Source organism: Streptomyces sp. DSM 42067 (genome assembly GCF_055792885.1).
On the sequence record NZ_CM147706.1, the window covers coordinates 5,524,038 to 5,754,723 of the forward strand.

A 230,686-nucleotide genomic window follows, 5' to 3' on the forward strand; every position below is an offset into this window, starting at 1 on the left:
GCTATCTTCCTCACCAAGGAATCCAAGGTCATCGTCCAGGGCATGACCGGCTCCGAGGGCCAGAAGCACACCAAGCGCATGCTTGCTTCCGGCACGAACATCGTCGGCGGCGTGAACCCGCGCAAGGCGGGCACCACCGTCGACTTCGACGGCAGCGAGATCCCGGTCTTCGGATCGGTCGCCGAGGCGATCGAGAAGACCGGCGCCGACGTCACGGTCATCTTCGTCCCGGAGAAGTTCACCAAGGACGCGGTCCTCGAGGCGATCGACGCCGAGATCGGCCTCGCGGTCGTCATCACCGAGGGCGTCGCGGTCCACGACACCGCGCAGTTCTGGGCGTACGCGCAGTCCAAGGGCAACAAGACCCGCATCATCGGCCCGAACTGCCCGGGTCTGATCACGCCGGGTCAGTCGAACGCCGGCATCATCCCGGCCGACATCACCAAGCCCGGCCGCATCGGTCTCGTGTCGAAGTCCGGCACGCTGACCTACCAGATGATGTACGAGCTCCGTGACATCGGTTTCAGCTCCTGCGTCGGCATCGGCGGTGACCCGATCATCGGCACCACCCACATCGACGCGCTGAAGGCGTTCCAGGAGGACCCCGACACCGACCTGATCGTCATGATCGGTGAGATCGGCGGCGACGCCGAGGAGCGTGCGGCGGACTTCATCAAGGCCAACGTGACGAAGCCGGTCGTCGGCTACGTCGCCGGCTTCACCGCGCCGGAGGGCAAGACCATGGGTCACGCCGGCGCCATCGTCTCCGGTTCGTCGGGCACTGCCCAGGCGAAGAAGGAGGCGCTGGAGGCCGCGGGCGTCAAGGTCGGCAAGACGCCGACCGAGACGGCGAAGCTGGCTCGGGAGATCCTGGCGTAACGCTGGGCGCTGTGCCTGAGCTGTTCTGGCGGGCCCGTACCCCTTTGGGGTGCGGGCCCGCCTGCGATTTCCCTACGGGGCTGGGGTGCGTTTTTGGGTGCTGCCGTCCGGGGGCTGTGCCCACCCGTTCCGCCGTGCGGAACGCCTGCCCACAGCGGGTCGGCGCGACTGCCCCCAGTCTGCCCCAGTTGTCCGTAGTCGGTCAGTTCGGTGTGGGTACCAGGCGGTGGGGGCCCTTGTGGGGGTTTGCCTGGAGGCGGTCGTGGAGGGTTGTGTCGGCCTTTGTGAGGGGACCCGGGCCCATGCGTGGGGGTACGCCCGTTACCGAGTTGCCTGGGGCCTGTGGGGGCTCATAGTGCGTCGGTGCGGTCCACACGGACAGGGCCGTCGCGGCCGCGAGCAATACCGTGGTCGCTACCACCGCTCTCGTCCACAGGCGAGCCTGTCGCTCGCTGTCGGCGCGCACCTCGGCCGCCTTCGGCGTGTGCAGTTTCTCCGCGTCGGCCAGTTCGGCAAGGCGCCGGTGCAGGTCGTCGGGAGAGTCGAGATCGGGCAGCTGCGCGGTGATCGCCTCGCGGGCGTGCAGCAGCCGGTTCGCCGTCGCCGGGGTGCTCGCCTCCGTCTCGGCGGCGATCTCGGGCAGGTCGAGTCCGAGGCCGTCGTAGAGCAGCAGCGTGCGGCGGTACGGCGGCGGCAGGTCCAGGAGCGCGGCGAGCAGTTTGCGGTCGTCGGGGTCGGCAGGGGGTTCTTCGGGCTGACGGTGCGATCGGCGCAGCTGATGCCACGGCGACATGGCGTACTCGTGTGCCGCCGCCCGCACCCATCCCGTCGGATCACGGTCGACGGCGACCTCCGGCCAGCGTTGCCACGCCTGTTGGAAGGCCCGCTCGACGGACTCCCGCGCGAGCTCACGCCGACCGGTGAGCAGGTACGTCTGGCGTACGAGGGAGGGGGCGCCGCACGCGTACAGGGCGTCGAAGGCGTCGGCGGGCGTCAGCCGGTCGTCGTCCGGCGCGGGGGCCGCGTCGGCCGGGTGGGCCGGGGCGGGGGCCGCCCCGTCGGCGGGGTGGGCAGGGGCCGCCGGAACCGCCGGGTCCGACGAGTCTTCCGGGGCTGACGAGTCTGCCGGGGCCGGCGGGGGGATGCGGCTCGGCTCGGGCTGCGGGTCCCGCCCGGACTCGAGTACGCGGGTGTCCTGGGCTCGGCCCCGGCGGACACTTCCGTGTGCTGTGGGGACCGCCGGGGTTGACGGGTCTGAGGGGTTCGACGGTGTTGACGCTTTGCTGTGCTTGCGGCCGGAGGCAAGTGCCGTGAGCGCGGACGGCGGCCTGGTCGCGCGGCTGACCTCTCGCTTCGGTCGCCGCATCGCCCGTGCGAGCACGCCCAGCTGCTCGACGACCTGCTTCTGGGTCAGCGACTTCGCCTTGCGCCGCCTGTGCCGCTCCGCCGAGGACGGAGGCGGGGTGTCAGGGTTCTGGCTCACCGGGCACACCCCTCCGTCCGAAAAAGTACATAAACGTATCTTGAGCGACACATCCGGTATTCGCCTGTTACGCAGAGAAAGTGCGTGTCGTTGGCACGATGGCCCCGTGCCCCGTGTGACCGATCGCAGCCCGTCGCCGTCCCGGCCGCCGTCCCCGTCCTCGTCCGCGTCTCCTTCCTCGCCCTCGCGGTCCTTGCCTGCGCACGCCGTGCTCTCCCGGGTGCTCGGGCGCTTTCCCGCCGGGCTGGGTGCGGCTCTCCTGGGCGGCGCTGTGGCGGCAGGGCTGGGCCTGGGCTCGCTCGCCGTGCTGGTCACGCTGTTGTGGATCAGCTCGCCGTATCCGGACAGCGGGCCCGGTGGGGCCCTGCATGTCGCCGCCGCGCTGTGGTTGCTCGCGCACGGCGTGGACCTGGTCAGGACCGACACGCTTTCCGGGGTTCCGGCGCCGGTGGGCGTCACGCCGCTGCTGCTGCTCGTACTGCCTGCGTGGCTGGTGCACCGGGCTGCGCGGGATGCGGCGGAAGGGCCGCCGGTGCCGCCGGTGCCTCTCAAGGGCGGATACGGCGGGGTGTCCGTGCGGCCGGTGAGGGCGCGGGTCGCATGGTGGGGTGTCGTTGCCGGGTATCTTCTGGTCGCTGCGGCCGCCGCGGTGTACGCGGCGGGTGGTGAACTGCGTCCCTCCTGGCTCGGTGCCGCCCTGCGCCTTCCCGTGCTGGTCGCGGTGGCGAGCGGGGTCGGGGTCTGGACGGCCTGCGGGCGCCCTCGCGGGCCTCTGCGGGCTGCTGTTTGCAGAGCGCTGTGCTCGCTGGGTCTGCCGCCCGGAGCTGTACGGCGGGTCGTCGACGGGGCTTTCCCGGACGGCGGCGGGGCGGGGGCCGGTCGTGCGAAGGCCGGTGGTGCGGGGGCCGCTGGTGCGGGGGCCGGTGGTGCAGGTGCCGTCGGCGGACCTGGAGGACCTGCCCCAGCGGCAGCGGCCCCCCGGTCACGGATCGCTGTCGCCGGGCGAGCCGCGGTCGCCGGGACTGTGGTGCTCGTCGGTGGTGGTGCGCTGGTCGTCGCCGTGTCGCTGGGGTGGCACGCGGGAGCGACCAAGGACTCGCTCCTGCAGCTCACGGACGTGTGGTCGGGGCGATTCGCGGTGCTGCTGCTGGTGATTGCCCTGCTGCCGAACGCGGCCGTGTGGGGGGCGGCGTACGGGCTGGGGCCGGGGTTCGTTCTCGGCGCCGGGAACGTTGTGGCACCGGTTTCTTTGGGGTCGATGGGCTTGCCGGGCGCTCTGGGGTCTGTGGGCTCTGTGGGGGCCGGTGGCTCGCCGGCTTTGGCGAGCTCTTCGGGGTCGCGGGCGTTGCTGCCCCCTTTTCCGCTGCTGGCCGCTGTGCCGCAGGATGCGCCGGGGGGAGCGACCGGGGTGGCGGGGGCCGCCGGAGCCCTGCTGACCTGGGCGGTCGTGCTGGTGCCTGTCGCTGCGGGGGTGACGGTCGCCTGGTTCACAGTGGGGGTGGCTGCGCCTGCCGACGGCGGACAGCGGGACGCGTGGCCGCCCTTGCGAACCGTGCTGACCGTCATGGGGGCTTCGGGGCTGTGCGGGGTGGCCATGGCAGGGCTCGCCGCTCTGGCCGGAGGGCCGATGGGAGTGGATGTCCTGAGCCGGTTCGGGCCTGTGTGGTGGCAGGTCGGGGCGGCGGGGGTGGCGTGGACTGCCGGAGTGGGGGTGCCGGTGGCGCTGGGACTGCGGGCCTGGCGTACACGCTCGCGAACGCCGAGGACAGCTTCGGCGGGGAGCCGGTGGGGGCGGGTTTGGCGAGCGCCGTGGGGGTGGGTGACGCGGGTTGGGAAGCTGCGCGTTCAGGTGCCGCGGGTGTGGGTGCCACGGGTGTCGCTGCCCCGGTGGGGCAGGTTGTCGCGCCGGGGACCTGCGGCGGAGTCCGAGGGTGCCACGGACGGTACGGAGTTCGAGCCGTACGACTTTCTGCCGGTGGAGCAGGGGGTACCGGCCTGGTACGACGATGCCGCTCGGGAGGCGCGGTGGGCGGCGCTCAGAGAACGGGACGCCTCGCGGGAACCGCCGTCGCCCCCTTCGGGCGGGATTCCCTCCTAGCACCCTGTCGCGACCGTTGCGGGCAGTCGTTCCTCCCGTACGGCCCGTGCGCAGTCGTCGGGCTCTGGGGGCGCGGCGCCCCCAAGATCAGCTCCGCGTCCCCAACAGGGGCCGGACCTCCTCCGGCAGCAGACGCTCGCACGACTGCTTCGCCGAGTTCGTGAGTGCATCGCTCACGCACGTGTAGTAGTCCCGGTACACAAGCTGCGCAGCGAACGTCGCCGCCACCATGGCCAGCGCGAGCGCCCCCGTCACCAGACCGCTGACCGCCGCCGTGGTCTGCGGCTTCGCGCCACCGCCACCGCCACCGGCGCCGGACGCAGGCGCCGGGGTCGATGCCGGAGCCGGTGCCGGAGCCGTCGGGTCCGGCGTGCGCGGCTTGGCGCGCAGCGCGCTGATCCCCCAGTACAGCGCCAGCGCACCGAGCAGGAGCGCCACGTACGGCCAGCTGAAGAGCGCGAAGAAGAAGGCCCACATGCCGGAGAGCAGCGCGTAGCGAGCGCGGCGCTGTACGGGGTCGGTGGGGTCCCAGCGCAGACCGGGCGGGCCCTCGGGGCCGCCCTGCCCGCCGGGCCGCTCGCCGAAGCCGCCGGGGGAGCGGCCCGGCTGCTGGTCGCTCCACTGCCGGCCCCAGGGGGAACGGCTCCGTCCGGAGCCCTGGTCGGAGTCCTGCCCGTTGGCAGGGCGGCGGGGCTGCCACGGGCGGTCCGGCGTCCCCTCCGGCGGCGGCGCGAAGGGGTTGTCGTCCTGAGACGAGCCCTGAGGAGACGAGGACGAGCCCTGCGGGGACCCGGCGGAGTCCTGACCGCCGCCCCCCGACACGTTCGCGTCGCCGCCCTCCGGCGCGGCGGGCGGCGGAGCGGGCCGGCGGTCCCGCAGCAGGGTCGAGCCGCGCTCCCGTCCCGGCGCGAGCCCGTACACAGAGGGCCCCTGCGTGAGCCCGTACGCGAAGGACAGCGGGAGGCGGAGGCTTCGGCCCGGCATCAGGTCCGGCATCAGGTGTGCGTCTTCCCCTTGGTCGATCTGGCGTCGATCTGGCGTCGATCTGTTGGCAGTTCGTCGGTCCGGTGGCGGTTCTTCCGGGCGTCGTACCCGGTCCCTCGGGCGTCTTGACGGCGTCTCGGGGACGGATCCTCCCCAGACGCTACCTTCCGGCCACGCCCCCGTCCCCCGGGGGCCGCCCCATGTGCCGGTATCGTTGCTGACGGTCGGCCGCTTCGTAGAGTTCCCCGTATCGAGGGACGCGAAGCTTTCGTACGACCGTACAAAGACAGCTCCCGTGAGAAAGGGCCCCGCCGTGGCCGCCAAGCGCCTCGTCGTGCTGGTCTCCGGATCAGGTACGAATCTGCAGGCTCTGCTCGATGCCATCGCGGCGCAGGGAGTCGATGCCTATGGGGCCGAGATCGTCGCCGTCGGTGCCGACCGCGACTCCATCGCCGGGCTCGAACGCGCCGAACGCGCCGGTCTGCCGACGTTTGTGCGCAAGGTGAAGGACTACGAGAGCCGGGAGGCGTGGGACGCGGCGCTCACCGAGGCCGTCGCCGCCTACGAGCCGGATCTCGTGGTCTCCGCCGGATTCATGAAGATCGTGGGGAAGGAATTCCTCGCACGGTTCGGCGGCCGGTTCGTCAACACCCACCCCGCGCTGCTGCCCAGTTTTCCCGGAACCCACGGTGTGCGCGACGCCCTCGCGTACGGCGCCAAGGTCACCGGATGCACCGTCCACTTCGTCGACGACGGCGTCGACACCGGCCCGATCATCGCTCAGGGCGTGGTCGAGGTCCGGGACGAGGACGACGAGAGCGCTCTGCACGAGCGCATCAAGGAAGTCGAGCGAAGGCTGCTCGTCGAGGTCGTGGGGCGTCTGGCCCGCAACGGCTTTCGCATTGAGGGACGAAAGGTAGTTATCCCGTGACCGCCGAAGGTACGCAGGGGACTCAGGACACGAAGCGGGCCATCCGCCGGGCGCTGGTCAGCGTCTACGACAAGACCGGACTCGAGGAGCTCGCGCGCGGGCTGCACGAGGCGGGTGTCGAGCTGGTCTCGACCGGGTCGACCGCCGCCAAGATCGCCGCGGCCGGGGTTCCGGTCACCAAGGTCGAGGAGCTCACGGGCTTCCCCGAGTGCCTCGACGGCCGCGTCAAGACCCTGCACCCGCGCGTGCACGCCGGGATCCTCGCCGACCTGCGGCTCGAGGACCACCAGCGGCAGCTCGCCGAGCTGGGCGTGGAGCCGTTCCAGCTGGTGATCGTCAACCTCTACCCGTTCCGGGAGACCGTCGCCTCCGGCGCCTCGCCTGACGAGTGCGTCGAGCAGATCGACATCGGCGGCCCGTCGATGGTCCGCGCCGCCGCGAAGAACCACCCGTCCGTGGCCGTGGTCACCAGCCCCGAGCGGTACGGCGACGTGCTCGCCGCCGTCCGCGACGGCGGCTTCGACCTGGGCGCCCGCAAGCGGCTCGCTGCTGAAGCGTTCCAGCACACCGCCTCGTACGACGTGGCGGTCGCCTCCTGGTTCGCGAGCGAGTACGCCCCGGTCGACGCTGTGTCTGACAGCGGCTCCGCCGCGGGCCGCTTCCCCGACTTCCTCGGAGCCACGTTCGAGCGCAAGAACACCCTGCGCTACGGCGAGAACCCGCACCAGGACGCCGCCCTCTACGTCGACGGCACGGGCGGCCTCGCCGAGGCCGAGCAGCTGCACGGCAAGGAGATGTCGTACAACAACTACACGGACACCGAGGCCGCGCGCCGGGCGGCGTACGACCACGCGGAGCCCTGCGTCGCGATCATCAAGCACGCCAACCCCTGCGGCATCGCGATCGGCGCGGACGTCGGCGAGGCCCACCGCAAGGCGCACGCATGCGACCCGCTGTCCGCCTTCGGCGGCGTCATCGCCGTCAACCGGCCGGTGACCGTGGAGATGGCCGAGCAGGTCGCCGAGATCTTCACCGAGGTCATCGTGGCGCCCTACTACGAGGCCGGGGCGGTCGAGATCCTCGCCCGCAAGAAGAACATCCGTGTACTGCGCTGCCCCGACGCTCCGTCCGCCCCGGTCGAGGTCAAGCCCATCGACGGCGGCGCGCTGCTCCAGGTCACCGACCGGCTCCAGGCCGACGGGGACGACCCGGCCACCTGGACCCTCGCCACCGGCGAGCCGCTGTCGGAGGACGAACTCGCCGAACTCGCCTTCGCCTGGCGGGCCTGCCGTGCCGTCAAGTCCAACGCGATCCTGCTCGCCAAGGACGGCGCCTCCGTCGGCGTCGGCATGGGCCAGGTCAACCGCGTCGACTCCGCGAAGCTCGCCGTCGAGCGGGCCGGCGCCGAGCGCGCCCAGGGCTCGTACGCCGCGTCGGACGCGTTCTTCCCGTTCCCCGACGGCCTCGAGATCCTCACCGAGGCGGGCGTCAAGGCCGTTGTCCAGCCCGGCGGTTCGGTCCGCGACGAGCAGGTCGTCGAGGCCGCGCAGAAGGCGGGCGTGACGATGTACTTCACGGGAACGCGGCACTTCTTCCACTGATCGCCGGTTGCCGGCAAGCGACCGGCCCGCACAGCGGGGCGGCCCCCGTCCCTCCCTCGCGGAGGCCGGAGGCCGCCCTGCTGCGTTCACCTGGGGAAGCAGGCGGCCAGGCCCGGGATCGCCGGGACCATGGAGCCGGCGCAGAGAGACGCCAAGGGCCGCACCTCCCTTGCGACGGGGAGGCGCGGCCCTTTGGGGCACAGCGTGCGGGTATCCCTGCGGTGAGCTTCGGGCGTCAGCCCTTGACGACCACCGAGCCGCACACCTTGTCCGCGAAGGTCTGCTTCTTGGCGTCCCACAGCGGCCACAGCCAGCCGAGGTAGCAGGCGATGCTGTCGAGGAAGTGGGCGAGACGGCGCACGAACGCCATGCCGACGCCGAGCGGTCGGCCGTCGCTCTCGCGCAGCAGCCGGATGCCGAGGGCCTTCTTGCCGATGGTCTGGCCCGTCTTGCCCTCCTGGATCAGCTGCCAGATCGCGACGGCGAGTATCGCCACGCCGCCGATCAGGGAGAGGATCGTGGCTGCGTTCTCGCCGGCGGCGGCACCGATGAGGACGATGGCGTAGGGCACGAGGAAGACCAGGCCGTCCACGAGGGTGGCCAGGAAGCGCAGACCCCAGTGCGCGTACGGCGGCGTACCCCCGTACGCCTGCTGCTGCCCGTACCCGGGGTACGCCTGGGCCGGCTGCTGCGGGTAGCCGTAGCCCTGCTGGGGCGGGACACCCTGCGGGGCCTGCGGGTAGCCGCCGGGCTGGGGCTGCTGCTGGGGGTAGCCGTAGCCCGGCTGGGCCGGCTGCTGGGGCGGGGTCCCGTAAGGGTTGTTCGGGTCGCCGAAACTCATGGGCGGTCTTTCCTCCGTTGATGGCGCGGGGACGACGCGGCCGGCTCGGAGGAAAGTTCTACGGATGCGGTTCGTCCCCCCGGCGCTGTCCGCGGCAGTGCGACGCTCATCGTTCTTTAGCCGTCGCTGACTTGTCCAGCCGCATTCCCTATGTGTTGTGCAAGCGCAACCTGGCTGATCATGGTGGAATCGCGTCACATCGACCGCGAGGGCCCGGCCCCGGCGGGTTGCCGATCACGTCGGGGCGGTGCAGGGACCCGATCCTGGGCTTGGGCGTGCCCGGATCGGAACGGCGGGGGTTCGGGATCGGAACGGCGGGTGCCGGTCCGCGGGCGTGCCGGGACCGGGAACCGCTGGGGCCGGATTGGAACCAGGACCGTGTCATCCGCGAGGATGGGGGCATGACTGCCCAGATTCTCGATGGCAAGGCCACCGCTGCCGCGATCAAGTCCGACCTGGCCGCCCGTGTCGCGGCCCTGAAGGAGAAGGGCGTCACGCCCGGCCTCGGTACGCTGCTGGTCGGGGAGGACCCGGGCAGCCAGAAGTACGTCGCGGGCAAGCACCGCGACTGCGCCCAGGTCGGCATCGCCTCCATCCAGCGTGAACTGCCCGCCTCCGCCACCCAGGACGAGATCGAGGCGGTCGTACGCGAGCTCAACGAGGACCCGGCCTGCACCGGGTACATCGTCCAGTTGCCGCTGCCCAAGGGCATCGACGAGAACCGCGTCCTCGAGCTGATGGACCCGGCCAAGGACGCCGACGGGCTGCACCCGATGAACCTCGGCCGCCTCGTTCTGAACGAGCCGGCCCCGCTGCCCTGCACCCCGTACGGCATCATCCGGCTGCTGCAGCAGCACGGCGTGGAGATCCGGGGCGCAGAGGTGGTCGTCGTCGGCCGCGGCGTCACCATCGGCCGGCCCATGCCACTGCTGCTCACGCGCCGCTCGGAGAACGCGACGGTGACGCAGTGCCACACCGGTACGCGCGATCTGTCCGCTCACCTCAGGCGGGCGGACATCATCGTCGCCGCGGCCGGTGTGCCGCACCTGATCAAGCCCGAGGATGTGAAGCCCGGCGCGGCCGTCCTGGACGTCGGTGTCTCGCGCGACGAGAGCGGCAAGATCGTCGGGGACGTCCACCCGGGCGTCGCCGAGGTCGCCGGCTGGCTCTCGCCCAACCCGGGCGGCGTCGGCCCGATGACCCGGGCCCAGCTCCTCGTCAACGTCGTGGAGGCCGCGGAACGCTCCGCCGCCGAGTAACCCGTCCTGGACGGGTCGTCGAACGGATGGGGCGGCAGCCGGCAACGGAACGCAGGGCGAACGGATGAACGCAGAGGCACACGCATGAACGCAGAGGCGAGCGACGAACCCGGGACGGCTGCGGACACCGGGCACGCGGAGCGTGCCGCCCGGCGGCCGACGCGCGACGCCCAGCGGCCGACGGGAACAGCAGAGCGGTCGGCGCGTGACGGCCGGCAGGCGGCGGGTGACGGCCAGCTGCCGCCGGGGACGGCCGGACGGTCGGCGGCTGACGCCCTGCAGACGGCGAGGGACGCCCGGCGCCCGGCGCGTGACGCCGAACGGTCGGCGGTCGAGCGGTCGGTGGGTGACGCCCACCAGCCGACGGGTGACGCCCGGCGGCCCGGGGCGACGGAGTCGGCCTCGGCCGGGGAGCGGCTGCGGGATGCGGAGTCCGTGCCGACCGCGGAGCCGGCGTCTGTCGCGGAGTCCGCGTCTGCCGGGGAGCCTGCGTCGGGTTCGGAGCCCGCGTCTGTCGAGGGGGCGGCGTCCGGGGCGGAGCGGGTGTCGGGCGCGGTGCGATCGGGCGAAGGGTCCGTGGGCGTGGAGTCCGGATCGGTCGGCCAGTCCGCGGCACACGAGGACGGGCCGAGCGCCAAGGGGGCGGTCAGCACCGTCGGGTCGGACGGGCGGCCGCAGCGCACCTCGCGGCGGTTCCCTCTGTTCACGCGCGACACCGCCAGGCCTGAGGGCGGTGGCCGGGCGGCCTCTGGGGACGCCCCGGCCCCGGCCCGGCAGTGGCCCGTGCTCGCAGTGCTCTCGCTGGTCGGGCTCGGCCTCCTGCTGACGGCTTTCGACGTGTTCCGCATCGGCACCATGGTGATCGGCGTCGCGCTGATCGCGGGCGCCGTCATGCGCTGGACGCTGCCCTCCGTGGGCATGCTCGCCGTGCGTTCGCGCTTCACGGACATGGTCACGTACGGCGTGCTGGGCGTGGCCATCGTGCTGCTCGCGATGATGGTGCAGCCAGAGCCGTGGCTGAAGATCCCGTTCCTGGACGACGCGCTGCACTTCACGATCAGCTGACGCGCCCCGGGATGCGGCCTCCGGAGCTGCCTCGCGATCGGGATTCGGCTGACGCGTGGTACCGACTTGGCTGACGCGGCCTCCGACGTGCGAGAAGACGGCGTCCGTCCCCTCCCCCGAGGGAGGACGGGCGCCGTCCCTGCGTTCAGAGTCATGGACGTGACAAGAAGGATCAAGGGAGGCCGGGCCGCTGTGGCACGGAAGTGACTGTTCCGCCATGGTGTGCGCGGCACGCAACGGGGGTCCTGACGGCATCGCGGCGAGCGGTACGTCGCCCGGGCGACCGGAATCGGACTCTCCAACTCCGGATCGCTGGGCTCCAATTGCGTGACCGCACGCTCTCTGTGTGACGATGTGGCGACAAGTTCAAGGATTTACGACCATCGCTCGCGACGGCGGGGCTAACGTGAGCAATCGGGCGCCTCGGGATTCCTTGGGACGTCCCCGACTTAGAACAGGGATTCGTCCGGTAATTCGCGGTACCGATGGAAAACTGGACCGGAGACCGTCGGGCGTGCAACGGTGCATGCCGGTGGCTCGAATGCTCCTGTGCGCCCCCACTGGCGGAACTGAGATCCTGGCTCGGCGCATCCCTCTGGGTAGTCAGAACGGGGGCCGGGCAGAGGCGCCGCCGGCGGGGAGAGCGCGGGCAACAGGGCACGTTTCGGGGGTAAGAGGGGGGAAGCAATGCCTCGTTGGAGGGAGCTGCCGCAGGAGCTCGATCCGCAGGTCAGGGAGTTTGCCAGCCAGCTGCGCAGGCTCGTCGACCGGAGCGGTTTGAGTATCGCCGCGGTGGCAGACCGCACCGGCTACAGCAAGACGTCGTGGGAGCGCTATCTGAACGGCCGGCTGCTCGCGCCCAAGGGCGCGATCGTCGCGCTGGCCGAGGTGACCGGAACCAACCCCATCCATCTGACGACCATGTGGGAGCTCGCGGAGCGCGCCTGGAGCCGCTCCGAGATGCGCCACGACATGACCATGGAAGCGATCCGGATATCCCAGGCGCGCGCCGCGCTCGGGGAGTTCGGACCGACCCCGGTCAAGAGCAAGAACGGCCGGACCGCCCAGAAGAGCGCCGGTGTTGGGACGGCGGGCCCGGTCGCGGGCGTGGCCGGCCCCGCCGGGGTGGCCCCCAGCGTTCCGCTGCAGCCCTCCGCGCCGGACATGGAGGGAGTCCCGGCCGGAGACGGCCGGGGTCCCGTCGCAGCGCCGCCCGGACGCCCCGGCCCGGCAGGCACGGCGCCCGGCCCCGGCGGCTCGCCCGACCGGCAGCGGCGGGGGCGCAGACTGACGATGTTCCTCGCGGGCGTCGTCGGCGCGCTCATCGTGATCGCCGCCGCCGTCCTGCTCGTCGACCCGGGCGACGACACCAAGGGCGGCACCGAAGGCAAGGCGCCCTCGGCCACGCCGACCACGAGCAACGCGAATCTGCCGGAAGGCGTCCAGTGCAGCGGCAAGGACTGCACGGGCAAGGACCCGGAGACCATGGGCTGCGGCGGGGAGTTGGCGAGGACCACCACCAGCGTCACGGTGGGTACGGCCCTCGTCGAGGTCCGCTACAGCAAGACCTGCGGCGCGGCCTGGGCGCGCATCACCCAGGCGGCCGCAGGCGACAAGGTCCAGATCACCTCCGGGGCAACCGAGCAGGACGGCACGGTCGACGGCGACGCCGACGCGTATACGCCGATGGTGGCCGTCAAGGACGCCACCGACGCGATGGCCTGCGCAACCCTGAAGGCTGGTCAGAAGGGCTGCACCGAGTAGTACTTCGTGACGCCGCCGGGAGTGCTGAGGGTCTCCACGGCGGCGTCAGAAGGGTCCGTGAGAAGTAATTCCAACGAGTTCGGGAAATGGGGGAATGCCTGCCCCGGTCCGGGGCAGGCGGACAATACCCCCACGGGAGTGCGGTGCTGTCAAGGACACCATTCGCACCCCGGCACCCCACGGCGGCCGCCGTTGCCCCACCTCTCCCGGGCAGGCGGCCGCCGCTTCTGTGCGTGGCAGCGGCATGTCCGACCGCTGTCCCGGATCAGGGCATGGCCGAGATCAGTGGCATGCACCCCGTACCGGTGGCATTGCCCCCGCACCGGCGGCATGGGCGCGATTCGGTGTCGTGCGCGCCGTATCGGCGACAAGGGCCCCGGTTCGGCGGCATGCACCCCGTATCAGTGACATACGCCCCGTATCCGCGCCATGTGGGCCGGGCCACAGGGGTGTGGGGGGCCACCGTGTCCCAGGCGCGATAGCCTGACCGGTGGATCTCTTGACGCCGAGAGATCGATCAAAGACCGCTGTCCTACGGAGATCGCCATGACCCGCACTCCCGTGAATGTCACCGTCACCGGCGCGGCCGGCCAGATCGGATACGCGCTGCTCTTCCGCATCGCCTCCGGTCAGCTGCTGGGCGCGGACGTGCCGGTCAAGCTGCGTCTGCTGGAGATCACCCCGGCGCTGAAGGCCGCCGAGGGCACCGCCATGGAGCTGGACGACTGTGCGTTCCCGCTGCTCCAGGGCATCGAGATCACCGACGACCCGAACGTCGCCTTCGACGGTGCCAACGTGGCGCTGCTGGTCGGCGCCCGTCCCCGCACCAAGGGCATGGAGCGCGGTGACCTCCTCGAGGCCAACGGCGGCATCTTCAAGCCGCAGGGCAAGGCCATCAACGACCACGCCGCGGACGACATCAAGGTCCTCGTCGTCGGCAACCCGGCCAACACCAACGCCCTCATCGCCCAGGCCGCCGCGCCGGACGTACCGGCCGAGCGCTTCACCGCGATGACCCGCCTCGACCACAACCGCGCGCTCACCCAGCTCGCGAAGAAGACGGGCACCACGGTCGCCGACATCAAGCGCCTGACCATCTGGGGCAACCACTCCGCCACCCAGTACCCGGACATCTTCCACGCCACGGTCGCCGGCAAGAACGCCGCCGAGACCGTGAACGACGAGAAGTGGCTGGCCGAGGACTTCATCCCGACCGTGGCCAAGCGCGGCGCCGCGATCATCGAGGCCCGTGGCGCGTCGTCGGCCGCCTCCGCCGCCAACGCCGCCATCGACCACGTGTACACCTGGGTCAACGGCACGGCCGAGGGCAACTGGACCTCCATGGGCATCCCGTCGGACGGCTCGTACGGCGTCCCGGAGGGCCTGATCTCCTCCTTCCCCGTCACCACCAAGGACGGCAAGTACGAGATCGTCCAGGGCCTGGAGATCAACGAGTTCTCCCGCGCCCGTATCGACGCCTCGGTCCAGGAGCTGTCCGAGGAGCGCGAGGCGGTTCGCGCGCTGGGCCTCATCTGAGCCGCAGTCGCTGACCAGCATTGACGTAAGGCCTCGGTCCGTTACCGGACCGAGGCCTTCCGCGTACGGGGCTGTCACAGGACTGCAATGCGGTGTGCATGGATGTAACGGCACAAAGCCATGCATGATCAATAACATGACCGATCGCCGCACTTTTCTTGCCGGTTCGGCCGCGACCCTCGGTCTCGCCACCCTGGCCGGATGCTCATCGGACGGGAAGGACTCCGGCACCGGCGCGGAGTCCGGCACCGGCGCGGAGTCCGGCACCGTTCCCGGACCCGCCTCCGCGAAGCCCGCCGTCGCACGCCGAGAAGACCGCCCGAACCTCGTCGTCATCCTCGCCGACGACCTCGGGTACGGCGAGGCCGGAGCGTACGGCCAGAAGATCATCAACACCCCGCGGATCGACCGTCTGGCCACCGAGGGACTACGTTTCACCTCGGCCTACTCGCCCGCACCGGTCTGCGCCCCCTCGCGCTGCTCGCTGCTCACGGGGCTGCACAGCGGCCACGCGACCGTACGCCAGAACCCCTTCCACGCGCCGCAGGGCTCCCTCACCGCGAACGACACCACCTTCGCCGAGGTGCTGCGCGCCCGCGGCTACCGCACCGCCGTCATCGGCAAGTGGGGCTTCGGCCCGGAGCAGGCCGGCCAGCCCAGCCACCCCAACTCCCGTGGCTTCGAGGAGTTCTACGGCTACATCAGCCACCGCCACGCGCACAGCTACTACCCGTCGTATCTCTGGCACAACGGCGAAGAGGTGCCCCTGGACGGGAAGACGTACGCCCCCGACCTCATCACGGCACGCGCGCTCGACTTCATCGCCGGCCACGCCGACGAGCCGTTTCTGCTGTACCTGGCCCCCACGGTGCCGCACGCACCCAGCGACATCCCGGAGTTCGGGGAGTACGCCCACGAGCCGTGGCCGGACGCCGACAAGGGGCACGCCGCGCAGGTCGCCTACTTCGACACCCTCGTCGGCCAGGTCGCCGACAAGCTCACCGCGCTCGGCATCGCCCACGACACCGTCGTGCTCGTCGCCAGCGACAACGGCCCGCATGAGGAGGGCGGCGTCGACCCCGACCGGTTCGACGCGAACGGTCCGCTGCGCGGCTACAAGCGGAACCTGTACGAGGGCGGCATCCGTACACCGCTGATCGCCTGGGGCCCGGGCCGGATCGCGGCGGGGACGACGGACCGGCCGACCCCGCTCACCGATCTGCTCCCCACGCTCGCCGACCTGGCGGGCGCGCCCGCACCGACCGACATCGACGGGCTGTCGGCGGCCCCGTTGCTGACGGGCGACGCCAAGGCCGCCGCCGCCCGCCACGACGCGCTGTACTTCTACCGCAACGACCCCGCCTCGACGCCCCGCGCCAACGCCCAGGACAAGGGCCGCATCCGCCGCCTCGCCGAGGCGGTACGCCAGGACGACTGGAAGCTGGTCCGCTTCGCCCCCGGCCGCGACCGGACGGCCCCCGACTCCCAGTGGAGCGCCGAGCTGTACCGCCTCTCCACGGACCTCGGCGAGACCGACGACCTGGCGGCGACCCACCCCCGCAAGGTGGCGGAGCTGGTCGCGGCCGCGCGCTCCGCATGGGTCGACGACTATCGCCGCAAGCCCTTCGGCGTAAGGATCGGTCCCCTACCCGAAAATGCTCTCGCCCACGAGGAGTTCACGCTGGAGGCCGTGCTCGGCAACGGCTCGGCCCGCGTCTGGACGGATGTCCGGCTGACCCTGACCACGCCCGAAGGCTGGCAGGTGCACGCCCTGACCGAGTCCCAGGCCGCCCGCCTGCCCGCCGGCACAACCCTCACCACACGCTGGCGCATCACACCCACCACCACCCCCGCCGGCACCTGGCAGCTGACGGCCGTGGGCACGGCCCGCACGACGGGAAACGTGTCGCTGCGCTACGAGAGGACACGGACGCTGGGGACGCCGCGGACGGCGGGTTCTGTGTAAGGGCAAGGGATCAAGGAGCTGCGCGGCTCTCCGCGCAGCCAGGCCCTGTTCGGAATTGAGATCATGAGTTCGGGGGCAATTGACGGCGGAGGGTGTCAGGGCTTGGCCACCAGGAGCTGCGTTGCCTGCGCCGGGCGGCCGTTCATGGTGTTCACGGGGATCTCGCGGGTGGCGATCGGGTTGAAGTCGGTGAGCAAGTCGTGGAGCCAGTCCAGCTCGTGATGGCGGCACACCGCGCCGTCACTGGTTTCGAAGATGCCGTAGGTGCCGTACTTCGGTGCGAACTCGTCGTAGCGGGAGCGGTTGCGCCGGTCGTCCTGCAGGCACAGGTCGCTGACGTAGAGGAGTCCACCGGGCCGTAGCACTCGGTGCAGTCCTGTGATCAGCTTGCGCTGCCCGGCATCGGTGGGCATGCACGTCAGCACCGCGAAGAGCAGCACTGCGTCGATGCTGCCCGTGGGGTGAGGCAGATTGGGCGGATTGGTCAGCACGGTGAAGCGTGCGCCGGGGTGTTCTTGCCGGGCTCGGGCGATGAGGTTGGGGGCGATGTCCACGCCTTCGACGTTCTTGAAGCCGTGCTCGGCGAGGACGCCGGTCAGCCGCCCGTAGCCGCATCCGTAGTCAAGGATGTGAGCCTGACGATCGACGTCGGCCAGCCACAACGGCTCTACCGGATGACCAAACGTCTTCGCGGTCCCCGTGACGTTCCAGTAGTTCCGCTGATTAGCAAGATCGGTCACAGCGATGAGCATCCCATAGCAGGACCCGGCCTCGTGAGCGCGCTCCGGTGCTGAGTACTTTCGTTGAGACGCCAGCTCATCAAGGCGCGGAGCGGAACACCGCAAGGTCGAGCCGTGCGGTGACGGGGTCCGGGAACCGGCCGTCCTGCACATCGGATTGCAGCTTCCGCAGCCCTGCTTCGTACACCGCGTCGGGCAGCTCGGCCAGCGGGCTCAACGAGCGAGTACGGACCCTTTCCACCAGCTCGTCGCCGCCACCGGCGATCGTCTGGTCAACGTTGAGGTGGGCCTCGCGGTGCAGTCCGACGCCGGCGAGCAAGGTGGTGATCTCGGCCAGGTGCAGGCTTGCTGCTGTTCACGGGGCCCAGGCCGACGGGAAGTAGCGGTACAGCGGCAGGTGGTCCGGCGGGCCGAAGCCTCCACGGAGAAGGAGGCGGCCGCCGGGCATCAGGACACGGCGCAAGCCGCGGGCGAATGCCGGCAAATCCTCGATGTGATGGATGACTTGAGAGGCCCACACCGCGTCGAGAACCTCGTCTCCGAAGGGCAGGGCCTCTGCCGCTGCGGCGATGACCGGGATCGTCGGCGGGCAGGCCGAGCGGCAGACACGGAGCATCGCGGCGGACGGCTCACAGGCGATGACGGCAGCGCCGTTGCAGGTCCGTGCCAGTGCACCGCGGACGACGAGCCCGGCGGCGCCTCGCAGATCGTCGGCCGCGCCCGCCAGGCACTTGAGGGGGCGCCCAGTGGTTAGCGATCGGTGGCCTTCGGATGCCCGGTCCCTGCGTACGTGATCCAGCACGTTCTGCGCTCGATGTCGGTCAGATACCAGATCCTGCCTCCACCCGTGACCTCGAGCTGCCACTGCTCGCAGACCTGACCGCGGTACCTGCCGTGGGCCAGCGTGCCCTTGAGCCGGTGGTGACGTGGCGTCTCGTCAAGTGGCCTCGGATCGGTCCGCATGACGATCCACATCCGATAGGTGTTGTCCTTTGCTTGCTGGGCCAGGCATTCCCAGCCCTTCGCGGAAGCTCCGTCGGCGAAGCGCACCTCCCACTGGTCCGCTGGTGCAGGCGGTGCGGCGCGGTCTCCCCGCCCCGCCGTCACGCGATGGTCCGTGGGTCGGGCGCGGGGCCGAAGTCCTCGTCGTGATCCCTGGTGAGTGCGGCCCGGACTTCCGGATCCGAGTACGCCTCAGCGGTGTGCTGCCACGCGACGAGCAGCTGGGCCACAGAGGCGTTGTTGTTCAGCGATTCGGCTGCCCGCATGGTGTCGACCAGTTCGACGGCGAAGGCGTGGACGTCGGCCTCGGGCAGAAAGTGCACCCATGGGAAGGCGTCGGGCAACAGATCGAGGAGTAGTTCCACGCTGCCGGGCTCGCGCCTGGCCATCGCTGCCAGTAGATGCGTGGCCGCGGCGACAACCGACTGGTCCTGCTCCGCACGCGAGGCCGTCGTCAGCACCAGGTCCTCGCCGTCGCGGCGGTGAAGTACGAGTCTTGGGGACTCCTCGAGTCTGGCCAGCGTCTGCCGGTTCTTGTTGACGAGCTCGGAGAAGTTCACGGATGCACCCTGTGCGCTCATGACTTTGAAATTACTTCGAATGTCCGGCGCGCGCTATCGCCCATACGGGCGTTCCCTTGCGGCCCCGTCTGAAGGGCCGCCCACACCGTCTTGCCGTCGAGCAGCGGCGTCACGCCGCATTCGGCCGACAGTGCGGAGACGAGGGGTAGCCCGCGGCCCGAGTCTCGTGAGGTGTCGGGATCCGGAGGTCCAGTGCGGATGGCGGGCAGCGTGCGGCCGAAGTCCTTCACTTCGATGAGCAGGTCCGACTCGCTACGGCGCAGCGTCAGCTCGTACGACGGGTTCTCTGTGTGCCGGACGTTGCCGACGAGTTCCGTGGCGACCAGCACGCCGTCGTCGATCAGGTCGTCCAGGCCCCAGTGGCTCAGCAGCGCCGCCACGATGCGGCGGACGTGCGCGAGCCGGTCCGGGCTGTAGTGCAGGCGGAGGGTGACCTGGTGGTCGGTGAAGTGGCGGAGGGGGAGGAGGGGCGTGGGCATGCACGGCTCCTGGGCGTGGGAATCGTCAACCCCTCCTGCTGGAAGGGCGGTTGCGTCTACGACAACGAGCATGACGGGTGACGAGTCACGTAGGCAATTGTTCGTTACGAGATTCGTCTCTTCGGAACGAAGTGGCATATGCGGCTGTACAGGTCCCACGGCGCGGGACATCATCTGGGCATGGCTCAGAGCGACATGCCCACCATGCGAAGTCGACGACTCGGCGGTGAACTGCGCCGTCTGCGTATCGATGCCGGCCTCAAGGTCCAAGACGCGGCTGATGCGTTGGAGTGCGGCCACCCGAAGGTCAGCCAGATCGAGACGGGAAAGCGCGGTATCAGGGCTCTCGACCTGACCACTTTGCTCAATCTCTATGGTGTCGAGGACGAGGCGTACAGGGCCGGCCTTCGTCGCCTGGCCAAGGAGATCCACAAGGTTGACTGGTGGAGCGCCCAAGGTCCCTTGCTGCAAGACTCGTTGAAGGACTACTTGACGCTGGAGGCGGACTCGGAAGCGGTCTGTGCGTACGAGCCGTTCGTGCTGCCTGGACTGCTGCAGACCGAGGCGTACATGCGCGGCATCTTCGAGTCCAGCCGTCACCGGGCGAACGTGGATGTCCTGGTCGAGACTCGCCTGAAGCGCAAGGAACTGCTCTCCGGCGATGAATTCCTCCTGCGCACCGTGATCGACGCGCCTGCGCTGCATCGCATCAACGGGTCCCGAGAGGTCGTACGGGAGCAGCTTGATTACCTGCTAGAGGCGGGACGCCGACCCAACGTGACGATTCAGGTGCTTCCTCTCGACGCGTCACTTCCCACTGCGCAGTACGGCCCGGTTCACATCTTCACGCTGAGGGGAGAAGCGGGTTCCGACGTCGCATGGCTGGAGCACATGGCGGGTGGTACGTTGCTGGAACAGCGGCAGCACGTACAGGTGTACGTCCAAGCCTGGAATGAACTGACGGCCGCAGCGCTCTCACCAACTGCGTCCCAGCGGTACATCCGGGACCTGCTCAGGGAAAGTGAATCGTGACGTTCGCGAAGCATGCGCCAAGCCCTGGTATCGGCCAACTGGACGGTCTGATCTGGCGCAAGAGCACCTACAGCGGTGCCGAGAACGCCTGCGTCGAACACTCCCCCCTCCCGTCCGGCCGGCATGCCGTGCGTGACTCCAAGGATCCCGGCCGCGGAACCCTCCATTTCGGGCCGGGCGCGTGGCGCGCGTTCGTCGAGTCCTGGCGCTGACGCGGCAGGGCCCGCAGCGGTGAGTTCGGTCAATTCACCGGCTGCTACGTCCCTGGTCGTAGGTCCTGGTCCGGGCCGGGCCTCGTTCCTCGGGTCGATACGGAGCCGTGTCGCGGCTCAGTAGCCTGCCTGCATGGACACACGGGATACGAGCGGTGTGCTCGACGAGGCGCTGGAGCGGTTGCATGCCGCGGGGCCGGAGCGGCTCGGGCGGCTCACCAATCACGCTCCGATGGTGGTCGAGGCGCTGGCCGCGCATGGACGGTCGGGTGCGGTGCACCGCTGGCTGGATCTGTACGAGGCGAAGCTCGAGGAGTTCCCCGGCCCTGTGGAGACCGTGACCGACGCCAACTGGCATGCCGCGCTGGGCGATTCGCGCAGGGTCGCCGACTGGATCGCGTACTTCACACGGGCCGTCGGCGAAGCCTCCTGGAGAGGCGTTCTCGCTGAGTGGTGGCCGCGCCTGCTGCACGGGATGTACGGAGGCTCCACTCATCCCGTGATCCGGGTGGGCCACGCCGTGCGTTCTCTCATCGAGGGCGGGGAGAGCGCGCCGCGTCTCGCCGAGCTCGCCCGCGGGCTCGGCTACTGGGCCGCCAGGCATCATCCGCTCTCCGGCATCGCGCTGGTTTCCGCTGCCCATGAGGCCCGTGACGCCGACGAGGCGCTGGACGCCGTGCCGCCGGTCTCTGATCCGCACGGCGGCTTCCCCGCCCGGCTGGCCCTCGTCGAACGGCTGCCCGCTTGGGCGAGCGAGGTGACCGACCCGGACGCGGCCAGGCAGCGGCTCGCCGAGCTGGTGCGTGCCGCGACTCATCGCTACGCAACCCATGGCCACGGCAACGAGATCATGCTGGTCCACACGGCGACGGCACCCAGCGCCGTACTGCGCACGCTTCCCGCTCTGCCCGGCGAACTGTGGGCGCCGAGCCTCCACGCGGCGTGGCTGGCGTCGGCGGCCGTGACGGCGATGTACGCGCCGAGCGAGCCCGTCCTCTATGTGCCGCCCGGTCGCATCACCGCCGAGGAAGCCCTCGAGCGCGCCCTGTCGCACGGCGACGAACACGTCATCAAGCTGACCGACACCGCACTGGACATCGGTGACGAACAGGCGCTCGCCGCCGCTCTGCGCGCCATCGAGCTCAGCGAGCCGATTTCCTGAATGGCGAATGCCCGTAGCGGCGATTCTGTGAATGCCCTCGCGATGGTTCTTCTAGGCGTGCGTCCCTGCGCGCGCCTTTTGCTACTGCCCGGTATCCCTCTGATTCATGTCTCTTGCGTCACTTTCTCAGGCAATATCGCTACTCAGCGTATTTTCAGGGTCCTAGGTCTCCATTCCTAGTGGTATCGCGCACTTTCGCCGTCGGGCCGTCATGTTCTGGGCCTTTGCGGGCAGGCCTCACGGTTGCGGTGTGTAGCGGCGCTCGGCGCGGCGGCGGCTACGGTGAATTCGGGTGGAGAGCCGTAAGACATGCATATGCGGTGACATAGAGCACTTTCAGCTGACCCGTGTGCATGCTTTCCGCCTGGCAGGGCAGGTGCCCGCGATCGCCGAAAGTGATCGGCGTGCAGAAAGACGGAGTGGAAGGCCAAACAGGACGTGTCGTCGCACAAGACCATTCATGTGGGCGGAGAGTGGCGCAGCGCCCTCTCCGGTGCCACGCGGGAGATTCTCGACCCGGCGGACGCGAAGCCGTTCGCCGTGATCGCCGAGGGTGGTGCCGAGGACGCGGACGCCGCCATCGCTGCCGCCCGTGCCGCATTCGACCAGGGCCCCTGGCCCACGACGCCCGTCGCCGAGCGGGCCGCGCTGCTGCGCCGGGTCGCCGACCTGCTCCGCCGCGACCGCGAGGAGCTCGGCCTGCTGGAGAGCCGCGACGCGGGCAAGACGGTGGAGGAAGGGCGCGTCGACATCGACTGTGTCGCCGACGCCTTCGTCTACTTCGCCGACCTCGTGGCCGCGGAGGGCGCGGGCCGTGTCGTCGACGCCGGGACGGACACCGTCCACAGCGTCGTCGTGCACGAGCCCGTCGGCGTCTGCGCGCTCATCACGCCCTGGAACTACCCGCTGCTGCAGGCCAGCTGGAAGATCGCACCCGCGCTGGCGGCTGGCAACACGTTCGTCGTCAAGCCGAGCGAGATCACCCCGATGACGACCGTCGCGCTGATCGGCCTGCTCGTCGAGGCCGGGCTGCCCGCCGGGGTCGCCAACATCGTGACGGGCCCCGGTCATTCGGTCGGTGCGCGGTTCGCCGAGCACCCGGACGTCGACCTCGTGTCGTTCACGGGCGGGCTCGTCAGCGGTACGAAGGTCGCTCAGGCCGCGGCTGTCGGCGTCAAGAAGGTCGCCCTCGAGCTTGGGGGCAAGAACCCCAATGTCGTGTTCGCCGACGCCTGCGCCACCGACGAAGGCTTCGACACCGCCGTCGACCAGGCGCTCAACGCCGCCTTCATCCACAGCGGCCAGGTGTGCTCCGCGGGTTCCCGGCTCATCATCGAGGAGTCGGTGCGCGAGCGCTTCGTCGCCGAACTCGCGCGCCGGGCCGCAAAGATCCGGCTCGGCCGCGGCACCGAGGACGGCGTCGAGTGCGGACCGCTCGTATCCGAGCAGCAGCGCGCGAAGACGGAGGGCTACGTGGCCTCCGCGCTGGAAGAGGGCGCGGTGCTGGTGACCGGCGGGCAGCGGCCCGAGCCGTCCGGCATCCGGCCCGCCACCGGCTACTTCTACGAGCCGACCGTCCTCGACGGCTGCCACCGCGAGATGCGGGTCGTGCGGGAGGAGGTCTTCGGTCCTGTGCTCACCGTCGAGACCTTCCGCACCGAGGACGAGGCCGTCGCCCTCGCCAACGACACCGAGTACGGGCTCGCGGGCGCCGTCTGGACCGCCGATGCGGGGCGCGCCCGGCGCGTCGCAGGACGCCTGCGGCACGGCACCGTGTGGATCAACGACTTCCACCCCTACCTCCCGCAGGCCGAGTGGGGCGGCTTCGGCAAGAGCGGGGTCGGCCGCGAACTCGGGCCCGCCGGGCTCGCCGAGTACCGCGAGAGCAAGCACGTCTACCAGAACCTGGACCCGCGCCCGGTGCGGTGGTTCGCGGGTTGAGCGGAGGCCGCTGAACCCGCCGTCGTACCCCTCGGTACGACCCCATACGCGCGGTAAGACCCCATACGCGCAGCACCTTGCACGACAGAGGAGCAACACACACATGTCTGAGTACGACTACGTCGTCATCGGCGGCGGCACCGCGGGATCCGTGATCGCGTCCCGTCTGACCGAGAACCCGGACGTCCGCGTCGCCGTCATCGAGGGCGGGCCCAGCGACGTCGACCGGGAGGACGTCCTCACCCTGCGCCGCTGGATGGGCCTGCTCGGCGGAGACCTCGACTACGACTACCCGACGACCGAGCAGCCGCGCGGCAACTCGCACATCCGGCACAGCCGCGCCCGCGTACTCGGCGGCTGCTCCTCGCACAACACCCTCATCTCCTTCAAGCCGCTGCCGTCCGACTGGGACGAGTGGGAGCGGGCCGGCGCCAAGGGCTGGGGCGCCGTGCAGATGGAGGCGTACTACGCACGACTGCTCAACAACATCGTGGCCGTGGACGAGCAGGACCGGAACGCCATCGCGCGTGACTTCGTCGACGCCGCGCAGGCCGCGCTCGGGGTTCCGCGCATCGAGGGCTTCAACAAGAAGCCGTTCGACGAGGGCGTCGGCTTCTTCGACCTCGCGTACCACCCGGAGAACAACAAGCGGTCGAGCGCTTCGGTCGCGTATCTGCATCCCTTCCTCGACCGGTCCAACCTCGACATCTGGCTGGAGACCTGGGCGTACAGGCTGGAGTTCGACGGCACGCGTGTGAAGGGTGTGCACGTCCGGACCAAGGACGGCGAGGAGGTCCTCGTCGAGGCGAAGCGGGAAGTGCTGCTGTGCGCGGGCGCGGTGGACTCGCCGCGGCTGCTGATGCACTCCGGCATCGGCGCGAAGGCGGACCTGGAGCGGCTCGGCATACCCGTCGTGCACGATCTGCCGGGCGTCGGCGAGAACCTGCTCGACCACCCGGAGTCCGTCATCGTGTGGGAGACGAACGGGCCGATCCCCGAGAACTCCGCGATGGACAGCGACGCGGGGTTGTTCGTGCGGCGGGATCCCGAACACCCGGGCCCTGACCTGATGTTCCACTTCTACCAGGTCCCGTTCACCGACAACCCGGAGCGGCTCGGCTACGAACGGCCCGAGCACGGCGTCTCGATGACCCCGAACATCCCCAAGCCCAAGAGCCGCGGCCGGATCTACCTGACCAGCGCCGACCCGGAGGCCAAGCCCGCCCTCGACTTTCGCTACTTCACGGACGAGGACGACTACGACGGCCGCACCCTCGTCGACGGCATCAAGATCGCCCGCGAGATCGCCAAGACCGAACCGCTCGCGAGCTGGCTGAAGCGCGAGGTGTGCCCGGGACCCGGGATCACCGGTGACGAGGAGCTCAGCGAGTACGCGCGCAAGGTCGCGCACACCGTGTACCACCCGGCGGGCACCTGCCGCATGGGGGCGGTCGACGACGAACTCGCCGTTGTCGACCCGGAATTGAAGATCCGCGGGCTCGACGGCATCCGTATCGCCGACGCGTCCGTCTTCCCGACGATGCCCGCGGTCAACCCGATGATCGGGGTGCTGATGGTCGGGGAGAAGGCCGCCGAGCTGCTGCGGGGTGATGCGTGATGAGTACGACTGCTGCCACCGCCGTGGCCCCCGCGAAGGCGCCCGCCGGCGCTCCCGTCTTCTCCGTCGACGGTCTGTGGAAGGTCTTCGGACCGAAGGCTGACCGTGTACCCGCCGATCCGGAGCTGGCCGCGCTCAGCCCGGCCGAACTGCGGCAGCGCACGGGCTGCAACGCCGCCGTCCGGGACGTGAGCTTCGACGTCCGCAAGGGCGAGGTCTTCGTCGTCATGGGCCTGTCCGGCTCCGGCAAGTCCACGCTCGTACGCTGCCTGACCCGGCTCATCGAGCCGACGTACGGAAAGATCGCCATCGAGGGCGAGGACGTGCTGGGCATGGACAAGTCCCGGCTGCGCGAACTCCGCCGCCACCGGGCGGCCATGGTCTTCCAGCACTTCGGGCTACTGCCGCACCGGTCCGTCCTCGACAACGTCGCGTACGGCCTCGAGATCCAGGGCGTCGGCAAGGCCGAGCGCCGGGAGAAGGCCCAGGAGGTCATCGCCAAGGTCGGCCTCGAGGGCATGGAGCAGCGCCGTCCCGGGCAGCTCTCCGGCGGTCAGCAGCAGCGTGTCGGCCTGGCCCGGGCGCTCGCTGTCGACCCCGAAGTGCTGCTCTTCGACGAGCCGTTCAGCGCGCTCGACCCGCTGATCCGGCGCGACATGCAGGAGGAGGTCATCCGCCTGCACCGCGAAGAGGGCCGCACCATGGTCTTCATCACCCACGACCTGAACGAGGCGCTGCGCCTCGGCGACCGCATCGCGCTGATGCGCGACGGCCGCATCGTGCAGCTCGGCACGCCCGAGGAGATCGTCGGGTCGCCCGCCGACGACTACGTACGCGAGTTCGTGCGGGACGTGCCGCGCGAGCAGGTCATGACGGTGCGTACGGCCATGCGTCCCGCGGGCGGGGACGAGGCGGGCCACGGCCCGGCCGTCGCCCCTGAGGCGACGGTGTCGGAGGCCATCGAGGCCGTCGCGCGCTCGGGGTTCCCGGCGCGTGTGATGGACGAGGGGCGGTGCGTGGGGGTCGTCGACTCGGAGGCGCTGCTCGGGGTGGTGGCAGGGACGGGGGAGACCGCCGAAAGCGGGGGTGCCGGGACGGGGGAGACCGCCGAAAGCGGGGGTGCCGGGACCGAGCCCGCCGACGTCCGGCCTGCCGTCTCCGGCGAGGAGGTGGCCTGATGGCTACCGCCACCGCGCCCGTTCCCCATACGGGAATCGCCGGCCTCGTCAGAGGACTGGTGCGCCGCCCCGCCGTCGGCAAGCTCCTGCTGCTCGCCGTCGTCGCGGCCGTCCTCGTGCCGGTCGTCCACGCCCGCTGGGCGAGCGGTGCCTGGCCCGACGCGCTGACCGTCGATCTGTCCGGGCCGCTCGGCAGCGCCAGTGACTGGATCATCGACAACCGCGACAGCCACCCGCTGTTCCTGTACTTCTTCGGGCACATCTCGAACGCCGTCACGCTGTCCGTACGCGCGGTCTATCTCGTGCTGCTGGCCGTCGGCTGGGCGGGTGTCACGGCCGCGGCCGGGCTGGTCGCCTGGCGCGTCGCCGGGGTGCGGCTCGCCCTCGGCACCGCCGTCGCGTTCCTCGTCTGCGGGCTGCTCGGCATGTGGGTGCCCACCATGCAGACGCTGGCGCTCATGGTGGTGGCGGTCGTCGCCTCCGTCGTGCTCGGCGCGCTGCTCGGGCTCGCCGCGGGGCTCTCCGACCGTATGTACCGCGCGCTGCGGCCCGTCCTCGACACCATGCAGGTGCTGCCCGCCTTCGCGTATCTGCTGCCGGTCGTGCTCGTCTTCGGTATCGGCGTCCCGGCGGCCGTTCTCGCCACCGTCGTGTACGCCGCGCCGCCGATGGCCCGGCTCACCGCGCTCGGACTGCGCGGTGCCGACGAGGGCGTGATGGAGGCCGTGGACTCCCTCGGCGCCACGGCGCGTCAGCGGCTGCTGACCGCCCGGCTGCCGCTGGCCCGCAAGGAGCTGCTGCTCGGCCTCAACCAGACGATCATGATGGCGCTGTCGATGGCCGTGATCGCCTCGGTGATCGGCGCGGGCGGTCTCGGTGACCGCGTGTACCAGGCCCTCGCCTCGGTGGACGTGGGAGCGGCGCTCGCCGCGGGCATCCCGATCGTGCTGCTCGCCGTGGTCCTGGACCGTACGACGGCGGCCGCGGGCGCCCGGCTCGGCGCGTCCGAGCCGGACCACGGCGCGCTCCGGGGCGGACGGGGCTGGGCGGCCGCTGCCGCGCTCACCGTCGTCGTGGCACTCGCAGGACGTTTCGCGGACCGCCTCGAGTGGCCCGGCGCCTGGACCGTCACCATCGCCGAGCCCGTCAACAACGCCGTCGACTGGATGACCGACCACCTCTACACCGGCGTCCCCTTCGTGGGCGGCACCGCCGACTGGGCCGGCCACTTCACGACCTGGGTCCTCGACCCGGTCCGCGACGGGCTGCAGTGGCTGCCCTGGTGGTCCGTCCTGCTGATCGTCGCGGCGCTCGCCTGGCTGATCGGCACCTGGCGCACCGCGCTCACCGCGGTCCTCGCCATGGCCGCGATCGGCGTCCTCGGCGTGTGGAAGCCGTCGCTGGACACGCTGTCGCAGGTCCTTGCGGCCGTCGCGGTGACCCTCGTCCTGGGTGTCGCGACCGGTGTCGCGGCCGCGCGCAGCGCCCGTGTGGACCGGATGCTCCGGCCCGTACTCGACGTGTTCCAGACGATGCCGCAGTTCGTGTACCTGATCCCGGTGGTGGCCCTGTTCGGCGTGGGCCGCGCGCCCGCCGTCGCCGCGGCGGTCGTCTACGCGCTGCCCGCCGTCGTCCGCATCACCGCGCAGGGCCTGCGCCAGGTCGACCCGGGCGCACTGGAGTCCGCCCGCTCGCTGGGCGCCACCGGCGGGCAGCAACTGCGCCAGGTGCAGCTCCCGCTGGCCCGCAGCGCCCTGCTGCTCGCGGTCAACCAGGGCGTCGTCCTCGTACTCGCCGTCGTCATCATCGGCGGCCTGGTCGGCGGCGGAGCGCTGGGCTACGACGTCGTGTTCGGGCTCGCCCAGGGCGACCTGGCGACCGGTCTGGTGGCCGGTGCCGCGATCGTCTGCCTGGGCCTGATGCTCGACCGGGTGACGCAGCCGGCTGAGCGGCACGCGAAGAAGGGAGCGTGACATGCGATTCCGTACCCGAATGACCAGCCTGGTCGCGGCCGGGGCCGCGCTGCTGGCGCTGACCGGCTGCGGCGCCGCCGACATGACCAAGCAGGCGTCGCCCTTCGCGGGCGCGCAGGACGCCAGGACCGTGACGCTCTCCGTGCAGTCCTGGGTGGGCGCCCAGGCCAACGTCGGCGTGGCGAAGTACCTGCTGGAGCACGAGCTCGGCTACCGCGTCGACACCGTGCAGATCGACGAGGTCCCCGCATGGGACGCGCTCAGCCAGGGCCGGGTGGACGCGATTCTGGAGGACTGGGGTCACCCGGACGAGGAAAAGCGGTACGTCGAGGACAAGAAGACCATCGCGAGCGCCGGCGAGCTCGGGGTCACCGGCCACATCGGCTGGTTCGTCCCGACGTACTTCGCCGAGGAGCACCCGGACGTCACGGACTGGAAGAACCTGAACAAGTACGCGGACGAGCTGCGCACCGCGGAGAGCGGCGGCAAGGGCCAGCTGCTCGACGGTTCGCCGTCGTACGTCACCAACGACAAGGCGCTGGTGGAGAACCTGGACCTGGACTTCCAGGTGGTGTTCGCCGGTTCCGAGGCCGCGCAGATCACCCAGATCAGGCAGTTCGCCAAGCAGAAGAAGCCGTTCCTGACGTACTGGTACCAGCCGCAGTGGCTCTTCGAGAAGGTGCCGATGACGGAGGTGAAGCTGCCCGCGTACAAGGAGGGCTGCGACGCCGACCCCGAGAAGGTCGCCTGCGCCTACCCGCACACGCCGCTGCAGAAGTACCTCAACGCGGACTTCGCGAAGACCGGCGGCAAGGCGGCGGAGTTCCTGAGGAACTTCACCTGGACGACCGAGGACCAGAACGAGGTGTCCCTGATGATCGCCGACCAGAAGATGTCGCCCGAGGAGGCGGCGAAGAAGTGGGTCGAGGGACATGAGTCCACGTGGAAGGCGTGGCTGCCGAAGTGATCCGCTGAGCGAACCGAAGTGGTCCCCCGTGCCGGGCGCCCCCCTCGCAGGGCGTCCGGCACGGGGGTGTCAGGGCGTTCCCCGAGCCCGCGTGCACCGAGTCCGTGTGCACCGAGTCCGTGTGCCCCGAGCCCGCGTGTCGCGTGACCGCGACGCTTACGCGCTCGGCACCTCCTCGTACAGCTTCGACACGTCCACGGACTCGTCCGCCGACGGGGTCTCGGTCGGCACGGGCTTGTCGTAGTCCTTGAACGTCGCCGTCACATCCTTGCCGTCGCCCTTCTTCGTCGTCCTGACCGGGTAGGGCTTGCCCTCGGTGGCGACGTACACGGTGTGCGTCACGCCCTCTTCCATGCCCGACACCGGGATGGTCGGCGTGCCGTCGACCGTCGTCGGATCGCCCTTCCGCAGGTCCTTGGCTTTGCGGGATTCCTCGGCGGCCTTCTCCTGGATCTCCTTGAGGTCGCAGACTCCTGCCAGGTCTCTCAGCAGAGAGTCGTCCGTGCTGCCGCGGATGTAGCGGTTCTTGAAGAGCTCGGCCGCGTTCTCGCCCTCGGCGCCGGGGACCTCCGTCTTCCAGTACTTCTCGTCCGCCTTCAGCCAGACCTGCTCGCCGCGCTTGACGAGCTCCACGTTGCCGCTGTCCTTGAACCGCATCGAGCCGTTGCAGTTGCCGTCGCGATCGAGGGTGAGGTCGGCGGACGAAACCTCGCCCCGGTCGAGGTCGGCGCTGTTTTCGTCGAGGGTGACACGGACGGACTGCGCGCTCGTGAACGCGTCAGCCGCCTTGTCGGCGATCTCCCGCGCGCTCAGGTCCTCGATGCCGTTCCCGGCGCTCGCCGTCGCTGCGGGCGCGCTGAGGGGGACGGCGACCAGTGCCGTGGTGCAGCCGGCGACCACCAGCAGGCGGCGGGCCCTGGAGGCCCTGGGCTGATCCGCGTACATCTTCAGGTGCATCGCGTACACCTCCTAGGGGCTCCAGGGGTATATCGCCATATATTTTACTTTTGAGTCAGAAGGGGCGCATGGGGAGCATGGCCAGGGCTTTCAGTGCCGTGCCCGGGCGGGCGCGGATGGGCGCCCCACTCCACCCGCGGCGGGCCCGCGCGCCCGCAGTGCCGCGCTCAGGAACGCAGACGTCGGGCGAAGTCGGCCAGTGCGGCTGTCGCGCGGTGTTGCAGGCCCCCGCCGAAGGTGATGCGGGTGGCGCCGAGTTCGCCCAGCTCGGCGAGCGACGACGGCGCGGCGTACGCCGGGGCGACCACGTTGACCGGCCCCTGAATGCCCGCCCGCAGCAGCGGCAGTACACCGACGGGAGCGCCGATCGGATACACGCAGTCCGCGCCCGCGGCCACATACAGCGCGGCCCGCTCGATCGCCCGCTCGGGCGCGGCGACGCCGCGGATGAACGTGTCCACGCGCGCGTTGAGGAAGATCCGCTCGCCCGCGGCCTCCCTCACCTCCGCGAGCCAGTCGGCGTGCTGCCGCGGGTCCTTGAGGACGCCCTGGTGGGAGTCCTCAAGGTTGCAGCCCACCGCACCCGTCTCCAGGAGCCGCTCCACCAGTTCCTTCGGCGGCAGCCCGTAGCCGCCCTCGATGTCCGCGGACACCGGGACGTCGACCGCCCGGGCGATCCGGGCGACCGCCGCGAACATCTCGTCGGCGGGCGTCGCCCCGTCCTCGTACCCGAGGGAGGCGGCGACGCCCGCGCTGGGCGTCGCCAGTGCCGGAAACCCGGCCTCCACGAACACCCGCGCGCTGGCCGCGTCCCACGGCCCGGGAAGGACGAGAGGATCGTCGGGCAGACGCCCGTGGTGCAGGGCGCGGAACGCGTCGGCAGCGCTCTCGGCAGGGCTCATGTGTGATCGCCCGGCTGATAGTGCCCCGGGACCATCCGCGTGGTCACACCGAACCGATTCCACGCGTTGATCACCGTGATCGCCGCGATCAGCTGCGCGAGCTCGGACTCGTCGAAGTGCTTGGCGGCCTTCTCGTACACCTCGTCCGGTACGAATCCGTCCGTGAGGACGGTGACCGCCTCGGTGAGCTCGATCGCCGCGAGTTCCTTCTCGGTGTAGAAGTGCTGCGACTCCTCCCAGGCGCTGAGCTGGATGATGCGCTCCACGCTCTCTCCCGCCGCGAGGGCGTCCTTCGTGTGCATGTCCAGGCAGAACGCGCAGTGGTTGAGCTGCGAGGCGCGGATCTTCACCAGCTCCAGAAGTGTCGGGTCCACGCCCTGACGGGCCGCCGCGTCCAGCCGGACCATGGCCTTGTACACCTCGGGCGCGAGCTTCGCCCAGGGCAGGCGGGGGGTGTGCTCAGGGGCGTATGAGGTGTCCGCTGCGGTGTTCCCGTGGGTGCTGTCGTTGCTCGTCATGCCGTTGACCCTATGACCGGAGTAGCCCAGGGGTATGGTCCATTTCCATGGTGGAATCCTGGGCCAATCTCGGCGTGGACCTGCATATCGACCCGAGTCGTACGGGCAGCGGTTCCGGCCTGCGGAAGGGGCTGACCGACGCCCTGCGCGACGCGGTCCGCAGCGGACGGCTGGCGCCCGGCACACGCCTGCCGTCGTCCCGCTCGCTCGCGGCCGACCTGGGCATCGCCCGCAACACGGTCGCCGACGCCTACGCGGATCTGGTGGCCGAGGGCTGGCTCACCACCCGGCAGGGCTCGGGTACCCGGGTCGCCGAGCGGGCCGTTCCGGCGCCGAGCCGCCCGGCGCCCCGGCGCAGGGCGGCCGGCCGCCCGACGTACGACCTGACGCCCGGCAGCCCCGACCTGGGTTCGTTCCCGCGCAGCGAGTGGCTCAAGGCCGCCCGCCGTGCACTGGTCGCCGCACCGAACGACGCCCTCGGCTACGGCGACCCGCGCGGCCGCGTCGAACTGCGCACCGCCCTCTCGGGCTATCTGGCACGCGCGCGTGGCGTGCACGCCGATCCGGAACGGATCCTGATCTGCGCCGGTTTCGCCCACGCACTGATGCTGCTCGGTGCCGCCCTCGGGGAGCGCGGTGTCAGGGACGTGGCCGTGGAGTCGTACGGGCTGGACGTCTTCTGGAAGGTGCTGACCCGTGCCGGGCTGGGCGTCCCGCCGCTGCCGTTCGACGAACTGGGCACATCCACTCGCGAGTTGGACGACATGCGGCCGGGCGCCGTGCTGCTGACGCCCGCGCACCAGTTCCCCATGGGCATGCCGCTGCACCCCGACCGGCGGGCCGCCGCCGTCGACTGGGCGCGACGCAGCGGCGGACTGATCCTGGAGGACGACTACGACGGGGAGTTCCGCTACGACCGGCAGCCGGTAGACCCTACACCCTGGTAACTCAGAAAGACCACAGGTCAGAGGGCATGCGAAAGCCCCCGCCGCGCGTCTCAGCGACGTACGACAGGGGCGCTTCCGTGTCCGGTCAGGGATGACTACGCGAACCGGTGCCCAACGCAGGTGCGTGGTCAGGGCAGGCGTACAGGGTCACTCCGGGGCCGCTCACACGCTCAATCCAGCGGACTGCCACAGGGGCGGTAGTCCATGCGTGGCAGCGGCAGCACACAGCCCCGTGAACGGGCGTAGGAGCGGCTTTCAGGGCTTCTCGGGTCATGCGCTCACCTCCGCTGAGACGAACGCAGCAGCGGGGAACGGGGCACCCTCGTACGTGTACGGGTAGTCAACGCCCATGGTGGCCAGCGCAGCAGCACGGCGGCGCTGGCGAATCAGGTTGAGTTCCAGGGTGGTTTCCGCTTGCTGCCGGAACAGCTCTCGAGCCTGCGCTTTGGTCGGTCCGGTCCACGGTTGGGACCACGGACTGACAGGGACGGGATCGATGCACTCAGCGAGGAATGCGGCGGAATGGCGTCCGGGGTTGCTCCGGCGGGTCCATGGCAGTACGGAGAGCACCCAGAGAAGGGCGCGGGCGATAGCATCGCGCATGGTCGTTCAGCTCCTATGCAAGCTGTTCGGCAAGCCCCGATGGACCGGGCCTAATCGGTCTGTCGGGGCGCTTTGGTTTTCGGTGGTTCGGAGGGGGACGGGAAAGCCCCGCCTATGCGCCACGGGGGGACGTACGCACAGACGGGGCAGCCGACACGCTGAGCCTTGATTCGCCGTCTCTCAGCGCGCCGGGGTCATTCGTCCCGCGTTACGCGGGCATGGTCCGTGACGACACGGCGGAAGAGGTCATGACCAGTCCGGCCGGTATGGCGAAGGCACCAGTCCTGAGCGTCTTCCTGCTCACCCTGGGGGCCGGATGTCTCCTCACACTCCGACGTGGTCGCGCAGAAGGCTTCGAAGATCCACCCGCCCTCTTCCACGTGCCGGATGGTGTGGCCTACGAAGCGCATGACGCTTCGGGTCATACGACTGCCTCAGCGGACGTTGCCGGGTCTTCGTCGTCGTCATCCTCGCTGGTGTCCGGCGCAGGCAAGCGGAGCCCCCGACTCTCAGCGATTCGCAGCGCGTCAGTCAGGCACTCCGCCAGGCGCACCGCCGTGTACCTGACCTCAGCGTTGGGGGTCATGGGGTCTTCCAGCACCTTGCGGGCTTGCTTGAGAACGTCCTCACCCATGGCAAGCTGCACGGCCTCAAAGTCGTCAGCGAGCCGAGACAGGAAACCGCCTTCGTCGCTGGTGCTCAACATGCACCGCTTGCCGTCCTCAGTCACCCAGGGCAGCAACCGGGGCGTCTGTCCCGTCGACACGTCGGCAAGGTGCTGCCGTCGCTGCCGGTCGCCTTCCGTTCTCTGCATTGCTTCGGCCCCCTTCGCAGTTGGTCAGTAAGGGGGACCGTATGAGCAGACAGAGCGTCAATCCACGTGCGCAAAGCGGTAGTTCAGCAACCCAGCGCGGCGAACTACCACGCTCCGCAGTAGTTACCCAGCAAGCCCAAGATGAGCTGCCATGCTGCGCATCTCTTCCGTCAGCGTCCGCTTACGGGTCTTGAGAATGTCCCCCATCACGCGTCGTGCCATGGGCTGATGCGTCAGCCACACATCGGCCGTCTCACGAAGGTTGACCAACTCATCCATGGCGTCCTGGTGAGACCCGAGCAAGACGTGAGCGCGGGCAACGTCCAGCCGGTGACGGCCCCAGTTGTTCGTACTCAACCGCCCGAAGTTCTTCACGGCTTTGGGGCTCAGGGGTCCTTCATCGGCTCGACGGAGAACACCACGCGCATCACCCACAAGGGCAAGGTCCTCAACGGCCTTCGCCTCAGCGGTCACGGGGCCAAACGCGCTCCAGTGTGAGGGGAAGTCCGTGTGTTCCCGCTCAAGAGCGCCCCCAGCGGTAGCCGCCATTCGACGGGCGTGCTTTGCCACATCCGGCCGGTTATTCCGCCGTGCCGCAGCAGCAACCCTGAGCCACAACTCACCCCAGACGGCAAGCTGTGCGGGAGTCGCAGAAGACATGCGGGGTTCGATCTCCGCTGCCGTCTGCGCTGCAAGCTGTTCGCTCTCATCGAATCGGTCCTGCCGCAGCAGAAGCCAGCCCAGTCCCACAACTCCCGTGGCTGCCAACTGAGTTTGGCCAGTCTCGCGGGCAAGCCGGATTGCCTCAGCGAGTGCGAAGTAAGCCATGTCGTACTGCCGTACCTGAGTGAGGTACTTACCCGTGAGCATCAGGGCGTGAGCGCGGGCAATCATGGCGTGTTGCTGCTCTTCGCCTTCAAGGGTGGCTACGGCGGCTTCAGAGGCCCGCAGCAAGCCGGGCAGCTTCCGCGCTACGGATGTGTACCGGTCCGCCTGGTAGAGCGCGTGGCCGTCCTGTACGCCCTGCCGGATGGCGGAGACCTCCCCGGCTTCACCAGGCTCTGACAGGGGCACTGAGAGCCCGATAGGGGGCATGAGGGCACGCCTCAGCTCTGCCAGATGACGCCGGTTGGCCTCATCCTCCGTGCCGAGTACGGACTTCGGTGCCTCGCTGGCGAACAGAGCGGAAGTCGACACCCCCAGCGCACGGGCAAGGGCAGCAAGGGTGTCCATGCTGACGTGCCCGCCTTGCTCCGCCTTGCGGACAGTGCTGAGTGACAGGTCCGCCGCTTCGGCCAACCCCTCTTGGCTCAGTCCGGCCGTGCGCCGGTACTTCTTGACGTTGTCGGCCAACCCTGTGGACATCGTCATCACCTCACGTCAAGGGTATGCCCCCGCGCTAGCTGCACAACGCGACTTCGTCAAGCCGGTGACTATCCTCTGACGGACCGTCAGGAAATACAGAAGTCCCGTACCGGCCACCAGGAAGGCAGCGGGTACGGGGCTCAAGATCACAGGTGCTACCGGCTAAAGCCGAATGACACACTCCGGAAGCTACCGGCTAAAGGCGGAGTGACACCCTCCGGTTACGTGGCCATGGACAGGTACCGGCGTCCGGTCCTCTCCGCTGCGCCGTATTGGTCAGCCACTATGCGGCCGGTCACGGGGCGGCCATGTCGGAAAGCCAGCACGGACACAGTCGAGCGGCCCTACTGGCTGAGCACCAGACACCTCCGAACGCAAAGCGCCCTCCAAGATGTGCCGTCGCGTGCATGATGGCGCTCATGCTGACAAGCCTTCTGCCGGGGTTCCGACACCTTCGAACGCCGTTTGCCCTTGGCGTGCTATGCGCCTTCCAGATATGGATCTTGCTGGGCGGTTACGTACCGAGCCGATCGGAAGCGCACGGTTTCATCGAGCGCATTTACGCTCTGGGGGACGTTACTGGTCGGGCGGCTGTCACTGCTGCGATTTCGTTCGTGCTGTACCTGGTGGGCGACATTGTCCGCCTGTCGTCGCTACAGATGATGAGTATTTTGTCGCGACTACGGCTTGAGAGCATAGCCCCTCATCGGTTTTCCACCCTGTCCGCCCAATCAAGGGGCGAGCTGCACGAATTCGCTACGAGTGCTTTTGCAAAAAGGGGAGGTGCGCCTACCGACGATGATGTATTCAATTTGCGGGACAAAATCACGACGGAGTTTACGGAAATCAGAATGCGTCTCATCGCAAACCATTTGGACGTGTACTTGGAGCATGACCGATTCGATGCTGAAGCCGATTTTCGCATGAACGTAGGCTTTTATTCGGTCCTGCTGTGGCCCATTCTTTCTTGGTATTGGACCCCGTGGGCGATTCTCGGAGTATTCGCCTCAATGGTTCTTCTTCTTAATGGCTTGAGGGCTCGCAGGGATGCTAATGAAATACTGGTACAGGCGATCGTGTCCCGAATCGTGGAATCACGAATGTACGCAGAAGAAGCAGACCGAGATTTTGCTCCCTCCGCAGGGAGCGTAACCATCACACGTAGACCAAGCACACGCTGATGACGTTCGCGCAAACGCATCCAGTTGCGGCGCTAGCTTTTCCCCTCCCTGCCGCGCTTCTGTCAGGCCCGGAGGGGGTCACTCCCCGGGGGTGGAGTCAGAACGGCGGCTCTTCGGCCTCAGCGTCGCGCTTCTCTGTCCAGTGCTGCCATTCACGCTGAGCCTGTGACTGCCTCCGCCTCTCAGCGACAACACCACCAGCCTGGTTACGGCCAGTCTCACGGTTATGGCAGCGCACACAAAGGGCTCTCAGGTGCTCATGTGCATTCGGGTCAGCAACACCACGCTTAACCAGTTCCTTGCGGCTCACCGGAAAGTGATCAGCAACCTTGGAGGGCTGACCACACAACACGCACCATGCATTCATGTACAGGAATGACTCACGCTTGCGTGGCCAATCCTTGCCGTATGCGCTGGTCCCCTTCTCAGCGCGTCGGGCAGTCAGCATGTGCACATGATCAGGGCAAGCCCGCTCCTTACCGCTGATGGAGTTAGGGCAGTTGGGTACCACAGGGCAGGGACGCCGGGGGCGGTATGGCATGCGAGGGGGTCCAGTCAATGAGGCATGGGCACCTACGAAATTTCGGAGGTGGGGGTGTCGGTAATGGCGCGGAATAGCTCCGCATCGCTGAGCCCATGGATTGCCACCACAGCGTCTATCCCCTGCTGTACGTCGTCCAGTGGGTCTAGCTCGTCTTCGGCAGCACACAGCATGTTCCGAATGCTTTGCACTAGGTGCGCTGCCTTCTCGGGATCAGCGCTCCCACCCGCGAGCATGGCTCTCAATTCGTCGGAATAGGTGAGCGCATATCTCAGAGATTGGGCCAGCGACTCAGCGTGTGAGGGCGCGCAGTCATCAGCGAGCATGGGTGAACTCCTTCACGCCAGCACACACGCCAGCGAAGAGGTGGTCAGGGAAAAGCACAGGTCACGAAACCTGGGGGTTTTTGCCGGCTCGGGGTGTCTGGTTGCACCTGTGACAGGTGTGAGCAGGCAGGAAAAGGGCCGTGCCGCTGGTGGGTGGATTCCAGCAACACGGCCCTACTCGCTACGTTTAGAGCGTTGCCGCCTGAGCGTCCTTAGCATCCTTGGCAATGGCGCTAATCGCGGACACCAGTAGCTCAACCGCGTCAGCCGGATAGGTGATGGTCATACCGCCGGGGTTACCGCTGTTGTACTCCGCCTGCGCCCGGCGTCCAGTGAGCCCGGACAGCTTCGCGTGTGCAGTGACGGCAGCCACCAGCTTTCCCAGCGCGCCAGTATCGTTAGTAAGTTCCGTACGCAGGTCAGCCAGTGCATTCCCATACGCGGTTTCCTGCGCCGCGTACAAGGCTGGATAGGCGGCAAGGAACTCGGCATCCGTCATTGGTGTTACTCCTCATTTGTTGTTCGTTTCCATGCCCGGTAGCAATCCAGGCACATTGACCGGCGGTAGCCGGGATAGTCAGGCCGAATACCACGGGCGACTAGCTGAGCGCGCGTCAGCGGGTAGAAGACAGACACATCAGCGGCGGTTTCAGGCGCGTTAGCCGTCCGGGGGCACAGTTCGCAGTACGGGCTTTCACCCCTCATGGGATTACCGGCGGATCGATCGGGTTTCCGTCAGCGTCGCGCGGAGTCTGGTCAATGACGTATCGCTGACCATCCCGCACGATCGTGATCCTGCCCCGTGGCATTCGCGTTCCCTGGTAATCCGCCGGGCATCGATCAGACCAGGCAGGCGAACCACCCGGCAGGCGGGGAAACCAGGGATACGAACCATCCGGCCCGGGATCTAGTGCGTCATGCGCCATGGCTACCCCTCGCCATTGATGAACCGCTCACGCTTCGCCTCAAGGGCATCTGCGAATTCACGGTGCCGACGCGCGGCCTCACTCTCAACAATCTTCGTGATGTACCCGACGATGTCTAGTCCGTACTCTCTGGATTCCGGCACGGTGCTCTGCGCGGTAGAAATTCCCAGCACGGCTTCCGCGTTCTGAGCATGAGATAGAACAGTCTGGCGCTTCTCACGGCCAGCAGCGAACCGAATCAAGCCCTCAAGGAATCCCATGGTGCTGGGGTCATAGTCGGCGGACCTACCGCCCTCAGACTCCACAGCTTCGCGGGCAATCTCAGTCCAGCGAGAATGAAAGTCCCGGTCGTACTCAAGGGCACGTTCAGCGCGCTGTGCGGCAATCTCAGCCTGTCGTGCAGCCTCAGCGGCCTCAGCATCAGCGAGAGCGGCAGCGGCCTTCTCGGCGGCAGCACGGGCCTTCTCGACAGCGTTCTCAGTCATAGGTGTTGTCCCTTCGGGAGATCAATTGGCGTCTAGCTGAGTGGAAGCCTTGCGAGCGTTCACGGTGTACCCCATCGACATTCGCTGTTCTGGGCTGATAACCACGCCCTTCGCCTCAGCGCTCCGCAGATGGGCAGCCACGGCATCAGCCTCTTCACTGGCCCCCGCTGCGATCGATTCGACGTGCTGACGGTTGCGCTCCGGGCTTCCCTTATCCGTCGAAGTGGTGTCAGTGGTGCCCATGTACCAGGGGGTCTCATGCATTGGTCGTTTCCTCTTTCTGTTTGACCACTTCCGAAATTTCGGAGGTGGCTAGTTGCGATACCAGACCCGGTCATGAAACGCCGGATTCTTGGGGCGAAGCCCTATGTAGCGCTTGCCGTATCGCCGGTCAGTGCGCTTATAGCCTGTGGCGCGTAGCAGACGGTCAAAGGTGCCTAGCGGAATGAAGCTGGGGCCGCTGACTTCCTTGCACGCGTCGAAAAGGAGCTGTGTGCTTGCGTCAGCGTTCGAGCACTCTTCAAGAGCTTCACCGACAACGCGCACGAACTTTTCAACGTACGCCCGGTCAGCCTCAGTCAGATTCGACATGGTCACCCCCCAGAGCAAGAATGCGGAGCACGGCCAGCGCAGCGAACAGCTCCGCGCGTGAATGCTCGTCTCTGGGAACGATCGCGTGGCCTTCCAGAATGTGAATTGCCTGCCTGGTGTCTATCGGTTCCATTGGTTCCCTCCGGGCATGAAAAAGCCCCCGGCTAGCGCTGTCTCTCACTGTGTAGGCGGCAATTCCCGCAGTGAAGAGAACCGGCGCTAGCCGGGGGCTGGTCTATGTGGTGGTGCCCGGGGAAAGGATGCCGCCTACCCGAACAGTGGAGCGCGCTTAACGCTGCCCTCTACCCTTTATCTAGTGTGTCGAAAGTCGCAGAATGCGAAAATCCGTAGGGTTCGAGCCGGCTCGGGGTATTCGTTATTCGACCGTTACGCTTTCTTGGCTGCCCGATAAAACGCGGTCTTACAGCGCGAAGAACAGAACCGGCGTGGTCGGCCAGCACCTTCCCAACCCGTGTTTTCCCCGCAGTGTTCGCAAGCCTTTTCCCAGCGCTCTTCGTCCAGCGCAAGCCTGACTGCCGTTTTCTGCCGTTCCCGCTCAGTCTGCATTTCCCGGCATGTGGCGCTGGTCTGCTCAGGCATGGCACAGACCCGCTGTTTGCCCCTCAGCGGCCGGAACGGGGCTCCGCACAGCTCACAGGTCATGTCGGCAGTCTTCGGCGCTCTGGTGGCCCTGTACGCGTTCATGCGGCAGCGGGCAGAGCAGTACAGCCGGTCAGAGCGGGCATCTTCGGGGAGGTCGGCGCCACAGCCCATGCAGTCGTACCGTCGCTCAGTCATGGGGTGTTCCTTATCTCGAATGCAGGGTTACGGGTCTCCCATTTGTTGCTAGGTATATGGGAGTTGTTTAGAGGAGTGAGAACATTACATATTGGATTAGGAACAACTAACAGAGAGTAGTTGGCTGCCGAACCCTTCGCGCTGTCTAGCCCTGTCGGCTGGCCCTATGCGCTGCCTTCCTGCAACGGTCAGAGCAGAAGCGCCGATGACGCCCTATCCCGCTGTACTCAATGGCGCTGTCACAGGCAGGCGCTTCACAGCGGGGACCAGCCGCCTGAGCCTCAGCAAGTCGGAGCGCTGCCGCAATGGCCTGGTGTACGGCCGTGGCCTTATCGCTGTCAGGCTTCGTCATGGCGCCCCATGCGAGCGATTCGGCGTCACGTAGTGCAGTCATAAGGTCGGTGGTCATGTGTACTTCCTAGAGACGTAATGAGACGGAACCCCTATCCGGCGAGACGGAACGGGGACGGAATGAATGAGGGGTGCGACGAAACGAGACGAAATGAGGCCAAGGAAAAGCCGCCCGGTCACGAAAACCGGACGGCTTAACCCTCAGACCAGCGCGAGACCTTTACGGCTTTGCGCTTCTCGCTCCATATAGACGGACAGAAGGCCGATGCGCTGAGCCTGTAGCTCCGCGCTGTTGCCAAGGTTGTCCCGGAAGGCGCGCACTAGGCGGCCCCTGTGGGATTCCTCTTCGGCCCAAGACATGATCTGTGCCCAGAATTTGTCAGCGCTCATGTGGTCTCTCCTCCGCGTTGCGCTCTCACCCTGGGTCTAGGGGGTCGAATGCCTAGCCCTTTCCTGACGGCCCGTCAGGCGTCCTACCGGCTAAAACGGAACCGAGCACTCCGGTATTGGCTGTACGTCGCTCTGCGCGCACGAGGAACCCCCGCCGGGCACAGGGGCCAGACGGGGGCTGGTGGTGCTAGGCGGCCAACGCGTCCGGCCAACCCATGAGCGCCTGTTGCAGCGCCTCAAGACGCCCTATGCGTTCCCGCGTCCGTACGCTGCCGTCCCCGGCCCTCACAGCGCCGTACAGGGCTTCCAGCTTCCGCGTTATCTGCCGCCACTCCAACTCGCGTTCCCATGCCGCCTCCTTGGCATCGTGGTCCGCCTGCCACTGTGCGCGCTCTGCGCTTGTCATATCCTTGTGCTCCCTTTCGAGGGGGGCACAGGCCCTGTCTCATCCGCCAAGATCCGGCAGGGCCTGTGCCATTGATCGTTATGCGTGCTTACGCGGCTTGGGTCAGTTCCTCAGCCTGAACCGGGTTTGCCCATTCGATAGTCACGCGCTCATCTCCCTTGAATCGCACGCCCTGTTTCGGTGCCCGGGTAACCGTGATCTGTTCAACGGCCAAACCGAACAGGTCTCGCCTCAGCGCGTCGTCGGCGTCTTCCCACGCTTCCGGGGCGTCGCCATTGAGCAAGAACGAAATGTCAATTGGTCCGCCGGACAGTTCCGCTACCCGCTCTTCCGCTGCCGTTAGCCGCTCTTCGGCTTCCTTCTTTGCTGGCAACCGGTACTTGGCTGAACGGCCGGAGTAGAACCCTGCCCGGTCGTCTGCATGGAACTTGTCTAGGGCTGCCTCAGCGGCTTTCAGTGTCGCCATGGCGTCCTGTAGCTCCGTCGACTCCTCCGGCTTCGTAAGAGCCTCCCAGCGCTGCGCAACGGCGTGTATCAGTGGGTCGTCAATCTCGGCAGCATGCATGCGGGCAAGCCAGCGAGTGACCGCGTAGCTTTCCAAGGATTCACGCCACACTGACGCCGGGTTCTCACATGCTCCGCCGGAAGCCCGAAGCTGACAGTTGTACGACTTCCCGTCAGCCACCATCGAGTTTCCGCATGATGCGCAGCGAAGTCGACCAGCCAGCAATGCCTTTGCGCGTCCCGGGCGGGGAGTGCTGTCAATGATCTGATGCCCGCTAAGGACACGGCGCGCTTTGGCGGCAAGGTCAGCGGGAATCATGTGCGGCAGCACTTCGTCAGTCACGCACCGGACACGTTCCCCAGCATCGTTGAGGTAGTGAACCGGTGCCTTATGCGACTTCCCGCCGGGGGACACCGTGAGCCACCCCTCAAAGACAGGATGAATGACGATTGCCCGGATGGAGTCCGCGCGCCACGTCTTGCCCGTCGCTGACTTGACGCCTTCGGTGTTGAACTTCCTTGCCAGCGCGCGTGAGGACGTACCTTCGGCAATCTCCTTGAAGATGCGGCAGACCACATCCCACGGGGAATAGTCCTTGCCCTTGATAAGGGTTGTTTTCGGGGACAGCTTCCGTGCCTTGTCGGCAACCAGCCCGAATGGTGCGCGCGCAAGCCAACCCCCCTCGTTCCGCTGCCGGTTCTTCGTGCTCCGGACGTTGTACGAGAGTCGCTGTGAGTACTCCCGTGCGTCTTCCGCTCGCTGAATGATCCAGCGCCGGTCACGTTCGTTAGACGAGTCAAGTTGCTCGTAGTCGAAGATGACGCGCGCCGTTCCGAGAATAGGCCCGATGGCCTCAATGCCCTTACGGCTGAACCTATCCAGCGCATAGCACCACAGCGCGGGCACTTCCCCGTCAAGAACGGCTTTCATGGCAGCGTCGTACTTCGGGCGCTCAACGTCGCTGTATGCGCTCAGGTTCTCGCGCCATACCTTGCGGACCGTGTAGCCGTTCTCGTCTGCCCAGCGTCGCCCCCGCTCTTCCTGTGCCCGGAGTGAGAGCGCGTTCTCACCTTCTCGAACGATCTTCGACTTCCTGACCAACAGGTCAACTTCTGGCCTGTCGGTCTTGCTCTGCGTTCCGGGCATCGTGCCCCCATGTGCCGAAGTGGATTCCTCGGGCACGTGTGAGCGAGTGGAATGCCTGCCTGCGCTGACTGCCATGGCCGGTCACCCTTCTGACCAGCGGAAACGTCCCGCTAACCGGAAGGTCCCAGGGTGTTGGACCTACACCGATCGGCGCGCTCCAGGGACTCGACCCGGACCGCGTCGTCTACCTCGGCACCGCCAGCAAGTCACTCGCCCCCGGGCTGCGCCTGGGCTGGATGGTCCTGCCGCCCGCGCTGGCAGCCGGGGTCGCGGAGGCGAAGGGCGTCACCGACTGGTCGTGCGGCACCCTGGACCAGCTGACACTCGCGGAGTTCATCGACTCCGGGGCGTACGACCGGCATGTGCGCTCGATGCGGCTGCGGTACCGGCGCCGCCGCGACCAGCTCGTGGCCGCGCTGGCGGAGCGGGCGCCCGGCGTGAGCGCGACCGGTATCGCGGCCGGGCTGCACGCCGTCATCGAACTCCCGCCAGGCACCGAGGAGTCGGTGGTCCGCGCAGCCGCCTGGCACGGGCTGGCCCTCTTCGGCCTGAGCCGCTTCCGCCACGAGGGCGCGGTCACCGAGCCCCGGGACGCGCTGGTGGTGGGGTACGGAAGGCCGCCGGACCATGCGTGGTCCGGGGCACTGGACGCCCTGTGCAGGGCGCTGCCCTAGGAGAGATGGCCCGAGGGGTGTCGGTGGGGCCGTGGGAGTGGCCTCGGTGGCCTGGAGCAACTCGCCGACGGCCGGGGCGGGGTGTCGGCGGGGCCCTGGAAGCCGCCTCTGCGGCCCGGTGCACCTCGCCGAACGGCCGGGAACGGGATGCCCGCGGCCCTGGGGAGCGGCCTCCGGCGCCCGGTGCACCTCACCGACGGCAGGGGCGCCGACGTCTCGGGTGCTCAATCCGAGCCGGTCGCCCGGTCGTTCACCGGGCCTTCCGGATCTCTTCCCTCATCGGTACCGACGCGTCCGCTGAAGGTGGCTGGAATTGCCCTGCCTGCCGACCAGCGTGACCAGTGAGGCTTGCTGGCCGTTCGGTCTCGGTCGTCGGACCCCTGGGGGATGCCATGCACAGCGAGAGCGGTACACGTTCCGGCAGAGCCGTGACGGCGGCCCGCCGTCATGCGCGTACGCGTGTCGCGCTGGGCGCCGCGGCCGTCCTGGCGGCCGTCAATCCGTTGACGCTCTCCGGGGTCGCGGGGGCCACCGCTCCCGCCGGTACCACCGCATCGGCAGCCGCACCGACCGCGTACCCGGCCCAGGACACCGTCCCGGCGACCGAGCACTGGACGGCACAGACCGTCGCCCCGGGCGTGCAGGTGCGGACCGGCGTCATCGAGCGCGCGGGCGTCACCCCGGCCTGGACGGTCACCGTCCAGGCCCCCGCCGTCAACCGGCTCACCGGCGCCGCGACCTGGTCGGACGTGGGAAGCGAGGCCTGGGCGGACAGCGCCGCACAGCAGCTGCGCGACGCGGGTTTCCAGCCAGACGTTCACCGCGTGGTGTGGCCGGACTACGCGGACACCCCGGACGGCACGATGGGATGGCGGGTGCGGGTCGGCTCGTACGCCCTGCAGGCCGAGGCGCAGAGCGCGAGCCAGAAGGTCAACGCGGCGGGCTTCCGCTCGGTGGCGGCGTGGAGCGGCTACGACGCCGACCAGCCGGCCGACCGCGAGAGCGTCCATGTGGCGGTGATCGACCCCGGCACCTTCGACGGCACGGTAGAGAGCACCCACAACGGCAATGTCGCGCAACGCGAGAAGACCTCGTCGGTCGCCGCGCAGCTCGGCTCCCTGGTCGCCGTCAACGGCGGCTTCTTCATCACCTCCGACGCCGACGGCGTACAGGGCGCCCCGACCGGAACCGCGGCTTACGACGGGGCGCTGGAGGCGATGGCCTCCGGCTCCCGTGCGGCGCTGATCCTGGAGGACGGCGGCCGGCACGTCCGTATCGCCGATGTGAGCACCAAGGTGACCGCGCGCGCCGGGTCGTCCACGTACGCGGTGGAGGGCATCAACCGGGTGCCGGGCAAGGTGCGCAACTGCGGCCGTCCTGGTGCCACACCCACCGAACAGCCCCGCCAGGACCTCACCTGCCAGAAGACCGACGACCTGGTGCGGTTCACCTCGGAGTTCCAGGGAAGCCTGCCCACCGGCCCCGGCACCCAGGTCGTGCTGGACGCCACCGGCCGGGTGATCTCCTCCGGTGCCCGCGGCGGTACGGTCCCGGCCGGCGGCTCGGTGCTCCAGGGCATCGGTCCGGCAGCCGACTGGCTGGCGGACCAGGCCCGGCAGGGCGAGCGGATCTCCGTGAAGGAGGTCGTCCGCGACACCGAGGGCCGACGGATCGAACTCGGTCCCGACGACAGCATCGTGAGCGCCGCCCCGACCCTGGTGAAGGACGGCCGCATCGACATCGACGCCGCCGGCGAGGGCACCCTCGATCCGCAGGACCTCTCCTTCGGCTACGCCTGGTCGAACGTACGGCAGCCGCGCACCATGGCCGGAATCGACAAGCAAGGACGGCTGCTCCTGGTCACGGTCGACGGGCGGCAGCCGGGCGTCAGCGAGGGGTTCACCCTGGCCGAGGCCGCGTCCTTCATGCGCTCCCTCGGCGCCGTCGACGCCCTGAACCTCGATGGCGGCGGCTCCACCGCCATGGCCGTCGGCGGCACGCTCGTCAACACCACGTCGGACGCGACCGGCGAGCGCCCGGTGGGCGACACCGTCCAGGTGCTGCCTGCCGACCACGACTGACCGCGTGCGCCGCCCGTGCCCCCGGGGCCCGGTTGCGCGACCGGGCGGGCACACCCGTACGCTGACCACCGGTCGGCAGCGGCCAGTTGACCGACCGGTCGACGAAACCGACAGGAACGCTACGGGGGAGCACAGATGGCAGACATACGACGTCAATTGAGGTCCGGCACGGTCGTACTCGGGGGTGTGGGACTGCTCGCGGCGGCACTCACCGCCTGCTCCTCCGACCCGGACAAGCGGTGCGTGGACCGCGACAGCTACGAGGCCGCCAAGGGCTACCAGGTCGTCGCCGACAAGAACTGCAAGACCGGCAGCGGCGGCGCCGGAAGCCGCAAGAGCCGGAAGAGCGGCAAGGTGTCCGGCGACGGCGACTGGTACTACGGCGGCAAGGAGAAGAACGGCTGGGTCGACGGCGGCTCCTTCACCAAGAAGTCGAGCAGCGCCGGCAGTTCCGGCGGAACGAGCGGCGGCGTGGACCGCGGCGGCTTCGGCAGCGGCGACGGCGGAAGCTCGGGCGGCTGAGCGGCCGGACACCTGGAACAGCCGAACACCCGTAGAAGCCGAACACCGGGAACAGCCGGACACATGGAACGACGCACCATCGAGCCCCGCGACGGCTGGCAGCAGACCGTCGAGGAGCAGGGGCTGATCTATCCGCTCACCCGTTACCCGGACGGCTCGCTGCGCCCGTACTGGGACGAGAGCGCGTACTACGTCTTCTCGCTGCCCGAGGTCGAGGCGCTGGAGGAGGTCGTCGAGGAGCTGCACCGCATGTGTCTCGCGGCGGCGCAGTACATCGTGGACGAGGACCGGTTCGCGGATCTCGGCATCACGGATCCGCGGCTGGCCGAGCTGGTCGCGGAGGCCTGGCGGCGCCGCGCTGAACTCCCCTCCGTCTACGGCCGCTTCGACCTCCGCCACGACGGCAGCGGCCCCGCCAAGCTGCTCGAGTACAACGCCGACACGCCGACGTCGCTCGTCGAGGCCGCTAGCCCGCAGTGGTTCTGGATGGAGGAGCGCTTCCCGGGCGCCGACCAGTGGAACTCCCTGCACGAACGGCTCGTCGACGCCTGGAAGAAGCAGGCCGCGCTGCTGCCGGCGGGCAGCCCCCTGTACTTCGCGCACTCCTCGGCCGACGAGCTCGGCGAGGACCTGATGACCGTCGCGTATCTGCGGGAGACCGCCCAGCAGGCCGGGCTCGACACCGAGTGGATCTCCATGGAGGAGATCGGCTGGGACCGGCTCTCCGGGCGCTTCGTGGACAAGCAGCTCCGCTTCATCCGCAGCTGCTTCAAGCTCTACCCGTGGGAGTGGCTGACCACGGACCGCTTCGGCGAGCACGTCCTCGACACGCTCGACAACGGCGGCGGCACCGGCAGCACCCTGTGGATCGAGCCCGCCTGGAAGATGCTGCTGTCCAACAAGGCGCTCCTCGCCATTCTCTGGGAGCTCTACCCGGGCCATCCGAACCTTCTGCCCGCCTATCTCGACGGGCCGCGCGAGCTGGCGACGACCACCGGGTACGTCGCCAAGCCGCTGCTCGGCCGCGAGGGCGCCGGTGTCACGGTGCACGAGGCGGGCCCGGGCGACCCCGTCGCCCGGGAAGAATCCTGCTGCTACCAGGAGTTGGCACCACTGCCGTCGTTCGACGGCAACCGCGTGGTGCTCGGCGCCTGGGTCGTGCAGGACGAGTCGGCGGGGCTCGGCATCCGCGAGTCGTCGGGGCTGGTCACGGACGAGTACGCCCGCTTCCTGCCCCATGTGATCCTGTGAGCCTTCGGGGCCTGTGACGTCAGGTCCTGGCGGCCAGGACGGCCCGCAACTGGTCAAGACCCCAGTCCAGGTCCTCCTTGCTGATGACCAGCGGCGGGGCGATCCGGATGGTGGAGCCGTGGGTGTCCTTCACCAGCACGCCTCTGTCCATCAGCCTCTCCGAGATCTGCCGCCCCGTTCCGTACGACGGGTCGATGTCGACGCCCGCCCACAGGCCGCGGCCGCGCACCTCCCGCACGGCGCCGCCGCTCCCGGCGAGCAGCCGCAGCTCGTCGTGCAGATGCGCGCCCAGCTCCGCGGCCCGCTGCTGGTACTCGCCGGACCGCAGCATGTCGATCACCTCCAGCGCCACCGCGCACGCCAGCGGGTTCCCGCCGAACGTCGAACCGTGCTCCCCGGGCCTGAACACTCCCAGCACGGCACTGGACGCGACGACCGCCGACACCGGCACGATGCCGCCGCCGAGCGCCTTGCCGAGCACGTACATATCCGGCACGACACCCTCGTGCTCGCACGCGAAGGTCCTGCCGGTACGGCCCAGGCCCGACTGGATCTCGTCGGCGACGAACAGCACGTTCCGCTCGCGCGTCAGCTCCCGCACGCCCCGCAGATAGCCGTCCGGCGGTACCAGCACCCCGGCCTCGCCCTGGATGGGCTCAAGGAGCACCGCGACCGCGTTCTCCGTGAGTGCCTCGCGCATCGCGGTCAGGTCGCCGTACGGGACGATCTCGAAGCCGGGCGTGTACGGCCCGAAGTCCGCCCGGGCCTCCGGGTCCGTGGAGAAGCTGATGATCGTCGTCGTGCGGCCGTGGAAGTTGTTGTTCGCCACGACGACCTTGGCCATGCCGTCGGGCACGCCCTTGACCCGGTACCCCCACTTCCGCGCGGTCTTCACGGCGGTCTCCACGGCCTCCGCGCCCGTGTTCATCGGCAGGACCATCTCCATGCCGCACAGCTCGGCCAGCCGCGCACAGAACTCGGCGTACCGGTCGTGGTGGAAGGCGCGGGAGGTCAGCGTCACCCGCTCCAGCTGCGCCTGAGCGGCCTCGATCAGCCGCCGGTTGCGGTGCCCGAAGTTGAGCGCCGAGTATCCGGCGAGCAGATCGAGATAGCGCCGCCCCTCGACGTCCGTCATCCACGCCCCGTCCGCGGTCGCGATGACGACGGGCAACGGGTGATAGGTGTGCGCACTGTGCGCTTCGGCAGAGGCGATGAGGGTTTCTGTGGCAGTCACGGGATCTCCGTACGCACTGCAGAGAGGGCGGGTGTGCCCTTTGTACCTGATTTGTCTCTCTGCCCGCCCGCCTGTGGGCATGCGTTCCTCCCCCAGTGCCTTAAGGGCCTGGGAGGTACCCCCAGGGCGATGGGGGTCCCCCTGCTCGAGCGAAGTCGAGAGCTTGGGGGAGGGTGGGCACAGGCGGGTAGCCCAGCGGCAGCGCTCCCGCATCCTGGACCGGCAAGGCCGGCCCCCGGCCTTGCCGGTAGGCTGGCCGCGGGCCGTGACTGGCGCGCTGGGATGGGACCGACCATCGGGGAGCGGCCCGCGCAACCGTGTGCCGTGCGCCTGGGCCGACCCGTGCATCCCGTGTCCGCGTCCGGAGGTCCTACGACATGCCAGAGCCCCTCTCCACCGAGTCCACCGCCTTCCGCAGCGCCCTCGATGTGATCCGGGGCGTGGAGCCCCGCGTCGCCGACGCCATCGGCCAGGAGATCGAGGACCAGCGCGCCTCGCTGAAGCTGATCGCCAGCGAGAACTACGCCTCGCCCGCCGTCCTGCTGACCATGGGCAACTGGTTCAGCGACAAGTACGCCGAGGGTACCGTCGGCCGCCGCTTCTACGCCGGATGCCGCAACGTCGACACCGTCGAGGCCCTCGCCGCCGAGCACGCCAAGGAGCTCTTCGGCGCCCGCCACGCCTACGTCCAGCCGCACTCCGGCATCGACGCCAACCTGGTCGCCTTCTGGGCCGTCCTCGCCGCGCGCGTCGAGGCCCCGGCGCTGGAGCGGGCCGGTGCCCGGCAGGTCAACGACCTCTCCGAGAAGGACTGGGCCGAGCTCCGCCGCGAGCTGGGCAACCAGCGCATGCTCGGCATGTCGCTGGACGCGGGCGGCCACCTCACGCACGGCTTCCGGCCCAACATCTCCGGCAAGATGTTCGACCAGCGCAGCTACGGCACCGACCCGGAGACCGGCCTCCTCGACTACGAGGCGCTGCGCGCCACCGCCCGCGAGTTCAAGCCGCTGATCATCGTCGCGGGCTACTCGGCGTACCCGCGCCTGGTGAACTTCCGCATCATGCGGGAGATCGCCGACGAGGTCGGCGCGACCCTCATGGTCGACATGGCGCACTTCGCGGGCCTGGTCGCGGGCAAGGTCCTCACGGGCGACTTCGACCCCGTACCGCACGCGCAGATCGTCACCACGACCACCCACAAGTCCCTGCGCGGCCCGCGCGGCGGCATGGTCCTGTGTGACGACTCGCTGGTCGAGCAGGTCGACCGCGGCTGCCCCATGGTGCTCGGCGGCCCGCTGCCGCACGTCATGGCCGCCAAGGCCGTCGCCCTCGCCGAGGCCCGCCGCCCCGACTTCCGCGACTACGCCCAGCGCATCGTCGACAACTCCCGCGCCCTCGCCGACGGCCTGATGCGCCGCGGCGCCACGCTGGTCACCGGCGGTACGGACAACCACCTCAACCTGATCGACGTCGCGACCTCCTACGGGCTCACCGGCCGCCAGGCCGAGTCCGCGCTCCTCGACTCCGGTGTCGTGACCAACCGCAACGCCATCCCGCAGGACCCCAACGGCGCCTGGTACACCTCCGGCATCCGGATCGGCACTCCGGCCCTGACGACCCGCGGGCTCGGCACCGCCGAGATGGACGAGATCGCCGCGCTGATCGACCGGGTGCTCACCTCGGCCGAGCCGGGCACGACCAGCAAGGGCGCGCCCTCCAAGGCGCAGCACGTCCTGGACGAGAAGGTCGCGGACGAGGTCTCGCGCCGCGCCACCGACCTGCTGGACGGATTCCCCCTCTACCCGGGCATCGACCTCAGCTGACCTGCTGATCCTCTCCCCATCCTCAGCTGATCCCGCGGTCGGCTGCCGACGGCATACGGGCCGGCCGGCAGCCGACCGCGGGGCTCTTTCCCAAGGTCTTTCCCAAGGTCGATCAGCCCGGCCAGGAGCACTGTGTTCCTCGTCTCATCGGCGCCCCCTGCGGCGGCCGCAGCTCGGATGTGAGCCGGGTCCTCCCCGTTCGCGGGGACGAACCCGGCTTCAGGACCTCCCCGAACCGCCCGCGTTCCTGATACACCGGCCACGGAGAACGGTTCCCGAGCCGTCGCGGATCGGTTCCCCAGCTGTCGCGCGCACCTGAGAGAATGTTGAGCATGGTCTCTGAGCACCCACCCGTCGCCCCGGGCCCCGAGGCGCCCCGCTCCACGCCCGGCGCCCGTCCGCGTGTCCTCTCCGGAATCCAGCCCACAGCGGGCTCGTTCCACCTCGGCAACTACCTGGGTGCGGTGCGCCAGTGGGTGGCGCTGCAGGAGACCCACGACGCGTTCTACATGGTCGTCGACCTGCACGCGATCACCGTCCCGCAGGACCCGGCCGAGCTGCGCGCCAACACCCGGCTCGCCGCGGCCCAGCTCCTCGCCGCCGGACTCGACCCGGAGCGCTGCACCCTCTTCGTGCAGAGCCACGTTCCCGAGCACGCGCAGCTCGCCTGGATCCTGAACTGCCTGACCGGGTTCGGCGAGGCGTCCCGTATGACGCAGTTCAAGGACAAGTCCGCCAGGCAGGGCGCCGACCGGGCCAGCGTCGGCCTGTTCACGTACCCGATCCTGCAGGTCGCGGACATCCTGCTCTACCAGGCCAACGAGGTGCCGGTGGGCGAGGACCAGCGCCAGCACATCGAGCTCACCCGCGACCTCGCCGAGCGGTTCAACGGCCGGTTCGGCGACACGTTCACGGTCCCGAAGCCGTACATCCTCAAGGAGACGGCGAAGATCTTCGACCTCCAGGACCCGGCGATCAAGATGAGCAAGTCGGCGTCCACGCCGAAGGGCCTGATCAACCTCCTCGACGAGCCGAAGACGACGGCCAAGAAGGTCAAGAGCGCGGTCACCGACACGGACACGGTCGTGCGGTACGACGCGGAGAACAAGCCGGGCGTCAGCAACCTGCTCACCATCTACTCGACCCTCACGGGCACGGGTATCGCGGAACTGGAGCAGAAGTACGCCGGCAAGGGCTACGGTGCGCTCAAGACGGACCTCGCCGAGGTCATGGTCGACTTCGTGACGCCGTTCCGGGAGCGGACAGAGCAGTATCTGGGCGACCCGGAGACGCTCGACGCGGTCCTGGCCAAGGGCGCCGAGAAGGCACGCGCCGTCGCCGCTGAGACGCTCTCCCAGGCCTACGCGAAGGTGGGCTTCCTGCCCGCCAAGCACTGAGGCGACCGGACCGGCCGGACGTTCCGGCCGGTCCTGCCCCAGTGCCTCGAGGGCCTGGGAGGTACCCCCGGCCCGACTGTCCACCGCCCGACGCGACGAAGGAGTAAGACGTGGGGACCGTAACGATCGGTGTGTCGATCGCGGTCCCGGAGCCACACGGCAGGCTGCTCCAGGAGCGGCGCGCGGGCTTCGGGGACCCCGCGGCGCACGGCATTCCCACCCACGTCACGCTGCTGCCGCCCACGGAGGTCGACGACTCGGAGCTGCCCGCGATCGAGGCGCATCTGCTGGAGGTCGCGGCAGCGGGCCGCCCCTTCCCGATGCGGCTGTCGGGCACGGGGACGTTCCGGCCGCTGTCGCCCGTCGTGTACGTGCGCGTCGTGGAGGGCGTCGAGGCCTGCACCTGGCTGCAGAAGCAGGTCCGGGACGCATCAGGGCCGGTTGCACGCGAACTGCAGTTCCCGTACCACCCGCATGTCACGGTGGCGCACGCCATCGACGACGAGGCGATGGACCGGGCGTACGAGGAGCTCGCGGACTACGAGGCGGACTGGCCCTGCACCGGCTTCGCGCTCTATGAGCAGGGCGCGGACGCGGTGTGGCGCAAGCTCCGTGAGTACGTCTTCGGGGGCGACGAACCGGGCGGCGGTCCCGTCGTACCTCTGCAGGCGTCGGCGCCCGTGGTCCGGAGCACGCTCCCCGCGCACTGACCTTCGGCAGGCGTACGGGCGGAGCCGGGGAGAGCGAGGGGGGACATGGCCAGGGTCAACGCGGCACTCGCCGTGATCGTGCTGGTGTTCGCCGCCGCGGTGGCCTTGTACACCGTGGTCGAACCCGGCATGAGCTGGAAGTACGACAAGGTCTACAAGGACCTCGGCAAACTCTCCGACGTGATCGCGACCGCCGACGACGACATCTGGGTGGTCGGCAACGTCACCGACACCGTCAGCTACGCCGGGGACGAGACGGCCGACGACGGCTTCCTCCTGCACTACGACGGCACCCGCTGGCAGCGCCGTCCCATGCCTGCGGCGTTCGGCGACAGCGTCTACGAGGCCCGCTTCGACGAGATGGACTCCGGCGGATTCCTGCTGACGGCGAGCCTGAGCAATCTGAACGCGCCGCGGATGGCCCGCTGGGACGGCACGCGCTGGACCGCGGTGCCCGGGATTTCCGAAATCGGCCGGGCCGTCGACGTGCGAGCCTTCGCCGCGGACGACATCTGGGCCCTGGCCGAGACGTCCCGGGTGTGGCACTGGGACGGCACCCGCTGGACCGCCACGGACCTGCCCGCCGCGGTCAGCTCGCTCGACGGCGTCGCGCCCGACGACCTGTGGGCGGTCGGCCACCAGGGCAGCGGCGAGTCCCGGGAGAGCGGCCATGAGACCATCCAGCCCGCCGCAGTGCACTGGGACGGCCGCTCATGGACGCCGGCCAGTACCCCGGAGTACCGCTTCCCGGAGCCGGTGCCGCCCGAGGCCGAAGCCTTTCTCACCGAGGTCCTCGCGGTGGCGGGAGACGACGTGCGCGCGTACGGATCGCACACCTTCAACCACGGCGAGGTGGAAGACGAGCCCGCCGACGAACACATCCGTCTGCGCTGGGACGGCACCCGCTGGAGCAAGCAGCCCTCCCTGGAGGGCGACTGCGCCGCCCGTGTCCCCGCGGCCCTCGACGGGGAGCGCGGGGTGTTCCTCAACGGCAACCGGTACCTCACCGCGGACGGCGACTGCGAAAGGATCAAGCGCCCACGGCTGCCGAGCACCGGCGGGATCAGAGACAGCTCCCAGCAGTCGCTCTGGCTGAACGGCATCGAGCCGATACCCGGCACCGACGAGGTCCTCGGCGTGGGCCACGTCCAGGTCAACCAGGCCGGTAACCCCACGAGCAGATCCGTGATCGTGCACCTGAAGCGCTAGCCGTTGTGCCTTGGGCGGCTACACCGGCAACCGCCGGAACACCGCCCGCGGAACATGCCGCAGCGCCGACATCACCAGCCGCAGCGTCCCCGGCACCCACACCACCTCCGAGTGGCGCCGCAACCCGGTCTCGATGGCCGTGGCCACCGCCTCCGGAGTCGTGGCCATCGGTGCCTCCTCCAGACCCGCGGTCATCTTCGAGCGGACGAAGCCGGGGCGTACGACCATGACGTGGACGCCCGTGCCGTGCAGGGCGTCGCCGAGGCCCTGGGTGAAGGCGTCGAGGCCCGCCTTGCTGGAGCCGTAGATGAAGTTGGAGCGGCGGGCCCGCTCGCCCGCGACCGACGAGAGCACCACCAGCGATCCGTGGCCCTGCGCTTGCAGGGCCCTGGCGCACACCAGGCCCGCGGACACCGCGCCCGTGTAGTTGGTCTGCGCGACGCGCACCGCCGCCACCGGGTCGCCCTCGTCGCGTGCCTGGTCGCCGAGGATGCCGAAGGCCAGCAGCACCATGTCGATGTCGCCCTCGGCGAACACCTTGCCGAGCACCTCTTCGTGCGACGTGGGCTCGAGCGCGTCGAAGGCGAGGGTACGGACGTCCGCGCCCAGTGCGCGCAGCTGTTCGGCGGCCGCCTCCAGAGCCGGCGAGGGGCGGCCGGCCAGCCACACCGTACGGGTGCGCCGCGCGATGAGGCGGCGGGCGGTGGCGAGCGCGATCTCCGATGTGCCGCCGAGGACGAGCAGGGACTGGGGGGTGCCGAAGGCGTCCTTCATGACAACCAACTCCTGGGGATTTTCCGGTTCCTGGAATGGCCGGACGGAGGGTCAGAGGTTCAGCCGGCGGGACAGGTCCGACACGAACACCCCCCGCGGGTCGAGTTCCGCGCGCAGCGCGCGGAAGTCCCCGAGGCGGGGGTACATCGAGGCGAGCAGTTCCGGGCGGAGCCGGGAGTCCTTGGCGAGGTAGACGCGCCCGTCGGCCGCCGCGACCTCCTCGTCGAGCTCGTCGAGGAAGCCGCCGAGGCCCGGCAGATTGGCCGGGATGTCCAGGGCGAGTGTCCAGCCCGGCATCGGGAAGGACAGCCAGCCCGGGTCGCCTTCCCCGAACCGCTTGAGCACCGCGAGGAAGGAGGGGCAGCCGCGCCCCGAGATGCGCCGCACGATCCGGCGCAGGGCGTCCTCCTTCCCGTATCCGATGACGAACTGGTACTGCACGAAGCCGCTGCGCCCATAGATGCGGTTCCAGTGCGGGACGCCGTCCAGCGGGTGGAAGAACGTCGAGATCTTCTGCAGTTCGCCCGTGCGGGACCTGGGGGCCTTGCGGTACCAGAGCTCGTTGAACAGCCCCACCGTTGCGCGGCCGAGGAGCCGGTCGGGCATGTGGAGGGGGGCGGCCGGCAGCTGTCCCGGGCGGAACTTCAGCGGCGCCCTGCACGTGCGGGCGGGCAGGGCGTCCAGGGGGGCGTGGTCGCCGCGTGTGAGGACCGAGCGGCCTGTGGACGCCCCGCGGGCGAGCAGGTCGATCCAGGCGACCGAGTAGCGGTAGCGGTGGTCGGTGGCGGTGAGCCTCGCCATCAAGTCGTCCAGGTCCGTGGCGCGTTCGGTGTCCACGGTCATCAGGGACGTCTCGACGGGGTGCAGCCGGACGGTCGCGGAGAGGATGACGCCGGTCAGTCCCATGCCGCCCGCCGTCGCGTCGAACAGCGGTGTGCCGCGCTCCACCGTGCGGATCTGGCCGTCCGCTGTCAGCAGGTCGAGGGACAGGACGTGCCGCGAGAACGACCCCGACACATGGTGGTTCTTGCCGTGGATGTCGGCCCCGATCGCGCCGCCCACCGTCACATAGCGGGTGCCGGGCGTCACCGGTACGAACCAGCCGAGCGGCAGGAGCACCTCCATCAGCCGGTGCAGGCTGACGCCCGCGTCGCACAGCACCGTTCCGCCCGCCGCGCCATGGGCCGGACTCCCCGCGCCGCCTGCCGGTGAGCCGGTCGCCGATGCCCCGGTCGTGTCGATGACGTGGATGCGGTCCAGGCCGGTCATGTCGAGCACGGCTCCGCCCGCGTTCTGCGCGGCGTCGCCGTAGGCCCGGCCGAGCCCCCGGGCGATCCCGCCGCGCCTGCCGCAGCCCCGGACGGCCTCCACCGCCTCTTCGTACGAGCGAGGGCGGACCACACGGGCGACGCTCGGGGCCGTGCGGCCCCAGCCGGTGACGGAAACGGTCTCTGCTGGCATATCGGCGACCGTATCGCCCGACATGGACCGCCATCGGTGGTTTGCCGATGATGTGGCCGCCCGTCACTTGAATGGGTGATTCAGGGAGTGTCGTCCAATACGGTCATGATTAAGGGCTGTTGCGTAGAGAGCGCACATTCCGGATGGCCGGACGGAGGGTCCAGCGCCAGCCGGATGGATCGAGCACCAAGGGGCCACATGCACGACATGGACCACCGGTTGCTGTCCGCGCTCCGCGGCTGCGGCAGGGACCCGCGGGTGGCGGCGGCCGCGCGCGCACTGTCCTGGACCGGCGAACACGGCGCCCTGTGGCTGGCCGCGGGGCTCGTGGGCGCCGCCGCCGACCGCGAGCGGCGCGACGCCTGGCTGCGCGGCACCGCGCTGACCGCCGCCGCACACCTGGCCAGCATGGGCGTCAAGCGCGTCGTGCGGCGCCCGCGCCCCGGCCACGTCGAGCCGCTGGTGCGCACCGCGAGCCGGCACTCCTTCCCCAGTTCGCACGCCACGTCGGCGGCCGCCGCGGTGGTCGCCTACGGTGCGCTGCGGCCCGGGGGCGCCCGCCTGCTGCGGCCGGTCGCCGCCGCGATGTGCGTCTCCCGCCTCGTCGCCGGTGTCCACTACCCGTCGGATGTCGCGGCGGGCGCGGCCCTGGGGGCCCTGACGGCCCGGCTCGGGGCACGGTGGATGACCGGGGGACGACCGGTGGACGCCGGAGGGCCGGGCCGATGACCGAGCGCACCGCCGTACTCGAGCGCGAACCCCCGCGCCGAACCCCCGTCGACCAGCTGAGGAGCGGCCGACTCGGCCTCACGCTGGGCCTGTTGAGGACCGCGCGCCCCCGTCAGTGGGTGAAGAACGTGCTCGTCGTGGCGGCCCCCGCAGCCGCCGGCGAACTGTTCTCGCCCGGGGCGTTCCTCCAACTGGCGATCGTCTTCGTGCTGTTCACGGCGGCCGCCTCCGCCGTCTACATGATCAATGACGCACGGGACGCCGAGGCCGACCGCGCCCACCCGGTCAAGTGCCGCCGTCCCGTCGCCGCGGGGCACGTGCCCGTCCCCGTCGCCTACGCCGTCGGCGGCGTCCTCGCCGTGCTCGCCCCGACCGCCGCGCTCGTGCTGTGCAACGCGCTCACGTCGGCGCTGCTCGCCGCGTACGTCGGTATGCAACTGGCGTACTGCATCAGCCTCAAGCACGTCCTCGTCGTCGACCTCGCCGTCGTCACCACGGGATTTCTGATGCGCGCCATGATCGGCGGCCTTGCGCTGGGGATTCCGCTGTCCCGCTGGTTCCTGATCACCACGGGCTTCGGCGCGCTGTTCATGGTCTCCGCCAAGCGGTACTCCGAAGCCGTCCAGATGGCCGGAAAGGCGGGCGCCACGCGTGCGTTGCTGAACGAGTACACCACCGGCTACCTGCGGTTCGTCTGGCAGCTCGCGGCCGGTGTCGCCGTACTCGGGTACTGCCTGTGGGCGCTGGAGGAGGGCGGCATCGCCGGCACGAGCCTGCTGCCCTGGCGGCAGCTGTCGATGGTCGCCTTCATCCTCGCGGTGCTGCGGTACGCGGTCTTCGCCGATCGCGGCACGGCGGGTGAGCCGGAGGACGTCGTGCTGCGCGACCGGGCGCTCGCCGTCATCGGCCTGGTGTGGCTGGCGATGTACGGGCTGGCGGTCGCGGACTGGTGAGCCAGGCACCTCAGGCACCGCGCCGCACGGCACCCGGCGGACTGCGGGCCCTCGGGCCCGAGGTGCTGGGCTTCGCGGCGGCCGGGTTCTGCGCCTACGCCGCCGACCTCGGGATCTTCCTCTGGCTGCGCGGCCCCGTGGGCCTCGACCCGCTGACCGCCAAGGCCCTGTCGTTCGTGGCGGGCTGCACGGTCGCGTACGCGGGCAACGCGCTCGGCACGTACCGCCACCGGGCGGCAGACGTCTCGCGGCTGCGGCAGTACGGCGTCTTCTTCGCGGTGAACGTCGCCGGCGCCCTCGTCCAGCTGCTGTGCCTCGCGGTGTCGCACTACGGCCTCGGGTTCACCTCCGGGGCCGCGGACACCGTCTCGGGAGCGGGCATCGGCATGGCACTCGCCACCGCGCTGCGCTTCTGGGGCACCCGGACGCTGGTCTTCCGGGCCGACAAGGGCACGGGGCGGGGGGCTCAGGACTCCGTACCGGGTACACACGGCTCCGCGCGAGGGACAGAGCGCTCCGTACGGGGCACACAGAGATCATGGACTGGCTGAAGAGACTTCCCGGCATCGGACCCCTCGTCGAACGTCTGATGACCACGCACGCGTGGCGGTCCTACGAGCGTCTCGACCGTGTGAAGTGGACCCGGCTCGCGGCGGCGATGACCTTCGTCAGTTTCGTCGCGCTCTTTCCGCTGATCACCGTGGCCGCCGCGATCGCCGCCGCGACGCTGAGCGCCGAGCGGGTGCGGCAGCTCGAGGACCGGATCGCCGACCAGGTGCCGGGCATCTCCGACCAGCTGGACATCGGCGCGCTCGTGGCGAACGCCGGCACGGTCGGGGTCATCGCCGGCGCCCTGCTGCTGGTCACCGGCATCAGCTGGATCGGCCAGATGCGGGAGTGCCTGCGCGCCGTGTGGGAGTTGCCCGACAGCGAGGAGAACCCGGTCCTGCGCAAGGCCAAGGACGCCGGGGTGCTCCTCGGGCTCGGCGGCGCCGGACTCGCCTCGCTCCTCGCCTCCGCCGTCGCGTCGACCGCGGTCGGCTGGACGACACGGCAGCTCGGCATCGACGAGGGCGGCGTGGGCGGCGCGCTGCTCCAGACGGCCGCCTTCGCCATCGCCGTCCTCGCCGACTTCCTGCTGCTGCTCTACCTCCTGACCCTGCTGCCCGGCGTCCATCCGGAGCGGCGCCATCTGATCACCGCGGCACTGGTCGGCGCCGTGGGGTTCGAGCTGCTGAAGCTGCTGATCGGCAGCTATATGAGGGGAGTGGCGGCGAAGAGCATGTACGGGGCCTTCGGCGTGCCGGTGGCGCTGCTGCTGTGGATCAACTTCACCGCGAAGCTGCTGCTGGTCTGCGCCGCCTGGACGGCGACGCCGCACAAGGAACCGGAGAGCGAGCCGGTGACGGACGGGGGCGAGGACGGAGGCGGTGGCGGCGGGGTCAGGGGCGCGGCCGGCGGCGCACCAGGTCCGGAAGCGGCCAGCGGCGCCTGACCACGAACATGCCGGCGGCCAGCACCACCAGTAGGCCGCCCGTGATCGCCAGCGCGGTCGCGATACCGCTCGACCCCTCCTTGGCGGCGGCCGCGGGCGCCGCCTTCGCGTCCGAGGTGTCGCCGCCGGGTCCGGCGGCGCCCGCCCGGCCGCCCGCGTCGCCGCTCGAACCGCTGCCCGTGTCGGCGCTCTTCGGCGGCACGAGCTCGCCGACCGGCCTCACCTTCCCCGCGGCCTGGAAGCCCCAGTCGAACAGGGCGGCCGTTTCCTTGTAGACCTCGTTGCTCGCCTTCTTCTCCGGGTTCATGACGGTGACGAGCAGCACCCTGCCGTCGCGTTCCGCGACCCCGGTGAAGGTCGCGCCCGCGTTCGTGGTGTTGCCGTTCTTCACGCCCGCGATGCCCTTGTAGGCGTTCAGGCCGTAGTCGCCCGTCAGCAGCCGGTTGGTGTTCTGGATCTCGAAGGACCCGCGCTTCGTGCCGTTCTTCGTCTTCTTCGTCTCGCCGGGGAACTGGGCCCGCACGGTCGCGCAGTAGTCGCGGAAGTCCTTCTTCTGCATCCCCGAACGCGCGATCAGCGTCAGGTCGTACGCGGACGAGACCTGGCCCGGGGCGTCGTAGCCGTCCGGGCTGACCACGTGCGTGTCCAGTGCCTGCAGTTCGTCGGCGTGCTCCTGCATTTCCTTGACGGTCTGGTCGACGCCGCCGTTCATCGCGGACAGCACGTGCACCGCGTCGTTGCCCGAGCGCAGGAAGACGCCGAGCCACAGGTCGTGGACCGTGTACGTCTCGTTCTCCTTGATGCCGACCAGGCTGGAGCCCGAGCCGATGCCCGCGAGGTCGGACGGCTCGACCCTGTGCTTCTGCGTCTTGGGAAACTTCGGCAGGACCGTGTCGGCGAAGAGCATCTTCATGGTGGACGCCGGGGGCAGCCGCCAGTGCGCGTTGTGCGAGGCCAGGACCTCGCCCGACTCGGCGTCCGCGACGATCCAGGAACGGGCCGTCAGATCCTTGGGCAGCACCGGCGCGCCCGTCCCGAGGTCCACCTGCGTGCCCGCCTTGCCCAGCCGGACGCCGCCGACGGTCGACATGTCGGCCGGCGGCTTCGCCTGGCTGCCCGCCGGCTTGTCGTCGGCGAGCGCGGGTGGGGCGATCGAAACGGTCAACAACGTGACAGAAGCCACCAAATAGGTGGCCCGTCTTTTCAAATTCAACGTGTTATAGGCAGGCACGATCGAGAACGTACAGGGCGCCGATGGGGATGTCGTCGCCGAGGCACGTCGTGTTTCACCCTCCCAACCCCGCGCGGGACGCCGGGCGGCGGACGGCGATACTGGACGTATGAAGCTCAGCCGCCCCATCTCCTGGTTCCTGCTCGCCTTCGGGGTATGGAGCTGGGTCATCTGGATCACTTTCGTCAAGAACCTCTGGAAGGACGCCAGCGGGCTCGCGTTCGCCGACGCGGGCGACCCGACGGGCTACTTCTGGGTGCACCTGCTGCTGGCCGTCGTCTCCTTTGTCCTGGGGACGGCCATCGGAGTCATCGGGTTGCGCGGACTGCGCGCACTGCGCCGCAAGTCATAGGACAGCGCTCGTGAGAAGGCCCTCCTCGGAGGGCCTTCTGGACGGCATAACCAGAACAGCTCAACGGTCAACCGGAAGGCGGCTCAGCCGTGGTCATCGTGTTCGTGCTCGTCGGCCTCGCCGTGCTGTCGGCGTTCTGCGGGCTCCAGTGGTACGCGTGGCGCCGCGTCGTGCGCGACACGACGGCCCGCGGCTCGGCCGCGCGGCGCGTGGGCAGCGTCGTCTTCATCGCGGGGCCGCTGCTCATGTTCGGAGCCTTCGCGAGCACCCGTGCGGAGGCACCCTTCTGGCTGCAGCAGGTGCTGGCATGGCCCGGCTATCTGTGGATGGCGTTCTCCCTGTATCTCGTGCTGGCGCTGCTGGTGGGGGAGTTCATACGTCCCCTGCTGCGGCGGTGGCCGGCGCGGAGGGATTCCGCGGCCGGGGCCCCAGGCGGGCACGGCCGCGGAACAGTGCCCCAACGGCTCGAGCACCCGGTCGGGGCCGGGGACCGGACGGCAGCAGGAGGCGTGCGCGGGCCGGAGCCCGAGCCGGAGCCGGGCGCCGAGCCCGAAGACGCGCCCGTGCCGGCCACCGGCCCCGAACTCGTGGGCGAGCCCGCGCAGGAGCCCGTCGTGGGCGAGCCCACGCAGGAGCCCGTCCCCGCCGCGGCCACCGTCACGTCCCCGGCCGGCGGAGGCCCCTCCCGCCGCCTCTTCGTCTCCCGCATCGTGGGCGGCGCCGCAGCGGCCGCCGCCCTCGGAACCGTCGGCAACGGGGCGTACGGCGTGCTCAGCGGCCCCAAGGTGAAGCGGCTCACCGTGCCGCTGGCCAAACTGCCGCGCGCGGCGCACGGGTTCCGGATAGCCGTGGTCAGCGACATCCACCTCGGCCCGACGCTGGGGCGCGGCTTCGCGCAGCGCGTCGTCGACCGCATCAACGCGACGCAGCCCGACCTCATCGCCGTCGTCGGCGACCTGATCGACGGCAGCGTCGAGAACCTCGGGCCCGCCGTCGAGCCCCTCGCCCAGCTGCGCGCACGGCACGGCGCCTACTTCGTCACGGGAAACCACGAGTACTTCTCCGGCGCCGAGCAGTGGGTCGACCACGTACGGGAACTCGGGCTGAATCCTCTGGAGAACGCCCGCGTCGAGATCGACGGCTTCGACCTCGCCGGTGTCAACGACATCTCCGGCGACGACTACGGGGACGGCCCCGACTACGTCAAGGCCCTCGGGGACCGGGACACCGCCCGCGCCGCCGTGCTCCTCGCCCACCAGCCCGTGATGATCCACGAGGCGGTCGAGCACGGCGTCGACCTCCAGCTCTCCGGTCACACCCACGGCGGACAGCTGTGGCCCGGCAACTTCATCGCGGGCGCGGCGAATCCGACGCTCGCCGGGCTCGAGCAGTACGGCGACACGCAGCTGTACGTGTCCCGGGGCGCGGGCGCGTGGGGGCCGCCGGTACGGGTGGGAGCACCCTCCGACATCACGGTCGTGGAACTCGCCTCGAAGCAGGCCTGAGCAGGGCCGTCCTGAGGGAGACCTACGGCCGTACTGAGTCCGGCCTGACGCCGTCCTGGCCGGAGTGACTGCGGGATCTCCCGATGCCCTGCATCATGTGTCGGACCCGTGTGCACCGTGTGGTGAGGAGGGCGCCGTGCTGCGACGCCACGTCTTCCGGCTGCCCCGCCACCCGGCCTCGGTGGGCCTCGCCCGTCGCCGCGCCCGCGACCACCTCATGGCCTGGGGCCACACGGGCGAGGGCGCACCCTTCGACGACACCATCCTGCTGGTCTCCGAACTGGCCGCGAACGCCGTGCGCCACGGGCCCGTACCGGAGTGGGAGTTCGAGGTGGCGGTCACCGTGCTGGCCGACGGCTTCTGCTTCATAGAGGTCTCGGACGAAGGCCTCGCAGGAGCCGAACTGCGCAGCTACGGTTCCTGGGACGAGGAGCACGGACGCGGACTGCGGCTGGTCGACGGGCTGGCGGAGGCATGGGGCGTGTGGCACGGGGGGCGGTACGGGAAGACGGTGTGGGCGTTGGTCGGGGCGGCCGAGGGTGCCGCGGGACCGTGATTCCCGTTCGGGCGGACGTACGCGGCGCCGCCAAGCCCTGTGCCGGACCTCGCACCATCGAGCAGTCCGCTCACGCCGGGGACGGCCGCGTGCCCGTACCGTCCGGCTTCTCGCCGAGCCGGAGCCGACCTGTGCCGGCCGGCCACTCGGCGGGGGAGGCCGCGGGGGTGTCCGCGGCCTCCGTACATGCCGGCAGCGTCACCGTCACGGCCAGCCCTGCGCCCGGTGACGTCCTGACGCCGACGGAGCCGCCGTGGGCCGTGACCACGCCCTGCACGATGGCCATCCCCAGGCCACTGCCCGGGGCCCCGCCCGTGCGGAAGAACCGGTCGAAGATGCGGGCCGCGTCCTCCTCCGCGAGCCCGGGGCCCTGGTCGGCGACGCACAGCCGGACGATCCCGTCCTCACGCGCCAGTTCCACCCGGGCGGCGGCATCCGGCGGAGTATGCGTGCGTACGTTGCCCAGCAGATTGCCGAGGACCTGGCGCAGCCCCGACTCGTCGGCGTGCACCAGCAGCGCGCCGTCGGCCGCGACGGACAGCGGGCGGTCCGGCTGCTGGGCGCGCAGATCCGCGGCCGCGTCCCGCACGAGACGGCTCAGATCGACGTTGCGGAAGCGCAGTTCGGGCTGCTGGTCCAGGCGCGCCAGCGTCAGCAGCTCGTCGACCAGCCGTCCCATCCGGTCGACCTCCCCGCGCATCCGGATCCCCGCACGGGCCCGGTCCTCCGGGTCGTTCAGCATCCCCTGGTCGTACAGCTGGAGATACCCGCGGATGGCGGCCAGCGGCGTACGCAGCTCGTGCGAGGCGTCCGCGACGAAGCGGCGCAGCTGCGCGGCGCTGCGTTCGCGCGTGTCGAAGGCCGACTGCACCTGGTGCAGCATCGAGTTGAGGGCGACGCGCAGCTGCTCGATCTCCGTGACGGGGTCCCGGCTGGACGGCACGCGTCGCGTCAGGTCGCCCTCGGCGATGGCGGACGCCGTCTCCACCATGTCCTCCAGCGGCCGCAGCCGATGGTGCGCCCCGATCATCGTCAGCACCGCGAGCAGCGCCAGCAGCATGGTCCCGAAGACAAGATCCAGCTTGAGCGCCTTGGTGACGCTGTCGTGCACGGCGCTCGTCTCCATGGCGATCAGCACGGCCGTGCCGTCGCTGAGCCGTGCCCCCACCGCGCGGAAGGCGTCACCTCCCAACGCGATGTCACGCGGCTCCCCGTCGTCGCTGAACGCCTCCGCGTCGCCGACGGCTGACGCCAGCTCGCGCTGCCGCGGCGTCGGCTCGAAATCGCCGAGGGACACGGGCTCACCGTCGTCGTCGACGGTCACGAACAGCGTTTCCGGGCCCGGCAGGGCATCCGCGCCGCTCAGGTCCGGGGCCATGTGGTCCCGGACGAAGGCCAGGGAGCTCAGCGACTCGATCTCCCGCATGCTGAGGCCGCTGCGCTGGAGCGAGTCCCGCGAGGAGGTGAGCGACGAGTCGACGCTCGCGGTGAGGTAGTGCCGCATGCCCATGAGGCTGACCGCGGTCGCCGCGACGATGCCGAGGGCCAGGAGCGCCACGTTCACGAGGGTGAGCTTGGCGCGCAGCGAGTGCATCCCGCGCTGCCGGCACCAGCGCCAGTCCCAACCGCCCGCCATCCACATCCCGCCGCCTCCCCGTGCCCTCTGCCCGCATCCGGCCACCGCACTCGCCTCTTACGCCAGGCCGTACCCCACCCCGCGCCGCGTCGTGATCAACGGCGGCCCGAGCGCGTCGAGCTTGCGCCGCAGATAGCTGATGTACGTCTCCACGACGGTCGACTCGACGGTGTGTTCGTACTGCCACACATGCCGCAGCAGCTGCTCCTTGGGCACGACCGCGCCGCCGTTGCGCACCAGGAAGCGCAGCAGGGCGTACTCGGTCGGGGTGAGCTCGACCGCCCGGCCGTCGCGGCGCACGGTGTACGTCGTCTCGTCCAGCTCCAGATCGCGGTACCGCAGCGGCGGCCGCTGCGGCAGCACGTCGGCGGGCCGGGTGCGCCGCAGCACCGCGCGGGTCCGCGCGACGACCTCGTCGATGTTGAACGGCTTGGTGATGTAGTCGTCGCCGAAGCCGAGCGCGCCCACGATCTCCGCGGGAGCGTCCCGTGCGGTGATGAAGACCAGCGCCAGCTCCGGCCGCTGCGCGCGCAGTTCGCGGCCCAGCGCCCGCCCGTCGCCGTCCGGGAGCATCACGTCGAGCAGCGCCGCGTCCGGGCGGGTGCGCTCCGCGAGCGCGAGGGCCTCGCGGACGGTGCCCGCCGTCATCACCTCGAACCGGTGGTAGCGCAGGGCTATGGCGAGGACGTCGGCGATGCTCGGCTCGTCCTCGACGACCAGGACCGTCGACGCCTCGTGCACAGCCGCCGCTGCCTCAGGGCCAGGAGAGGTCATGACCCCAGTATCCGCACGGGCGTTGTACGAAGTGCCGGATCGGAGCTTTGGAGTTCCTTGAGAGTCATGGACGCGCCGCTCCACGCGTGCGTGCCGCCACGGATTCTGAAGCGCAGGACCCGGGGGACCGACGTACCGATCGACGTACCGAATCGACGTACCGACTAAGGAGCGGAAATCGTGACGGCATTGGCACGGTGGTGCTACCGGCACCGGCTGGTGGTCCTGTTGCTGTGGGTGGGGGTGCTGTTCGGTCTGGGAACCGCGGGAAGCGCGGCCGGGACCGACTACGCCAACGTCTTCTCCCTCCCCGACACGGACTCCAAGCGCGCGATCGACCTGATGCAGAAGGCCTTCCCGGAGAGCGCGGGCGACACCGACACGGTGGTGTGGAAGGTCGAAGACGGCTCGGTGCGCGACGAGTCCGTACGATCCCGGATCGAGCCCGCGCTCGAGGACATCGCCGCCATGAAGGGCGTCGGCGAGGTCAGGAGCCCCTACGCGGAGGGGCCGGCGGGCGCCGCGCAGATCAGCGAGAACGGGCGGATCGCGTATGCGCAGGTCACGTTCACGGACCAGGCGAACTCCGTCCCGAAGGGGCTCGTCGAGGATGTCGTCGACACCGCGCAGGACGCGGAGCGCGACGGCCTCCAGGTGGAGCTCGGCGGCCAGGCGATCACCCGTATCCAGGAACCACCCACCGGCGTCGCCGAGATGGTCGGCATCCTCGCCGCGGCGATCATCCTGTTCCTGGCCTTCGGCTCGGTCTTCGCGATGGTGCTGCCGATCGTCGTCGCCCTCTTCGGCGTCGGCACCGGCATGCTCTCCACGATGCTGATCAGCCATGTCACGGACGTGGCCGACGTCGCCCCGATTCTCGGTTCGTTGATCGGTCTCGGTGTGGGCATCGACTACGCGCTGTTCATCGTCACGCGCCACCGGCGCGGCATCCTGCGCGGGGCGGATCCGCAGGACGCGGCCGTACAGGCCCTGAACACCTCTGGACGGGCGGTGCTCTTCGCGGGCGGCACGGTCGTCATCGCGCTCGCGGGCATGCTGGTGATGAACATGCGGTTCCTCGACGGCGTCGTCATCGGGACCTCGCTCACGGTCGTGCTGAGCGTCCTGGCCGCGGTCACGCTGCTGCCCGCCCTGCTCGGCCTGCTCGGCATGCGGGTGCTCAGCCGCCGTCAGCGCCGCCGGCTGGCGGAGCAGGGGCCCGAGCCGGAGAGCGCGAGCGGTCTGGCGGCGCGCTGGTCGTCGTACGTCCAGAAGCGCCCGCGGTCGATCGCGCTGGCCGCCGTCGTGGTGATGGCCGTCCTCGCGCTGCCCGTCCTGTCGCTGCGGCTCGGCGCCACCGACCAGGGCAACCACCAGGAGTCGACGACGACCCGGCAGGCGTACGACATGCTCGCCGAGGGGTTCGGGCCCGGCTTCAACGGGCCGCTCCAGGTGGTCACCGAGGATCCCGACACCGGCGCGCTGGTGGAGCGGATCCGCTCGACGGAGGGCGTCGCGCAGGTCTCCGCGGTCCCGCCGTCCGAGGGCGTGTCGGTGATCCAGGTGGTGCCGACGACCTCGCCGCAGTCGGAGGCGACGGACCAGCTCATCGACCGGCTGCGGGACGACGTGATCCCGGAGTCGGGCGTGGAGGCCCATGTGGGCGGCGTGACGGCCGTCTTCAAGGACTTCGCGTCGGTGACGGGCGACCGGCTGCCGTATTTCATCGCGGCGATCATCGGCCTGGGCTTCCTGCTCCTGCTGATCGCGTTCCGCTCGCTCGTCGTACCGCTGACGGCCGCGCTGATGAACCTCATCGCGGCGGCAGCGTCCTTCGGCGTCCTGGTGGCGATCTTCCAGTGGGGCTGGGGAACGGAGCTCCTGGGAGTCGGCAAGGAGGGCCCGATCACGTCCTTCCTCCCGGTGATCATGCTCTCCCTCCTCTTCGGCCTCTCGATGGACTACCAGGTGTTCCTGGTGAGCCGGATGCACGAGGAATGGGTGCACACGCGGGACAACGCACGCGCGGTACGGGTCGGCCTCGCCGAGACCAGCCGCGTCATCAACTGCGCCGCCCTCATCATGATCTGCGTCTTCTCCGCCTTCGTACTGAGCGGCGACATGGAGGGCGCCATGGCGGGCATCGGCCTCGCGGCGGCGGTCGCCCTGGACGCGTTCATCCTGCGTACGGCGCTGGTACCGGCGGCGATGCATCTGCTGGGGAAGTCCAACTGGTGGCTCCCGGCCTGGCTGGACAAGCGGCTGCCGCATCTGGCGGTGGAACCACGCGAGGAGGCGGAGCCGCTCCCGGACACCGCGGCCCACGCGCGCGTGCCGGAACCGACGGCCCACGCGCGCGTGCCGGAACCGACGGCCCACGCGCGCGTGCCGGAAGCGACCGCCCACGCGCGCGTGCCGGCGCCTTCCGACGGTGAGGGCGGCGGCTGGTCCTCGGTGGTCCACGGCTTCATCCGCACTACGGACGGAGAGCCGGTCTCCGGCGCCGTCCTGACCCTCCTGTCGAGGGGCGGCCGCCAGCTCGACCGCGTCAGGTCGCTGGCCGACGGCTCGTACATCCTCTCGGCCCCGTCCTCGGGCGGCTACCTGCTCGCCGCCTCGGCCCCCGGCTTCGCGCCCCGCGCCCGCCATGTCGTGGTCACGGAGGGCCCTCTGGTGTACGACGTGGAGGTGGCTCCTGAGGGCGTAGACGCCGTGAACTGAGCAAGTGTGAGCCGAACCGACCGAGCTGAACCGAATCGAACCCCTCGCCCGCCGGCTGCGGGCGAGGGGTTCAACTCCGCCCCAGCTCCGGCCGCTTGCTGTAGTCCGTGAACCCGACGACGTTCCCCCACGGATCCGCGACCTCCACACTCCAGCCCGTGGCCACGGCGAACGGCTCTTCCAGGACCGGCACCCCCGCCGCCACGAGCGCCCGCGCCGTGGCCCGCGCATCGCGGACCTCCAGCCAGACACGGGGCCCGGGCCACGGCGGCGGCCGATACCCGAGGTCCTCCTCCAGCCGCAGCAGAACACCGGGCGCCTCGTCCCCGACCTTCAGCAGCGCGATCCCGGCCTCGTCGAGCCGGAACACCACCGGAAAACCGGCCCGACGGTAGAACGCCACCGCCTCGTCGAGATCGCTGACGGGCAACAGCACGTTGTCGAAGCCGAGCAGCTCGTACGACGCCTCCTGTGACATGGCGTCAGGGTAGGCGGCCCCGCAGGCCTCGTACGGGAGCCATACGGGGGCTCTTCGACGCGCATGGGCCCCGCTCCCACCCGGGAACGGGGCCCACGTCGACGTACGACCGCGAACGCGGAGACCGTCAGAAGCGGCGCGTGATGAGCGCCCGCTTCACCTCCTGAATCGCCTTCGTCACCTCGATACCGCGCGGGCAGGCGTCCGTGCAGTTGAACGTCGTGCGGCAGCGCCACACGCCGTCCTTGTCGTTGAGGATCTCCAGCCGCTGCTCCCCGGCCTCGTCGCGCGAGTCGAAGATGAAGCGGTGGGCGTTGACGATGGCGGCCGGGCCGAAGTACTGGCCGTCGTTCCAGAAGACCGGGCAGGACGAGGTGCAGGCCGCGCAGAGGATGCACTTCGTCGTGTCGTCGAAGCGTTCGCGGTCCTCGGCGGACTGCAGACGCTCACGCGTCGGCTCGTTGCCCGTGGTGACCAGGAACGGCATGACGTCCCGGTACGCCTGGAAGAACGGCTCCATGTCCACGACCAGGTCCTTCAGGACCGTGAGGCCCTTGATGGGCTCGACCGTGATGGGCTTCTCCGGGTTGATGTCCTTGATCAGCGTCTTGCACGCCAGCCGGTTGCGGCCGTTGATGCGCATCGCGTCGGAGCCGCAGATGCCGTGCGCGCAGGAGCGGCGGAACGTCAGCGTGCCGTCCAGGTCCCACTTGATCTTGTGGAGCCCGTCGAGCACACGCTCCTTCGGGTCGATCTCCAGCTGGAAGTCTTCCCAGGTCGCCTCCCCGGAGACCTCCGGGTTGAACCGGCGGATCCGAAAGGTGACCGTGATGTACGGGGATGCGGCGGACTCGGCCTCGACCTTGTCCATGACAGGGGTAGCCATCAGTACTTACGCTCCATCGGCTGGTAGCGGGTCTGGACGACCGGCTTGTAGTCGAGGCGGACGGTCTCGGTGCCGTCGTCGCCGACCTCGCGGTACGCCATGGTGTGGCGCATGAAGTTGACGTCGTCGCGGTTCGGGTAGTCCTCGCGGTAGTGACCGCCGCGGGACTCCTTGCGGGCCAGCGCCGAGATGGCCATGACCTCGGCCAGGTCGAGCAGGTTGCCCAGCTCGATGGCCTCGAGCAGGTCGGTGTTGAACCGCTTGCCCTTGTCCTGGATGGCAACGTTCCGGTAGCGCTCGCGCAGCTCGCCGATCTTCTCGACCGCCGTCTTGATCGTCTGCTCGGTGCGGAACACCATGACGTTGGCATCCATGGTGTCCTGCAGCTCCCGGCGGAGCTCGGCGACCCGCTCGGTGCCGGTGGAGTTGCGCAGCCGCTCGACCTGCTCGACGACCAACTCGGCGGGGTTCTCCGGGAGTTCGACGTAGTCGTGCTTGGCCGAGTACTCGGCAGCCGCGATACCGGCGCGCTTGCCGAAGACGTTGATGTCGAGCAGCGAGTTGGTGCCCAGGCGGTTGGCGCCGTGGACCGACACGCAGGCGACCTCGCCGGCGGCGTACAGGCCGGGGACCACCGTGGTGTTGTCGGACAGCACCTCGCCCTCGACGTTCGTCGGGATGCCGCCCATGGCGTAGTGCGCGGTGGGCTGGATCGGGATCGGGTCCGTGTAGGGCTCGATGCCGAGATACGTACGCGCGAACTCCGTGATGTCGGGCAGCTTCGCGTCCAGCTGCTCCGGCGGGAGGTGCGTGAGGTCCAGGTACACGTGGTCGCCCTCGGGACCGCAGCCGCGGCCCTCGCGGATCTCCGTGTAGATGGAGCGGGACACGACGTCACGGGACGCCAGGTCCTTCATGACCGGCGCGTACTTCTCCATGAAGCGCTCGCCGTCCTTGTTGCGGAGGATGCCGCCCTCACCGCGGGCGCCCTCCGTCAGCAGGATGCCCATGCGCCAGATGCCGGTCGGGTGGAACTGGAAGAACTCCATGTCCTCCAGCGGCAGCCCGCGGCGGTAGACGGCCGCCTGGCCGTCACCGGTCAGCGTGTGCGCGTTCGACGTCACGCGGAAGAACTTGCCGCAGCCGCCGGACGCGTAGATCACGGCCTTCGCCTGGAAGATGTGGATCTCGCCGGTCGCCAGCTCGTACGCGACGACACCGGCCGACTTCTTGACGCCGTCGACCTCGGTGATCAGCTGGTCCAGGACGTAGAACTCGTTGAAGAACTCCACGCCCTCCTTGACGCAGTTCTGGTACAGCGTCTGGAGGATCATGTGGCCGGTGCGGTCCGCGGCGTAGCAGGACCGGCGGACCGGGGCCTCGCCGTGGTTGCGCGAGTGGCCGCCGAAGCGGCGCTGGTCGATGGTGCCGTTCGGGGTGCGGTTGAACGGCAGGCCCATCTTCTCCAGGTCGAGGACGGAGTCGATGGCCTCCTTCGCGAGGATCTCGGCGGCGTCCTGGTCGACCAGGTAGTCACCGCCCTTGATCGTGTCGAAGGTGTGCCACTCCCAGTTGTCCTCCTCCACGTTGGCCAGCGCGGCGGCCATGCCGCCCTGCGCGGCGCCCGTGTGGGAGCGGGTGGGGTAGAGCTTGGTCAGCACGGCGGTACGGCTGCGCTTCGTCGACTCGATGGCCGCGCGCATGCCCGCGCCACCGGCGCCGACGATGACGGTGTCGTACTTGTGGATCTTCATGATTAGCGCCTCAGCCCCGGCTCTAGCGGATGTTCGGGTCGAAGGTGAAGATCACCAGCGTGCCCAGCAGGACGGTGAACACCGTGGCGGTGTACAGCAGCATCTTCAGCCAGAAGCGGGTCATGTCCCGCTCCGCGTAGTCGTTGATGACGGTACGCAGGCCGTTGCCGCCGTGCAGCATGGCGAGCCACAGCATCAGCAGGTCCCAGACCTGCCAGAACGGGGACGCCCAGCGGCCGGCCACGAAGGCGAAGCCGATCTTGCTCACGCCGCCGTCCAGGACGAGCTGGATCAGCAGGTGGCCGAGGACCAGGACGACCAGCACGATGCCGGACAGGCGCATGAAGAGCCAGGCGGCCATCTCGAAGTTGCCGCGGGTCGAGCGCGGGGTCTTCGCGGTGCGCTGGCGCGGCGCCTCGATGACGGGCGCCGGGTTGTCGACGCCGTACGCGGTGCCGGCGCCGCCCTCGACGGGGCCGATACCGGACGTTGCGGTGGTGGTGTCAGAAGACATCGGCCTCAGCTCCCGAAGAGTTCACGGACGGCGTGGCCGAGGACCGGGTACAGCGCCCCGACCATCAGGACGACCCAGATGCCCATGACGGTCCAGAGCATCTGCTTCTGGTAGCGCGGGCCCTTCGACCAGAAGTCGACGGCGATGACGCGCAGGCCGTTCAGCGCGTGGAAGAGGATGGCGGCGACGAGGCCGTACTCCAGAAGCGCGACGATCGGCGTCTTGTAGGTGGCAACGACCTGGTCGTACGCCTCGGGAGAGACGCGGACGAGAGCGGTGTCCAGCACGTGTACGAACAGGAAGAAGAAAATGAGGACGCCGGTGACTCGATGAGCCACCCACGACCACATTCCTTCCCGGCCGCGGTACAGCGTTCCAGCCGGCACGGAAGAACCCTCCGGGAGCGGGGATTGGGGCCGCGCCGGCTTGTCTGTCGGTCGGGCCCGGCCGGGTACGGTCCACCGGCCCCGGCCATCGTAGCGACGACTTGTCGGAACGCTTACGCGGGGCCTATCGATGTGATCAAACCGGCAATCAAACTGGTACGTACGGGCTATCGGGCCGACCCGAATCCACTGATTCCGGTGATTCCGGGCCGGGGCCGATGCCCTCCGCCTGCCAGCCGTACGCCATGGGGGACCCACCGAGGCCGTGTATCAGGCGGGAGATCCGGCCACGGGAGAGGCCTCTGAGCTCCGCGGCGGCCTGCACCCGCTCGTCCTCGGGGTCGTTGTTCAGTCGTGACCGGATTCCTGCGAGCACCTGGTCGAGCGTTTCTTCTGGAGCGACATCGTCCAGGCAGATCACGAAGACATGGCCGAAGCGGCTCTCGTACGCGGCGTGGGCTGCGCGGAGCGCGGTGGCCGCGGTACGTGAGTCGGTCCCCGGCTGGTGCGCGGACTCGGCCGCGAGGGCCTGGTGGAGCTCGTCGGGCGTCAGGTCGTATGCCGCCTCGTCAGCGGCCGCCAGCAGGGAGGCGAGGTCCGGGTAGGGCCGGTGGGCAGCGAGGCGGCGCGCCCAGCGGAGGCTGTCGCAGCAGGTGAGGAGCGCGTTCTCGGCGACCTCGGCGGGCGCGGTGTTGAACCGCTCCAGTCCGGGCAGGCGCGGTCCCGTGGAGGTACCTCCCAGGTCCTTCAGGCCCTGGTGGAGGTTCTGGTCCGGTATCGCGGCACGGCCGGGGAGGCGAGGGAAACGATCCGAAGGCAGCGTGCGCTCCTCGTAGGCGGCAGGTGGGGTACTGGCAGGCGTGGCGTCGGGATGGTGATGCCGTGCCGTGCGGTGAGGCGTGATGCGGTGCAGGCTTGTTGTAGTGCATGCGGTGCAGTGCATGTGATGCGTGCAGCGCCCGGATGGTTCCCGACGTGCGTGGTTTCGGTGAATGACTCGTGGTTCTGCGGTGGATGAAGTGATGAATGTGTCGTCACGCTATCGGCCTATGACGAGACCTGTCCGTTCGGTACCAGGAATTCACCCGGATGGCAGAGTTTCAACGCCTGGCGTGGACGTCAGTGGTCATGGATCCGGTCATACGGTCACAGCAATGCGTGTGCCCGTAGCGCCCCGTAGCGGCCCCCGGACATACCGGGTGGGTGCGCTCGGAGAATCAGTGACTCGGGAAGCGCGGCCCGGCAGGGCCGCGATGAGGCAGGGTGCGGCTTGGTGAGGCGAGTCTGGGCGTGGAGCGGTGCGGGAGCGGCCACGGCGAGCGCCGTGGCACTGACGGTGACGCTGTGGGCGACAGGGCCGGGCGGCGGCCCCGCCGCGAGCCAGCAGCCCACCGGGACACCATCGGCCTCGCGGGCGCCGAACCCGTCGGCGCCTCCGGCGTCACCGGTCTCGACGCCGTCGCCCGGCCGCACCTATCCGCTGTCGACGGCACCGGACACGATCCCCGCGATCCGGGACTTCACCCCGGCCCGCGGCCCCGGCTGGCAGCCGGGGAACGGCCGGGTGGTCGTCGGTGACGACGCGCTCGCGGACGAGGGGCGCCTGCTCGCCGGTGAGCTGCAGCTGAGGTACGCGGGCAAGGTCGCCGCCGGCGCCGGGGACGTCGAACTGGCCCTCACCACGGGCGCGGGCGGCGGCGCCGAGTCGTACACCATGACCGTCAAGGACCAGCGCGTACGGATCACCGGACCCGGCGAGGCCGGGGTCTTCTACGGCACGCGCACCCTCAAGCAGGAGGTGCGCGCCCAGGGGTCCGCGCCCGAGGGCGTCGTGAACGACGCGCCCGCGAAGCCGCAGCGCGGATTCCTGATCGACATCGCACGGAAGCACTACTCGGCCGACTGGATCGAGGACCGCATCCGCGAGCTCGGCGACCTCAAGTACAACCAGCTGGGCCTGCACTTCTCCGACGACCAGGCCTTCCGGATCGAGTCGGACTCGCACCCGGAGATCGTCTCCAAGGTCCATCTGACGAAGGACGAGGTGCGGCGCATCATCGCGCTGGCCGCGTCCCGGCACATCACCGTCGTGCCCGAGATCGACTCGCCCGGCCACCTCGGGGCCGTGCTCGACGCGCACCCCGATCTGCAGCTGCGCAACGCCCAGGGCACGCTCGCGACCGGCGCGATCGACATCTCCAAGAAGGAGTCCGCCCAGCTCGTCGACGACCTGCTGAACGAGTACGCGCAGTTGTTCCCCGGGCCGTTGTGGCACCTCGGCGGCGACGAGTACCGGGCGCTGATGGCCACCAACCCGGAGGCGTCGTATCCCCGGCTCGCCGAGGCCGCCCGGCAGGCGCACGGGCCGAACGGCCGGATCCAGGACCTGGCGACGGACTGGCTGAACGACCGGGCCGACGTGATGCGCGGACACGGCCGCACCGTCAAGGCCTGGAACGACGGGTTCTATGCCGGTGGCGTCGTGCAGCCGGACAAGGACATCCAGGTCGCCTACTGGACGGGCAAGGAGATCGGGGCGCGGCCGCCGCTGGAGTATCTGCAGGAGGGACGGGACGTCGTCAACTACAACGACGAGTACCTCTACTACGTCCTCGGCCAGCCCAACCAGTTCGTCTACCCCACCGGGCAGCGCATCTACGAGCAGTGGACGCCGCTCGTCCTGCGCGGCACCCAGCCGGTCCCCGAGAGGTACAACGACCAGATTCTCGGCGCCGTCTTCTCCGTATGGTCCGACCTCGCGAACGCGCAGACCCAGGACCAGGTCGCCCAGGGCATCCGGATGCCGCTCAACGCCATGATCCAGAAGGTGTGGGACCCGCGGCAGCCGGACATGACGTGGGCGCAGTTCAGAGCACTGGCGGAGAAGCTGGGCTGAAAGGGCTGAACCGCCGGTTTTGCCTTACCGGTGGCGAACTCGTGTACGGCTGTGGTGTATTCGGCCGAGGAGTCCTGAGCCGAGACACCGCAGGACAGAGCCATCGAACGCACCGGGGGGCCAAAGGGATGGGCTACTGGGGTTACTTCGTCGTGGGCAGGAGCGAGCGTCCGCTCGCGGAACTGACCGCGCTGCAGGGCGTACGGGACCAGCTGACGCTGCACGAGCAGCGCGCCGGAGGCTGGCAGGTGTGGGAGTGCCCGAGCGGCGGGGACGGCAACCAGGACGTCGGCAGCATGAACACGCTGGCGCTGGAGACCGGGTCGCCCGCACTGTTCGGATACGTCATGGACAGCGACTGCGTGGTCGTCGAGGCGGCAGGGCCGGAGAGCGGGGCGTGGACCGCGTGTCTGGCGCCCGGCGCGATGGCGGGGTACATCGGCGGCGACGGACTGACGCTGGAGGACTACTTCCTCCAGCCGCGCGATGCCGCTGAGCGCGCGGTCGCGTGGGCGGCCGAGGCGGGCCGGGAGGTGCCGGGCGAGCCGCTGGTCGAGGTGCTGACCGCGGACCCGGATCCGTTCGCCGAGGCACTGTTCTTCCGGCTCCTCGACGGGCTGGGGGTCGAGCCGCTTCCACAGTGAGATCGCGGCCCGACGGCCCCCGAGCGCCAGCCCAACGGCCCCCGATTGCAGCGCAGTTGAGCGACGCTTCCCACTCGGCCACGAGCCGAGGCGGTCACGTTCCGAGACCGTGACATGCGGGTGCAGTGACGTTCCTGGGGTTTCGCGCGCAGTAAGGGGAGGTGCTTAGTCCGGGTAAGGGAGGCGCACATGAGCCTGGTGGAACTGATCGTTCAGGCCGACGAGCGAGGTCTGGCGGCGAGCGGTCTCGCCTGTCTGGACCGTTGCGTGCCCCTGCTGGGCGGTGACGACGACGTACTGCGGCCGCTGTGGGCGAGCCTCACGGACGGCGAGGAGTGGGAAGTGCGGCTGGCCAAGGCGCGGTCCGCCCTCGACACGGCGGAGGTGGACGACGACGAGGCCTGCGTGCTGGCCCGCCGTATGCTCGGCGCCGCGCCCGCCGTCCTGCCCCAGAGCCGGGAGTCCCTGGCCGGCACGCCCGAGGCCGCGCAGCTGCGCGAGTGGGCCGACGCGTGTTCGGTGGCCGCGCTGCAGATCCACCGGATTCTGGACGTCACGGAGGACGGCGCCCCGTCGGTGACGTCCCGGCGTGAGGGCAGTACGGACGCCATGTCGCCGCTCGTCGCCGCGGAGCTGCGACGCCAGGTCACCATCCTGGAACTCCTCTCGGTCCATGGGGCGAGCGGGCTCCGCCAGGCGCTCGACGTGTCGACCGAGGGCCGCCGCGTCCTGCGTGCGGTGGTCTCCCGCAGAGCACGGGGGCGGGTCTGAGTGTTCCGGATCGGCCGGCTCTCACCGCGGTCGTGGCTACTGCTCGGCCTGGTGCCGGTGCTGCTGCTCGCACTGCTGTACCCCTATCCGTATCCCGCGCCCTGGCGGGAGGCCGGACAGGGCCGCTGGCGGGGCGCACTGGAGCTGAAGGACACCACGCTGCCCGGTGGCGCCACGGCGGCGCTCTCGGGGTGCGGCGCCACCGGCCCCGTACGGCCCGAGCCGCGTGGTGAGGGGGAGCGGGACGCACTTCCTCAGCTGGTCATCTCGAGCTACGGGTACTACGACCCCGGGCCGCGCAAGTCCCCCCGGTTCACCATCACCGCGAACATCGCCCCGGGCGATCGGACGCTCACCCTCCCGGCGCCGGTCGGCGAACAGCGCGTGACGGTGGATATGTACGGGCCGCACGGCGAGGGACGGACCGCCTCCGCCCGCGGACTGACGGCCGATGTCGTCGTCGGCATCACGGGCAAGCGCGTCCAAGCGCCGAAGTCGGGAGAGTTCCGCTTCACCCCGGGCAACGAGCTGACCCTCCGAGTGCAACTCCCCGCGGGAGCCGTGTGCCCGGGCCACACGATCACAGACATCTCCAGGTGCGGACCGGAGATGACGAACGACGTCGAGGACTGCCCGGTCATGGTCCTCACCCTCTCGGACCCGGCTATCCGCGCCCACCGTGCCACGGAGCGGTCCGAGCCCGCTGAGGCGATCAGCGACCGCCTGGTGGCGGTGACGTATGAGCCGAACGCGACGGACGTGTAGCAGCATCCCGCGATGGCCGTCGGCAGCGGTGATCACCGCAGCGCCGTGACGGCGGCTAAGCGCTCCGCTGGAAGTCCGGTGCAACACCTGCGGGTCCGTCGTGGCTGGTCGCGCAGTTCCCCGCGCCCCTTACGGGGCTCGGTACCGCACCGGACTTCCCCAAGGCCGCTTAGTGTTCTGGCACACACGGGAGCCGGAAGGGACACTGGTGGCTGACGGACCGATCGACTTGATGCGCCTGGAGGGCGAGGGCAACAGCGTCGTCCTCCGGATCACCGGGAGAGTACGCGAGGCGGGACCGGGCGCGGAACCGGCAGCAGGCGAGGACGCGAGCGATGTACTGGCCGGAGAGATCCTGGTCGATACCCCCTTCGTGCGGGGGAGCATCGGGATCTCGGTCTTCCCGGACGATCTGCAGCAGTGGCAGGAGGCCCTGGACGCCCTCGACGCCGGGCAGGACATCGCGTGGCGCGAGGGGGCCCGCGGGCCCGAGGTGTTCATCGAACGTGACGTGGACGAGGAGCGGGCCCTCGTCACGATCAAGGACACCTCGATGTCCCTGACGACGGTGACGGTGACCGTCCCGCTGCTCGACACCTGGTTCGACGACGCGTACCAGCGCCTGGACCTGACCTGGGAAGCCTGGCCCCCGGCCGAAGACTGAGACCGAGGGGCACGTCTCCCTGGCAACGACGAACGGCCGGGCTCCCAAGCGGGAGCCCGGCCGCCGTACCGCCGTATGCATGGGCGGCGGTTCGCCCTACGCCGTCATGGCGTCAGCGTCTGACCCAGGTACGCACTCGTCGGCGTGCCCAGCTTGTCGCGGCCGATGTAGAAGGCCTTCGACGGGGTGATGCCGCTGCTGCCGCTCGGCAGGTAGAGGATCGTGCCCGCGTAGGAGTCCTCGCCCTCGACACCGAACGTCAGGTCCGACCGGCCGTAGCCGGAGAGGTCCGTCAGGGAGACGGCGGAGCCCAGCTTGTCGTTGGTCTCCGTGGAGCCCGTGATCCCGGTCGTGTCCTGGGAGAAGGCGAGCGAGCCCGTGCCGGTGAGGCCGGACGACGTGCCCTTGATGAGCCAGGCCGAGCCCGCGTTGGTGCGGTTGGTGGTGCGGGTGATGTCCTCGTTCGGGGCGCCCGCGAGGACGTCCGCGTATCCGTCGCCGTTGTAGTCGCCGACCGACACCGACCAGCCGAGCGCGTCGCCCGACTCGGCGGCTCCCGGGACACTGGCGGTGTCCTGGTGGATCGTCGTCATCCCGGTCGTGGTGAAGCCGGTGGACGTGCCCGGGACCATCGTCACCTGGCCGCCCGCCTTGGCGCCGGACTCGGCGGTGTACGGCTGGCCGATGACGATGTCGTCGTAGCCGTTGCCGTTGACGTCGCCCGCCGCGATGGAGCGGCCGCCCTTCACGGAGAGCGTGGACACCTTCGTCAGACCCGTCGACTTGGAACCCCTGAACCAGGTGACCCGGCCGATGCCGGAGGAGTCGCGGTAGTTGAGCGCGACGTCCGCGTAGCCGTCCCGGTTGAAGTCACCGGTCGTGGCGTCCGCGTACGCGAGGGCGCCGGAGCCGGACGTGACCTGCCCCGCCACCTCGTGGCCGTCGGCGAACCGGGCCGCCCAGCTGCCGCCCGTACCGGTGGACGCGGCGAACACGTCCGCCTTGCCGTCGCCGTTGAAGTCGCCGACGGTCACGGCCGCGCCGAACTTGGCGCCGGTGGGCGTGTAGTCGTCGCCGAGGGCCATGGTGGAGGCGTTCTGGTTGAACGTCGGGCCGTACAGGATGGTGACCGCGCCGCGGTCCGCGTGGCCGGTCGTGTCGTCCTCGCCGGGCGCGCCGATCGCGAGGTCCGCGTACCCGTCGCCGTTGACGTCGCCCCACGCCGTGGCCGCGCCCCACTGGTCGCCCGATTCGGAGGCACCGGGGACGCCCGCGCTGGACTGGGTGAGCCGCAGCTTCGAGCCCCCCGCGGGGCCGTTGACGCTGCCCGGCACGATGACGACGTTTCCGACGCTGCCGGACGCCTTGGGCACACCGGCGACCAGGTCCTTGACGCCGTCACGGTTGAAGTCCGAGGTGGGCAGGGCGTGCGAGACGCCGGGCAGGGACGCCAGGGTGCGGATGGTGGAGAGCTTCGGGTAGAGGTTCGCACCCGGGCAGAGCGTCGCGTTGGTGTCCTTGTGACCGAAGATCGTCGGAAGCGTGATCGACGTGCCCTCCGGGACCTTGTTGCCGCTGTAGTTCAGCGGGGCGCGCGACGTCAGCGTGACGTTGGCCTTCGGGTCGACGCCGTACTGGCCGAACTTCCAGGCGATGACACGGGAGATGGCGTCGAGCGCGGCCTTCGTCGGCTTCGCCTTCTCGAAGTTGCCGATGTACGAGATGCCGAGCGTGTTGGTGTTGAAGCCCGCGTCGTGGGCGCCGATCACCGGCAGGTCCATGCCGCCGCTGCGGCCCTCGAAGATCTGCCCGCAGCGGTCGACGAGGAAGTTGTAGCCGATGTCGTACCAGCCCTCTTGGAGGTGGGCCAGCTGGATGCTGCGTACGCGGGCGCGGGACTCGGCGCAGGACAGCGTGTTGTCGCTGTCCACGCCCGTGTGGTGGACGACGGCCGCCTCGATCTTGTCGCCGTACGAGGGCGTGCCGTTGTAGTCCGCCGAGGCGCCCCACTGGGCCTGCGTGATGACGGGCGGCTTGACGACGGTGGAGGGGCGGGCGGTCGGCACGGTCTCCGACGGCTCGGGAGACGCCGAGGCCGAAGCGGACTCGGAAGCCGACGCGGCGGGGGATTCCGAGGCGGTCGCCGACTCCGTCGTGGCGGGCTCCGTGGTCGCCGCCGGAGCCGTCGGCTCGGACTCCGAGGGGGCCGGGGACTCCGTCGCAGTGGCGTCGGCCGTCGCGGTCGCGGTCTCGGCCGCGAAGGCGGCGGGTTCCAGGCCGCTCGTGGTGGCGCGGGCGCCGCTGTCCGTACCGGGGTCGATCAGCTTCACGTCCAGACCGGCCGGCAGCTCCGACGCGGTGCCGTCGTCGGCCACCACGCGGACCTCGACACCGTCCGAGAGGCCGGTCCACACCGACTCGGTGCCGCCACGCACGCCGGCCCGCTCGGCCTCCTTGCCGTCGGCCTGGGTCGGGTCCTGAGGCAGCTTCTGCCACGCGGACCACTCACCGGTCTCCGCGCTGCGGGCGCGCACCTCGGCCGTGCCGCCCAGCTCGGCCTTCGGGTTCTTCCAGGTCAGCACCACCGCGCTGAACAGCTCGGTGGACTTCTTGGGCAGACCCTTGCGATCGGCGCTCTGCGTCTCCAGCTTCATGCCGTGGACGGAGGGCTTACGGGACTTGGCATCCGTGTCCGCAGGCGCGGACGGATTCGCGACGGCATACGTGACCGCACCTGCCCCGCCGAGGATCACCGCCCCGATCGTCAGCCACGCTCTCCGCTTCAGGCTGAGCGGTTTGTACGCGTGCGATGTGCGTGACTCGTGTCCGGCGCGCGGTGTCCGCGATCTGCGCGGGCTCAAGTGATCCACCCCTCAGTACTGTTTACACGTGCCCCGTGTGTCCCACCGGTGGCTTCCTGCTCAGCGCATGACTTCTCAAAGCCTCCACGGGTTGTACGGGTGTGACTCAAGTCACCTGACGAGGCGCGGACGTCACGGTGAACGCACGATGCCCAGGCCCTGAACGCACAAGGCCGGAGCCCTGGTTGAGGGCTCCGGCCGGTTGCGAGATGTGCGGTTTTTTCGGAAGTGCGCGGTTCTCAGAGGGCCTGGACCGACAGCTTGCCGTTGCGGCTCACCACGATGCGATGCGCGGACCAGCCGCCGTCCGTCGACTGCCCGACGGCGATGGCGCCACCGCCCGGGATCTGCGCGATCTGCGGCTCCGCGGCCGGCAGCAGCGTACGAGGGTCGCCGCCCTGCAGCGGCGTCGCCAGCAGCGGAGCCCCCGGGCCCGCCGGTGTGCCGGACGCCGGCCGGTAGGCGGTGAGCAGCCACTCGCCGGCCAGGCCCACGAAGGGCGTGTCCGTCCCGGACTGCGGCACGGCCACCACGGTCTGCGCACCGGTGGGGTCGTCACGCCGTACGACGCGGGCCTGGGTCGTGCCCTCCTCGTACCAGGCGATATGCGTCGGGGAGAGCGCCGCCTGGAGCCGGAGGGGCTCGTCGACGAGGTGGTGCGCGCTGATCGTGGTGAGCGCGCCGGTGGTGAGATCGAGTAGTCCGATGTCGTACGCGTGGCGGAGCCGGATCAGCGCCGATGTGCCGTCACCGGCCAGCACCGGCTGGTCGTTGAAGAACTGGGACTCGGGCGGGTCCACCGGGATGTCGGTGACCGTCGCCCCGCCGTCCGACGTGCGCAGGATGTGGAGGCGGGCGGTCTGCCAGACCTCGTTGTACTCCTTTGTGATCAGCGTGGAGCCGAAGGCCGCGACGATGTACTGCCCCTCGGGCAGGGTGACGTCGATCAGCTGGCCGGTCGCCATGTCCCGCAGCTGGACCTGGCCGCTGGTGGAAGCGGAGGTGTGCAGGACATCGGTGCCGGCGCCGTAGTACCCGTATTCGCCGGGAAGCGCGCCGCTGTAGCTGTCGAGCGTCTGCTCGCTGCCGTCGTAGCCGCGCCATGTGTACGGGCCCGGCGAACCGTCGGCGAGCGCCCGGCGGTGCAGATAGCCGGTGTCCCCGGCGGCATAGAGGGAGTCCTGTACGTACTGGACCGACTCGGCGCTGTCCCGAGTGGAGGTGTCCAGGGTGGTGCTGGTGGTCGCCGCATGGGCGCCCGGCGCGAGCGTGGTCACCGCTCCGGCAGCGAGCGTGAGCGCTGCCAGAGCGGCAACCGTGCCGCGGCTCAGAGCGATTCGACTGGGGGCGGACAGAAGCCGTCCTGACATTCGGATCTCCAAGTGATGTGCGGGGTATGGCAAGAGGGGCACAGAAGGCAGTCGGGCACACGCCCGACTGCCTTCGTGGTCACTGCACTAGGGAGTCAGGACCTGCCCAAGGTGGACGCCGGCGAGCGTGCCCAGGGCGCTGCGTCCGTAGTAGACGCCACCGGAGGTGGAGATCCCGGCACTTCCGCTGTCGAGCTGCAGGATCGTGCCGTCGTAACCGTCCTCGCCCTCCGCACCGATGGCGAGGTCCGCACGACCCCAGCCGGAGAGGTCCTGCAGGACCACGGAGGAGCCGAACTTGTCGTTGGCCTCGGTCGAGCCGGCGATGCCGCTGGTGTCCTGGTGGAACTCCAGCGCGCCGGTGCCGGTGAGGCCGGACGATGTGCCCTTGATGAGCCAGGTCGTGCCCGCGTTGGACTGGTTGGCGCCGCTGCGGGTGATGTCCTCGTTGGGGGCACCCGTGAGGACGTCCGCGTACCCGTCCAGGTTGTAGTCGCCGACGGAGACGGACGAGCCCATGGCGTCACCGGATTCGTTGGTGCCGGGGACGTTGGTGGTGTCCTGGTGGATCGTCGTCATGCCGGTGGTGGTGAAGCCGGTGGACGTGCCGGGGACCATGGTGACCTGGCCGCCGGACTTGGCGCCGGACTCGCTCGTGTACGGCTGGCCGATGACGATGTCGGCGTAGCCGTTGCCGTTGACGTCGCCCGCCGCGATGGAGCGGCCGCCCTTGACGGACAGCGTGGAGACCTTGACCAGGCCGGTCGCGGAGCCCTTGAACCAGGTGACGCGGCCGATGCCGGACGCGTCGCGGTAGTTGAGCGCCACGTCCGCGTAGCCGTCCCGGTTGAAGTCGCCGGTGGCGGCGTCCGCCCAGGCGATCGAGCCGGTCGCGGAGGTCAGCGTGCCGTACTTGGTGGCGCCGCCGGTGAGGAGGGCGTTCCAGTTGCCGCCCTTGCCCGTGCCGGCCGCGAAGACGTCGGCCTTGCCGTCCGCGTTGAAGTCGCCGACCGCGACGGCCGAGCCCAGCTTGGCACCGGCCGCGGTCACTCCGGTGGTGGTGTGCGACGTGCCGGAGCTGAGGCCCGGCCCGTACAGGACGGTGACCGCGCCCCGGTCGGCGTTGCCGGAGGTGTCGTCCTCGCCGGGCGCGCCGACCGCGAGGTCCGCGTAGCCGTCGCCGTTGACGTCGCCCCACGCGGTGGCTGCACCGAAGTTGTCGCCGGACTCGGAGGAGCCCGGCACCCCGGCGCTGTTCTGGCTGATCGTCCGCTTGGCGGAGGCCACCGGGCCCACCTCGCCGCCCGGTACGACGGTCAGGTTGCCCACGCCGCCCGACCTCGGCGTACCGGCCACCAGGTCCGTGACACCGTCGCGGTTGAAGTCGCTGCTGTGCAGCGCGTGCGAGATACCGGGGCTCGCGGCGAGCGAGCGGATCAGCGGCAGCTTCGCGTAGAGGTTCTTGCCCGGGCAGGCCGTGGCGTTCGTGTCGCGGTGTCCGAAGATCCTGGGCAGCGTGACCGACTGGCCCTTGGGGACGAGGTTGCCGTCGACGCCCTTGTCGCCCGCGGAGGTGAGCGTCACGGTGCCGGCGGGGTCGGCGCCGTACTGGCCGAGGCGCCAGGCGGCGACCCGCGCGATGGCGTCGAGTGCGGCACGGGTCGGATTCACCGTCTCGGTGTTGGCCAGGAAGGAGACGCCGATGGTGTTGGTGTTGAAGCCGTAGTCGTGGGCGCCGCGGACCGGCAGGTCCATGCCGCCGCTGCGGCCCTCGAATATCTGGCCGCAGCGGTCGACGAGGAAGTGGTAGCCGATGTCGAACCAGCCCTTGGCCAAGTGGCCCTGCTGGATGGTGCGGACGCGCTCGGCGGAGTGCACGCACGAGGTCTGGTTGTCCACGTCCACACCGGTGTGGTGGACGACGACCGCCTTGACCTCGGTGCCGTACTCGGGCGTGCCGTTGTACTCCGTGCTGGCGCCCCACTGGGCCTGGGTGATGACGGGCGGCTTGACGACCGTGGACGGCGGGGCCGTCGGGATGGTGGGCGTCGGGGACGTGGAGGCCGTCGGGGGAGCCGAGGTGGATCCGGACGGGTCGGCCGGGGACGGCGAGGCGGTGTCGGTGGCGGCGTTCGACTCGGCGGGGCCTGCGGGCTCGCTCGGAGAAGAGCCGTCCGCCGGGGCGGCCGTGTCCGTCGGCGTGGCCGCGGGCGAGGTCTCCTCCACGGCGTACGCGGCCGGTTCGGCGGCGGGTGCCTGCGCCTCCTTGGCGGTCGTGCCCGGGTCGATCAGCTTGAGTTCGATGCCGTCGGGCAGCCCGGCAGATGTGCTGCCGTCCGCGGCCGTGACCCGCACCTCGACGGCGTCGGACGCGCCGGTCCACAGCACCTCGGTGCCGCCCAGCGCCCCGGCCCTCTTCGCCTCCGCGCCGTCCGCGGCGAGCTCCGGCGCCAGCGGCTTCCACGCGGACCAGTCACCGGTCTCGACGCTGCGGGCACGCGCCTCGGCCGTGCCGTCGAGCGCCACCTTCGCGCCCTTCCAGGTGAGCAGGAGGCCGCTGAACCGCTCGGTGTCCTGCTTGTCCACGCCCTTGCGGCCGGTGCCGCGCGTTTCCAGCTTCATGCTGTGCACGGACGCCGGCCTGGCCTCTTTCCCGGTTTCCGGTCGCTCGCCGGACGGTCCGGCGACGGCGTACGTCACAACGCCGCCGCCTCCCAGAACCACGGCTCCGAGGGTCAGCCATGCTCTCCGCTTGAGACTCAGCGGTCTGTACGCATGCGTCTGCGACGTGCGGCGACTCAAAATGTTCCCCACCCCAAGTTGGAAGAAAGTCACTGGGGCCACAGCTGTCACACAGGTGGCCCGATGGGTTCAGCGCAGCTCAGCGGTGAAACGTCACGTCCCGGCGAGGCGAGGTGATGCAGGTCTCACTTGCTTCCTGCGGCGGGCAGCGTCCCGGAACAGCTGGCGCGGCCGAACTCGCCTGCGGCGGTGGAGCTTTGGACATGCCTCCCGCGGATGGCAAGCGCACAGCGGGCTTGGCCGCCCTTCTCCCCGAGCGTGATGCTGATGATCGGGTCCTTGCCGAGCGGCACCAGGACCGTCTTCTTCCACGGAAGCGCGACGTCCTCGGCGACAGTGGCCCTGCCAGACTCACTCCGCCCCTGGTAGGCGATGTCTGCCGTGCCCTCTCCGGTCACCTCGTACGTCACCGAGGCGGTCGGGACGCGGCGCTCCGGCTTCTCGTCCTTCTCGTCGTCCAGCACGCCGTACAGGACGAGCCCACCGCAGGCCCCGAGTAGCACTCCGGCCACGGCCAAGGCGCGCCAGTCCATGCCCGTCCGGGAGTTCTCGGAGTTCCCGGAGGCCCCGGAACTCCCGGAGTTCTCGAGATTTCCGGAGTTCTCGGCGCCCTCGAAGTCCCCGGATTTCTCGGGTCGCTCGGAGCTCCCGGAGGGGGCGGAACTGCCCGTGGTGTCCGCTTCCGTTGATGGCGATGGCATGGCTGATTCGGCTTTCGCTTGGTGTGCACTGCTCTGTGAATGCGCGGGGGCACCGGACGGGAGGTTATAGCGCATGCGGCAGCTGTCCGGCCACTGTTCGGCTAAAACGGACGAATCGCCGCCGACGGGATTCTGGGTCGATCGCGTGTCGGACTGACGGGCCCAAGTGTCCGAATTCTTCCAACAGTTGACAGAGTGTTGGCCATGTGATTACAAATCCCCCCTGCCTCAAAGGAAGTTCACATCACGAGACGACGCGTGTCCCGACGGCCTCCCATGGCCATGGGGCCGCCGGGACATGCGTCGGCGGAATCAGCCCTGCCCGAAAACAAGGGCCTTCCTGCGTGGCTCAGCTCAGCACAGTCGTCCGGCCGGGAATCCCCGGTCGGCAGTTCGGCGTGCCCGCATGAGGCCTGTGCGTCTCGAACGCGCGGTGATTGCGAGGAGCGGGAACGCCGCGAAGGAAAGGGCAGTGGACGTGAAAGTCCGATACGGGAGATTCATCTCCTGTCTCGTCGTGTCAGCGGTGGCGAGTACCGCGCTACCGCAGATTGCCTATGCCGCACCGGCATCGAAGGGAGAAGGCGACTCAGGGGTCGTCGACACCCTCAAGGGCTGGTTTTCGGACGACGATGGCAAGAAATTGGCCGAACCGCCATCCCATGACGAGTCTGGTATAGACGACCGTCAGAAGCTTCCCCGGGGCAAGAACGCCCCGAAGGCGAAGCGTGTCGCGGAACTGGCCGGAAAACGAACGGCGAACGAACGGTTCTGGAAACTGTCCGACGGGCGGGTGCAGGCCGAGGTCTCGGCGGTACCCACGGCGTACCGGGCCGGGAAATCCTGGAAGGACGTCGATCCGACGGTCACGACCAGTGGCCGTAAGGGTTTCGATTTCGCCAACACCACCAACGCGGCTCGTAGCTGGTTCGGCTCGGAAGCGAGCCGCTTGCTGCGTTTCGAGTCGGCGGACGGGCATGCGGTGACGCTGGGCCTGGAGGGTGCGGACAAGCTCGCGCCGGTGGCCAAGGGCGACACCGTGACGTACAAGGACGCGGTGTCCGGTGCGGATCTGTCGTATGAGGTGGGTCCCGGGCGGGTGAAGGAGAACATCGTCCTGGCCGAACGGCCGGCCGGGCGGGTCTCGTTCACGTTCACGCTGGATACCGACGGGCTGACACCGAAGGCGGGCAAGGACGGTTCGGTCGCGTTCTACGGCGAGGCCAAGGACCCGGTGCTGGTGATTCCGGCGGCGTTCATGACGGACGCGAAGAAGGACCCGGAATCGCCGTACGGGACCCGCTACAGCACGGCTGTTGAACAGAAGCTCACCCGGTCGGGGAACGGCTGGAAGCTCAAGGTCACTCCGGACGCGAAGTGGCTGGCCGCCAAGGAGCGGCAGTATCCGGTCACCATCGACCCGACGATTTCGATCGCGCCGACACCGTCCACCGCCCAGGACGTGATGATCTCCTCGGACGGGCCGGGTTCCAACTACGACGAGAACTGGCGGCTGTCGGTCGGCAACACCAGCACCGGTGCCTCGCGGGCGCTGCTCAAGTTCCCGCTGACCGGCGTTCCGGCCGGCACCAAGCTGGACTCCGCCGACCTCAGGCTGTACTACGACCAGACGCACACCGCCGGCGACACCGAGGTCCAACTGGAGGCGCACCGGGCCACCCAGGACTGGTCCGAGTCCACCGCCACCTGGAACAACGCGAACGGCATCACCGGAGAGCTGTCCGGCACCTCGGTCCTGGTCGACGACGGCGACGTGGGCACCACGGCCGCCGTGGGCTCCTGGCCCGCATCGGGGAACACCGCGTACACGCAGTACGCGGTCAACCAGGACTATCTGTACAACAAGGACTCGGTCGCGGGTGGCACCTACACCTGGCAGCCGAACCTCCCTGAGGACGGCGACTACCAGGTCGAGGCGCACTACGTCCCGGCCTCGGACCGCGCCACCAACGCCCCTTACACCGTCACCTACAACGGCGGCAGCCAGGCCTACACGGTCAACCAGCAGGCCGGCTCCGCCGGCGTGTGGAAGACGCTGGGCACCCACCCGTTCAAGGCGGGTACCGTCGGCAAGGTCGTCCTCGGTGACGGTCCCGCGTCGACCAGCACCGCGGTGCTCGCGGACGCCGTCCGCTTCACCAAGGGCGGCGTCGTCACCAAGAAGCCGTCGCAGGTCAACACCTGGCACTCCTTCCCGGTGACCAAGACCGTCCAGTCCTGGGTCGACGGAACGAACACCAATTACGGGTTCGTCGTCAAGGCGGGCGACGAGTCGGCCAACGGCCCCAAGGGCGGTCCGCGCTACGAGGGCAGCGAGTTCGCCTACGACGGTGAGAGCGCCAACTACCCGCGCCTGGTCCTGACCTTCGGCCGACCCGGGGTGGAGCTTGATGCTCCGACGACGATCCACGACACGGGCGCGGAGCTGAAGTGGTCGGCGTATGCCGATCCGTCCACCGCGACAGGCGATGACATCGCCGAGTACCAGGTGCACCGCTCCATCTACCAGACGTTCACGCCGTCGGCTTCGACGCTGGTGTCGCCTGTGGCGGCGGGCACGACGACGTACACGGACACCTCCGCGACACCGACCCCGGCCGACAGCTCGGATCCGTTCGGGCGGGCCTACTACTACATGGTCGCAGTCAAGACCAAGGACGGAAAGGTGACCGGGGCACCGACGCAACTGGCGCGGTTGCCGAAGGCGGGCCGCACCACCAAGATCGTCGAGGCGTCCCAGGACACCACCCTGTCCTCGACGGAGTCGACCACGGCCCACGACACCATCACCGACGGGCAGCCGCAGAACTGGGTGACGGTCGGCAACAACTCCCCGTCGTACGGCAAGACCCGCGCCCTGCTGAAGTTCCCGGCGCTGGACATCCCCGCCACCGCGCGGGTGCTGGACGCCGACATGCGTTTGTGGGGCACCCAGACCACCACCGACACCACCGGTGCAATCTACGAGATGCGGCCGCTGACCAGGGACTTCGACGAGGCCACGGCCACCTGGGTCAAGGCGAACTCGTCCACCAACTGGACGACGGCAGGCGGTGACTACGGCACCACGGTCGCGGACACCGCCCCGGCCATGAGCAACGACCCTGCCCGGCACGACTGGAACGCCACCTCGCTGGCGCAGAGCTGGATCACCACGCCCGGCAGCAACCAGTCCGTGCTGATCAAGATGCAGGACGAGGCGGCGCAGCAGGAACGTACCGTCTTCCTGTCATCCGAGGCAGCCGAGAAGCGACTGCACCCCAGGATGGTCATCACCTACATCGACTCCACCACCGAGTCGACGTACTACGCGCCCAAGACCCCGGCGCGGATGACACCGAACTCCACCTACACCGTCGAGTTCACGCTCACCAACACCACCAACACCACGTGGAGCGCCACCGACCAGGTCCTTTCCTACACGTGGGCCCTGCCCGACGGCACGGACAAGACCACCGGCGGCAACCAGGTCCAGACGGCGCTGCCCAAGGACGTCGTGCCGGGCGACACCGTCACGCTCCAGGCGCAGGTCAACACCCCCATCAACTCGGATGAGGGCAACAAGCGCACCGACTACGTCCTGACCTGGGACCTGTACAACAAGACCGCCGGAACCTGGCTGTCGGCGGGCAGCGGCGGCATCCCCGGGCTGAAGCAGAACGTGGCGGTGGAGGACCCGACCTCCAACACGTTGGGCCTGGAGAAGTTCTACTCGTACACCGGGAAGAACACGGGCGCGGGTTCGACGGTCATGAACAACCTGTCGTCGGGCAACAGCGTGTGGTCGTACAACGCGTTCACCAACCCGGGCCGGGGCCTGACCACGTTTGCCCGGTTCGCGTACAACTCGCTCGACACCAGTGACACGGTGATGGGCGGCGGCTGGTCCGGCCAGGCGGCCGGTCCCATACGTCTCGGCACGCCGCTGGACTTCCACCCCAACCCGAACCCGACCGAGGTCCGCCTCCCCGACGGCGACGGCACCACGCATGTCTTCCGCAAGCAGGACGACGGCACCTGGAAGGCCCCGGCCGGAGTCCACTACAAGCTGGAGGCCAAGGCGGGTCTGGACTGCACCCCGGACAAGGACCCGGTGACGGACGCCTGGACGCTCACGCGCCCGGACGGCACGCGCTTCTTCTTCGGCTGCGATGGCTATATGACGTCAGCCGTCGACAGGAACGGCAACACGCAGACGTACACGTACGAGGAGCGCAAGTCCAACAACAAGCCGACCAAGTTCCTCACGTACATCACCGACCCGGCGGCGAGGCAGTCGCTGACCGTCGACTACTACAAGAAGGGCGACGCGTCGTACGAGTACATCGACGACACGGGCGCCAAGGTCACGGGCTCGAACCTGACCAACTCCAAGATCTACGACCACGTGAAGTCCATGACGGACATCTCGGGCCGCAAGATCTCCTTCCACTACACCGACAAGGGTCTGCTCGGGCAGTTCACCGACGGTGAAGGATCTTCGCAGCCGAAGGTCTTCAAATTCACCTACGACGCCACGCAGGGCAACAAGAACGTCAAGCTGGTCAAGGTCACCGACCCGCGTGGCAACGGCACGCAGCTGGCGTACTACGCGCCGCAGTCCGGGGACGACCCGAAGTACCACTGGTGGACCAAGACGGTCACGGACCGGCGGAACGGCAACACGGTCTTCGCGTACGAGCCGAACACCGCGAACCCCGAGTTCACCGACACCAAGGTCACGGACGCCGAAGCGCACGCCGCGGACTACGTCACGGACGACTTCGGACGGCAGGTGCAGGTCACCAACGCCAAGTCCGAGACGACCAAGATGAACTGGGACGCCGACAACAACGTCACGTACCTGGAGGAGGCGAACGGAGCCAAGACCGCCTACTGCTACGACCAGAAGACCGGCTACCCGCTGCGGCAGTGGAATGCAGAGACGACCAAGTCCTGGACGTCCCAGCAGCTGATAGCCACGTACTACTGCGACCCGGCGAACGATGCCGCTCTGCCGAACGCCTCGAAGTACGAGTACCAGACGCGTCTGGACGGCTTCTCGGCGGATCTGTTCCGTAAGACCTCTCCGGAGGGCCGGACGTGGCAGTTCGGCTACGACTCGTTCGGCAACCTGAAGACGGTCACCGACCCCAAGGGCGTCGCCAGCTCCACGGCTGACGACTACACCACGAAGTACGAGTACGACGCCTACGGCCAGCTCACCAAGACCACCGACGCCAACGGCAACGCCACCGTCAACTCGGACTTCCACGCGGTCGGCTACCCGCAGACCATCACGGACGCCGAGACGCACGCGACGAAGTACCTCTACGACGCGCGCGGCCAGGTCACCCAGGTCACGGACGCGCTGAACAAGTCGACGACGCAGACATACGACACCTTCGGCCGTCCGCTGGTCAGCAAGGTTCCCAAGGACCAGGCGGCGGGCGTCTACATCACCACACCGGCCCCGGTGTACGACGCCAACGACAACATCACCAAGGCCACCGCTCCGAACGGCTCGGTTTCGGAAGCCGTCTACGACAGCGCCGACCTGCTGACGGAAGCCAGCGCTCCGTCCAACAACATCACCACCGGCCGGAAGTCCACCTACACCTACGACAAGGTCGGCAACCTCAAGACGACGACCGAGCCGAAGGGTTCGGCCACCACAACCGATCCGGCGGACTACGTCACCACCAACTACTACGACGCCATCTACCAGATCACCTCGGTGGTCAACGCCAAGGGCGACAAGGTCGCGTACGAGTACGACAACGTCGGCAATCTGGTCACGGTCCTCGACCCGAGGAAGAACGCCACCACCGACACGACGGACTACACGTCCAAGACGACGTATGACCTGAACCACCGCGTCGTCAAGATCACGGATGCTGCCGGCAAGTACACGACCATCGCCTACGACCGTGACTCGAAGCCGACGGAGATGACCGACGCGGAGCGCAACAAGTCCGTGACGGTCTACGACGAGCGGGGCGCAGTCGTCGAGCAGCGGATTCCCTACGAGGGAACCACGGTCCGCACCACCAGGTTCGAATACGACCAGGCGGGCAACAAGACCAAGGTCATCACCCCGCGCGGTGTGAACACGGCGAACACGCAGGACTTCACCAGCCGCGTCGAGTACGACAAGCTCAACCGGCCGGTCAAGCAGTTCCAGCCGTACGACCCGGCGGACGCCCGCTACAACGACCCGAACGTCTACACCCAGACCGTGTACGACGAGGTCGGTAGGGTGAAGAAGGTCTCGGCGCCGCCGTCGGAAGGCCAGACGGTCCGCAACGACACGGACTACACCTACTGGGACAACGGATGGTCGAAGACCTCCGTGGACCCGTGGGACATCCGCACCGCCTACGACTACACCGAGCTGGGCCAGCAGGCCTCACGGACGCTGACCTCGGCGGGGGGTACGGCCTCCCGGACGATGAACTGGGCGTACTACCCGGACGGGTCGCTGAAGACCCGCACGGATGCCCCGTCGGCGGGTACGGACCGCAAGTCGTTCGCCTACGCCTACGACGCCAACGGCAACACCACATCGATCGACGACACCTCCTCCGGTGCCAAGATCGACGCGTACACGATGACCTATGACGGCCTCAACCAGGTCCAGAAGGTCACCGAGGCGCTTACGGGTCAGGAGAAGGAGTCCACCTCCTACACCTATGACGCCAACGGCCAGGTGGAGACCGTCACTCACCCCGACCAGTACGCACAGTACGTCTACGACCTGCGGGACCTGGTCAAGACGGCCACGGTGGGCGAGACCGCCGCGGACCCCGCTCCGAAGGTCACCGAGTACACCTACAACGACCGCGGCGAGAGGCTGAGGGAGACCAAGGCCAACAAGAACACGGTCGACTTCACCTACTACCTGAACGGGGCTCTCAAGGGCACCGTCGAGAAGAAGGCGGACGGCACCACGCTGGTCGCTTCGCACACCTACGCCTACGACGCCAATGGCAACAAGGCGCAGGACGTCGCGAAGAAGATGAACGCCGACAACCACTCGGCGTACCTCGAGTCCACCACGGACTACACCTACGACCCGGCCGACCGGCTCGCCAAGTCGATCAAGACGGGCAACGGCGCCGGCACGGAGACGTACGTCCACGACAACAACGCCAATGTCATCAGCCAGACGCTCAAGGGCACCTCGACCAGCTTCACCTACGACCGCAACCGTCTGCTGACCGCCACCACCGGCGGCGTCGTCCAGAACTACAACTACGACGCCTACGGCCGCATGGACAACGTCACGTCCGGTGGCAAGACGCTGGCCGACAACACCTACGACGGTTTCGACCGCGTCATCGAGCACACCAAGCTCCAGCCCGACGACACGACGAAGACCACCGCGTACGTGTACGACCCGCTCGACCGCACCACGTCCAAGACGGAAGGCACCAAGACCACCGACTTCGACTACCTCGGCACGTCCAGCGAGGTGCTCGACGAGCGGGTGGCCGGTGAGATCACCAAGTCCTACCAGTACAGCCCCTGGGGCGAGCGCCTGTCGCAGATCAAGCACAACAGCGACGGCACGGAAGAGCTGGGCGTCTACGGCTACAACGGCCACACCGACGCCGAGCTCCTCACCGACAAGAACGGCAACACGACGTCCACGTACGGCTACACCGCCTACGGCAGCGACGACACGTCCGAGTTCACCGGCATCGACAAGCCCGATGCCGCCCAGCCCGAAAAGGAGATGTACAACCCCTACCGCTTCAACGCGAAGCGCTGGGACGCCGCCAGCGGAACCTACGACATGGGCTTCCGCGACTACAGCCCGGGACTGAACCGCTTCACCACGCGGGACATGTACAACGGCGCCCTCGCCGACATGCAGCTCGGAGCGGACCCGTTCACCGGAAACCGCTACGCCTTCACCGGCGGCAACCCGGTGAGCTTCGTCGAGGTCGACGGCCACTTCGCCATCGCCATCCCCATCGTCATCGCCGTTGTCGTGGTGGCAGCCATAGCGACCGACGAGGTGGTCAGCGAGCAGGCCGGCCGCCCGAGTCTGGCGGACAGCCTCGGCGACGCCATCACGTCCACCGCCGAAGGCATCCGGGATTCCATCGAGGAAGCCACGGAGGACGAGCCGTCACCTGCTCCCAGGGGGCGCCCGGGCGGTGACTCGGACACCGACGACAACGACGAGCGGTGTGAATCCGAGCCGAAGTCCTCGCGTTTCCAGTACGACGAGCTCGACGCGGAAGGCCGTGCGCAGGGAGCGTCCGCGCTGATCTGCCCGAGCGACTACAAGCCGGTGGGCGCCAAGCGGGACGACGGTGGCTCGGTGAATGTGTACGGTTTCCCGGACCCCGCGCAGAACACGGACCGCAACGGAAAACCCATATTCCACCGCACGCACATCGTCGGCGACAAGGTGGGCGGCGACTGGACAGAGCGGAATCTGTTCACCGGATTCGGACGCATGAACACCAGCGGTATGCGTCGCTGCGAGATCAAGATGGAGAAGCAGCTCGCGGCAGGCAACTGGGTCCAGTACACCGCAGACGTCAACTACAGCCACAGTACGGGAATGCCGGAAAGCATCACCATGTCCGCCAGTACGGAGAATGGAGTACTGTTCGAGAACGTGACGGTCCTGAACTCACCGGAATGGCAGACGACATGCTGAGCGTCGAGGAACTCGAAGCCGCGCTCCCGTCGATGACGCAGTGGCGCGCGACAACGCGCCGCAGCGTGAACTGGGCAGCGCTGCAGGGCGACTTGGGGACGGCCCTGCCGTCCGACTACCGCGCCTTGGCGGAGGCGTACCCGCCGTTCGTCATCGACGACTTCCTCGCGGTGTCCCTACCGCGGCCCGGGGCTGAGGCGTCCTTCGCATCGGGAGTCCGTGACTCGGCTGAGATCCTCCAGGATCTGTACGAGATGGAGGACACCGAGGACTACGTTCCCTATCCGCAACCGGGTGGCCTGCTGCAGTGGGCGGAGTCCTTTTCCGGGGACTACCTCTACTGGAGGATGAGCTCTCCCGATCCGGGCGCATGGCCGGTGGTTGTCCGTGGAGCCAATGGTGACTGGTCGGAGTTTCCGATGGGTGCCGTGGAATTCCTGGTCGCCACCTATCGGCGCACCATCGATATCCCGGGCATGCCCAAGGTATTCCCGAGTGCCGATCCCCAAGTGAAGGGGGTCGGCGACTAGATGGCCCCACCTGAATCGCTCCTGTGATGAGGAGCGGTTAAGGGGGCAATACGGTTCCGCCGGGCGTCGCACGTGGCGCCCGGCGGTTCTCTTTCGCGAAAGGTCCCCGTGAGAGAGCTGTCCGGCTGGGATGGACGCTCTGGAACCTGTGGGCGACCCGAGTGACCGGACACGGCAGCGGCCGGGACCCTGTGGAAAAGGGTCCCGGCCGCTGCCGTACGTGGCCGTCAGCCGGCGGCGTAGGGGGAACCGCCCGCAGCTGTACGGATCTCCGGGAGCGCCGAGTAGAGGCTCGCGCCAGGGCAGAGCGTGGCGTATCCGTCGCGGTGTCCGGAGATCGTGTACAGGGAGGCTGCCTGGCCCTTCTTCCAGACCCCGGTGTCGGCGGCGGCGGTGAGCGTCACCTTCGCCTGCGGGTCGACCCCGTGCAGGCCCAGCTTCCAGGCGGCCATGTCGGCGACGGCTTGCTTGGCCGCGGCCGTCGGGATGCCGCCGTTCTCGTAGTCGCCGAGGACGGAAATCCCCGACGAGTAGCTGTTGAAGCCATAGGTGTGGGCGCCGAGCACGGGCCGGTCGACGCCGCCCGCGCGGCCCTCGAAGACCGTCCCGCACTTGTCGACGAAGAAGTTGTAGCCGACGTCGTTCCAGCCGTTCGTCTGCACGTGGTAGGTGAGGATCGCGCGGATGATGGCTGGCGAATCAGCGCAGGCGTAGTCGTTCGTCCCTGCGGTGTGGTGGACGAAGACCGCGTCGACCTTGCTGAGGTACGAGGGCGGGTCCATGACGAGCGACTCGTCCGCGCCCCATTCGGCGCGGCTGACGATGGCGGGGGCGGCCGGAGCGGTGGGAGCGGTCGTGCTCGGCTCCGGGGTGTCGCTCGGGTCGGCGGTGGGGGCAGTGGCAGTGGGCTCCTCCGGGGGCGCCGTGCTGGGCGCCGGATCCGTGGGGGCCTCGCTGGTGGGAGGCTCGCTCGAGGGCTGTCCGGAGGGTTCCTGGGTGGGCGCCTCGGTGGGGGTGTCCGTGGCCCCGTCCGTCGGATCCGTACTCGGATCGGGCTCGGCAGGATCGGTGGACGGAGCCGGCTCCTCGGGCGCGGAGGCCGAACCGGTCGGCTCCTCGGTGGGAGGCGGGGTGGCGCCGCCGCCGCCGGACCCGCCGGTGGTGTCGCCGGGATCGGTGCTGGGCTCACCGGTTGCTGGATCGTTTGTCGGAGCGGGCTCCGAGGACTCCGGCGCGGGATCAACGGGGGTTTCCGTGGCGTCGGACGTCGCCGTGGGCGTGCCCTTCCCCTTGTCTGCGCCGTTGCCCTTCCCGCTGCCCTTGCCCTTCGTGGTCTCGCCCGGGTCGATCATGTCGAGCCGGAGCGCTTCGGGCACCGCGGTCTCCTCGCCGTCCGCGACGACCCGCGCCTCGACCGCGTCCGACGGCCCAACCCACAGCGGCTCTGAAGCGCCGCGCACGCCTGAGTTGCCGCCCTCCGCGGACTCGGGCGCCCGTACGTCGAAGTCGAGGTCCCGCCAGTCGGTCCACTCGCCGGAGGCAGCCTCACGCGTGCGTATCTGGGCGGTGCCCTCGAAGGTGTCGCCGCTGTCCTCCCAGGAAACACCGACGAGCGAGAACATCTGCGTCTCGGTGCGCGGCAGCGTGCGCTTCTTCGGGTCCTTGCCTTCCATGGCCAGGACATGGGCCTTCGCCGGGCGCTCACCGCCACCGGCGTCGGCGTCATCGGAACCACCCGTGACGGCGACGGCCGTCACGCCCGTGCCCCCAAGGACGACGACTCCCGCCGCCAGCCAGATCGTGCGCTTCTTCCTGCTCGCCCGCTGGGCGCGGGTTCCTCTCGGACTCATGTCCCATCCCTCGTACGCAGCTGATCAGTTCTTGCGGCCGGTTCTGGCCGTCGGCAGTTCGGTGGTGCGGGTGACCGGCAGGACGAGAAAGGGGCGGCGGCGCATTGCGCCTGCACGCAGGCTCAATCAGGCCTCAGGCAAGGCGAGTTCGGATCCTCAAGTCCCGTCGACAGCGGGGCGGTTATACACGACGGACTCGTTGCGGCGCACCCGAGCGGACAAACCAGACAGGGGGATGCAACGTCGGCTGGCCGACGGTGTCACCCACCGGTGCTGTCGCCGACGGGCGGCACGGGCTGATGCCGTCGGATCCGGCTTCCTCGGCCGCCTGGCGGTCATCGCCCGACAAGCACGGACGCAAGGGCGCGGGCTCTATTGCCGGATATCGCTCTGATCGGTTGGCGCCGACCGCGTACTCGGTGGCCGACGTCGTTGTCACAGTCGGCTGGTATCGATGAGCCGCATGAACACTGATCACGCCGACCCCGATGAGCTTGCGGCGCTTCGCGCGGCGTTCGACGTGGACGACGGTGGTGAGTCGGCGCTCGGCTGGGAGGCGGTGCACGCCTTCGAGGCGGAGCACGGCATCGTGCTGCCTGAGCCGTATCGGACCGCAGATGAGGGCGTGGCTGAGACAGAAGGTGATGCGGTACGGGGGCCGGTGGTGAGCCGGAGCCTGCGCCTGAGTACCCGTACTCAGGTTGCTTGTGTTGCTTCGCTCTGACGCGGCCGATCTGCGTTCCCCACGATGAGACGGCCCCACCCCCGCGTCGAAAGAGGTGTCCATGGGCCGTGACCTGCAGCTGCGCACTGCCACTCCGGAGGATCTCGAGTGGATCTACGAACTACGCCACCGGGTGTACGCACAGGAGCTGGGCCAGCATGTGCCGGATCCGGCCGGGCGGCTTCGCGACGGGCTGGACGGCGACAACGTCTACCTGGTCGCGGCGCGAGGCGCGGCCCGGATCGGCTTTGTCAGCCTGACTCCGCCCTGGCTGGGGCGGTTCGCGCTGGACAAGTACCTGACCCGCGACGAGCTGCCGCTGCTGACCGAGGACGATGTGTTCGAGGTGCGCATCCTCACCGTCGAGCCGCGCTGGCGGGCCACCGCGGCGGCACCGCTGCTGATGTACGCGGCGCTGCGCTGGATCGCCGCCCGGGGCGGTCGCCGGGTGGTGGCGATGGGGCGCACCGAGCTGCTCGACATGTACCTGGCCGCCGGCCTGCGCCCGGTCGGCCGTACCGTCCACAGCGGTGCGTTGACGTTCGAGGTGCTGACCGGCAGCGTGACCGAGCTGACGAAGGTCACGATGGACCGTTACGGCACCACACTTGAGCGTCTGCGATCCGAAGTGGACTGGCGGCTGGACATGCCGTTCGCACCCCGGCCGGACGGCTGCGAACACGGCGGCGCCTCGTTCACCGCCATCGGCACGGACTTCCGTAGCCTGCACCGACGCCATCAGGTGGTTGCGGCCGATGTGCTGGACGCCTGGTTCCCGCCGGCCCCCGGGGTGCGGGCGGCGCTCACGGACGATCCGGCCTGGGCCGCCCGGACCTCGCCGCCGACCGGCGCCGAGGGCCTCTTGGCGGAAATCGCCAGGGCCCGGGCGCTGCCGGTCGAGACGCTCGCGGTGGGCGCCGGTTCATCTGACCTGATCTTCAGGGCGTTCGGCCAGTGGCTGACCCCGGAGAGCAGGGTGCTTCTGATGGACCCGGGCTACGGCGAGTACGCCCACGTCACGGAGAGGGTGATCGGATGCCGGGTGGACCGGTTCCGGTTGCGCCGCGAAGACGGCTGGCGGATCGATCCGGCCCGGCTGTCCGCTGCCGTCAGGTCCGGCCGCTACGACCTCGTGGTGGTGGTCAACCCGAACAACCCGACCGGACGCCATGCGCCGGCCGCTGAGTTGCGGTCGGTGATCGCCGCCGCGCCGGCCCGGACCCGCTGGTGGATCGACGAGGCATACCTGGGCTATGTCGACCTGAACGAGTCGCTCGCCGGCCTCGCCTCGACGGACCCGCGGGTGGTGGTCTGCACCTCACTGTCCAAGATGTACGCACTATCCGGTATGCGGGCGGCGTATCTGGTGGCCGAGCCGAACATCGCAGCGCAGCTCCGCCGATGGACGCCGCCCTGGCCGGTCAGCCTCCCCGCGCAACTGGCGGCGGTGGCAGCCCTGCGCGACCCGGCGTACTACAGCGACTGCTGGCGTCGCACCCACGCGCTGCGCCGGCAGCTGGCCGCCGACCTGGCCGGGCTGGACGGGCTGGCCGGGCTGGACGAGGCCGTGGTGGTCGAGGAGTCCGTGGCGAACTTCCTCACCGTGACCCTGCCGCCCGGTGGGCCGAGTGCGGCACAACTGGTGCACGAGTGCCGCCGCCACGACGTATACCTGCGCGACCTGTCGCCGTTGTCGTCGGAGTACCAGGGGCGCACCGCGCGTATCGCGGTCAAGGACACCGCCGAGAACGCGCGCATCGTGGCCGCCTGTCAGGCCGCCCTGGACGCACTGCGACCGCGCTCGGCCTCGCTCGCTTCGATGCCTGAGGGAGTTGAGATTCCCGAGATGCCTGAGATTTCTGAGGTGTCTGAGGGCGTTCCCGTCGCCGGATCCGCTCGATGATCACTGTGGCCTCCCTCGCTCCCTACCTCGGTGGGGCGCTGGCGCTGGGCGGCATCGCGGTGGCGGCGTCCCGGCGCCGCGAGTTGCTGATCCGGTGGTGCGCCTGGGCGGTCGGAGTGCCACTGGTCACCGGTGCGTTCTGGTGGGGCCGCCCCGGCGCCGCGGCCATCGCCATCGCGGTCGGGGTGATTGCCGTGATGGAGTTCGGCGGGCTGATGCGGCTGGGCTGGGTGGACCGGGCGGTGCTGGCCGCGGCGGTGGCAGGCGTGGTGCTGGCCGCCTGGTTGGCGCCCGGACAGATGTTGCGGGTGGTCGCCGTCGGGGCGCTCGCGGTGGCCGCGGTGCCGCTCCTGGCAGGCGACGCCGACCATGGCTTGCGCCGCGTCTCCGCCGGCCTGCTGGGGCTTGCCTGGCTGAGCGTGCTGGCCGCGCTGGTGCCGCTTGGGGCGAGCGCGCTTGCGCTGTTCGTGGCGGTCTCGATCGCCGACATCGTGGCGTACTTCGCCGGTCGAGGGCTGGGCGGGCCGCGGCTGTCGCCGCTGTCACCGGCCAAGCGGTGGAGCGGGGCCCTGGCCGGGGCCGTGGCCGGCCTCGGCGTGCTCGCCGTACTGTCCGCGCTGAGCTGGCCGATGGCGGTGGCGGTGGCGGTCGGCGGCCCGGCCGGCGACCTTCTCGAATCCATGGTTAAAAGAGGTGCGCAGACGAAGGACGCCGGCCGCTGGCTACCCGGCTCCGGCGGCCTGCTGGACCGGATCGACTCGCTGCTGATCGCGCTGGCCGTCCTGCTTGTCCTGAGCTGAGCCTCATCGGCCCTGGCCGGACAGCGAGTCTCTCGATGCTCCGGCCGGGGCCCGTCCGGTGCCCGGCCGGTTCGGACGACGAACCGACCCACCTGGGGATCTTCGGGTGCTCGGGCGACTGAGCCAAGACCGCCAGACGACACCCATGCCGTCGCCGAATGTCCTGAATATCCGTCGGCTTGATTCTGCTGTTGCGCGGTGGTTAGAACCTCGGCCGTCAGCGACCGCCCCGCGTCCCCAGCAAGGAGCACCACGTGCACGTCCCAACCCGCCGAATTCTGGTGACCACTGCCGTCCTCGGTGCGTTGGCGGTGACGTCCGCATGCGGCGGAGGCGGTGACGGCGAGGGCTCGGCCTCGGGCTCCGACCCGGCCGCCTCGGCAAAGGCGACTGACAGTGCCGACGAAGTGAAGAAGGAACAGCCGCCCGAGACTCCGGAGGAATTCCTCGACCGGGCCGAAGAGGCCATGGCAGCCGAGAAAGGCTGGACGTTCACGGTGCGCGGCCAAGAGAACCTCGTGCTGCAGGGACAGACGAACGGCGCTTCCTATGAATCCACGGTACGGCTGACCCAGGACCCCAAAGCCTTCCACTCGACTGGGGCGACCACGACCAGCAAGGGAGTGCGCAAAGCCGAAGAGATCTTCGTGGTCGATGGCACGGGATACGTCAAAGAGGGAACCGAGGCCTGGAAGCAGGAGCCGGCCTCCGAGCCCGATATGAAGAACAAGGTGGAAGACCCCCTGTCCGCCATCGAGGAGTTCAGGAGCTACGTCACGGAATCAGGAGGGGACGTCACGCTGACTCGACAGGGCGGGCAGGTCAGACTCCAGGTGAGCGTGTCCTCACGGAAACTGCCGCAAGTACGGGACCGGGCCTACGTCAAGAAGGCCGTGCGCGAGCTGAAGCCGACTCTCAAGCAGCTCCAGAACGCCGGAGTCTCGGCGACCGAGGATCAGCTCACCCTTTCCAGCCTCAAGGAAACGATGATCCTTGACGCGGACAGCTACCGCATCACATCCCACCGGTTCCAGTTCGGCTTCCTGATTCCTTATGGCGCACAGAACATCACGTTCGCCCAGGACGTCAGTGAGTCGAACAAGGGGGTTTTCGAGGGAAGCATCGAGCTGCCCGCCGGGGTCGGTTGACGGCGGTGAAGGTTCTCGTTGACGTCACGGTTGTGGCGTCCGTCCTGCTGTCCCTCGCCCTCGTCCCGCGAGCTCTGGCCCGCCGCCCGGACCCGGTACGGCCGTGGGCCGCTCTCGCTCGCCCTTCGTGTCGCCCGCGTACGTCGATCAGTTGAAGTGACCGCCGGGCAGGGCCCGATGACATACGAGGCACTCAAAAGGTTGTGCGGAATATGTGAATCCGTCTTGTGAGAATCGGCACCTCTGTGACACGTGATGTTCGTGAGGTCAGATCCGCTTGGTCAACCGGGACTCCAGGAGGCCGAGAGCAAGCGGAGGGCGGGACCGCATGGGTGAGAGCCAGAGACATGACGGCCAGAGACGTGACGGCCAGAGACGTGAGGGCCAGAGACGTGACGGCCAGAGACATGACGGCCAGAGACGTGACGGCCAGAGACGTGAGGGCCAGAGACGCGTGCCGAAGGCGGGGGAGATGCGGCGGCATGCCGCCGCGTTCGTCACGCGCGTGACGGCCGCGCCCGCCACACGCCGCCTGCCGCTCGACTACTCCGTCGCGAGTCTGCGCCTCGTGGACTTCCTCGTCGACGGTCTGCGCAAGGGCGGCCGGGAACGGGCACGGGTGGCGGAGACGCTGTTCGGGTTAGGGGCGTACGTGGGCGAGGTGATGGTGCGCCGGACAGGGGCCGTGTGGGTGGACCTGGACGAGAGCCAGCGCGCCTACTTCGGGCAGCCGGTGGGCGTACGGATGCCAGACGGGCGGGTGTGGAGCCCGCTGAGCCGCGTGGTGAACCGGTTCGAGGTAGGGCCGGAGGAGTCCTTGCAGACCTTCTATCTGACGCTGCACGGGCGGGCCCAGAGGGCGAGTTGACGCCGGTGTTCCGCCGGTGTTCCGCCAGGGCTCTCGCGTCGGAAGCACCGGCGTCGACTTCCTGGGCCGACTGCTGTGACATTTCTGTGAGTCGGCACGCTGATCATCGTGGGGGCATGGGCACGGTGATCTGTGTCGCGTCGGCGCGAAGAGGAAAGCGGTTGGGCCACGGAGGGGAACCCCGTCGCGCGCAGGCGCCCGACGGGGAGCTGGGCACGGCCGTCACGCGGGCGCAGCAGGGCGACGAGATCGCCTTTGCGGTCGCGTACCGTCTCGTGCAGCCGGGGCTCCTCGGCTATCTGCGCGGGCTCGTGGGCGACGACGCCGAGGACGTGGCCGCCGAGGCCTGGCTGGAGATCGCCCGGGATCTCGGGCGGTTCCGCGGAGACGGCGCCGGATTCCGCGGCTGGACCGCGACCATCGCACGGCACCGGGCGATGGACCATCTGCGACGGCAGAAGTCACGGCCGCGGGCGGCGGCGCTGGAGCAGGACATGCTCGAACTCCCCAGTGCGCACAGCACGCCCGAGCAGGCACTGGAGTCCATCTCGACCGAGCGTGCGCTCGCGCTGATCGCCGACCTGCCGCGCGACCAGGCGGAGGCCGTGCTGCTGCGCGTCGTCGTCGGCCTCGACGGCCCGGCGGCCGCACGGGTGCTGGGCAAGCGGCCGGGTGCGGTGCGTACCTCCGCGTACCGCGGCCTCAGGCGCCTCGCCGAGCGGCTCGGGGCACGCGGTGTGACCGGTGGCAGAGGTGATGGTGTGACGGATGAGGGCCCGAAAACGCTGGGTGATTCGAGATGAACTAAAGCTCGTCTTCGGGCATGTGGGATAAGTGAGGCGTGTTGGACAAGGGTGGCGGCGGGCAAAGGGCGCGGGGCGGCGCGAGCGGTTCGTCGGACGCCTCGACCCGGCAGGGCGCGGAGGCGACACCGGGGCCGCGGGCCTCGGACGGGTCGGCCTCGGCGCGCACGTCGGGGTTCGCGTCGGGTACGGCGGCCGCGCTGCGGGAGGCAGGCTCGCCGACGCAGGGCGTACCGACCGTCCTGGAATCCCTGACCGACCTGGAGACGCGCCTCGCTGTGGCCGTACGGGCCGACCGTGTCGACGACGACGCGGAGGCGCGGGCCCTCGCCGCCTTCCGTGCGGCGCGTGACAGCGCCGGGGTGGGGCGGCGCTCCCCGCGCACCCGCCGCCGTGACGACTGGCGACCGCGCGGGCGGCAGCGACGGCCGGGGCGTTCGCTGCGCGCGGCTGTCGGGGCACTGCTGGCCAGTGTGGCGCTGGGCGGCGTGGCGATGGCCTCGATGGGCACGCTGGGTACATCGTCGGACGACGGCCGCGACGAACGTCCGCGTTCGCAACGGACGACCCCGAGTGCCGGCACGGAGTCGGCCGCCGCGCCGTCGTCCTCCGGCGACATCACCACGCCGGACTCGTCCTCGGCCGGCGGTCACGGCCGGGACCAGGCCGCCGGGGCCAGGAAGAGCAAGGCCCTGTGCCGTGCCTACCTGTCCGCGAAGGACCGAGGGCACGTACTCGACGCGACGGCATGGCGGCGTCTCGTCGACGCGGCGGGCGGCGAAGCATCCGTGAAGGCGTACTGCGACGAGCAGTTGGCGTCCGACAAGGGCGCGAAGAACGAGAGAACCGGAAGTGCCGCGGCGGACGGCGCGGCCGGGAGCGGCGCGAAGGCGGCTCAGGAAGACGCGGACGCCGCCAAGGAAAGCGCGGCGGCCGAGAGGAAGTCCGCGGGGGATACCGGCGACAGCGCCAAGGCGGATACCGGGGTGACGACTGCCGGCGGCGCGGGAGGCTGAGCGGCCCCGGGGAAGTTCAGACGAGTGCGTCGCTGCCCGGCAGCCTCTTCGCGGGTGGCACACCGCCGCCTGTCCGGATGTCCCGGATCGGATGTTCCGGATCCGTTGAACCCGCCGTCAGGCGAGCCGTTGGCAACGGCCGGGGCCGCCACCCCTGGCCCGCGTGGGTCATGCGGCCAACCGTCGGGTTGGCCGCTGGGAAGTGGTGGAGGCCGTCGTGCATCTGCCAGAGCATCCCGCCGGATCCGCTGGGCTCGGTTGTCTCAGGGGTGAATTCGAGTACGACGCATTTTGTCAGAGGTGTTTTCGGTTGGTCCCGGGGGGACTTGGGACCGGGTGGGTCTGTTAGGCCTGTTCGCCGAAGCCCTCGAGTAGGAGCTTGGCGGTCTTCTCCGCGCCGTCGGTACGGATGGAGGTTGCCAACTCCCTTGCTGCGGCGGTGGTCTGGGGGCTCAGGGCCGTTGCCAGGGCGGCCGCCAGGGACTCCACGGTCGGGACCGGGCCGTCGTGGGCCGCGCCGATGCCCAGGGTGGCCACCCGGCCTGCCCAGTACGGCTGGTCCACGAGCTGCGGAACCACCACCTGGGGTACACCCGCCCTCGCGGCCGTCGTGGTCGTGCCCGCGCCGCCGTGGTGGACGACGGCGGCCACGCGCGGGAACAGCGCCTGGTGGTTCGCCTCCCCCACGGCCAGGCAGTCGTCCTGGTCGTCGATCAGCGCCAGGTCGGCCCAGCCCCGGGAGACGAGCACACGGCGGCCCTGGGCGCGTACCGCCTCGATGGCCACCCGGGCGGCGTCGGACGAACCCTGCATGGCCATGCTGCCGAAGCCCACGTACACCGGCGCTTCCCCGGCCTCGAGGAAGGCCTCGACGTCGGCGGGGAGGGGGCGTTCGTCCGGTAGGACCCAGACTCCGGTCTGTACGACGTCGAGATCCGCCGGCTCCTGCCACGGTCCGAGCACCGGGTCTGCGGCCAGCAAGGGCCGACCGGTGATCGCGTAATCGCGGACGCTGTCCAGGGGCGACAGCCCCACCTCCTTCCTGAAGGCGGTGAGTCCGGGGCCGTAGACCGCGTTCTGGCCCTCGACGTCCAGGTCCCACAACGTCCGGTTGTCGGTGACACCCTCGGGGAGGGGACGGCCGGGCAGCGGGTACGGCGGGTGGTGCGGCGACGGCAGCATGCCGGGGAAGTAGGACACGTACGCGAACCGCAGCCCCAGCTTCTCGGCCGCCGTCCTGGCCCCGGCCACCGCCGGGAACAGACCGGTCGCGACCACCGTGTCCGCTCCACCGGCGGCCACGGTCACCGCCTCGTACTGCGCGGCGGCCAGCATCGCCACCCGCTCGGTCATGGAGGGCGCGGCCGTGGACTTCGCCCCGGCCGCCAGCGCGCGGATCGACAGACGGACCGGCACCATCTCCACCCCGACGCCGGCCAGCCGCTCGGCGAACTCCTCGTCCTCGGGCGCACACACCCGCACCTCGGCCCCGAGCCCCCGCAGCGCGATCGCCAGCGCCGCCATCGGCTCGACATCCCCGCGCGATCCGTAAGACGACAACACCACTCGCATGTGACGGTTCCCCCTTCGTCCGATCAAGCAACGGTCGCCGATTCTGTGCCATCACCAGGGCCTTGCCGCAAGGCCCCCCACGCGCTGTACGTTGAGAGTGGCGAGGAGCGGATACGACTCCGTTGCACTGCTTTGAGTGCGGCACCGTGCGCGTGCTACACGCCGATGGCGGCGAGCTCGCGGACCGCGTCGGCAACGGCTCGGAAGTCGTTGCGCAGGATCTTGGAGTGATTGCTCGGGACCTTCGTGCTGGTGCGGATGTTCGGGTTGCGGGCGAGTACCGGGTCGAGGTTGGCGCGAAGCTGTTCCATCGTCTTCGCGTCGGCACCCAGGTCGCGTCGGCACCCAGGTTGCCGCCGGTGCCGAGCACGTACCGGGTCGGTGCGGTCGCCTGGTCGCGGATCAGTTCGCGGCCAGGTCGAGCTGGAACTCGCGCGTGCGCCGGTAGGCGCGGAAGCCCAGCTCCCGGTTGACGGCCAGCATGTGGACGTTGTCCTCGGCGTTGTCGGTCTCGACCTCGGTGACACCGGGGTGTTCGGCGCGCAGCCGGCGCACCATCGCGGTCTTCAGCCACAGCCCCAGACCGTGCCCGCGGTGCGCGGGCACGACCGCGGTGTCGTACTGCTGGGCCCGCGGCGATCCGTCCTGGGGGAGGACGACTTCGGTGTAGCCGGCCATGGCTCCGTCGCCGTGGAGGGCGGCGAGGGTCAGGAGCGTGTCCCCGCGGCCCGCGACCACGCGGGCCATCTCGCGGACGCGGTCGGCGTCCCACTCGACGTGTCCGTAGTCCACGTCGCCCATGGGCATGTCGTTCATCGCGTTCTTGGCGGATGCGAAGGCTGCGGCGAGGTCGTCGGGGACCGCGCCGGTCCAGCCGGTGAGCCGGTAGCCGGGGTGTTCGGCGTCGGCGACGCGCCGGATCGCGTCATGGTCCAGCCGGTCGAGCTCCAGGATCAGGTGGTCGAGGGTCAGGACCGGCTTGAAGTGCCACCGCTCGGCGAACGCCTCTCCCGGGCCGTCGGCGCCGGTCGCGACGACCAGGCTGCGCCGGTTCTCCGTACGGCAGGCGGCGACGAGGGCCGACAGCAGGCGGGATCCGGTGCCCCGGCGGCGGTGTTCGGGGGCGACGTGCAGTTCCAGCTCGGCCAGGTGCTCCTGTCCGGGATGGGTGAACAGCCGCAGGCCGGCGACGGCGACCGCGGTGCCGTCCTCGTCCGTCGCCATCCAGGTCAGTCGCTGGCTGCCCAGGGCGGGCTTGGTGAGCTGGGCGTGGATCTGCCCGGGGCCGGGCGGCGGAACTCCCGGCAGATCGTGGGTCGTCGAGGCGGCGACGACCTGATGCCAGGCGGTGGTCTCGGTGACGGTGATGCGGTGGAGCTGGGTGATGTGCACGTGTGCGGCCAAGACGGCGACTCCTGTGACGAGCGGGATCAAGGCGATCGAGACGGGCGAGGCGTTCAACTCCAGCGAACATAGATCCGGTTGACGGACGCCCACATCGGTCGGCGTGACGTAATCCGACGCTGGAAGATCGTGAACGTTAGGTAGGTTGACCGCATGTTGTACGGGCGGGGGGCCGAACAGGACCGGATCGATCAGTTGCTCCTGCGTGCCCGAGAGGGCGAGAGCGGTGCGCTGGTGATCCATGGCGAGGCCGGCATCGGCAAGACGGCTCTGCTGGCGTACGTCGCCGAGGCCGCCGGCCCCGCCCGCGTACTGCGGACCGTGGGCATCGAGTCGGAGATGGAACTGCCGTACGGCGGCCTGCACCAGCTGCTGCGGCCCGTGACCGACCGACTCGACCGGCTCCCGGACCCACAGGCCACCGCCCTGAAGGCGGCCCTGGGACTCGCGGGCGAGTCGGTGAGCGACCGCTTCACCGTGGGAACGGCGGTGCTGGCGACCCTCACGGAGGCCGCCGGCGGCGACGACCCGCTCCTGTGTCTGATCGACGACGCGCAATGGCTGGACCAGGCGTCCTTGGACGCCCTGACATTCGCGGCGCGCCGGCTGCACACCGAGGGTGTGGTGATGCTGTTCGCCGTCCGCGACGGTGTTCCGGGCGGTCGGATCGCGGGCCTGCCGACTCTGCGGCTGAGCGGACTCGACGCCGGGGCCGTCGACGCCCTCCTCACCGACCGGGCCGTCGACCTGTCGCCCTACGTGCGCGACCGGATCGTCGAGCAGGCACAGGGCAACCCGCTGGCGCTGCTCGAACTGCCCGCGGCGCTCACCGAGGAACAGCGCGCGGGCCAGTTGAACCCCGTCACCCTTCCCACCGGGCTGTCCTCGCCCGCCGGCCGCATCCAGGAGTCCTTCCAGGACCACATCCGCCAGCTGCCCGAGGCCACCCAGGCGATGCTGCTGGTGGCCGCCGCCGACGACACGGGCGACCTCGACCTCGTCCTGCGGGCCTCGGCCCGCTTCGGCGCGACGCTGGAGGACCTGGAGCCGGCCGAACGCGCCACGCTCGTCCTGCTGACCGAGCACACCCTGTCCTTCCGCCACCCCCTCATCAGGTCGGCCACGTACCAGAACGCCGCCCTGGCACGCCGGCTCGCCGCCCACCAGGCGCTGGCCGACGCGCTGGAGGGCGACTCCGGCGGCCACCGGCAGGCCGACCGCCGGGCCTGGCACCTGGCCGCCGCCACCACCGGGACGGACGAGCGGGTCGCGGACGAGATGGTGGCCGCCGCGCAGCGGGCCGGCGGCCGACAGGGCACGGCCGCCGCCTCGGCCGCGTACGAACGCGCCGCCCAGCTCACGGCGGACCCGGCCAGACGCGCCCGGCTGCTGGCCGCGGCGGCCTTCACCGCGGCGGAGGCCGGGCAGTTCGCCCGAACGGCGGCCCTGACCGACCGGATCAACGCGCTCGTGCTCGACCCGGAGACGCTCGCCGACTTCGCCCGGGTCCGGGCCATCGTCGAACTGGACCGCGGATCACCGGGCGAGGCCACCCGCATCCTCCTCGCCTGCGCGGACCGGATCAGCACCAGCGGCGACCTCCCCGCCCTTCTTGCCGAGGCCGTCCAGGCAGCGCACTCCTCCGGCGACCGGCACCTCCTCGCCGAGGTGGCGGCCCGAATCCCCGACACGCCGGAGTACGCGGTGATGCGTGCGATGACGGCACTGTCCGCTGCCGAAGCGCCGGAGTCCCAGGACACGGCGGGTGCCGTGGACGTGCCGGGCGCCACGCTCCGGGCCGCGGAGGGCGCCCCGGACGTGGCAGGCGCCATGGACGTGTCAGACGTCCTGAGCACGGCCGCCGCTCGGCGCACGGCAGGCACTCCGGCCGCAGCAGGCGTGCCAGCCGCGACTTGCGGCCCGGCGGCCATGGCGGTCCCGACGGCCCTAGCCGCCGACTTCGCCGAGCGGATCACCGCCGGGGTACACGCCCAGCTGCTCGCCGACCATGGAACCGCGTACGAGACAGCCTCCGCGTGCGTACAGGACTGCCGTGCCCAGAACGTGGTCGGCTGGCTCCACACCGCGCTGCACCTGCTCGCCGAGGCCCAACTGGCCCTGGGCCGCTACGCCGAGGCGCAGGTCGCCGCCGAGGAGGGCCTCGCGGTCGCCGAGGAGTACGGCCGCGACCACCGAGGCACGTACCTGCGGGCGACCCTGGCGACGCTGGCCGCCCTGCGCGGCGACCAGGACCGGTGCGCCGACCTCGCCGAGGCGGCCCTGAAGCACGCCGACGCCCACGGCATCGCGCTGGCCGCCGCCCACGCTCACCGGGCCCTGGGCCTGCTCGACCTCGGGCTCGGCGCTGCCGAGAGCGCGCTCGCCCACCTGGAGGCGGCGCGCTCCCGGGTGGGCCATCCGGCGCTGTCGACCTGGCTGTTGCCCGATCTCGTCGAGGCCACGGTACGCGCCGGCCACCCGGACCGGGCCGCCGAGCCGATGGCCCGCCTCGCCGACTGGGCGACGGCCTCGAACCGCCCGGCGGCGCTCGCCCTGCTCCACCGCTGCCTCGCGCTGACCGGCCCCGCCGATCAACCCGGCGAGGCCGAGCGGCACTTCGCCGATGCCCTGCGCCAGCACGATGAGAGCCACGACGCGGGCCGCAACCACGAGGGCCGTCCCTTCGAGCGGGCCCGTACCGAGCTGCTGTACGGCGAGTGGCTGCGCCGCGAACGTCGCCGCACCGACGCCCGACGCCACCTCCGTGCCGCCCTCGAAGCCTTCGAGGCCCTGGACGCCCGGCCCTGGGCCACCCGCGCCCGCACCGAACTCCAGGCCACCGGCGAGCAGTTCGGCCCGGACGACCGGGCGGACACCCCGCTGGCCCGGCTCAGCCCCCAGGAACGCGAGGTCGTTCGGCTGGCCGCCACCGGCGCCACCAACCGCGAGATCGCCACCCAGCTCTTCCTGAGCCCCCGCACGGTCGGCCACCACCTCTACCGAGCCTTCCCCAAGCTCGGCATCACCTCCCGTACCGAACTCCCCCGACTGCTGGGCAGGGACGCCGAAGCCGACCAAGGTCTCTGACCTGGCCCAGGTCACCGGATCCACGGAATCGGCCACCATGCGCCGCGGCGTGGCCGTCAGGACGAAGGCGGCGACCAGAGCGCCGAGGAGCATGGCGCCAGCGGCCCACCACAGGGCGACGGTGAAGCCGTGCACGATGCCCTCGTGGAGGATGCGGGTGTGCTGCGCCGGGGCGTGTGGGCGAGAGGCCCGAGCGGTTCCGGACCACGACTGGCGTCACAGCAAGATCGCCAGCGACCTGGCCGCGGGGCAGAACCCCGTCGTGGTCCCGGCCGATATGAGACACCGCTCACCGGGCCGGACCGAGGCCCAGTACGGTAAGCGCCGAGTCGAAGGCGCCCGCAAGCCGGCGGCCGGGACGGCTCAGTACATTGGCCTGGGAAGGATCGCAAGAGGCATCTGACCGGTTGGTCACGGTGGCTGGTCCGGTTGGTCACCGGAACGGCTGACGCCCCGCATCGTTCAGGTCAGAGGGGGCGTCACCGAGGCAACGGCCGGGGCCGCCACCCCCCACAGGAGAGGCCCCGGCCGTCGCGCGGCACGGACCGCGCGGCGGCCCGTACTTTCTTCAGCGCCGTACGTACGTTTTCTGTCACACCCCGTGCCGTCGAAAGATAGGCGCATGTTGATCGGACATGGACGGCGAGCCGTTTCAGGCCGTAGCGTGCTGCTTCGCGCCGGGTTGTGACACAGGACCGCAACCATCAATGGAGCACCCCGATGGCGAGCAACCAGGTCCGCGAGAGCGGCGCCGGTTTAGGCGCAAAGGGAGAGTAGTGCTGGGGGACGACGCGGAGCTGACCGCCGCGGTGCTTGCGGCACAGGACGGAGACGAGACCGCTTTCCGGACTGTGTACCGAGCCGTGCATCCACGGCTCCTGGGATACGTAAGGACGCTGGTGGGTGATCCCGACGCCGAGGACGTCACGTCCGAGGCATGGCTGCAGATCGCCCGCGACATCGACCGTTTCAGCGGGGACGCGGACCGGTTCCGGGGCTGGGCGGCCCGAATAGCGCGCAACCGTGCGCTGGATCACATACGGATGAGGGGGCGCCGCCCCGCGATAGGCGGGGACGAGACCGAACTCACCGGGAAGGCGGCCGAGTCCGACACCGCCGGCGAGGCCATGGAGGCCCTCGCCACTGGCAACGCCTTCTCGCTCATCGCCCAACTCCCGCAGGACCAGGCCGAGGCCGTCGTCCTGCGTGTCGTGGTCGGACTCGACGCCAAGAGCGCGGCCGAGACGCTGGGCAAGCGCCCAGGCGCCGTCCGGACCGCCGCGCACCGCGGTCTGAAGCGGCTCGCGGAGCTGCTCGGCGACGACCCGGCCAGCACGGGCGCGCTCAGCGCCGTACCAACCCCGAGAGAACCGCGCACGCGCGCGGTGACGTCCGCAGGTGTGACGCATTCGCGTTTGCGGACGCAGAAGGACATGTGATGGCCGACGAGCGCAGTAGTTTTCCGGGGGGCGAGGAAGCCGGCGGTTTCACCGCGGGCGAACCCCGGATGCCCGGAGGCCGCCCGCCAGGTCATACGTCGGGCCGAACGCCTTCTCGTACGCCTGACCACCCGGCCGGCAGTGCAACCGAGAGTGCAGCTGCCCGTACGTCCGACGCATGGCTGGACAGTGACGCCGCGGAGCGTCTGCTGCGCGGCGAGCCCGTCGACGACGAGGCGCGGCCCCAGGCCCATCGGCTTGCCGCGGCGCTACGCGCGCTGACGGACGAGGGCCGTTCGCCCGCTGCTGCCGAACTCCCGGGCGAATCGGTGGTGTTGGCGGCTTTCCGGCAGGCGCATGCCGAGCGCCGCGCACAGCGCTCGACGCACGCGCAGCACCAGGAGAACGCGGTACATCCGGAGTATGCGGCGCCTCCGGAGGAGAGGCGGGGCCGCGTGCCCGGTCACGCCCCGGACCGCCTCGACGGCGGTTCCGTACGCCTCGGCCGCGCCGCCGCTTCGCACCGGGCCGCCCCCGCCCGCGGCTGGGGCCGGCCCGTGCGGTTCGCACTCGCAGCGCTGCTGGCCGGCTGCATGATCGGCGGGGTGGCCATGGCGGCGGGCTCCGGGGTACTGCCGTCGCTGTTCGGCGGCGAGGGCGAGCCGGGTCCGGCCGAGTCGGTCTCCGCCGCTGCCTCTCCCCAGCAGCCGCTGGTTTCCCCGACACCTGACGTTCCGGAGGCGGACGGCGGCTCCGGCGCGCCCGAGCCCGGCAGCTCCTCGAGGGGGTCCGGCGGCGACGCGTCGTCGGAGGCCGGCGGCCGGCAGGGCGACGGCGACTCCCCGCAGTCCGGCGACGGCAACGCCGGGCGCACCGAGGAAGCCGTCGAACGGTGGAAGCGCACGGTCGCCCTCTGCCGCGACTACAGCGCCGGCAAGCAGCTGAGCGAAGAGAAGCGGCGTCACCTCAGCGATGCCGCTCAGGAGAGCGGCACCAATCGCGTCGACCGCTACTGCAAGGGTGTCCTGAAGCAGTCCGAGGCCGAGAGCGGTACGAACGGCTCGGACGACGACGGGGGCGACGACAGCGACGACGGTGACAGCTCCGACAAGGGGAACAGCGGCAACGGCAATGGCGATGACGAGGGCGACGTGAGCGACACACGCAACTCCGTCGAGAGCAGCGCCTCCGACGCCGCCGACCCGGCCGGGGCTGCCGACGCGCCCACCAGCACACCGACGCTCCTCACGTCGGACAGCGCGCCGGAGCCGACCGCTTCGGCATCCTCCAGCGCGCTGCCCGCCGGGTCGTAGCCGGCGCCCAGTCACCGTCGGCCTGCCTGATCACGGCCCGTTCGCCCGGCATGGTCGGTTTCCGGCCAACGCCGCCGTCGTGCCCGTAGCGGCCACCGGCAGCCCTCCCGATGCCCCACCCTCGTCCCGCCGCTGAACTGCGGAAACACCAAAAGCTCGGATGCTCGCCGGCGGGGGTGTGACATTTCCGGGGGCCATGACGCTGTAAGAAATGAGCCGACTGGTCATCGGCCAGGCGCGAGCCAGGGTTCCCCCCGTACCCAAGGCTCGGCGCTATTGGCGCGGGTGGGACACGTTCCCCCGGTCCCACCCGCGCCCTTCAAGGCCTCGCCTCCCAGGCACTCTCACCCCGTGGACGACCCACAGGTCACCAGTAGATGACCACCCGGTCACCGTTCCGCACTTGCCCGAACAGGTTCGCGATCTTCCCCTCGTCCCGGACGTTCACGCAGCCGTGCGAGGCGCCGCTGTAGCCCTGGGCCGCGAAATCGGCGGAGTAGTGGACGGCCTGGCCGCCGCTGAAGAACATCGCGTACGGCATGGGGGTGTCGTAGATCGTCGAGACGTGGTGCCGGGACTTCCAGTACACGCTGAAGGTGCCCTCGCGGGTCGGCGTGTACTGGGAGCCGAACCGCACGTCCATCGACGACAGCACCTTCCCGTCCACCATCCACGACAGCGTCCGGCTCTTCTTGCTGATGCACAGCACCCGGCCCGTCATGCACCGCGGATCGGGCTTCGCGACCGGCAGCGTGGTCGGCGGATAGAGCTCGTCGCGGGTGGGGGTGCCGGTCAGGCTCCGCAGCTTCCGCCAGGTCGCCGTGTCCGTCTTGCCTGTACGCGGCAGATCGTGTGCGCCCTGGAAGGTGGAGACGGCGGCGGTCGTGATCGTGCCGTAGTAGCCGGTGGGGGCGCGGTCGAAGTGCTTCAGCGCGCGCAGCCGGGCCTGGAGTTCGCGCACCTTCCCGCTCGTGGCGCCCTGCGCCATGAGGACCTTGGGCTTCTCGGGCGTCCGGGACGGCGTGGCCGAAGCGCTCGGCTTGGCGTCGCCGGCCTCCTCGGACGGCTTGCCCGGCGGCGCGGACGTCGGCGAGATACGCACCGGCGGCACCTTCTCGTCGCTGCCGGCGGCCTGCGCGGTGCAGCCGGCCGTCGCGCCCATCAGGGCGAGCGCGGCGGCCGCGGCCAGCGACGCGCGGAGGACGGGTGTATGTGTGACAGACGCGCGCATTGGATCCCCCCGTGGATTCCACTGTTCCCGTACGTTGCCGTATGCCCCCTTCAGATGCTTCCCGGGCGTGCCTGGTTGCGAACGTGGAGGCATGGTTGCGGAAAAGCCGGAGAGAGAGCGTGTGAGGGGTCGCGAAAGGGGCGAGTGAGAGGTCGGGCAAGGTCGTGTCGGGGAGCGTGTGGGAGGCCGTGTCAGGGGCTTCCGGGGGGCGTGTGAGCAGGCCCTCAGGGAGGCTGTGAGCAAGGTCCCAGCGTGGGCCTCTCCACTGGCCGCACGCCCCCCACTACAGTCCGTCGCGAGGGTCGGTCCTTAACCAGTGAGTAACTCAGCGGGAGGCACAACCATGGCGCGGGAGTCGGAGTCGGGACTGCCCATCGAGCCGGTGTACGGACCGGACACCCTTGAGGGCTGGGATCCGGCCGCGAAGCTGGGCGAGCCGGGTTCGTACCCCTTCACGCGCGGTGTGTACCCGTCGATGTACACCGGGCGTCCCTGGACGATGCGCCAGTACGCGGGCTTCGGCACCGCCGTCGAGTCCAACGCCCGCTACAAGCAGCTGATCGCCAACGGCACGATGGGTCTGTCGGTCGCCTTCGACCTGCCGACCCAGATGGGCCACGACAGCGACGCGTCGATCGCGCACGGCGAGGTCGGCAAGGTGGGCGTGGCGATCGACTCGATCGACGACATGCGGGTGCTGTTCGGCGGGATTCCGCTGGACAAGGTGTCGACGTCGATGACGATCAACGCCCCGGCGGCGCTGCTCCTCCTCATGTACCAGCTGGTCGGCGAGGAGCAGGGCGTACCGGCGGACAAGCTCACGGGCACGATCCAGAACGACGTGCTGAAGGAGTACATCGCGCGCGGGACGTACATCTTCCCGCCCAAGCCGTCGCTGCGGCTGATCGCGGACATCTTCAAGTACTGCAAGACCGAGATCCCGAAGTGGAACACCATCTCGATCTCCGGCTACCACATGGCCGAGGCGGGTGCCTCGCCCGCGCAGGAGATCGCGTTCACGCTCGCGGACGGCATCGAGTACGTGCGCACGGCGGTCGCGGCCGGCATGGACGTGGACGACTTCGCGCCGCGTCTGTCGTTCTTCTTCGTGGCCCGTACGACGATCCTCGAGGAGGTCGCGAAGTTCCGTGCCGCCCGTCGCATCTGGGCGAAGGTGATGCGGGACGAGTTCGGTGCGAAGAACCCGAAGTCGCTGATGCTGCGCTTCCACACGCAGACGGCCGGTGTGCAGCTCACGGCCCAGCAGCCCGAGGTGAACCTGGTCCGCGTGGCCGTCCAGGGCCTGGCCGCGGTCCTCGGCGGCACGCAGTCGCTGCACACCAACTCCTTCGACGAGGCCATCGCGCTGCCGACCGACAAGTCCGCCCGGCTTGCCCTGCGTACGCAGCAGGTCCTGGCCTACGAGACGGACGTGACCGCGACCGTCGACCCCTTCGCGGGCTCCTACGTCATAGAGAAGATGACCGACGACGTGGAGGCCGCCGCCCTCGAGCTCATGGGCAAGGTCGAGGACCTGGGCGGCGCGGTCAACGCCATCGAGCGCGGCTTCCAGAAGAACGAGATCGAGCGCTCCGCCTACCGCATCGCCCAGGAGACCGACGCCGGCGAGCGCGTCGTGGTCGGCGTCAACCGCTTCCAGCTCGACGAGGAGGAGCCGTACGAGCCGCTCCGCGTCGACCCGGCCATCGAGGCCCAGCAGGCCGAGCGCCTGGCGAAGCTCCGCGCCGAACGCGACCAGGCGGCCGTGGACACGGCCCTCGCGGAACTGAAGAAGGCCGCCGAGGGCACGGACAACGTCCTCTACCCGATGAAGGACGCGCTGCGGGCCCGGGCGACGGTGGGCGAGGTGTGCAACGCGCTGCGGGAGGTCTGGGGGACCTACGTGCCGAGCGACGCCTTTTAAGGCGGTGTCCCTTGAATGAGTGATCGCGAGCGGAATGTCGGCGAGGGCAGTTACGCTCGGGGAGAGTGGACTCCCGAAAAGGAGGTTGCCGTGGCTGTGATGCAGGACGAGATGACGATCGCTGAGGCCGCAGATCGTGTCTCCAGCTGGCTGCCCGGGCACCGCGTGGAGATCCTCAACGGGAGCTTGATTGTGACGCCACCGCCGGATGGGGCGCATGCCATGTCGCTGACCTGGCTCATGGGGGAGTTCCACGACGCAGGGGCGCGGCGGGCGGGTGTCAGATACGGGCAGGTCATCGGTCTGTGGCTGTCTTCGGCGCCGGACGACTACGCCGTTCCGGATTTCGCGGTGGTCGACGCCGATTTCATGGATGCACACGTTCAGAAGAACTGTTACGCGCCCAACGTCTTCCGCTTGGTGTTGGAGGTGACCTCCTCGAACTGGGCGGATGACACTTTCATGAAGGTGGAGTGCTATGCCACTTCGGGAATCCCGGTTTACGTCGTCGTAGACCGCAAGCATGACCAGGTCTTGGTCCATACGGAGCCGGAGGGCGACAAGTACAGGGTGGTCACGCCGTACAAGCGGGGCACCACTGTTCCCCTGCCTCCCTCTGTCGGCGTCGACCTGGAGCTGTCCGCCGACCGTCTCCTCGACGGCGACGAGGACTGACGTCCGCGGATCGAAACCGTGAGGCGGAGTGGCGTACCCACATGCGACACTCCGCCTCATGCTTGGCGTTACCAACCTTCCGACCTATCTCGCGGGGCTTGTCCTCATCATCCTGTTGCCGGGGCCGAACTCGCTCTATGTGCTGTCCGTCGCCGCGCGGTGCGGCGTTCGCAGCGGGTACACGGCGGCCGCCGGCGTGTTCCTCGGGGACGCGGTGCTGATGACCCTGTCTGCGGCCGGTGTCGCCTCGCTGCTGCAGGCCAACGCCCTGCTGTTCGGGATCGTGAAATACGCGGGTGCGGGTTATCTGAGCTGGCTCGCGATCGGGATGCTGCGGGCCGCGTGGGGGATGTGGCGTACGCGGCGGGAGCGGGCTGTGGCCGACGAGGTGACCGCGGCGGCCGCCGCCGACGAGCGGCCGTTCCGCAGGGCCCTCGTGATCAGTCTGCTCAACCCGAAGGCGATCCTGTTCTTCGTCGCCTTCTTCGTGCAGTTCGTGGACCGGGCCTACGCCTACCCGGCCATCTCCTTCGTCGTGCTCGGCGCCTTCGCGCAGTTGGCGAGTTTTCTCTACCTCAGTGCGCTGATCTTCAGCGGGACACGGCTCGCCGACGCCTTCCGCCGTCGCAAGCGCCTGTCGGCCGGGGCGACGTCGGCGGCGGGTGCGCTGTTCCTGGGGTTCGCGGTGAAGCTGTCGCTCGCCAGCGCGTAGGGCGGGCCGTACGAACGGTACGCCCGCCTTCGCTGGGCGTACCGCCGTGCCACCAGAGCCGCGCACCTGGCTCAAAACTTCCCGTTTGAAAGGGACTTGGTGCCATTCAGGCAGCCAATGCCCCATATAAGCGCGATGTCTCCATGCTTGACATGCGCACGCGTATCTTCTGTAGAACTCGCTGCCGGCGACCGCCATCAGGGCGCCGCTGAACCATGTCCGCTTCCCGAAAGGATCCGGGGCAAGCAGCGATGTTCGGATTCGGACCACGCGCACGACGCATACTGGCGACGACCGGCATGGTGTCGGTCCTCGCCGCGGGACTTCCACAACCAGCCTTCGCGGCCCCCGCCGACGGCAAGGCGCTGCTCGGCGGCATCAAGGACTGGCTCGGCGTCGATGACGACGAGCAGGAGCCGGCGAAGCCTCCGACGCTCTCCGACGCGGGGGTGCCGAGCAACGAGCACCTGCCTCGGGGCAAGACCAGAGCCAAACCCAAGCGGGTCAAGGAGCTCAAGGAAAGACGCACGCCCAGCGCCCGCTACTGGCAGCTGTCGGACGGCAGGATCCAGTCGGAAGTCTCCTCCGTGCCCACGCACTACGAGGCGGGCAAGGACTGGAAGCCCATCGACACGGCCGTGCGCGGCACAGAGCGCGACGGCTACCGGTACGCCAACACCACCAACCTCGCCAGGACCTACTTCGGTGAACGGCCCGGCGAACTCGTCCGGTTCGAACTGGACAAGGGCCACTGGGTCGTCCTCGGCCTCAAGGGCGCCGAGTCCAAGAAGCTCACCCCCAAGACCGACGGCGACACCGTCACGTACGAGAACGCCCTCGGCGACGGCGCCGACCTGACGTACACGGTCGGACACGGCACCGTGAAGGAGGGCATCGTCCTCGACGGGCCCCCGAAGGGCGCGCCGTCCTACGAGTTCACGCTCACCACCAAAGGCCTGAACGCCAAGCGGCTCAAGGGCGGTGCCATCGCCCTCTACACCGACGCCTCGGGCCCGAACCGGCCGGATCTCGTCATCCCCGCGCCGTTCATGACGGACGCGAAGAAGAAGGCCGACTCCCCGTACGGCACCGCCGGCACCGACGCGGTCAGCCAGACGCTCAAGGGGTCCGGCCGCGACGGGCGCTATGAGCTCACCCTCCGTCCCGGCGCCAAGTGGCTCGCCTCGGACAAGCGCAGCTATCCGGTCGTCATCGACCCGACCATCTCGATCTCGCCGACGGTCACCCAGTCGCAGGACGTGATGATCTCCTCGGACGGGCCGACCGACAACTACGACGGCGTGTGGCGGCTCTCCGTCGGCAACACCTCGACCGGCAGCTCCCGCGCCCTGCTGAAGTTCCCCCTCGGCAGCGTCCCGGCCGGGACCAAGGTGGACTCGGCCGACCTGCGCCTCTACTACGACCAGACGCACACCACGGGCGACACCGAGGTGCTCCTCGAGGCGCACCGGGCCACCCAGGCCTGGGACGAGACCTCGGCGACCTGGAACAGCGCCAACGGAATCACCGGTGAGCTGTCCGGCACTTCGGTCCTGGTCGACGACCGCGACTCGGGCACCACCGCAGCCAAGGGCGCCTGGCCGGCCTCGACCAACACCGCGTACACGCAGTACGCGGTCAACCAGGACTACCTGTACAACAAGGACGCCGTCGCCGGGGACACCTACACCTGGCAGCCGAACGTGCCCGAGGACGGCGACTACCGGGTCGACGTGCACTACGTCCCCGCGTCCGACCGCGCCACCAACGCCCCGTACACGGTGACGTACAACGGCGGCACCAAGGCGTACACGGTCAACCAGAGCAGCGGCACGGGCGGTCAGTGGAAGACGCTCGGCACGCACCCGTTCAAGGCCGGCACGGCGGGCAAGGTCGTTCTCGGTGACGGCCCCGCCTCGACCTCGACCGCCGTCCTCGCCGACGCCGTCCGCCTGACCAAGGGCGGAGTCGCCGTCAAGGAGCCCAACAAGAGCAACACCTGGAACTCCTTCAGCGTCACCAAGACGGTCCAGTCCTGGATCAACGGCACGAACCCGAACCACGGCTTCGTCGTCAAGGCCGCCGACGAGAGCAGCACGGCTCCCAAGGGCGGCCCGCGGTACGAGGCCGCCGAGTACGCGTACAAGGGCGAGGTCGCCAACTATCCGCGGCTCGTGCTCACCTACGGCCGCCCGGGCGTCGCCCTGGACGCGCCCTCGGTGATCCACGCCACCGGCGCCGAGCTCGACTGGTCCGCCTACAACGACCCGTCGGCCGACCTGGGCGACGACATCGTCGAGTACCAGGTGCACCGCAGCGTCTACCAGACGTTCACGCCGTCCGCGCAGACGCTGGTCGCTCCCGTGGACAAGGAGAAGACGAGCTTCACGGACACCACGGCGACACCGACACCGGCCGACTCGGCCGACTCGTTCGGGAACGTCTTCTACTACATGGTCGCGGTGAAGACACGCGACGGACAGGTCGTCCCCGCCGCGACACAGATCGTCAAGCTGCCCAAGGCGGGACGCACGACGCTGGTGCTCCAGTCCGGGCAGACCGACACCACGCTGTCCTCCGCCCAGCCCACCACCGGCCACGACACGATCTCCGACTCGGGCCTGAACAAGAACTGGCTGTCGGTCGGCAACAACTCGTCCACCTACGGCAAGACGCGTGCGCTGCTGAAGTTCCCCGGTGTGAGCGCGATCCCGGCCAATTCCCGGGTGCTTGAGGGGCGACTGGACCTGTGGGGCTTCACGACCACCACGGGGACCGCGGGCGCGATCTACGAGGCCCATGGCCTGACCAGGGACTTCGACGAGACCGCGGCGTCCTGGAACAACGCCGCGAGCGGCACCGCGTGGACGACGGCGGGCGGCGACATGGACGCCGCCGTCGCCGACACGGTGGGCACGGTCACCAACGACCCGGCACGCCAGTCCTGGTACCTCTCCTCGCTCGCCCAGTCCTGGGTCAGCGACCCGGCGAGCAACAAGGGCGTGGCGATCAGGCTCAAGGACGAGTCGGCGGCCGGTCCGCAGGAGCGGACGCTGTTCCTCTCCTCGGAGACGGAGGAGCCCCAGCTGCGCCCGCAGCTGGTCGTGACCTACATCGACAAGAGCACCGACTCGACGTACTTCGCGCCCTACACCCCGGCGCGGATGATCCCCGGCGACGAGTACTCGGTCGACGTCACGCTGACCAACACCACCACCTCGGAGTGGAAGGCCGCCGACCAGGTGCTGTCGTACACCTGGTCGCTGCCGGACGGCACGGACGCCACCACCGGCGGCAACCAGGTCGAGACGGCTCTGCCGGAGGACGTCTCCCCGGGTGAGACGGTCACGCTCAAGGCGGCCCTGAAGGCCCCGATCAACTCCGACTCGGGCAACAAGCGCCTCGACTACGTCCTCAAGTGGGACCTGCGCAACAAGACGGCAGGCACCTGGCTGTCGGCCACCGAGAACATCCCGCCGCTCGCCCAGAACGTGCGGACCGAGGACCCGACCTCCGACCAGCTCGGTCTGGAGAAGTTCTACTCGTACGCGGGCAAGAACACCGGTGCGGGTTCGACGCTGATGACGAACCTGTACGCGGGCAACACGGTCTGGCAGTACAACGCCTTCTCCAACCCCGGCCGCGGTCTGTCGACCTTCGTCCGCTTCGCGTACAACTCCCAGGACACCTCCGACACCGTCCTCGGCCATGGATGGTCCGCGCAGGCCGCCATGCCGCTGCGGCTCGGCGCGGCCCTGGACTTCCACCCGAACCCCAACCCGACCGAGGTGACGCTGCCCGACGGCGACGGCACCGCGCACGTCTTCCGCAAGCAGGACGACGGGACCTGGAAGGCCCCGGCGGGCGTGCACTACCTGCTGCAGCAGGGCTCCGGCGTGGACTGCACCCCGGACAAGGACGGCGACCCGAAGGCATGGTCGCTGACCCGCCCGGACCGCTCCCAGTTCTTCTTCGACTGCGACGGCTACCTCACGTCGATCGTCGACAAGAACGGCAACACGCAGACGTACACATACGAGGAGCGCAAGTCCAACAACAAGCCGGTCAAGTTCCTGCGGTACATCACCGACCCGGCGGGCCGGCAGTCCCTGACGGTGGACTACTACGCCAAGGGTGACTCGTACCCGTACATCAACGACGCGGGCACGAAGGTCACAGGCACCAACCTCACCAGCCCGAAGATCATCGACCACGTCAAGTCGATGACCGACATCTCGGGCCGCAAGCTCGAGTTCGTCTACAGCGACAAGGGCCTGCTCGGTGAGCTGACGGACGGCGCGGGCTCGTCCCAGCCGAAGGTCTTCAAGTTCGTCTACGACGCCACGCAGGGCAACAAGAACGCCAAGCTGGTCAAGGTCACCGACCCGCGCGGCAACTCGACCTCGCTCGACTACTACTACCCGAGCGAGGGCGACGACCCGAAGTTCCACTGGAACACGCAGACGATCACCGACCGGCTCGGCGGCGACACCGGCTACGTCTACCGCGACACGGACGGCACCGCGGGCTCGTTCGTCGAGACGAAGGTGACGGACGCGGAGGACCACACCGCCACGCACCTCATCGACGGCTACGGCCGGCCCACCCAGATCACCAACGCCAAGTCGGAGACCACCAAGCTCGGCTGGGACGCGGACAACAACGTCGTCCGGCTGGAGGAGGCCAACGGCGCCGTCTCCACCTGGGTGTACGACCAGAAGACCGGTTATCTGCTGGAGACGAAGGGGGCCGAGGCCAACAAGAACGGCACCGGCGCCGGCAAGCTCGTGTACGCCACCGGGCTGAACGGCTACATCGCCGACATCTTCCAGAAGAAGTCCCCGGAGGGCCGCACCTGGCAGTTCGGCTACGACACCCGCGGCAACCTCACCTCGGTCACGGACCCCAAGGGCGTGGCCTCGGCGACGGCGGACGACTACACGACCTTCTACGAGTACAACACCTACGGTCAGCTGACCAAAGCGACGGACGCCAACGGCAACCCGACCACCAACAGCGGGTTCGGACCGACCGGCTATCCCGCCACGATCACCGACGCGCTGGGCGCCGACTCCTCGTTCACCTACGACGAACGCGGCAACGTCACCAAGATCGTCAACGACAAGGGCGCCGAGGTCACCCAGACCTACGACGTCTACGGCCGCCCGCTGACCAAGAAGGAGCCGAAGGACCAGGCCGCCGGCCTCTTCATCACCACACCGGCACCGGTCTACGACGCCAACGACAACATCGTCCAGGTGTCGCAGCCGAACGGCACGGTCTCCACTTCGGTGTACGACAAGGCCGACCAGGTCACCGAGACCGTCCTGCCCAAGGACGAGCCGACAGACCCGGTCCGGAAGACCACGACCACGTACGACAAGGTCGGCAACGTCCTGACCACCACCGAACCCAAGGGCAATCTGACGCCCGAGGCCGGTGACTTCACCACGACGGTCCGCTACGACGCGGTCTACCAGCCGATCGAGACCGTCAATGCCAGCGGTGACAAGGTGACGACGGCGTACGACAACGTCGGCAATGTCACCAAGGTCGTCGACGCCCGCAAGAACGCGTCGGCGGATCCCGACGACTACGCCGTCAAGTACACGTACGACCTGAACCACCGGGTCGTCACATCGACGGACGCGGCAGGCAACACGACCTCGTCGAAGTTCGACCTCGACGGTCTGAGCGTGTCGATGACCGACCCCGAGGGCAATGAGTCGCTGGCGAAGTACGACGAGCGGGGCGCTCTCGTCGAGTCCAAGGTCGTGCGCGACAAGGACGGCTCCGGCAACCCGGTGTACCGCACGGTCCGCTACGAGTACGACGAGGTGGGCAACCCCACCAGGACCGTCACCGCGCGTGGTGTGGCCACCACGGACGACCCCGACGACTTCGTCTCGGAGACCCGCTACGACGCGCTGAACCGGGTGAAGGAGGAGATCTCCCCTTACGACAAGGACGATCCGAAGTACGGCACACCGGACCGCACCTTCTACTTCTACGACTCCGTCGGGAAGCTCTCCGAGGTCTCGGCGCCGGCGTCCGACGGCCAGACCACCCGCAACGTCACCAAGTACACCTACTACGACAACGGATGGACGAGGACCTCTGAGGACCCGTGGGACATCGTGGCGTCCTACGACTACAACGAGCTCGGCCAGCAGACGAAGAACACCCTGACCTCGGCGGGAGGCTCCCAGAGCCGGACCATCACCACCGACTACTACACGTCCGGTAACAAGAAGTCGCGCAGCGAGGACGGTATCCCGGTCGGCCTGGCCGCGGTGGTCGTGGACAGCTCCGACTTCAACAACACGGCGATCCAGGGCAACTGGACGCGTTCCCAGGCCGAGAAGCAGTACGGCTACGACACGCACTCGCATCCGGCCGGCACGGGCGCGGACAAGTTCGTGTGGCAGCTCAACATCCCGCAGAACGGTACCTACGAGGTCTTCGTGCGGTACCCGAACATGACGGGTGCGGCCACCGACGCCAAGTTCACGGTCGACCACGACGGCGGCAGCGCCACCAAGACCGTCGACCAGACCAAGAGCGCCGGCACATGGGTCTCGCTCGGCAGCTATGCCTTCGTCGAGGACGGCCCGCAGAAGGTCACGCTCACGGACGCCGCCAACGGAACCGTGCTGGCCGACGCCGTCAAGCTGGTCCGGAACAACACGGGTGACACCGACAACGAGAAGAAGGAGTTCACCTACCGCTACGACGCCAACGGCAACTTGATCGAGGTCGGCGACCACTCGCCGAACCCGAAGACCGACACCTACCGGCTCGCCTACGACGGACTGAACCGGATCGCCAAGGTGGAGGAAGTCGCCGCGGGCTCGGTCAAGAACACCACCGCCCTCACTTACGACGAGAACGGCAATCCGCTCACCTCGACCCATGACCTGACCTGGTCGAAGTTCGAGTACGACATCCGGGACCAGGTCGTCAAGGTCACCAACGCCGACTCGCCGACCGCGGGGAACCAGCAGATATCCAGCTTCAGCTACACCGCTCGCGGTCAGCTGCTGAAGCAGACGAAGCCCAACGGCAACACCGTCGACTTCACGTACTACCCCGACGGTTCCATCAAGAAGCAGGTGGAGAAGAAGGCCGGCGGGACGACCGTCGCCCAGCACGACCTCGAGTACACACTCAATGGCCATCGCGCCAAGGACGTGCTGAAGCTGATGAACGCCGACAACACGTCGGACTACATCGACAACACGTACACCTATGAGTACGACCCGCAGGACCGGGTCACCAAGGTCGCCAAGACCGGTGACTCCTCGTCCACGGAGACCTACAGCTACGACGGCAACGGCAACGTCGTCGAGCAGTCGGTCGGCGACGTGCCGACGACCCACCGCTACGACCGCAACCGTCTGCTGTCCTCGGCCTCCGGCGGTGTCACCAACACCTACAACTACGACCCCCTTGGGCGTCTCGACACGGTCTCGGCCGGCGGCCAGACCATCGAGAAGTACTACTACGACGGCTTCGACCGCACGGCGAAACACCGGGCCGGATTCGGAGCCGCCGCGCGGACCACGACCTACGCCTACGACCCGTTCGACCGCACCGTCACGCAGCAGACCGACGGCACGGAAGGCAAGACGACCGCGTTCACCTATCTGGGCATCGACTCGACGGTGCTGCGGGAGACGGTCGACGGAAAGGCCGACAAGTCCTACCAGTACGCGCCGTGGAACCAGCAGCTGACCCAGATCAAGCACAAGGACGACGGCACCAAGGAGCTGTCGCAGTACACCTACCACCCGCGTGGCGACGTCGAGGCCATCACCAAGGAGGACGGCAACACCCGCGCCACGTACGGCTACACCGCCTACGGCTCCGACGACAAGCAGCAGTTCTCCGGGGCGGACAAGCCCGATGAGGGCAACCCCGACAAGGAGACGTACAACGCCTTCCGGTTCAACGCGGCCCGGTGGGACAACTCGAGCGGAACCTACGACATGGGCTTCCGCAACTACGATCCGGGGCTGAACAGGTTCCTCACCCGGGACATGTACGGTGGCGCGCTCGGCGACATGGCACTGGCCATGGACCCGTTCACCGGCAACCGCTACTCGTTCGCGGGCGGCAACCCGATCACGTTCGTGGAGCTGGACGGTCACCTCTTCGGAATGTCGTGGTCCGACATCGGTCACGCGGCACTCGACGTGGTCGGCCTGGTCCCGGTCGTCGGTGAGGTCGCCGACGTGGCCAACGGCCTCTGGTACCTGGCCGAGGGCAACTACGTCGACGCCGCCCTCTCCATGACCTCGGCGATTCCGCTGGCGGGATACGGCGCGACCGCCATCAAGGCGGGCCGGTACGTCGACAAGGGCATCGACGCGCTCGACGCGGCCAACGACGTCCGCAAGGCCGAGAACAAGGTCGACGGCGCGGTGGATGCCGCCACGCCGCCCAGGCCGAAGGACACCACCCCGGACGGTACGGCGCCCAAGGACCAGCCGGACGCACCGAGTTGCAAGGTCAACAGCTTCGTACCGGGCACACAGGTCGTCATGGCCGACGGCAGCACCAAGGCCATCGACGCCCTGGACGTCGGAGACCAGGTCAAGGCCACCGATGTGGAAGGAGACGACACCCGTACACGCGTCGTCACCGACACACGCTCGCACGAGGGCGACAAGAAGCTCGTCACCCTCACCGTGAAGTCCGAGGGGAAGACCGGCAAGGTCACCTCCACGGAGGGGCACGAATACTGGCTGCCCGACGCGGGACGGTGGGTCGAGGCCGGTGACCTCGCACCCGGAATGTGGCTGCGCACCTCGGCAGGCACCTGGGTCCAGATCACGGCGGTGGAGCACAGCAGCCGCCATGCCCGGGTGCACAACCTCACGGTCAGCGGCGTTCACGACTACTACGTGCTCGCCGGCGGCATCGAACTCCTCGTCCACAACGGCTGCGGCCCGGGCGGACAGGACCGGGCGCCGGCCGGCCACCAGTACCAGGGTGGTGTCTACAAGAACCTCAAGGACCCGGCCACCGGCAACAACGTTCCCGGAACCGAGATCAACCACATCCCCCCGGACTCGGTGACCGACTTCGCCTACGGCGACGGCCCGGCGATCCAGATGGACTACCTGGACCACCGCGCCGTGTACTCCACCGGTCGCTATCGCGCGTCGCAGGCCTGGCGCATGTGGCAGAAGGAGCTCATCGACGCCGGCCGCATCGACGAGGCGGTGCAGATGGATATCGATGACATCCGTCGTAGATTCGGCACCAAGTACGACGACGCCATCCGGCAGATGGTGGACGGGCTGGCCAACAACCCGGCCTACCAGGCGCTGAGGACCGTACCTGGTCAGATCGGCTGACCGGCGCGTAAAGGTCCGTGATCGGTTCGTGGTGGGTCAGGGTGCATCAGCCCTGGCCCACCACGGCCATGTGAGGAATGAGGAACATGATTCTTGAAGTGACGCCCCCGTTCGGGGTGGGCCCCGTCCGGGTCGGGATGACCCTCGACGAGGCCGAGGCGGCCCTGCGCGGCATCGAGGGCTACCGCGAGCCCGAGCCGACGGGCGTGCCGACGAGAGGGACCGCCGACTACGACAGCGGGATGTCCATCGGGGTAGAGACCAGCGGCGGTCTCGTCGAGGCGGTCCAGGTGTCCCGCCCCTACGGCGACGTCGAGGTCAGCTACCAGGGCATCGACCTGCTGCGCACCCCGGCGCGGCAGGTGATCGAGCGGCTGGGAGCTCTGACGGAGCTGGAGGAGGACGAGGGAGGCCGCAGCTATACGGCTCCGGAGTTGCTCCTCGCCTTGTGGCGTCCCTTCGTCGAGGACGAGAACCCGGCGGAGGAGCAGGGTCACTACTTCCAGTCCGTACTGGTCGCGCGGCCCGGCTACTACGACTGACGAGCGGGGGAAGCCTGGTGGCAGAGCCCGTGCCGCCCGGGCGGGATGAGCTGGGCGGCGGGCTGCCCGCCTCGTACCGTGCCTTCCTCGAGGTCGCGAACGGTGCCTCGTGTGGTGACGTGACCGTCTTCGGAGTCTCCAGGGTCGAGGGCATGCAGTTCCAAGGCCGCCGGGAGCCTCCCCGCGAATGTCATACGGGTACGTCAGGGCGCGTCGGCGAGCTGCCACAGGTGGAGGGTGGTCTTGTCCTTGGAGACGGTGTACCAGGCGCCCTGCCCCGCCCATCGGGGCGATCCCGAGACGGGGAGTGGGTAGGCGATCCGGCCGCCCAGGGCCATCGTGCGTGGGTGGACGAGCCAGTGGCGGGGGACCTCCGCGTGGTGCTCGGTGCCGACCACGGCGGTGTCCTCGTACGGGAACGCCGCCTCGTAGTCCCAGCACACGCGGTCGCCCTCGCTTGAGGGAGGGGGCACGGCTTCCTCTGCGTTGAGACGCCGCAGTTCCGTGCCATCCTCCGCCCGGTGCAGGTAGAGGGCCCACTGCCCAGGATCCGTGGTCAGGAAGTGCTCCCCGGAGGGGCTCACGGCGAGGAGGACCTCCTCCTCGAACCGCTGGAAGGTGAGCTTCTCGCCGTCCCAGTGTCCCCACAGCACGGGCGAGTTCTCCTCGCCCTCGAGGACGGTCAGTCCCATGTACGCCGGATCGGGGTGGGGGAAGTGGAGGGAACCCGATCCCACGGTCATCGTTGCGGCCCGGGTCAGTACCGTGCCGTCGGCGGGGTCGATGATCAGCCATTCCTCATCGGCGTCGTGCCCCGTGGCGTTGCGGATGTGGGCCCAGAGGAGTTCGCCGTCGGGGGAGAAGGCCGCCGAGCCGCTGTCCGCGTGGCCGTGGTGGTAGTCGTCGGCGTACTCGGCGAACGAGGCGTGGGCCTGGGTGCACACGGCGGCGGACCAGCAACCGTGCCGGATCTCCCACTGCACGGCGCCGGTCGAATCCACGGCTCGCAACGCGTGCACGCCGGCGAACACGGCGACATCACCCGTGGGAGAGACGGTCACCGAGCCGTACCGGCGAGGCCAGGGCACGGGGAAGCGCACCTCCGTCCCCTCCCCGCCCAGGTCGCGGACGACCAGCTCGGTGTCCCCACGCTGCACGAGCAGCCTGCGGCCGGGCCAGTGCAGCACGTGGGGAGCGTCGGCTGACGCCGGGTCCAGCGGAGCGGCGATGGCGGAGACGAGACGAGCGGCGACGGTCACGGAGTCCTCCGGCACGGACGACGCGAGGGTGTGGGAGCCTGACGCCTTCACAACCCTACGGGGAAGCCGCGGCGGCAAGGGGGGCGGGTCGTCGTCCCGACTGTGCGGATGATCTGCGTAGGCGTCGGTGCGCGCCACGGAAATGTGTCGCCCTCCGAGGGCAGCGGACCGTAAAGTCGCCCCCCATGAAGCTGCTCTCCGTCAATGTCGGCAGGCCCCGCCCCAACCCGTGGAAGGGCCTCAGCGCGACGGGCATCGACAAGCGGCCCGTCGATGGCCCGGTCGCTGTGATAGCCCCCGGCCCCAAGGGCACCGGTACGGTCGGTCTCGTCGGCGACCGGGTCCACGACGTGAAGCACCACGGCGGCTCCGACCAGGCCGTTTACGCCTATGCCCGCGAGGATCTCAACGGGTGGGAGGCCGAGTTGGGCAGGCCGCTCACGAACGGTGTCTTCGGGGAGAACCTCACGACCATCGGCCTCGACGTCAACGGCGCCCTGATCGGCGAGCGCTGGCGCATTGGGCCGGACGTCGTTCTGGAGGCGTCGTGCCCACGGATTCCGTGCGCGACGTTCCAGGGCTGGCTGGAGCGTGACGGTTGGATCAAGCGGTTCACTCAGGCCGCGCGGCCGGGCGCGTATCTGCGTGTGATCGAGCCGGGGGAGATCCGCGCCGCCGATCCGGTGGAGATCGTGCGCCGGCCCGACCATGACGTGACCGTCGCGCTCGTCTTCCGCGCGATGACACGTGAGCCGGAACTCCTGCCGCGGCTGCTGGTCGCCGACGCGCTGCCGGAGGAGATCAAGGAACTGGCCCGCAGGCGTACTCACGCATAGACGCGAACTCGCAGGCGTTCGCCCGCCCTTACGCCGACGTGATCGCGCACTGCTGCACGAACGAGGACGCCGACCGGTCCTGACCTGCACTACTTCCCGGCTTCGAGGTAATCCCGGCTCAGCGCCCCCTGGTCGCCAGCTGCGAGCGCAGCAGCGGGGTCATCCACCCCTCCACATACCGGTTCAGCAGCCACGCCAGCAGCAGCATCGCCGCGAGCGTCAGACCCAGGGTCGCGTACGACGGCAGGCCCAGGCCCCGGTGCAGCGCGGCCACCGCCACCCAGCCCAGGTGCTCGTGCACCAGGTAGAACGGGTACGTCAGGGAGCCCGCGACCGTCAGCCAGCGCCAGTTCGCCCAGCTCAGGGCGCCAAGTGCGATCGCGGCCACCGCCGCGAAGCCGAGCGTGACCACCAGGATGATGGCGAGCGACGAGCGGTACGAGAAGAAGTCCGGGTCCGTCGGTGCCTGCCACAGCCGCGTCACCGCGTAGTGCTGGCCGATCAGCCAGCTGACGGCGACGACGCCCCAGGCCGTGGCGTCGCGGCGGTCGCGGTGCACCAGGTAGAGCCCGATACCGCCGATGAAGAAGGGTGCGTAGTCGGGCATCAGGACGATGTTCAGCCAGGGCTCGTTCGCGGCGTCCGCGATGGCCGCGGCCATCGTCCACACCGCGCAGAACAGGAGGATGCGCTCGCGCGTGGCCCCGGGGAGCACGACGCACAGGGCGAACAGAGCGTAGAAGCGGATCTCCGCCCAGAGTGTCCAGCACACGCCGAGCACCCGGTCCACGCCCAGCGGGTACTGAAGCATCGTCAGGTTCAGCAGCGCATCGCTCGGCGACACCGCCTCGTAGGCGACCGGCGGCAGCGCGAAGACCGCGGTGACGAGCACCACCGCCGCCCAGTACGAGGGCAGCAGCCGTGACGCACGGGAGGCGAAGAAGGAGCGCAGCGGCCGGCCCCAGCCGCTCATGCAGATCACGAAGCCGCTGATGACGAAGAAGATCTGCACGCCCAGAGAGCCATAGGCGAACCAGGTGTGGGCCGTGGGGAACTGCGTCCTTGTGGAGGATCCCCAGGCCTCGGATATCTCGCCGTCCCGGCCGCCGTAGTGGTACGCGGCGACCATCAGCGCGGCGACCAGGCGGAGCCCGTCCAGGGCGCGCAGCCGGCCTCCGGCGGACTTCCTCCGCGGCGGTACCGCGGTCGTGGCACCCCCCGGTCTCGCGAGACCCGTGGCGGCGGGCTGGGGCTTGGATGTGCTGACGACCGTCTCGGTCACGCTCGAATACCTCGGATGCCTCGTACCGTCCGCGGGTCTGTTCGGGCGTCGTCGCGCCCGAGGCGCCGTCCTGCGCAAGGCACCCGCCACCGTCATGAGTCCGCAGGCGTCTGTCCCCGCCCTGCGGCCGGCGCCTTCGCGGCGCCGTTCGCCCACCCTAAGCGGCCGGTTGACGCGACAGCCCTCGATCAGGCTGGGCTTTGCCGGTCCGTCCCCAGCAGTTCACGTCGATGTCGCACGGGGGCCCGGACGGGTGAAGTAGCCGGTGAAGTAGTGGTGGTCTGGTAGAGACCGAGGCCGCAGCCGCATCAGGTCCTGGCGTCGAGCTTGGGGGCGGGGGTCCGCTCGCCCTTCTCGACGGTGGCGATGCGTGAACCCTGCGCCCACAGTCAGCGGAATGCTCGGCTCCGAATGTCCGGCGGTGCGCGGCTCCGAGCGCCCGGAGCCCAGCACCCGCAACCGAGCGCCCCTCAAGAAGCCCGCAGAAACGCCGAGCGCGCCGCCCTGCCCAGGTACGTGAAACGGGTGTCGCCCGCCAGGTGCTTGTCCAGGGCCTCCTTGATGCCCGGCCACTTCGGGTCGCGGTAGTCGTCGAGGACGACGATCCCGCCGGGGGCCGCGATCTCCTCCGCCCACTCGAGGTCCTTGGCGACGCCCTCCGCCGAGTGGTCGCCGTCCACGATGATCACGCCGTAGCGGCGGTCCGAGACGGCCGCGCGGGTCTCGGGGTCCTCCGAGAAGCCCTGGTGGATGCGGGCGGCGGCGCCCGCGGGGCCGGCCAGGGCGAGATTGGTGCGTACGGCGTGCTCGTCGACCGGCGTGCCCGTCGGGTCGGTGCGCTGATCGGTGCCGGGCTGGAGCTGCACGCCGGCGAAGGGGTCGACAATGGTCAGGCTCGGGCTGCGGCCGTCCCGCTCCATCATCCGGACGAGCCCGGCGGAGAACATGCCGTACAGCGTGCCGATCTCCAGGATCTCGTCGTTCGGCGGGTCGAGCAGCGGGATCGTGCCGAGCTTGCCGCAGATGTTCATGGTGCCGCCCGCGATCCGGCCCACGCCCAGCGACTCCAGCGCGACGAGCAGCCGGAAGGCGGCGGCCACATTGCGGACCGCCGCGTCGCGGTCGCCGCCCAGAGCCGCGACCTCGGACTGGAGGCGGTCCAGGGCGCTCGGGACGACCACGCGGGAGATGCCCGTCGCCCGCGGGCCGACAAGCAGGTCGAACGTCACCTGATGCTGCCTCAGGACCTGGACGTCACGCTGGACCGATTCGCTCGCCGATTGTTCACGGCGTACCGCAGAGCGGACCTGCCGCTCGATGCGCTGGTCGATGAGGTCGGCGAGGGGACGCAGCAGGCGCCGGGAGGCCGAACTGCGGAGCAGGGAGCGGCTTTTCATGGAACCGATGACCTCAATCAATCTCTCAAAGAGTTGACCCGGTGTCGCACGGATCACAGGTGGGGGAAAGGCTAGGCCTGTGTTCAACGAACGGAAGCCCCACGAAATTGGCCGATAGGGAAACTTCTGTCGAACTCCGAATGACGGCGGAACGGGGACGGGGGTGTAAAGGGCATTCACCCGCCCGACGGCGAATCCGCCGGGGAGACGATTTGCTCCCCGGTCCCACGCAGTTCACCGGAGTGTCGTCTTGGTTTCTTACCGTTCTCCGACCTTCCTCTACCTCTTGGCAGAGCCTTGCCATCTTTCGCCCCACCCAGAGCAGGAGCACCATGACGAGGGTTCGCAGCAGATGGTCACGTCCCCGGACCGGGGACCTGGCATCCGCGCCCACCGACGCCGGCCCGCCGACCGCCCAGGTCACACCGGCCGAGCTGGAGGACTGTCTGCGCGCATGCGCCGTGCACAGCGGCAAGCTCGTCGGGAGCCTCGACTCCCGGCGTACGGGCCTGGCTGAGAAGCTGCGCGAGCTGCTCGCCGTCTGGGCCTCGCAGTCGGGGGCCGCCCCGGCAGCCCCGGCAGCGGGAGGACTGCTCCGGCGCGGCGCCAAGGCCGTCAGCGGCGGTGGCGGCATCACCAACGAACTGCTCGACGCCCTCCTCGCCGTCGGCAACAAGGCCGTGGACTGCGGCTACGACGACGAGCTGAACCTCGCCCTGCTCATCAGCGACACCGTGCTGACCCAGCGCAAGAACTCCCGTGCCGGCTGGCGGCTGCGCGGCCGCCTCCTCGAGGCCATGGGCCGCCCAGCCGACGCGGCTGCGGCCTTCGAGCGCTACCTGGACCTGACGAAGGACGACGGCTTCGGCGTCCGCGCCCGGGTGACCGGCATCCGCACCGCGCTGGAGCGGCGCGCCGAGCTGCTCGCCCTGCTGGAGCGCACCGTCCCCGACGCCACCCGGTTCACCGCAGGACCGGCGACCGACGCCTGGGCCGACGGCCTCGCCGCGCACGCCGCGGGCGACTGGGACGGCGCCCAGGCCCGCCTCGTCGGCGCGCTCATCGCCATGGACCGCACCGAGTCCGCCGAGCAGGACTTCCAGGAGGCGCTCAGCCACTACCTGGACCTGTGCACCGGCATCGCGACCCGCCCCACGCCCGAACTGACCGAGGCGATCGGCCTGTACGCCGAGTCGCGCCGCATCCGCATGCGCGGCCCGGTGACCGACCCCCTCTTCGGGGGCGTGCAGTGGCTCAGCCTCGGCGAGTTCCGCAACCGGATCGCCGGGAAGTCCATCTGCCTCATCGCCAACTCCGCCAAGGTCGGCGAGAGCTCGATGGGCGCCGAGATCGACTCGTACGACCTGGTCATGCGCTTCAACTCGTACAAGATCGACCCGCTCCACACCGGCAAGAAGACGGATATCCACGTCTCCATCCACAAGCACGCATTCAACTGGGACAAGCCGGTCGACATCCGCCTGATCACCGGCGGCAACTCGGCCGACTGGAAGTACTCGATGCGCAACAAGCTGGTCCCGGGCGCGCAGAACTACGTGGGTGACGAGTCGCTGCGCTGGCCGGTGCGCAACATCGGCAGCTGGACCACCGAGCAGTTCTCCGCCATCCCGACGTCCGGCTTCAACATGCTCTGGCTGCTCGACTTCCTCGACGTCAGCCCCACTCTCGACCTGATCGGCTTCGACTTCTACGAGAGCGGCGCCTATCGCGTCGCCGAGGCGATGAAACTGCCGATCACGAACGTTCACGAATACAGCAGCGAGAAGACGTGGGTCATGGAACGGGCCCAGAGCGTCTCCGGCGTGAGGATTTCCCTGCGATGACCGCGACCCAGACATCCGCCACCGTCCCGGCAGCGGGCCGTCCCGCGGCGGCCGCCCCCGACGAGGGCTCCGCCCGCGCGCTCACCGGCAAGCGCCGCATCGCCTTCGCCAGCTTCGTCGACGAGAACTACCTGCCCGGCTTCCTCGTCCTGCTGCGCTCCCTCGCCCTGACCAACCCGGACGTGTGCGAGGACTTCATCGTCCTGCACGACGATCTGCGCCCGTCCTCCGTGGCCCGCATCCGCGCCCTGCACCCGCGCGTGACCTTCCGCCGCGTCGACGCCGACCACTACGACTCGTACAAGAAGGGCGACCAGGACAACTACCTTGTCCGCAAGGCGTACTTCATCCTCGACGTCTTCAAGATCCGCGACTACGACACCGTGATCACCCTGGACACCGACATGGTGGTCCTCGGCCCGATCACCGAACTGCTCGCCATGCGCGAGGGACTGGCCGCCGTTCCGCAGTTCTTTTACGGCGACAAGACGCGCATGCTCAACAGCGGTCTGCTCGTGATCCAGAAGGAGTACCTGACCGACGAGTTCTGCGCGAAGCTGGACGAGATCGGCCGCAGCGGCTCGTACGAGCTCGACAAGCACGACCAGGGCATCCTCAACGCCCTGCTCGACGGCGACTTCGTCGACCTCGACCCGAAGTACAACTTCGTCAAGCGGCGCCTGTCCGGCGACCTGCCGGTGCCCGACGACACCGCGATCCTGCACTTCACCGGCCGCCACAAGCCGTGGCAGGGCGGCGAGGCCGGATACGAGCAGGCGCAGGAGCGGTGGCGCGAGTTCGACGTCGACGACGCCGAGCTGCACGCCTCCTACCTCTCCCGTCCCGGGACCCTGCACCAGGACCTGCTGGTGCACTTCGGCACCCCGCACGTGGAGCGCACCGGCGACGTCGACACCGCCCGCCGCGTCGCCCTCGCACACATCGGCGCCGGCGACTACCAGGCCGCCGTCGACATCATGGAGCGGGTGCACATCCCGGTCGACGAGGCCTGGCCGCACGAGGTCTACGGGCACGCCCTCATGAGCGTGTCCCGCTACGAAGAGGCCAGGGCCCAGCTGCTGCTGGCCACCTCCGCGCCCAACCGCGCCGCCACCGCCTTCTCCCGCCTCGCCCAGATCGCGTGGGTCCACGGCGACGACACCACCGCGCGGACGTACGCGATGGCCGGACTCGGCGTCGACCCCACGCACCGGGCCAGCCGCATCTGGCAGCAGCGCACCATCGACGGTGTGCCGGCCCAGCAGAAGAGCGGCCCGGAGGACCAGCTGGCGCACGTCGCCTTCTACATGGACCGCCAGGGCAACGCGGGCGACAAGCTGCTCCCGGAGAGCGTCCGCCTCGCCTTCGACCCGGACACGACCTCGCGTCGCTGGCACTCGGTGCATGCCCACCGCCTGTTCGACGAGGCGGCCCTGGAGCGGGTCAACTCCCGCCGCGGCCTGGTCATCGGCGGCGGCGGCCTGTTCATCCCGGACACCATGCCCAACGGCAACAGCGCCTGGCAGTGGAACGTCCCCGATGAGCTGCTGGAGCGCATCGACGTGCCGATCGCGGTCTACGCCGTGGGCTTCAACGCCTTCGACGGGCAGTCCTACCGGGCCGACCGGTTCCGCACCTCGCTGCGCAAGCTCGTCGAGCGCTCCGCCTTCTTCGGGCTGCGCAACCACGGCTCGATCGAGAAGGTGCGCGCCATGCTCCCGGCCCACCTGCACGACAAGGTGCGCTTCCAGCCGTGCCCGACCACGGTCACGCGCCAGCTCGTCGAGGGCTGGCAGGACCCGGCCCGGCGCGACGACACCATCCTGATCAACGCCGCGTACGACCGCGCCGGGCTGCGCTTCGGCCACGACTACGCGTACTTCCTGGCACAGATGGCCAAGGCCGTGAAGGACCTCGGCGACCTCGGCGAGGTGCAGTGCGTGGCGCACTCGCTCGACGACGAGAAGATCGCCTTCGATCTGCGCCGTGAGCACGGCATCTCGCTGCCCGTCATCCCGATGTACGACTTCGAGAACGACGAGATCCGCGACCTGTACGCGCGCACCAGGCTGGTCATCGGCATGCGCGGCCACGCGGGCATGATCCCGTTCGGCTGCGGCACGCCGATCATCAGCCTGATCTCGCACCCGAAGATGGCGTACTTCCTGCGCGACATCGACCGCCCGGAGTGGGGCGTGTCGGTGCACGACCGCAACCTCGCCGCGGTGCTCGTGGAGCGCTCCCGGGACCTGCTCGCCGACCACGCCAAGACCGTCGCCGACGTGCACGGCCGGCAGCAGGAGCTGTGGAAGATCACCGAGGCGAACGCCGCCGAGCTGCGCACGGTCCTGGGCGGCTGAGGCATGGCGACCGTCCTGGCCGACGAGGCGCCGCCCGCCGCGCAACCGCGCGTCCGCCGGTCACCCCTGTGGTGGCCGGTGGTCGCCGTGCCCGCGGCGGCCGCCGTCGTCTACACCGTGCTCACCAGGCGCCTCACCGGTGACCTGCAGTACGTCCTCGGCGCACTGCGCCTCGGCGGCGAGGCCGGCTACTCGCCGTCGGAGGTCTTCACCCACCGGCCGTTTTTCTACCGGTGGTTCGTCGCCCTCCTGGACGCGCCCACCTTCGGCGGGACGATCGCCCGGGAGACGCTCATCGAGGCGGAGGGCGCCCTGATCGCCGCCGCGGCCGCCTTCGCTCTGTACACGGCGTTGCTGCGCCGCGTCAGCGGGCGCGAGGCGGCCCTCACGGCGGGCGCCACCGGCCTCCTGCTCGTGCTGGCGCCGCGCACCGACTTCCTCCAGCCGGAGTGGACGGCGGTGGTGCTGACCGTGCTGGGCATCGCCGCGGCGCTCGGCCCCGCCCGGCCGTGGCCGGCGGCGCTGCTCGCCGCACTGCCGCTCGGGCTCGCGGTGATGATGAAGTACTCCACTGCCTCCACGGCCGCCGTCGGCGTCCTGCTCGTGTGGGCCGTCGACCGGGGCCGTGCCGTGCGCGTGGCGCTGGTCGCGGTACCTGGCGCGATCGCCCTGTTCGGGCTGAGCGTGCTCGCCGGGTCCCACGAGTGGCAGTGGACCGAGGACATGCCGCAGATCAACAAGTCGGCCCTCAGCCGTACCGGCATCGACCCCTCGTTCATCTTCGAACGCTCGGTGGACTTCCTCGCCGACCGGGCCGTGCTCAGCCCCGTGCTGCTGCTCCTGCCCGGCGCGCTGCTGCTGATCCTCGCCCGGGTTCAGGGGCGCCTGCGCCGCCTCGAACTGCTCCTGATCGCCCTGCTCATCGGCGTCGGCGCCCTGGCCGTCGTGGTCGTGCAGGGCAACTGGTTCCTCTACCACGCGGTCCAGCTGACCGTCGTCGCCGCCGCGATGTGGGGCCTCGCCGTGGGTGGGGCGCGCCGCTCGCCCCCGTGGTGCTTCGGCGCCGTATCGCTGCTGTTCGGGGCGCTGCCCGTGCTGTATGCCGAGGCGCCCAAGGGGCTGCAGCGGCCGGCGACGGTCTGGGCGCTGGGCCTGGTGGCCCTGCTGGCGGCCGTCGTGGACGCCCGGGTGGAGGCCCGTAGGCGGGCCGTGGCAAAGCCCGGTTCCCGTGGCGTGTGGCCGGCCGCGCTCGTCGCCCTGGCCGGTGTGGTGTGCCTGTCCGGGAGCATCTGGCCCGGCTCCCCGCACCTGGTCTCGCACGGCAAGGTCGGGTTGACCAGTGCGACCTTCCTGCGGAACTCGGAAACCAAGAAGGAGGACGCCGACCGGCTGCGTGCGCAGATCCCGGACGGCGCCCGGGTGCTGTACCTGGCCTTCGGCGACACCGTGTACTACGTCGACCACCCGGCCCAGTGCCGCTATCCGATCGCCACGTTCCTCCAGCGCTCCCGCTTCCTCGACGACGTCGCCGACCTGCCGTCGTTCAAGGAGAACGCCGACTGCGTCGACCACGACCCGGCGCCGTACGCGGTGCTCGACTGGGCCTGGTTCCGGCCCGGGAACGTCGACCCGGAGCTGCAGCGGCGCATCACCGCGACGTACGACTGCCCGCCCGCGAGCGGCCGGTCGAAGACGGTGGTGTGCGTGCGCAGGTAGGGACGGTTCAGGACAAGACGAGGGGCCCCGGTCGTGTCGACCGGGGCCCCTCGTGCATGACCGGGCTAGCGCGCCCCGATCAGCTTCGTCACCTTGCGGGCCAGTGCCACCGAGTAGCTCTGGCCGCGGTCCTGCGGGTAGATCTGGGCCATCGTGGCGAGCTTGACGCGGCTCATCGGCGTGTCGTGGCCGGGGATCAGCGACCGGTACTCGGGGGTCACGACCGGCTGGGCGAACCCGGCCTTCGAGAAGTGCCAGTCCTTGATCCAGGACTCGTCGAACTCCGGGTTGATCCGCTTCAGATACGGCACGAACGCCTTCAGCAGGTCGGCCGGCTCGGTCGTGAACCGCCAGTCCTCGCGCTCGACGTAGTTGCCCACGTAGAGGACGTGCCGGCCGCCGTAGACGGACGGATCGATCATCTTGGTGTGCTCGACCACCGCGAGGAACGGGAAGTCCGGCTCGTTGATGTTGAGCCAGTAGTACGGGATCACGCTGCGGTCCAGCTCCAGCACGAAGCAGGTCGCGCCCAGGTACTGGTTCTTCCACACCGTGTCGTCGGCGGGCAGCCCGGCGGCCTTGGCGAAGGCGGGCTGCGGGGTGGTGACGATCAGCTGGTCGAACTCGTAGCGGGAGCCGTCCGCGCACTGTACGACCGCCGGTGCGGCGTCGCCGTCCTGCCGGATCGACTCGACCGCCTTGCCGAACTCCACCTTGCCGCCGCGCTCCTCGATGCCGTCGCGCAGCGCCGCGTACACGCGCTCGAACCCGCCGTCGACATAGCCGAGTTCGAACGTACGGCAGTGGATACGAGCCCACAGCCACGCCATCGACACCTGCTCGGCGCGGTCGCCGAACTTGCCGCGCAGCAGCGGCTCCCAGATCGCCGCGGTCGCCTTCCGGCCCGCCCAGCGGCGCAGCCAGGACAGGGCGGTCAGGTCGTTGAACCGCTCACCGCCCCGCACCGCCTTCAGCAGCGCCGACGACCCGGCGAACCGCACCGCGTCCACCGGCGAGAACTCCGGGAAGCGCAGCATGTCGAACGGGGTGGTGAAGTCGATCAGCTTCCCGCGGCGGTAGATGCCCGTGGTCGGCTTGTGGAAGCGGAGCGCGTCACCGAGCCCCAGCTCCTCGATCAGGGCGATCATGGCCTTGTCGCTGCGGAAGATGTGGTGGTAGTAGCGCTCCAGCGGAACGCCACCCACCTTCAACGACGCAGCGAGGCCGCCCAGTTCGTCGGCCGCCTCCAGGATGGTGACCTGGTGGCCGGCGCGTACGGCGTCCCAGGCGGCGGTGAGGCCGGTGGCACCCGCGCCGACGATGCCGAGGTTCATGCGAAGCTCCACTTTCTGTTGAGCACGAACTGGAGGGCCAGGACCAGCGGCAGCGAGCCCACCTTGACGATGTTGGCGTCGAGCCCCAGCGCGTCGGTGAAGACGAGGAAGAGCAGATACGTCAGGACGATCCCGGTCAGGCCGACGGCGTAGAAACGCAGGAAGCGCACCACGATCCGGTCGCGCCGCTCGAAGGTGAACAGCGCGTTGAGGATGAAGTTGTTGGTGATGCCGAGCGTGGTGCTGATCGCGTTGGCGAACTGCTCGTGCATCCCCGCCCAGTTGTGCAGCAGCAGGAAGGCCACGAGGTCGAGCGTGACGCCGCTGCCGCCGATCAGCGTGTAGCGGATCAGCTGGCCCAGGGTCCGGCGCCGCTCCGCGGCCCGCTCCTGGGCCCGTGCCTCCGGCACGGCGTCGGCGACGGTCTCAGACGGCACCGGTGTCTCCCCGCTCGCCCTGCGGACGGCCGCCGGTCACCTCGCGCACCAGGTACAGCGGGCGCCCCTGGGCCTCGCGGTAGATACGTCCTACGTAGGTGCCGAGCACACCGAGGGACAGCATCTGGGTGCCGCCCAGGAACAGCACGACACACATCAGCATCGTCCAGCCGGAGACGGTGATGTCGGGCCGGAAGAACTTCATCCCCAGCGCGTAGAGGATGCCGAGCAGCGACAGCGCCAGCACCACGAAGCCGAGCCGCGTGATCATCCGCAGCGGCACCGTGGAGAAGCTGGTCATGCCGTCGATCGCCAGCTTGGCCATCTTCTTCAGCGGGTACTTCGTCTCGCCCGCGAACCGCTCGTCGCGGTCGAACTTCACCTCGGTCTGCGTAAAGCCCATCGAGGCGATGATGCCGCGGACGAAGCGGCTGCGCTCGCGGTACCGGCGCAGCTCGTCGGCGACCCGCCGGTCGATCAGCCGGAAGTCCCCGGTGTCCAGCGGGATGTCCACCTCGGCGGCGGAGCGCAGCATGCGGTAGTACAGCGACGCGGTGGCCCGCTTGAAGACGGAGTCCTGCCGGGTGCGGCGGCGGGCGTGCACGATCTCCGCGCCCTCGCGCCAGGCGTCGACCAGTTCGAGGCTGACGCGCGGCGGGTCCTGGAGGTCGGTGTCCATGACGATCACCGCGTCGCCCTCGGCGATGTCGAGTCCCGCGGTGATGGCGATCTGGTGCCCGAAGTTGCGGGCGAAGTCGACCACCCGGACGCGCTCGTCGTTCTTCGCGAGGTCCTTGAGGATGCCGAGCGAGCCGTCGGCGGAGCCGTCGTTGACGTAGACCAGCTCGTAGTCGAGCTCCGGGCGCTGGGCGAGGGCCGCGGTCAGCTCGGTGTGGAAGGCGGTGATGCCGTCCTGCTCGTTGTAGACCGGGAGCACGTACGAGATCAGTGGCCGCCGGCTCGGCCGCTGCCCCGGCAGCGTGAGCGGAACGGGGGCCGCGGTGTGGGCTGACGGACGGATGTCCTGCTGGGTCATCTCGGTCCGCCTGCCGGGTCGAACGGTGTCGGGGAGAAAACTGCTTGACGCATTGTCGGAAGCTATGGAGCGTTCATGAACCCCGGCCGAACAGACCGCGTCCGGGAGTCGTCTTCCCTCTTTCTCTTCAGTTCTCCGGCTTTCCGATCACCGGAAATTGCCAAAGAGAAAGCGGGTGGATCAACCAGTGATCCACCCGCTCCGAGAGACGCTGGGCCGGTGCCCGGCTCCGCTGTCGCGCTCAGCGGCGTACCGCCTTGCGGAGCGCACGGGCCCGCCGTACGACCCGGCGCGCGGTGGCGCTGCGCGGCAGGAACGACAGCCGCTCCGGGATGCCGCCGGGCAGGCCGAGCGAGGTGAGCCGGCGGCGCTTGAAGTAGCGCTGCGTGCGGGGGCCGAAGTGCTGGGCGAGATAGCGTTCCGCGGCCGGACGCAGCCCCGACTGGATCTGCGGCTGCATGACGAAGCCGACGGCCGTGAGCAGGCCGGTCAACCCGCCCGCCTCCACGTCGAGTTTCTGGGCGTCGACGCCGGCGCGGTCGCCGAGGTCCGGTACCAGGGCGTCGACGATGGTGACCGGGACGCGGTTGCTGTTCTGGTACGGCGACAGGCGCTCCAGGAGCAGCTCGGTGCCTGTGCGGGCGATCGGCAGGTCGTAGAACGCGGACGCGGTGAGCAGGGCGGTGGAGAAGCAGCCGACGACGAGCGCGGGCCGCATCCGCTGGTAGAGGACCTCGGCGAGCACGGGCGTGTCGAGCACCGTGAGCTCGGCGCCGAGCTTCTCCGCCTCCCGCTCCAGTGTCCGCGACCAGCGGGCCGGTGCGCTGGGGTGGGGCTTGAACACGATGCGGGTGTGTCCGAGCTCGAAGGCGCCGCGCAGCATGCGGGCGTGCAGGGCCTCCTCTTCCTCGGGGCTGAGGATGCCGAGCGCCGAGAGGTACTGGCCGAGCAGCAGCGCCGGCTCCGCCACCTTGGGCAGGGCGGCCGCCGACTCGTCCTCGCCCAGTTCCCCTAGCGTCTTCACGAAGACATCGGTCGGTACGATCTCGGGCTCCACGCCGAACTCGGTGAGCAGCAGCGGCTTCAGACCCGGCACCAGGTCCAGGTGGAGCAGCCGCCGTACGCGCGTGCCGACCAGCGGGTCGATCTTGTTGCGGGTGGGGCCGTAGCTCATCAGCCCGTCCGCGTAGACGTCGACGGGGGCGTCGGTGAAGATCTGCGCGATCGTCTGAGCGGGGTCGACCTGGATGGACTCCACCGCCAGCTCGACGTCGTCGTCACCCAGGTCCCAGGCCAGCCGCAGATACCGCTCCCAGAGCGGAAGGTCCTCCTGGCGCGGGGCCCAACCGCCCGGGTGGAAGGGGAAGATGGCCTCGTTCCACGACAGGACCGAGTCGAAGCGGTCGCGCAGGCGGGCGAAGCCGGGCATCCGGTCGAGCGGGGTCGTGGTCTCGGGAATCGCCGCGTTGTTGGAGACGAGCAGGATGCGCCGCTCGGCGGGCGCGAAGCAGTTCGCGTCGACGGCGGCTGCCAGCGTGGCGGCACCGTAGAGCGTGGAGGCGTAGAAGATCTGGGTGGTGCGGCGACGGCCGCCGGGAGTGCGGGCGGAGTCGGCCGTGCGGGCGGAGTTCTGGAAGCCGGCCGTGCTCACGCCGCCGCCTCCCCGGCGGACACCGGCCGCCTGCGCAGACGGCGCAGCCGCGTCGCGCGTTCGACGTCCATGGCGTCGAGCGCCTCGTCCAGAACGTTCTGCGGCATGCGCTTCAGCGCCGCCGCACTCATGGCCTTCAGACTGCGCGCCACAGAGGGTTCAAACCTTTCGATGGATCCCAGATGATGGGAAATAATGGCGCAATACGTGCGCACGGCCTTCGGCAGCAGGTTTTCCGCGTCGGGGTCGGCGGCTGTTTCCTGTACGACCTGGTCGAATGCCCGGATGAAATCCAGCTGGCGTACGTCGCCGATCTGGGTCAGGGACGACGCGACCCCGCGCCGGTAGAAAACGCCCAACAGGCTCACCGCGGCGAAGGATTCCGCCTCGCGGTGCAGCCGCCAGATCCACGGCCGGTCCTCCGCGGTGCGCAGCCCGTCCGTGAAGTGCAGCAGTCCCGCGTCGACGAGCCGGCGGTGGTAGATGCCCGCCCAGGCGTACGCGTAGTCGACGGACGTGGTCCTGTCGGCGGGCAGGATGGCGTCGCGCGACCGCATCACGACACCGCGCATGCCGTGCGGCACACGATGAACGGTGCGGGCGCGGGCGGTGCACTGCACATGGTCGGTGCGCACGAAGTCACAGCCCAGCTCCTCGATGGCGGAGAGCAGCTGCGGGTAGTAACCCGGCGCGAGCCAGTCGTCGCCGTCCAGGAAGGTGAGGTATTCGCCGGTGGCGGCGTCGATGCCGCTGTTGCGCGCGGTCGCGAGGCCCCCGTTCTGCTCGTGTCTGACATGAACGACACGGCCGGCGCCCCCGGCGCCCTGCAGTTCCTTCGCCGCACGCTCGAGGATGTTCGGGGTCTCATCCTTCGAGCAGTCGTCGACGAGAATGAATTCGAAGTCCTCCCGCGCGTTGGCGCGCAGGCTTTTCAATGTGTCGGGCGCGTATTGCTGGACGTTGTAGAACGGCACGATAACGGAGAGCTTGACCACCCCGGTGACGCTAGATGCCGCTCCATCCTGCGTCTTGACTCATGGCTTGATACCGGATGAACGACGTGTGGCGGAATGGTGAACGCAGGTTTTTCCCGTGCCGTTCGGTGCCGGGTTCGCTGTTCGTCGATGTGCTGTTAACCGTTTGTTGCATTCGGGTTGGGCGGCGGCTCGGAATGCCTTCCTAGCGTCGTCGACGTGCCAGTAAGTACTTCGACGAAGTCCCCGCGGGTTGCCGTACTCGCCGATTCCGACACCCGGTGGAAATGGGGCGCGCTCACCGCGAACCGTACCGTTCCGGACAGTCGGCTGAGCGGTTTCCTGCTGCGGGGGCGTGCCACCCCGACCGCCCGCCAGTTGCGGGAAGTCGGAGTGCGCGCGGACGACCTGCGGGAAGTCACGGCCGTCGAATTCCTGCGGGAAATGGAGCGGGACCGCGCCGAATACGACGTCGTCGTACTCGCCCTCGTCGGCGGAGCCGTCCAGGCGATGCTGCACGGACTCGCCCGCGCCTGGAAGGGACACACGAAGCGCCCCGTCGTCGTCACCGGCTATGTCGGCGTCGTCTACGAGAAGCTCGCCGACGGCCTGCTGCTGCGACACGGCGCCGACCTCGTCCTCGCCAACTCCCGCCATGACGCGGAGCGCTTCCGCGCCGTGTACGAGGGCGTGGGCGCCGACGCGTCGTCCGTCGTGGAGACCGCACTGCCGTTCCTCGGCGGCAAGCCGTACGAGAAGAAGGGCCAGGACGACAAGGACGCCCCGTACACCGTCGTCTTCGCCGCCCAGCCCTCCGTGCCCGATACCGCCGCCGACCGTACCTATCTGCTGCGCCGCCTCGCCGAGCACGCACGCCTGCACCCGGACCGCGAGGTCCTGCTCAAGCTGCGTTCCAAGCCCGGCGAGCACACCACGCACATCGAGGAACTGCCCTACCAGAAGCTCGCCCAGCGGCTCCCCGGCGGACTGCCCGCCAACTGCCGCCTCGTCTACGGGCACATGGGCGAGGTCCTCGACCGCACCGACCTGCTGGTCACCGTCAGCTCCACGGCAGCGCTGGAGGCCCTGCACCGCCGCATCCCCACGGTCATCCTCACCGACCTGGGCGTGCGCGAGGCGCTCGGCAACCACCACTTCACCGGCTCCGGGTGCCTCGCCTCCTGGGACCAGCTCGACTCCGGCCACCAGCCCGTGACCGACGAGAAGTGGGTCGCCCGGCAGGGCGTCGCCGCCGACGGGGCGTACGAGACGGCCTTCGACGCCGCTCGCGAGCGCATCGCGACGCTGCTCGATTCGGCCGAGCTCCCACCCCTTCAGCCGTACTACACACCGGTCACCGCCCCCGGCTATCTGCCGCGCATCCTCGCCCGCCACCACCTCGGGCCGGACGGCACCCCGCTGCCCGGAGCCCCCGTGTCCGACAAGGAGCCGGGCCGGGTGCGGCGGATCGTGCGCCGCGTCGCCCGAGGCGCCTACCGCCACGGAGTGCAGCGAGTGGCGCCCGTGATCCGGCGCATGGGCGAGCTGTGACCGCCCCGTCGCACGGCGGACTGTGACCGCCCACGAAGACCACGCACCCCAAGGAACCGAGGAGACCTCTCCCATGACGCACCCCGAAGCGGGCACGGCGGCGCCAGTACGCCGGGTGCTCGCGGTGATCCCCGCACGCGGCGGCTCCAAGGGCGTGCCCGCCAAGAACCTCGCTCCGGTCGGCGGCGTGCCCCTGGTGGCCCGCGCCGTCCGCGAGTGCCGCGCCACCCGGCTCGTCACGGACGTCGTGGTGTCCACGGACGACGCCGCCATAGCGGCCTGTGCCCGCGAGGCGGGTGCCGAAGTGGTGCTGCGCCCGGCCGCCATCGCCGGTGACACGGCCACCAGCGAGGCCGCGGTCCTGCACGCGATGGACACCCACGAGGCCCTGCACGGCGCGGCGGTGGACGTGGTCCTGCTGGTGCAGTGCACGAGCCCGTTCCTGATCCGCGAGGACATCGAAGGGGTGGCGGCCGCGGTCGTGGAGAACGGGGCCGACACCGCGGTGACGGTGGCGCCGTTCCACGGCTTCATCTGGCGGGACGGGGCGGACGAAGCTCCGGCGGATGGCGGGGAGTCATCCGCCACCGCGGGCGGCTACGGCGTCAACCACGACAAGTCCTTCCGCCCCCGCCGCCAGGACCGCCCCCAGGACCTGCTGGAGACCGGCGCCGCCTACGCGATGGACGCCGCGGGCTTCCGCAAGCACAACCACCGGTTCTTCGGGCACACCGAGCTCGTACGCACCGACCCCGCGCGTGTCCTCGAGGTCGACGACCCGCACGACCTCGCCCGCGCCCGCGCACTCGCACCGCTCTTCGACGCGGACCGCCCGGGCGCCCTCCCGACCGCCGCCGACATCGACGCGGTCGTACTCGACTTCGACGGCACCCAGACCGACGACAGGGTGCTGATCGACTCCGAAGGACGCGAATTCGTCTCCGTGCACCGCGGAGACGGCCTCGGCATCGCCGCCCTCCGCAGGAGCGGCCTGACGATGCTGATCCTGTCCACGGAGCAGAACCCGGTCGTCGCCGCCCGGGCCAGGAAGCTCAAGCTCCCGGTCCTGCACGGCATCGACCGGAAAGACCTCGCACTCAAGCAGTGGTGCGAGGAGCAGGGCATCGCGCCTGAGCGCGTGCTCTACGTCGGCAACGACGTCAACGACCTCCCGTGCTTCGCCCTCGTCGGCTGGCCCGTGGCGGTCGCGAGCGCCCACGACGTCGTGCGCGGCGCCGCACGCGCGGTCACCACCCTCCCCGGCGGTGACGGCGCGATCCGAGAGATCGCCAGCTGGATCCTCGGCCCTTCTCTCGACTCCCTCGACAAGTAAGGAAATTCCTGCCATGAGCTCCAACTCCCGCCTGCGCACCTTCGGTTCGAAGACCGCCGGACCGGGTCAGCCCGTCTACATCACCGGCGAGATCGGCATCAACCACAACGGTGACCTGGACAACGCCTTCAAGCTGATCGACGCGGCCGCCGAGGCCGGCTGCGACGCGGTCAAGTTCCAGAAGCGGACCCCGGAGATCTGCACCCCGCGCGACCAGTGGGACATCGAGCGCGACACCCCCTGGGGCCGGATGACGTACATCGACTACCGGCACCGCGTCGAATTCGGCGAGGACGAGTACCGCCAGATCGACGAGTACTGCAAGGAGAAGGGCATCGCCTGGTTCGCCTCCCCGTGGGACACCGAGGCCGTCGCCTTCCTGGAGAAGTTCGACGTCCCGGCCCACAAGGTCGCGTCCGCGTCCCTGACCGACGACGAGCTCCTCCGCGCCCTGCGCGCCACGAACCGCACGATCATCCTCTCCACGGGCATGTCGACGCCGAAGCAGATCCGCCACGCGGTCGAGGTCCTGGGCAGCGACAACATCCTGCTCTGCCACGCCACGTCGACGTACCCGGCGAAGGCCGAGGAGCTGAACCTCCGCGTCATCAACACGCTCCAGGCCGAGTACCCGAACGTGCCGATCGGCTACTCCGGCCACGAGACGGGCCTGCAGACCACGCTGGCGGCGGTCGCGCTGGGCGCCACCTTCGTGGAGCGCCACATCACGCTGGACCGCGCGATGTGGGGCTCCGACCAGGCGGCCTCCGTGGAGCCGGGCGGCCTGCAGCGCCTGGTCCGCGACATCCGCACCATCGAGGCCTCCCTCGGTGACGGCGTCAAGAAGGTCTACGAGTCGGAGCTCGGCCCGATGAAGAAGCTCCGCCGCGTCCAGGGCGTCGTCGCCGAGGCCGAGATCGCCGCCGCCGCCGGCGAGCCGGTCGGCGTCTGAGCGGTACACGGCAGATGACTCCCCGAACCGGGTCGGCGGCCGGCTCCACCCTCGCCTTCGTCGAGAGCCCCGTACAGCTCCTCAACGTCCTGGAGTGGGCGCACATAGTCGCGCCCAGGGCCGCGCAGGAGCATGCGGAGAGCGCCGTGCCGCCGTCCGTACGGACACGGCACGAGGCCGCCGCCGACCCGGCCGGGGAGCAGGCCGACAGCGCCGCAGAGGCCCGCACCCCCCTCACCCCGGGCGAGCTCACCCTCGTCGTCCTGTCGCCCACCGATCCCATGACCCGCGGCCAGCTGCGCCGCATGGCGGAACTCGCCCGCAAAGAGGGCTACCAGGTCCGCTGGGAGGAGGCACGGGGCGGCCCGGCCGCGCCCTTCCAGACCATCGGCGGGCTCACCCCGCTCCTGCGGGTGGCCCGCCGGGTCGTCATCGGCGACCCGTTCTCCCGCTACGTACAGCTCCTGCTGACCATCACGCGCGCCCGCGACCTGGTCGTCGTCGACGACGGCACGGCCACCATGGAGTTCATCTCCCAGCTGGCCCGCGGCGAGCGCCTGGTGCGCTGGCACCGGCGCGGCGGGCGTCCGGGGGCGCGCGACATCGTCTTCGCCCCGGTGTCCGCATCGGCGCGCCGCCGCCTCACTCCGGGCGGCAAACGGACGGTCGAGGTGTTCTCCTCCATGCCGATGGAGACCGTCCCCGAGGGCGTCCGCATCACAGCGAACGACTTCGCGTGGACCCGCTCCCGCTTCGGCCCGCCCCGGATAACCAAGGGCGCCGACCTGGTGGGCACATCCCTGGTCGAGACGGGCGTGGTGGACCCCGACCGCTACCTGGAGGCGGTCGCATCCCTCGCCCGCACCCACGGCGCCACCAGGTACTTCGCCCACCGCCGCGAAAGCTCCGAGAAACTCCACCGGCTGGCGGTCGAAACGGGCCTCGAGGTGGTCCGCCCGGACCTGCCCCTGGAACTGATAGCCCGCCGTGGCCCGATCGGCCGTACGATCCTGAGCTTCCCGTCGACGGTCGTGCACACCCTGCCGCTGGCACTCGCGGGCACGGAGGTGAAGGTGGCCGTCTGTGACATCGACCCGGCCTGGCTCACCGACCACGCCTCGCCCCGAGCCCAGGGGTTCCTGTCCGGGGTCACGGGCACGGCTCGGGACGTGCACCGGTTGTCGGCGGTGGCGCACACCGCCTGAGCTTGGCCTTTGGCTCAGGAGCATACGGTGGGGCACCCACACCCGCACCGGCGCTTCGGTGAACCGCCCCGTCTTCCCCGGCCTGGGGGACCAATGGAACAGCGGGTATCGGTGAGATCGATCTTGGTCGGCTTTCCGTGATCCATTAGCACAAGTGATCTTTTGCGTACGGGTGTTCGCTCAAAGAGCCACGGTCGCAACCTGCTGGTCATGGGCAGATCTATCACCCGCGGGCGAGGCCGTTCAGGAAGCGAGGACCAAGGTGGCGTTATGGCCGCCGAAGCCGAATGAGTTGCTCAGGGCCGCCAGTGGTCCTTGAGGAAGTTGGCGCGGTGATCCGGTCACTATGTCCAAGCCGATTGCGTCGTCGGTCTCTTCTGCGTTGAGGGTCGGGGGCACGACGCGGTGGTAGAGGGCCAGCAGGGTGGTGATCGCCTCGACGGGGCCGGAGCCGCTCTGCAGGTGTCCGATCATGGACTTGGGAGCCGAGACGGCGATCTGGTCGGTGTGGGCGCCGCACACACGATGTAGGGCGCGGGCTTCGGCGAGGTCTCCGGCCGGTGTGGAGGTGGCGTGGGCGTTGACATGGGCGATGTCGGTGACCGACAGGCCGGCGTCGGCGAGCGCCCGGGTGATGGCTTTGGCCGCACCGAGTCCCTCGGGCTGCGGCTGGGCGATGCGGTGCCCGTCGACAGACATTCCGATACCGAGGATCCGGCCGTAGACCCGGGCACCGCGGGCGCGGGCATGGGCCTGCGACTCAAGGATCACGATGCCCGCGCCCTCGCCGAGCAGGAAACCGTCCCGGCTCTTGGCGAAAGGGCGGGAGGCACCCTGCGGGTCGTCGTTACGTCGGGAAAGGGCACGCATGGCGGCGAACCCGCCCAGGCCGAACGGGTGGATCGGTGCCTCGGCGCCGCCGGCGATCACGACGTCGGCCCGGCCCAAGCGAATCATGTCCGCCGCCAGCCCGATGGCCTCGGTCCCCGAGGCACAGGCGCTCACCGGCGCATGGGCACTGCCCTGGGCGCCGTACTGGATGGCTATCTGCGCCGCCGAGCTGTTGGGCAGCAGGGAGGGCACCGCGTAGGGCGACATGTGCTTCCAGCCCTTGGTCTGGAGCGTCTGATGCGCAGCGAGCATGGTCTGTGCGCCGATGGTGGAGGAGACCGCGACCGAGAGCCGCTCGGTGTCCAGCTCCGTAGCGGTATCGAGGCCGGCGTCCGCCCAGGCTTCGTGTACGGCCATCAGCGCCAGCTGCGTGACGCGGTCCATCCGGCGCGCCTGCGCGGGCGGGAGGGCTGCCGCGGGGTCCACGGCCGCGGGTGCGGCGATCCGCACCGGCAACTCATGGGCCCACGGTTCGTTCAAAACCCGGGCTCCTGACCGGCCTTCCAGCATGCCCTGCCAGCTGGAGGTGACGTTGGCGCCCAGCGGCGTGACCGCTCCGAGTCCGGTGACCACGACATCCGACGCTCCGGCGGAAGCTTTCTCTACCACGATCTTCCTCATTCAGTTATCTGTTTGACCAAAAGGGGAAAGCTACCTGAACGTCGCAAAATGGGGGCTGTCAGGTGGAGTTGGGTCGCAGTCGTCTTCCGCGTCGTAGAGGTGCGGGCCCAGCAGGGTAGCCAGAGTGCGCAACGTGGCCTCCAGCTCCAGTTGTTCGATGCTGTCGGCGGTGCCCGTGGTGGTCTCGTTCTTCCCGGTGATCCATCCGGGGTGTCGATCTGCGGCCCCCGCTGGCGCAAGGCGGACGGTGACGGTTTTACCGCCCGGGAGCCGTACCGTCAACTCCGCGGATTCGACGGACGCTTCCTCGTCGGCCATCTCCGCGCGCCGCTGGGCCGTACGGGCCACCACCACCTGCGTGTCTTCCACGGCCGCCCACAGGGCGTGGGCCTGCCGCCGCAGATGGTCGCCCTGGAAGGCGAGGTCTTCCACGCGGGCGGGCCGGAGCTCGGCGTCCTCCCCCATCGGCCCGGCCAGGGCGCTGATGTGGTCGAGGGCCATGTGCGTGGCAAACGCCGCCTGTGCCAGCGGCTCCAAGAAGTCAGTGTCCGCCCCCAGTTCGAAGAGGCGCTGAAGACCGCCCGGGAGATCAAGGCGCACGCGCCACACTGCCGGGTCCTGTTCACGGTCTACGAGATGAAAAGGCTGGGACGCGATGCCGCAGAGCTCACGGCCCTCGCCGATCACCTGACCGAGCACGGCCTGGTGCTGGAGATGCTCGCAGGCCCCCTGCCCGGCATCTACGACCCCACCGGGCCGGGCAAGCTCTTGTTCGGCTTCTTCGCCGCGATGGCGGAGACAGAGCGGGAGAACATCCGCGAGTCGACGTTGGAAGGGCTCGACACCGCAGCCCGCAAGGGCAAGCACGGCGGCCGGCCGCCCGTCATCACCGACGACATGCTCCACACCGTGCTGCGGCGCCGCGCGGGCGGCGAGTCCGTCGAGCAGATCCAGCCCGACCTGATCATCCCCACCGGCAAGCGCAAGGGGCAGAACCCTTCGGTAGCCAGCGTCTACCGAGCGCTCGCCGAGCACGCCAAGCGCGAGGCGTACCCCGAGGCCATCGAGCAGGCCCGCGCCGACTTCACCACACTCCAGAACGCGGACGTCCCCCAGCCACGCGCGGACGCCGTGATGCCCAGCACACGACCATGATCGTTCTCACCGATACTGGCTGTTCCACTGGTCCCCAAGGCCGTTCCCCTACTCCACCTTCGCCGCACAGAGCGAGTACACCTGCGGGACGCGTAGTCCTGCGGGGAATCGGAAGTGGCCGCTGTCGTGCTCGTGGAGGAACTCCAGGCGAAGGCCGGCGGCGGCCAGGGCGCTGACGACGTCGCCGATGCCGTGCAGCCATTCGACCGTCAGGGTTGCCGTGGTCACCGCGCTCGGGTCGGCATAGGTGCCAGGCGCATCCACGACGATCGGGTCGCGTTGGAAGTAGTCGTTCTCGACGGTCCGGCCGTCTTCGGCGAGGACGTCGGCGAAGGGATGGAACTCGGCCAGGTAGAGGAATCCACCCGGCGCGACGAGCGCGGCCGCCGTCTGCGCCCACCGGGCGATGTCCGGGAGCCAGCAGAGCGCGCCGAAGCCGGTGTAGACGATGTCGAAGGTCTGCGCGTCAAGTGCGTGGACGGCGTCGTACACGTCGGCGGTGACGAACCGGGCGGTGTCGGCACCGATCTGTGCGGCCAGGCCGCGGGCCACGTCCACGGCAGGCGCCGAGAAGTCGAGGCCGGTGACGGTGGCTCCGCGCCTGGCCCAGGACAGCGTGTCAAGCCCGATGTGGCACTGGAGGTGGAGCAGGGTCTTGCCGCTGACGACGCCGACCTCGGCGAGCTCGAAAGCTCGGAGTGTGTCCTTGCCGGCGACGAAGCCGGGAAGGTCGTAGTAGGGGCCGGCAACGTGGATCGGTACGCGCTCGTCCCAGTTGGCACGGTTGGCCGCGCGCCACTCGGCGGAGTTTTGGGCCGTCGTCATGGCGGGCAAGGCTAGCCAGGGGCGCGGATGACGATCAATCGGTTTTGCCGCGCTTGCCGCGCCTTCAGTGCGTCGTGCCAGCCTTGATGGCTGCTATGAGGGTGCCGAGTTGGGCACGGGTGGCCAGCAGGATGACTTCCGGCTCGTCGCTCTCGCGGAGGCGGATCGTCCCGTCCGGAGCGGCGGCGATGTAGACACAGGAGGAGCCTTCTTCGCTGTGGGTGGACTTCTGCCAGTTCAAGGAGGTCACGAGTTGCCTCTCAGGTGTCTCGGGTGATGCGGCGAATAAGGTCTCGGGATGCGTCCGGCTTGAGGGCAACCCTCTCCATGCGGTCGAGGACGAGTCGGTATTTCTCCAACTGCCCCATTGCATCGACGAGTTCGCTGCCATGAGCCGTGTCGAGCTGAACTGTGTCAAGGGTGGGCACCGGGCCGTGGGCGTAGTCCACGCCATGACCAGTCGTGGGGAACGACGTTCCGTCGAAGGGGATAACCCGGAGAATGACTGAGGGCATGTCACCGAGTTCGGTGAGGTGGGTGAGCTGTGCGCGCGCCACGTCCCTCCCGCCGAACTGCATGCGGAGCGCTGCCTCGTGGATGATCGCGGTGTACGGCGGCGGGTCCTCTCGGTACACAACCGCCTGGCGTTTGATGCGGTGCGAGACACGGTGTTCGATCTCGTGCGGGCGCAAGGCCGGAACCACCTCCCGGAATAGCGCGCGGGCATGCTCAGGTGTCTGGAGCAGACCGGGGATGTTGATGACCTGAGCCACGCGCAGGGCACTCGCGTGGTGCTCCATCTCCGCCAGGTCCAGGAGGCGGGCGGGGAGTGTGTCGCGGTACTCCTCCCACCAGCCGCGAGTGCGGTCAGCCGCCATGTCGGCCAAGGCGTCGACCAAGGGCTGGTCAGCGCAGCCATAGATGTGGGCCAGGGTGCGTACACGGTCGGCGCTCACCCCGAAGCGGTTGGCCTCAATGTTGCTGATTTGGGCCTGGGTGGTGCCCAGCGCGCGAGCTGCCTCAACAGCGGTCATGCCCGAGCGCTCGCGCAGACGACGCAGTTCCACGCCGATGCGCAGACGGCGCGCTGATGGGGCAGTCCTCGGTGCCATGTCCTCGCTCCATTTCGTACCCGTGGTGCGGTGGTCACCCACACGAGGGCAATCCCTGAAGGTTTTGCTTCGTTCTGCAAAACCTTCAGGGATTGCAGTCTACGGTGTGACTCAAGCCGCCCAACTGCCCTGCTTCATAAGCCGGAAGCGCACCACGCACATGGCATGCCACCGCAGGAACAGGGCCGTCGAAGCGAACCAAGTCCCGCCCTCAAGGAGGCGTCATGGTCACCGTATCCTCGCCCGCGCCGCCACAAGCCTGGTCCTACGCCCTTCACTTGCCCCACGACCCCCGCACACCGCGCATCGCGCGCATGACGTTGCGGGCCGTCCTCCCGGCGTACGGGATGGGAGAACTGCTCGACATCGCTGAACTGTTGACATCCGAACTGGTCACGAACGCCTACCGGCACACGGACGGCCCGGCTGCCCTGCGGCTTCGCGCCACATCCGCGCGAGGCGTCCGAGTGAGCGTGTGGGACACCAGCCCGCACATCCCCGCTCCCTTCGACCGCCCGTCCGGGCGCCCGGGCGCGCCGTCCCCGGTCCCGCCGGAAGCGGACGGAGGTCGGGGCTTGGGCTTCGTACGGCAGTGGGCCGACGAGTGGGGTGGCTTCCCACTCGGGGACGACCCGTATGGGCAGGGAGGGAAGCTGCTGTGGTTCGAGCTCACCCAGCCGTGTACCGCTCCCGACGCTACCGTGGCGGCAGCGACATGCCCCCGTAGTCAGTGGAGGACCGCGGTGACCGCCATGATCGAGCGGCCGAAATTCACAGCGGGTCCGGTGTCCGGAGACTTCGGGGAATTGCTCCGGATCATCGAGGAACTGGAAACGCCTGACGGTTACAAGGCCGAGCTCATCCGGGGAAAGATCGTCGTGTCGCCGTGGTGGGAGCCGCGCCATCTGCGTGCCATGCGAGCGCTGCGCCGCCAGCTGGAGTTCCACGCCCCGGAGGGGCACGACGTCGACGTCGCACCCGTCCTCTTCGCCTTCCCCGAGTCCGGGCGCGCCTTCGGTCCCGACCTGCACGTCGCAGACGAGACCGCCTTCGAAGCCGAAGGCCGTCATGCCGACGGCACCGCGCTCTCCCTCGTCGCCGAGCTGACCTCCGAGTCGACCAAGGACGTCGACTGGCTGGACAAGCTGGACACGTACGGGCGAGTCGTGCCTGTGTATCTCGTGCTCGACATGCAGGCCCAGGAGATCAGCGCGTTCTGGGATCCGTCGCCGAAGGGGTACCGGTCGCGGACCAACGTGCCCTTCGGGCGGTCGCTCCACGTGCCGGCGCCGTTCGACTTCGAGCTGGACACCTCAGGGTTCGTCATGCCGCCCGAGGCCGAGACCGAGGCCGAGAACGGGGAGGCGGGCGAGGACCAGTGAGGCCCGCAGGGCGCCACACCGGCCCGGCGGAAACCTCATTTTTTACCCAGCCGCGGCGGCGCGCATGCACATCCCGGCCGGATTTCTTACCTCAATCGGGCTGAAGTTTTGTTGATCGGAGTTCGGTCCGCCCCCGATTCGCCCTACCCTTCAAAGGGTGAAGCAACTGACGTCCCGCGAGTCCGACGCCTCCGGAGCCGAGCCCGCGGCGGATGCCCTGGCAGGTGCGCTGCCCGACGAACTGCGCACCGAGCTGATCGCCTTCCGTCGTGACCTGCACATGCATCCCGAGCTCGGCAACCAGGAGTTCCGTACCACCGCGGCGATCAAGGCCCGCCTCGAGCAGGCCGGGCTGCGGCCGCGCGTCCTCGACACGGGGACGGGCCTCGTATGCGACGTCGGCGGCGGCAACCTCCCGGAACGGGACACCGTGCGCCCCATGCTCGCGCTGCGTGCCGACATCGACGCGCTGCCCATCCCGGACACCAAGAGCAGCTGCGCCTACCGCTCGACCGTTCCCGACCGGGCCCACGCCTGCGGCCACGACGTGCACACCACCGTGGTGCTGGGGGCGGGCCTCGTCCTCGCCGAGCTGGACCGCCAGGGCCGGCTTCCGCATCCCGTACGGCTGATCTTCCAGCCCGCCGAGGAGGTACTGCCCGGCGGCGCCGCCGACGCGATCGAGTCGGGCGTCCTGGACGGCGTCGGAAAGATCATCGCCGTGCACTGCGACCCGAAGGTGGACGCGGGGCGCATCGGGCTGCGGCACGGCCCGATCACCTCCGCCTGCGACCGGCTGGAGATCTCCCTCGACGGACCGGGCGGCCACACGGCCCGCCCGCACCTGACGACCGACCTCGTCACCGCGACCGCCAAGGTTGTCACCGAGGTGCCCGGGCTGATCGCCCGCCGGGTCGACGCGCGCTCGGGTCTTGCCGTGACCTGGGGCCGTATCGAATCCGGCCACACGTGCAACGTCATCCCGCAGCACGCCGAGCTGTCCGGCACCGTGCGCTGCCTCGACCTGGACGCCTGGCGACAGGCGCCCGACCTGGTGCACGCCGCGATCGACGAGATCGCCGGACTCCACCGGGCCAAGTCGGTGATCAACTACATCCGCGGAGTGCCCCCCGTCGTCAACGACCCCGAGGTGACCGAGCTGCTGCGGGACGCCATGAGCGCGCGCCGAGGAGTGTCCTCGATCGAGGACACCGAGCAGAGCCTCGGCGGCGAGGACTTCTCCTGGTACCTGGAGAAGGTGCCGGGCGCCATGGCCCGGCTCGGCGTGCGTACGCCCGGTGAGCGCGGCATCCGCGATCTGCACCAGGGCGACTTCGACGCCGACGAGTCGGCGATCACCGTCGGCGTCGAACTCTTCACGGCGGCCGCGCTGCTGGAAGCCGGGATGTGATCCGCGGTGGTTCGGGATCCGCGGTGGTTCGGGACCGTCCGGAACCGTTCGGGCGGGCTCCACACGGCGCGTTCCGGCCGGGCTCCACACGCCGCCGTACGCCCCTGCCTGACCCTCACGCAAATGCATACAGCTGTATGCGCAGCGTGAGGGTCGTGTCCTAAGCGCACCTTTCGATCCCATGGTTCACAGGGGTGTAACCGGTCATCGGCACGAATGGATAACGGCCTCAAGGAACCCCATTCCCTGGAGTGTCTACGCGCGTTAATGTGCGCCGAACTGAGCACCCACGCGGGGCTTTGGAGAATGGGGAACTTCAGATGCGGATATCCAAACTGACCCGGGCCGCGGTGGGGATCGCGTCGCTCGCACTCGCCGCCACCGCCTGTGGCAGCACCAGCGACCAGGCGGACACGAGCGACAGCAAGGACAGCAACAAGGGCCTCGCCATCGCCTACGACATCGGCGGCAAGGGCGACCAGTCGTTCAACGACGCCGCCTACGCGGGCCTGGAGAAGGCGAAGAGCGAGTTCGGCTACGAGACCGCCGACAAGGAGCCCACCGAGGGCGAGACCGACGCTGACAAGGAGCAGCGCTTGGCGGCGCTGGCCAAGCAGGGCTACAACCCGGTCATCGGCGTCGGCTTCGCCTACGGGCCTGCCATGGAGAAGGCCGCCAAGAAGTACCCGGAAACCACCTTCGGCATCGTGGACTCGGTCGTCGAGGCAGACAACGTGGCGTCCCTGGTCTTCGCGGAGCAGGAGGCCTCGTACCTCGCCGGTGTCACCGCCGCGAAGGCGACCAAGACGAACACCGTCGGCTTCGTGGGCGGTGTGGACATTCCGCTCATCCACAAGTTCGAGGCGGGCTTCAAGCAGGGCGTCGAGGACACCAACTCCAAGGTCAAGGTTCTGTCGCAGTACCTGACGCAGACCGCCGAGGAGGGTGGCTTCTCCAGCCCCGACAAGGGCAAGGCCGCCGCCGAGGGTCAGATCGAGAAGAAGGCGGACGTCGTCTACCAGGCGGCCGGCCTGTCCGGCCAGGGCGTGATCGAGGCCGCTGCCGCCGCCAAGGTGTGGGCGATCGGCGTCGACTCCGACCAGTACGAGCAGGCGGCCCTCGCCAAGTACAAGGACTACATCCTGACCTCCGCGCTCAAGGACGTCGGCGGCGCGGTGTACGCGCTCGCCAAGTCCGTCGAGGACGCCAAGCCGCTGACCGGCGTGCAGACCTTCGACCTGAAGGTGGACGGCGTCGGCCTCGCCGAGAGCAACCCGAAGTTCAAGGAGATCGACGGTCTCGCCGACGCCGTGGCCAAGGCCAAGGCGGGCATCATCGACGGCTCCATCAAGGTCAAGACCGAGTGACCTGACCACCTGTCGTGGCCGAAGTCACATGCGGCGGGCGGGCGTCCTCGACGCCCGCCCGCCCTTGTCTTCGCACGGCTCGGGCAGGGCCGCGCACCTTCATCCGCCCGGCTTGGGCACGGGCGCATAACAAGGTGGACAGAAGGGGTTTTCTCGTAGGTCTACGCGCGTTACTCTGCGGCGGAGTTAGCGCCACAGCTGTACCGCCAGGCGCTTGTACGACAGGAGCACAACACATGCGCCGGGTTTCCCGCATCGCGGTCGCGGGCGCTGCGACCGCCTCTCTCGCCCTCGCTCTCTCCGCCTGTGGCGGCACCTCGACCTCCGCCGGCTCGTCGGAGTCGAAGGGCGACAAGGGCCTTGCCATCGCGTACGACGTCGGCGGCAAGGGCGACCAGTCCTTCAACGACGCGGCGTACGCGGGCCTGGAGAAGGCGAAGAACGAGTTCGGCTACAAGACCGCCGACATGGAGCCCACCGAGGGCGAGACCGACGCCGACAAGGCCCAGCGCCTGGCGTCGCTGGCCAAGCAGGGCTACAACCCGGTGATCGGCGTCGGCTACGCGTACGCGACCGCCGTCAAGGAGGCCGCGGCCAAGTACCCCGACACCACCTTCGGCATCGTGGACGACTCCACGATCGAGGCGGACAACGTCGCGGACCTGGTCTTCTCCGAGGAGGAGGCCTCGTACCTCGCCGGTGTCGCCGCCGCGAAGGCGACCAAGTCGGATGTCGTCGGCTTCGTGGGCGGTGTGGACATCCCGCTCATCCACAAGTTCGAGGCGGGCTTCAAGCAGGGCGTCGAGGACACGAACCCGAAGGTCAAGGTTCTGTCGCAGTACCTGACGCAGACCGCCGAGGAGGGTGGCTTCTCCAGCCCCGACAAGGGCAAGACGGCCGCCGAGGGCCAGATCGAGAAGAAGGCCGACGTCGTCTACCAGGCGGCCGGTCTCTCCGGCCAGGGCGTGATCGAGGCCGCCGCGGCGAACAAGGTGTGGGCGATCGGCGTCGACTCCGACCAGTACGCGCAGGAAGCCCTCAGCAAGTACAAGAAGTACATCCTCACCTCCGCGACGAAGGACGTCGCGAAGGCGGTGTACAACCTTGCGAAGTCGGTCGAGGACGGCAAGCCCGAGACCGGTATCGTCAGGGGCGATCTGAAGTCCGGTGAGGTCGGCCTCGCGGACTCCAACCCGGAGTTCAAGAGCGACACCGAGCTCCAGGAGGCCATCGAGACGGCCAAGGACAAGATCATCAGCGGCGAGATCAAGGTCAAGACCAGCTGACACGGTCACCGACCAGCTGACACGGTCACCGACCGGTTGACAGGTCAACGGCCGGCTGACACAGCAAGACGACGAGCAGCCAGTAACCGCGGGGTTACGTCCGCTCAACGGGGTGCGGGGAGTCTGACTCCCTGTACCCCGTTGTCGCGGAGCATCGCCCCTTCCGATGCCGTAGGGGCGCTACACGCGTAGACGACCCCCTTCTACAGGAGAGTGCGCCATCAACGCGTCCAGCAGCCCTCCGGCAGACGCGGCGGGCGGTCAGGTGACCGCCGTCGAACTCGCCGGGATCACGAAGCGATTCCCCGGCGTCGTGGCCAACCATGACATCCACCTCACCGTCCGCAAGGGCACCGTCCACGCCCTCGTCGGCGAGAACGGCGCCGGCAAGTCGACGCTGATGAAGATCCTCTACGGCATGCAGAAGCCGGACGAGGGCACCATCGCGATCGACGGCGAGCAGGTCGCCTTCTCGTCGCCGGCCGACGCCATCGCCCGCGGCATCGGCATGGTCCACCAGCACTTCATGCTCGCCGACAACCTCACCGTCCTGGAGAACGTGGTCCTGGGCAGCGAGAAGCTGTACGGCATCGGCTCCAGGGCGCGCCGGAAGATATCGGAGATATCCGAGCGGTACGGCCTCGGCGTACGCCCCGACGTCCTCGTCGAGAACCTCGGCGTCGCCGACCGGCAGCGCGTGGAGATCCTCAAGGTCCTCTACCGCGGCGCCCGCACCCTGATCCTCGACGAGCCCACCGCGGTCCTCGTGCCGCAGGAGGTCGACGCGCTCTTCGCCAACCTGCGCGAGCTCAAGTCCGAGGGCCTGTCGGTCATCTTCATCTCCCACAAACTGGGCGAGGTGCTCTCGGTCGCCGACGAGATCACGGTCATCCGCCGCGGTACGACCGTCGGCACCGCCGTCCCCTCCGAGACCACCCCGCGCCAGCTCGCCGAACTCATGGTCGGCAGCGAGCTGCCCACGCCCGAGACCAGCGAGTCCACGGTCACCGACCGCCCGGTCGTGACCGTCAAGGACCTGCGCCTGGTCGCCGACGGCGGCAAGGCGCTGCTCGACGACATCAGCTTCACCATCCACGCGGGCGAGGTCCTGGGCCTGGCCGGTGTCGAGGGCAACGGCCAGACCGAGCTGATCGAGGCGCTCATCGGCCTCCGGCACGCCGACTCCGGCACCATCACGCTGGCCGAGGACGAGATCACCGCCTGGCCCACGCGTAAGCGCCGCGAGCAGGGCGTCGGCTACATCCCCGAGGACCGCCACCGCCATGGCCTGCTCCTCGAGGCGCCCCTCTGGGAGAACCGCATCCTCGGCCACGTCACCGAGAGGCCCAACGCGCGCGGCATCTGGCTGGACCCGAAGGCCGCCCAGGCCGACACCCGCCGGATCGTCGAGGAGTACGACGTCCGTACCCCCGGCATCGACGTCACCGCCGCTTCCCTGTCCGGCGGAAACCAGCAGAAGCTGATCGTCGGCCGCGAGATGAGCCACAAGCCGCGCTTCCTGATCGCCGCCCACCCCACCCGAGGCGTGGACGTCGGCGCGCAGGCCCAGATCTGGGACCAGATACGGGAGGCCCGCCGCGAAGGCCTCGCCGTGCTGCTGATCTCCGCGGACCTGGACGAGCTGATCGGCCTCTCCGACACCCTCCGGGTGATCTACAACGGGGGGCTGGTCGCCGACGCCGACCCGGCCACCATCACCCCGGAGGAGCTCGGCTCGGCCATGACCGGCGCCGCCTCCGGCCACCTCGAACACGAAGAGACCCCGGCAGACCCGCCGGCGAAGACCCCGGCAGCTCCGGCGAAGACCACGGCAGACGCCCCGGAAGACGAGGCCCGCTGATGAAGAAGTTCGACAAGGAGCGGGTGCTCCTCGCCGTGGCCGGACCGGTCATCGCGCTCGTCGTGGCCGTGGCCCTGACCTCGATCGTGCTGGTCGCGTCGGGCAAGAACCCGGTCGAGCCGTACCAGCTGATGTTCGAGCAGGCCACGTACTCCGACATCCAGGTCCTGATCATCAACCAGGCCGGGATGTACTACCTGGCGGCGCTCGCGGTGGCCATCGGCTTCCGGATGAACCTGTTCAACATCGGCGTGGACGGCCAGTACCAGCTCGCCGCCATGGCGGCCGCGATCGTCGGCACCCACATCGGGCTGCCGGCGGTCCTGCAGATTCCGCTGCTGGTGCTGACCGCGGTCCTCACCGGTGCGTTCTGGTCGGGCATCGCGGGTGTCCTGAAGGTCACCCGCGGCGTCAGCGAGGTCGTCGCGACGATCATGCTCAACGCGATCGCGACCTCCGTCATCGCGTACCTGTGGCTGCCCAGCGTCTTCGGCGTCAAGGTCGGCAACAACAACACCACCGGCGAGATGGCGAAGTCCGGCTGGGTGCCCGGCATCGACATGGGTCCCGCCGGAGAGATCTACGGCTTCACGATCGTCGCCGTCCTCCTCGGCATCGGCTACTGGGTCGTCCTCAACCGCACCCGCTTCGGCTTCGACCTGCGCGCCTCGGGCGCGTCGGAGACCGCCGCCGCGGCCAGCGGTGTCGACCCGGGGCGCATGGTCCTCACCGCCATGCTGGTCTCCGGCGGCATGGCCGGCCTCGCGGGCCTGCCGATCCTGCTCGGCGCCTCGCACACCTACAGCGCCACCTTCCCGACCACCCTCGGCTTCACGGGCATCACCATCGCCCTGCTCGGCCGCAACAACCCGGTCGGTATCGCCTTCGCCGCCCTCCTGATCGCCTGGCTCGACAAGGCGTCGCCGGAACTGGAGTTCGCTCCCGTTCCCTACGACAAGGAGATCGCGGTCATCATGCAGGGCCTGATCGTGCTCGCGGTCGTCGTCTCGTACGAGGCCGTACGCACCTGGGGCCTGCGCCGCCAGCAGCGCCGCGTCGGCGCGGAGCTCGCCGCGGGCCTTGTCCTCGGCGCCTCCTCTGACAACAACACCGAGAAGGAGGTGGCTGGCCGATGACCACGGCAACCGCTGTCAACCAGCCCTCGCTGGGCTCCGCCGCACCGGCCGGCCGCAAGCTGTCGCTCCCCGTCCTTCTGCTGGTGATCGCGGGCGCCCTCGCGCTGACCTCGATCGTCCGCATCATCACCGGCGCCGACGGCATCACCAACGTCAGCCAGATGTCCACCGCGCTCCAGCTGGCCGTACCGATCGGCTTGGCGGGCCTCGGCGGCCTGTGGGCCGAGCGCGCGGGCGTCGTCAACATCGGCCTCGAAGGCATGATGATCCTCGGCACCTGGTTCGGTGCCTGGGCCGGCTACCAGTGGGGCCCGTGGACCGGCGTCCTGGTCGGCATCATCGGCGGCGCGCTCGGCGGCCTGCTCCACGCGATCGTCACCGTCACCTTCAACGTCAACCACATCGTCTCCGGTGTGGCCATCAACATCCTCGCGCTCGGCGCCACCCGCTACCTCGCCCCGCTCGCTTTCGAGGGCGTCCAGGGCGGCTCCTCCAAGCAGTCCCCGCCGGTGCAGTCCCTCGGCGACTTCACGGTGCCAGGACTCTCCGACGCGCTTCAAGAACTCAACGCCAAGGGCTGGTTCTTCGTCTCGGACATCGCGGGGCTCCTCGGTGGCCTGGTCACCAACGTCTCCTGGCTGACCCTGCTCGCCGTCGCGCTGATCCCCGCCACCTGGTGGATCCTGTGGCGCACCGCCTTCGGTCTGCGCCTGCGGTCCTGCGGCGAGAACCCGGTCGCGGCCGAGTCGCTCGGCGTCAACGTCTACAAGTACAAGTACCTGGCCGTGATCATCTCCGGCGGCCTGGCCGGACTCGGCGGCGTGTTCCTCTCCATCGTCGCCAACCCCTTCTATCTGGAGGGCCAGACCAGCGGCCGCGGCTACATCGGCCTCGCCGCGATGATCTTCGGCAACTGGATGCCCGGCGGACTCGCCCTGGGCGCCGGCCTCTTCGGCTACACCGACAGCCTCAACCTGCGCGGCGGCTCCGAGAACGTCCACGCGCTGCTGCTGCTCGGCGCCATCCTGCTGGTGGTCGGCTGGCTGTGGCTGACGCTGCGGAAGAAGTACGTCCCGGCCGTGATCACCCTCGTCGTCGGTGCCATGGTGTTCACTTGGTACTCCGTCACCAACGAGGTGCCCAACCAGGTCGTCTCCGCCACGCCGTACGTCATCACGCTGCTCGTGCTCGCACTGTCGGCGCAACGACTGCGGATGCCGAAGGCGGACGGCCTGCCGTACCGGAAGGGTCAGGGCAAGTGAGCTCCGTAGGCGGCGCCGTCCAGGACGCCGACGTCGACTGGGAGGCCCTGCGGGAGGCCGCGCGGGACGCCATGTCCCGCGCGTACGCCCCCTACTCGGGCTTCCCGGTCGGCGCCGCGGCCCTGGCCGACGACGGCCGGACCGTGACCGGCTGCAACGTCGAGAACGCTTCGTACGGCCTCGGGCTGTGCGCCGAATGCGGGCTGGTCTCGCAGCTGCAGATGACCGGTGGGGGGCGGCTGACGCACTTCACCTGCGTCGACGGCAAGGGCGACATCCTGATGCCGTGCGGGCGCTGCCGCCAGCTGCTCTTCGAGTTCGGCGGGCCCGAACTGCTCCTTGAGACCCCGCAGGGGGTCCTGCCCCTGTCGGCGGTGCTGCCGCAGGCGTTCGGGCCGGAGCGGCTTACGTAGGCGGTTTTCCTCCCCTGCCCCGCCCCTTCCCGAAACTGGGGGCTCCGCCCCCAGACCCCCGATCGCCCTGACGGGCTCGTCCTCAAGCGCCGGACGGGCTGAAAAATCCAGCCCGTCCGGCGTTTGAGGACGAGGCGGCGGAGCCGCCGATCAACGGGGTCCAGGGGCAGCGCCCCTGGTTACGGGAAGGGGCGGGGTGGGGGAAGACAAACCGCCAACCGCCACCCGCACCACCGGAAGAACAACCGGAAGGAACCCCCATGGACGCCATCTCCGTCATCCGCACCAAGCGCGACCGAGGCGAACTCACCGACGCCCAGATCGACTGGGTCATCGACGCCTACACCCGCGGCGAGGTCGCCGACGAGCAGATGTCGGCGCTGGCGATGGCCATCCTCCTCAACGGCATGAACCGGCGCGAGATCGCCCGCTGGACCGCCGCCATGATCGCCTCCGGCGAGCGCATGGACTTCTCGAAGCTCACCCGCCCCACGGCGGACAAGCACTCCACGGGCGGAGTAGGCGACAAGATCACGCTGCCGCTGGCCCCGCTGGTCGCCGCCTGCGGCGCCGCCGTCCCGCAGCTGTCCGGCCGCGGCCTCGGCCACACCGGCGGCACGCTCGACAAGCTGGAGTCGATCCCGGGCTGGCGCGCCCTGCTCTCCAACGAGGAGATGCTGAACGTCCTCGACACGACCGGGGCCGTGATCTGCGCGGCGGGCGACGGCCTGGCCCCCGCCGACAAGAAGCTGTACGCCCTGCGGGACGTGACCGGCACGGTCGAGGCGATCCCGCTGATCGCCTCGTCGATCATGTCGAAGAAGATCGCGGAGGGCACCGGCTCGCTGGTGCTCGACGTGAAGGCCGGCACGGGCGCCTTCATGAAGACGATCGAGGACGCCCGCGAACTCGCCTCCACCATGGTCGGCCTTGGCACCGACCACGGCGTCAAGACGGTCGCGCTGCTCACCGACATGTCCACCCCGCTCGGCCTGACCGCGGGCAACGCCCTCGAGGTCCGCGAGTCGGTCGAGGTCCTGGCGGGCGGCGGCCCCGCGGACGTCGTGGAACTCACCCTGGCCCTGGCCCGCGAGATGCTGGACGCGGCCGGACTGCCGGACGCCGACCCTGCGAGGGCGCTGGAGGACGGCTCAGCCATGGACGTATGGCGCCGCATGATCGCCGCGCAGGACGGCGACCCGGACGCGCCGCTGCCCACATCCCGCGAGCAGCACATCGTGACGGCGCCCTCGTCCGGCGTACTGACCCGCCTCGACGCATACGGCGTCGGCGTGGCCGCCTGGCGCCTCGGCGCGGGCCGCGCCCGCAAGGAGGACCCGGTCCAGGCCGCGGCCGGCATCGAACTCCACGCCAAGCCGGGCGACACCGTCACCGAGGGCCAGCCCCTTCTCACCCTCCACACGGACACGCCGGAGCGGTTCGCGTACGCGCTCGAGTCGCTGGAGGGGGCGTACGACATCGCGGCGGCCGACACGGACTTCACCCCGTCGCCGATCGTGCTGGGACGTATTGCCTGAGCCGGATACCTGAGCCGGAGCAGCTGAGCCGGAGCGCGCGCCACCGCGCGGGGTCGTCGCTCGCGATGAGTTCTCCGCTCACGCCCGGTCTACCGACCGTGGACGCTCCGACACCCGCACCCCTGGTCCTGCCCAGCACCGCCGGCCGCGCCGAAGTGCTCCGGCTGTGCGAGCACGTACGGGCGCAGCTGCTGGCCGGCGGCGCGGACGTCGTCGTATGCGACGCCGCGGCGCTGGCCGCGCCAGGGCTCGCCGCCGTCGACCTGCTGGCCCGGCTGGAACTCGCCGCGCGCCGGGCAGGCGGCCGGATCCGGATCCGCAACCCGACCCCGCGGCTGCGGGAGCTGCTCCACCTCGCCGGACTACGGCTCGAGATGGAGCGGCATCCCGAACAGCGGGAACCACCGCGCCGTGTCCAGGAAGCAGTGGAACCCGGTGATCCGCCCCTCTGATATCTCGATGACCTGCACCGCCCAGGGAACGAAGCCCTTCCCGTCAGGGTCCGGCTTGTACTGCGCGAACGCAGGCGTGCCGTTGGCGGTGACCGGCAGCAGCCGGGAGCCCTCGCAGGCCGCGCCCAGCGTGGTCATAAAGCCGGTGATGTCCCCGTGCCCACGCAGCCACAGGTCGAACGGCGGCATCGTCATCACCGCGTCCTCGTGCAGCAGGGCCGTCAGCGCCGCCATGTCGTACCCCTCGAAGGCCGCCACATAGCGGTCCAGGAGCTTGCGCTGCTCCTCGTCCAGCGGGTCGGCGGTCGCCGTGTCCAGCGAGCCGCCGCTCTCGGCCAGGGTCGCTCGCGCCCGCTGCAGCGCGCTGTTGACCGAGGCGACCGAGGTGCCGAGCAGCTCGGCGACCTCATTCGCCTTCCAGGCGAGCACCTCGCGCAGGATCAGCACGGCCCGCTGCTTCGGCGGCAGTTGCTGCAGGGCCGCCATGAACGCGAGACGCACCGACTCCTTGGCCACCGCGGCCTCCGCCGGGTCGCTGACCTGCGGCAGCACGCGCCCGTCCGGCATCGGCTCCAGCCAGGTGTGGTCCGGGCGCGGATTGAGCGCCGCCTGCGCCAGCGGCGTGGCCTCCGTCAGATCCATGGGGCGGGCCCGGCGGTTGCCCGCGTTCAGCATGTCCAGGCATACGTTCGTCGCGATGCGGTACAGCCACGAGCGCAGGGACGAGCGGCCCTCGAACCGGTCGTAGCTCCGCCAGGCGCGCACCATCGTGTCCTGCACCGCGTCCTCGGCCTCGAAGGAGGAACCGAGCATCCGGTAGCAGTACCCCGTCAACTCGACCCGGTACTGCTCCAGCCGGGCGTCCAGATCCGTCGTCGTCGCTGTGCTGTCACTCATGGAACCCACCCCTGTGGCTTCTCCGTCGCCTGTGCGGCGCCAGCATTCCGGAAGCTACAGGACCCCACTGACAATCGGCCCAGACCCGCCGTTTCCGCGTACGGATGAGGGCCGGGCCGCGATACTGGCACCTCCCATGCCCCGATCCTCACGCCGCACCCCGCGCACCGCTAGTCGGCGGTACGCGGGGTGCGCGTCAGTACGAGACGTGACCGGCGACCTCAGGGCCGCGCAGGCACCGCGACCAGCCGGGCGTGCCGCGCGGCCAGCGTTCCGGCGACCGTGATCGTCACGACACCGCCCACCGCGAGCAGTCCGAGCGCCACGGTCCCGAACCAGCCGCCGGCGTGGAAGGCGACCGCGCCCAGCGTGCTGCCCGCGCTGGAGCCCACGTAGTACGCGGACTGGTAGAGCGCCGAGGCCTGCGCCCGGCCGTGGGTCGCCGTGTGGCTCACCGCCGAGGACGCGACCGCGTGGCCCGCGAAGAAGCCCGCGGTGATCAGGATCAGGCCCAGCAGGACCAGCGGCAGCGCGTCGGCGAGCGACAGCAGCAGGCCCACGGCCGTGGTGCCGCCCGCCAGGTACAGCGCCCCGCGCCGCCCCAGCCGGGCCACCAGCTGTCCGGCCGCGGACGCCGAGACCGTACCCACCAGATACACCAGGAAGATCGAGCCGATGATGCCCTGCGGAAGCGAGAAGGGCGCGTCCGTCAGCCGGTATCCGATCACCGTGTAGACCCCGCCGAACACCGTCATGAACAGCGCGCCGATCGCGTACAGGCGGCACAGCAGCGGATTCGCCAGGTGGCCGCGGACCGTGCGCGCCAGGGCCTTCGGGTTCAGCGTGCCCGCCTTGAAATGGCGCTGCGTCGGCAGCAGCGCCCGGAACAGCACCGCGCACACCACGGCGATCACGCCGATCGCACCGAGGGCGACACGCCAGCCCCACTCCTGCGCGACCCAGCCGGTGATGACCCGGCCGCTCATGCCGCCGATGCTGTTGCCCGCGACGAACAGACCGACGGCGGCCACCAGCGCCTTGGGACGCACCTCCTCCGCCAGGTACGCCATCGCGGACGCCGGAAGCCCGGCGAGCGCGGCGCCCTGAACGGCGCGCAGCGCGATCAGCGCGCCGACCGAGGGCGCGAAGGGCACCAGCAGCGCGACCGTCACCGCGACCGTGAGCGACGCCGTCATCAGCGTCCGCCGCCCGAAACGCTCCGACAGCGCGGACATCGGCAGTACGCACAGCGCCAGCGCGCCCGTAGCCGCGGAAACCGTCCAGCTGGCCGAGCTCGCGCTCACGCCGAAGTCGTCGGAAATGAGCGGCAGCAGGGCTTGCGTGGAGTAGAGGAGGGCGAACGTCGCGACGCCGGCCAGGAACAGGGCGAGGCTCATCCGGCGGTAGCCGGGACCACCCGGGGTCATACGCGAGTCGGAGGCAGAGGCGGCAGGGCGGGCGTCCACGGTGGTGGACGCCTTGGTACTGGCAGGAGGCATGCCCCGAACGTACGACCACCTGCATTCATGCGTCCAATGCATGGAATCGCCATAATCGATCCCATGGAGCATGAGCAGAGGTCACAGGCGCGACTGTCACCGTCCGGTGACACGCAAGACATTGCGGCGATACTCGCGCCGCGCCTCGCCTACTTCGCAGGCGTCGCCCGTACCGAGCACGTCACGCGGGCCGCGCAGGAGATGCAGGTGCCGCAGTCGACCCTGTCCCGGGCCCTCGTACGGCTCGAACAGGACCTGGGCGTCGACCTGTTCGCGCGCCATGGCCGCACGGTGTCGCTGACGCCCGCGGGCCGCACCTTCCTCACCTCGGTCGAGCGGGCGCTCGCCGAGGTCGAGCGCGCCGCCGAGGAGGTACGGGCGGACGTCGACCCGGCGTCCGGCAAGGTCGCCTTCGGCTTCCTGCACACCATGGGTTTCGAAACCGTGCCCGAGCTCATCCGTGCCTTCCGTGTCGATCACCCTCGCGTGCGGTTCAGCCTCGTCCAGAACTACGGCGAGGCCATGATCGAGCGCCTCCGCGCAGGCGAGTTGGACCTCTGTCTGACCTCACCGGTCCCCGACGCCCCCGACCTGGTCGCGCGCCGTCTCGACGAACAGCGGCTGCGGCTGGTCGTGCCCGACGACCATCGCCTCGCCTCGCGCAAGCGCGTCCGGCTCGCCGAGGCGGCCGAGGAGGCCTTCGTGACCCTGGAGCCGGGGTACGGGCTGCGCCGCATCACCGACGACCTGTGCCGGCAGGCCGGCTTCCGTCCGCGCATCGCCTTCGAGGGCGAGGAGGCCGAGACCCTCCGCGGCCTCGTCGCCGCCGGGCTCGGCGTGGCGCTGCTGCCGCCGCCGGCGGTGCCGCGCCCGGGGGTCGCCGAACTCACGGTCACCGCGCCTCGCGCGGCGCGCGAGATCGGCGTGGCGTGGCGCGCGGGAATCCCCGACACCCCGCCGGTGGCGGCCTTCAAACGCTTCCTGCTGTCGCGCCGGGGTCACCTTCTGCCGGACTGAGCCGGCTGGGGTGGGTCACCCCGCCGGGGTCCGGGTACGGCGCGAGGGCACCGCACGTCGTGGGGTTGTGCCCACCCTCCCCCAGGCCCTTAAGGCGCTGGGGGAGTACATCCCGGCGCGGCCCCGACCCGGCCACCGGCAGGTGGCGAACCGGAGCGGACCCGCAGACGCGTACACCCCGACCCACCCACCGGCAGGTGGCGAACCGGAGCGGACCCGCAGACGCGTACACCCCGACCCACCCACCGGCAGGTGGCGAACCGCCATCGCCGGAGGCGCTAGCGTCGCCCCGTCCCCCCGAACCCCGCCGCCAACGGCATCCGCAACCCCAGTGGCGGCGGAGCCGCCAGTGCGTCCGCGACCGGGCGTGCGAAGTCGCGTCCGAAGAGAGTGCCGAGCACGAAGTCCGAAGCGAGAGCGAGGACTTCGGCCCAGTACTGATGGAGCCCGTGCCCGTCGGAGTGCACCTCGAACCGGCAGATGTCGCGGTTGCTCTTCTTCACCCGGGCCGCGAGCCGGAACGACAACTCGGGGTCCGTACGCTCGTCGTTGGTGCCGTGCACGATCATCACCCGCCGCCCCGCCAGCTGCTGCACCGGTTCGGGAGCCGCGGCGACATCGTCCTCGGGCAGCCAGGGTGCGATCGCCAGCACGGAGTCGACGGCCGGGTGCCCGCCCGCGTGCAGGGCGGCGCGGCCGCCCATGTCCACGCCGACGAGGCAGACCGGTACGTCGCCGTAGCGCCGTACGACCTCGTCCGCCGCCCATGAGGTGTCGCGCGCGAGATGCGCCTCGCTGCCGTTCCAGCCGCGGTACCGGTAGTGCACCACGTGCGCCGCCAGCCCGTGTTCACGCCCGTCGCGTGTGAGACGCCGCCCCAAGGCGCGCGCCGACGACGCGGCGAGCGGGGACGGACGGCGCGTGGAGACCTCGTCACCCCCGGGCAGCAGCAACACCACACCGCCCACGGCGGACGGCTCCGGGCCGATCGCCCTTCCCAGCCGTGGCGTCTGAGCCGACGTCGCTTGCTGTGCCATGACAAAACAGTCTCAGAAGCACTGGTGTACTCCATCTGTCCGCAGGGTCACCGTTACGTATCGACAACCTCGGCCACGAGAGTTCTACGCGCGTAGGCGTTAGAGTGCGGAAATGACGAGCCAGACCCGCGAAACGCCGACCCCGGACCAGATCCGCCGGGCGCCGAAGGCGCTGCTCCACGACCACCTCGACGGGGGCCTGCGCCCCGGCACCATCGTCGACCTCGCCCGCGCCCAGGGCTACGACAAACTCCCCGAGACCGACCCCGACAAGCTCGGCATCTGGTTCCGCGAGGCGGCCGACTCCGGCTCGCTGGAGCGCTATCTGGAGACCTTCGCCCACACCTGCGCCGTCATGCAGACCAAGGAGGCCCTCAAGCGCGTCGCCGCCGAGTGCGCCGAGGACCTGGCCGAGGACGGCGTCGTCTACGCCGAGGTCCGGTACGCCCCGGAGCAGCACCTCGAGAAGGGCCTCACCCTCGAAGAGGTCGTCGAGGCGGTCAACGAGGGCTTCCGGGAAGGCGAGCGCATCGCCCGCGAGAACGGCCACCGCATCCGCGTCGGAGCCCTCCTCACCGCGATGCGGCACGCCGCCCGCGCCCTGGAGATCGCCGAACTCGCCAACCGCTACCGGGACGAGGGCGTCGTCGGCTTCGACATCGCGGGCGCCGAGGCCGGCTACCCGCCCACCCGGCACCTCGACGCCTTCGAGTACCTCAAGCGCGAGAACAACCACTTCACGATCCACGCCGGAGAGGCCTTCGGCCTGCCGTCGATCTGGCAGGCCCTGCAGTGGTGCGGCGCCGACCGGCTCGGCCACGGCGTCCGCATCATCGACGACATCAAGGTCGCCGAGGACGGCTCGGTGCACCTCGGCCGGCTGGCCGCGTACGTACGGGACAAGCGCATCCCGCTGGAGATGTGCCCCACCTCCAACCTCCAGACGGGCGCCGCGTCCTCGTACGCCGAGCACCCCATCGGCCTGCTGCGCCGTCTGCACTTCCGGGCGACCGTCAACACCGACAACCGCCTCATGAGCGGCACCAGCATGAGCCGCGAATTCGAGCTGCTGACCGAGGCATTCGGCTACACGCTCGACGACATGCAGTGGTTCACCGTCAATGCGATGAAATCAGCATTCATTCCTTTCGACGAACGACTGGCGATGATCAATGACGTGATCAAGCCCGGATATGCCGAGCTGAAGTCCGAATGGTTGTTCAAGCAGACGGTCTCGACCAGCACTTCTGCGAAAAAGAAGCCCTGATCCTCTAGGCGCCGGGGGGCTGGACGTGACGAATTCCCGGGGAAACCGGCTGTTTGCGGGCGGCACGACACGGTCGTTACGTTTCTGAAACCCAAATGCCCCCGTCACGAGGACGTGAAGATGAAGCAGTCTGCCGCCAAGACCCTCGGCGTCGCCGCGCTCGGTGCCGCCTTCGCTGCCGCGGGCGCCGGTGCGGCCAACGCCGCCCCCGGGGTCGCCCCGGACCTGACCGAGGCTGCGAGGACGCTGCCCGCCAAGGTCGCCACCGACTCCCTCGGCGAGGCACAGGACACGGTCGGGAACGCCGCCGGTCAGGTGGCGGCGTCCACGCTGCCCGCCCCGATCGAGGACGCCCCTCCGGTGGCCGGCCTCCTCGGCGGCCTGCCGACGGCGGGCCTGCCGACGCAGGGCCTGCCGCTGGGCTCCCTGGGCCTCTCCTGACCCGGACACGACGACGGGGTGCACCGACACACTCGGTGCACCCCGTCGCGCTGTCTCCTACCAGGCCTCGCGGACGCTCTTCTCGCTGGGGAACAGGATCCACAGCGCGATGTAGAGCAGGAACTGAGGGCCGGGCAGCAGGCACGAGACTACGAAGATCACTCGCATCGTGGTCGCGGAGGTGCCGAAGCGCCGTGCCAGCGCTGCGCACACTCCGCCGATCATCCGTCCGTTGGTGGGGCGGGCAAGGCGGGTCATCGTGGGCTCCTTCGCGAACCGGGGAGGCGGTTGCCTCATCTGCCTTCCACGCTACGGACGCGAAGCGGGCAAAGCGTCGCTCTGCGGTGCGATCCCGACCCTGGTAATCGTCGGGGTCCTTCCCTGAGAGGCGTCCTCCCGGCGGGCGGCGCCATCGCGCGTGCGCTCGGCCCGACGACGGAGCCGGACCCGCGCGGCGGGCACGACGGCGACATGGGCGAGCGCCACGCCCACGGTGTTCAGCAGCAGCGAGTCGACGTCCACGATCTGGCCCGGTACGCCGGTCTGCAGCAGCTCGATGCCCAGCGACAGGAGCGCGCCGGCCGCGACCGTACGTGCCAAGGAGCCCAGCGGCGACACGGACAGTTTTCCGGCGGCCATGGGCAGCAGCACGCCCAGCGGGGCGAGCAGCAGCAGGCCCTCGCCGATGCGGCGGGCGGCCTGCGTCGGGCCCAGCGCGAGGTCGGCGCGGATGCCGGCGAACGGGTGCAGATTCGCTGCGCTCACCCAGGGGACGTGCAGGGGGCGCAGCGTGAGCCACCCGACGAGGAGAAGGTGTGCGACGAGGAGGATGCCTCCTGCCGCACGAACGCGGAACGCGACGTCGCCGTCGCCCGATCCTTGACGCACGCCCCCAATGACGCCGGGGCTCGCGCCGTGGTTCCCCGCCGTGCCTCAGCTCACTCCATTCGGGTGCACGCGGGCCTCCGGCGGCCCCCACGGCAGCGCCCCCACAGGCCGGTCAGGCCGCCGAAACCACCTCAGAAGGCGGCGGCGCCGTGCTTGGGCGGGAGCGGACCTCCGGGGTGCACTGGTAGCGGCGTACCGGCTCGTCGGTCGGGCCGCCCAGTACCACCGCCCCGTCCTCGTCCGCCGCAGCGGAGTTCGCGTACGTGCAGATGATCTGCGCGAGCGCGTACGCCGACAGATCCTCCGGCCGTGTGCTGAGCCGCAACGTGTCTTCCGGGTCGCCTTCCCGCGGCCCGGACACCGTCATGCCGCGGCGCACATCCGTCGTGTACTTGGCCTGCTTCTCCGGCTCCGACGGTGTCTCCGCCAGTTGGTCGAGCAGTGCCTGCGCCACCTGTACGCGGTCCGTCGCCGCGCTCTTCCCGGAGAGCTGGACGGTCCGGTCGACCGTCACCAACTGCGATGCGCACACGAGGAAGACCTGCACGGGGATGCCGCGTGCCGACTGCGTGCCGGCGTCCGTCCCGGTCAGCGCACAGGGCGCCCGCGACGGCGCGGCACCGAAGTCGGTCGGCACCTCGGTCGGCCGGATCCCGCACCCGGCGAGCACGGAGGCCAGCACCACGCCGAGCAGGGGAACGGCCACCGAACCCCGTAGACGCCGCACGTTCACCGCCCACCTCCGTCGGTTCCGGAGGCGTCGCCCGCCGCCCCACCCGGCCCCTCGGGCGGGCACTCGGCGGGGCCTTCAGCCGATCCGTCGCCCCGTTCCCGTTCCGCAACTCCCGAGGCATCCCGGGGCACCCGGAACGTGAACACGGCTCCCCCCTCCGGCGAGTTCGCGGCGGTGATCTCGCCCCCGTGGATATGGGCGTTCTCCAGCGCGATCGACAGACCGAGACCGCTGCCCTCGGACCGCGGCCGCGACGCGCTCGCCTTGTAGAAGCGATCGAAGACGTGCGGCAGCACATCCTCGGGGATCCCGGGCCCGTGGTCGCGCACCTCGATGGCCACCATCTGGCCGTCCGGGCCCTCGGTCCTGACGGCGACCCGCACCGGCGAGCCGCCGTGCTTGAGGGCGTTCCCGATCAGGTTCGCGAGGATCACGTCCAGCCGCCGCGGATCGAGCCGGGCCACGATGCCGCGCTCGGCGTCGAGCTCGACGGCGTCGAGCCAGGCGCGCGCGTCGATGCAGGCGGTGATCTGGTCGGCGACGTCCACGTCGTCGAGGACCAGCCGGGCCGTGCCCGCGTCGAAGCGGGTGACCTCCATCAGGTTCTCCACGAGGTCGCCCAGCCGCCGCGTCTCGCTGACGACCAGCCGTACCGCGGGCTCGATCATCGGATCGACGCTGCCGGTCTCGGCATCGAGCTCCTCCTCGAGCACCTCGGTCACGGCGGTGATCGCGGTCAGCGGCGTACGGAGCTCATGCGACATGTCCGCGACGAACCGCCGCGACGCCTCCTCGCGCGCACTCATGTCCGCGACACGCTTCTCCAGCGCTTCGGCGGTGCGGTTGAACGTACGGGAGAGATCGGCCAGCTCGTCCGTACCGGACACGCGCAGCCGGGTGTCCAGCTTGCCCTCGCCGAGCCGGCGCGCGGCGACCCCGAGCCGGTGCACGGGCTTGAGCACGGTCGTCGCCGCGGCGTGCGCGAGCAGCGCGGAGCCGATCAGTGCAAGCCCGGTGGCGATCCCCAGCGACCAGGCCAGCGAGTTGAGGTCCTTGGCCTCCGGCTCCAGGGACTTGAGCATGTAACCGGTCGGCCCGCCCCCGATCATCGTGGCGCCGCCCACCAGGTACGGGGTGCCGTCGTCCACGATCCGCTGCCAGTACAGGTGGTACGGGTACTTGTTGCTCCCGGTGAGCTCCTGCCGCTCGTTCACGGCATCGCGCAGCGACTTCGGCACGTCCGCGAGTGTGAAGGTGTCCAGGTCGGAGTTGCCGACGACGGTGTTGCCGTCCTCGTCCTCGGCGATGAGCAGCACGCTGAAGTGCTGGCCGCTGTTGGCCATCTGACCGGCGGCGTGCTGCAGTTCCTCCTGCGTCGGACGGGTGGGCAGGACACCCGCGCGGTTCTGCATCTCCTGCTGGAAGTCGTTCAGCGCGGCGTCCTGGGCACGGGTGAGCACCGCCTCGCGGTTGAGCCAGTACGCTATGCCGCTCGCCGACACGGCGGCGGTCAGCGCGACGAGCCCGAACACGAGGACCACCCGCAGCCGCAGGCTCGTGAAGCGCAGCGCCGAGAAGATCGCCTTGCGCGCCGCGGCCCAGCCGCGGAGCTTGTCGTGCGGTTTCGTCACCGTGCCCGACCACTCGCTTCCGCGCCCGCGCGCCTGGGGGTACCTCCCAGGCTCTTGAGGCACTGGGCGAGCCCGGGGGCCGACGCCCCCGCGTTCCCTGCCTGCCTGGTCACCTTTACATTCTCTGCCCGAACGCGGCCGTTGAGACCGCCTGTTGCTGTGTGCGTCACGAGGCTGGAGTGGCCAAAGTGACCCAAGCGGTCACGACCCTCGCTCACGACGGTGTGTCCAGCCGGTAGCCCACGCCCCGCACCGTGCGGATCAGCGTCGGCGAGGACGGCACGTCCTCGACCTTGGCGCGCAGCCGCTGCACACAGGCGTCGACGAGCCGGGAGTCGCCGAGATAGTCGTGCTCCCAGACCAGGCGCAGCAGTTGCTGGCGCGACAGCGCCTGGCCGGGCCTGCGGCTCAGCTCAAGGAGCAGACGCAGCTCGGTCGGCGTCAGCTGAAGATCCTCGCCGTTCTTGGTGACGGTCATCGCCGCACGGTCGATGACCACGTTCCCGAACGTCGCGGAGTCGTTCGCCTCCCGCTCGCCGCGGCGCAGCACGGCACGGATTCGGGCGTCGAGCACCCGGCCCTGCACGGGCTTCACGACATAGTCGTCGGCACCGGACTCCAGCCCGACCACCACGTCGATGTCGTCGCTGCGCGCGGTCAGCAGGATGATCGGCAGCTGGTCGGTGCGCCGGATGCGCCGGCACACCTCGAACCCGTCGATACCGGGCAGCATCACGTCCAGCACGATCAGGTCCGGCCGCTGCTCGCGCAGCAGCTTCAGACCGTCCTCGCCGGTGGCAGCGGTGGCCACACGGTGCCCCTGGCGCGTCAGCGACAGCTCCAGGGCCGTACGGATGGCGTCGTCGTCCTCGATCAGCAACAGGGAAGGCACGGCGTCATTCTGTCCCATCGCAGGGGGCGGTTTCGACAGTTGGAGCGCTCCTGCCCACACGCGCGTACCTCGAACTCCTGTGAAGGATCTTTGACAACGCGCCGGCAGACCAGTGCACGGGACCCCTGTGACAGGCCTGTGACAGTCGGCGGACACCGCCATGAAGTCCCCCCGGCAGAGTTCTTGTCACACGCAAGGCACCGGGGACTCCACGACGGGGGGCGCGAGATGAACACGCTGCACAGCACCACGACAAGCGCAGTTGTCACGCGTCTTCACGAGGTCGGGCGGGGCGCCGGTCAGCACGAGAAGTCCGGTGCCGAAGGGGGTACCTCCCTGCTCGAGCGAAGTCGAGAGCTTGGGGGAGGGCGGGGGTGCGCTCGCGGTACCGGGCGTCAGCACACCGTGTACATGACGGTGGTTGACGCGCATGTGGGGGGAAGCAACAACGGGGGAGCCGCGTACGGGGAGGCCACGGGGGAGCGTCGTGCCAGGTCGGAGGCGGAGTTCACCGCCTACGTCCAGGAGCGCCGCGCCTCCCTGTACGCGACCGCATACCACCTGACCGGTGACCGGTTCGAGGCCGAGGACCTGCTGCAGAGCGCCCTCTTCTCGACGTACAAGGCCTGGGACAGGATCAGCGACAAGGCCGCGGTCGGGGGCTATCTCCGCCGCACCATGACCAATCTGCACATCAGCGCGTGGCGCCGCCGCAAGCTGAACGAGTACCCGACCGAGGAGCTGCCGGAGACGGCCGGTGACACGGACGCGATGCGCGGCACCGAGCTGCGCGCCGTGCTGTGGCAGGCGCTGGCCCGGCTGCCCGAACTCCAGCGCACCATGCTGGTCCTCCGCTACTACGAGGGCCGTACGGACCCGGAGATCGCGGAGATCCTCGGCATAAGCGTCGGCACGGTGAAGTCGAGCATCTGGCGCTCCCTGCGCAGGCTGCGCGAGGACGACGTCCTGAGCTTCGGCCGTGACGAGGAGGAGTCCTTCGGCGAGCTGGTCGCCTGAGGGCCGGGGCGCGGGGGAGCGTCCGCGGGGGGCCACGGGGGAGCAGCAACCGGGGGGTTGCACGGGGTCACGGGGCCACGGGGGAAGAAAGAGAAGGTCCGGGCGGTCGGGGGATCCGCGCGGGCCTTCTCCTCGTCTCATCCCTGGGTTCCCCCGTCATCCGGCACCGCGGAGTGCCCGGTCGCGACGGAGTGGACCTGCTTCGTCATGCGCTGCTTGCGTTCCTTCACCGCGGCGAGCATGCCCGCGTGCTTCTCGATGAGCTGTCGCTGAAGACGGGACTCGATGGCGTACCGCTTGTGGACATAGCCGGTCTCGTTCTTGCAGATCACATCGGCTTCCGCCGTGCGGATCTCCTTCTGTGAAGGGGCCGGGAAGTTCGGCGCGGGCCCGTCCTTCTTCGTCTTCTGGGTACGCCACGTCGGGTCGTCCACGGCCGCGAGCGGATCCGGATAGGTCATCCCGGACTGCCGCATGCAGGCGCTCCACCGCTGGTCCAGTTCGTTGGTCCCGGGGTCTTCCCGGGTGGCGGCGGACGCCTCGAAGAACAGCTTCTGGACCGCCGTCATGTCCTGGTTGAGACGGTCGGCCCCGGCCTTGCGTATGGCTTCTCCCTGGCAGCCGCCTTCGGGGACGCCGGACGGGGGTTGTGCGGGGGAGCCCTTCCCGGTACCGGCTGCCTGTTCGGTGCCGGTGTAGGCCGCCTGCGCGGCAGGGGTGATCGTCTCCTCGTTCGCTTTGGCCTTCTCCTGGTACGAGACGGCCTGCTGCTTGGTGACGCCGTCGGGCAGGGGCGGCTTGTAGCCGTAGATGCGGACCGACTTCAGGTCCGTCACGCCGTACTTCCGGCCGTTCTGCGGCAGGTTCCCAGGGGGCGGCTGGTACGCGGGCCAGCTCAGGCCGAACTTCTTCATGCAGGAGCGGGCCAGGATGTTGATGGCGTGATCCAGGGCCTGTCGTTCCGCGGTGGTCGGCATGTATGCGTCCAGCGGGTAGTCCTTGGGCGCGTCGGCGGACGAACCGAGGGCCGTGCTCGTGCCGTCGTCCGGCTCATTCGTCGCCGCCTGCTGTCCGGTGCAGGCCGTGGCGAGGAGCGCTGTGCCGACCGCCAGGGCGGCTGCGCGGTATGCCCTGGTGACGGGGCCGGAAGCCGGTGCGGTGGCGGTCTCCTTGTGCCGTGGCAGTCCAGGGTTGGTCGACTGCGACATGTGTGCCCCCGCGATCATGAGGCGACATCCGGTCGCCGTCCCTCGTCATGTGCGCATCAGGGTGATCATCCGCGATGCGTACCGTCAAGCCTGGCGAGCGGGAGAGTGTCCGAACGTATGTCTTCCAGCCATGAATGATCATTATTTCGGACATTGAGCGGAACGCGGCCTCCACGCGGTGTCCGTACCTGTGCCAAGGTCACGTACCGCAAGATCTCGAGTGGTCCAGAACCCGCCGCGCAGACCGCCGGCACCTCCCCCACCGCCCATCCGTCGTCGGTCAGCGCCCGCCTCTGATCGACGCTTCCACCTGCGCAGCCGCCCGGCGTCGCCCCGTCTCTCATCCCCCGCGGCAGGCCGGCCGAACGACCGGCCGAGGCCATGAGCCGCCCCAAGACTCGCCGTCCCGCACGGGCGGCGCACCCCGGCAGACCCGGAAAGAAAGGTCAGAAATGAACAGAGGACGCGGTGTCCTGGCAGCCTCGGTGATGGCCGTTGCGGCCGTCTTCGGGGCGGTTACCCCCGCACAGGCCGCCAGTTACGACGGCTCCTGCAACGTGGACGAGGCCTGTCTGTACCGCTACCAGGACTACACGGGCGGCATCTACGACACGCTGTACAGCAAGCAGGAGTACACGGGCACGTACTACGGCACTTCGGTCGCCATCAACAACACGGTGAGCTCGGTCAAGAACCGTGACTCCAACAACAACCTCTGGCTGTACCAGAACGCCTACTGGTCCGGGGACAGCTGGGGCGTGCCTGCCGGTGCCTCCACGAACTTCAGCTCCTCGTTCGACAACGTGCCGTCGTCGCACTGCTGGTCCGGGGCGACCGCGGGCTGCCCTGCCGGGTGACGACAGGAGCGTGACAACAGCGCGGGGCTCCGTCCGCAGGCGAAGCCCCGCGCACCCTACGCGGCAGTGCTCTGCGCCATCATGCCCCGCCCCGCAGCAGCCGCCGCCAGCCGCCCCAGTGCCTCGTCCTTGCCACACGGGTGGGCGCCCAATGCCGTCTGGCGGGCCACGATGGTGCGTTCGGCGCGCATGAGGCGCCAGCCGCGGCGGAGCAGGAACGGGACGGACTTGCGGCCCTCCTTCAGATCCCGCAGCAGCCGCCGCCGGAACGTCGTCGAGGGCCGCCCACGCAGACACAACGCGTCCGCCAGCAGGCCGAGTTCACGGCATCGCCCCACGATGTCCGCGGCGAAGATGCCCTCGGCGATGAACAGCGGGGTGTGCCCGATGTCGAGCGTGTCCTCGCCCGTCCGCGCGCTCGTCGAGATGTCGTACCGCGGGACTCGCGTCCGACCGGAGCGGCACAGCTCCTCGATCGCGGTGACGGCCGCCTCCGTGTCCCAGGACCCGGGCGAGTCCCAGTCGATGTCCGAACTGCCCGGTACGAGAGGCAGAGTCGGGTCGTCGCCCTCCTTGTAGAAGTCGTCGAGGCAGAGCACGGGCAGCCCGGAGCGGGCGGCGAACGACGACTTTCCGGAGCCGGAGGGGCCGGTGAGCAGCACGACGCGGGTGGCGGGGGCATGGGAAGTCACGAGAGACCAGTGTGCGGCATCCCGCGGCCCGAGCCGACCCCGCGGGTCGTCTTTGGTGCCCGCACCACGTCTCAACTACGCTTCGTGGCGAATCGATTACTCCAAGGAGGCGGGTGTATCCCATGGCACGACACGCAGTTCCTCGGCACGGGTCCGCAAAGCGCGGCCTGATGCGCGCCGGGCTCGCGGTGACTGTCGCAGGTATCGGGCTCGGTGCGGGAGGTGCGGCCACGGCCAGTGCCGCGCCGATGCCGCTGGGCGGCCCGGTCACCCTCGGCAGAATCGATCCCCAGGCGGCGGCGCAGGGGACGAACGTGGCGCTGCACCACACGCTGGCCGCGGTCAAGGACGCCAAGCTCGACCCGCTCGCCGGCACGGGCGTGGACCCGCTCGACAACACGGTCGGTACGCAGATCGCGGACTTCAAGCCCGTGTCGACGAAGTCGGTGACGGGTCCGCTGACGCAGGGCGGTTCTCTGCGGACGCTCCCGGTGGCGGGCAAGGCGGCGGCGTTGCTGCCGGGCTGACGGCGCCCCCACAGCGGACGGCAGCGAAGAGCCCCGCCTCCCCAGGGACGGAGGGGAGGCGGGGTCGTTCATCAGTACGACGAGCCGGACGCGCCCAGTGACCCCGTGGGGTGCCAGACCGTCTTCGTCTCCAGGAATGCCGTCAGGCGGTGTGTGCCCGGGCCCGCCGTCCAGTCCACGGCGTTGTCCACAGGCTGTGGACGGAGAACGCGCTTCAGATTGTCCGCCGCTGCGATCTCCAGTTCCTTGGCGAGGACCTCGTCGGCGCCCGTGATGTCGATGGCGTTGACGTCCTGGTGCGCGGCGAGCGGGGTCGCGATCTCGGCCGTCCGGCCCGACAGGAGGTTCACCACGCCGCCCGGCAGGTCGGACGTGGCCAGCACCTCGCCGAGTGACAGAGCCGGGAGCGGGGACTTCTCGCTCGCGATCACCACCGCCGTGTTGCCGGTCGCGATCACCGGGGCGATCACCGACACGAGGCCCAGGAAGGACGACTCCTGGGGTGCCAGCACGGCCACCACACCCGTCGGCTCGGGCGTGGAGAGGTTGAAGAAGGGGCCGGCCACCGGGTTTCCGCCGCCCACGACCTGGGCGATCTTGTCCGTCCAGCCCGCGTACCAGACCCAGCGGTCGATCGCCGCGTCGACCTGCCCCGCCGCCTTCGACTTGGACAGCCCCTCGGCCTCGGCGACCTCGCGTACGAACTGGTCTCGGCGGCCCTCGAGCATCTCCGCGACCCGGTACAGGATCTGGCCGCGCAGATACGCCGTCTTGCCGGCCCAGCCGCCGAACGCCTTGCGGGCCGCGACGACCGCGTCCCGGGCATCCTTGCGGGACGACAGGGGTGCGTTGGCGAGCCAGTTGCCCTTTGAGTCGGTCACCTCGTACACCCGGCCGCTCTCGGAACGCGGGAACTTCCCGCCCACGTACAGCTTGTAGGTCTTGAAGACAGTCAAGCGCGTCGCGTCAGACATCGAGGTACGCCTCCAGGCCGTGGCGGCCGCCCTCGCGGCCGAAGCCCGACTCCTTGTAGCCGCCGAACGGCGAGGTCGGGTCGAACTTGTTGAACGTGTTGGCCCAGACGACTCCCGCGCGCAGCCGGTCCGCGACCGCGAGGATGCGGGAGCCCTTCTCGGTCCAGATGCCCGCGGAGAGCCCGTACTGGGTGTTGTTGGCCTTGGCCACGGCCTCTTCGGGCGTACGGAAGGTCAGTACCGAGAGGACCGGGCCGAAGATCTCGTCGCGGGCGATGGTGTGCGCCTGCGTGACGTTCGTGAAGAGCGTCGGCGCGAACCAGTAGCCGGACGAGGGGAGTTCGCAGGCCGGGGACCAGCGCTCGGCGCCCTCCGCCTCGCCCTGCTCGGCGAGCGCGGTGATACGGGCCAGCTGCTCGGCGGAGTTGATCGCGCCGATGTCGGTGTTCTTGTCGAGCGGGTCGCCGAGGCGGAGCGTCGACAGCCTGCGCTTCAAGGACTCCAGCAGCTCGTCCTGGATCGACTCCTGTACGAGGAGCCGGGAGCCCGCGCAGCAGACCTGGCCCTGGTTGAAGAAGATGCCGGTGACGATGCCCTCGACGGCCTGGTCGATGGGGGCGTCGTCGAAGACGATGTTGGCGCCCTTGCCGCCGAGTTCGAGGGTGAGCTTCTTGCGCGTGCCCGCGACGGTCCGCGCGATCTCCTTGCCGACCGCCGTCGAACCCGTGAACGCGACCTTGTTCACGTCCTCGTGCGCGACCAGGGCGGCGCCCGTGTCGCCGTATCCCGGAAGGATGTTGACGACGCCCTTCGGCAGGCCCGCCTGGCGGCAGATGTCCGCGAAGAACAACGCCGACAGGGGAGTGGTCTCCGCGGGCTTGAGCACGACCGTGTTGCCGGTCGCGAGCGCCGGGGCGATCTTCCACGCGAGCATCAGGAGCGGGAAGTTCCAGGGGATGACTTGCCCGGCGACACCCAGCGGACGGGGGTTCGGCCCGTAGCCCGCGTGGTCGAGCTTGTCCGCCCAGCCCGCGTAGTAGAAGAAGTGCGCGGCGACCAGCGGGAGGTCCGCGTCGCGCGTCTCCCTGATCGGCTTGCCGTTGTCCAGGGTCTCCAGGACTGCCAGCTCACGCGACCGCTCCTGGATGATCCGGGCGATGCGGAACAGGTACTTGGCGCGCTCGGAGCCGGGCAGCGCCGACCACTTCTCGAAGGCCTTGCGGGCCGCCTTCACGGCACGGTCGACGTCCGCCTCGCCCGCCTGCGCGACCTCGGAGAGGACCTCCTCGGTGGACGGCGAGACCGTCTTGAACACCTTCCCGTCGGCGGCCTCGGCGAACTCGCCGTCGATGAACAGGCCGTAGGAGGCGGCGATGTCGACGACCGAGCGGGACTCGGGAGCGGGCGCGTACTCGAAGAGAGATGACTGCTTTTCCATGGTCATGGGGTCTCAGTCCACCGTCACGTAGTCGGGGCCGGAGTAGCGGCCGGTCGCCAGCTTCTGGCGCTGCATCAGCAGATCGTTCAGCAGCGAGGAGGCGCCGAAGCGGAACCAGTGGTTGTCCAGCCAGTCCTCACCGGCGGTCTCGTTGACCAGCACCAGGAACTTGATCGCGTCCTTGGAGGTCCGGATGCCGCCCGCGGGCTTCACCCCGACCTGTACCCCGGTGGCGGCGCGGAAGTCGCGTACCGCCTCCAGCATCAGCAGCGTGTTGGCGGGCGTCGCGTTGACCGCGACCTTGCCGGTGGACGTCTTGATGAAGTCCGCGCCCGCGAGCATGCCGATCCAGCTCGCGCGCCGGATGTTGTCGTACGTCGCCAGCTCGCCGGTCTCGAAGATGACCTTCAGACGGGCGTCCGTTCCGCAGGCCTCCTTCACGGCGACGATCTCGTCGTACACCTTCAGATACCGGCCCGAGAGGAAGGCGCCGCGGTCGATGACCATGTCGATCTCGTCGGCGCCGGCCGCGACCGCCGAGCGCACGTCGGCCAGCTTCACCTCGAGCGGGGCGCGGCCCGCGGGGAACGCGGTGGCGACCGAGGCGACCTTGACCCCGGTCCCGGCCACCGCCTCCTTCGCCGTCGCCACCATGTCCGGATAGACGCAGACGGCCGCGACCTGCGGAGTCGTACGGTCGGTCGGGTCCGGGTGGACCGCCTTGGCGCCGAGCGCCCGGACCTTGCCCGGGGTGTCCGCGCCTTCCAGGGTCGTCAGATCGATCATCGAGATGGCCAGGTCGATGGCGTACGCCTTCGCCGTGGTCTTGATCGAACGAGTGCCGAGCGATGCGGCGCGCGCCTCGAGGCCGACCGCGTCCACGCCGGGCAGCCCGTGCAGGAAGCGGCGCAGGGCGCTGTCGGACGCGGTCACGTCGGCGAGCGCGTGGGCGGGACCGGCGGCCGGACCGGTGGCTCCGGGGGGTCCGCCCGCGCTGTCGGCAGCGGAGGTTGGTGCAGTGATGGGCATGGTCACGAGGGGAGCATATCTACGCGCGTAGCGGCTGTACACCCCCGTGCGGCTGTCCGCGTCAGGGCCACCACAGGACAGCGGTGCACACCTCGTCGTGCAGAATCGGCAGCATGACGACCCCCGAGCCCCCGTCTCCCGCGGCTAAGCCCCAGTCCCAGGAACGCGTCTATCGGTCCCCCGCCGGGATCGCGGGCGGTGTGATGCTGCTCGCTCTGGGCGCGTGGCTGGGCATCGACGCGCTGGTCAACGGTGAGGCCCGGGTGCGCTGGCTGGCACTCGCGGGGTTGCTGCTCGCGGTGCCGCTGGTCGTCGCGTTCACGGTGCGGCCGGCGGTGTACGCGAACGACGACCGCCTCCGTATCCGGAACCCGTTCCGTACGATCACGCTGCCCTGGGCGGCGGTGTCGCGTCTGCGCGCGGGCTACTCCAACGAGGTCTTCGACCAGTCCGGCACCAAGTACCAGCTGTGGGCCATCCCGGTCTCGCTGCGCGCCCGCAAGAAGGCTGCGCGGCGCCAGACGCAGGCTGCCGCGGCGGACCCGCAGGGGCACACGTCTCCGCTGCCGTCCGGTCCCGTGCGCGCTTCCGGAGACCAGGCGATGGACGACCTGCGCCAGCTCGCCGAGGAGCGGGCCTCGGCCGAGGGGGCGCAGGGCGGGCCTGTGGTGCGGTGGGCCTACGAGATCGTGGGGCCCGCGGTGCTGGGAGCGATTCTGTTGGTGGTGTTGCTGGCGGTCGGGTGATGCCCGCCGTGCCTTTCAGCCGCCACCCCTACGGCGCGCTCGGCCACACCAGGGCCATGTACGCGCCGCAATACGCCGAGCCGAGAACCGCGCAGGCCAGTGCCGCAGCCGCCCGGCGCGGGCTGGCGCGGGCGACGGCGAGCGCGAGCGGCAGCAGCAGAGGGAAGCCCGGCAGCAGGAAGCGGGCGCGCGGGAAGTAGACGCCGCCGCTGCCGAGCACGATCACCAGCAGCACACCGGTGAAGATCAGCAGCGGGAGCGGCTGCCGGTCCCGCACCGACAGCGCGAACAGCACGACGCCGCCGATCAGCGTCAGCGAGACCATGACCAGGAACAGCTCGGGCGTCGAGTCGTACACGAACAGCTGGCGCAGCCGGCGCAGCGTCTCGACACCGCCGTCCCACTTGTTGTGCCACAGCTCCTGGACGGCGAAGTAGCCGTCCCAGCGGCCGAGGCGCACGCCCACCCACCCGACGTAGGCGAGCCAGCCGAGCGGTGCGAGGACGGCACCGGCGAGAACGCGTGCGGAGAAGCGAGGGCGGAGCGCGAAGAGGGCCGACAGCGAGACGGCGGCCGCGAGCGCGATACCGGTCGGCCGCGTCAGCCCCGACAGCGCCGCGAGCGAACCCGCCCACACCCAGCGGCCGGTGAGCACCGCATACAGCGACCAGGCGACGAAGGCCGTGAACAGGGACTCCGTATAGCCCATCCACTGCACGAGCCCGACCGGCAGCGCCGCCCACGCCACCGTCAGCAGCACCCCGACGCGGCTCCCGTGCAGCCGGTTGCCGACCTCGAAGATCCCCCATGCGGCGACGAAGGAGGACAGTACGGCGATGATGAGGCCGACGCTCGCGCGCGGTCCGGGCGTCAGCGCGGCGACGCCCTTCACCAGCAGGGGATACAGCGGGAAGAATGCGAGGTTGTTCGCGTCGTACTCGGTGCCCAGCTCGCGCTCGTACCCGTGGTCGGCGATCCCCAGGTACCAGACGGAGTCCCAGTCCGAGGCGAGCATCGGCCAGACCTCCTGGCCCGAGGCGCGCGCCCAGACGGTCAGCAGGACGATTCCCGTGGCGCGGACCCCGGCGTACGCGAGCAGCGCGGGGGCCGCGCGCCGCAGGGAGCGGCGCAGACGGGCGCGGAGCCCGGCGGCGGACGGCGGTGCCGGCCGCCGATGCCGCGAGCCCGGAAGAATCCCGCCGGGAGACTTGGCGATCGCTTCGGACGGCACCGGGGAAGCGGTCGAGGACACTGCGGCAGCTCCAGGGGCTCGTTCGTGCGCTACTGGTCAACCGTTGCTCGGTTGACCGGCAGCGCGAAGGAACGCTGCGTCAACTGCCGTGGCTAATCACACTTCGGGGCGACTTCGGTTTGGGATTCGGACCTCGAGGTCTGAACCTGAGGTCTGATCCTGGGGTCTGAACCTGAGGTCTGATCCTGGAGTCTGAACCTGAGGTCTGATTCAGATGCCGGCGGCCGCCGACAGATCCCTCCTGACGGCGCCGAGCAGCTCCGCGGCTGTCGCCCGCGCCGCGCTCAGGTCCTTCCGGGAGCCCACCGGCACGACGACCTCCAGATAGCACTTGAGCTTCGGCTCTGTGCCGCTGGGCCGGACGATGACGCGGGCGCCCTCGAGCGTGTACCGCAGCCCGTCCGTCGGCGGCCGCGTCTCCGTGCCCTGCGTCAGATCCTCGGTGCGCGTCACCGCCAGCCCGCCGAGCCGCGTCGGCGGCTGCTCCCGCAGGCGGCGCATGGCCTCCGCGATCACCGACAGGTCCTCGACCCGCACGGACAGCTGGTCGGTCGCGTGCAGCCCGTGCTCGACGGCGAGATCGTCCAGCAGGTCAAGCAGCGTGCGCCCCTGCTCCTTCACCTCGGACGCCAGCTCGGCGACGAGCAGGGCGGCCGTGATGCCGTCCTTGTCGCGTACGCCCTCGGGGTCGACGCAGTAGCCGAGCGCCTCCTCGTAGCCGTACCGCAGGCCGTCGACGCGGGCGATCCACTTGAAGCCGGTCAGCGTCTCCTCGTACGGCAGACCGGCCGCATCGGCGATCCGGCCGAGCAGGGACGAGGACACGATCGACTCGGCGAAGGTGCCGCGTGCGCCGCGCCGTACGAGATGCGCGCCGAGCAGCGCGCCCACCTCGTCGCCGCGCAGCATGCGCCACCCGTCGCCGTCGCGCTCGGGCACCGCGACGGCGCAGCGGTCGGCGTCCGGGTCGTTGGCGATGACGACGTCGGGCCGGGCCTCGCGCGCCTTCGCGAAAGCGAGGTCCATGGCCCCCGGCTCCTCCGGATTGGGGAAGGCGACCGTCGGGAAGTCCGGATCGGGATCGGCCTGCTCCTCGACGAGCACGGGCTCGGGGAACCCGGCGCGTGTGAAGGCGGCGAGCAGGGTGTCCTTGCCGACGCCGTGCATCGCCGTGTAGACGACGCGCGCGGTCCTCGGCGAACCGGGGGCCAGCACGGCGTCCGTACGGGTGAGATACGCCTCGAGCACCTCGTCCCCGAGCACGTCCCAGCCGCCCTCCGGCCGCGGCACGTCGTCGAGGCCGCCCACCGCGGCGATCTCGGCGGCGATCTCTCCGTCGGCCGGGGGCACGATCTGCGAACCGTCGCCGAGATAGACCTTGTAGCCGTTGTCGCGCGGCGGATTGTGGCTGGCCGTGACCTCCACGCCCGCGACGGCGCCGAGGTGCCGGATCGCGAACGCCAGCACCGGCGTGGGGAGCGGCCTGGGCAGCACGGCGGCGCGCAGCCCGGCGCCCGTCATCACGGCCGCCGTGTCGCGGGCGAAGTCGGCGGACTTGTGGCGGGCGTCGTAGCCGATGACCACGAGGCCGTCGCCCTGACCCTTCGCCCTGAGGTACGCGGCGAGGCCCGCCGCCGCACGGATGACCACGGAGCGGTTCATACGCATCGGTCCCGCGCCCAGCTCGCCGCGCAGGCCCGCGGTGCCGAACTGAAGGGTGCCGCTGAAGCGGGCGGCGAGCTCGTCGAAGGCCTTGCCGTCGATGAGCTCGGCGAGCTCCTCACGGGTTTCCGGGTCCGGGTCCTCGGCGAGCCAGGCCTGGGCCCGGGCGATGAGTTCGTCGTGCACGTTCTCTGTTGCCTCTCCGTGTCGAAACGGGGAACCGTTGTGCGGGGCGCCGCGGGCGGTGTACGAGGTGCTGGACCACCACAGTCTGAGGGGCACCCGCCGTCGTGGGCTGTGCCCACCCTCCCTCATTGCCTTAAGGGCATGGGAGGTACCCCATCGCCTGGGGGCACCTCCTGGGGGCACCCCCAGCGGTAGCTGGGGGAGGAACGCCTGCCACAGCAGAGCGGCACCCGTCAGATACGCCCCAGGACCTGCGCCAGCAACGCCCCCATACGAGTCGCCGAGTCGCGCCCCGCCTGGAGGACCTCCTCATGGTTGAGCGGTTCACCCGTCATGCCCGCCGCCAGATTGGTGACCAGCGAGATGCCGAGAACCTCGGCGCCCGCCTCGCGTGCCGCGATCGCCTCGAGCACGGTGGACATGCCCACCAGGTCCGCGCCGATCGTGCGCGCCATCCGGATCTCGGCCGGCGTCTCGTAGTGGGGCCCGGGGAACTGGGCGTACACGCCCTCCTCGAGCGTCGGGTCGATCTCCTTGCAGAGCGCCCGCAGCCGCGGCGAGTACAGATCCGTCAGGTCCACGAAGTTCGCGCCGACGATCGGCGACGCGGCCGTCAGATTGATGTGGTCGCTGATCAGCACCGGCTGCCCGGGCCGCATGCCCTCGCGCAGTCCTCCGCAGCCGTTCGTCAGCACGATCGTCTTGCAGCCCGCGGCGACGGCCGTACGCACACCGTGAGCGACGGAGGCGACCCCGCGGCCCTCGTAGAAGTGGGTACGGCCGAGGAAGACGAGTGCCCGCTTCTCGCCGATCCGGTACGAACGGATCGTGCCGCCGTGCCCCTCGACGGCCGGCGGCGGAAAGCCGGGCAGATCGGTGACGGGCAGCTCGTGCTCGGGTTCCCCGAGCGCGTCGACGGCCGGCGCCCAGCCGGAGCCCATCACAAGGGCGACGTCGTGGTTGTCGGCGCCCGTGAGCGCGCGGAGGCGCGCGGCGGCGGCGTCGGCGGCGGCGTGCGGGTCGCCCTGGATGTCCGGAGTAACAGAAGCGTTCACGCGATGAGCGTAGCCCGTTAAGCCCTACGCGCGTAGATGGGCGTGGCAAGGAGCTGCGATCGTTGCCGTGTCGTTTCCAACGGGCAGGTGGCGGGGGAGTTCGGCCACGCCGCCTCCGCCGGGCCGACGCTCCACCGGGGCCGGCCGATCTCGACGCGTCAACCGATCCGACGGGCTCAGCAGGGCCGCTTACGAAGCTCCATGACGTAGTCGTGGGGCGCCCCGGCCGACTCCGCCGCGTCCGCGATCTCCCCGAGATAGCGCGCGGACGGCAGCCCGCCCTCGTATCCGTTGAGGACGTACACCCAGGCGGGTTCCTCGCCGTCCAGCGTGTGCACCCGCACCCGCATACGCCGGTATATGTCGAGCCCCACGCCTTCCCACCGGTCCATGGAGTCCTCGTCCATCGGCGCGATGTCGTACAGCGCGACGAAGACCTGCGAACGCGGTGCCTCGACGATGGTCGCGAGTGCGCCCTCCCAGCCCAGGTGCTCCCCGCCGAACGTCAGTCGCCAGCCGTTGAGCCAGCCGGTGGCACGCAGCGGCGAATGCGGGGCGCGGCGGGTCATGAGCCGCGCGTCGAGGTTGCCGGCGTAGGCGGCGTAGAGCGACATGGTCTGAGAGTACGGCAGCGGGCACCTTGCGCCCCGTGATGGACGTCATGCCCCATAAACCCCCACGTGGCACACAAAGACGGCCCCCGGGGCGAGGTCGCCCACACGGTGCGGGACAATGGAGTACGTGACTCGGATCGTGATCATCGGTGGCGGACCCGGCGGATACGAGGCGGCCCTGGTGGCCGCCCAGCTCGGCGCGGAGGTGACCGTCGTCGACTGCGACGGCCTGGGCGGTGCGTCGGTGCTGACCGACTGCGTACCGTCCAAGACGTTGATCGCCACGGCCGAGGTCATGACGACCTTCGACTCCTCGTACGAGGAGCTGGGCATCATCGTCGCCGACGACACGCCCCACATCGACACCCCCGCGCGCGTGGTGGGCGTCGACCTCGGCAAGGTCAACCGGCGTGTGAAGCGGCTCGCTCTCGCCCAGTCCCACGACATCACGGCGTCCGTCACGCGTGCGGGCGCGCGCGTGCTGCGCGGCCGCGGCCGTCTGGACGGCGGGCAGTCGATCGACGGCTCCCGCAAGGTGATCGTGCGCGCCGCCGACGGCACGGAGGAGACGCTCATCGCCGACGCCGTGCTGATAGCCACGGGCGGTCACCCGCGCGAGCTGCCCGACGCCCAGCCCGACGGCGAGCGGATCCTGAACTGGACGCAGGTCTACGACCTGGAGGAGCTCCCGGAGGAGCTCATCGTGGTCGGCTCCGGTGTCACGGGCGCAGAGTTCGCCGGTGCCTACCAGGCCCTCGGCTCCCGCGTCACGCTCGTCTCCAGCCGCGACCGCGTGCTGCCGGGTGAGGACCCGGACGCGGCGGCCGTCCTGGAGGACGTGTTCCGGCGCCGCGGCATGAACGTCATGTCCCGCTCGCGCGCCCAGTCCGCCAAGCGCGTGGGCGACCGCGTCGAGGTGACGCTCTCCGACGGCCGAGTCATCACCGGTAGTCACTGCCTGATGGCGGTCGGCGCGATCCCCAACACCTCCGGCATGGGCCTCGAGGAGGCCGGGATCAAGCTCAAGGAGTCGGGCCACATCTGGACCGACAGGGTCTCGCGCACCAGCGCCCCCGGCGTGTACGCGGCGGGCGACGTGACGGGCATTTTCGCGCTCGCCTCGGTCGCCGCCATGCAGGGCCGTATCGCGATGTACCACTTCCTGGGCGACGCCGTCGCGCCGCTCAATCTCAAGACCGTCTCGGCGAACGTCTTCACCGACCCCGAGATCGCGACCGTCGGCTACTCGCAGGCCGACGTCGACGCCGGCAAGATCGACGCCCGCGTCGTCAAGCTGCCGCTGCTGCGCAACCCGCGCGCGAAGATGCAGGGCATCCGCGACGGCTTCGTCAAGATCTTCTGCCGCCCGGGTACGGGCATCGTGGTCGGCGGTGTGGTCGTATCGCCGCGCGCCTCGGAACTGATCCACCCCATTTCGATCGCCGTCGACAACAATCTGACGGTCGAGCAGATCGCGAACGCCTTCACCGTGTACCCGTCCCTGTCCGGCTCGATCGCCGAGGTGGCACGGCAGCTGCACACCCGGAAGGCCACGGGCGAGGCCTGACGGCGAGACGCGGGCCACTCCCTGTACGACGGCCGCGCCCCAACTGCGCGTGGGGCGCGGCCGATTGCTGTTCCATCGGCATCGATTGCCGTCGATCGAGTGCGCCCGACCGACGTCGATCGACCGTGTCTGACCGCCGTCGACTGAGCCTGCCTGACGCGGGCACCCTGGCGGCGACCGGCTGTATACCACCTTCCATCCCGTCGTGCGAACAACTTCTGTTATTCGGCGCAAACTGCTGAAAGCAGACGGTCGTTGGGGTTACTGTCAGTTTCGTGTTCGCTGCAGAACGTCGCCAATTGATCCTCGAAATGGTGCGGGCCAACGGGGCGGTTTCCCTCCGTGAGCTCGCCCGCGTCGTCCAGACCTCCGAAGTGACCGTACGGCGGGACGTGCGCGCACTGGAGGCAGAAGGACTCCTCGACCGCCGGCATGGCGGTGCGGTATTGCCGGGCGGGTTCACGCGAGAGTCCGGCTTTCCGCAGAAATCACATCTCGCGACCGCCGAGAAGACGGCCATCGCCGACCTCGCCGCGAGCTTCGTCGAAGAGGGCGAGGCCATCGTCGTCGGCGCGGGCACGACCACGCAGGAGCTGGCCCGCCGGCTCGCGCGCGTGCCCGGCCTGACCGTCGTCACCAACTCACTCCTGGTGGCGCAGGCTCTGGCACACGCCAACCGTGTCGAAGTGGTGATGACCGGGGGCACCCTGCGCGGCTCCAACTACGCCCTCGTGGGGTCCGGTGCCGAGCAGTCCCTCCACGGGCTGCGTGTCTCGCGCGCCTTCCTCTCGGGCAGCGGGCTCACCGCCGAACGGGGCCTGTCGACCTCCAACATGCTGTCGGCCAGCGTCGACCGTGCCCTCGTGCAGGCGGCGGTGGAGGTCGTCGTGCTCGCCGACCACACCAAACTCGGCACCGACACGATGTTCCAGACGGTGCCCACGGATGTGATCACCCGTCTGGTCACGGACGAGCCGCCCGCGCACGACGACCGTGCGGCCACGGAGCTGCAGGCCCTGGCGGACCAGGGAGTGCAGATCGCGGTGGCCGGCTCGTCACCGGGGGCCGACGCCGTTCCGGCGGCTCGGCAACCCCGTCCGCTGCCCGGTCCGCGCCGCGGCCAGCACCAGCTCCCGGGCGCCGGCCCGGGTGCGGCCTTCCGCGGCGCGAGCGCCCTCGGCGGCGAGCAGGCGGCGGCCGGGGCCGGGGATCGGGCCCGGGTGGCGGATCTCCGGCGGCGGTAGCCGGATCGGCAGGTGGGGCGGCAGTCCCACGTCGGTGTCCGCTGTGTCCGTATGCGGTGCGGATACGGGTGACACGCAGACGCCATGACTACCGCTCGGCGGGGACTTGGGCGGGCTTCAGGCCTCGTAGGGTCAGATTCAGCAGGCGGTCCGCGAGTTGGGGATCGTCGGGGGTCTCCTCCGCCGCCAGGGCAATCGCGTTCGTCAGTTGGAGCAGGTCGGCGATCGACACGTCGCGTCGTACGTCGCCTGCCTCCTGGGCGCGTGCGAGCAAGGCGCTGCCGGCCTCGCGCAGGGGGCGGCTGCAGCGGGCGAGGGCCGAACTCTCGTCGCGGGAGGCCGACATCAGCGCCCGCGACACTCCGCGGTACTCGCTGGCGTGAGTGATGACCGCACGGAGCCATGTCACGAGCGCGGAGCACGGCTGCGGATCGTCGAGCAGTGCGCGCGAGTGCGCCAGCAGGTCGGAGAGCGCGTCCTCGAAGACCGCGCTCACCAGCGTGTGCCGGTTGGGGAAGTGCCGGTACAGCGTGCCGATGCCGAGCTCCGCGCGGCGCGCGATGTCCTCCAGCGGTGCGTCGGTGCCGTGTTCGGCGAACACCGACCTGGCCTCTGTCAGCAGGCGCTCGTAGTTGCGGCGCGCGTCCGCCCGGAGAGGGCGCGGGGGAGCCGTCGTCCCAGGCCCCTGAGGCCTCGCGCCCGCCATGGCATCCACCTGCCCTCTCTTTGCGTCAGCCCGCCCCAACCAGCATGCCACCGCAGGCTGTGCCCTAGGCAAACCGCCCGTGTTCGCTGCCGGGAAAAGCGCCGGGCCCGCCGAACGGTTCGCGTTCGGCGGGCCCGGAGGCGTACGGATGCCGGCGTACTGATGCGGGACGTCAGTCCTTGATCTCGCAGATGACCGCGCCGGAGGTGATGGACGCGCCGACCTCGGCGGCCAGGCCCTTGATGGTGCCGGTGCGGTGGGCGTTGAGAGGCTGCTCCATCTTCATGGCCTCGAGGACGACGACGAGGTCGCCTTCCTTGACCTCCTGGCCCTCCTCGACAGCCACCTTCACGATCGTGCCCTGCATCGGCGACGCGAGCGTGTCACCGGAGGCGACCGGGCCGGACTTCTTTGCCGCGCGCCGCTTCGGCTTCGCGCCGGCCGCGAGGCCCGTACGGGCCAGAGACATGCCGAGCGAGGCCGGCAGGGAGACCTCGAGCCGCTTGCCGCCGACCTCGACGACGACCGTCTCGCGGCCCGACTCGTCCTCGGCGTCCGCGTCGGCGGGGGCTGCGAAGGGCTTGATCTCGTTGACGAACTCGGTCTCGATCCAGCGGGTGTGCACCGTGAACGGGTCGGTGGATCCCGTCAGTTCGGGCCCGAACGCCGGGTCGGTGACCACCGCGCGGTGGAACGGGATGGCGGTGGCCATGCCCTCGACCTGGAACTCGGCCAGTGCGCGGGCGGCACGCTGCAGGGCCTGCTGCCGGGTTGCGCCGGTGACGATCAGCTTGGCGAGGAGCGAGTCCCACGCCGGGCCGATGACCGAGCCGGACTCGACACCCGCGTCCAGGCGGACACCGGGACCGGTGGGCGGCGTGAAGGTCGTGACGGTGCCCGGGGCGGGCAGGAAGTTACGGCCCGGGTCCTCGCCGTTGATGCGGAACTCGAACGAGTGACCGCGCACCGCCGGGTCGTCGTAGCCGAGCTTCTCGCCGTCGGCGATACGGAACATCTCGCGGACCAGGTCGATGCCGGTGACCTCCTCGGTGACCGGGTGCTCGACCTGCAGGCGGGTGTTGACCTCCAGGAAGGAGATCGTGCCGTCGTTGCCGACGAGGAACTCCACGGTGCCGGCGCCGACGTAGCCGGCCTCCTTGAGGATGGCCTTGGAGGCGGTGTACAGCTGCCGGTTCTGCTCCTCGGTGAGGAACGGCGCCGGGGCCTCCTCGACGAGCTTCTGGTGGCGGCGCTGCAGGGAGCAGTCACGCGTGGAGACCACGACCACGTTGCCGTGCTGGTCGGCCAGGCACTGGGTCTCGACGTGGCGCGGCTTGTCCAGGTAGCGCTCGACGAAGCACTCGCCGCGGCCGAAGGCGGCCACCGCCTCGCGGACGGCGGAGTCGTACAGCTCGGGGACTTCCTCGAGGGTGCGGGCGACCTTCAGGCCGCGCCCGCCGCCGCCGAAGGCGGCCTTGATCGCGATGGGCAGGCCGTGCTCCTCGGCGAAGGCGACGACCTCGTCCGCCCCGGAGACCGGGTCGGGGGTGCCGGCGACCAGCGGGGCGCCGGCGCGCTGCGCGATGTGCCGGGCGGCGACCTTGTCGCCCAGGTCGCGGATGGCCTGCGGCGGCGGTCCGATCCAGATCAGACCCGCGTCCAGCACCGCCTGGGCGAACTCGGCGTTCTCGGAGAGGAAGCCGTAGCCGGGGTGGATCGCGTCCGCGCCGGAGTCCTTTGCTGCCTGCAGCACCTTGGCGATGTCCAGATAACTGGACGCCGGGGTGTCACCGCCCAGAGCGAACGCTTCATCGGCCGCACGGACATGTACCGCATCCCGGTCCGGATCCGCGTATACGGCCACACTCGCGATCCCCGCATCCCGGCACGCCCGGGCAACGCGGACAGCGATTTCGCCACGGTTGGCGATGAGCACCTTGCGCACGATGGCTCCCTCCTTGAAACAAGCCGAGTTTAGGGACTGCCGACACGGCCTTTCGACCCGTCCCCAGTGGTGAGCTTGCCCACACAGAGCGTGATCCGAGGCGCGCCCAACCCGCGAAACCCCATGTCGCACCGCGGTACGCAGGACTCCTTCACGGCACCCTAGCCCTCCTGTGTGGTCAAGGTCTCTGTGAGAGCGTGCCGCGACGAATCGCGATTCTTTGTGGAGTCCCTACGAATGGCCCAATGAATCTTTGCTCCTTGATGGGCTCTTGTCCCGGGCTTTACCCTCCCCCAAGCTCTTAAGGAGCAGGGGGTACCCCCAGTATCGTGTGGACCCATTGGCGTACTAGCGGTAACAGCGGCTGGAAGAGGGGTGGGCGCCGTGGCGCGCAGGACGGTGGCTTGGGTTGCCGCGATCGTGCTCTTCGTGGAGGCGGGCGGTGTCGCGCTGCTGAACTGGTTCCTCGGCCACGTCGTCGACCGCCAGGACATGTCGCTGGCCGGACTCGACCCCCACGTGATGTCGGTCTCCGCCTGGATCGCGGGCGGCGTCTTCGGCCTCTACCTGGCCCTCTGCGGCCTCGCGGCGCTGCTCCCCGCCCTGCGGGGCCGCGCCCCCGCCGGATTCGGTCGTGTCCTGCTGATCAGCGCCGCGGTCGTGCACGCGGTGCTGGGCGCCTTCGTGGTGGGTCTCGTCGGGTGGGGCGCCTTCGCCTTCATGATGCTGGTGCTCGGCCTGATCGTGCTGACCCTTATGGCGTACGACGGTCAGGCCGGGGACGGCGCTCGTCCCGCGGCACCGGCGGGTCCGCGGTCGTCGCAGGATGCGGCGCCGGGCGGTGGTGGCGTGTCGCCGGAGGGCGGCGCGCCCAGGGGCGGCGCGTTGCGCAACGGCCCCTCCGGGAGTGCTGCGCCGCAGCCTGCGTGAGCGGCCTGAAGGACTGGGCTAGTCGGCCCACAGCTCCGTGATGGCGACGCCCAGTTCGGCCAGCAGCCGGCGCAGCAGCGGCAGGGAGAGGCCGATGACGTTGCCGTGGTCGCCGTCGATGCCCTCGATGAACGGCGCCGAGCGGCCGTCGAGCGTGAAGGCGCCGGCGACGTACAGCGGTTCGCCGGAGGCGACGTATGCGGCGATCTCGTCGTCGCTGGGGTCGCCGAAGCGGACCACCGTGGAGGCGGTCGCCGAGGCGTAGCGGCCGGTCTTCGTGTCGTACACGCAGTGGCCGGTCTGGAGCGTGCCCGCGCGGCCGCGCATCGACTTCCAGCGGGCCGTGGCCTCCTCCGCGTCGGCGGGCTTGCCGAGGGCCTCGCCGTCGAGCTCGAGCACCGAGTCGCAGCCGATGACCAGGGCGCCGCTCATGATCACGTCCGGTCGTGCCGCGACGACGGACGCCTTCGCCTCCGCGAGCGCGAGCGCCAGCTCGGCCGGGGTCGGTGCGGACACGGCGTCCTCGTCGACCCCGCTGACGATGACCTCGGGGCTGAGCCCCGCCTGCCGCAGCAGTCCGAGCCGGGCGGGGGAAGCGGAGGCGAGCACGAGACGGCGACGCTGATCACTCATGCGGCAAGCGTAGCGAGCGGCTGCGGGGTCGTTGCCGGGTCCCGGGCATACGAGGCGCTCCGGGCGACACGCGGCTGTCAGAGGCCGATCACGACCATGGACAGCACCATCGCCACCGCCAGCAGGAAACCCGCGCGCCGCAGCATCTGCTGCATGTCGCGGAGTTCCTCCGGCGGCTCGTTCTCGGGATCGGACCACAGCATGAAGCCGATCCTCCGCCGACGGTGGTCCGGGGCGCCTGAGTACGCGTACTCAACTTGGCGGAGGCCGGGCAGCGGGGGCCGCGCCGCAACGGTTGCGGCGCGGCACGGCTCTACGCGGGCCAGTACGTGCGGCCCCACGACTTCGGGCCCGGCGCGGGCAGGCGGCTGTGCGCAACCCGGGCCGGATCGGCCCAGGCGTCCGGTGCGGGGGGCGCGCCGGCCGGCCCGCCGCCCGCGGCCGCGGCGCGCGCCCTGACCACCGCCAGTGCGGCGGCCAGCTCCTCCGGGGTCGGATTGCCCCGTACGACCTTGATCATGACCGCTCCACAGGTTCTCAGGGCTTACAGGGGGATGTTGCCGTGCTTCTTCGGAGGCAGGTTCTCCCGCTTCGTACGCAGCTGACGCAGGCCGCGGACGATGTGGCGGCGGGTGTCGGACGGCATGATCACCGCGTCGATGTAGCCGCGCTCGGCCGCGACGTACGGGTTGAGCAGCGTGTCCTCGTACTCCTGGATGAGCTGCTGGCGCACCGCCTCCTGCTCGGCCTCCGGCGCGGCCGCGATGGTGCGGCGGTGCAGGATGTTGACCGCGCCCTGTGCGCCCATGACGGCGATCTGTGCGGTCGGCCAGGCGAGGTTGAGGTCGGCGCCCAGGTGCTTGGAGCCCATGACGTCGTAGGCGCCGCCGAACGCCTTGCGCGTGATCACCGTGATCAGCGGGACGGTCGCCTCCGCGTAGGCGTAGATCAGCTTGGCGCCGCGGCGGATGATGCCCTCGTGTTCCTGGCCGACGCCCGGCAGGAAGCCCGGCACGTCGACGAAGGTCAGCACGGGGACGTTGAAGGCGTCGCAGGTACGCACGAAGCGGGCGGCCTTCTCGGACGCGTCGATGTCCAGGCAGCCGGCGAACTGCATCGGCTGGTTGGCCACGATGCCCACCGGGTGGCCCTCGACCCGGCCGAAGCCGGTGAGGATGTTCGGCGCGAACAGGGCCTGGGTCTCGAAGAACTCGCCGTCGTCGAGCACGTGCTCGATGACCTCGTGCATGTCGTACGGCTGGTTGGCGCTGTCCGGGACTATCGAGTCGAGCTCGCGGTCCTCGTCCGTCAGCGTCAGGTCCGCGTCCTCGGGGAAGGCCGGGGGCTCGGACAGGTTGTTGCTCGGCAGGTACGACAGCAGCTGCTTGATGTACTCGATGGCGTCCTTCTCGTCGCCCGCCATGTGGTGGGCCACGCCGGACGTCGAGTTGTGGGTGCGGGCGCCGCCCAGCTCCTCGAAGCCGACGTCCTCGCCGGTGACGGTCTTGATGACGTCGGGTCCAGTGATGAACATGTGCGACGTCTGGTCGACCATGATCGTGAAGTCGGTGATCGCGGGGGAGTAGACCGCGCCGCCCGCGCACGGGCCGACGATCAGGCTGATCTGCGGGATCACGCCGGACGCGTGGGTGTTGCGGCGGAAGATCTCGCCGTACATGCCGAGGGCCATGACGCCCTCCTGGATGCGGGCGCCGCCGGAGTCGTTGATGCCGACGACGGGACAGCCCGTCTTCAGCGCGAAGTCCATCACCTTCATGATCTTCTGGCCGAAGACCTCGCCGAGGGCACCGCCGAAGACGGTGAAGTCCTGCGAGAAGACGGCGACCGGGCGGCCGTCGACCGTGCCGTAGCCGGTCACGACACCATCCCCGTAAGGACGGTTCTGCTCGAGACCGAAGTCGGTGGAGCGGTGCCGGGCGAACTCGTCCAGCTCCACGAACGAGCCCTCGTCGAGGAGCAGCTCGATCCGCTCACGCGCCGTCAGCTTGCCCTTGGCGTGCTGCTTCTCGACCGCGCGCTCGGAGCCGGCGTGCGTCGCCTCCTGGATACGGCGCTGCAGGTCCGCGAGCTTCCCCGCGGTCGTGTGGATGTCAGTCTCCTGTGGCTCCTGCGCCACCTGCGACTCTGCCGACTCGGACATCGGGATGTGGCTCCCTGCCTGCTCAGAGGGGACGTGTGAGGGCTGGCTACTGCCTCGTAGCGTATCGGCGCGGCTACCGTTCAGCAGTGCGGTGTTTCCCACACCTAGTGTGGCTTGCATGACGCCGTCAGATGCTCCAGACAACCGCCGGTCCGATGGCTCGGAGAGCCGCCGGTCAGACTCCGCGGGCAGCCGCTGGTCCGATCCTGCCGACAGCCGCTGGTCCGACCTCGACCGGCCGCCCCTCAACGCCGCCGCCCTGCGCCGCGCTCTGCTGCGGCCCGGCGGGCTGTGGACCTCCCTCGAGGTGGTGGCCTCGACCGGATCCACCAACACGGACCTGGCGGGGCGCGCCGACGCCCTGGAGGAGGGCGCGATCCTCGTCGCCGAGGAGCAGAGCGCGGGGCGCGGCCGGCTCGACCGCCAGTGGACGGCGCCCCCGCGCTCGGGGCTCTTCTTCTCCGTACTCCTCAAGCCCGCGGAGGTCCCCGTGGAGCGGTGGGGCTGGCTGCCGCTGCTCGCAGGAGTGGCCACGGCGGCCGCCGTGGCCCGCGCCGCAGGCGTCGACACGGCACTCAAGTGGCCCAACGACCTGCTTGTGACCGTGGGCGGCGAGGAACGCAAGACCGGTGGCATCCTCGCGGAGCGGGCCGGCAGGGACGGGATCGTCATCGGTCTCGGCATCAATGTGACGCTGCGCGCCGGGGAACTCCCTGTCCCGGCCGCCGGTTCGCTGGCGCTCGCGGGAGCCGCATCCACCGACCGCGACACGCTGCTGCGCGCGGTGCTGCGGTCGCTCGAGCGGTGGTACACCGACTGGCGCGCGGCGGGCGGCGACCCGGCCGCGTGCCGGCTGCAGGAGACGTACGCGGCCGGGTGCGCGACGCTCGGCCGGAGGGTACGCGCCGAGCTGCCCGGCGACCGGACGATCAGCGGCGAGGCGGTCGCGATCGACGGCGACGGCCGCCTCGTCCTGGCGACGGCGGACGGGGTGCAGGAGCCGGTGGGGGCGGGCGACATCGTGCATCTGCGGCCGGCGCAGCCGTAGGCCCTGTCGGCCCAGGGATCGGCGCCTCTGCGGCCGGCGCCGCCGGTTCTCCGGGCCGCACTCGCCGACGAAACCGCGCCGCAGCGCCGGGGTGCGCGTTTCGGGCCGCGCTGACGCAGCCGTACCGCGTGGTCGCGCGGCGCCGCGCTGTGGGCTCGGGAAGGAGCGGGGACCCGGAAGTGCGGGAAGACTCTTGAGTGAGCTGCGGCACACCTGCCGTACTGTGTCTTCAGTGTCTTCCCGGGGACCGTGACTTCGGCGGCTCGACCGCGCGGCCCCGGGCCCCGGCCGGAAAGGCAGGTCGGACGATGCGCCCGGTACGCCCCCGTGAGGTAGATCTCAGTAAAGTTGGGGCCGGTCGTATTGACCGCGGCAGATCGGAAGGGCAGCAGGCGTGAGCGTCGACGACACGGGCTCGGGCGCGGGCGCACACCCCGCACCCGACGGCGAGCCCGGCCGTATCGCCGGGGGCGCCGCCGCGGACCGGGCCGCGGAACCTTCGGCAGGGCCGGACGGGGAGCGCTGGCCCCTGGACCCGGGGATCGCACGGGGCGCGGGCTCCAGGAGCGTGCCGGGTACGGACCAGGGCGGTGAGGGGACCGAGCGTGCTCCCGGCGCAGACCGGGAGGACGGTTCCGATCGCGAGCCCGGCCGACCCGGCCCCGCGTCCACGCCGCCGGATGTCTCTGTCGGGCTCCCGGAGCACGGATCCGACCGCGTCCCGGAACGCGGAGCAGACCGGATCGACGGGCGGAGCGGAGCAGCCGGCCGAGGTGAGCGCGGTGAAGACCCGCTCGCCCTCCGGCTCGAGGGGCTCATCCTCGGGGCCGAGCGCCGTTACACGCCCTTCCAGGCGGCGCGCAGCGCAGGCGTGTCCGTGGAGCTGGCCACCCGCTTCTGGCGCGCGATGGGCTTCGCCGACATAGGCCAGGCCAAGGCGCTGACGGAGGCGGACGTACTGGCGCTGCGGCGGCTCGCCGGTCTCGTCGAGGCGGGCCTGCTGAGCGAGGCCATGGCGATCCAGGTGGCCCGCTCCACCGGCCAGACCACCGCCCGGCTGGCCGACTGGCAGATCGACTCGTTCCTCGCGGGCCTGACGGAGCCGCCGGAGCCGGGGATGACGCGCACCGAGGTCACGTATCCCCTGATGGAGCTGCTCCTGCCCGAACTGGAGGAGTTCATCGTCTACGTCTGGCGGCGGCAGCTCGCGGCCGCCACCGGGCGGGTGGTGCAGGTCGCGGACGACGAGGAGATGGTCGACCGCCGGCTCGCCGTCGGCTTCGCCGACCTGGTGGGCTTCACGCGGCTGACGCGACGCCTGGAGGAGGAGGAGCTCGGGGAGCTGGTCGAGGCCTTCGAGACGACGGCGGCCGACCTGGTGGCCGCCCGCGGCGGACGGCTGATCAAGACGCTGGGCGACGAGGTCCTCTACTCCTCCGACGACGCGGGGACGGCGGCCGAGATCGCGCTCCGCCTCATCGAGACGATGGCCAACGACGAGACGATGCCGGAGCTGCGCGTCGGTATCGCCTTCGGCACGGTGACGACGCGGATGGGCGACGTGTTCGGTACGACGGTGAACCTGGCGAGCCGGCTCACCTCGATAGCGCCCCGGGACGCCGTACTCGTCGACGGCGCCTTCGCCGAGGAGCTCACCCGGACCGGGGAGGCCCCCGCGTCCGAGGCGGAGGCGGCGGAGGCCGCGGCCGCCGCGGAGAAGGAGGGCGAGGAGCCCCCCACGTACCGCTTCGCCCTCCAGCCGATGTGGCAGCGGCCCGTGCGCGGCCTGGGCGTGGTGGAGCCCTGGCTCCTGACGCGACGGGACTGAGGCGCGTCCGGGACTACTACTCCCCGGGCCACACCGGCGCCCGCTTCTCGTTGAACGCCGCCACCCCCTCCGCCCGGTCCCCCGAAAAGGCGACCGCGCGCCAGGCGGCGTCCTCGATCTCGAGGCCGGCGCGCAGGTCGAGTCCCTGTCCCAGGCGCAGCGCCCGTTTGGCCGCACGCAGCCCGACGGGTGAGTTCACCGCGATACGTGCGCCGAGTGCCAGCGCCTCCGCCCGGTCCTGGCCCTCCTCCACCAGCAGGTCGACGAGGCCCAACTCCCGCGCCTCCGCGGCCTCGACCCGCCGCGCCGAGAAGATCAGCTCCGCGGCCCGGGCCGCCCCCACGCGCCGCGGCAGCAGCTGCGTCCCGCCACCACCCGGAATGACCCCCACGGACACCTCGGGCAGCCCCACGACCGCCGTACGGTCGGCCACGATCAGGTCGCAGGCGAGGGCGAGCTCGAACCCGCCGCCGAGCGCGAAGCCGTGCAGCGCGGCGACGGTCGGCATGGGCAGTTCCAGTACGCCGGTGTAGGCACCCCGGGCGACGGGGCGCTGGCGCACCAACTCGGCGTCGGAGAGCGAGTTCCGCTCCTTGAGGTCCGCGCCGACGCAGAACGCCCGCTCGTGCGTCGACGTCACGACGACCACGCGCGCGTCGCGGTCCGCGGCGAGGGCGTCGCAGGCGGCGCCGATGGACCGTGCCATCTCCGTCGACACGGCGTTCATGGCCTTGGGCCGGTCGAGGACGAGCTCGGCGACGTACTCGTGCCGCCGCACCACGACGAACTCCCCGTACCGCTGCTCATCCATGATCCGTCCACACCCCTCAGGACCGCGAAGGTTAACGACCGTTAGCATCGGCCGTGTACGCATCATGCCAGTCCGGCGCCGCCGGGGCCAGGTCGCACGGCGATGGCCCCGGGAGGGGCACGGACCCCCCTGTTCGGCGCACCATTCGCCGCATCGTCGCCGTATCAATGTCTCAAAGCGTGGCAAAACTCCCTAGCCTGGAGTGATGGGCGAGGACGTGCGGTTGCGTGCCGTGGTGGCGCTGGCGCAGGCGATGGCGGCGGCACAGACGCCGCGGGAGTCCTGGAAGGCCGCCGCGGAGGGCGCCTGCCGCGCACTGTCGGGGAACTTCGCCGCGCTGTCCGTGTGGGAGCGGGAACGCGGCAGGCTCCGTGTACTGGTCAACGCGGGTGAGCGGGCGCCGGGGGAGGCGGAGTTCCCCGAGTGCGAGGCGTATCCCGTACACCAGTTCCCCGAGATCACGGAGTTTCTGCACGAGCGGTGGGTCGGCGGCGGCGAGCCCAACGCCTGGGTGGAGACCGCGGAGGGCCCGGCCGCGGGCTCCGCCGGGGACGCCGGCTACTGCCATCAGAGGGTGGCCGCGCTCCGTCGCCGCGGCCGCGGATGCTGCGTCGTCGCGCCGATCGTGCTGCACGGCAGGGCCTGGGGCGAGCTGTATGTCGCCCGTCCGGTCGGGGGGCCCGTCTTCGACCGGGACGACGCGGACTTCGCGACCGTCCTGGCGGCGGTCGTCGCGGCCGGTATCGACCAGACCGAGCGCCTCGAGGAGGCGCGGCGCCTGGCCTTCACGGACGCGCTCACCGGCCTCGCCAACCGGCGCGCCGTCGATGTACGCCTGGACGAGGCCCTGGAGCGCCACCGGACCGAAGACGCCGTGGTCAGCCTCGTCGTCTGCGATCTGAACGGGCTGAAGCGGGTCAACGACACCCATGGCCACGCGGTCGGCGACCGGCTGCTCGAGCGGTTCGGCTCGGTGCTGTCGCTGTGCGGCGCGATGCTGCCGGGCGCGCTCGCCGCGCGGCTCGGCGGGGACGAGTTCTGCCTGCTCGCGGTGGGCCCGCCGGTGGACGAGGTGGTACGCGTGGCCGATGAACTGTGCAAACGCGCCGGCGAGTTGGAGCTCGGCGAGGGGGTCGCGTGTGGGGTGGCATCGACCGGGGAGCCCATCGGTCCTGTGCGCTCGGGGCGCCGGCTGTTCCGGCTCGCGGACGCCGCGCAGTACCGGGCGAAGGCCGCGCGGGCGGTGAGTCCGGTGGTGGCGGGGCGTGAAGGGGCCGACGATCCGGTGGTACGCCTGGTCGACGCGCCGGCGCCGCCGACGCTTCCGGCGGGGGAGCGGCGGAGGTTCCGTGGGCGGGAGGGGGCGTAGTCGCGGGGTGGCTCTGCGGCGTAAGGGTGGCTCTGCGGCGTAAGGGTGCCCCTGCGGACGTCAGGCGTGCTCCTGCGGGCGTGAGAGGTAAGGGGCGAAGCCGCGCCCCACTCGTGACATCTTGAGATTCACTGCGTACGCTCCTGAATATGGATATGCACACTGTGGTGGTGGGGACCGCCGGGCTCACCGCGGCCGACGTCGTCGCCGTGGCCCGGGGGAACGCCAGGGTCGAGTTGTCGGAGGAGGCGCTGCGCGCCCTGGCAGCGGCGCGCGAGATCGTGGACGCGCTGGCCGCGAAGCCGGAACCGGTGTACGGGGTCTCGACGGGGTTCGGCGCCCTGGCGACCCGGCACATCGGCCACGACCTGCGGACCCAGCTGCAGCGCAACATCGTCCGCTCGCACGCCGCCGGGATGGGCCCGCGCGTGGAGCGCGAGGTCGTCCGGGCGCTGATGTTCCTGCGCCTGAAGACGGTGTGCTCCGGCCGCACGGGCGTACGGCCGGAGGTCGCGCAGACCATGGCGGACGTCCTGAACGCCGGGATCACCCCGGTCGTCCACGAGTACGGCTCCCTCGGCTGCTCCGGCGACCTGGCTCCTCTCTCGCACTGTGCGCTGACGCTGATGGGCGAGGGTGAGGCGGAGGGCCCGAGCGGGACCGTCAGGCCCGCCGGCGAGCTCCTCGCCGAACACGGCATCACCCCCGTCGAGCTGCACGAGAAGGAGGGCCTGGCCCTCCTCAACGGCACCGACGGCATGCTCGGCATGCTGATCATGGCGCTGGCGGATCTCGAAGCGCTCTACAAGTCCGCGGACATCACGGCAGCCCTGTCACTGGAGGCGCTGCTGGGCACGGACAAGGTCCTCGCGCCCGAGCTGCACGCGATCCGCCCGCACCCGGGACAGGCCGCGTCGGCCGCCAACATGCTTGCGGTCCTGAAGGGTTCGGGCCTGACGGGCCACCATCAGGACGACGCGCCGCGCGTCCAGGACGCGTACTCCGTGCGCTGCGCCCCCCAGGTCGCGGGCGCCGGACGAGACACGATCGCGCACGCGCGCGTGGTGGCCGAACGCGAGCTGGCGTCCGCCGTCGACAACCCGGTGGTCCTGCCCGACGGCCGCGTCGAGTCGAACGGCAACTTCCACGGTGCCCCGGTCGCGTACGTCCTGGACTTCCTCGCCATCGCGGCCGCGGACCTCGGCTCGATCGCCGAACGCCGCACCGACCGCCTGCTGGACAAGAACCGCTCGCACGGACTGCCGCCGTTCCTCGCGGACGACGCGGGCGTCGACTCGGGCCTCATGATCGCCCAGTACACACAGGCCGCTCTGGTCAGCGAGTTGAAGCGGCTGGCGGTCCCGGCGTCCGCCGACTCCATCCCGTCCTCCGCGATGCAGGAGGACCACGTCTCCATGGGCTGGTCGGCCGCCCGCAAGCTCCGTACGGCCGTCGACAACCTCACCCGTATCGTCGCGATCGAGCTCTACGCCGCCACGCGCGCGATCGAACTCCGCGAGGGCGAGGGCCTCACCCCGGCCCCGGCATCCCGCGCCGCGATCAACGCGGCCCGCGCGGCGGGCGTCGGCGGGCCGGGCCCGGACCGCTTCCTCGCCCCCGACCTGGCGGCCGCGGACGCCTTCGTGCGCGGTGGCCACCTGGTCGCGGCGGTGGAGCCGGTGACGGGCCCCCTGGCGTGAGCATCGCCTTGTGACGCATGGAGAGGGGCCGCCGTCTCGACGGCGGCCCCTCTCCACGAGGTCGACAGGAGCTCAACGAGCAGGAAAGAGGCCCTAGTAGGCCTCCAACTGCCCCCGCCGTACCGAGTACGCCACGAACCCGGCCCCGAGGCCCAGGAACAGCGTGCCGCCGATGACGTACGGCGTCGTGTTGACGCTGCCCGTGTCGGCCAGGCGTGCGCCGTCGTCGGCTTCTTCGGGGGCCGCCGTGTCGACCGAGGTGCCGGATGAGCCGATGGACCCGGCTCTCTCTCCCGTGATCGTCGACGTCGACGTCTCACGCTCCTGCACGGCCGCCGCCCTGTCGGCCGTCGCGTTCGCGGACGGGACGAACCACAGGGCACCCAGAAGGGTTCCTGCGGCGGTGGCGGTGAGCAGCGATCGGCGTGCGGCGGACACGGTATCGATCCCCCTTGTGGCGCTGGCGAATTGGCCGTGTGCGGCGATGTTAGTGAAAGGGGCGGGTCACAGGAAAGTCACGGGGGAGTTGAGCGGTGTCGGGGTCGTACGATCCGGGCTATGAGCACCCCTGAGACATCCCGCTATGTGCGGCTCCGAGTGGAACTGGTCCTCGAGATCGAGGACTCCGGTGCGGTCACCGGCGCCGCACTCCAGCGCATCGCCGAGGACGACGACATGCCGGCGGACGAGCGGGCCCACGCCGAGTTCGCCGTCCAGGAGGACGCCGCCGAGGCCCTCGCGTATCTCGTGGACCCGTTCGACCTGGTCAGTGAGGTGCCCGGAGTGGATCTCGCACAGGCCTCGTGGAGCAGCGAGCACGTCGACTACGACCCGGAATCGCCCGACTGGGACCTCGGTGAGGAGGACGACGAGGACGACAAGGACGACGAGGGTGAGTACTACGAGGACGACGAGGACGCCCCTAGCGTCCGGTGATCGTCCCTTTCCCTGAGTGACCGGTGAATGACCGGTGAGCGAACAGTAGAAGACCGGCGGGCGGCCGGCAGGGGACCGGCAGAAGAGCAGCAGAAACGCGGGAAAGGTGGCGCAGCCCACACCCCGGACGGCAACCGCCGTCCGGGGTTTCTTCGTCTCCCACGGCGCTGCTACAACAGCAGTGACAATCGCAACAACCGCAGCGATCCACCCGACCGGATCGTCACGACTGCACTGTCGGCAGCCCAGGCACCGTCAGTCCCGGAAGATCCCACAGCGGAGTGGCGTATCCCACATCTTCGCCGGTCGCGGAACGGCACGAACCGGACAGTACGTTGAGAAGGTCTGCGGATAATTTCCTGAGGTTCGGGGATTCGGCAACGATGGAGAAGCGTGTGATGACGGACGGTAGGCGGCGCAGGGGTCTCACGACCGTGGCCGCCGTGCTCGGCGGTGTGCTGATGCTCTCGGCGTGCAGCGGCAGTGACAGCAGCGCCGCTGACGACAGCAGCACGCCCGGCGGCAGCAGCAGCTCGCAGGCCAAGGTCGACGAGGCAGCCGCGAAGAAGACCTCCGAGGCCCAGATCAAGATCACGCCCAAGGACGGTTCCGACAACGCCTCCATCAACAACGGCACCGCGGTCACGGTGAGCAAGGGCACGCTCACCAACGTGACCATGACGAGCGCCAACGGCACCGCCGTCGCGGGCCAGATATCCGCCGACAAGAAGAGCTGGAAGCCCACCACCCAGCTGGCGCGGGCCACGACGTACAAGATCGCGGCTGCCGCCAAGGACGCAGACGGCCGCGCCGCGCACGAGAACGCTTCGTTCACCACCGTCTCGGCCGCCAACAGCTTCATCGGCTACTTCACGCCCGACGCGGGGTCCACCGTCGGCGTCGGCATGCCGGTGTCGATCAATTTCGACAAGGCGATCGCCAACAAGGCCGCCGTCCAGAAGGGCATCACGGTCAGCTCCAGCAGCGGCCAGGAGGTCGTCGGCCACTGGTTCAGCCCCAACCGCCTGGACTTCCGCCCCGAGAGCTACTGGCAGGCCGGCTCCACCGTGACCCTCAAGCTGAACCTCGACGGCGTCGAGGGTGCCGGCGGTGTCTACGGCGTCCAGCAGAAGACGGTCACCTTCAAGATCGGCCGCAACCAGGTCTCCGTCGTCGACGCCGAGTCCAAGACCATGAAGGTCACCCGGGACGGCAAGACGATCAAGACCATCCCGATCTCGGCCGGTTCGCCCGAGAACAAGACGTACGAAGGCCAGATGGTGATCTCCGAGAAGTTCGAGGAGACCCGGATGAACGGCGCGACCGTCGGCTTCAAGGACGACGACGGCAAGGGCGAGTACGACATCAAGGACGTGCCGCACGCCATGCGTCTGTCGACCTCAGGCACGTTCATCCACGGCAACTACTGGGGTGCCAAGTCCATCTTCGGGAGCGTCAACACCAGCCACGGCTGCGTGGGCCTGCAGGACGCCAAGGGCGCGAAGGACCCGAACATGCCGGGTGCCTGGTTCTACAACAACTCGATCGTCGGTGACGTCGTGGTCGTCCAGAACACCGGCGACGACACCATCGCCCCGGACAACGGCCTCAACGGCTGGAACATGAGCTGGGCCCAGTGGAAGGCCGGCTCCGCGGTCTGATCCCGAGCCGTTCCGGCTCCTCTGCTCCACGTACGCCGATGGCCCGCACCCCCGCCGGGGGCGCGGGCCATCGGCGTTCCCAGCAGTCTCAGCGGCCTCATATCCGTTCTCATGCTTCTCTTATCGCGGCCTTATCCGGTCATCACGGTGTGCCCCTAGCTTTCGCGGCATGTTCTTCACCTACCTGAGGCGCGAACTGCGCCGCCGCAGAAAGGCGGCGCTCGTCGTCGCCTCCGGGCTCGCACTGGGCATCGCACTTGTCATCGTGGTCAGCTCCGTGTCGTCCGGTATGAAGCAGGCGCAGGGCAAGGTCCTCGAGTCGCTGTACGGCCTCGGGACCGACATGACCGTCACGAAGGCCGCCACACCGCCGGAGGAGGGCGACGACAGCGGCAACGGGCGCCCGCGCTTCCGGTTCGACGCGAGCGACAGCGACTCCGACGAGGAGCAGAGCAGCGACCGCGTCATGGTCCAGGGCTTCCAGACCCTGTCGTCGAAGACCGTCGCCAACGTGGCCGAGCAGGACGGGGTCTCCCAGGCCGTCGGCGGACTCAGCCTCAATGTCGTGAAGGTCGACGGCCAGTTCCAGCGCGGCGAGATCCAGCAGAACCAGAACAGCGGAAGCAGCGGCCAGCAGGGCGGCCCCGAGGGCGGCCAGGGCGGCGGCAACGGGCAGCCGCAGGGCGAAGTCCGGGGCGGTGGCGCCGACTTCGAGGTCAACAGCTACACCCTCTACGGCACCGACGTCACCAACCTCGATCTCGGCCCGCTGACCTCCTCCAAGATCACCAAGGGCCGTACGTTCAAGAGCTCCGAGACCAACGCCAAGGTCGCGGTCGCCGACAGCTCGTACGCCAAGGAGAAGGAACTCGCCCTCGGCGACACCGTCACGATCTCCGGCACCAAGTTCGAGATCGTCGGCATCGCGACGCCGGACAGCGGCGACGCGGCCGCCAACCTCTACATCCCCCTCAAGCAGGCGCAGACCCTGGCCGACTCCAAGGACAAGGTCACCACGGTCTACGTCAAGGCGACCGACTCGCAGCAGATCGACGCCGTCAAGAGCACCATCCAGAAGAACATCTCCGGTACGACCGTGACCACCTCGGCCGACCTCGCCGACACCGTCTCCGGATCGCTGTCCACCGCCTCCAACCTCGCATCGAACGTGGGCAAGTGGCTGTCCATCGCGGTGCTCGTGGCCGCGTTCCTGGTCGCCGGCCTGCTCACCATGTCGGCCGTCTCCCGCCGCGTACGCGAGTTCGGCACCCTCAAGGCGCTGGGCTGGAAGTCCGGGCGCGTCACCCGCCAGGTCGTCGGTGAGGCCGTCGTCAACGGGCTCCTCGGCGGTGTCCTCGGTATCGCCGTGGGCCTCGCGGGCGCGTACGCCGTCACCGCGGTCAGCCCCACCCTCCAGGCCCAGCTCGGCTCCACCGGCGGCGGTGGCGGCATGGGCGGCGGTCCCGGCGGCATGGGTGGTGGAATGGCCGGTCCTGGCCAGCAGGCCTCGTCCAAGGCGCTCGAGGTCGCGCTGACCGCGCCCATCAGCCTCAGCACCGTCGGCCTCGCCGTCGGTCTCGCCGTCGCCGGCGGACTCATCGCGGGCGCCTTCGGCGGCTGGCGCGCCTCCCGGCTGCGGCCCGCGGACGCGCTGAGCCGCGTCGAGTAAGCCGTCGAGCAGGCCGAGCGGACGGCCCGTACAGGCCCGACGGCCGGCCACCCCGGGCGGTCCGCGGCCGACGTGGCCGCATCCGCGTCCCAGCGCGTACCCCCTCACTTCTCGCAGGAGTTGCACCCACCATGTATGAGCTCAGAGGCGTCACCAAGCAGTACCGCCGGGGCAAGGAAACGGTCCATGCGCTCGCCGGCGTCGACCTGACGATCCCGGACGGCGACCGGCTCGTCATCCAGGGCCCGACCGGAGGCGGCAAGTCGACGCTCCTCCAGATGCTCGGCGGACTCGACCGGCCCACCTCGGGCAGCGTCGAGCTCGACGGCACCGACCTGGCCAAGCTGTCCGAGGCCAAGCTGACGAAGGTGCGGTCCGAGTCCATCGGCTTCGTCTTCCAGAGCTTCAACCTCATCCCGACGCTGAACGCCCAGGAGAACGTCGAGACGGCGCTCGTACCCCTCGGCTTCAAGGCCGCGGAGCGGCGCGAGCGGGCCGCCGAGGCGCTGAAGTCGGTGGGCCTCGGCGAACGCCTGACCCATCTGCCGTCCGAGATGTCCGGCGGCCAGCAGCAGCGCGTGGCCATCGCCCGGGCCCTGGTCAAGCAGCCGAAGGTGCTGCTCGCCGACGAACCCACCGGAAACCTCGACGAGTCCATGCGCGACGAGATCATGGACGTACTGGAGACCATGTGGAAGGAGCACGGGCTGACCTTCATCATGGTCACCCACGACTCCGCCCTCGCGAAGAAGGCGCCGCGCGTGGCGACGATCCGCAAGGGAACGATCACGGTGACCGAAAGGGCATGAGGTCTCGACGGAGGTGTCGCCTCAACGGCGCCTCGATGGACGGAAGTCTTACGAAAATGGCTTGATCGCGGCCAACCAACCCTTGGCCAACCTTTCACATACGCATCACTGTTGAGCAGTAGTTCGCCCCCCGGCATACTCCGTATTCCGGGGGGCGTGCGTGCATACGTGCGGGACTACCCCCGGCCGGATGAACCAGGTTCATCCGGCACTTTCATCTCCAGGGGGAGACTTGCGCAGACAAGTGAAGAGAGCGTGCGCAACCACCGTCGCCGCGGCAGCCGCCGTGGCGCTGGCGGCGGGCATGACCAACCCGGCGTCCGCGAACGGTGAGAACAGCAGCACGTCCCGGGCCTCGGGGGCGGACCTCGGGCCCAAGCACCACATCACGCTGATCACCGGTGACCGCGTCCTCGTCGACGCGAAGGGCCGCGTCGCCGGGCTCGAACGGGCCAAGGGCCGCGAGCACATACCCGTACAGAAGCGGACGGCGAACGGGCACACGTACGTGGTGCCGTTCGACGCGCAGCGCCTGATCGCCGCCGGCAAGCTCGACCAGCGGCTGTTCGACGTCACCGAGCTGAACAAGGCCGCCAACCGCAAGGCCCAGAAGAAGGGCCTCAAGCTGATCGTCGGCTACAAGGGGGCCTCGGCCGGCGCCGCCAAGGCCGAGGTGCGCGACGCGGGCGACACCCAGGTCCGCAGGACCCTCAAGACGCTGAACGCCGACGCGGTCACGACGCCCAAGGGCGACGCCTCGGAGCTGTGGGACGCGGTCACCCGCGAGCAGGGCAACGGCTCCGTCACCACCACCGCCGGTGTCGGCACCATCTGGCTGGACGGTGTCCGCAAGGCCAGCCTCGACAAGAGCGTCCCGCAGATCGGTGCGCCCAAGGCGTGGGCGGCCGGTTACGACGGCAAGGGTGTGAAGATCGCCGTCCTGGACACCGGTATCGACGCGACCCACCCGGACCTCAAGGACCAGGTGATCGCCGAGAAGAACTTCTCCACCTCGGCCGACGCCCTGGACCGCTTCGGGCACGGCACGCACGTCGCGTCCATCGCGGCCGGTACGGGCGCCAAGTCCGGCGGGACGTACAAGGGCGTCGCCCCGGGTGCCAAGCTGCTCAACGGCAAGGTGCTCGGTGACGACGGCTCCGGCGAGGACTCCGGCATCCTCGCGGGCATGGAGTGGGCCGCCGAGCAGGGCGCGCAGGTCGTCAACCTCAGCCTGGGCGGCCCCGACACCCCCGCGATCGACCCGCTCGAGGCCGAGATCAACAAGCTGTCGGCCGAGAAGGGCATCCTGTTCGCCGTCGCGGCGGGCAACTCCGGCCCCAACTCGCTCGGTTCGCCGGGCAGTGCGGACGCCGCGCTCACCGTCGGCGCGGTCGACGACGGCGACAAGCTGGCCGACTTCTCGAGCACCGGTCCGCGGGTGGGCGACGGTGCGATCAAGCCGGATGTCACCGCGCCCGGTGTCGACATCACCGCGGCCGCGGCGCCGGGCAGCGTCATCGACCAGGAGGTCGGCCAGAAGCCCGAGGGCTACCTGACCATCTCCGGTACGTCGATGGCGACCCCGCACGTCGCCGGCGCCGCCGCGATCCTCAAGCAGCAGCACCCGGACTGGACGTACGCCGAGCTGAAGGGCGCCCTGGCCGCCTCCACGAAGGGCGGCAAGTACACGCCGTTCCAGCAGGGTTCGGGACGCATCCAGATCGACAAGGCCATCAACCAGAGCGTCATCGCCGACCCGGTGTCGGTGAGCTTCGGTGTGCAACAGTGGCCGCACACCGACGACACCCCGGTCACCAAGCAGGTCACCTACCGAAACCTGGGCACCAAGGACGTCACCCTCGACCTGACGGCGACGGCCACCAACCCCAAGGGCGCGGCGGCTCCGGCCGGTTTCTTCACGCTCGGCGCGAAGCAGGTCACGGTTCCCGCGGGCGGCAAGGCCTCGGTCGACCTGACGGTCAACAGCAAGCTGGGCGGCACCACCGACGGCACGTACTCCGCGTACGTCGTGGCGACCGGCGGCGGCCAGTCCGTACGCACGGCCGCGGCCGTGGAGCGCGAAGTCGAGTCGTACGACGTGACGCTCAGCCACATCGGCCGTGACGGGAAGCCCTCCGAGTGGTACTCCACCGACCTGATCGGCGTCTCCGGTAACGTCAAGGAGACCTGGTTCTCGCCGTACGAGGCGGACGGCACGGTCACGGTCCGCGTCCCCAAGGGCGGCTACGTCCTGAACTCGGGGATCCTCGTCGACCCGGACGAGTACAAGGGCGCCGACTGGCTGGCCCAGCCGAAGCTGAGCGTCACCAAGGACACCACCATCACCCTCGACGCGCGGACCGCCAAGCCGGTGGACATCACCGTGCCGGACGCGGCCGCCACGTCGCAGTTCGCGTCGCCGGACTTCACCGTCGACACGGACGAGGGCAGCTACTCGTTCGGCTGGTGGCTCGACTCGTACGACGACTTCCGCACCCGCGGCCTCGGTCCGCAGGTCACCGACGGCTCGCTGTACCAGCAGTGGGACGGTCACTGGACCAAGGGCGACGACGCCCAGTACGACACCACGGCCGGCACCCGCGTGAAGCAGCTCGCCACCGGTTACACCAAGCACTACAAGGCGAGTGAACTGGCCACCGTGAAGATCGGCCTCGGCGCCTCGGCGAAGGGCAAGAAGGGCGCGGTCACCGCGTGGTCCTTCCTGCCCGGCAGCTTCGGCGGCTCGGCGATCTCCTTCCCGCAGCAGCTGCCCAGCACACGGACGCTGTACCTGTCCACGGCGAACAAGGTCCAGTGGACCTTCGAGGTCGAGCAGTACGGCGGCACGGACGAGGACGGCTGGCCGATCACGGAGGCGGGCTACACGCTCGGCACCCCGCAGACCTTCAAGGGGGGTACGGCCTACACGAAGACGTTCAACACGGGCGTCTTCGGGCCGCGGCTGAGCGCGAGCTACGGGGTCTTCCGGGACGGCAACACCATCGCGGGCTACCTGCCGATGTACGCCGACGGCAAGAACCACGCGGGCTACTCGCAGTACCTGTCGGTGAAGACGACGCTGTACCGCAACGGCACCAAGATCGCCGAGAAGGAGGACCCGCTGGACGGCTCCGGCGAGTTCAAGGTGCCGTCGGCGGACGCCGCGTACAAGCTGACCACGTCCATCAAGCGCAGCGTCAAGGTCGGCACGGCCTCCACCCGCGTCGACACCAGCTGGAGCTTCCGCTCCAAGAAGACCACCGACATGAAGCAACTGCCGCTCTCCACGGCACGCTTCGGCCCGGTGCTCGGCCTGGACAGCACGGCCCCCGCCGGCAAGACCCAGTCCGTCCCGGTCACCGTTCAGGGCGCCGCCAAGGGCAGCAACCTGAAGTCGCTGTCGGTGTACGTGTCGTACGACTACGGCAAGACCTGGAAGAAGCTGACCGTGAAGAACGGCAAGGTCTCCGTGAAGAACCCGGCGAAGGGCAAGGGCATCTCCTTCCACGCCAAGATCACGGACAAGAAGGGCAACAAGTCGACGGTGTCGATCTACAACGCGTACTACGGCAAGTAGTCCGTACGACGCTGAGCAGGTCCTGAGTGGAAGGCCCGCCGGAGGTGCAGCCCCCGGCGGGCCTTTCCTGCGTCACTGCGGCAGGCGCCCCGCCGAACTCGCGTCGACGCCCCAACTGGCCAGCAACCGCAGGGCCTCCGCGGAGGGAGACCCCGGCTCCGCGTGGTACACGACGACCGACTGCTCATGGTCGTCGGGAAGCCTGAACGTCTCGTAGGAGAGGGTCAGTTCCCCGACGAGCGGATGCCGCATCCGCTTCACCCCGTGGTTCTTCTCCTTCACGTCGTGCGCCGCCCACAGCCGCCGGAACTCCTCGCTCTTCACCGACAGCTCGCCGACCAGCGCCGACAGCAGCGGGTCGTCGGGATGGCACCCCGCGTCCATGCGCAGATAGCCGACAATATCGGCGGCCTTGGTGTCCCAGTCCACGAACAGGTCGCGGTAGGCGGGGGACAGGAACACCATCCGCGCCCAGTTCCGCTCCTGCGGCGGCAGCTCCGACCAGTCGCTGAACAGCGCCGCGGCCATCCGGTTCCAGGCGAGGACCTCGGACCGCCGCCCCACCACGTACGCGGGCACGCCGTCCAGCGTGTCGATGAGCTGCCGCAGTGCGAGCCGTACCTGCTGGGTCCGGGCGGACGGCTTCTTCTTGTGCTGCTTCGGCTTGGCGAGATGCGTCAGATGGGCGTGCTCGGCGTCGGTCAGGCGCAGGGCGCGCGCGATCGCGTCCAGGACCTCCGCCGACACGTTGCGGCCGTTTCCCTGTTCGAGCCGCGTGTAGTACGCGACGGAGACCCCGGCGAGCTGGGCCAGCTCCTCGCGGCGCAGCCCCGGCACCCGCCGGTGCCGCCCGAAGTCCGGCAGGCCGACGTCCTCCGGCTTCAGCCGGGCCCGGCGGGTGCGCAGAAACTCGCTGAGCTCGGCACGCCGGTCGAGCGGCTGCTCGAGGGCGGGGCCGGGCTCGGAGCCGGGCTCGATGGCGGGGCCGGTCTCGGGGGCGCGGCCGGACTCGGGGGCGGGGCCGACCGCGCCCGCCTCGCCAGGCTGTATGTCCATGCGTCCAGTATTCATGGTCGTACGCACAGGAACCTGACCCCGCCAGTAGTAGGACCGCTGGTCATAGGCAGAGCTGTGGTCTGGGCGGCCTCGGGGCATTCGGGCAGGATTGCCGTCGTGCCCGGACGAGAAGCCGGACAAGAAGGCAGCCGGGCACGGTACCCCCTCCGAGGAGACCCGGCATGACCACCCCTTCCGCCGTTTCCGCATACGCCGCGCCCGCGCCCAAGGCCCCGCTGGAGCGCACCACCATCGAGCGCCGTCCGGTCGGCGAGTTCGACGTCCTGATCGACATCAAGTTCGCCGGCATCTGTCACTCGGACATCCACCAGGTCCGCGAGGGCTGGGGCAAGGCGATCTTCCCGATGGTGCCCGGCCACGAGATCGCGGGCGTCGTCGCCGAGGTCGGCCCCGGCGTGACGAAGTTCAAGGTCGGCGACCGGGTCGGCGTCGGCTGCCTGGTCGACTCCTGCCGCGAGTGCGAGAACTGCAAGGCCGGACAGGAGCAGCACTGCACTGGCGGCGGCGTCGGCACGTACAACGCCATCGGCAAGGACGGCGAGCCCACCTACGGCGGCTACTCGCACAAGATCGTCGTCGACGAGAACTTCACCGTCCGCATCCCCGACGGCCTCTCCCTCGACGTGGCCGCGCCGCTGCTGTGCGCGGGCATCACCACGTACTCACCGCTCAAGCACTGGGGCGCGGCCCCTGGCAAGAAGGTCGCCGTGATCGGCCTTGGTGGCCTCGGCCACATGGCCGTCAAGATCGCGCACGCCCTGGGCGCCGAGGTCACCGTCCTCTCCCAGTCGCTGCGCAAGAAGGACGACGGCCTGAAGCTGGGCGCCGACCACTACTACGCGACCAGCGACGAGGCGACCTTCAAGGACCTGGCGGGCACCTTCGACCTGATCCTCTCCACGGTGTCGGCCCCGCTCGACTTCGGCGCGTACCTGAGCCTGCTGAAGACCGGCGGCGCCCTGGTGAACGTCGGCGCCCCCGAGGAGCCGATCGCGCTCAACCTCTTCTCGCTGATCGGCGGCAACAAGACGCTCGCCGGCTCGATGATCGGCGGCATTGCCGAGACCCAGGAGATGCTGGACTTCTGCGCCGAGCACGGCCTCGGCGCAGAGATCGAGCTGATCCGCGCCGACCAGATCAACGAGGCGTACGAGCGGGTGCTGGCGAGCGATGTGCGGTACCGCTTCGTGATCGACACGGCCACGATCTGAGCCGGGCCACGAGCTGAGCCATAGGCCGACAGGGCCTAGGGGGCGCCCTTGCCCGGGGGTGCCCCCTACGGCCTGGGGCCGAGGGCGAGCGGCGGACCGGAACTCGGCCGATCGACGGATGCCGCGCCCGGTGGCCGCTGCCTAGCGTGGGAGGTGCCGAAGGTGAAGGTCACCGCACGACACCCGGGGAGGCCTGCACGATGTCCGTAGAGCTGAACCACACCATCGTCGCCGCGCACGACAAGAAGGCGTCGGCGCAGTTCCTCGCCGACCTCCTGGGACTGGAGCCGAGCGCGCCGTTCGGCCCGTTCATCCCGGTCAGCACGCACAACGGCGTCACGCTGGACTACATGGAGACCGAGGGCGAGATCGTCCCGCAGCACTACGCGTTCCTGGTCTCCGAGGACGACTTCGACGCCATCTTCGCCCGCATCCGCGCCGCGGGACTCACGTACTGGGCGGACCCGTACCACCGCCGTGTCAGCGAGATCAACACGAACGACGGCGGCCGTGGCACGTACTTCGACGATCCCAACGGGCACAACATGGAGATACTGACGCGCCCGTACGGCAGCGGAAGCGCCGACTGACGCCGTACCGCCGTACCCCGACTGAGGCCGCCCGCGCCGACCTGACCGTGTCTCTGGTCGGTCCGCCCCACCGCGCTGCACCGGTCCGACCTGGGAAGTTGTGCGGGCGGGCTCAGGGATCAGGTATCAGGTGGAATTCGCCGTCGCCGGAAACGGACGGGAAAACGGAGTCCGAAACGGCTGACGCGTCATCCAATCCCGCAAATGATCTAGTCCCGCAATGATCCAGTCCCGCAATGGCCCCACCCCGCAACTGGTCCAATCCTGAACTGATCAATTCCGCAACCGAGGCGTTCCTGCAATCAGCGAGGCAGTCCCTCGATCCCGGAATCCTGTAATCCTGGCCGGAATCCCGGCATGTCCGTCCCCCTCGCGCCGTCATCGCGATTCTCGTGATCGCTCCAGTGATCCACGTATTCATGTGCGAACCGAGAATTAGTGGCCTTGAGGGCCTGCCCGGGAGTCGGGGCGGACGCCGCCGGACGGGTGGTGGGAGAGCCAGTCCGTATGAACCTCGCGCGAGCCAGTCGGCCCAGTTCGGGAGGCTGGAGGGCCGACCGCCAAGTGGAAGCCCGAATGGTGCGTTCGAGCAGGTCGAAGCGGCGACGGAAGCTTTCGAGCTGATGGAACTGGTTTCGAGGCGGCGGAAGTAAAGACAGCCCTTTCTGGCCCGTGGAATCGGCGTGATCCTTTTCGGGTCCGTCGAAGTTGTTTCGAGTGAGCGAACTCCAGGTGTAGATCGAAAAGCTCTGGCCCGGTACCACTCGTGACGCGTTCGGCGGATGTGGCGGTGATCCGGACGGGTGGCCTTTTCCCGGTGTCCCGGCTGGTCTGCCCGATTGCGGCGCAGGCGGACTCGATCTACCGTTCAAATGCCCCGAGAATCCGACGAATTACCCCGGGCTTGGGCGCTTGCCTCTGGTCGTATGCCCGTGGCCTTGCGCCCGTGCTCTTATGCCCGTGGTCTTTTTCTGCGTTGGATTTTCAATCACATTCATCCCGCGGAGGATTCATGTCCGTAATGACCGGTACTCAGCCCCTGCAGCAGCAGCAGTTCGGCCAGCAAATGGGCGGCCAGCAGCAGATCGCGCAGGCGGTTCAGCAGGCAGTCCAGCAGGCCTGTCAGCAGGCTGCGCAGCAGGTCGCGCAGCGAGTACAGCAGACGTTCCAGCAGATCCAGCAGATCCAGCAGCAGCTCCAGCAGCAGCCCGGCCTCGCCCAGCAGGCGCACCCGTACCTGGCGGTCGCGCTGCACCGCTCGCTGCACAGCGGCATCCGGCACGCCGTTGAGCAGTCCGTGCAGCAGGCGCTGCCGACGGCGATCGTGTCGCTGCTCCAGCAGTCGCAGCAGCCCCAGCAGGGCATGGGCCAGCAGTGGGGCGGCGGGACCGGCCAGCAGGGCATGGGTCAGCAGTGGGGCGGCGGGTTCGGCCAGCAGCCGTACCAGCAGTACCAGCAGCCCGGCTTCGGCTTCGGCCAGATGACGCAGCAGCCGTTCGGCATCGGCTGACGCCTGGGCGGCAGTGTGCGGTGTGTCCGGAGGTTTCCGGGCACACCGCATCACCGTGGGAGCACGGGCCATGTGGGAGCACGAGTCGTCACCGTGGGAGCACGGGCCGCCCGCTCGCGGATCGGGAGCACAGGGAACGCCGGATCAGGAGCACAGGGAACGACAGAGGCGTGGTGAAGGTGGACGTGATGGTCAAGAACAGGCCCGAAAACGGCAGTGACAAGGAGTCCGGGGGTGAGGGGGCGGCCGGATCCGGGCGCGCCGGCAAGGAGGAGGAGCCCGGCAAGAAGGGCGCCAGGTCACCGGTCTCCGTACGACCGCGACGCGAGCGGTACCTGGTGACGCCGCTGCCCCAGTACATGCTCCCGCCCGCGGTTGCCGAGCTCAGCATGGACGCGGTCTGCGAGCGGCTGGAGCGGATGCCCGAGGTCAAGGTGGTCCGCAGACTCCAGCCGTCGGCGAAACTCGAGGGGTCCGGGCTCCGCCCCAACTGTCCCGAGATCGCGGTGGTCGAAGCAGCCGCGGACCAGGTGCCGGCGATGCGGTCGGTACACATCCACGTAGAGCCCGATCTGCTCCTGGGAGGCACCGGTCCGGCCCCCACGGCGACCGCGGGCGTCCTCCCGCTCAGCGACCCGGGGATGGTCGTACCGCTGGAACACGCGGTGGAGATCTCGCTGCGCGTCTGCGGCCCGGACGGCGAACCGCTGGCCGGGGCAGGGGTGTTCCTGATCGGATCGTCGTGGCCGGTCCAGGGCATCACCGGCGACGACGGAACGGCCACCATCGTGCTGGCCACGGAGACCCCGCAGTCCATCCAGGCCCTGTACGTCCGGCCCGCCGGCGGCTACGTCGACCGCTGGATCAACCGCCCGGACCTGTCGGTCACCGAGGAGAACCTGGTCACCCTCACGCCGCTGGCGAAGGTGTACCCGGGTCTCGACGAACGGCAGCAGTACGGATGGGGCCAGCAGGCCATGCGGCTGGACCGGCTGCCGCCCACCTTCCGCGCCTTCGGCATCAAGATCGCGAACATCGGCTCGGGCATCGCCACGGACCACATCGACCTCAAGGACCGGGTGCGCTCCGGGGCGGACATCGTGGGCGGTACGGAACGGGGCTGGGCCCACGACAAGGTGGGCACCGGCACCCATGCGGCGGGCATCATCGCCGCCGCGGACAGCGGCACGGGCGTCATCGGCATCGCCGTCGACGCCGAGATCGAGGCCTGCCAGGTGCTGCCCGGCGGCTCCTTCAGCGACCTGATCGCAGCGCTCGACTACTGCATCGAGAACGAGGTCGACATCGCCCACATCGCCGTGGCCACCCCGTACCCGTCGGCACTGGTCTCGCGCAAACTCGCCGATGCCCATGCCGCGGGGATCGCGTGCATCGCCCCGGCGGGCGACACGGCAGGACCGGTCGCCTTCCCGGGCTCGCTGCCCACCGTCTTCACCGTCGGCGCGCTGGGCGCCTTCGGCTCCTACCCGCCCGACACCTCACAGGCCACCCACGCCGGCCCGCCCCTGACCCCCGAAGGCCTGTTCGCCGCGCGCTTCAGCTGCTTCGGCCCCGAGGTCGACGTGGCCGCCCCCGGCGTGGCGGTCCTGTCGTGCTCGCCGCACGGCGGATACGCGGCACTGGACGGCACCAGCACCGCCTCCGCCCACGTCGCAGGCCTCGCCGCCCTCGTACTCGCCCACCACGAGGACTTCCGCGGCGACCTGCCGCCGCGCGGACCAGTCCGGGTCCAGCACCTCTTCGACATCATCGCGTCGAGCTGCCGCCCCCTGGCCGCCCCCGGCACCCTGGAGGGCGCCCGCACGGGCCGCGGCCTCCCGGACGCCCTGGTCGCCCTCGGCCTGACCCCGGGAGTGCAACTCGCCCCGACCATGTCGGCCTATGCGCCCTCCATGGCCGGTTACGGCCCTGCCTCCATGGCGGGGTACGGGCCCTCGCCGTACTGAGGCCGACTGAGGCCGACCGAGGCCGACCGAGGCCGACCGCGGCCGACCGAGGCCGAACCAAGATCGGACCAAGAGAAGCCCGAGCGGTGCCCGTCCCCCCGGAGAACGTGGGGGAGGGGCACCGCTCGGCCTTGTGCCGAAACTTTCGGGGAAATGAGGCACCTTGACGGGCTCTGTACGCGCTGGATGCAATGTGCAGGATTACGGAGATCGCGACGGCGCCAGGCAGCACGGCGAATTCGTGTCAGTCAGTACGAAGGGATCCTGCTGTGGGGGACACGCTCCGTCTGCTTCGGTTGCTGTGGTCCGCCGGAAAGGGAACCGCGGTCGTCATCGCCGTGATCCGGCTGGCTGAGAGGCTCATTCCGGCGGCCACCGCCACGGTGCTGGCACTGCTGGTGAGCCGGGTGACGGCGCTCGGCAGCACTGGGGAGATCGGCGCGGCGCTGCTGCCGTTGGCGGGGTTCGGCGTGGTGCTGCTCGTGGGGCACGCCGCGGAGGCCGTGACGGAGCCCCTGGCCTACCTGGTGCAGCAGCGGATCGACGGGGCGCACCGCGCGAAGGTGACCCGCCTGGCGGCGAGCAGCCCGACCATCGACCTCCTCGAGCAGCCCGAGGCGCAGCGCCTGATCCGGCAGGCCAAGGCGGACCCCGACGAGTTCTCGCAGCGCACGCCCGGGCAGGCCGCGCTGGCGCAGCTCGACCAGGTGGCGGATGCCGTGGGAGTGGCCGCCGCCTGCGTGGTGGTCGCCCAGTTCGCCTGGTGGCTGGTGCCGTTGCTGGTGATCCCCGCGTTCCTCAACGCGCGGCTGCGCTACCGGGGGCGGATGGAATTCATCGAGCTGTGGCGGTCCCAACTCGACGTGATGGTACGGGTCGAGCGCTGGGAGGAGACCCTGGCATCGGCGGGCGTGGGCAAGGACCTGCGGGTCTTCGGCCTCGCCGACTGGGCGGTGCGCAGGCTCCACCAGCAGCACGTGGCCCGCACCGCGCCCCAGTTCGCCGTGTGGAAGCGCAATCTCCGCGGCCAGTTGCGGTCCCCTCTGCTGGTGGTGCCACCTCTGCTGATCGCGTTCACGGCGGTGGCGGCGCTCACCGTGCACGGGCACGGCTCGGTCGCGACAGCGACCGCGGCGCTGACGGCGGGGGCGTCGCTGTTCATGATGATCGACCTGGGATACACCGTCCTCACGCGGCTGTCGGGGCTTGAAGCCCTCAAGGCGTACGACGAGTTGGCCGAGCTCCTCACGAAGGAGACCGGGCATCCCGCATCACCGCCTGTTACTGATACCCGCTCGTCGAGCCTGGTCCGTTTCGAGGACGTCGGCTTCACCTACCCGGGGACGACCCGCGCCGTACTCGACGGACTCGACCTGGAGATCCGCCCCGGCGAGCTGCTCGCAATCGTCGGGCTCAACGGCGCGGGCAAGTCCACCCTGATCAAACTGCTCGCCGGACTGTACGAGCCGACCAGCGGGCGCATCCTCGTCGGCGACGGCCAGGAGATGTCCGAGCTCGGGGTGCAGGCATGGCGGGAGCGGATCTCCGTCGTCTTCCAGGACTTCGTCAAGTACGAGCTCTCTGCCGCCGACAACGTGACACTCGGCCGCCCCGGTGTCACACCGGACAAGGCCGTGCTGGAGGCGGCGGCCCGGGACGCCGGCCTGGGACCGGTCCTCGACCGCCTCCCCGACGGCTGGGAGACGCCGCTGGCACGCTCGCGCACCGGCGGCGTTGACCTCTCCGGCGGCCAGTGGCAGCAGGTCGTACTGACCCGCGCGCTGTACGCCCTGCGTACGGGCGCGGAGCTCCTCGTACTCGACGAACCGACCGCCCACCTCGATGTCCGCACCGAGTTCGAGGTCTTCCAGCGTCTCGCCGAACAGCGCGCCGAGGCCGGTGTCGTACTGATCTCGCACCGCCTGTCGACGGTGCGTCAGGCCGACCGGATCGTGCTCCTCGACGGTGGTCGGATCACCGAGTCGGGCACCCACGAGGAGCTGATCGCGCTGGACGGCGGCTACGCGAAGCTGTTCGCGATCCAGGCGGAGCGCTTCCAGCAGGGCTACCAGGACGCGATCGAGGAGGGCGAACTGCTGTGAGGCGCTACCTGGACCTGTGGGCTGAGATGCTGAGGATCTGCTGGCGGCGGGCCCCGGGCGCCACGGCCGCGCTCTTCGGTCTCTGCGCCCTGAGCATCGCTGCCGCCGCTGGGATCGCCCTGTCGCTGCGCGCGGTGATCGACGGCAGCGTCCACGGAGCGCTGGGCACGGCCGTTGTGGGGGCCTGCGGGGTGGCTCTCTCCCACGGCGCGACCGCGGTGTTCCAGGCGACGATCGTGGACCTGTTCCTTCTGCTGGCGGACGAGACCGACCTGGAGCTGCGTCCGCGGATCTACGGCTGGATCGCCGGAATCGAGGGGCTCGACCACCTGGAGCGCACCGACTTCCTGGACCGGCTGGAGGGAGCACGCAACAACACCTGGCAGCTGTGCACCAGCCTGTGGGACACAGTTCTGGCCGTCCACGCCGCACTGAAACTGGGCGCGACCCTTGTCATCCTGGGCACCGTGAGCCCCTGGCTGCTGTTCCTCCTGCCGTTCGCCGCGCTCCCGCTGTGGTTCGACCACCGCGGCAAGCAGGCGGTGGTGGAGGCCGAGACCGGCACCGCCGAGGTGTTCCGGCTGCAGCGCCACCTCTTCCAGCTCGGCACCCGCGCCGACAGCGGCAAGGACATCCGCGTTGCGGGCGCCGGCGAGGAGATCGCCCGCAGGCAGGCGGTGGCCTGGGACGAGGCGGCACACCTGCGCTACCAGGCGCGGGTGCGTGCCGCGTGGTGGAAGTTCTGCGGCTGGGTGGTGTTCGCCTGCGGCTTCGTCGGGGGGCTCGCGCTGGTCGTGTACGGAGCGGCGCACGGCCACGCCACGGCGGGCGACGTGGTGATGGCGGTCACCGTCGCTTCCGGCCTGCGGCAGACCGTGCAGGCGGTGGTCGGCTCCACGGCGAACACGCTCGGCACGCGGACGGCCCTCGAGTCGTACTTCTGGCTGCGGGAGTACGCCGACGCCGAGACGGCCCGCGAGAGGGGCACCGCCCTCGCCCCCGCCCACCTGGACAAGGGCATCGCCTTCGACCACATCTCCTACCGCTACCCCGGCACGGACCGCCTCGCCCTCGACGACGTGAGCATCCACATCCCGGCCGGGACCGTGGTCGCGATCGTCGGCGAGTACGGGTCGGGTAAGACCACCCTGGTGAAGCTGCTCGCCAAGTTCTACCGGCCGGACACGGGCCGCATCACCGTCGACGGCGTGGACCTCGCCGACCTGGACACCGCGCAGTGGCGCTCCCGCATCAGCGCCGCCTTCCAGGACTTCGGACGCCTGGAGACCACCTTCGCCGAGGGCGTCGGCCTCGGCGACCTGCCGCACCTGACCGACCGCGAACGCATCACCCGCGCGGTACGGGACGCCGACGCCTCGACTCTCGTGGAGCGGCTGCCCCAGGGCCTGGACACCCAGCTGGGCCGCGAACTCGGCGGCGTCGACCTCTCCGAGGGCCAGTGGCAGCGGGTCGCCCTCGCCCGTTCGGTGATGCGGGACGATCCCCTGCTCTTCGTACTCGACGAGCCCACCGCATCGCTCGACGCCCCCAGCGAACACGCCATCTTCGAGCGGCAGATGGCACGGGCACGCCGACTGGCCGAGCAGACCGGGGCCATCACCGTGATCGTCTCGCACCGCTTCTCCACGGTGACCGGCGCGGACCTGATCCTCGTCCTCGACGGGGGCCGCCTGGTCGAGTCCGGCACCCACGCCGAGCTCAGCGCTGTCGACGGGGGCCGGTACGCAGACCTGTACGGGATCCAGGAGGCGGCCTACAACACCTGACACGTGGTCGTGGTCGGGGTCGTATTCCCAGCGCCAGTCCGTGCTTCACTGGGCCGGGAGGCCGATGGCCGCGTGGGCCTCGTCCAGGATCCGACCGATCTCAGCGGCAGCCTGCCGTGCCTGGGCGGCATCGCCCGACTCGGCCGTGTCTTCCCAGCGGCGGAGATCTGCTGCGAGGACGGGCTGGCGCTGGATGTGCACATAGACGGCCCACTGGGCGATGAAACGCTGGAGAGGCGCCAGATCGGAGCCCTGCCGAGTCTGGTCGGCCGCCTGGTCCAACTCCCGGGTGAAGGCTGGTAGGGCGGCAGGCGCGATCTGACTGATGGCCTGCCGCAGTGCGGCAACCGTGGCAGGAGGCTGGGGGATGAGCGGTCGCCCAGCGGCGGGGGTGGTCATGGCTGCTCCCATGGGCGTAATCCTGATCCCATGCGGCAGCGTATCGAGCACGAGTTGTCCCACCGCTCGAACGAGTGAGGGAGACGCGATACAGCGACCGCCCAGACCGGTCTGAGGGGACACCCTCGGGTGCTGGCCGGAGCGGCGCTGCCGACAAGGCAGGAGCTGCCCGTCGGAGTGACTTGGATCGACCCAGGAGGCGCGCTTCGTGTCGGCCGCCCCTGCGGCGGGCGACGCGGTGGCAGGCCGGCGCCTGGAACGACTTATTTGTCCGTGACTTCCGGGGCGGGCGCGACGCCCACCGGGCAGGACACGCCCGTCCCACCGATCCCGCAGTACCCCGCCGGGTTCTTGTCGAGGTACTGCTGGTGATATCCCTCCGCCGCGTAGAACGTCCGGCCCTCCGCCGGAAGGATCTCCGTGGTGATCGTGCCGTAGCCCGAGCCTGTCAGGACCTTCTGGTACGAGTCGCGGGAGGACTCGGCCGCCGCGGCCTGGGCCGGGGTGTGGGTGTAGATCGCGGAGCGGTACTGGGTGCCCACGTCGTTGCCCTGGCGGAAGCCCTGCGTGGGGTCGTGGGACTCCCAGAAGATCTTGAGCAGCTGCTCGTACGAGACCTTCTCGGGGTCGAAGACGACGCGGACCGCCTCCGTGTGGCCCGTCAGGCCTGAGCAGACCTCCTCGTACGTGGGGTTCGGAGTGATGCCGCCCTGGTAGCCGACCAGGGTCGTCCAGACGCCGTCCGTCTGCCAGAACTTGCGCTCGGCACCCCAGAAGCAGCCCAGGCCGAAGTCGGCGACCTCCAGGCCCTCGGGGTACGGGCCGAGCAGCGGGTTGGCCAGGACCGTGTGGCGGGCGGGGAGCTCGTACGTGGGCGTGGCCCGGCCCTTGAGCGCCTGCTCGGGGGTGGGCAGCTGGGGCGTGCGGCCGAAGAGCATGGGGTCTCGTCTCCCTGTCGAATCCTGGGGGTGCGGGCGGTACCACGGACAACGTCCATGGTGCCGCCCGCATTCCGTCGGTCGGGTGCGCTCGCAGTCGCGCGCCCGTGGATTCAGGAAGGCTGGGCCTGGGCTGCCGCCGCCTCCGCCGACGCGTTGCGGATGCGGCAGTAGTACGCGGCCACGTCGGGCCCGTCCCCCTGGTAGGTCCAGGGCAGGGCGTCCACGTATCCGTCGACGAGCTTGAACTGCTCGATCGCCGCCTCGTCCCGGTCCTGGAGTGCCAGGTAGTAGGCGAGGAGGTGCCGCAGCTCGGGCAGTCGCGGATGTGCCGGGTCGGCCGCGGCCGCGTCGGCGAGAGCGGCGTCCACGCGGGCCACCATCTCGGGGGTGCGGTCGGCGGTGCTGTCGCTGGACTCGTCGTGCTCGAAGTGGGCGATGAGGGGGAAAGCGGTGAGCAGGCTGCCCAGTGGTGCCGTGGCCGCCGCGCGCTCGGCGAACGCGGTCGCGAGCTCCTTCGAGCCCCGCCACTTCGCGCACCAGTACTGCAGCGCCGAGTAGTGGGCCTCGTAGTGGTACGGGGCGCGGGCGGTGATCTCGGCCCACAGCTTGTCCATCTCGGAGTGCGGGTAGCCGAGGCCGAGCGCGACCCAGATCTCGGTGATGAACGGAGTGGGGTCGTACGGGTTCAGCGCCGCGGCCCGCGCGATCTCCTCGCCGGAGCGCGCCAGCGCCCGGTGGAAGCCCTCGGCCTGCTCCCTCGTCGTGTGCTTGGCCAGTGCCGCGCCGCGCAGGTTCCAGGCGAGGTCGACCGTGCTGCGGGCCCTGATCAGCGCCGCGTCCGGGTCGTCGGGCCGGGCCGCCTCCCAGGCGAGCAGCCAGGCGTCCTCTTCGGCCGCGATGTCGCCCAGCAGGGAGGTGGCGTAGGAGCGGTGCTCCCAGTCGCGGCCGATGTACTCGAGGAGCGCGGCCGCGGGCTTCCAGTCGCCGCCGCGTGCCGCGCTCAGGGCGGCTTCCCAGCCGGCGGGCAGCGGGGCGGCCAGGTCGGTGTTCTGCCGCTCTGCGGGCAGCAGACCGAGCTTCTCGGCGGCCTCGGAACCGCCGTCGCCGGGCTTGAAGAACTCCTTGAGGAAGACCCCGGCCATCCACAGCGCGAAGATCAGGGTGGGAACGGCGAGGACGGCGAGGATCCACAGCAGTACGGTCATCGGAGGGTGTCCGTTTCGTGCGGGGCGGGGGGAGTGAGTGCGCGCAGGGGCGCGGTGTCGGGGTGGTCGGCGAGGGCGGCGGCCACGGCGGCCGTGAACCTGTGCGCGGCGTCGGTTCCGGCGCCGTCCACGCCGGTGCCGCCGTCCACGTCCGATCCGGGCAGGTGGACGGTTGCGGCCTCGGCCCAGGAGAACTCCCAGCGCAGCAGCCCGCGTGCGCTGAGCTCGGCGAGGACCATGGTCTCCAGGGACTTCATCAGGAGCGGGCGGACGAACTCCCGGAACGCGCGGCCCGTCGCCGACGCGGCCTCGTCGGAGAGAGGCAGCCGCTTGGCCAGCTGCCACACCTGGCCGTCGTCGATCACCTGGAGCAGCGACCAGAGAGTGGCCGGCGCTTTGGTGTACAGGGCCAGGGCGCGGTGCAGCGGGGTGTCGAGGCCGGCGAGGCGGGCGGCCATCGCCTTGTCGAGCAGGTCCTGCCAGTCGGCGGCGTGGGCGAAGGCGAGAACCTCGTCGGTGAGCACGGCCTGTTCGAGGGCCGTGGCGGAGGTTCCCGGGTCGGTGAGCAGAGCCAGCGCGGAGCCCTTGTCCTCATGGGCGCGGCCGTCGTCCGGCAGAGCCTCGATCCGCCCGACGCGCTCGGCGATGGGCGGGTGCGAGTCGTACGGGGAGCTGGGCTCGGTCGGGAGGTCGGTCCGCATACCGGCCAGTTCGAGTTCGCGGGCGGTGAGCATCCGGGCGAAGCCCCCGAAGAACTCGCCACGGGGCGGCAGGGTCCGGGCGGGCAGGCCGAGCGTCGCGTACGACTCCAGGTAGAACTCGTGGGCGGCGCTCAGCGCGGGGATGTCGCGCAGCGCGGCGGCGGTGGCGTCCCGCCCCGCGATCCGGGCGGCGGTCACGTCGGCCGCGTACTCCTGGGCGCGGGCGGTGGAGAGCGTGGCGCGCAGGGCGAGCTTGCCGTACGCGGTGTAGACGGCGGCCATCATCCGGTAGGTGACACCGGCGCCCGCCGTGTTGATCTCCTTCGCCGACTTGCCCTTGGCGAGGCGCTTGGCGGCGGACTTCTCCTGGCGTGCGCGCTCCTTGGCGACCTTGCTGTCGGCCTTCTCGTGGAAGTGCGCGATGGTACGGGTGATCTGCACGCGGCCGCGTACCACCAGGGCGGCGAGCCGGGTGTCGCCACCGGTGAAGTGGCCGTACTCATGGGCGATGACGGCCTTCAGCTGGGCCTCGCTCAGGCCGGTGAGCAGGGGCAGGCCGAGGTAGAGGCGGCGTGGGCCGGGCAGCAGTCCGAGGAGGCGGGCCCGTTCGCTGACCGCCGCGTTGACGTCCCCGGTGAGCACGATCTCGTCGGGCGCGCGGGTGCCGGCGGCGTCCGCGAGACCGCGTACGAGGGCCCACAGGCGGGGCTCCGCGGACTCGCTCAGCCGGACCCCGGGCTGCCCCTCGTCCTTCGGCGTCCGGAGCATGAACATGCCTCGGACGACGGGAATGGCGAGCACCGCCGAGACGATCCAGACCTTGAGCGTGATGCTCGCAGGAGCCCACACAAGGGCCGCCCAGTCGGCGGCGAGCAGCACGGCGAGCAGGACGAGGCTGAGCAACTGGAAGCCTGCGAGCAGGACAAGGGCGCGCAGAGCGCGCAGAGTTGGGCCCATCGGGCACTTCCCCCCACGGAAAAGGGCACGTCAAAGGTGGTGTGGGGGGAACCGGAGTATGCCCTACCGGCGGGCGGTGCCGCAAAGGTGTTCGGTCTGTGTGCGCCTTTGACGAGCGTTCGGGCCCTACGCGTATGCGAGGAGCCCGAGCCCGTCCCGGCGTCAGTGCGGCAGTGTCGCCGGGCTGCCCCCGTTCGCCTCGTACCCCGCCACCGCCAGCGCGCGGTACACCGCGTAGTCCGCGGCCGGGTCGGAGGAGAGCGTCCAGGGCAGGGCGCCCACGTGGCCGTCGATGTGCACCAACTGGTTCATGGCCTCCGCCCAGCGCTCGGAGCGGACCAGGAAGAAGAGCAGCAGATGGCGGACGTGCGCCAGCATCGGGTCGTCCGGGCGGGCCGCGTGCACCGCGAAGAGCGCGCCGTGGACGGCCTTGGTCACGACCTCGCTCTCGTAGAAGCCGCGCACGAGATTCACCTCGGGCAGGTGCTCGAACACCGCGAAGAGCGGCAGGGACGCGAGCAGCGAGCCGCTCGGGGCGCGGGACGCCGCGGCCTCCGCGAAGGAGTACGCGAGGTCACGCGAGCCGTGCCACTTCTCGCACCAGTAGTGCAGAGCCGCGAGATGCGCCCCCATGTGGGACGGCGCACGGTCCAGGATCTTCAGCCAGAGCTGCTCGAACTCCTGCTGCGGATACGCCAGCCCGCGGGCGATCGAGAGTTCGATGATGTACGGAATCGGGTCACCGGGGGCGAGCAGGGCAGCCTCCGCGCACGCCTTGCGCGCCTCCTCCAGGATGATCCGGAACTCCTCCGTACCGGAGGCGGCCGTGCGCCAGGCCTGCTGCACCAGGAACTCGGCGTGCACCGCGGCGCCGCCCGCGTCCTTGGGCGCCTCGGCCCGCCACACCCGCAGCCACTGCCCGCCGGGCTGCTCGCTGACACCGCCCGGCCGCTGCTGCAGCTCCAGAGAGGCAGCGCCCGCGAAGGCCTGCACCCGCTGCCAGCGCACCTCGCCGTCTGTCTCTGTGCCCGCGAGCAGCTGCGACGCGGCACGCCAGTCCTGCGTGCGCTGCACCAGGTCCAGCACCTCCAGCAGGTCCTGGTCGGAGCCCGGCATGCGGACGTCCAGCAGCTCCTGGCGTACGAAGCCGTAGTTCGCCGGGTCCGCGGCGTCCGGCGAGCCGGGTGCGACCTGACGGATCACGCCGCGCCTGCGGTACATGATCGGCCCGACGATGAACCCGATCATGAGCAGCGCGAAGAGGGCCCAGAGAATCTCCATGCCTCCAAGCGAACCAGACGGGTACGACAATTGGCCAACGAGTCGCACCCTCGTCGTGCGGGACCGGCCAGGACACCGTCGTGCCGGACCGGCCAGGACGTCGGAATCCTCCCTCCCGCACTACCCTCGGTGCCCATGAGCGACAGGCACAGCAGTCACAGTTTCGAGACCGTGGCGATCCACGCGGGCAACACCGCGGATCCCCTCACCGGCGCGGTCGTCCCGCCGATCTACCAGGTGTCCACCTACAAGCAGGACGGCGTCGGCGGACTGCGCGGCGGCTACGAGTACAGCCGCAGCGCGAACCCCACCCGGACCGCCCTCGAGGAGAACCTCGCCGCCGTCGAGGGCGGCAGCCGCGGGCTTGCGTTCGCGTCCGGGCTGGCCGCCGAGGACTGCCTGCTGCGTACGCTGCTGACCCCCGGCGACCACGTGGTCATCCCCAACGACGCGTACGGCGGCACGTTCCGCCTCTTCGCCAAGGTCGTCTCGCGCTGGGGCGTCGAATGGTCGGTGGCGGACACCTCCGACCCGGCGCAGGTGCAGGCCGCGATCACGCCTCGTACGAAGGTCATCTGGGTCGAGACGCCCTCCAACCCGCTGCTCGGCATCACCGACATCGCCGCGGTCGCGGACGTCGCCCGGTCCGCGGGCGCCCGGCTGGTCGTCGACAACACCTTCGCCACGCCCTATCTGCAGCAGCCGCTCGCACTGGGCGCGGATGTCGTCGTGCACTCGCTCACCAAGTACATGGGCGGCCACTCGGACGTCGTGGGCGGCGCCCTCGTCGTGGGCGACACGGCTCTCGGCGACGAGTTGGCGTACCACCAGAACGCGATGGGCGCGGTCGCCGGGCCCTTCGACTCCTGGCTGGTGCTGCGCGGCATCAAGACCCTCGGCGTGCGCATGGACCGGCACAGCGAGAACGCCGGCCGGATCGCGGAGATGCTGACGCGGCACGCGCGCGTGACGCGCGTTCTGTACCCGGGCCTTCCCGAGCACCCCGGTCACGAGGTCGCCGCCAAGCAGATGCGGGCCTTCGGCGGCATGGTCTCCTTCCAGGTCGAGGGCGGCGAGGAGGCGGCCGTCGAGGTCTGCAACCGCGCGAAGCTGTTCACGCTGGGCGAGTCCCTCGGCGGCGTCGAGTCGCTGATCGAACACCCCGGCCGTATGACGCACGCGTCGGCTGCCGGCTCGGCCCTCGAGGTGCCGGCCGATCTCGTACGGCTGTCGGTGGGCATCGAGTCCGCCGACGATCTGCTCGCGGATCTGCAGCAGGCCCTGGGGTAGACCCGGTCATCCCGGGTGGGGGCGCCTTACCGTGCCGCTTGCGGGCGCCGGGCGCTACCAGCCCGAGAGCGGTGGAGTCGTCTCCGACGGCGGCTCCACCCAGGGCTGGGCCGTCGAGGCCCACACCACGAAGGCCACCGCGGCCGCGAACAGCACGAACCACATGACGCGGCGGGCCGCCGCCCTGCGCCGCAGCATCCGGCCGCCGCGGCGCACCGCTTCCGTGTACAGGTCGTGCGGTACGGGAGGCGGCGAGGCCTCCAGGAGCTTCCGCACCGCCGCCTCCTTGCGGCTCGACTGGTTCATGAGGGGGTCGGCTCCCTCCGGTCGGCCCGGTCGGCCCGGTCGGCCCGGTCAGCTCTGTCGGCCCCGCTCATGGCGGCACGCGTCCTGGACCCGGCGCTCGCTCGGGTTTCCGCATCGGCGCCTGCG

The 230,686-nt window shown here is 69.9% G+C and carries 191 protein-coding genes, 2 pseudogenes and 1 riboswitch (1 of these 194 running past the window's edge); of the genes and pseudogenes, 102 read left to right on the top strand and 91 right to left on the bottom strand.

From position 1 onward, the window contains the following. Window positions 1-879, top strand: partial view of a succinate--CoA ligase subunit alpha gene (gene sucD, locus ACSMXV_RS25360; protein ID WP_473173537.1) — the 3' portion only. The gene continues 3 nt to the left of window position 1, outside the view; the window shows 879 of its 882 coding nt (coding positions 4-882); the start codon falls outside the window, past its left edge; the stop codon is at window positions 877-879. A 202-nt stretch (window positions 880-1,081) separates the two neighbouring features. On the opposite strand, the gene ACSMXV_RS25365 is transcribed toward sucD, so the two are convergent. After that, window positions 1,082-2,362 (bottom strand): sigma factor-like helix-turn-helix DNA-binding protein, encoded by a 1,281-nt coding sequence (locus ACSMXV_RS25365; protein ID WP_473173538.1) that lies wholly within the window; start codon window positions 2,360-2,362, stop codon window positions 1,082-1,084. Between the two features lie 193 nt (window positions 2,363-2,555). Between ACSMXV_RS25365 and ACSMXV_RS25370 the strand changes: the two genes are divergently transcribed. Further along, the gene (locus ACSMXV_RS25370; protein ID WP_473173539.1) at window positions 2,556-4,460 is read left to right on the top strand and encodes a cell division protein PerM; all 1,905 of its coding nucleotides are present in this window, start codon (window positions 2,556-2,558) and stop codon (window positions 4,458-4,460) included. An 87-nt stretch (window positions 4,461-4,547) separates the two neighbouring features. Here the strand turns inward: ACSMXV_RS25370 and ACSMXV_RS25375 are convergent, their stop codons facing one another. After that, window positions 4,548-5,444, bottom strand: coding sequence for a hypothetical protein (locus tag ACSMXV_RS25375; protein ID WP_473179063.1), 897 nt, complete (start codon window positions 5,442-5,444; stop codon window positions 4,548-4,550). 295 nt (window positions 5,445-5,739) lie between these two features. On the opposite strand from ACSMXV_RS25375, the gene purN reads away from it, so the two are divergent. Together purN and purH are read left to right on the top strand one after the other, a co-directional pair. Further along, the gene (gene purN, locus ACSMXV_RS25380) at window positions 5,740-6,375 is read left to right on the top strand and encodes a phosphoribosylglycinamide formyltransferase (protein ID WP_473173540.1); all 636 of its coding nucleotides are present in this window, start codon (window positions 5,740-5,742) and stop codon (window positions 6,373-6,375) included. After that, entirely contained in the window at window positions 6,372-7,976 is a 1,605-nt protein-coding gene (gene purH, locus ACSMXV_RS25385; RefSeq protein ID WP_473173541.1) for a bifunctional phosphoribosylaminoimidazolecarboxamide formyltransferase/IMP cyclohydrolase, read from the top strand. Before purN ends, purH begins: the two co-directional genes overlap by 4 nt. A 235-nt stretch (window positions 7,977-8,211) precedes the next feature. On the opposite strand, the gene ACSMXV_RS25390 is transcribed toward purH, so the two are convergent. Continuing rightward, window positions 8,212-8,817 carry an RDD family protein gene (locus tag ACSMXV_RS25390; protein ID WP_181659167.1) on the bottom strand — a complete coding sequence of 202 codons (606 nt, stop codon included), beginning with the start codon at window positions 8,815-8,817 and terminating at the stop codon, window positions 8,212-8,214. A 401-nt stretch (window positions 8,818-9,218) separates the two neighbouring features. Between ACSMXV_RS25390 and ACSMXV_RS25395 the strand changes: the two genes are divergently transcribed. From ACSMXV_RS25395 to ACSMXV_RS25415, 5 genes are all read left to right on the top strand, one after another. Further along, entirely contained in the window at window positions 9,219-10,076 is an 858-nt protein-coding gene (locus ACSMXV_RS25395) for a bifunctional methylenetetrahydrofolate dehydrogenase/methenyltetrahydrofolate cyclohydrolase (RefSeq protein WP_473173542.1), read from the top strand. 417 nt (window positions 10,077-10,493) lie between these two features. After that, window positions 10,494-11,141 carry a DUF3017 domain-containing protein gene (locus ACSMXV_RS25400; RefSeq protein ID WP_473179064.1) on the top strand — a complete coding sequence of 216 codons (648 nt, stop codon included), beginning with the start codon at window positions 10,494-10,496 and terminating at the stop codon, window positions 11,139-11,141. Between the two features lie 687 nt (window positions 11,142-11,828). Then, complete coding sequence (locus ACSMXV_RS25405) at window positions 11,829-12,905, top strand: XRE family transcriptional regulator (RefSeq protein WP_473173543.1); 1,077 nt, start codon at window positions 11,829-11,831, stop codon at window positions 12,903-12,905. Window positions 12,906-13,451: 546 nt separating this feature from the next. After that, window positions 13,452-14,441, top strand: a complete 990-nt coding sequence (locus tag ACSMXV_RS25410; protein WP_181659170.1) for a malate dehydrogenase — start codon at window positions 13,452-13,454, stop codon at window positions 14,439-14,441. A gap of 136 nt (window positions 14,442-14,577) precedes the next feature. Then, window positions 14,578-16,407, top strand: coding sequence for a sulfatase-like hydrolase/transferase (locus ACSMXV_RS25415; protein WP_473173544.1), 1,830 nt, complete (start codon window positions 14,578-14,580; stop codon window positions 16,405-16,407). Between the two features lie 95 nt (window positions 16,408-16,502). Here ACSMXV_RS25415 and ACSMXV_RS25420 read toward each other — a convergent pair whose 3' ends face one another. The 6 genes from ACSMXV_RS25420 to ACSMXV_RS25445 form a co-directional block, all read right to left on the bottom strand. After that, window positions 16,503-17,147 (bottom strand): class I SAM-dependent methyltransferase, encoded by a 645-nt coding sequence (locus tag ACSMXV_RS25420; protein WP_473173545.1) that lies wholly within the window; start codon window positions 17,145-17,147, stop codon window positions 16,503-16,505. Between the two features lie 79 nt (window positions 17,148-17,226). Continuing rightward, the gene (locus tag ACSMXV_RS25425; RefSeq protein WP_473173546.1) at window positions 17,227-17,466 is read right to left on the bottom strand and encodes a hypothetical protein; all 240 of its coding nucleotides are present in this window, start codon (window positions 17,464-17,466) and stop codon (window positions 17,227-17,229) included. 36 nt (window positions 17,467-17,502) lie between these two features. After that, the gene (locus tag ACSMXV_RS25430; protein ID WP_473173547.1) at window positions 17,503-18,012 is read right to left on the bottom strand and encodes a class I SAM-dependent methyltransferase; all 510 of its coding nucleotides are present in this window, start codon (window positions 18,010-18,012) and stop codon (window positions 17,503-17,505) included. Beyond that, window positions 17,898-18,254 carry a hypothetical protein gene (locus ACSMXV_RS25435; protein WP_473173548.1) on the bottom strand — a complete coding sequence of 119 codons (357 nt, stop codon included), beginning with the start codon at window positions 18,252-18,254 and terminating at the stop codon, window positions 17,898-17,900. Before ACSMXV_RS25435 ends, ACSMXV_RS25430 begins: the two co-directional genes overlap by 115 nt. Further along, window positions 18,251-18,730, bottom strand: a complete 480-nt coding sequence (locus ACSMXV_RS25440) for a hypothetical protein (RefSeq protein WP_473173549.1) — start codon at window positions 18,728-18,730, stop codon at window positions 18,251-18,253. Before ACSMXV_RS25440 ends, ACSMXV_RS25435 begins: the two co-directional genes overlap by 4 nt. Next, window positions 18,727-19,209: an ATP-binding protein gene (locus ACSMXV_RS25445; protein ID WP_473173550.1), complete on the bottom strand. Its 483-nt coding sequence runs from the start codon at window positions 19,207-19,209 to the stop codon at window positions 18,727-18,729. Before ACSMXV_RS25445 ends, ACSMXV_RS25440 begins: the two co-directional genes overlap by 4 nt. A 180-nt stretch (window positions 19,210-19,389) precedes the next feature. Here ACSMXV_RS25445 and ACSMXV_RS25450 point away from each other — a divergent pair, with 180 nt between their 5' ends. From ACSMXV_RS25450 to ACSMXV_RS25485, 8 genes are all read left to right on the top strand, one after another. After that, the gene (locus ACSMXV_RS25450) at window positions 19,390-20,241 is read left to right on the top strand and encodes a helix-turn-helix domain-containing protein (RefSeq protein WP_473173551.1); all 852 of its coding nucleotides are present in this window, start codon (window positions 19,390-19,392) and stop codon (window positions 20,239-20,241) included. Continuing rightward, entirely contained in the window at window positions 20,238-20,453 is a 216-nt protein-coding gene (locus ACSMXV_RS25455; RefSeq protein WP_473173552.1) for a DUF397 domain-containing protein, read from the top strand. Before ACSMXV_RS25450 ends, ACSMXV_RS25455 begins: the two co-directional genes overlap by 4 nt. Window positions 20,454-20,586: 133 nt before the next feature. Next, window positions 20,587-21,615: a questin oxidase family protein gene (locus ACSMXV_RS25460; protein ID WP_473173553.1), complete on the top strand. Its 1,029-nt coding sequence runs from the start codon at window positions 20,587-20,589 to the stop codon at window positions 21,613-21,615. A 438-nt stretch (window positions 21,616-22,053) separates the two neighbouring features. After that, window positions 22,054-23,556, top strand: a complete 1,503-nt coding sequence (locus tag ACSMXV_RS25465; protein ID WP_473173554.1) for an aldehyde dehydrogenase family protein — start codon at window positions 22,054-22,056, stop codon at window positions 23,554-23,556. Window positions 23,557-23,659: 103 nt separating this feature from the next. Then, a complete protein-coding gene (locus tag ACSMXV_RS25470) occupies window positions 23,660-25,174 on the top strand; it encodes a GMC family oxidoreductase (protein ID WP_473173555.1) in 1,515 nt (504 codons plus the stop codon). Further along, window positions 25,174-26,352 (top strand): quaternary amine ABC transporter ATP-binding protein, encoded by a 1,179-nt coding sequence (locus ACSMXV_RS25475; protein WP_473173556.1) that lies wholly within the window; start codon window positions 25,174-25,176, stop codon window positions 26,350-26,352. Before ACSMXV_RS25470 ends, ACSMXV_RS25475 begins: the two co-directional genes overlap by 1 nt. Continuing rightward, window positions 26,352-28,325, top strand: coding sequence for an ABC transporter permease (locus tag ACSMXV_RS25480; RefSeq protein ID WP_473173557.1), 1,974 nt, complete (start codon window positions 26,352-26,354; stop codon window positions 28,323-28,325). The genes ACSMXV_RS25475 and ACSMXV_RS25480 overlap by 1 nt, the downstream gene beginning before the upstream one ends. A gap of 1 nt (window position 28,326) precedes the next feature. After that, entirely contained in the window at window positions 28,327-29,292 is a 966-nt protein-coding gene (locus tag ACSMXV_RS25485; RefSeq protein WP_473173558.1) for an ABC transporter substrate-binding protein, read from the top strand. Window positions 29,293-29,448: 156 nt separating this feature from the next. Here ACSMXV_RS25485 and ACSMXV_RS25490 read toward each other — a convergent pair whose 3' ends face one another. The 3 genes from ACSMXV_RS25490 to ACSMXV_RS25500 form a co-directional block, all read right to left on the bottom strand. Next, on the bottom strand, window positions 29,449-30,249 hold the full coding sequence (locus ACSMXV_RS25490; protein ID WP_473173559.1) for a hypothetical protein: 801 nt from the start codon (window positions 30,247-30,249) through the stop codon (window positions 29,449-29,451). A gap of 167 nt (window positions 30,250-30,416) precedes the next feature. Beyond that, window positions 30,417-31,151, bottom strand: a complete 735-nt coding sequence (locus ACSMXV_RS25495) for an isocitrate lyase/PEP mutase family protein (RefSeq protein WP_473173560.1) — start codon at window positions 31,149-31,151, stop codon at window positions 30,417-30,419. Then, a complete protein-coding gene (locus ACSMXV_RS25500; RefSeq protein WP_473173561.1) occupies window positions 31,148-31,669 on the bottom strand; it encodes a carboxymuconolactone decarboxylase family protein in 522 nt (173 codons plus the stop codon). Before ACSMXV_RS25500 ends, ACSMXV_RS25495 begins: the two co-directional genes overlap by 4 nt. A 47-nt stretch (window positions 31,670-31,716) precedes the next feature. Between ACSMXV_RS25500 and ACSMXV_RS25505 the strand changes: the two are divergent. Next, a pseudogene (locus ACSMXV_RS25505) lies at window positions 31,717-32,598 on the top strand (aminotransferase-like domain-containing protein); the annotation flags it as partial. A gap of 288 nt (window positions 32,599-32,886) precedes the next feature. Here the strand turns inward: ACSMXV_RS25505 and ACSMXV_RS25510 are convergent. From ACSMXV_RS25510 to ACSMXV_RS25525, 4 genes are all read right to left on the bottom strand, one after another. Next, entirely contained in the window at window positions 32,887-33,219 is a 333-nt protein-coding gene (locus ACSMXV_RS25510) for a hypothetical protein (protein WP_473173562.1), read from the bottom strand. Window positions 33,220-33,413: 194 nt separating this feature from the next. Further along, window positions 33,414-33,644, bottom strand: a complete 231-nt coding sequence (locus tag ACSMXV_RS25515; protein ID WP_473173563.1) for a DUF7848 domain-containing protein — start codon at window positions 33,642-33,644, stop codon at window positions 33,414-33,416. Continuing rightward, window positions 33,641-34,033 carry a hypothetical protein gene (locus tag ACSMXV_RS25520; RefSeq protein ID WP_473173564.1) on the bottom strand — a complete coding sequence of 131 codons (393 nt, stop codon included), beginning with the start codon at window positions 34,031-34,033 and terminating at the stop codon, window positions 33,641-33,643. Before ACSMXV_RS25520 ends, ACSMXV_RS25515 begins: the two co-directional genes overlap by 4 nt. A gap of 123 nt (window positions 34,034-34,156) precedes the next feature. Next, window positions 34,157-35,398, bottom strand: a complete 1,242-nt coding sequence (locus tag ACSMXV_RS25525; protein WP_473179065.1) for a helix-turn-helix domain-containing protein — start codon at window positions 35,396-35,398, stop codon at window positions 34,157-34,159. A 407-nt stretch (window positions 35,399-35,805) separates the two neighbouring features. On the opposite strand from ACSMXV_RS25525, the gene ACSMXV_RS25530 reads away from it, so the two are divergent. Beyond that, window positions 35,806-36,579 (top strand): hypothetical protein, encoded by a 774-nt coding sequence (locus tag ACSMXV_RS25530; RefSeq protein WP_473173565.1) that lies wholly within the window; start codon window positions 35,806-35,808, stop codon window positions 36,577-36,579. Between the two features lie 573 nt (window positions 36,580-37,152). Here ACSMXV_RS25530 and ACSMXV_RS25535 read toward each other — a convergent pair. The 8 genes from ACSMXV_RS25535 to ACSMXV_RS25570 form a co-directional block, all read right to left on the bottom strand. Next, window positions 37,153-37,446: a hypothetical protein gene (locus ACSMXV_RS25535; RefSeq protein WP_473173566.1), complete on the bottom strand. Its 294-nt coding sequence runs from the start codon at window positions 37,444-37,446 to the stop codon at window positions 37,153-37,155. Window positions 37,447-37,633: 187 nt separating this feature from the next. Continuing rightward, entirely contained in the window at window positions 37,634-37,945 is a 312-nt protein-coding gene (locus ACSMXV_RS25540) for a hypothetical protein (protein ID WP_473173567.1), read from the bottom strand. A gap of 429 nt (window positions 37,946-38,374) precedes the next feature. Continuing rightward, a complete protein-coding gene (locus tag ACSMXV_RS25545; RefSeq protein WP_473173568.1) occupies window positions 38,375-38,857 on the bottom strand; it encodes a hypothetical protein in 483 nt (160 codons plus the stop codon). Window positions 38,858-38,878: 21 nt separating this feature from the next. Continuing rightward, complete coding sequence (locus ACSMXV_RS25550) at window positions 38,879-39,121, bottom strand: hypothetical protein (protein ID WP_473173569.1); 243 nt, start codon at window positions 39,119-39,121, stop codon at window positions 38,879-38,881. A 48-nt stretch (window positions 39,122-39,169) separates the two neighbouring features. After that, on the bottom strand, window positions 39,170-39,448 hold the full coding sequence (locus ACSMXV_RS25555; RefSeq protein ID WP_473173570.1) for a hypothetical protein: 279 nt from the start codon (window positions 39,446-39,448) through the stop codon (window positions 39,170-39,172). A gap of 1,350 nt (window positions 39,449-40,798) precedes the next feature. After that, entirely contained in the window at window positions 40,799-40,987 is a 189-nt protein-coding gene (locus ACSMXV_RS25560) for a hypothetical protein (RefSeq protein ID WP_119989729.1), read from the bottom strand. Window positions 40,988-41,174: 187 nt separating this feature from the next. Continuing rightward, the gene (locus tag ACSMXV_RS25565) at window positions 41,175-41,393 is read right to left on the bottom strand and encodes a hypothetical protein (protein ID WP_473173571.1); all 219 of its coding nucleotides are present in this window, start codon (window positions 41,391-41,393) and stop codon (window positions 41,175-41,177) included. 88 nt (window positions 41,394-41,481) lie between these two features. Continuing rightward, window positions 41,482-43,044 (bottom strand): recombinase family protein, encoded by a 1,563-nt coding sequence (locus tag ACSMXV_RS25570; protein ID WP_473173572.1) that lies wholly within the window; start codon window positions 43,042-43,044, stop codon window positions 41,482-41,484. Between the two features lie 143 nt (window positions 43,045-43,187). On the opposite strand from ACSMXV_RS25570, the pseudogene ACSMXV_RS25575 reads away from it, so the two are divergent. The 4 genes and pseudogenes from ACSMXV_RS25575 to ACSMXV_RS25590 form a co-directional block, all read left to right on the top strand. Then, window positions 43,188-43,718 (top strand): annotated as a pseudogene (locus ACSMXV_RS25575) (aminotransferase class I/II-fold pyridoxal phosphate-dependent enzyme); the annotation flags it as partial. A gap of 392 nt (window positions 43,719-44,110) precedes the next feature. Further along, on the top strand, window positions 44,111-45,799 hold the full coding sequence (locus tag ACSMXV_RS25580; RefSeq protein WP_473173573.1) for a phosphodiester glycosidase family protein: 1,689 nt from the start codon (window positions 44,111-44,113) through the stop codon (window positions 45,797-45,799). 135 nt (window positions 45,800-45,934) lie between these two features. Next, window positions 45,935-46,321, top strand: a complete 387-nt coding sequence (locus ACSMXV_RS25585) for a hypothetical protein (protein ID WP_473173574.1) — start codon at window positions 45,935-45,937, stop codon at window positions 46,319-46,321. A gap of 63 nt (window positions 46,322-46,384) precedes the next feature. Continuing rightward, window positions 46,385-47,572: a glutathionylspermidine synthase family protein gene (locus ACSMXV_RS25590; protein ID WP_473173575.1), complete on the top strand. Its 1,188-nt coding sequence runs from the start codon at window positions 46,385-46,387 to the stop codon at window positions 47,570-47,572. A gap of 19 nt (window positions 47,573-47,591) precedes the next feature. Here the strand turns inward: ACSMXV_RS25590 and rocD are convergent, their stop codons facing one another. Continuing rightward, entirely contained in the window at window positions 47,592-48,806 is a 1,215-nt protein-coding gene (gene rocD / locus ACSMXV_RS25595; protein WP_473173576.1) for an ornithine--oxo-acid transaminase, read from the bottom strand. 255 nt (window positions 48,807-49,061) lie between these two features. Further along, window positions 49,062-49,149: riboswitch (ZMP/ZTP riboswitch) on the top strand. A gap of 34 nt (window positions 49,150-49,183) precedes the next feature. Between rocD and ACSMXV_RS25600 the strand changes: the two genes are divergently transcribed. The 4 genes from ACSMXV_RS25600 (at window position 49,184) to ACSMXV_RS25615 (ending at window position 53,945) form a co-directional block, all read left to right on the top strand. Beyond that, entirely contained in the window at window positions 49,184-50,629 is a 1,446-nt protein-coding gene (locus ACSMXV_RS25600) for a glycine hydroxymethyltransferase (protein ID WP_181659861.1), read from the top strand. A gap of 332 nt (window positions 50,630-50,961) precedes the next feature. Then, complete coding sequence (gene trpS / locus ACSMXV_RS25605) at window positions 50,962-52,026, top strand: tryptophan--tRNA ligase (protein ID WP_473173577.1); 1,065 nt, start codon at window positions 50,962-50,964, stop codon at window positions 52,024-52,026. 110 nt (window positions 52,027-52,136) lie between these two features. Further along, on the top strand, window positions 52,137-52,736 hold the full coding sequence (locus tag ACSMXV_RS25610) for a 2'-5' RNA ligase family protein (RefSeq protein ID WP_473173578.1): 600 nt from the start codon (window positions 52,137-52,139) through the stop codon (window positions 52,734-52,736). Window positions 52,737-52,781: 45 nt separating this feature from the next. After that, the gene (locus tag ACSMXV_RS25615) at window positions 52,782-53,945 is read left to right on the top strand and encodes a hypothetical protein (protein ID WP_473173579.1); all 1,164 of its coding nucleotides are present in this window, start codon (window positions 52,782-52,784) and stop codon (window positions 53,943-53,945) included. Window positions 53,946-53,963: 18 nt separating this feature from the next. Here ACSMXV_RS25615 and ACSMXV_RS25620 read toward each other — a convergent pair whose 3' ends face one another. Together ACSMXV_RS25620 and ACSMXV_RS25625 are read right to left on the bottom strand one after the other, a co-directional pair. After that, window positions 53,964-54,719: a decaprenylphospho-beta-D-erythro-pentofuranosid-2-ulose 2-reductase gene (locus tag ACSMXV_RS25620; protein ID WP_181659864.1), complete on the bottom strand. Its 756-nt coding sequence runs from the start codon at window positions 54,717-54,719 to the stop codon at window positions 53,964-53,966. Window positions 54,720-54,770: 51 nt separating this feature from the next. After that, the gene (locus tag ACSMXV_RS25625; RefSeq protein WP_473173580.1) at window positions 54,771-56,180 is read right to left on the bottom strand and encodes an FAD-binding protein; all 1,410 of its coding nucleotides are present in this window, start codon (window positions 56,178-56,180) and stop codon (window positions 54,771-54,773) included. 198 nt (window positions 56,181-56,378) lie between these two features. On the opposite strand from ACSMXV_RS25625, the gene ACSMXV_RS25630 reads away from it, so the two are divergent. Genes ACSMXV_RS25630 through ACSMXV_RS25645 form a run of 4 tightly spaced genes read left to right on the top strand, consistent with a single transcriptional unit; the run spans window position 56,379 to window position 59,357 of the window. Continuing rightward, window positions 56,379-56,909, top strand: a complete 531-nt coding sequence (locus tag ACSMXV_RS25630) for a phosphatase PAP2 family protein (RefSeq protein WP_181863487.1) — start codon at window positions 56,379-56,381, stop codon at window positions 56,907-56,909. Next, window positions 56,906-57,862, top strand: a complete 957-nt coding sequence (locus tag ACSMXV_RS25635; RefSeq protein WP_181659867.1) for a decaprenyl-phosphate phosphoribosyltransferase — start codon at window positions 56,906-56,908, stop codon at window positions 57,860-57,862. The genes ACSMXV_RS25630 and ACSMXV_RS25635 overlap by 4 nt, the downstream gene beginning before the upstream one ends. Window positions 57,863-57,903: 41 nt before the next feature. Next, a complete protein-coding gene (locus ACSMXV_RS25640; RefSeq protein WP_473179066.1) occupies window positions 57,904-58,413 on the top strand; it encodes a GtrA family protein in 510 nt (169 codons plus the stop codon). Continuing rightward, the gene (locus ACSMXV_RS25645) at window positions 58,401-59,357 is read left to right on the top strand and encodes a YihY/virulence factor BrkB family protein (RefSeq protein ID WP_473173581.1); all 957 of its coding nucleotides are present in this window, start codon (window positions 58,401-58,403) and stop codon (window positions 59,355-59,357) included. Before ACSMXV_RS25640 ends, ACSMXV_RS25645 begins: the two co-directional genes overlap by 13 nt. Here the strand turns inward: ACSMXV_RS25645 and ACSMXV_RS25650 are convergent. Next, window positions 59,305-60,588, bottom strand: a complete 1,284-nt coding sequence (locus ACSMXV_RS25650; protein ID WP_473173582.1) for a D-alanyl-D-alanine carboxypeptidase family protein — start codon at window positions 60,586-60,588, stop codon at window positions 59,305-59,307. The genes ACSMXV_RS25645 and ACSMXV_RS25650 overlap by 53 nt on opposite strands. 109 nt (window positions 60,589-60,697) lie before the next feature. Here ACSMXV_RS25650 and ACSMXV_RS25655 point away from each other — a divergent pair, with 109 nt between their 5' ends. The 3 genes from ACSMXV_RS25655 to ACSMXV_RS25665 all read left to right on the top strand — a co-directional run bounded on the left by ACSMXV_RS25655 (window position 60,698) and on the right by ACSMXV_RS25665 (window position 63,001). Beyond that, window positions 60,698-60,940, top strand: coding sequence for an SCO4848 family membrane protein (locus tag ACSMXV_RS25655; RefSeq protein ID WP_473173583.1), 243 nt, complete (start codon window positions 60,698-60,700; stop codon window positions 60,938-60,940). 89 nt (window positions 60,941-61,029) lie between these two features. Next, window positions 61,030-62,445, top strand: a complete 1,416-nt coding sequence (locus ACSMXV_RS25660) for a metallophosphoesterase (protein ID WP_473173584.1) — start codon at window positions 61,030-61,032, stop codon at window positions 62,443-62,445. A gap of 136 nt (window positions 62,446-62,581) precedes the next feature. Continuing rightward, window positions 62,582-63,001, top strand: coding sequence for an ATP-binding protein (locus ACSMXV_RS25665; RefSeq protein ID WP_473173585.1), 420 nt, complete (start codon window positions 62,582-62,584; stop codon window positions 62,999-63,001). A 70-nt stretch (window positions 63,002-63,071) separates the two neighbouring features. On the opposite strand, the gene ACSMXV_RS25670 is transcribed toward ACSMXV_RS25665, so the two are convergent. Together ACSMXV_RS25670 and ACSMXV_RS25675 are read right to left on the bottom strand one after the other, a co-directional pair. After that, window positions 63,072-64,637, bottom strand: coding sequence for a sensor histidine kinase (locus tag ACSMXV_RS25670; RefSeq protein WP_473173586.1), 1,566 nt, complete (start codon window positions 64,635-64,637; stop codon window positions 63,072-63,074). 57 nt (window positions 64,638-64,694) lie between these two features. Beyond that, the gene (locus ACSMXV_RS25675; protein WP_473173587.1) at window positions 64,695-65,411 is read right to left on the bottom strand and encodes a response regulator transcription factor; all 717 of its coding nucleotides are present in this window, start codon (window positions 65,409-65,411) and stop codon (window positions 64,695-64,697) included. 189 nt (window positions 65,412-65,600) lie between these two features. On the opposite strand from ACSMXV_RS25675, the gene ACSMXV_RS25680 reads away from it, so the two are divergent. Then, the gene (locus ACSMXV_RS25680) at window positions 65,601-68,132 is read left to right on the top strand and encodes an MMPL family transporter (protein ID WP_473179067.1); all 2,532 of its coding nucleotides are present in this window, start codon (window positions 65,601-65,603) and stop codon (window positions 68,130-68,132) included. Window positions 68,133-68,202: 70 nt separating this feature from the next. Here the strand turns inward: ACSMXV_RS25680 and ACSMXV_RS25685 are convergent, their stop codons facing one another. From ACSMXV_RS25685 to ACSMXV_RS25710, 6 genes are all read right to left on the bottom strand, one after another. Then, the gene (locus ACSMXV_RS25685; RefSeq protein ID WP_473173588.1) at window positions 68,203-68,610 is read right to left on the bottom strand and encodes a VOC family protein; all 408 of its coding nucleotides are present in this window, start codon (window positions 68,608-68,610) and stop codon (window positions 68,203-68,205) included. 127 nt (window positions 68,611-68,737) lie between these two features. After that, the gene (locus ACSMXV_RS25690; RefSeq protein ID WP_473173589.1) at window positions 68,738-69,496 is read right to left on the bottom strand and encodes a succinate dehydrogenase iron-sulfur subunit; all 759 of its coding nucleotides are present in this window, start codon (window positions 69,494-69,496) and stop codon (window positions 68,738-68,740) included. Then, window positions 69,496-71,250, bottom strand: a complete 1,755-nt coding sequence (sdhA, locus tag ACSMXV_RS25695) for a succinate dehydrogenase flavoprotein subunit (protein WP_473173590.1) — start codon at window positions 71,248-71,250, stop codon at window positions 69,496-69,498. Before sdhA ends, ACSMXV_RS25690 begins: the two co-directional genes overlap by 1 nt. A 22-nt stretch (window positions 71,251-71,272) precedes the next feature. Further along, window positions 71,273-71,764 carry a succinate dehydrogenase hydrophobic membrane anchor subunit gene (locus ACSMXV_RS25700; protein ID WP_473173591.1) on the bottom strand — a complete coding sequence of 164 codons (492 nt, stop codon included), beginning with the start codon at window positions 71,762-71,764 and terminating at the stop codon, window positions 71,273-71,275. Window positions 71,765-71,769: 5 nt separating this feature from the next. Then, the gene (gene sdhC / locus ACSMXV_RS25705; RefSeq protein WP_181659878.1) at window positions 71,770-72,150 is read right to left on the bottom strand and encodes a succinate dehydrogenase, cytochrome b556 subunit; all 381 of its coding nucleotides are present in this window, start codon (window positions 72,148-72,150) and stop codon (window positions 71,770-71,772) included. Window positions 72,151-72,298: 148 nt separating this feature from the next. Further along, on the bottom strand, window positions 72,299-73,093 hold the full coding sequence (locus ACSMXV_RS25710) for a 2-oxo-4-hydroxy-4-carboxy-5-ureidoimidazoline decarboxylase (RefSeq protein ID WP_473173592.1): 795 nt from the start codon (window positions 73,091-73,093) through the stop codon (window positions 72,299-72,301). A gap of 330 nt (window positions 73,094-73,423) precedes the next feature. Between ACSMXV_RS25710 and ACSMXV_RS25715 the strand changes: the two genes are divergently transcribed. The 5 genes from ACSMXV_RS25715 to ACSMXV_RS25735 all read left to right on the top strand — a co-directional run bounded on the left by ACSMXV_RS25715 (window position 73,424) and on the right by ACSMXV_RS25735 (window position 77,890). Continuing rightward, on the top strand, window positions 73,424-75,046 hold the full coding sequence (locus ACSMXV_RS25715; protein WP_473173593.1) for a beta-N-acetylhexosaminidase: 1,623 nt from the start codon (window positions 73,424-73,426) through the stop codon (window positions 75,044-75,046). Window positions 75,047-75,174: 128 nt separating this feature from the next. Continuing rightward, window positions 75,175-75,690, top strand: coding sequence for a hypothetical protein (locus ACSMXV_RS25720; protein WP_473173594.1), 516 nt, complete (start codon window positions 75,175-75,177; stop codon window positions 75,688-75,690). A gap of 189 nt (window positions 75,691-75,879) precedes the next feature. Further along, complete coding sequence (locus ACSMXV_RS25725; RefSeq protein ID WP_473173595.1) at window positions 75,880-76,461, top strand: hypothetical protein; 582 nt, start codon at window positions 75,880-75,882, stop codon at window positions 76,459-76,461. Beyond that, entirely contained in the window at window positions 76,462-77,226 is a 765-nt protein-coding gene (locus ACSMXV_RS25730) for a hypothetical protein (RefSeq protein WP_473173596.1), read from the top strand. A gap of 208 nt (window positions 77,227-77,434) precedes the next feature. Beyond that, a complete protein-coding gene (locus ACSMXV_RS25735; RefSeq protein WP_473173597.1) occupies window positions 77,435-77,890 on the top strand; it encodes a DUF5959 family protein in 456 nt (151 codons plus the stop codon). A 104-nt stretch (window positions 77,891-77,994) separates the two neighbouring features. On the opposite strand, the gene ACSMXV_RS25740 is transcribed toward ACSMXV_RS25735, so the two are convergent. From ACSMXV_RS25740 to ACSMXV_RS25755, 4 genes are all read right to left on the bottom strand, one after another. After that, on the bottom strand, window positions 77,995-80,751 hold the full coding sequence (locus ACSMXV_RS25740) for an FG-GAP-like repeat-containing protein (RefSeq protein ID WP_473173598.1): 2,757 nt from the start codon (window positions 80,749-80,751) through the stop codon (window positions 77,995-77,997). Window positions 80,752-80,990: 239 nt separating this feature from the next. Continuing rightward, window positions 80,991-82,121 carry a hypothetical protein gene (locus tag ACSMXV_RS25745; RefSeq protein ID WP_473173599.1) on the bottom strand — a complete coding sequence of 377 codons (1,131 nt, stop codon included), beginning with the start codon at window positions 82,119-82,121 and terminating at the stop codon, window positions 80,991-80,993. Between the two features lie 87 nt (window positions 82,122-82,208). Then, window positions 82,209-84,743: an FG-GAP-like repeat-containing protein gene (locus ACSMXV_RS25750; protein WP_473173600.1), complete on the bottom strand. Its 2,535-nt coding sequence runs from the start codon at window positions 84,741-84,743 to the stop codon at window positions 82,209-82,211. Between the two features lie 305 nt (window positions 84,744-85,048). Next, complete coding sequence (locus tag ACSMXV_RS25755) at window positions 85,049-85,624, bottom strand: hypothetical protein (RefSeq protein WP_473173601.1); 576 nt, start codon at window positions 85,622-85,624, stop codon at window positions 85,049-85,051. Window positions 85,625-86,267: 643 nt separating this feature from the next. On the opposite strand from ACSMXV_RS25755, the gene ACSMXV_RS25760 reads away from it, so the two are divergent. Continuing rightward, window positions 86,268-94,301 carry a DNRLRE domain-containing protein gene (locus tag ACSMXV_RS25760; protein WP_473173602.1) on the top strand — a complete coding sequence of 2,678 codons (8,034 nt, stop codon included), beginning with the start codon at window positions 86,268-86,270 and terminating at the stop codon, window positions 94,299-94,301. After that, window positions 94,283-94,831 carry an SMI1/KNR4 family protein gene (locus ACSMXV_RS25765; RefSeq protein WP_473173603.1) on the top strand — a complete coding sequence of 183 codons (549 nt, stop codon included), beginning with the start codon at window positions 94,283-94,285 and terminating at the stop codon, window positions 94,829-94,831. Before ACSMXV_RS25760 ends, ACSMXV_RS25765 begins: the two co-directional genes overlap by 19 nt. Before the next feature lie 227 nt (window positions 94,832-95,058). Here the strand turns inward: ACSMXV_RS25765 and ACSMXV_RS25770 are convergent, their stop codons facing one another. Continuing rightward, window positions 95,059-96,681: a peptidoglycan recognition protein family protein gene (locus ACSMXV_RS25770; protein WP_473173604.1), complete on the bottom strand. Its 1,623-nt coding sequence runs from the start codon at window positions 96,679-96,681 to the stop codon at window positions 95,059-95,061. A gap of 454 nt (window positions 96,682-97,135) precedes the next feature. Between ACSMXV_RS25770 and ACSMXV_RS25775 the strand changes: the two genes are divergently transcribed. The 7 genes from ACSMXV_RS25775 to ACSMXV_RS25805 all read left to right on the top strand — a co-directional run bounded on the left by ACSMXV_RS25775 (window position 97,136) and on the right by ACSMXV_RS25805 (window position 103,943). Further along, window positions 97,136-97,405 carry a hypothetical protein gene (locus tag ACSMXV_RS25775; RefSeq protein ID WP_473173605.1) on the top strand — a complete coding sequence of 90 codons (270 nt, stop codon included), beginning with the start codon at window positions 97,136-97,138 and terminating at the stop codon, window positions 97,403-97,405. A gap of 61 nt (window positions 97,406-97,466) precedes the next feature. Continuing rightward, the gene (locus ACSMXV_RS25780; protein ID WP_473173606.1) at window positions 97,467-99,308 is read left to right on the top strand and encodes an aminotransferase class I/II-fold pyridoxal phosphate-dependent enzyme; all 1,842 of its coding nucleotides are present in this window, start codon (window positions 97,467-97,469) and stop codon (window positions 99,306-99,308) included. Beyond that, window positions 99,305-100,108: a phosphatidate cytidylyltransferase gene (locus ACSMXV_RS25785; RefSeq protein WP_473173607.1), complete on the top strand. Its 804-nt coding sequence runs from the start codon at window positions 99,305-99,307 to the stop codon at window positions 100,106-100,108. Before ACSMXV_RS25780 ends, ACSMXV_RS25785 begins: the two co-directional genes overlap by 4 nt. A 407-nt stretch (window positions 100,109-100,515) precedes the next feature. Continuing rightward, window positions 100,516-101,256, top strand: coding sequence for a DUF6612 family protein (locus ACSMXV_RS25790; protein ID WP_473173608.1), 741 nt, complete (start codon window positions 100,516-100,518; stop codon window positions 101,254-101,256). Window positions 101,257-101,728: 472 nt separating this feature from the next. Then, window positions 101,729-102,124, top strand: coding sequence for a hypothetical protein (locus ACSMXV_RS25795; RefSeq protein WP_473173609.1), 396 nt, complete (start codon window positions 101,729-101,731; stop codon window positions 102,122-102,124). Between the two features lie 161 nt (window positions 102,125-102,285). Further along, on the top strand, window positions 102,286-102,927 hold the full coding sequence (locus tag ACSMXV_RS25800; RefSeq protein ID WP_473173610.1) for an RNA polymerase sigma factor: 642 nt from the start codon (window positions 102,286-102,288) through the stop codon (window positions 102,925-102,927). 38 nt (window positions 102,928-102,965) lie between these two features. Beyond that, window positions 102,966-103,943 carry a hypothetical protein gene (locus tag ACSMXV_RS25805; protein ID WP_473173611.1) on the top strand — a complete coding sequence of 326 codons (978 nt, stop codon included), beginning with the start codon at window positions 102,966-102,968 and terminating at the stop codon, window positions 103,941-103,943. A 345-nt stretch (window positions 103,944-104,288) separates the two neighbouring features. Here the strand turns inward: ACSMXV_RS25805 and ACSMXV_RS25810 are convergent, their stop codons facing one another. The 3 genes from ACSMXV_RS25810 to ACSMXV_RS25820 form a co-directional block, all read right to left on the bottom strand. Continuing rightward, entirely contained in the window at window positions 104,289-105,515 is a 1,227-nt protein-coding gene (locus ACSMXV_RS25810; protein ID WP_473173612.1) for a glycosyltransferase, read from the bottom strand. Window positions 105,516-105,670: 155 nt separating this feature from the next. Continuing rightward, complete coding sequence (locus ACSMXV_RS25815) at window positions 105,671-105,826, bottom strand: hypothetical protein (RefSeq protein ID WP_473173613.1); 156 nt, start codon at window positions 105,824-105,826, stop codon at window positions 105,671-105,673. Window positions 105,827-105,917: 91 nt separating this feature from the next. Continuing rightward, complete coding sequence (locus ACSMXV_RS25820) at window positions 105,918-106,919, bottom strand: GNAT family N-acetyltransferase (RefSeq protein WP_473173614.1); 1,002 nt, start codon at window positions 106,917-106,919, stop codon at window positions 105,918-105,920. A gap of 153 nt (window positions 106,920-107,072) precedes the next feature. Here ACSMXV_RS25820 and ACSMXV_RS25825 point away from each other — a divergent pair, with 153 nt between their 5' ends. The 3 genes from ACSMXV_RS25825 (at window position 107,073) to ACSMXV_RS25835 (ending at window position 112,758) form a co-directional block, all read left to right on the top strand. Beyond that, window positions 107,073-110,006: a helix-turn-helix transcriptional regulator gene (locus tag ACSMXV_RS25825; RefSeq protein WP_473173615.1), complete on the top strand. Its 2,934-nt coding sequence runs from the start codon at window positions 107,073-107,075 to the stop codon at window positions 110,004-110,006. 776 nt (window positions 110,007-110,782) lie between these two features. Next, window positions 110,783-111,445, top strand: a complete 663-nt coding sequence (locus ACSMXV_RS25830; RefSeq protein WP_473173616.1) for an RNA polymerase sigma factor — start codon at window positions 110,783-110,785, stop codon at window positions 111,443-111,445. Beyond that, window positions 111,445-112,758, top strand: coding sequence for a hypothetical protein (locus tag ACSMXV_RS25835; protein ID WP_473173617.1), 1,314 nt, complete (start codon window positions 111,445-111,447; stop codon window positions 112,756-112,758). The genes ACSMXV_RS25830 and ACSMXV_RS25835 overlap by 1 nt, the downstream gene beginning before the upstream one ends. Before the next feature lie 367 nt (window positions 112,759-113,125). Here the strand turns inward: ACSMXV_RS25835 and ACSMXV_RS25840 are convergent, their stop codons facing one another. Next, a complete protein-coding gene (locus ACSMXV_RS25840) occupies window positions 113,126-113,989 on the bottom strand; it encodes a L,D-transpeptidase family protein (protein WP_473173618.1) in 864 nt (287 codons plus the stop codon). A 343-nt stretch (window positions 113,990-114,332) separates the two neighbouring features. On the opposite strand from ACSMXV_RS25840, the gene ACSMXV_RS25845 reads away from it, so the two are divergent. The 5 genes from ACSMXV_RS25845 to ACSMXV_RS25865 all read left to right on the top strand — a co-directional run bounded on the left by ACSMXV_RS25845 (window position 114,333) and on the right by ACSMXV_RS25865 (window position 127,204). After that, the gene (locus ACSMXV_RS25845) at window positions 114,333-115,913 is read left to right on the top strand and encodes an acyl-CoA mutase large subunit family protein (protein WP_473173619.1); all 1,581 of its coding nucleotides are present in this window, start codon (window positions 114,333-114,335) and stop codon (window positions 115,911-115,913) included. Between the two features lie 15 nt (window positions 115,914-115,928). Next, a complete protein-coding gene (locus ACSMXV_RS25850) occupies window positions 115,929-116,588 on the top strand; it encodes a Uma2 family endonuclease (protein ID WP_473173620.1) in 660 nt (219 codons plus the stop codon). 58 nt (window positions 116,589-116,646) lie between these two features. Continuing rightward, window positions 116,647-117,300 (top strand): leucine efflux protein LeuE, encoded by a 654-nt coding sequence (gene leuE, locus ACSMXV_RS25855; RefSeq protein ID WP_473173621.1) that lies wholly within the window; start codon window positions 116,647-116,649, stop codon window positions 117,298-117,300. Between the two features lie 215 nt (window positions 117,301-117,515). Further along, window positions 117,516-126,662 (top strand): golvesin C-terminal-like domain-containing protein, encoded by a 9,147-nt coding sequence (locus ACSMXV_RS25860; protein WP_473173622.1) that lies wholly within the window; start codon window positions 117,516-117,518, stop codon window positions 126,660-126,662. A gap of 86 nt (window positions 126,663-126,748) precedes the next feature. Next, the gene (locus ACSMXV_RS25865; protein WP_473173623.1) at window positions 126,749-127,204 is read left to right on the top strand and encodes a hypothetical protein; all 456 of its coding nucleotides are present in this window, start codon (window positions 126,749-126,751) and stop codon (window positions 127,202-127,204) included. Between the two features lie 203 nt (window positions 127,205-127,407). On the opposite strand, the gene ACSMXV_RS25870 is transcribed toward ACSMXV_RS25865, so the two are convergent. Further along, entirely contained in the window at window positions 127,408-128,463 is a 1,056-nt protein-coding gene (locus ACSMXV_RS25870; protein WP_473173624.1) for a hypothetical protein, read from the bottom strand. Window positions 128,464-128,648: 185 nt separating this feature from the next. Between ACSMXV_RS25870 and ACSMXV_RS25875 the strand changes: the two genes are divergently transcribed. Beyond that, window positions 128,649-129,299: an MOSC domain-containing protein gene (locus ACSMXV_RS25875; protein ID WP_473173625.1), complete on the top strand. Its 651-nt coding sequence runs from the start codon at window positions 128,649-128,651 to the stop codon at window positions 129,297-129,299. A gap of 118 nt (window positions 129,300-129,417) precedes the next feature. On the opposite strand, the gene ACSMXV_RS25880 is transcribed toward ACSMXV_RS25875, so the two are convergent. Both ACSMXV_RS25880 and ACSMXV_RS25885 read right to left on the bottom strand, forming a co-directional pair. Beyond that, entirely contained in the window at window positions 129,418-130,581 is a 1,164-nt protein-coding gene (locus ACSMXV_RS25880; RefSeq protein WP_473173626.1) for an acyltransferase family protein, read from the bottom strand. A gap of 470 nt (window positions 130,582-131,051) precedes the next feature. Further along, window positions 131,052-131,978, bottom strand: coding sequence for a class I SAM-dependent methyltransferase (locus ACSMXV_RS25885; RefSeq protein ID WP_181863341.1), 927 nt, complete (start codon window positions 131,976-131,978; stop codon window positions 131,052-131,054). A 332-nt stretch (window positions 131,979-132,310) separates the two neighbouring features. On the opposite strand from ACSMXV_RS25885, the gene ACSMXV_RS25890 reads away from it, so the two are divergent. The 3 genes from ACSMXV_RS25890 to ACSMXV_RS25900 are packed head-to-tail and all read left to right on the top strand — an operon-like array spanning window position 132,311 to window position 137,898. Further along, the gene (locus ACSMXV_RS25890) at window positions 132,311-133,822 is read left to right on the top strand and encodes a tetratricopeptide repeat protein (protein WP_473173627.1); all 1,512 of its coding nucleotides are present in this window, start codon (window positions 132,311-132,313) and stop codon (window positions 133,820-133,822) included. Then, window positions 133,819-136,182, top strand: a complete 2,364-nt coding sequence (locus ACSMXV_RS25895; RefSeq protein WP_473173628.1) for a glycosyltransferase — start codon at window positions 133,819-133,821, stop codon at window positions 136,180-136,182. The genes ACSMXV_RS25890 and ACSMXV_RS25895 overlap by 4 nt, the downstream gene beginning before the upstream one ends. 3 nt (window positions 136,183-136,185) lie before the next feature. Continuing rightward, on the top strand, window positions 136,186-137,898 hold the full coding sequence (locus ACSMXV_RS25900; RefSeq protein ID WP_473173629.1) for a hypothetical protein: 1,713 nt from the start codon (window positions 136,186-136,188) through the stop codon (window positions 137,896-137,898). 65 nt (window positions 137,899-137,963) lie between these two features. Here the strand turns inward: ACSMXV_RS25900 and ACSMXV_RS25905 are convergent, their stop codons facing one another. The 5 genes from ACSMXV_RS25905 to ACSMXV_RS25925 all read right to left on the bottom strand — a co-directional run bounded on the left by ACSMXV_RS25905 (window position 137,964) and on the right by ACSMXV_RS25925 (window position 143,351). After that, on the bottom strand, window positions 137,964-139,232 hold the full coding sequence (locus ACSMXV_RS25905) for an NAD(P)/FAD-dependent oxidoreductase (RefSeq protein ID WP_473173630.1): 1,269 nt from the start codon (window positions 139,230-139,232) through the stop codon (window positions 137,964-137,966). Next, window positions 139,229-139,669, bottom strand: a complete 441-nt coding sequence (locus ACSMXV_RS25910; protein ID WP_312870171.1) for a GtrA family protein — start codon at window positions 139,667-139,669, stop codon at window positions 139,229-139,231. The genes ACSMXV_RS25905 and ACSMXV_RS25910 overlap by 4 nt, the downstream gene beginning before the upstream one ends. After that, a complete protein-coding gene (locus tag ACSMXV_RS25915; RefSeq protein ID WP_473173631.1) occupies window positions 139,659-140,705 on the bottom strand; it encodes a glycosyltransferase family 2 protein in 1,047 nt (348 codons plus the stop codon). Before ACSMXV_RS25915 ends, ACSMXV_RS25910 begins: the two co-directional genes overlap by 11 nt. A gap of 241 nt (window positions 140,706-140,946) precedes the next feature. Then, complete coding sequence (locus tag ACSMXV_RS25920; RefSeq protein ID WP_473179068.1) at window positions 140,947-142,275, bottom strand: polysialyltransferase family glycosyltransferase; 1,329 nt, start codon at window positions 142,273-142,275, stop codon at window positions 140,947-140,949. A gap of 77 nt (window positions 142,276-142,352) precedes the next feature. After that, window positions 142,353-143,351 carry a glycosyltransferase family 2 protein gene (locus tag ACSMXV_RS25925; RefSeq protein ID WP_473173632.1) on the bottom strand — a complete coding sequence of 333 codons (999 nt, stop codon included), beginning with the start codon at window positions 143,349-143,351 and terminating at the stop codon, window positions 142,353-142,355. 198 nt (window positions 143,352-143,549) lie between these two features. On the opposite strand from ACSMXV_RS25925, the gene ACSMXV_RS25930 reads away from it, so the two are divergent. The 4 genes from ACSMXV_RS25930 (at window position 143,550) to ACSMXV_RS25945 (ending at window position 148,371) form a co-directional block, all read left to right on the top strand. Beyond that, window positions 143,550-144,881, top strand: a complete 1,332-nt coding sequence (locus ACSMXV_RS25930; RefSeq protein ID WP_473173633.1) for a DUF6716 putative glycosyltransferase — start codon at window positions 143,550-143,552, stop codon at window positions 144,879-144,881. A 73-nt stretch (window positions 144,882-144,954) separates the two neighbouring features. Then, a complete protein-coding gene (locus ACSMXV_RS25935) occupies window positions 144,955-146,214 on the top strand; it encodes a cytidylyltransferase domain-containing protein (protein ID WP_473173634.1) in 1,260 nt (419 codons plus the stop codon). A gap of 13 nt (window positions 146,215-146,227) precedes the next feature. Beyond that, window positions 146,228-147,166, top strand: a complete 939-nt coding sequence (locus ACSMXV_RS25940; RefSeq protein WP_473173635.1) for an N-acetylneuraminate synthase family protein — start codon at window positions 146,228-146,230, stop codon at window positions 147,164-147,166. A gap of 14 nt (window positions 147,167-147,180) precedes the next feature. After that, entirely contained in the window at window positions 147,181-148,371 is a 1,191-nt protein-coding gene (locus ACSMXV_RS25945; RefSeq protein WP_473173636.1) for a hypothetical protein, read from the top strand. A 243-nt stretch (window positions 148,372-148,614) separates the two neighbouring features. Here the strand turns inward: ACSMXV_RS25945 and ACSMXV_RS25950 are convergent, their stop codons facing one another. Together ACSMXV_RS25950 and ACSMXV_RS25955 are read right to left on the bottom strand one after the other, a co-directional pair. After that, complete coding sequence (locus ACSMXV_RS25950; protein ID WP_473173637.1) at window positions 148,615-149,871, bottom strand: beta-ketoacyl-[acyl-carrier-protein] synthase family protein; 1,257 nt, start codon at window positions 149,869-149,871, stop codon at window positions 148,615-148,617. A 42-nt stretch (window positions 149,872-149,913) separates the two neighbouring features. Next, a complete protein-coding gene (locus tag ACSMXV_RS25955) occupies window positions 149,914-150,483 on the bottom strand; it encodes a hypothetical protein (protein WP_473179240.1) in 570 nt (189 codons plus the stop codon). Between ACSMXV_RS25955 and ACSMXV_RS25960 the strand changes: the two genes are divergently transcribed. Next, a complete protein-coding gene (locus ACSMXV_RS25960; protein WP_473173638.1) occupies window positions 150,385-151,038 on the top strand; it encodes a recombinase family protein in 654 nt (217 codons plus the stop codon). The genes ACSMXV_RS25955 and ACSMXV_RS25960 overlap by 99 nt on opposite strands. A gap of 48 nt (window positions 151,039-151,086) precedes the next feature. Here the strand turns inward: ACSMXV_RS25960 and ACSMXV_RS25965 are convergent, their stop codons facing one another. From ACSMXV_RS25965 to ACSMXV_RS25975, 3 genes are all read right to left on the bottom strand, one after another. Continuing rightward, entirely contained in the window at window positions 151,087-151,863 is a 777-nt protein-coding gene (locus tag ACSMXV_RS25965; protein ID WP_473173639.1) for a class I SAM-dependent methyltransferase, read from the bottom strand. A 64-nt stretch (window positions 151,864-151,927) separates the two neighbouring features. After that, the gene (locus tag ACSMXV_RS25970; protein WP_473173640.1) at window positions 151,928-152,113 is read right to left on the bottom strand and encodes a DUF397 domain-containing protein; all 186 of its coding nucleotides are present in this window, start codon (window positions 152,111-152,113) and stop codon (window positions 151,928-151,930) included. A 10-nt stretch (window positions 152,114-152,123) separates the two neighbouring features. Beyond that, a complete protein-coding gene (locus ACSMXV_RS25975) occupies window positions 152,124-152,975 on the bottom strand; it encodes a helix-turn-helix domain-containing protein (RefSeq protein WP_473173641.1) in 852 nt (283 codons plus the stop codon). Between the two features lie 224 nt (window positions 152,976-153,199). Here ACSMXV_RS25975 and ACSMXV_RS25980 point away from each other — a divergent pair, with 224 nt between their 5' ends. From ACSMXV_RS25980 to ACSMXV_RS26025, 10 genes are all read left to right on the top strand, one after another. Then, window positions 153,200-154,357, top strand: a complete 1,158-nt coding sequence (locus tag ACSMXV_RS25980) for a Uma2 family endonuclease (RefSeq protein WP_473173642.1) — start codon at window positions 153,200-153,202, stop codon at window positions 154,355-154,357. 157 nt (window positions 154,358-154,514) lie between these two features. Further along, the gene (locus ACSMXV_RS25985) at window positions 154,515-155,768 is read left to right on the top strand and encodes an amidohydrolase (RefSeq protein WP_473173643.1); all 1,254 of its coding nucleotides are present in this window, start codon (window positions 154,515-154,517) and stop codon (window positions 155,766-155,768) included. A 320-nt stretch (window positions 155,769-156,088) separates the two neighbouring features. Then, entirely contained in the window at window positions 156,089-157,135 is a 1,047-nt protein-coding gene (locus ACSMXV_RS25990; RefSeq protein ID WP_473173644.1) for a BMP family lipoprotein, read from the top strand. Window positions 157,136-157,371: 236 nt separating this feature from the next. Beyond that, a complete protein-coding gene (locus ACSMXV_RS25995; RefSeq protein ID WP_473173645.1) occupies window positions 157,372-158,421 on the top strand; it encodes a BMP family lipoprotein in 1,050 nt (349 codons plus the stop codon). A 265-nt stretch (window positions 158,422-158,686) separates the two neighbouring features. Beyond that, complete coding sequence (locus ACSMXV_RS26000) at window positions 158,687-160,282, top strand: ABC transporter ATP-binding protein (protein ID WP_473173646.1); 1,596 nt, start codon at window positions 158,687-158,689, stop codon at window positions 160,280-160,282. Further along, the gene (locus ACSMXV_RS26005; protein WP_473173647.1) at window positions 160,282-161,418 is read left to right on the top strand and encodes an ABC transporter permease; all 1,137 of its coding nucleotides are present in this window, start codon (window positions 160,282-160,284) and stop codon (window positions 161,416-161,418) included. The genes ACSMXV_RS26000 and ACSMXV_RS26005 overlap by 1 nt, the downstream gene beginning before the upstream one ends. Then, window positions 161,415-162,680: an ABC transporter permease gene (locus ACSMXV_RS26010; RefSeq protein WP_473173648.1), complete on the top strand. Its 1,266-nt coding sequence runs from the start codon at window positions 161,415-161,417 to the stop codon at window positions 162,678-162,680. The genes ACSMXV_RS26005 and ACSMXV_RS26010 overlap by 4 nt, the downstream gene beginning before the upstream one ends. Continuing rightward, complete coding sequence (locus ACSMXV_RS26015; protein ID WP_473173649.1) at window positions 162,677-163,093, top strand: cytidine deaminase; 417 nt, start codon at window positions 162,677-162,679, stop codon at window positions 163,091-163,093. Before ACSMXV_RS26010 ends, ACSMXV_RS26015 begins: the two co-directional genes overlap by 4 nt. 260 nt (window positions 163,094-163,353) lie before the next feature. After that, window positions 163,354-164,631 (top strand): thymidine phosphorylase, encoded by a 1,278-nt coding sequence (locus tag ACSMXV_RS26020; protein ID WP_473173650.1) that lies wholly within the window; start codon window positions 163,354-163,356, stop codon window positions 164,629-164,631. A gap of 65 nt (window positions 164,632-164,696) precedes the next feature. Then, window positions 164,697-165,083, top strand: a complete 387-nt coding sequence (locus ACSMXV_RS26025; RefSeq protein WP_473173651.1) for an STAS domain-containing protein — start codon at window positions 164,697-164,699, stop codon at window positions 165,081-165,083. Here the strand turns inward: ACSMXV_RS26025 and ACSMXV_RS26030 are convergent. Beyond that, window positions 164,994-165,980, bottom strand: a complete 987-nt coding sequence (locus ACSMXV_RS26030) for a sigma-70 family RNA polymerase sigma factor (RefSeq protein WP_473173652.1) — start codon at window positions 165,978-165,980, stop codon at window positions 164,994-164,996. The two genes, ACSMXV_RS26025 and ACSMXV_RS26030, sit on opposite strands and share 90 nt — an antisense overlap. Before the next feature lie 221 nt (window positions 165,981-166,201). Continuing rightward, on the bottom strand, window positions 166,202-167,479 hold the full coding sequence (locus ACSMXV_RS26035; protein WP_473173653.1) for an MFS transporter: 1,278 nt from the start codon (window positions 167,477-167,479) through the stop codon (window positions 166,202-166,204). 63 nt (window positions 167,480-167,542) lie between these two features. Here ACSMXV_RS26035 and ACSMXV_RS26040 point away from each other — a divergent pair, with 63 nt between their 5' ends. After that, window positions 167,543-168,496: a LysR family transcriptional regulator gene (locus tag ACSMXV_RS26040; protein WP_473173654.1), complete on the top strand. Its 954-nt coding sequence runs from the start codon at window positions 167,543-167,545 to the stop codon at window positions 168,494-168,496. 278 nt (window positions 168,497-168,774) lie between these two features. Here ACSMXV_RS26040 and ACSMXV_RS26045 read toward each other — a convergent pair whose 3' ends face one another. Continuing rightward, complete coding sequence (locus ACSMXV_RS26045) at window positions 168,775-169,533, bottom strand: alpha/beta hydrolase (protein ID WP_473173655.1); 759 nt, start codon at window positions 169,531-169,533, stop codon at window positions 168,775-168,777. A 112-nt stretch (window positions 169,534-169,645) separates the two neighbouring features. On the opposite strand from ACSMXV_RS26045, the gene ACSMXV_RS26050 reads away from it, so the two are divergent. Continuing rightward, window positions 169,646-170,800 (top strand): adenosine deaminase, encoded by a 1,155-nt coding sequence (locus ACSMXV_RS26050; RefSeq protein ID WP_473173656.1) that lies wholly within the window; start codon window positions 169,646-169,648, stop codon window positions 170,798-170,800. A gap of 120 nt (window positions 170,801-170,920) precedes the next feature. After that, window positions 170,921-171,241 carry an ATP-binding protein gene (locus ACSMXV_RS26055; protein ID WP_473173657.1) on the top strand — a complete coding sequence of 107 codons (321 nt, stop codon included), beginning with the start codon at window positions 170,921-170,923 and terminating at the stop codon, window positions 171,239-171,241. A 57-nt stretch (window positions 171,242-171,298) separates the two neighbouring features. Here ACSMXV_RS26055 and ACSMXV_RS26060 read toward each other — a convergent pair whose 3' ends face one another. From ACSMXV_RS26060 to afsQ1, 5 genes are all read right to left on the bottom strand, one after another. Then, window positions 171,299-171,499, bottom strand: a complete 201-nt coding sequence (locus ACSMXV_RS26060; protein ID WP_181659943.1) for a PspC domain-containing protein — start codon at window positions 171,497-171,499, stop codon at window positions 171,299-171,301. Between the two features lie 51 nt (window positions 171,500-171,550). Next, entirely contained in the window at window positions 171,551-172,129 is a 579-nt protein-coding gene (locus tag ACSMXV_RS26065) for a VanZ family protein (protein ID WP_473173658.1), read from the bottom strand. A gap of 112 nt (window positions 172,130-172,241) precedes the next feature. Then, the gene (locus ACSMXV_RS26070; protein WP_473173659.1) at window positions 172,242-172,862 is read right to left on the bottom strand and encodes a hypothetical protein; all 621 of its coding nucleotides are present in this window, start codon (window positions 172,860-172,862) and stop codon (window positions 172,242-172,244) included. Continuing rightward, window positions 172,859-174,493: an ATP-binding protein gene (locus ACSMXV_RS26075; RefSeq protein ID WP_473173660.1), complete on the bottom strand. Its 1,635-nt coding sequence runs from the start codon at window positions 174,491-174,493 to the stop codon at window positions 172,859-172,861. Before ACSMXV_RS26075 ends, ACSMXV_RS26070 begins: the two co-directional genes overlap by 4 nt. A gap of 214 nt (window positions 174,494-174,707) precedes the next feature. Beyond that, window positions 174,708-175,385, bottom strand: a complete 678-nt coding sequence (gene afsQ1, locus ACSMXV_RS26080) for a two-component system response regulator AfsQ1 (protein ID WP_181659947.1) — start codon at window positions 175,383-175,385, stop codon at window positions 174,708-174,710. A 228-nt stretch (window positions 175,386-175,613) separates the two neighbouring features. Here afsQ1 and ACSMXV_RS26085 point away from each other — a divergent pair, with 228 nt between their 5' ends. Beyond that, on the top strand, window positions 175,614-176,402 hold the full coding sequence (locus ACSMXV_RS26085) for a SigE family RNA polymerase sigma factor (protein WP_473173661.1): 789 nt from the start codon (window positions 175,614-175,616) through the stop codon (window positions 176,400-176,402). A gap of 137 nt (window positions 176,403-176,539) precedes the next feature. Here the strand turns inward: ACSMXV_RS26085 and ACSMXV_RS26090 are convergent, their stop codons facing one another. After that, window positions 176,540-177,610, bottom strand: a complete 1,071-nt coding sequence (locus tag ACSMXV_RS26090; RefSeq protein ID WP_473173662.1) for a hypothetical protein — start codon at window positions 177,608-177,610, stop codon at window positions 176,540-176,542. Between the two features lie 452 nt (window positions 177,611-178,062). Between ACSMXV_RS26090 and ACSMXV_RS26095 the strand changes: the two genes are divergently transcribed. Next, a complete protein-coding gene (locus ACSMXV_RS26095) occupies window positions 178,063-178,467 on the top strand; it encodes a peptidase inhibitor family I36 protein (RefSeq protein WP_473173663.1) in 405 nt (134 codons plus the stop codon). Between the two features lie 56 nt (window positions 178,468-178,523). Here ACSMXV_RS26095 and ACSMXV_RS26100 read toward each other — a convergent pair whose 3' ends face one another. Continuing rightward, window positions 178,524-179,159 (bottom strand): uridine kinase family protein, encoded by a 636-nt coding sequence (locus ACSMXV_RS26100; RefSeq protein WP_473173664.1) that lies wholly within the window; start codon window positions 179,157-179,159, stop codon window positions 178,524-178,526. A gap of 122 nt (window positions 179,160-179,281) precedes the next feature. On the opposite strand from ACSMXV_RS26100, the gene ACSMXV_RS26105 reads away from it, so the two are divergent. Further along, entirely contained in the window at window positions 179,282-179,686 is a 405-nt protein-coding gene (locus tag ACSMXV_RS26105; protein ID WP_473173665.1) for a hypothetical protein, read from the top strand. Window positions 179,687-179,757: 71 nt separating this feature from the next. On the opposite strand, the gene ACSMXV_RS26110 is transcribed toward ACSMXV_RS26105, so the two are convergent. Genes ACSMXV_RS26110 through deoC form a run of 3 tightly spaced genes read right to left on the bottom strand, consistent with a single transcriptional unit; the run spans window position 179,758 to window position 183,127 of the window. After that, a complete protein-coding gene (locus tag ACSMXV_RS26110; protein ID WP_473173666.1) occupies window positions 179,758-180,660 on the bottom strand; it encodes an aldehyde dehydrogenase family protein in 903 nt (300 codons plus the stop codon). After that, the gene (locus ACSMXV_RS26115; RefSeq protein ID WP_473179069.1) at window positions 180,653-182,098 is read right to left on the bottom strand and encodes an aldehyde dehydrogenase family protein; all 1,446 of its coding nucleotides are present in this window, start codon (window positions 182,096-182,098) and stop codon (window positions 180,653-180,655) included. Before ACSMXV_RS26115 ends, ACSMXV_RS26110 begins: the two co-directional genes overlap by 8 nt. A gap of 12 nt (window positions 182,099-182,110) precedes the next feature. Then, the gene (gene deoC / locus ACSMXV_RS26120; RefSeq protein WP_473179070.1) at window positions 182,111-183,127 is read right to left on the bottom strand and encodes a deoxyribose-phosphate aldolase; all 1,017 of its coding nucleotides are present in this window, start codon (window positions 183,125-183,127) and stop codon (window positions 182,111-182,113) included. 113 nt (window positions 183,128-183,240) lie between these two features. On the opposite strand from deoC, the gene ACSMXV_RS26125 reads away from it, so the two are divergent. Further along, on the top strand, window positions 183,241-183,873 hold the full coding sequence (locus ACSMXV_RS26125) for a PH domain-containing protein (protein ID WP_473173667.1): 633 nt from the start codon (window positions 183,241-183,243) through the stop codon (window positions 183,871-183,873). A 28-nt stretch (window positions 183,874-183,901) separates the two neighbouring features. Here ACSMXV_RS26125 and ACSMXV_RS26130 read toward each other — a convergent pair whose 3' ends face one another. From ACSMXV_RS26130 to ACSMXV_RS26145, 4 genes are all read right to left on the bottom strand, one after another. Continuing rightward, the gene (locus tag ACSMXV_RS26130) at window positions 183,902-185,125 is read right to left on the bottom strand and encodes a hypothetical protein (RefSeq protein WP_473173668.1); all 1,224 of its coding nucleotides are present in this window, start codon (window positions 185,123-185,125) and stop codon (window positions 183,902-183,904) included. 210 nt (window positions 185,126-185,335) lie between these two features. Further along, a complete protein-coding gene (locus ACSMXV_RS26135; protein WP_473173669.1) occupies window positions 185,336-186,973 on the bottom strand; it encodes a phospho-sugar mutase in 1,638 nt (545 codons plus the stop codon). Between the two features lie 233 nt (window positions 186,974-187,206). Beyond that, window positions 187,207-188,028: a purine-nucleoside phosphorylase gene (locus ACSMXV_RS26140; protein ID WP_473173670.1), complete on the bottom strand. Its 822-nt coding sequence runs from the start codon at window positions 188,026-188,028 to the stop codon at window positions 187,207-187,209. A gap of 176 nt (window positions 188,029-188,204) precedes the next feature. After that, window positions 188,205-188,642 carry a gamma-glutamylcyclotransferase family protein gene (locus tag ACSMXV_RS26145; protein WP_473173671.1) on the bottom strand — a complete coding sequence of 146 codons (438 nt, stop codon included), beginning with the start codon at window positions 188,640-188,642 and terminating at the stop codon, window positions 188,205-188,207. Between the two features lie 118 nt (window positions 188,643-188,760). Here ACSMXV_RS26145 and ACSMXV_RS26150 point away from each other — a divergent pair, with 118 nt between their 5' ends. Both ACSMXV_RS26150 and ACSMXV_RS26155 read left to right on the top strand, forming a co-directional pair. After that, window positions 188,761-190,209, top strand: a complete 1,449-nt coding sequence (locus ACSMXV_RS26150; protein ID WP_181659959.1) for an NAD(P)H-quinone dehydrogenase — start codon at window positions 188,761-188,763, stop codon at window positions 190,207-190,209. Window positions 190,210-190,484: 275 nt separating this feature from the next. Then, window positions 190,485-191,453, top strand: a complete 969-nt coding sequence (locus tag ACSMXV_RS26155) for a DeoR/GlpR family DNA-binding transcription regulator (protein ID WP_473173672.1) — start codon at window positions 190,485-190,487, stop codon at window positions 191,451-191,453. 88 nt (window positions 191,454-191,541) lie between these two features. Here the strand turns inward: ACSMXV_RS26155 and ACSMXV_RS26160 are convergent, their stop codons facing one another. After that, window positions 191,542-192,159 (bottom strand): TetR/AcrR family transcriptional regulator, encoded by a 618-nt coding sequence (locus tag ACSMXV_RS26160; protein WP_473173673.1) that lies wholly within the window; start codon window positions 192,157-192,159, stop codon window positions 191,542-191,544. A 172-nt stretch (window positions 192,160-192,331) separates the two neighbouring features. Next, a complete protein-coding gene (locus ACSMXV_RS26165) occupies window positions 192,332-194,104 on the bottom strand; it encodes an acetyl/propionyl/methylcrotonyl-CoA carboxylase subunit alpha (protein WP_473173674.1) in 1,773 nt (590 codons plus the stop codon). A 384-nt stretch (window positions 194,105-194,488) separates the two neighbouring features. Here ACSMXV_RS26165 and ACSMXV_RS26170 point away from each other — a divergent pair, with 384 nt between their 5' ends. Next, window positions 194,489-195,034, top strand: coding sequence for a hypothetical protein (locus ACSMXV_RS26170; RefSeq protein ID WP_473173675.1), 546 nt, complete (start codon window positions 194,489-194,491; stop codon window positions 195,032-195,034). 18 nt (window positions 195,035-195,052) lie between these two features. Here ACSMXV_RS26170 and ACSMXV_RS26175 read toward each other — a convergent pair whose 3' ends face one another. The 4 genes from ACSMXV_RS26175 to ACSMXV_RS26190 form a co-directional block, all read right to left on the bottom strand. Next, on the bottom strand, window positions 195,053-195,667 hold the full coding sequence (locus ACSMXV_RS26175; RefSeq protein WP_473173676.1) for a nucleoside triphosphate pyrophosphatase: 615 nt from the start codon (window positions 195,665-195,667) through the stop codon (window positions 195,053-195,055). A gap of 77 nt (window positions 195,668-195,744) precedes the next feature. Then, a complete protein-coding gene (gene mmpB, locus ACSMXV_RS26180) occupies window positions 195,745-195,870 on the bottom strand; it encodes a morphogenic membrane protein MmpB (protein ID WP_258564295.1) in 126 nt (41 codons plus the stop codon). A gap of 110 nt (window positions 195,871-195,980) precedes the next feature. Further along, a complete protein-coding gene (locus ACSMXV_RS26185; RefSeq protein WP_181659963.1) occupies window positions 195,981-196,187 on the bottom strand; it encodes an acyl-CoA carboxylase epsilon subunit in 207 nt (68 codons plus the stop codon). Window positions 196,188-196,211: 24 nt separating this feature from the next. After that, entirely contained in the window at window positions 196,212-197,828 is a 1,617-nt protein-coding gene (locus ACSMXV_RS26190; protein WP_473173677.1) for an acyl-CoA carboxylase subunit beta, read from the bottom strand. A gap of 118 nt (window positions 197,829-197,946) precedes the next feature. Here ACSMXV_RS26190 and ACSMXV_RS26195 point away from each other — a divergent pair, with 118 nt between their 5' ends. Next, a complete protein-coding gene (locus tag ACSMXV_RS26195) occupies window positions 197,947-198,876 on the top strand; it encodes a biotin--[acetyl-CoA-carboxylase] ligase (RefSeq protein WP_473173678.1) in 930 nt (309 codons plus the stop codon). A gap of 394 nt (window positions 198,877-199,270) precedes the next feature. Next, window positions 199,271-200,704, top strand: a complete 1,434-nt coding sequence (locus ACSMXV_RS26200) for an adenylate/guanylate cyclase domain-containing protein (RefSeq protein ID WP_473173679.1) — start codon at window positions 199,271-199,273, stop codon at window positions 200,702-200,704. A 16-nt stretch (window positions 200,705-200,720) separates the two neighbouring features. Here the strand turns inward: ACSMXV_RS26200 and ACSMXV_RS26205 are convergent, their stop codons facing one another. Further along, window positions 200,721-201,515, bottom strand: coding sequence for an enoyl-CoA hydratase/isomerase family protein (locus tag ACSMXV_RS26205; RefSeq protein WP_473173680.1), 795 nt, complete (start codon window positions 201,513-201,515; stop codon window positions 200,721-200,723). 205 nt (window positions 201,516-201,720) lie between these two features. Between ACSMXV_RS26205 and ACSMXV_RS26210 the strand changes: the two genes are divergently transcribed. Next, window positions 201,721-202,884, top strand: a complete 1,164-nt coding sequence (locus tag ACSMXV_RS26210; protein ID WP_473173681.1) for a GGDEF domain-containing protein — start codon at window positions 201,721-201,723, stop codon at window positions 202,882-202,884. A 155-nt stretch (window positions 202,885-203,039) separates the two neighbouring features. Beyond that, a complete protein-coding gene (gene hutH, locus ACSMXV_RS26215) occupies window positions 203,040-204,584 on the top strand; it encodes a histidine ammonia-lyase (protein WP_473179071.1) in 1,545 nt (514 codons plus the stop codon). 93 nt (window positions 204,585-204,677) lie between these two features. On the opposite strand, the gene ACSMXV_RS26220 is transcribed toward hutH, so the two are convergent. Beyond that, complete coding sequence (locus tag ACSMXV_RS26220; RefSeq protein WP_473179072.1) at window positions 204,678-205,001, bottom strand: LPXTG cell wall anchor domain-containing protein; 324 nt, start codon at window positions 204,999-205,001, stop codon at window positions 204,678-204,680. A gap of 141 nt (window positions 205,002-205,142) precedes the next feature. Between ACSMXV_RS26220 and ACSMXV_RS26225 the strand changes: the two genes are divergently transcribed. The 5 genes from ACSMXV_RS26225 to ACSMXV_RS26245 all read left to right on the top strand — a co-directional run bounded on the left by ACSMXV_RS26225 (window position 205,143) and on the right by ACSMXV_RS26245 (window position 213,236). Continuing rightward, window positions 205,143-205,520, top strand: a complete 378-nt coding sequence (locus ACSMXV_RS26225; RefSeq protein ID WP_181659968.1) for a hypothetical protein — start codon at window positions 205,143-205,145, stop codon at window positions 205,518-205,520. A gap of 398 nt (window positions 205,521-205,918) precedes the next feature. Beyond that, on the top strand, window positions 205,919-207,181 hold the full coding sequence (locus tag ACSMXV_RS26230; RefSeq protein WP_473173682.1) for a L,D-transpeptidase: 1,263 nt from the start codon (window positions 205,919-205,921) through the stop codon (window positions 207,179-207,181). 169 nt (window positions 207,182-207,350) lie between these two features. Then, complete coding sequence (locus ACSMXV_RS26235; RefSeq protein ID WP_473173683.1) at window positions 207,351-208,850, top strand: ABC transporter permease; 1,500 nt, start codon at window positions 207,351-207,353, stop codon at window positions 208,848-208,850. A gap of 131 nt (window positions 208,851-208,981) precedes the next feature. Continuing rightward, on the top strand, window positions 208,982-209,659 hold the full coding sequence (locus ACSMXV_RS26240) for an ABC transporter ATP-binding protein (protein ID WP_473173684.1): 678 nt from the start codon (window positions 208,982-208,984) through the stop codon (window positions 209,657-209,659). A 244-nt stretch (window positions 209,660-209,903) separates the two neighbouring features. Next, entirely contained in the window at window positions 209,904-213,236 is a 3,333-nt protein-coding gene (locus ACSMXV_RS26245) for a S8 family serine peptidase (RefSeq protein WP_473173685.1), read from the top strand. A 72-nt stretch (window positions 213,237-213,308) separates the two neighbouring features. Here ACSMXV_RS26245 and ACSMXV_RS26250 read toward each other — a convergent pair whose 3' ends face one another. Further along, window positions 213,309-214,292: a helix-turn-helix domain-containing protein gene (locus ACSMXV_RS26250; protein WP_473173686.1), complete on the bottom strand. Its 984-nt coding sequence runs from the start codon at window positions 214,290-214,292 to the stop codon at window positions 213,309-213,311. Between the two features lie 182 nt (window positions 214,293-214,474). On the opposite strand from ACSMXV_RS26250, the gene ACSMXV_RS26255 reads away from it, so the two are divergent. After that, window positions 214,475-215,524 (top strand): NAD(P)-dependent alcohol dehydrogenase, encoded by a 1,050-nt coding sequence (locus ACSMXV_RS26255; protein ID WP_473173687.1) that lies wholly within the window; start codon window positions 214,475-214,477, stop codon window positions 215,522-215,524. Window positions 215,525-215,724: 200 nt separating this feature from the next. Next, window positions 215,725-216,114 (top strand): VOC family protein, encoded by a 390-nt coding sequence (locus ACSMXV_RS26260; RefSeq protein WP_473173688.1) that lies wholly within the window; start codon window positions 215,725-215,727, stop codon window positions 216,112-216,114. Window positions 216,115-217,108: 994 nt separating this feature from the next. Here ACSMXV_RS26260 and ACSMXV_RS26265 read toward each other — a convergent pair. Beyond that, the gene (locus ACSMXV_RS26265) at window positions 217,109-217,396 is read right to left on the bottom strand and encodes a hypothetical protein (protein ID WP_473173689.1); all 288 of its coding nucleotides are present in this window, start codon (window positions 217,394-217,396) and stop codon (window positions 217,109-217,111) included. A 15-nt stretch (window positions 217,397-217,411) separates the two neighbouring features. On the opposite strand from ACSMXV_RS26265, the gene ACSMXV_RS26270 reads away from it, so the two are divergent. The 4 genes from ACSMXV_RS26270 to ACSMXV_RS26285 all read left to right on the top strand — a co-directional run bounded on the left by ACSMXV_RS26270 (window position 217,412) and on the right by ACSMXV_RS26285 (window position 223,480). After that, the gene (locus ACSMXV_RS26270; RefSeq protein WP_473173690.1) at window positions 217,412-217,624 is read left to right on the top strand and encodes a hypothetical protein; all 213 of its coding nucleotides are present in this window, start codon (window positions 217,412-217,414) and stop codon (window positions 217,622-217,624) included. 188 nt (window positions 217,625-217,812) lie between these two features. Then, entirely contained in the window at window positions 217,813-219,591 is a 1,779-nt protein-coding gene (locus ACSMXV_RS26275) for a S8 family serine peptidase (RefSeq protein WP_473173691.1), read from the top strand. A 269-nt stretch (window positions 219,592-219,860) separates the two neighbouring features. Next, entirely contained in the window at window positions 219,861-221,693 is a 1,833-nt protein-coding gene (locus tag ACSMXV_RS26280) for an ABC transporter ATP-binding protein (protein WP_473173692.1), read from the top strand. Continuing rightward, window positions 221,690-223,480 (top strand): ABC transporter ATP-binding protein, encoded by a 1,791-nt coding sequence (locus tag ACSMXV_RS26285; RefSeq protein WP_473173693.1) that lies wholly within the window; start codon window positions 221,690-221,692, stop codon window positions 223,478-223,480. Before ACSMXV_RS26280 ends, ACSMXV_RS26285 begins: the two co-directional genes overlap by 4 nt. A 45-nt stretch (window positions 223,481-223,525) precedes the next feature. On the opposite strand, the gene ACSMXV_RS26290 is transcribed toward ACSMXV_RS26285, so the two are convergent. The 5 genes from ACSMXV_RS26290 to ACSMXV_RS26310 form a co-directional block, all read right to left on the bottom strand. Continuing rightward, the gene (locus tag ACSMXV_RS26290) at window positions 223,526-223,879 is read right to left on the bottom strand and encodes a DUF6247 family protein (protein ID WP_473173694.1); all 354 of its coding nucleotides are present in this window, start codon (window positions 223,877-223,879) and stop codon (window positions 223,526-223,528) included. A gap of 263 nt (window positions 223,880-224,142) precedes the next feature. Beyond that, a complete protein-coding gene (gene msrA, locus ACSMXV_RS26295; RefSeq protein ID WP_473173695.1) occupies window positions 224,143-224,817 on the bottom strand; it encodes a peptide-methionine (S)-S-oxide reductase MsrA in 675 nt (224 codons plus the stop codon). A 113-nt stretch (window positions 224,818-224,930) separates the two neighbouring features. Next, on the bottom strand, window positions 224,931-226,025 hold the full coding sequence (locus ACSMXV_RS26300) for a hypothetical protein (RefSeq protein WP_473173696.1): 1,095 nt from the start codon (window positions 226,023-226,025) through the stop codon (window positions 224,931-224,933). Further along, a complete protein-coding gene (locus ACSMXV_RS26305) occupies window positions 226,022-227,683 on the bottom strand; it encodes a M48 family metalloprotease (RefSeq protein WP_473173697.1) in 1,662 nt (553 codons plus the stop codon). Before ACSMXV_RS26305 ends, ACSMXV_RS26300 begins: the two co-directional genes overlap by 4 nt. Window positions 227,684-227,845: 162 nt before the next feature. Beyond that, window positions 227,846-228,964, bottom strand: coding sequence for a hypothetical protein (locus ACSMXV_RS26310; protein WP_473173698.1), 1,119 nt, complete (start codon window positions 228,962-228,964; stop codon window positions 227,846-227,848). A gap of 135 nt (window positions 228,965-229,099) precedes the next feature. Between ACSMXV_RS26310 and ACSMXV_RS26315 the strand changes: the two genes are divergently transcribed. After that, window positions 229,100-230,254, top strand: coding sequence for a cystathionine gamma-synthase (locus ACSMXV_RS26315; RefSeq protein ID WP_473173699.1), 1,155 nt, complete (start codon window positions 229,100-229,102; stop codon window positions 230,252-230,254). A 54-nt stretch (window positions 230,255-230,308) separates the two neighbouring features. Here the strand turns inward: ACSMXV_RS26315 and ACSMXV_RS26320 are convergent, their stop codons facing one another. Beyond that, entirely contained in the window at window positions 230,309-230,560 is a 252-nt protein-coding gene (locus tag ACSMXV_RS26320; RefSeq protein WP_473173700.1) for a hypothetical protein, read from the bottom strand. Window positions 230,561-230,686: the final 126 nt, after the last annotated feature.

What these genes read in the sequence shown, in the direction of transcription:
- ACSMXV_RS25775 (WP_473173605.1), top strand. Translation starts at nt 97,136, where the DNA reads ATGAGCCGCATGAACACTGATCACGCCGACCCCGATGAGCTTGCGGCG.
- ACSMXV_RS26290 (WP_473173694.1), bottom strand. Translation starts at nt 223,879, where the DNA reads ATGACCACCCCCGCCGCTGGGCGACCGCTCATCCCCCAGCCTCCTGCC.
- ACSMXV_RS25460 (WP_473173553.1), top strand. Translation starts at nt 20,587, where the DNA reads ATGGACACACGGGATACGAGCGGTGTGCTCGACGAGGCGCTGGAGCGG.
- ACSMXV_RS25995 (WP_473173645.1), top strand. Translation starts at nt 157,372, where the DNA reads ATGCGCCGGGTTTCCCGCATCGCGGTCGCGGGCGCTGCGACCGCCTCT.
- ACSMXV_RS25745 (WP_473173599.1), bottom strand. Translation starts at nt 82,121, where the DNA reads ATGTCAGGACGGCTTCTGTCCGCCCCCAGTCGAATCGCTCTGAGCCGC.
- ACSMXV_RS25475 (WP_473173556.1), top strand. Translation starts at nt 25,174, where the DNA reads ATGAGTACGACTGCTGCCACCGCCGTGGCCCCCGCGAAGGCGCCCGCC.
- ACSMXV_RS25630 (WP_181863487.1), top strand. Translation starts at nt 56,379, where the DNA reads ATGCACGACATGGACCACCGGTTGCTGTCCGCGCTCCGCGGCTGCGGC.
- ACSMXV_RS25810 (WP_473173612.1), bottom strand. Translation starts at nt 105,515, where the DNA reads ATGCGAGTGGTGTTGTCGTCTTACGGATCGCGCGGGGATGTCGAGCCG.
- ACSMXV_RS25500 (WP_473173561.1), bottom strand. Translation starts at nt 31,669, where the DNA reads ATGACGAGCAACGACAGCACCCACGGGAACACCGCAGCGGACACCTCA.
- ACSMXV_RS25490 (WP_473173559.1), bottom strand. Translation starts at nt 30,249, where the DNA reads ATGCACCTGAAGATGTACGCGGATCAGCCCAGGGCCTCCAGGGCCCGC.
- ACSMXV_RS26060 (WP_181659943.1), bottom strand. Translation starts at nt 171,499, where the DNA reads ATGACCCGCCTTGCCCGCCCCACCAACGGACGGATGATCGGCGGAGTG.
- ACSMXV_RS25410 (WP_181659170.1), top strand. Translation starts at nt 13,452, where the DNA reads ATGACCCGCACTCCCGTGAATGTCACCGTCACCGGCGCGGCCGGCCAG.
- ACSMXV_RS25815 (WP_473173613.1), bottom strand. Translation starts at nt 105,826, where the DNA reads ATGGAACAGCTTCGCGCCAACCTCGACCCGGTACTCGCCCGCAACCCG.
- ACSMXV_RS26195 (WP_473173678.1), top strand. Translation starts at nt 197,947, where the DNA reads ATGACGCCGTCAGATGCTCCAGACAACCGCCGGTCCGATGGCTCGGAG.
- ACSMXV_RS25945 (WP_473173636.1), top strand. Translation starts at nt 147,181, where the DNA reads ATGACTCCCCGAACCGGGTCGGCGGCCGGCTCCACCCTCGCCTTCGTC.
- ACSMXV_RS25570 (WP_473173572.1), bottom strand. Translation starts at nt 43,044, where the DNA reads ATGCCCGGAACGCAGAGCAAGACCGACAGGCCAGAAGTTGACCTGTTG.
- ACSMXV_RS25755 (WP_473173601.1), bottom strand. Translation starts at nt 85,624, where the DNA reads ATGCCATCGCCATCAACGGAAGCGGACACCACGGGCAGTTCCGCCCCC.
- ACSMXV_RS26175 (WP_473173676.1), bottom strand. Translation starts at nt 195,667, where the DNA reads ATGAGTGATCAGCGTCGCCGTCTCGTGCTCGCCTCCGCTTCCCCCGCC.
- trpS (WP_473173577.1), top strand. Translation starts at nt 50,962, where the DNA reads ATGGTCTCTGAGCACCCACCCGTCGCCCCGGGCCCCGAGGCGCCCCGC.
- ACSMXV_RS25510 (WP_473173562.1), bottom strand. Translation starts at nt 33,219, where the DNA reads ATGCGCGATGCTATCGCCCGCGCCCTTCTCTGGGTGCTCTCCGTACTG.
- ACSMXV_RS26305 (WP_473173697.1), bottom strand. Translation starts at nt 227,683, where the DNA reads ATGGGCCCAACTCTGCGCGCTCTGCGCGCCCTTGTCCTGCTCGCAGGC.
- ACSMXV_RS26095 (WP_473173663.1), top strand. Translation starts at nt 178,063, where the DNA reads ATGAACAGAGGACGCGGTGTCCTGGCAGCCTCGGTGATGGCCGTTGCG.
- ACSMXV_RS26190 (WP_473173677.1), bottom strand. Translation starts at nt 197,828, where the DNA reads ATGTCCGAGTCGGCAGAGTCGCAGGTGGCGCAGGAGCCACAGGAGACT.
- ACSMXV_RS25865 (WP_473173623.1), top strand. Translation starts at nt 126,749, where the DNA reads ATGATTCTTGAAGTGACGCCCCCGTTCGGGGTGGGCCCCGTCCGGGTC.
- ACSMXV_RS26085 (WP_473173661.1), top strand. Translation starts at nt 175,614, where the DNA reads ATGAACACGCTGCACAGCACCACGACAAGCGCAGTTGTCACGCGTCTT.
- ACSMXV_RS26045 (WP_473173655.1), bottom strand. Translation starts at nt 169,533, where the DNA reads ATGGCACAGCAAGCGACGTCGGCTCAGACGCCACGGCTGGGAAGGGCG.
- ACSMXV_RS25670 (WP_473173586.1), bottom strand. Translation starts at nt 64,637, where the DNA reads ATGGCGGGCGGTTGGGACTGGCGCTGGTGCCGGCAGCGCGGGATGCAC.
- ACSMXV_RS25795 (WP_473173609.1), top strand. Translation starts at nt 101,729, where the DNA reads ATGCGGCGGCATGCCGCCGCGTTCGTCACGCGCGTGACGGCCGCGCCC.
- ACSMXV_RS26145 (WP_473173671.1), bottom strand. Translation starts at nt 188,642, where the DNA reads ATGTCGCTCTACGCCGCCTACGCCGGCAACCTCGACGCGCGGCTCATG.
- leuE (WP_473173621.1), top strand. Translation starts at nt 116,647, where the DNA reads ATGCTTGGCGTTACCAACCTTCCGACCTATCTCGCGGGGCTTGTCCTC.
- ACSMXV_RS25675 (WP_473173587.1), bottom strand. Translation starts at nt 65,411, where the DNA reads ATGACCTCTCCTGGCCCTGAGGCAGCGGCGGCTGTGCACGAGGCGTCG.
- sdhA (WP_473173590.1), bottom strand. Translation starts at nt 71,250, where the DNA reads ATGAAGATCCACAAGTACGACACCGTCATCGTCGGCGCCGGTGGCGCG.
- ACSMXV_RS25885 (WP_181863341.1), bottom strand. Translation starts at nt 131,978, where the DNA reads ATGAAAAGCCGCTCCCTGCTCCGCAGTTCGGCCTCCCGGCGCCTGCTG.
- ACSMXV_RS25710 (WP_473173592.1), bottom strand. Translation starts at nt 73,093, where the DNA reads ATGCACTGCACCGCATGCACTACAACAAGCCTGCACCGCATCACGCCT.
- ACSMXV_RS25720 (WP_473173594.1), top strand. Translation starts at nt 75,175, where the DNA reads ATGGGCTACTGGGGTTACTTCGTCGTGGGCAGGAGCGAGCGTCCGCTC.
- ACSMXV_RS26300 (WP_473173696.1), bottom strand. Translation starts at nt 226,025, where the DNA reads ATGACCGTACTGCTGTGGATCCTCGCCGTCCTCGCCGTTCCCACCCTG.
- ACSMXV_RS25850 (WP_473173620.1), top strand. Translation starts at nt 115,929, where the DNA reads ATGAGTGATCGCGAGCGGAATGTCGGCGAGGGCAGTTACGCTCGGGGA.
- ACSMXV_RS26250 (WP_473173686.1), bottom strand. Translation starts at nt 214,292, where the DNA reads ATGGACATACAGCCTGGCGAGGCGGGCGCGGTCGGCCCCGCCCCCGAG.
- ACSMXV_RS26035 (WP_473173653.1), bottom strand. Translation starts at nt 167,479, where the DNA reads ATGCCTCCTGCCAGTACCAAGGCGTCCACCACCGTGGACGCCCGCCCT.
- ACSMXV_RS25975 (WP_473173641.1), bottom strand. Translation starts at nt 152,975, where the DNA reads ATGGCACCGAGGACTGCCCCATCAGCGCGCCGTCTGCGCATCGGCGTG.
- ACSMXV_RS26150 (WP_181659959.1), top strand. Translation starts at nt 188,761, where the DNA reads ATGGAGTACGTGACTCGGATCGTGATCATCGGTGGCGGACCCGGCGGA.
- ACSMXV_RS26310 (WP_473173698.1), bottom strand. Translation starts at nt 228,964, where the DNA reads ATGGAGATTCTCTGGGCCCTCTTCGCGCTGCTCATGATCGGGTTCATC.
- hutH (WP_473179071.1), top strand. Translation starts at nt 203,040, where the DNA reads ATGCACACTGTGGTGGTGGGGACCGCCGGGCTCACCGCGGCCGACGTC.
- ACSMXV_RS25540 (WP_473173567.1), bottom strand. Translation starts at nt 37,945, where the DNA reads ATGACGGATGCCGAGTTCCTTGCCGCCTATCCAGCCTTGTACGCGGCG.
- ACSMXV_RS25515 (WP_473173563.1), bottom strand. Translation starts at nt 33,644, where the DNA reads ATGACCCGAAGCGTCATGCGCTTCGTAGGCCACACCATCCGGCACGTG.
- ACSMXV_RS26030 (WP_473173652.1), bottom strand. Translation starts at nt 165,980, where the DNA reads ATGAGTGACAGCACAGCGACGACGACGGATCTGGACGCCCGGCTGGAG.
- mmpB (WP_258564295.1), bottom strand. Translation starts at nt 195,870, where the DNA reads ATGCTGTGGTCCGATCCCGAGAACGAGCCGCCGGAGGAACTCCGCGAC.
- ACSMXV_RS25980 (WP_473173642.1), top strand. Translation starts at nt 153,200, where the DNA reads ATGGTCACCGTATCCTCGCCCGCGCCGCCACAAGCCTGGTCCTACGCC.
- ACSMXV_RS25965 (WP_473173639.1), bottom strand. Translation starts at nt 151,863, where the DNA reads ATGACGACGGCCCAAAACTCCGCCGAGTGGCGCGCGGCCAACCGTGCC.
- ACSMXV_RS25585 (WP_473173574.1), top strand. Translation starts at nt 45,935, where the DNA reads ATGGCAGACATACGACGTCAATTGAGGTCCGGCACGGTCGTACTCGGG.
- ACSMXV_RS25620 (WP_181659864.1), bottom strand. Translation starts at nt 54,719, where the DNA reads ATGAAGGACGCCTTCGGCACCCCCCAGTCCCTGCTCGTCCTCGGCGGC.
- ACSMXV_RS25635 (WP_181659867.1), top strand. Translation starts at nt 56,906, where the DNA reads ATGACCGAGCGCACCGCCGTACTCGAGCGCGAACCCCCGCGCCGAACC.
- ACSMXV_RS25750 (WP_473173600.1), bottom strand. Translation starts at nt 84,743, where the DNA reads ATGAAGCTGGAAACGCGCGGCACCGGCCGCAAGGGCGTGGACAAGCAG.
- ACSMXV_RS25690 (WP_473173589.1), bottom strand. Translation starts at nt 69,496, where the DNA reads ATGGCTACCCCTGTCATGGACAAGGTCGAGGCCGAGTCCGCCGCATCC.
- ACSMXV_RS26010 (WP_473173648.1), top strand. Translation starts at nt 161,415, where the DNA reads ATGACCACGGCAACCGCTGTCAACCAGCCCTCGCTGGGCTCCGCCGCA.
- ACSMXV_RS25445 (WP_473173550.1), bottom strand. Translation starts at nt 19,209, where the DNA reads ATGCCCACGCCCCTCCTCCCCCTCCGCCACTTCACCGACCACCAGGTC.
- ACSMXV_RS25415 (WP_473173544.1), top strand. Translation starts at nt 14,578, where the DNA reads ATGACCGATCGCCGCACTTTTCTTGCCGGTTCGGCCGCGACCCTCGGT.
- ACSMXV_RS25395 (WP_473173542.1), top strand. Translation starts at nt 9,219, where the DNA reads ATGACTGCCCAGATTCTCGATGGCAAGGCCACCGCTGCCGCGATCAAG.
- ACSMXV_RS26115 (WP_473179069.1), bottom strand. Translation starts at nt 182,098, where the DNA reads ATGGAAAAGCAGTCATCTCTCTTCGAGTACGCGCCCGCTCCCGAGTCC.
- ACSMXV_RS25485 (WP_473173558.1), top strand. Translation starts at nt 28,327, where the DNA reads ATGCGATTCCGTACCCGAATGACCAGCCTGGTCGCGGCCGGGGCCGCG.
- ACSMXV_RS25770 (WP_473173604.1), bottom strand. Translation starts at nt 96,681, where the DNA reads ATGAGTCCGAGAGGAACCCGCGCCCAGCGGGCGAGCAGGAAGAAGCGC.
- ACSMXV_RS25840 (WP_473173618.1), bottom strand. Translation starts at nt 113,989, where the DNA reads ATGCGCGCGTCTGTCACACATACACCCGTCCTCCGCGCGTCGCTGGCC.
- ACSMXV_RS26235 (WP_473173683.1), top strand. Translation starts at nt 207,351, where the DNA reads ATGTTCTTCACCTACCTGAGGCGCGAACTGCGCCGCCGCAGAAAGGCG.
- ACSMXV_RS25560 (WP_119989729.1), bottom strand. Translation starts at nt 40,987, where the DNA reads ATGAGCGCTGACAAATTCTGGGCACAGATCATGTCTTGGGCCGAAGAG.
- ACSMXV_RS25480 (WP_473173557.1), top strand. Translation starts at nt 26,352, where the DNA reads ATGGCTACCGCCACCGCGCCCGTTCCCCATACGGGAATCGCCGGCCTC.
- ACSMXV_RS25555 (WP_473173570.1), bottom strand. Translation starts at nt 39,448, where the DNA reads ATGTCGAATCTGACTGAGGCTGACCGGGCGTACGTTGAAAAGTTCGTG.
- ACSMXV_RS25845 (WP_473173619.1), top strand. Translation starts at nt 114,333, where the DNA reads ATGGCGCGGGAGTCGGAGTCGGGACTGCCCATCGAGCCGGTGTACGGA.
- ACSMXV_RS25545 (WP_473173568.1), bottom strand. Translation starts at nt 38,857, where the DNA reads ATGACTGAGAACGCTGTCGAGAAGGCCCGTGCTGCCGCCGAGAAGGCC.
- ACSMXV_RS25875 (WP_473173625.1), top strand. Translation starts at nt 128,649, where the DNA reads ATGAAGCTGCTCTCCGTCAATGTCGGCAGGCCCCGCCCCAACCCGTGG.
- ACSMXV_RS26105 (WP_473173665.1), top strand. Translation starts at nt 179,282, where the DNA reads ATGGCACGACACGCAGTTCCTCGGCACGGGTCCGCAAAGCGCGGCCTG.
- ACSMXV_RS25825 (WP_473173615.1), top strand. Translation starts at nt 107,073, where the DNA reads ATGTTGTACGGGCGGGGGGCCGAACAGGACCGGATCGATCAGTTGCTC.
- ACSMXV_RS25525 (WP_473179065.1), bottom strand. Translation starts at nt 35,398, where the DNA reads ATGTCCACAGGGTTGGCCGACAACGTCAAGAAGTACCGGCGCACGGCC.
- ACSMXV_RS25935 (WP_473173634.1), top strand. Translation starts at nt 144,955, where the DNA reads ATGACGCACCCCGAAGCGGGCACGGCGGCGCCAGTACGCCGGGTGCTC.
- ACSMXV_RS25520 (WP_473173564.1), bottom strand. Translation starts at nt 34,033, where the DNA reads ATGCAGAGAACGGAAGGCGACCGGCAGCGACGGCAGCACCTTGCCGAC.
- ACSMXV_RS26260 (WP_473173688.1), top strand. Translation starts at nt 215,725, where the DNA reads ATGTCCGTAGAGCTGAACCACACCATCGTCGCCGCGCACGACAAGAAG.
- ACSMXV_RS26125 (WP_473173667.1), top strand. Translation starts at nt 183,241, where the DNA reads ATGACGACCCCCGAGCCCCCGTCTCCCGCGGCTAAGCCCCAGTCCCAG.
- msrA (WP_473173695.1), bottom strand. Translation starts at nt 224,817, where the DNA reads ATGCTCTTCGGCCGCACGCCCCAGCTGCCCACCCCCGAGCAGGCGCTC.
- ACSMXV_RS26185 (WP_181659963.1), bottom strand. Translation starts at nt 196,187, where the DNA reads ATGATCAAGGTCGTACGGGGCAATCCGACCCCGGAGGAGCTGGCCGCC.
- ACSMXV_RS25860 (WP_473173622.1), top strand. Translation starts at nt 117,516, where the DNA reads ATGTCCGCTTCCCGAAAGGATCCGGGGCAAGCAGCGATGTTCGGATTC.
- ACSMXV_RS25600 (WP_181659861.1), top strand. Translation starts at nt 49,184, where the DNA reads ATGCCAGAGCCCCTCTCCACCGAGTCCACCGCCTTCCGCAGCGCCCTC.
- ACSMXV_RS25725 (WP_473173595.1), top strand. Translation starts at nt 75,880, where the DNA reads ATGAGCCTGGTGGAACTGATCGTTCAGGCCGACGAGCGAGGTCTGGCG.
- ACSMXV_RS26110 (WP_473173666.1), bottom strand. Translation starts at nt 180,660, where the DNA reads ATGTCTGACGCGACGCGCTTGACTGTCTTCAAGACCTACAAGCTGTAC.
- ACSMXV_RS26205 (WP_473173680.1), bottom strand. Translation starts at nt 201,515, where the DNA reads ATGGATGAGCAGCGGTACGGGGAGTTCGTCGTGGTGCGGCGGCACGAG.
- ACSMXV_RS25765 (WP_473173603.1), top strand. Translation starts at nt 94,283, where the DNA reads ATGGCAGACGACATGCTGAGCGTCGAGGAACTCGAAGCCGCGCTCCCG.
- ACSMXV_RS25785 (WP_473173607.1), top strand. Translation starts at nt 99,305, where the DNA reads ATGATCACTGTGGCCTCCCTCGCTCCCTACCTCGGTGGGGCGCTGGCG.
- ACSMXV_RS25685 (WP_473173588.1), bottom strand. Translation starts at nt 68,610, where the DNA reads ATGTCACAGGAGGCGTCGTACGAGCTGCTCGGCTTCGACAACGTGCTG.
- ACSMXV_RS26040 (WP_473173654.1), top strand. Translation starts at nt 167,543, where the DNA reads ATGGAGCATGAGCAGAGGTCACAGGCGCGACTGTCACCGTCCGGTGAC.
- ACSMXV_RS26210 (WP_473173681.1), top strand. Translation starts at nt 201,721, where the DNA reads ATGGGCGAGGACGTGCGGTTGCGTGCCGTGGTGGCGCTGGCGCAGGCG.
- ACSMXV_RS26005 (WP_473173647.1), top strand. Translation starts at nt 160,282, where the DNA reads ATGAAGAAGTTCGACAAGGAGCGGGTGCTCCTCGCCGTGGCCGGACCG.
- ACSMXV_RS26050 (WP_473173656.1), top strand. Translation starts at nt 169,646, where the DNA reads ATGACGAGCCAGACCCGCGAAACGCCGACCCCGGACCAGATCCGCCGG.
- ACSMXV_RS26055 (WP_473173657.1), top strand. Translation starts at nt 170,921, where the DNA reads ATGAAGCAGTCTGCCGCCAAGACCCTCGGCGTCGCCGCGCTCGGTGCC.
- ACSMXV_RS25375 (WP_473179063.1), bottom strand. Translation starts at nt 5,444, where the DNA reads ATGCCGGGCCGAAGCCTCCGCCTCCCGCTGTCCTTCGCGTACGGGCTC.
- ACSMXV_RS26020 (WP_473173650.1), top strand. Translation starts at nt 163,354, where the DNA reads ATGGACGCCATCTCCGTCATCCGCACCAAGCGCGACCGAGGCGAACTC.
- ACSMXV_RS26240 (WP_473173684.1), top strand. Translation starts at nt 208,982, where the DNA reads ATGTATGAGCTCAGAGGCGTCACCAAGCAGTACCGCCGGGGCAAGGAA.
- ACSMXV_RS25645 (WP_473173581.1), top strand. Translation starts at nt 58,401, where the DNA reads ATGGACTGGCTGAAGAGACTTCCCGGCATCGGACCCCTCGTCGAACGT.
- ACSMXV_RS26090 (WP_473173662.1), bottom strand. Translation starts at nt 177,610, where the DNA reads ATGTCGCAGTCGACCAACCCTGGACTGCCACGGCACAAGGAGACCGCC.
- ACSMXV_RS26275 (WP_473173691.1), top strand. Translation starts at nt 217,813, where the DNA reads ATGGTCAAGAACAGGCCCGAAAACGGCAGTGACAAGGAGTCCGGGGGT.
- ACSMXV_RS26230 (WP_473173682.1), top strand. Translation starts at nt 205,919, where the DNA reads ATGACGGACGGTAGGCGGCGCAGGGGTCTCACGACCGTGGCCGCCGTG.
- ACSMXV_RS25700 (WP_473173591.1), bottom strand. Translation starts at nt 71,764, where the DNA reads ATGTCTTCTGACACCACCACCGCAACGTCCGGTATCGGCCCCGTCGAG.
- ACSMXV_RS26315 (WP_473173699.1), top strand. Translation starts at nt 229,100, where the DNA reads ATGAGCGACAGGCACAGCAGTCACAGTTTCGAGACCGTGGCGATCCAC.
- ACSMXV_RS25905 (WP_473173630.1), bottom strand. Translation starts at nt 139,232, where the DNA reads ATGAACCTCGGCATCGTCGGCGCGGGTGCCACCGGCCTCACCGCCGCC.
- ACSMXV_RS26160 (WP_473173673.1), bottom strand. Translation starts at nt 192,159, where the DNA reads ATGGCGGGCGCGAGGCCTCAGGGGCCTGGGACGACGGCTCCCCCGCGC.
- ACSMXV_RS25835 (WP_473173617.1), top strand. Translation starts at nt 111,445, where the DNA reads ATGGCCGACGAGCGCAGTAGTTTTCCGGGGGGCGAGGAAGCCGGCGGT.
- ACSMXV_RS25535 (WP_473173566.1), bottom strand. Translation starts at nt 37,446, where the DNA reads ATGCTCGCTGATGACTGCGCGCCCTCACACGCTGAGTCGCTGGCCCAA.
- ACSMXV_RS25895 (WP_473173628.1), top strand. Translation starts at nt 133,819, where the DNA reads ATGACCGCGACCCAGACATCCGCCACCGTCCCGGCAGCGGGCCGTCCC.
- ACSMXV_RS25495 (WP_473173560.1), bottom strand. Translation starts at nt 31,151, where the DNA reads ATGAGCCCTGCCGAGAGCGCTGCCGACGCGTTCCGCGCCCTGCACCAC.
- ACSMXV_RS26320 (WP_473173700.1), bottom strand. Translation starts at nt 230,560, where the DNA reads ATGAACCAGTCGAGCCGCAAGGAGGCGGCGGTGCGGAAGCTCCTGGAG.
- ACSMXV_RS26225 (WP_181659968.1), top strand. Translation starts at nt 205,143, where the DNA reads ATGAGCACCCCTGAGACATCCCGCTATGTGCGGCTCCGAGTGGAACTG.
- ACSMXV_RS25900 (WP_473173629.1), top strand. Translation starts at nt 136,186, where the DNA reads ATGGCGACCGTCCTGGCCGACGAGGCGCCGCCCGCCGCGCAACCGCGC.
- ACSMXV_RS25550 (WP_473173569.1), bottom strand. Translation starts at nt 39,121, where the DNA reads ATGCATGAGACCCCCTGGTACATGGGCACCACTGACACCACTTCGACG.
- ACSMXV_RS25530 (WP_473173565.1), top strand. Translation starts at nt 35,806, where the DNA reads ATGATGGCGCTCATGCTGACAAGCCTTCTGCCGGGGTTCCGACACCTT.
- ACSMXV_RS26255 (WP_473173687.1), top strand. Translation starts at nt 214,475, where the DNA reads ATGACCACCCCTTCCGCCGTTTCCGCATACGCCGCGCCCGCGCCCAAG.
- ACSMXV_RS25450 (WP_473173551.1), top strand. Translation starts at nt 19,390, where the DNA reads ATGGCTCAGAGCGACATGCCCACCATGCGAAGTCGACGACTCGGCGGT.
- ACSMXV_RS25590 (WP_473173575.1), top strand. Translation starts at nt 46,385, where the DNA reads ATGGAACGACGCACCATCGAGCCCCGCGACGGCTGGCAGCAGACCGTC.
- ACSMXV_RS25580 (WP_473173573.1), top strand. Translation starts at nt 44,111, where the DNA reads ATGCACAGCGAGAGCGGTACACGTTCCGGCAGAGCCGTGACGGCGGCC.
- ACSMXV_RS25390 (WP_181659167.1), bottom strand. Translation starts at nt 8,817, where the DNA reads ATGAGTTTCGGCGACCCGAACAACCCTTACGGGACCCCGCCCCAGCAG.
- ACSMXV_RS25440 (WP_473173549.1), bottom strand. Translation starts at nt 18,730, where the DNA reads ATGAGCGCACAGGGTGCATCCGTGAACTTCTCCGAGCTCGTCAACAAG.
- deoC (WP_473179070.1), bottom strand. Translation starts at nt 183,127, where the DNA reads ATGCCCATCACTGCACCAACCTCCGCTGCCGACAGCGCGGGCGGACCC.
- ACSMXV_RS25915 (WP_473173631.1), bottom strand. Translation starts at nt 140,705, where the DNA reads ATGACCCAGCAGGACATCCGTCCGTCAGCCCACACCGCGGCCCCCGTT.
- ACSMXV_RS25470 (WP_473173555.1), top strand. Translation starts at nt 23,660, where the DNA reads ATGTCTGAGTACGACTACGTCGTCATCGGCGGCGGCACCGCGGGATCC.
- ACSMXV_RS25625 (WP_473173580.1), bottom strand. Translation starts at nt 56,180, where the DNA reads ATGCCAGCAGAGACCGTTTCCGTCACCGGCTGGGGCCGCACGGCCCCG.
- ACSMXV_RS25655 (WP_473173583.1), top strand. Translation starts at nt 60,698, where the DNA reads ATGAAGCTCAGCCGCCCCATCTCCTGGTTCCTGCTCGCCTTCGGGGTA.
- ACSMXV_RS25780 (WP_473173606.1), top strand. Translation starts at nt 97,467, where the DNA reads ATGGGCCGTGACCTGCAGCTGCGCACTGCCACTCCGGAGGATCTCGAG.
- ACSMXV_RS25405 (WP_473173543.1), top strand. Translation starts at nt 11,829, where the DNA reads ATGCCTCGTTGGAGGGAGCTGCCGCAGGAGCTCGATCCGCAGGTCAGG.
- ACSMXV_RS25565 (WP_473173571.1), bottom strand. Translation starts at nt 41,393, where the DNA reads ATGACAAGCGCAGAGCGCGCACAGTGGCAGGCGGACCACGATGCCAAG.
- ACSMXV_RS25940 (WP_473173635.1), top strand. Translation starts at nt 146,228, where the DNA reads ATGAGCTCCAACTCCCGCCTGCGCACCTTCGGTTCGAAGACCGCCGGA.
- ACSMXV_RS26025 (WP_473173651.1), top strand. Translation starts at nt 164,697, where the DNA reads ATGAGTTCTCCGCTCACGCCCGGTCTACCGACCGTGGACGCTCCGACA.
- ACSMXV_RS25615 (WP_473173579.1), top strand. Translation starts at nt 52,782, where the DNA reads ATGGCCAGGGTCAACGCGGCACTCGCCGTGATCGTGCTGGTGTTCGCC.
- ACSMXV_RS25990 (WP_473173644.1), top strand. Translation starts at nt 156,089, where the DNA reads ATGCGGATATCCAAACTGACCCGGGCCGCGGTGGGGATCGCGTCGCTC.
- ACSMXV_RS25890 (WP_473173627.1), top strand. Translation starts at nt 132,311, where the DNA reads ATGACGAGGGTTCGCAGCAGATGGTCACGTCCCCGGACCGGGGACCTG.